At 58.6% G+C, this 230,686-nt stretch carries 202 protein-coding genes, 7 tRNA genes, 3 other RNA genes and 5 pseudogenes (1 of these 217 cut by a window edge); 74 read left to right on the forward strand and 143 right to left on the reverse strand.

What is annotated here, in order from left to right; all coding sequences use genetic code 11:
- A protein-coding gene (locus ACL2XQ_RS18015) for an epoxide hydrolase family protein (RefSeq protein WP_410014232.1) crosses the window boundary here: on the reverse strand, positions 1–592 show its 5' portion. Its footprint begins 545 nt before the window's first position; only the first 592 of its 1,137 coding nucleotides appear in the window; the start codon lies at positions 590–592; its stop codon lies off the left edge, out of view.
- 179 nt (positions 593–771) lie between these two features.
- Here ACL2XQ_RS18015 and ACL2XQ_RS18020 point away from each other — a divergent pair, with 179 nt between their 5' ends.
- Positions 772–1,671 (forward strand): LysR family transcriptional regulator, encoded by a 900-nt coding sequence (locus ACL2XQ_RS18020; RefSeq protein WP_413739526.1) that lies wholly within the window; start codon positions 772–774, stop codon positions 1,669–1,671.
- A gap of 102 nt (positions 1,672–1,773) precedes the next feature.
- Here ACL2XQ_RS18020 and ACL2XQ_RS18025 read toward each other — a convergent pair whose 3' ends face one another.
- From ACL2XQ_RS18025 to lrhA, 30 genes are all read right to left on the reverse strand, one after another.
- Entirely contained in the window at positions 1,774–3,057 is a 1,284-nt protein-coding gene (locus tag ACL2XQ_RS18025) for a nicotinamide mononucleotide deamidase-related protein YfaY (RefSeq protein WP_413723326.1), read from the reverse strand.
- 64 nt (positions 3,058–3,121) lie between these two features.
- A complete protein-coding gene (gene menE, locus ACL2XQ_RS18030; protein WP_413729741.1) occupies positions 3,122–4,519 on the reverse strand; it encodes an o-succinylbenzoate--CoA ligase in 1,398 nt (465 codons plus the stop codon).
- Positions 4,520–4,556: 37 nt separating this feature from the next.
- Positions 4,557–5,576, reverse strand: coding sequence for an o-succinylbenzoate synthase (gene menC, locus ACL2XQ_RS18035; protein ID WP_410014228.1), 1,020 nt, complete (start codon positions 5,574–5,576; stop codon positions 4,557–4,559).
- A complete protein-coding gene (menB, locus tag ACL2XQ_RS18040) occupies positions 5,576–6,433 on the reverse strand; it encodes a 1,4-dihydroxy-2-naphthoyl-CoA synthase (protein WP_410014227.1) in 858 nt (285 codons plus the stop codon). Before menB ends, menC begins: the two co-directional genes overlap by 1 nt.
- An 11-nt stretch (positions 6,434–6,444) precedes the next feature.
- Entirely contained in the window at positions 6,445–7,422 is a 978-nt protein-coding gene (locus tag ACL2XQ_RS18045; protein WP_413739527.1) for an alpha/beta fold hydrolase, read from the reverse strand.
- The gene (menD, locus tag ACL2XQ_RS18050) at positions 7,419–9,122 is read right to left on the reverse strand and encodes a 2-succinyl-5-enolpyruvyl-6-hydroxy-3-cyclohexene-1-carboxylic-acid synthase (protein ID WP_413739528.1); all 1,704 of its coding nucleotides are present in this window, start codon (positions 9,120–9,122) and stop codon (positions 7,419–7,421) included. Before menD ends, ACL2XQ_RS18045 begins: the two co-directional genes overlap by 4 nt.
- A 135-nt stretch (positions 9,123–9,257) precedes the next feature.
- Positions 9,258–10,622, reverse strand: coding sequence for an isochorismate synthase MenF (menF, locus tag ACL2XQ_RS18055; protein ID WP_413739529.1), 1,365 nt, complete (start codon positions 10,620–10,622; stop codon positions 9,258–9,260).
- Positions 10,623–10,811: 189 nt separating this feature from the next.
- Positions 10,812–11,132, reverse strand: a complete 321-nt coding sequence (gene elaB / locus ACL2XQ_RS18060; RefSeq protein WP_410014223.1) for a stress response protein ElaB — start codon at positions 11,130–11,132, stop codon at positions 10,812–10,814.
- Positions 11,133–11,227: 95 nt separating this feature from the next.
- Positions 11,228–11,566, reverse strand: coding sequence for a c-type cytochrome (locus tag ACL2XQ_RS18065; RefSeq protein ID WP_410014222.1), 339 nt, complete (start codon positions 11,564–11,566; stop codon positions 11,228–11,230).
- Positions 11,563–12,066 (reverse strand): TlpA family protein disulfide reductase, encoded by a 504-nt coding sequence (locus tag ACL2XQ_RS18070; protein ID WP_410014221.1) that lies wholly within the window; start codon positions 12,064–12,066, stop codon positions 11,563–11,565. The genes ACL2XQ_RS18065 and ACL2XQ_RS18070 overlap by 4 nt, the downstream gene beginning before the upstream one ends.
- Positions 12,044–12,769 (reverse strand): ABC transporter ATP-binding protein, encoded by a 726-nt coding sequence (locus tag ACL2XQ_RS18075; protein WP_413723332.1) that lies wholly within the window; start codon positions 12,767–12,769, stop codon positions 12,044–12,046. Before ACL2XQ_RS18075 ends, ACL2XQ_RS18070 begins: the two co-directional genes overlap by 23 nt.
- A 2-nt stretch (positions 12,770–12,771) precedes the next feature.
- Positions 12,772–13,884: an ABC transporter permease gene (locus ACL2XQ_RS18080; protein WP_413723473.1), complete on the reverse strand. Its 1,113-nt coding sequence runs from the start codon at positions 13,882–13,884 to the stop codon at positions 12,772–12,774.
- A 67-nt stretch (positions 13,885–13,951) separates the two neighbouring features.
- Positions 13,952–15,241, reverse strand: a complete 1,290-nt coding sequence (locus tag ACL2XQ_RS18085; RefSeq protein WP_413732258.1) for an ABC transporter permease — start codon at positions 15,239–15,241, stop codon at positions 13,952–13,954.
- 3 nt (positions 15,242–15,244) lie between these two features.
- Entirely contained in the window at positions 15,245–16,642 is a 1,398-nt protein-coding gene (locus ACL2XQ_RS18090; RefSeq protein ID WP_413739530.1) for a Fe-S-containing protein, read from the reverse strand.
- Positions 16,643–16,748: 106 nt separating this feature from the next.
- Complete coding sequence (locus ACL2XQ_RS18095) at positions 16,749–17,273, reverse strand: iron transporter (RefSeq protein ID WP_410014217.1); 525 nt, start codon at positions 17,271–17,273, stop codon at positions 16,749–16,751.
- 42 nt (positions 17,274–17,315) lie between these two features.
- Entirely contained in the window at positions 17,316–19,262 is a 1,947-nt protein-coding gene (locus ACL2XQ_RS18100) for an FTR1 family iron permease (protein WP_413729738.1), read from the reverse strand.
- 207 nt (positions 19,263–19,469) lie between these two features.
- On the reverse strand, positions 19,470–20,927 hold the full coding sequence (nuoN, locus tag ACL2XQ_RS18105; RefSeq protein WP_410014215.1) for an NADH-quinone oxidoreductase subunit NuoN: 1,458 nt from the start codon (positions 20,925–20,927) through the stop codon (positions 19,470–19,472).
- A gap of 6 nt (positions 20,928–20,933) precedes the next feature.
- Positions 20,934–22,475, reverse strand: a complete 1,542-nt coding sequence (gene nuoM, locus ACL2XQ_RS18110; RefSeq protein WP_410014214.1) for an NADH-quinone oxidoreductase subunit M — start codon at positions 22,473–22,475, stop codon at positions 20,934–20,936.
- Between the two features lie 112 nt (positions 22,476–22,587).
- Positions 22,588–24,432, reverse strand: coding sequence for an NADH-quinone oxidoreductase subunit L (nuoL, locus tag ACL2XQ_RS18115; protein WP_410014213.1), 1,845 nt, complete (start codon positions 24,430–24,432; stop codon positions 22,588–22,590).
- Positions 24,429–24,731, reverse strand: coding sequence for an NADH-quinone oxidoreductase subunit NuoK (nuoK, locus tag ACL2XQ_RS18120; protein WP_162367989.1), 303 nt, complete (start codon positions 24,729–24,731; stop codon positions 24,429–24,431). Before nuoK ends, nuoL begins: the two co-directional genes overlap by 4 nt.
- On the reverse strand, positions 24,728–25,288 hold the full coding sequence (gene nuoJ / locus ACL2XQ_RS18125) for an NADH-quinone oxidoreductase subunit J (protein ID WP_413727944.1): 561 nt from the start codon (positions 25,286–25,288) through the stop codon (positions 24,728–24,730). Before nuoJ ends, nuoK begins: the two co-directional genes overlap by 4 nt.
- 10 nt (positions 25,289–25,298) lie before the next feature.
- Complete coding sequence (gene nuoI, locus ACL2XQ_RS18130; RefSeq protein WP_410014211.1) at positions 25,299–25,841, reverse strand: NADH-quinone oxidoreductase subunit NuoI; 543 nt, start codon at positions 25,839–25,841, stop codon at positions 25,299–25,301.
- 14 nt (positions 25,842–25,855) lie between these two features.
- Positions 25,856–26,833: an NADH-quinone oxidoreductase subunit NuoH gene (gene nuoH / locus ACL2XQ_RS18135; protein ID WP_410014210.1), complete on the reverse strand. Its 978-nt coding sequence runs from the start codon at positions 26,831–26,833 to the stop codon at positions 25,856–25,858.
- Positions 26,830–29,559, reverse strand: coding sequence for an NADH-quinone oxidoreductase subunit NuoG (nuoG, locus tag ACL2XQ_RS18140; RefSeq protein WP_410014209.1), 2,730 nt, complete (start codon positions 29,557–29,559; stop codon positions 26,830–26,832). Before nuoG ends, nuoH begins: the two co-directional genes overlap by 4 nt.
- Before the next feature lie 109 nt (positions 29,560–29,668).
- The gene (gene nuoF, locus ACL2XQ_RS18145) at positions 29,669–31,018 is read right to left on the reverse strand and encodes an NADH-quinone oxidoreductase subunit NuoF (protein WP_410014208.1); all 1,350 of its coding nucleotides are present in this window, start codon (positions 31,016–31,018) and stop codon (positions 29,669–29,671) included.
- Complete coding sequence (gene nuoE / locus ACL2XQ_RS18150; protein ID WP_410014207.1) at positions 31,015–31,548, reverse strand: NADH-quinone oxidoreductase subunit NuoE; 534 nt, start codon at positions 31,546–31,548, stop codon at positions 31,015–31,017. Before nuoE ends, nuoF begins: the two co-directional genes overlap by 4 nt.
- A gap of 2 nt (positions 31,549–31,550) precedes the next feature.
- Complete coding sequence (nuoC, locus tag ACL2XQ_RS18155; RefSeq protein WP_410014206.1) at positions 31,551–33,350, reverse strand: NADH-quinone oxidoreductase subunit C/D; 1,800 nt, start codon at positions 33,348–33,350, stop codon at positions 31,551–31,553.
- 91 nt (positions 33,351–33,441) lie between these two features.
- Positions 33,442–34,128 (reverse strand): NADH-quinone oxidoreductase subunit B, encoded by a 687-nt coding sequence (locus ACL2XQ_RS18160; protein WP_331121041.1) that lies wholly within the window; start codon positions 34,126–34,128, stop codon positions 33,442–33,444.
- A gap of 15 nt (positions 34,129–34,143) precedes the next feature.
- On the reverse strand, positions 34,144–34,581 hold the full coding sequence (locus tag ACL2XQ_RS18165) for an NADH-quinone oxidoreductase subunit A (RefSeq protein WP_413729734.1): 438 nt from the start codon (positions 34,579–34,581) through the stop codon (positions 34,144–34,146).
- Between the two features lie 671 nt (positions 34,582–35,252).
- Complete coding sequence (gene lrhA / locus ACL2XQ_RS18170; RefSeq protein ID WP_410014205.1) at positions 35,253–36,188, reverse strand: transcriptional regulator LrhA; 936 nt, start codon at positions 36,186–36,188, stop codon at positions 35,253–35,255.
- A gap of 1,033 nt (positions 36,189–37,221) precedes the next feature.
- Between lrhA and ACL2XQ_RS18175 the strand changes: the two genes are divergently transcribed.
- A complete protein-coding gene (locus tag ACL2XQ_RS18175; RefSeq protein ID WP_410016764.1) occupies positions 37,222–38,436 on the forward strand; it encodes a pyridoxal phosphate-dependent aminotransferase in 1,215 nt (404 codons plus the stop codon).
- Between the two features lie 102 nt (positions 38,437–38,538).
- Positions 38,539–39,138 (forward strand): 5'-deoxynucleotidase, encoded by a 600-nt coding sequence (yfbR, locus tag ACL2XQ_RS18180; protein WP_410014204.1) that lies wholly within the window; start codon positions 38,539–38,541, stop codon positions 39,136–39,138.
- A gap of 48 nt (positions 39,139–39,186) precedes the next feature.
- Here yfbR and ACL2XQ_RS18185 read toward each other — a convergent pair whose 3' ends face one another.
- From ACL2XQ_RS18185 to yfbV, 4 genes are all read right to left on the reverse strand, one after another.
- Positions 39,187–41,061, reverse strand: coding sequence for an SLC13 family permease (locus ACL2XQ_RS18185; protein ID WP_410014203.1), 1,875 nt, complete (start codon positions 41,059–41,061; stop codon positions 39,187–39,189).
- 54 nt (positions 41,062–41,115) lie between these two features.
- On the reverse strand, positions 41,116–41,775 hold the full coding sequence (locus ACL2XQ_RS18190; RefSeq protein ID WP_413739531.1) for a sugar phosphatase: 660 nt from the start codon (positions 41,773–41,775) through the stop codon (positions 41,116–41,118).
- A 23-nt stretch (positions 41,776–41,798) separates the two neighbouring features.
- The gene (locus ACL2XQ_RS18195) at positions 41,799–42,293 is read right to left on the reverse strand and encodes a YfbU family protein (protein WP_410016763.1); all 495 of its coding nucleotides are present in this window, start codon (positions 42,291–42,293) and stop codon (positions 41,799–41,801) included.
- Positions 42,294–42,507: 214 nt separating this feature from the next.
- Positions 42,508–42,963 carry a terminus macrodomain insulation protein YfbV gene (yfbV, locus tag ACL2XQ_RS18200; RefSeq protein WP_410014201.1) on the reverse strand — a complete coding sequence of 152 codons (456 nt, stop codon included), beginning with the start codon at positions 42,961–42,963 and terminating at the stop codon, positions 42,508–42,510.
- A gap of 363 nt (positions 42,964–43,326) precedes the next feature.
- Between yfbV and ackA the strand changes: the two genes are divergently transcribed.
- Together ackA and pta are read left to right on the forward strand one after the other, a co-directional pair.
- The gene (ackA, locus tag ACL2XQ_RS18205; protein ID WP_410014200.1) at positions 43,327–44,529 is read left to right on the forward strand and encodes an acetate kinase; all 1,203 of its coding nucleotides are present in this window, start codon (positions 43,327–43,329) and stop codon (positions 44,527–44,529) included.
- A 78-nt stretch (positions 44,530–44,607) separates the two neighbouring features.
- A complete protein-coding gene (pta, locus tag ACL2XQ_RS18210; RefSeq protein WP_410014199.1) occupies positions 44,608–46,758 on the forward strand; it encodes a phosphate acetyltransferase in 2,151 nt (716 codons plus the stop codon).
- 1,654 nt (positions 46,759–48,412) lie between these two features.
- Here pta and yfcD read toward each other — a convergent pair.
- Together yfcD and yfcE are read right to left on the reverse strand one after the other, a co-directional pair.
- Positions 48,413–48,985, reverse strand: coding sequence for an NUDIX hydrolase YfcD (gene yfcD / locus ACL2XQ_RS18215; protein WP_410014198.1), 573 nt, complete (start codon positions 48,983–48,985; stop codon positions 48,413–48,415).
- Between the two features lie 91 nt (positions 48,986–49,076).
- Entirely contained in the window at positions 49,077–49,631 is a 555-nt protein-coding gene (yfcE, locus tag ACL2XQ_RS18220; RefSeq protein ID WP_413732255.1) for a phosphodiesterase, read from the reverse strand.
- Between the two features lie 155 nt (positions 49,632–49,786).
- Here yfcE and ACL2XQ_RS18225 point away from each other — a divergent pair, with 155 nt between their 5' ends.
- Both ACL2XQ_RS18225 and ACL2XQ_RS18230 read left to right on the forward strand, forming a co-directional pair.
- Entirely contained in the window at positions 49,787–50,419 is a 633-nt protein-coding gene (locus tag ACL2XQ_RS18225; RefSeq protein ID WP_413723336.1) for a glutathione binding-like protein, read from the forward strand.
- 165 nt (positions 50,420–50,584) lie between these two features.
- Positions 50,585–51,487 (forward strand): TIGR01777 family oxidoreductase, encoded by a 903-nt coding sequence (locus tag ACL2XQ_RS18230; protein ID WP_410014195.1) that lies wholly within the window; start codon positions 50,585–50,587, stop codon positions 51,485–51,487.
- Positions 51,488–52,424: 937 nt separating this feature from the next.
- On the opposite strand, the gene hisP is transcribed toward ACL2XQ_RS18230, so the two are convergent.
- The 14 genes from hisP to pdxB form a co-directional block, all read right to left on the reverse strand.
- A complete protein-coding gene (hisP, locus tag ACL2XQ_RS18235; RefSeq protein WP_410014194.1) occupies positions 52,425–53,198 on the reverse strand; it encodes a histidine ABC transporter ATP-binding protein HisP in 774 nt (257 codons plus the stop codon).
- Positions 53,199–53,222: 24 nt separating this feature from the next.
- Positions 53,223–53,930, reverse strand: coding sequence for an ABC transporter permease (locus ACL2XQ_RS18240; RefSeq protein ID WP_410014193.1), 708 nt, complete (start codon positions 53,928–53,930; stop codon positions 53,223–53,225).
- The gene (locus ACL2XQ_RS18245; protein WP_410014192.1) at positions 53,927–54,613 is read right to left on the reverse strand and encodes a histidine ABC transporter permease HisQ; all 687 of its coding nucleotides are present in this window, start codon (positions 54,611–54,613) and stop codon (positions 53,927–53,929) included. Before ACL2XQ_RS18245 ends, ACL2XQ_RS18240 begins: the two co-directional genes overlap by 4 nt.
- 75 nt (positions 54,614–54,688) lie before the next feature.
- A complete protein-coding gene (gene argT, locus ACL2XQ_RS18250; RefSeq protein WP_410014191.1) occupies positions 54,689–55,471 on the reverse strand; it encodes a lysine/arginine/ornithine ABC transporter substrate-binding protein ArgT in 783 nt (260 codons plus the stop codon).
- 357 nt (positions 55,472–55,828) lie between these two features.
- Positions 55,829–56,401 carry a UbiX family flavin prenyltransferase gene (locus tag ACL2XQ_RS18255; RefSeq protein WP_413727939.1) on the reverse strand — a complete coding sequence of 191 codons (573 nt, stop codon included), beginning with the start codon at positions 56,399–56,401 and terminating at the stop codon, positions 55,829–55,831.
- 132 nt (positions 56,402–56,533) lie between these two features.
- On the reverse strand, positions 56,534–58,051 hold the full coding sequence (purF, locus tag ACL2XQ_RS18260; protein ID WP_413727938.1) for an amidophosphoribosyltransferase: 1,518 nt from the start codon (positions 58,049–58,051) through the stop codon (positions 56,534–56,536).
- 21 nt (positions 58,052–58,072) lie between these two features.
- Entirely contained in the window at positions 58,073–58,573 is a 501-nt protein-coding gene (cvpA, locus tag ACL2XQ_RS18265; protein WP_410014189.1) for a colicin V production protein, read from the reverse strand.
- Between the two features lie 642 nt (positions 58,574–59,215).
- The gene (gene dedD, locus ACL2XQ_RS18270) at positions 59,216–60,049 is read right to left on the reverse strand and encodes a cell division protein DedD (RefSeq protein ID WP_413739532.1); all 834 of its coding nucleotides are present in this window, start codon (positions 60,047–60,049) and stop codon (positions 59,216–59,218) included.
- The gene (gene folC / locus ACL2XQ_RS18275) at positions 60,039–61,307 is read right to left on the reverse strand and encodes a bifunctional tetrahydrofolate synthase/dihydrofolate synthase (RefSeq protein WP_413739533.1); all 1,269 of its coding nucleotides are present in this window, start codon (positions 61,305–61,307) and stop codon (positions 60,039–60,041) included. Before folC ends, dedD begins: the two co-directional genes overlap by 11 nt.
- A gap of 11 nt (positions 61,308–61,318) precedes the next feature.
- Positions 61,319–62,239, reverse strand: a complete 921-nt coding sequence (gene accD, locus ACL2XQ_RS18280) for an acetyl-CoA carboxylase, carboxyltransferase subunit beta (protein WP_410014186.1) — start codon at positions 62,237–62,239, stop codon at positions 61,319–61,321.
- A gap of 232 nt (positions 62,240–62,471) precedes the next feature.
- Positions 62,472–63,125 (reverse strand): DedA family protein, encoded by a 654-nt coding sequence (locus ACL2XQ_RS18285; protein WP_410014185.1) that lies wholly within the window; start codon positions 63,123–63,125, stop codon positions 62,472–62,474.
- Positions 63,126–63,165: 40 nt separating this feature from the next.
- Positions 63,166–63,987 carry a tRNA pseudouridine(38-40) synthase TruA gene (gene truA, locus ACL2XQ_RS18290; RefSeq protein ID WP_413739534.1) on the reverse strand — a complete coding sequence of 274 codons (822 nt, stop codon included), beginning with the start codon at positions 63,985–63,987 and terminating at the stop codon, positions 63,166–63,168.
- Positions 63,987–64,997, reverse strand: coding sequence for an aspartate-semialdehyde dehydrogenase (locus tag ACL2XQ_RS18295; protein ID WP_410014183.1), 1,011 nt, complete (start codon positions 64,995–64,997; stop codon positions 63,987–63,989). The genes truA and ACL2XQ_RS18295 overlap by 1 nt, the downstream gene beginning before the upstream one ends.
- 108 nt (positions 64,998–65,105) lie before the next feature.
- On the reverse strand, positions 65,106–66,242 hold the full coding sequence (gene pdxB, locus ACL2XQ_RS18300) for a 4-phosphoerythronate dehydrogenase PdxB (protein WP_410014182.1): 1,137 nt from the start codon (positions 66,240–66,242) through the stop codon (positions 65,106–65,108).
- Between the two features lie 222 nt (positions 66,243–66,464).
- Here pdxB and ACL2XQ_RS18305 point away from each other — a divergent pair, with 222 nt between their 5' ends.
- Complete coding sequence (locus ACL2XQ_RS18305) at positions 66,465–67,367, forward strand: DMT family transporter (RefSeq protein WP_410014181.1); 903 nt, start codon at positions 66,465–66,467, stop codon at positions 67,365–67,367.
- A 130-nt stretch (positions 67,368–67,497) separates the two neighbouring features.
- A complete protein-coding gene (flk, locus tag ACL2XQ_RS18310; protein ID WP_413739535.1) occupies positions 67,498–68,532 on the forward strand; it encodes a flagella biosynthesis regulator Flk in 1,035 nt (344 codons plus the stop codon).
- Between the two features lie 134 nt (positions 68,533–68,666).
- On the opposite strand, the gene fabB is transcribed toward flk, so the two are convergent.
- A complete protein-coding gene (fabB, locus tag ACL2XQ_RS18315; protein ID WP_413739536.1) occupies positions 68,667–69,878 on the reverse strand; it encodes a beta-ketoacyl-ACP synthase I in 1,212 nt (403 codons plus the stop codon).
- 155 nt (positions 69,879–70,033) lie between these two features.
- On the opposite strand from fabB, the gene mnmC reads away from it, so the two are divergent.
- From mnmC to ACL2XQ_RS18335, 4 genes are all read left to right on the forward strand, one after another.
- Complete coding sequence (gene mnmC, locus ACL2XQ_RS18320) at positions 70,034–72,052, forward strand: bifunctional tRNA (5-methylaminomethyl-2-thiouridine)(34)-methyltransferase MnmD/FAD-dependent 5-carboxymethylaminomethyl-2-thiouridine(34) oxidoreductase MnmC (protein ID WP_413739537.1); 2,019 nt, start codon at positions 70,034–70,036, stop codon at positions 72,050–72,052.
- Between the two features lie 575 nt (positions 72,053–72,627).
- Positions 72,628–74,061: a glycoside-pentoside-hexuronide (GPH):cation symporter gene (locus tag ACL2XQ_RS18325; protein ID WP_413728756.1), complete on the forward strand. Its 1,434-nt coding sequence runs from the start codon at positions 72,628–72,630 to the stop codon at positions 74,059–74,061.
- A 51-nt stretch (positions 74,062–74,112) separates the two neighbouring features.
- Positions 74,113–75,663, forward strand: a complete 1,551-nt coding sequence (locus tag ACL2XQ_RS18330) for a glycoside hydrolase 43 family protein (protein WP_413727934.1) — start codon at positions 74,113–74,115, stop codon at positions 75,661–75,663.
- A gap of 121 nt (positions 75,664–75,784) precedes the next feature.
- Positions 75,785–76,858: a porin gene (locus ACL2XQ_RS18335; protein WP_413727933.1), complete on the forward strand. Its 1,074-nt coding sequence runs from the start codon at positions 75,785–75,787 to the stop codon at positions 76,856–76,858.
- A 69-nt stretch (positions 76,859–76,927) separates the two neighbouring features.
- Here the strand turns inward: ACL2XQ_RS18335 and ACL2XQ_RS18340 are convergent, their stop codons facing one another.
- The 7 genes from ACL2XQ_RS18340 to prmB all read right to left on the reverse strand — a co-directional run bounded on the left by ACL2XQ_RS18340 (position 76,928) and on the right by prmB (position 83,998).
- Positions 76,928–79,000 (reverse strand): TonB-dependent copper receptor, encoded by a 2,073-nt coding sequence (locus ACL2XQ_RS18340; RefSeq protein ID WP_413740531.1) that lies wholly within the window; start codon positions 78,998–79,000, stop codon positions 76,928–76,930.
- Positions 79,001–79,306: 306 nt separating this feature from the next.
- Positions 79,307–79,603, reverse strand: coding sequence for a YfcL family protein (locus ACL2XQ_RS18345; RefSeq protein WP_410014177.1), 297 nt, complete (start codon positions 79,601–79,603; stop codon positions 79,307–79,309).
- Between the two features lie 9 nt (positions 79,604–79,612).
- Complete coding sequence (locus tag ACL2XQ_RS18350; RefSeq protein ID WP_410014176.1) at positions 79,613–80,188, reverse strand: elongation factor P hydroxylase; 576 nt, start codon at positions 80,186–80,188, stop codon at positions 79,613–79,615.
- Between the two features lie 16 nt (positions 80,189–80,204).
- Positions 80,205–81,002, reverse strand: coding sequence for a sulfite exporter TauE/SafE family protein (locus ACL2XQ_RS18355; protein WP_410014175.1), 798 nt, complete (start codon positions 81,000–81,002; stop codon positions 80,205–80,207).
- Between the two features lie 105 nt (positions 81,003–81,107).
- Positions 81,108–81,938 (reverse strand): penicillin-insensitive murein endopeptidase, encoded by an 831-nt coding sequence (mepA, locus tag ACL2XQ_RS18360; protein ID WP_413728754.1) that lies wholly within the window; start codon positions 81,936–81,938, stop codon positions 81,108–81,110.
- A gap of 4 nt (positions 81,939–81,942) precedes the next feature.
- Positions 81,943–83,028 carry a chorismate synthase gene (gene aroC / locus ACL2XQ_RS18365; RefSeq protein WP_410014174.1) on the reverse strand — a complete coding sequence of 362 codons (1,086 nt, stop codon included), beginning with the start codon at positions 83,026–83,028 and terminating at the stop codon, positions 81,943–81,945.
- 37 nt (positions 83,029–83,065) lie between these two features.
- On the reverse strand, positions 83,066–83,998 hold the full coding sequence (gene prmB, locus ACL2XQ_RS18370) for a 50S ribosomal protein L3 N(5)-glutamine methyltransferase (RefSeq protein WP_413727931.1): 933 nt from the start codon (positions 83,996–83,998) through the stop codon (positions 83,066–83,068).
- 205 nt (positions 83,999–84,203) lie between these two features.
- Between prmB and smrB the strand changes: the two genes are divergently transcribed.
- A complete protein-coding gene (gene smrB, locus ACL2XQ_RS18375; RefSeq protein WP_410014172.1) occupies positions 84,204–84,734 on the forward strand; it encodes an endonuclease SmrB in 531 nt (176 codons plus the stop codon).
- A gap of 6 nt (positions 84,735–84,740) precedes the next feature.
- Here the strand turns inward: smrB and sixA are convergent, their stop codons facing one another.
- The 12 genes and pseudogenes from sixA to ccmA form a co-directional block, all read right to left on the reverse strand.
- Positions 84,741–85,223 (reverse strand): phosphohistidine phosphatase SixA, encoded by a 483-nt coding sequence (gene sixA / locus ACL2XQ_RS18380; RefSeq protein WP_410014171.1) that lies wholly within the window; start codon positions 85,221–85,223, stop codon positions 84,741–84,743.
- 519 nt (positions 85,224–85,742) lie between these two features.
- The gene (locus tag ACL2XQ_RS18385) at positions 85,743–86,039 is read right to left on the reverse strand and encodes a YfcZ/YiiS family protein (RefSeq protein ID WP_410014170.1); all 297 of its coding nucleotides are present in this window, start codon (positions 86,037–86,039) and stop codon (positions 85,743–85,745) included.
- A 110-nt stretch (positions 86,040–86,149) separates the two neighbouring features.
- The gene (gene mlaA, locus ACL2XQ_RS18390; protein ID WP_410016760.1) at positions 86,150–86,911 is read right to left on the reverse strand and encodes a phospholipid-binding lipoprotein MlaA; all 762 of its coding nucleotides are present in this window, start codon (positions 86,909–86,911) and stop codon (positions 86,150–86,152) included.
- A gap of 34 nt (positions 86,912–86,945) precedes the next feature.
- A complete protein-coding gene (ccmI, locus tag ACL2XQ_RS18395) occupies positions 86,946–88,160 on the reverse strand; it encodes a c-type cytochrome biogenesis protein CcmI (protein ID WP_413723343.1) in 1,215 nt (404 codons plus the stop codon).
- A complete protein-coding gene (locus ACL2XQ_RS18400) occupies positions 88,157–88,615 on the reverse strand; it encodes a cytochrome c-type biogenesis protein (RefSeq protein ID WP_413740532.1) in 459 nt (152 codons plus the stop codon). The genes ccmI and ACL2XQ_RS18400 overlap by 4 nt, the downstream gene beginning before the upstream one ends.
- An 8-nt stretch (positions 88,616–88,623) precedes the next feature.
- On the reverse strand, positions 88,624–89,175 hold the full coding sequence (locus tag ACL2XQ_RS18405; protein WP_410014168.1) for a DsbE family thiol:disulfide interchange protein: 552 nt from the start codon (positions 89,173–89,175) through the stop codon (positions 88,624–88,626).
- On the reverse strand, positions 89,172–91,139 hold the full coding sequence (locus tag ACL2XQ_RS18410; protein WP_410014167.1) for a heme lyase CcmF/NrfE family subunit: 1,968 nt from the start codon (positions 91,137–91,139) through the stop codon (positions 89,172–89,174). Before ACL2XQ_RS18410 ends, ACL2XQ_RS18405 begins: the two co-directional genes overlap by 4 nt.
- 140 nt (positions 91,140–91,279) lie before the next feature.
- Positions 91,280–91,729, reverse strand: a pseudogene (gene ccmE, locus ACL2XQ_RS18415) (cytochrome c maturation protein CcmE); the annotation flags it as partial.
- The gene (gene ccmD, locus ACL2XQ_RS18420; protein ID WP_410014166.1) at positions 91,726–91,959 is read right to left on the reverse strand and encodes a heme exporter protein CcmD; all 234 of its coding nucleotides are present in this window, start codon (positions 91,957–91,959) and stop codon (positions 91,726–91,728) included. The gene ccmD and the pseudogene ccmE, both read right to left, overlap by 4 nt.
- Entirely contained in the window at positions 91,956–92,693 is a 738-nt protein-coding gene (locus ACL2XQ_RS18425; protein ID WP_410014165.1) for a heme ABC transporter permease, read from the reverse strand. Before ACL2XQ_RS18425 ends, ccmD begins: the two co-directional genes overlap by 4 nt.
- A 60-nt stretch (positions 92,694–92,753) precedes the next feature.
- Entirely contained in the window at positions 92,754–93,413 is a 660-nt protein-coding gene (gene ccmB, locus ACL2XQ_RS18430; RefSeq protein ID WP_413727928.1) for a heme exporter protein CcmB, read from the reverse strand.
- Positions 93,401–94,048, reverse strand: a complete 648-nt coding sequence (ccmA, locus tag ACL2XQ_RS18435; protein ID WP_413727927.1) for a cytochrome c biogenesis heme-transporting ATPase CcmA — start codon at positions 94,046–94,048, stop codon at positions 93,401–93,403. The genes ccmB and ccmA overlap by 13 nt, the downstream gene beginning before the upstream one ends.
- A 299-nt stretch (positions 94,049–94,347) precedes the next feature.
- Here ccmA and ACL2XQ_RS18440 point away from each other — a divergent pair, with 299 nt between their 5' ends.
- The 5 genes from ACL2XQ_RS18440 to ACL2XQ_RS18460 all read left to right on the forward strand — a co-directional run bounded on the left by ACL2XQ_RS18440 (position 94,348) and on the right by ACL2XQ_RS18460 (position 99,440).
- Complete coding sequence (locus tag ACL2XQ_RS18440; RefSeq protein ID WP_413732246.1) at positions 94,348–95,289, forward strand: formate/nitrite transporter family protein; 942 nt, start codon at positions 94,348–94,350, stop codon at positions 95,287–95,289.
- Positions 95,290–95,438: 149 nt separating this feature from the next.
- Positions 95,439–95,513 (forward strand) — tRNA-Arg (locus tag ACL2XQ_RS18445).
- Between the two features lie 653 nt (positions 95,514–96,166).
- Positions 96,167–97,540, forward strand: coding sequence for a hypothetical protein (locus ACL2XQ_RS18450; RefSeq protein ID WP_413732244.1), 1,374 nt, complete (start codon positions 96,167–96,169; stop codon positions 97,538–97,540).
- Between the two features lie 162 nt (positions 97,541–97,702).
- Positions 97,703–98,905 (forward strand): hypothetical protein, encoded by a 1,203-nt coding sequence (locus ACL2XQ_RS18455; protein ID WP_413739538.1) that lies wholly within the window; start codon positions 97,703–97,705, stop codon positions 98,903–98,905.
- Position 98,906: 1 nt separating this feature from the next.
- The gene (locus ACL2XQ_RS18460) at positions 98,907–99,440 is read left to right on the forward strand and encodes a contact-dependent growth inhibition system immunity protein (protein ID WP_413723349.1); all 534 of its coding nucleotides are present in this window, start codon (positions 98,907–98,909) and stop codon (positions 99,438–99,440) included.
- A 28-nt stretch (positions 99,441–99,468) separates the two neighbouring features.
- On the opposite strand, the gene umuC is transcribed toward ACL2XQ_RS18460, so the two are convergent.
- From umuC to ACL2XQ_RS18485, 5 genes and pseudogenes are all read right to left on the reverse strand, one after another.
- On the reverse strand, positions 99,469–100,737 hold the full coding sequence (gene umuC / locus ACL2XQ_RS18465) for a translesion error-prone DNA polymerase V subunit UmuC (protein WP_413732241.1): 1,269 nt from the start codon (positions 100,735–100,737) through the stop codon (positions 99,469–99,471).
- Positions 100,738–100,739: 2 nt separating this feature from the next.
- A pseudogene (gene umuD / locus ACL2XQ_RS18470) lies at positions 100,740–101,122 on the reverse strand (translesion error-prone DNA polymerase V autoproteolytic subunit).
- A gap of 189 nt (positions 101,123–101,311) precedes the next feature.
- Entirely contained in the window at positions 101,312–102,031 is a 720-nt protein-coding gene (locus ACL2XQ_RS18475) for a PAS domain-containing protein (RefSeq protein WP_410014159.1), read from the reverse strand.
- Positions 102,032–102,226: 195 nt separating this feature from the next.
- A complete protein-coding gene (locus ACL2XQ_RS18480; protein ID WP_410014158.1) occupies positions 102,227–102,511 on the reverse strand; it encodes a hypothetical protein in 285 nt (94 codons plus the stop codon).
- Between the two features lie 361 nt (positions 102,512–102,872).
- Positions 102,873–103,154 (reverse strand): hypothetical protein, encoded by a 282-nt coding sequence (locus ACL2XQ_RS18485; protein ID WP_413732239.1) that lies wholly within the window; start codon positions 103,152–103,154, stop codon positions 102,873–102,875.
- A gap of 275 nt (positions 103,155–103,429) precedes the next feature.
- Between ACL2XQ_RS18485 and ACL2XQ_RS18490 the strand changes: the two genes are divergently transcribed.
- Positions 103,430–104,529, forward strand: a protein-coding gene (locus ACL2XQ_RS18490; RefSeq protein ID WP_413739539.1) for an IS3 family transposase whose coding sequence is annotated in 2 segments (ribosomal slippage) — positions 103,430–103,682 and positions 103,682–104,529 — 1,101 coding nt in all. Because the reading frame shifts where the segments join, the coding sequence is not laid out codon by codon here.
- Positions 104,530–105,044: 515 nt separating this feature from the next.
- Here ACL2XQ_RS18490 and ACL2XQ_RS18495 read toward each other — a convergent pair.
- Both ACL2XQ_RS18495 and ACL2XQ_RS18500 read right to left on the reverse strand, forming a co-directional pair.
- Complete coding sequence (locus tag ACL2XQ_RS18495) at positions 105,045–107,162, reverse strand: phage tailspike protein (RefSeq protein WP_413732236.1); 2,118 nt, start codon at positions 107,160–107,162, stop codon at positions 105,045–105,047.
- Between the two features lie 660 nt (positions 107,163–107,822).
- Entirely contained in the window at positions 107,823–108,542 is a 720-nt protein-coding gene (locus ACL2XQ_RS18500; RefSeq protein WP_413729714.1) for a LuxR C-terminal-related transcriptional regulator, read from the reverse strand.
- Between the two features lie 416 nt (positions 108,543–108,958).
- Between ACL2XQ_RS18500 and ACL2XQ_RS18505 the strand changes: the two genes are divergently transcribed.
- A complete protein-coding gene (locus ACL2XQ_RS18505; RefSeq protein ID WP_413733175.1) occupies positions 108,959–109,666 on the forward strand; it encodes an SOS response-associated peptidase family protein in 708 nt (235 codons plus the stop codon).
- 98 nt (positions 109,667–109,764) lie between these two features.
- Here ACL2XQ_RS18505 and ACL2XQ_RS18510 read toward each other — a convergent pair whose 3' ends face one another.
- On the reverse strand, positions 109,765–110,391 hold the full coding sequence (locus ACL2XQ_RS18510; protein ID WP_413732234.1) for a glycoside hydrolase family 19 protein: 627 nt from the start codon (positions 110,389–110,391) through the stop codon (positions 109,765–109,767).
- A gap of 465 nt (positions 110,392–110,856) precedes the next feature.
- Here ACL2XQ_RS18510 and ACL2XQ_RS18515 point away from each other — a divergent pair, with 465 nt between their 5' ends.
- Positions 110,857–111,051, forward strand: coding sequence for a hypothetical protein (locus tag ACL2XQ_RS18515; RefSeq protein WP_410014152.1), 195 nt, complete (start codon positions 110,857–110,859; stop codon positions 111,049–111,051).
- Between the two features lie 411 nt (positions 111,052–111,462).
- Here the strand turns inward: ACL2XQ_RS18515 and iraP are convergent, their stop codons facing one another.
- The gene (iraP, locus tag ACL2XQ_RS18520; protein WP_413723355.1) at positions 111,463–111,765 is read right to left on the reverse strand and encodes an anti-adapter protein IraP; all 303 of its coding nucleotides are present in this window, start codon (positions 111,763–111,765) and stop codon (positions 111,463–111,465) included.
- Between the two features lie 327 nt (positions 111,766–112,092).
- The gene (alaC, locus tag ACL2XQ_RS18525) at positions 112,093–113,325 is read right to left on the reverse strand and encodes an alanine transaminase (protein ID WP_413723356.1); all 1,233 of its coding nucleotides are present in this window, start codon (positions 113,323–113,325) and stop codon (positions 112,093–112,095) included.
- A 395-nt stretch (positions 113,326–113,720) separates the two neighbouring features.
- On the opposite strand from alaC, the gene ACL2XQ_RS18530 reads away from it, so the two are divergent.
- On the forward strand, positions 113,721–115,400 hold the full coding sequence (locus ACL2XQ_RS18530) for a LytS/YhcK type 5TM receptor domain-containing protein (protein ID WP_413723357.1): 1,680 nt from the start codon (positions 113,721–113,723) through the stop codon (positions 115,398–115,400).
- A gap of 34 nt (positions 115,401–115,434) precedes the next feature.
- Positions 115,435–116,169: a LytR/AlgR family response regulator transcription factor gene (locus tag ACL2XQ_RS18535; protein WP_413723358.1), complete on the forward strand. Its 735-nt coding sequence runs from the start codon at positions 115,435–115,437 to the stop codon at positions 116,167–116,169.
- A gap of 86 nt (positions 116,170–116,255) precedes the next feature.
- Here the strand turns inward: ACL2XQ_RS18535 and glk are convergent, their stop codons facing one another.
- The gene (gene glk, locus ACL2XQ_RS18540; RefSeq protein ID WP_413739540.1) at positions 116,256–117,233 is read right to left on the reverse strand and encodes a glucokinase; all 978 of its coding nucleotides are present in this window, start codon (positions 117,231–117,233) and stop codon (positions 116,256–116,258) included.
- A gap of 135 nt (positions 117,234–117,368) precedes the next feature.
- Complete coding sequence (locus tag ACL2XQ_RS18545; RefSeq protein ID WP_410014146.1) at positions 117,369–118,061, reverse strand: aspartate/glutamate racemase family protein; 693 nt, start codon at positions 118,059–118,061, stop codon at positions 117,369–117,371.
- Positions 118,062–118,382: 321 nt separating this feature from the next.
- Here ACL2XQ_RS18545 and mgrA point away from each other — a divergent pair, with 321 nt between their 5' ends.
- Complete coding sequence (gene mgrA / locus ACL2XQ_RS18550; RefSeq protein WP_413727919.1) at positions 118,383–119,372, forward strand: L-glyceraldehyde 3-phosphate reductase; 990 nt, start codon at positions 118,383–118,385, stop codon at positions 119,370–119,372.
- Positions 119,373–119,549: 177 nt separating this feature from the next.
- Here mgrA and ACL2XQ_RS18555 read toward each other — a convergent pair whose 3' ends face one another.
- Positions 119,550–120,788 (reverse strand): Nramp family divalent metal transporter, encoded by a 1,239-nt coding sequence (locus ACL2XQ_RS18555; protein ID WP_410014144.1) that lies wholly within the window; start codon positions 120,786–120,788, stop codon positions 119,550–119,552.
- Positions 120,789–121,171: 383 nt separating this feature from the next.
- On the opposite strand from ACL2XQ_RS18555, the gene ACL2XQ_RS18560 reads away from it, so the two are divergent.
- Complete coding sequence (locus ACL2XQ_RS18560) at positions 121,172–122,356, forward strand: NupC/NupG family nucleoside CNT transporter (protein ID WP_410014143.1); 1,185 nt, start codon at positions 121,172–121,174, stop codon at positions 122,354–122,356.
- A gap of 155 nt (positions 122,357–122,511) precedes the next feature.
- Here the strand turns inward: ACL2XQ_RS18560 and ACL2XQ_RS18565 are convergent.
- From ACL2XQ_RS18565 to gltX, 3 genes are all read right to left on the reverse strand, one after another.
- Positions 122,512–122,587: transfer RNA gene (locus ACL2XQ_RS18565), tRNA-Ala, on the reverse strand.
- Positions 122,588–122,653: 66 nt separating this feature from the next.
- A tRNA-Ala gene (locus ACL2XQ_RS18570) sits at positions 122,654–122,729 on the reverse strand.
- 126 nt (positions 122,730–122,855) lie between these two features.
- Positions 122,856–124,265: a glutamate--tRNA ligase gene (gene gltX / locus ACL2XQ_RS18575; RefSeq protein ID WP_413723362.1), complete on the reverse strand. Its 1,410-nt coding sequence runs from the start codon at positions 124,263–124,265 to the stop codon at positions 122,856–122,858.
- 247 nt (positions 124,266–124,512) lie between these two features.
- Here gltX and ACL2XQ_RS18580 point away from each other — a divergent pair.
- From ACL2XQ_RS18580 to ACL2XQ_RS18610, 7 genes are all read left to right on the forward strand, one after another.
- Positions 124,513–124,588 (forward strand) — tRNA-Val (locus ACL2XQ_RS18580).
- A gap of 56 nt (positions 124,589–124,644) precedes the next feature.
- Positions 124,645–124,720: transfer RNA gene (locus ACL2XQ_RS18585), tRNA-Val, on the forward strand.
- A 41-nt stretch (positions 124,721–124,761) separates the two neighbouring features.
- Positions 124,762–124,837 (forward strand) — tRNA-Val (locus ACL2XQ_RS18590).
- A 17-nt stretch (positions 124,838–124,854) separates the two neighbouring features.
- Positions 124,855–124,930: transfer RNA gene (locus tag ACL2XQ_RS18595), tRNA-Lys, on the forward strand.
- A gap of 44 nt (positions 124,931–124,974) precedes the next feature.
- Positions 124,975–125,100: non-coding RNA, RtT sRNA (locus tag ACL2XQ_RS18600), on the forward strand.
- A gap of 45 nt (positions 125,101–125,145) precedes the next feature.
- Positions 125,146–125,271, forward strand: a non-coding RNA gene (locus ACL2XQ_RS18605) — RtT sRNA.
- A 44-nt stretch (positions 125,272–125,315) separates the two neighbouring features.
- Positions 125,316–125,441: non-coding RNA, RtT sRNA (locus tag ACL2XQ_RS18610), on the forward strand.
- Between the two features lie 38 nt (positions 125,442–125,479).
- Here the strand turns inward: ACL2XQ_RS18610 and ACL2XQ_RS18615 are convergent.
- Positions 125,480–126,382 carry a LysR substrate-binding domain-containing protein gene (locus ACL2XQ_RS18615; protein ID WP_413729708.1) on the reverse strand — a complete coding sequence of 301 codons (903 nt, stop codon included), beginning with the start codon at positions 126,380–126,382 and terminating at the stop codon, positions 125,480–125,482.
- A 117-nt stretch (positions 126,383–126,499) separates the two neighbouring features.
- Between ACL2XQ_RS18615 and ACL2XQ_RS18620 the strand changes: the two genes are divergently transcribed.
- The 4 genes from ACL2XQ_RS18620 (at position 126,500) to ACL2XQ_RS18635 (ending at position 129,769) form a co-directional block, all read left to right on the forward strand.
- Positions 126,500–127,336, forward strand: a complete 837-nt coding sequence (locus ACL2XQ_RS18620; protein ID WP_413723364.1) for an enoyl-CoA hydratase/isomerase family protein — start codon at positions 126,500–126,502, stop codon at positions 127,334–127,336.
- A gap of 18 nt (positions 127,337–127,354) precedes the next feature.
- Positions 127,355–127,762 carry a nuclear transport factor 2 family protein gene (locus tag ACL2XQ_RS18625; protein WP_413723365.1) on the forward strand — a complete coding sequence of 136 codons (408 nt, stop codon included), beginning with the start codon at positions 127,355–127,357 and terminating at the stop codon, positions 127,760–127,762.
- Between the two features lie 2 nt (positions 127,763–127,764).
- Positions 127,765–128,178 carry a carboxymuconolactone decarboxylase family protein gene (locus tag ACL2XQ_RS18630; RefSeq protein WP_413723366.1) on the forward strand — a complete coding sequence of 138 codons (414 nt, stop codon included), beginning with the start codon at positions 127,765–127,767 and terminating at the stop codon, positions 128,176–128,178.
- A 622-nt stretch (positions 128,179–128,800) separates the two neighbouring features.
- Positions 128,801–129,769, forward strand: a complete 969-nt coding sequence (locus ACL2XQ_RS18635; protein ID WP_410016758.1) for an alpha/beta hydrolase — start codon at positions 128,801–128,803, stop codon at positions 129,767–129,769.
- Positions 129,770–129,832: 63 nt separating this feature from the next.
- On the opposite strand, the gene ACL2XQ_RS18640 is transcribed toward ACL2XQ_RS18635, so the two are convergent.
- Positions 129,833–130,657 carry an SDR family oxidoreductase gene (locus ACL2XQ_RS18640; RefSeq protein ID WP_410014141.1) on the reverse strand — a complete coding sequence of 275 codons (825 nt, stop codon included), beginning with the start codon at positions 130,655–130,657 and terminating at the stop codon, positions 129,833–129,835.
- A 110-nt stretch (positions 130,658–130,767) separates the two neighbouring features.
- On the opposite strand from ACL2XQ_RS18640, the gene ACL2XQ_RS18645 reads away from it, so the two are divergent.
- A complete protein-coding gene (locus ACL2XQ_RS18645) occupies positions 130,768–131,688 on the forward strand; it encodes a LysR family transcriptional regulator (protein ID WP_410014140.1) in 921 nt (306 codons plus the stop codon).
- A gap of 18 nt (positions 131,689–131,706) precedes the next feature.
- Here the strand turns inward: ACL2XQ_RS18645 and ACL2XQ_RS18650 are convergent, their stop codons facing one another.
- The 14 genes and pseudogenes from ACL2XQ_RS18650 to ACL2XQ_RS18715 form a co-directional block, all read right to left on the reverse strand.
- Complete coding sequence (locus tag ACL2XQ_RS18650) at positions 131,707–133,230, reverse strand: DHA2 family efflux MFS transporter permease subunit (RefSeq protein WP_410014139.1); 1,524 nt, start codon at positions 133,228–133,230, stop codon at positions 131,707–131,709.
- Between the two features lie 12 nt (positions 133,231–133,242).
- The gene (locus ACL2XQ_RS18655; RefSeq protein WP_410014138.1) at positions 133,243–134,463 is read right to left on the reverse strand and encodes an efflux RND transporter periplasmic adaptor subunit; all 1,221 of its coding nucleotides are present in this window, start codon (positions 134,461–134,463) and stop codon (positions 133,243–133,245) included.
- A 10-nt stretch (positions 134,464–134,473) separates the two neighbouring features.
- Positions 134,474–135,937 (reverse strand): efflux transporter outer membrane subunit, encoded by a 1,464-nt coding sequence (locus tag ACL2XQ_RS18660; RefSeq protein WP_413723369.1) that lies wholly within the window; start codon positions 135,935–135,937, stop codon positions 134,474–134,476.
- Between the two features lie 15 nt (positions 135,938–135,952).
- The gene (locus ACL2XQ_RS18665) at positions 135,953–136,399 is read right to left on the reverse strand and encodes a MarR family winged helix-turn-helix transcriptional regulator (protein WP_410014136.1); all 447 of its coding nucleotides are present in this window, start codon (positions 136,397–136,399) and stop codon (positions 135,953–135,955) included.
- Positions 136,400–136,609: 210 nt separating this feature from the next.
- Entirely contained in the window at positions 136,610–137,344 is a 735-nt protein-coding gene (locus ACL2XQ_RS18670) for a 4'-phosphopantetheinyl transferase family protein (protein ID WP_413739541.1), read from the reverse strand.
- A 64-nt stretch (positions 137,345–137,408) separates the two neighbouring features.
- Complete coding sequence (eutC, locus tag ACL2XQ_RS18675) at positions 137,409–138,215, reverse strand: ethanolamine ammonia-lyase subunit EutC (protein ID WP_413731025.1); 807 nt, start codon at positions 138,213–138,215, stop codon at positions 137,409–137,411.
- A gap of 42 nt (positions 138,216–138,257) precedes the next feature.
- Positions 138,258–139,637 (reverse strand): ethanolamine ammonia-lyase subunit EutB, encoded by a 1,380-nt coding sequence (locus ACL2XQ_RS18680; RefSeq protein WP_410014134.1) that lies wholly within the window; start codon positions 139,635–139,637, stop codon positions 138,258–138,260.
- Positions 139,638–139,650: 13 nt separating this feature from the next.
- Positions 139,651–141,036, reverse strand: a complete 1,386-nt coding sequence (gene eat, locus ACL2XQ_RS18685; protein ID WP_410014133.1) for an ethanolamine permease — start codon at positions 141,034–141,036, stop codon at positions 139,651–139,653.
- A gap of 239 nt (positions 141,037–141,275) precedes the next feature.
- Positions 141,276–142,790 (reverse strand): ABC transporter substrate-binding protein, encoded by a 1,515-nt coding sequence (locus tag ACL2XQ_RS18690; RefSeq protein WP_413739542.1) that lies wholly within the window; start codon positions 142,788–142,790, stop codon positions 141,276–141,278.
- A 12-nt stretch (positions 142,791–142,802) separates the two neighbouring features.
- A complete protein-coding gene (locus ACL2XQ_RS18695) occupies positions 142,803–143,813 on the reverse strand; it encodes an ABC transporter ATP-binding protein (protein ID WP_413729706.1) in 1,011 nt (336 codons plus the stop codon).
- Entirely contained in the window at positions 143,810–144,802 is a 993-nt protein-coding gene (locus tag ACL2XQ_RS18700) for an ABC transporter ATP-binding protein (protein ID WP_413739543.1), read from the reverse strand. Before ACL2XQ_RS18700 ends, ACL2XQ_RS18695 begins: the two co-directional genes overlap by 4 nt.
- A complete protein-coding gene (locus tag ACL2XQ_RS18705; RefSeq protein WP_413739544.1) occupies positions 144,799–145,644 on the reverse strand; it encodes an ABC transporter permease in 846 nt (281 codons plus the stop codon). The genes ACL2XQ_RS18700 and ACL2XQ_RS18705 overlap by 4 nt, the downstream gene beginning before the upstream one ends.
- Entirely contained in the window at positions 145,641–146,579 is a 939-nt protein-coding gene (locus ACL2XQ_RS18710) for an ABC transporter permease (RefSeq protein WP_413739545.1), read from the reverse strand. Before ACL2XQ_RS18710 ends, ACL2XQ_RS18705 begins: the two co-directional genes overlap by 4 nt.
- 23 nt (positions 146,580–146,602) lie before the next feature.
- Positions 146,603–147,016 (reverse strand): annotated as a pseudogene (locus ACL2XQ_RS18715) (alpha/beta fold hydrolase); the annotation flags it as partial.
- A gap of 253 nt (positions 147,017–147,269) precedes the next feature.
- Between ACL2XQ_RS18715 and ACL2XQ_RS18720 the strand changes: the two are divergent.
- Entirely contained in the window at positions 147,270–148,028 is a 759-nt protein-coding gene (locus ACL2XQ_RS18720; RefSeq protein ID WP_410014127.1) for a LuxR family transcriptional regulator, read from the forward strand.
- A gap of 90 nt (positions 148,029–148,118) precedes the next feature.
- The gene (locus ACL2XQ_RS18725) at positions 148,119–149,039 is read left to right on the forward strand and encodes a proline iminopeptidase-family hydrolase (protein WP_413739546.1); all 921 of its coding nucleotides are present in this window, start codon (positions 148,119–148,121) and stop codon (positions 149,037–149,039) included.
- A gap of 65 nt (positions 149,040–149,104) precedes the next feature.
- Here the strand turns inward: ACL2XQ_RS18725 and ACL2XQ_RS18730 are convergent, their stop codons facing one another.
- Positions 149,105–150,583, reverse strand: coding sequence for a 4-hydroxyphenylacetate 3-hydroxylase N-terminal domain-containing protein (locus ACL2XQ_RS18730; RefSeq protein WP_410014125.1), 1,479 nt, complete (start codon positions 150,581–150,583; stop codon positions 149,105–149,107).
- Positions 150,584–150,781: 198 nt separating this feature from the next.
- Positions 150,782–151,225, reverse strand: coding sequence for a hypothetical protein (locus ACL2XQ_RS18735; protein WP_410014124.1), 444 nt, complete (start codon positions 151,223–151,225; stop codon positions 150,782–150,784).
- Positions 151,226–151,321: 96 nt separating this feature from the next.
- Here ACL2XQ_RS18735 and ACL2XQ_RS18740 point away from each other — a divergent pair, with 96 nt between their 5' ends.
- From ACL2XQ_RS18740 to ACL2XQ_RS18755, 4 genes are all read left to right on the forward strand, one after another.
- Entirely contained in the window at positions 151,322–152,353 is a 1,032-nt protein-coding gene (locus tag ACL2XQ_RS18740) for a putative B6 ABC transporter substrate-binding protein (protein ID WP_410014123.1), read from the forward strand.
- A 62-nt stretch (positions 152,354–152,415) separates the two neighbouring features.
- Positions 152,416–153,978, forward strand: coding sequence for a putative B6 ABC transporter ATP-binding protein (locus ACL2XQ_RS18745; RefSeq protein WP_413723376.1), 1,563 nt, complete (start codon positions 152,416–152,418; stop codon positions 153,976–153,978).
- On the forward strand, positions 153,975–155,063 hold the full coding sequence (locus ACL2XQ_RS18750; RefSeq protein ID WP_413739547.1) for a putative B6 ABC transporter permease subunit 2: 1,089 nt from the start codon (positions 153,975–153,977) through the stop codon (positions 155,061–155,063). The genes ACL2XQ_RS18745 and ACL2XQ_RS18750 overlap by 4 nt, the downstream gene beginning before the upstream one ends.
- 10 nt (positions 155,064–155,073) lie before the next feature.
- Positions 155,074–156,006, forward strand: coding sequence for a putative B6 ABC transporter permease subunit 1 (locus ACL2XQ_RS18755; RefSeq protein WP_413723378.1), 933 nt, complete (start codon positions 155,074–155,076; stop codon positions 156,004–156,006).
- A gap of 148 nt (positions 156,007–156,154) precedes the next feature.
- Here ACL2XQ_RS18755 and ACL2XQ_RS18760 read toward each other — a convergent pair.
- Positions 156,155–156,693 (reverse strand): annotated as a pseudogene (locus ACL2XQ_RS18760) (IS630 family transposase); the annotation flags it as partial.
- Between the two features lie 520 nt (positions 156,694–157,213).
- On the opposite strand from ACL2XQ_RS18760, the gene ACL2XQ_RS18765 reads away from it, so the two are divergent.
- Complete coding sequence (locus ACL2XQ_RS18765; protein ID WP_413723379.1) at positions 157,214–158,536, forward strand: transglutaminase-like domain-containing protein; 1,323 nt, start codon at positions 157,214–157,216, stop codon at positions 158,534–158,536.
- Between the two features lie 580 nt (positions 158,537–159,116).
- On the opposite strand, the gene ACL2XQ_RS18770 is transcribed toward ACL2XQ_RS18765, so the two are convergent.
- The 3 genes from ACL2XQ_RS18770 to zipA form a co-directional block, all read right to left on the reverse strand.
- Positions 159,117–159,335 (reverse strand): DUF3820 family protein, encoded by a 219-nt coding sequence (locus tag ACL2XQ_RS18770; protein WP_331120350.1) that lies wholly within the window; start codon positions 159,333–159,335, stop codon positions 159,117–159,119.
- 29 nt (positions 159,336–159,364) lie between these two features.
- On the reverse strand, positions 159,365–161,389 hold the full coding sequence (ligA, locus tag ACL2XQ_RS18775) for an NAD-dependent DNA ligase LigA (protein WP_413739548.1): 2,025 nt from the start codon (positions 161,387–161,389) through the stop codon (positions 159,365–159,367).
- A gap of 68 nt (positions 161,390–161,457) precedes the next feature.
- Positions 161,458–162,480 (reverse strand): cell division protein ZipA, encoded by a 1,023-nt coding sequence (gene zipA / locus ACL2XQ_RS18780; protein WP_413739549.1) that lies wholly within the window; start codon positions 162,478–162,480, stop codon positions 161,458–161,460.
- Between the two features lie 228 nt (positions 162,481–162,708).
- On the opposite strand from zipA, the gene cysZ reads away from it, so the two are divergent.
- The 5 genes from cysZ (at position 162,709) to crr (ending at position 167,589) form a co-directional block, all read left to right on the forward strand.
- Positions 162,709–163,473 (forward strand): sulfate transporter CysZ, encoded by a 765-nt coding sequence (gene cysZ, locus ACL2XQ_RS18785; protein WP_410014116.1) that lies wholly within the window; start codon positions 162,709–162,711, stop codon positions 163,471–163,473.
- Positions 163,474–163,616: 143 nt separating this feature from the next.
- Positions 163,617–164,585, forward strand: a complete 969-nt coding sequence (gene cysK, locus ACL2XQ_RS18790; RefSeq protein ID WP_410014115.1) for a cysteine synthase A — start codon at positions 163,617–163,619, stop codon at positions 164,583–164,585.
- Between the two features lie 414 nt (positions 164,586–164,999).
- The gene (ptsH, locus tag ACL2XQ_RS18795) at positions 165,000–165,257 is read left to right on the forward strand and encodes a phosphocarrier protein Hpr (protein ID WP_162368145.1); all 258 of its coding nucleotides are present in this window, start codon (positions 165,000–165,002) and stop codon (positions 165,255–165,257) included.
- A 53-nt stretch (positions 165,258–165,310) separates the two neighbouring features.
- Positions 165,311–167,038, forward strand: coding sequence for a phosphoenolpyruvate-protein phosphotransferase PtsI (gene ptsI / locus ACL2XQ_RS18800; protein ID WP_410014114.1), 1,728 nt, complete (start codon positions 165,311–165,313; stop codon positions 167,036–167,038).
- A gap of 41 nt (positions 167,039–167,079) precedes the next feature.
- Positions 167,080–167,589, forward strand: coding sequence for a PTS glucose transporter subunit IIA (gene crr, locus ACL2XQ_RS18805; protein ID WP_413723383.1), 510 nt, complete (start codon positions 167,080–167,082; stop codon positions 167,587–167,589).
- Between the two features lie 1,452 nt (positions 167,590–169,041).
- Here the strand turns inward: crr and ACL2XQ_RS18810 are convergent.
- The 8 genes from ACL2XQ_RS18810 to ACL2XQ_RS18845 form a co-directional block, all read right to left on the reverse strand.
- Positions 169,042–170,358 carry an ATP-binding protein gene (locus ACL2XQ_RS18810; protein WP_410014113.1) on the reverse strand — a complete coding sequence of 439 codons (1,317 nt, stop codon included), beginning with the start codon at positions 170,356–170,358 and terminating at the stop codon, positions 169,042–169,044.
- The gene (locus ACL2XQ_RS18815) at positions 170,358–171,038 is read right to left on the reverse strand and encodes a response regulator transcription factor (RefSeq protein ID WP_410014112.1); all 681 of its coding nucleotides are present in this window, start codon (positions 171,036–171,038) and stop codon (positions 170,358–170,360) included. The genes ACL2XQ_RS18810 and ACL2XQ_RS18815 overlap by 1 nt, the downstream gene beginning before the upstream one ends.
- A gap of 110 nt (positions 171,039–171,148) precedes the next feature.
- Complete coding sequence (cysM, locus tag ACL2XQ_RS18820; protein ID WP_413723384.1) at positions 171,149–172,036, reverse strand: cysteine synthase CysM; 888 nt, start codon at positions 172,034–172,036, stop codon at positions 171,149–171,151.
- A gap of 72 nt (positions 172,037–172,108) precedes the next feature.
- Positions 172,109–173,200, reverse strand: a complete 1,092-nt coding sequence (gene cysA, locus ACL2XQ_RS18825) for a sulfate/thiosulfate ABC transporter ATP-binding protein CysA (protein WP_410014110.1) — start codon at positions 173,198–173,200, stop codon at positions 172,109–172,111.
- Positions 173,200–174,066, reverse strand: coding sequence for a sulfate/thiosulfate ABC transporter permease CysW (gene cysW / locus ACL2XQ_RS18830; RefSeq protein WP_413739550.1), 867 nt, complete (start codon positions 174,064–174,066; stop codon positions 173,200–173,202). The genes cysA and cysW overlap by 1 nt, the downstream gene beginning before the upstream one ends.
- Positions 174,066–174,899, reverse strand: coding sequence for a sulfate/thiosulfate ABC transporter permease CysT (gene cysT / locus ACL2XQ_RS18835; protein ID WP_410014108.1), 834 nt, complete (start codon positions 174,897–174,899; stop codon positions 174,066–174,068). Before cysT ends, cysW begins: the two co-directional genes overlap by 1 nt.
- Positions 174,899–175,921: a sulfate ABC transporter substrate-binding protein gene (locus ACL2XQ_RS18840; protein WP_413732208.1), complete on the reverse strand. Its 1,023-nt coding sequence runs from the start codon at positions 175,919–175,921 to the stop codon at positions 174,899–174,901. Before ACL2XQ_RS18840 ends, cysT begins: the two co-directional genes overlap by 1 nt.
- Before the next feature lie 250 nt (positions 175,922–176,171).
- Positions 176,172–176,756 carry an RpoE-regulated lipoprotein gene (locus tag ACL2XQ_RS18845; RefSeq protein WP_410014106.1) on the reverse strand — a complete coding sequence of 195 codons (585 nt, stop codon included), beginning with the start codon at positions 176,754–176,756 and terminating at the stop codon, positions 176,172–176,174.
- Positions 176,757–177,055: 299 nt separating this feature from the next.
- Between ACL2XQ_RS18845 and ACL2XQ_RS18850 the strand changes: the two genes are divergently transcribed.
- On the forward strand, positions 177,056–177,451 hold the full coding sequence (locus ACL2XQ_RS18850; RefSeq protein WP_410014105.1) for a YgiW/YdeI family stress tolerance OB fold protein: 396 nt from the start codon (positions 177,056–177,058) through the stop codon (positions 177,449–177,451).
- Positions 177,452–177,494: 43 nt separating this feature from the next.
- Here the strand turns inward: ACL2XQ_RS18850 and ACL2XQ_RS18855 are convergent, their stop codons facing one another.
- The gene (locus ACL2XQ_RS18855; protein WP_410014104.1) at positions 177,495–177,920 is read right to left on the reverse strand and encodes a GNAT family acetyltransferase; all 426 of its coding nucleotides are present in this window, start codon (positions 177,918–177,920) and stop codon (positions 177,495–177,497) included.
- A gap of 243 nt (positions 177,921–178,163) precedes the next feature.
- On the opposite strand from ACL2XQ_RS18855, the gene amiA reads away from it, so the two are divergent.
- The 5 genes from amiA (at position 178,164) to tkt (ending at position 183,694) form a co-directional block, all read left to right on the forward strand.
- Complete coding sequence (gene amiA / locus ACL2XQ_RS18860; protein ID WP_413739551.1) at positions 178,164–179,039, forward strand: N-acetylmuramoyl-L-alanine amidase AmiA; 876 nt, start codon at positions 178,164–178,166, stop codon at positions 179,037–179,039.
- 103 nt (positions 179,040–179,142) lie between these two features.
- A complete protein-coding gene (hemF, locus tag ACL2XQ_RS18865) occupies positions 179,143–180,063 on the forward strand; it encodes an oxygen-dependent coproporphyrinogen oxidase (protein ID WP_413739553.1) in 921 nt (306 codons plus the stop codon).
- A complete protein-coding gene (locus ACL2XQ_RS18870; protein WP_410014101.1) occupies positions 180,063–180,512 on the forward strand; it encodes a YaiI/YqxD family protein in 450 nt (149 codons plus the stop codon). Before hemF ends, ACL2XQ_RS18870 begins: the two co-directional genes overlap by 1 nt.
- 221 nt (positions 180,513–180,733) lie before the next feature.
- Entirely contained in the window at positions 180,734–181,684 is a 951-nt protein-coding gene (gene tal / locus ACL2XQ_RS18875) for a transaldolase (RefSeq protein WP_410014100.1), read from the forward strand.
- Between the two features lie 15 nt (positions 181,685–181,699).
- Positions 181,700–183,694, forward strand: a complete 1,995-nt coding sequence (gene tkt, locus ACL2XQ_RS18880) for a transketolase (protein ID WP_413723388.1) — start codon at positions 181,700–181,702, stop codon at positions 183,692–183,694.
- A 171-nt stretch (positions 183,695–183,865) separates the two neighbouring features.
- Here tkt and ACL2XQ_RS18885 read toward each other — a convergent pair whose 3' ends face one another.
- Together ACL2XQ_RS18885 and nudK are read right to left on the reverse strand one after the other, a co-directional pair.
- On the reverse strand, positions 183,866–184,573 hold the full coding sequence (locus tag ACL2XQ_RS18885) for a phage antirepressor KilAC domain-containing protein (RefSeq protein WP_413723389.1): 708 nt from the start codon (positions 184,571–184,573) through the stop codon (positions 183,866–183,868).
- A 218-nt stretch (positions 184,574–184,791) separates the two neighbouring features.
- Positions 184,792–185,370: a GDP-mannose pyrophosphatase NudK gene (nudK, locus tag ACL2XQ_RS18890; protein ID WP_413739554.1), complete on the reverse strand. Its 579-nt coding sequence runs from the start codon at positions 185,368–185,370 to the stop codon at positions 184,792–184,794.
- A gap of 307 nt (positions 185,371–185,677) precedes the next feature.
- Between nudK and acrD the strand changes: the two genes are divergently transcribed.
- Complete coding sequence (gene acrD / locus ACL2XQ_RS18895; RefSeq protein WP_410014096.1) at positions 185,678–188,854, forward strand: multidrug efflux RND transporter permease AcrD; 3,177 nt, start codon at positions 185,678–185,680, stop codon at positions 188,852–188,854.
- 117 nt (positions 188,855–188,971) lie between these two features.
- Here the strand turns inward: acrD and ypfM are convergent, their stop codons facing one another.
- The gene (gene ypfM, locus ACL2XQ_RS18900) at positions 188,972–189,031 is read right to left on the reverse strand and encodes a protein YpfM (RefSeq protein ID WP_410016756.1); all 60 of its coding nucleotides are present in this window, start codon (positions 189,029–189,031) and stop codon (positions 188,972–188,974) included.
- Between the two features lie 759 nt (positions 189,032–189,790).
- Here ypfM and ACL2XQ_RS18905 point away from each other — a divergent pair.
- From ACL2XQ_RS18905 to ACL2XQ_RS18920, 4 genes are read left to right on the forward strand one after another with little or no spacing between them, the layout of a single operon-like run.
- The gene (locus ACL2XQ_RS18905; RefSeq protein ID WP_410014094.1) at positions 189,791–190,171 is read left to right on the forward strand and encodes an ArsC family reductase; all 381 of its coding nucleotides are present in this window, start codon (positions 189,791–189,793) and stop codon (positions 190,169–190,171) included.
- A gap of 1 nt (position 190,172) precedes the next feature.
- A complete protein-coding gene (gene dapE, locus ACL2XQ_RS18910; protein ID WP_413729682.1) occupies positions 190,173–191,300 on the forward strand; it encodes a succinyl-diaminopimelate desuccinylase in 1,128 nt (375 codons plus the stop codon).
- Entirely contained in the window at positions 191,297–191,971 is a 675-nt protein-coding gene (locus tag ACL2XQ_RS18915) for a M15 family metallopeptidase (protein WP_413739555.1), read from the forward strand. Before dapE ends, ACL2XQ_RS18915 begins: the two co-directional genes overlap by 4 nt.
- Positions 191,972–191,975: 4 nt before the next feature.
- Positions 191,976–192,164, forward strand: a complete 189-nt coding sequence (locus ACL2XQ_RS18920; RefSeq protein ID WP_331117783.1) for a YpfN family protein — start codon at positions 191,976–191,978, stop codon at positions 192,162–192,164.
- Between the two features lie 55 nt (positions 192,165–192,219).
- On the opposite strand, the gene ACL2XQ_RS18925 is transcribed toward ACL2XQ_RS18920, so the two are convergent.
- The 6 genes from ACL2XQ_RS18925 to dapA form a co-directional block, all read right to left on the reverse strand.
- A complete protein-coding gene (locus ACL2XQ_RS18925; RefSeq protein WP_413740533.1) occupies positions 192,220–194,241 on the reverse strand; it encodes a tRNA(Met) cytidine acetyltransferase TmcA in 2,022 nt (673 codons plus the stop codon).
- Between the two features lie 55 nt (positions 194,242–194,296).
- Positions 194,297–194,749 carry a DUF441 domain-containing protein gene (locus ACL2XQ_RS18930; RefSeq protein ID WP_331117787.1) on the reverse strand — a complete coding sequence of 151 codons (453 nt, stop codon included), beginning with the start codon at positions 194,747–194,749 and terminating at the stop codon, positions 194,297–194,299.
- Between the two features lie 22 nt (positions 194,750–194,771).
- Positions 194,772–195,629 carry a neutral zinc metallopeptidase gene (locus tag ACL2XQ_RS18935; protein WP_410014091.1) on the reverse strand — a complete coding sequence of 286 codons (858 nt, stop codon included), beginning with the start codon at positions 195,627–195,629 and terminating at the stop codon, positions 194,772–194,774.
- Positions 195,630–195,788: 159 nt separating this feature from the next.
- Complete coding sequence (gene purC / locus ACL2XQ_RS18940) at positions 195,789–196,502, reverse strand: phosphoribosylaminoimidazolesuccinocarboxamide synthase (RefSeq protein ID WP_413739556.1); 714 nt, start codon at positions 196,500–196,502, stop codon at positions 195,789–195,791.
- Positions 196,503–196,747: 245 nt separating this feature from the next.
- Entirely contained in the window at positions 196,748–197,797 is a 1,050-nt protein-coding gene (gene bamC, locus ACL2XQ_RS18945) for an outer membrane protein assembly factor BamC (RefSeq protein WP_413729680.1), read from the reverse strand.
- An 18-nt stretch (positions 197,798–197,815) separates the two neighbouring features.
- Positions 197,816–198,706 (reverse strand): 4-hydroxy-tetrahydrodipicolinate synthase, encoded by an 891-nt coding sequence (gene dapA / locus ACL2XQ_RS18950; RefSeq protein ID WP_410014088.1) that lies wholly within the window; start codon positions 198,704–198,706, stop codon positions 197,816–197,818.
- Positions 198,707–198,834: 128 nt separating this feature from the next.
- On the opposite strand from dapA, the gene ACL2XQ_RS18955 reads away from it, so the two are divergent.
- The 3 genes from ACL2XQ_RS18955 to ACL2XQ_RS18965 all read left to right on the forward strand — a co-directional run bounded on the left by ACL2XQ_RS18955 (position 198,835) and on the right by ACL2XQ_RS18965 (position 201,470).
- Positions 198,835–199,425, forward strand: coding sequence for a glycine cleavage system transcriptional repressor (locus ACL2XQ_RS18955; RefSeq protein ID WP_413723395.1), 591 nt, complete (start codon positions 198,835–198,837; stop codon positions 199,423–199,425).
- The gene (gene bcp, locus ACL2XQ_RS18960; RefSeq protein ID WP_410014086.1) at positions 199,425–199,892 is read left to right on the forward strand and encodes a thioredoxin-dependent thiol peroxidase; all 468 of its coding nucleotides are present in this window, start codon (positions 199,425–199,427) and stop codon (positions 199,890–199,892) included. The genes ACL2XQ_RS18955 and bcp overlap by 1 nt, the downstream gene beginning before the upstream one ends.
- A 105-nt stretch (positions 199,893–199,997) precedes the next feature.
- A complete protein-coding gene (locus ACL2XQ_RS18965) occupies positions 199,998–201,470 on the forward strand; it encodes a M48 family metalloprotease (protein ID WP_410014085.1) in 1,473 nt (490 codons plus the stop codon).
- 49 nt (positions 201,471–201,519) lie between these two features.
- Here the strand turns inward: ACL2XQ_RS18965 and hda are convergent, their stop codons facing one another.
- From hda to upp, 3 genes are all read right to left on the reverse strand, one after another.
- Complete coding sequence (gene hda, locus ACL2XQ_RS18970; protein WP_410016754.1) at positions 201,520–202,233, reverse strand: DnaA inactivator Hda; 714 nt, start codon at positions 202,231–202,233, stop codon at positions 201,520–201,522.
- 107 nt (positions 202,234–202,340) lie between these two features.
- The gene (gene uraA / locus ACL2XQ_RS18975; RefSeq protein ID WP_410014084.1) at positions 202,341–203,639 is read right to left on the reverse strand and encodes a uracil permease; all 1,299 of its coding nucleotides are present in this window, start codon (positions 203,637–203,639) and stop codon (positions 202,341–202,343) included.
- A 57-nt stretch (positions 203,640–203,696) separates the two neighbouring features.
- Positions 203,697–204,323: a uracil phosphoribosyltransferase gene (gene upp, locus ACL2XQ_RS18980; protein ID WP_162368174.1), complete on the reverse strand. Its 627-nt coding sequence runs from the start codon at positions 204,321–204,323 to the stop codon at positions 203,697–203,699.
- Between the two features lie 235 nt (positions 204,324–204,558).
- On the opposite strand from upp, the gene purM reads away from it, so the two are divergent.
- The gene (gene purM, locus ACL2XQ_RS18985) at positions 204,559–205,596 is read left to right on the forward strand and encodes a phosphoribosylformylglycinamidine cyclo-ligase (protein WP_410014083.1); all 1,038 of its coding nucleotides are present in this window, start codon (positions 204,559–204,561) and stop codon (positions 205,594–205,596) included.
- Positions 205,596–206,234, forward strand: a complete 639-nt coding sequence (gene purN / locus ACL2XQ_RS18990) for a phosphoribosylglycinamide formyltransferase (RefSeq protein WP_413723396.1) — start codon at positions 205,596–205,598, stop codon at positions 206,232–206,234. Before purM ends, purN begins: the two co-directional genes overlap by 1 nt.
- Before the next feature lie 104 nt (positions 206,235–206,338).
- Here the strand turns inward: purN and pstB are convergent, their stop codons facing one another.
- From pstB to ACL2XQ_RS19005, 3 genes are read right to left on the reverse strand one after another with little or no spacing between them, the layout of a single operon-like run.
- Positions 206,339–207,154: a phosphate ABC transporter ATP-binding protein PstB gene (gene pstB, locus ACL2XQ_RS18995; RefSeq protein WP_410014081.1), complete on the reverse strand. Its 816-nt coding sequence runs from the start codon at positions 207,152–207,154 to the stop codon at positions 206,339–206,341.
- Between the two features lie 13 nt (positions 207,155–207,167).
- On the reverse strand, positions 207,168–208,781 hold the full coding sequence (gene pstA / locus ACL2XQ_RS19000; RefSeq protein WP_413723397.1) for a phosphate ABC transporter permease PstA: 1,614 nt from the start codon (positions 208,779–208,781) through the stop codon (positions 207,168–207,170).
- Complete coding sequence (locus ACL2XQ_RS19005; protein ID WP_413723398.1) at positions 208,778–211,012, reverse strand: phosphate ABC transporter permease; 2,235 nt, start codon at positions 211,010–211,012, stop codon at positions 208,778–208,780. Before ACL2XQ_RS19005 ends, pstA begins: the two co-directional genes overlap by 4 nt.
- Positions 211,013–211,190: 178 nt before the next feature.
- On the opposite strand from ACL2XQ_RS19005, the gene ppk1 reads away from it, so the two are divergent.
- The 6 genes and pseudogenes from ppk1 to yegD all read left to right on the forward strand — a co-directional run bounded on the left by ppk1 (position 211,191) and on the right by yegD (position 221,793).
- Complete coding sequence (gene ppk1 / locus ACL2XQ_RS19010) at positions 211,191–213,260, forward strand: polyphosphate kinase 1 (protein ID WP_410014078.1); 2,070 nt, start codon at positions 211,191–211,193, stop codon at positions 213,258–213,260.
- A gap of 3 nt (positions 213,261–213,263) precedes the next feature.
- Positions 213,264–214,799, forward strand: a complete 1,536-nt coding sequence (ppx, locus tag ACL2XQ_RS19015; protein ID WP_410014077.1) for an exopolyphosphatase — start codon at positions 213,264–213,266, stop codon at positions 214,797–214,799.
- Positions 214,800–215,070: 271 nt separating this feature from the next.
- Complete coding sequence (locus ACL2XQ_RS19020; RefSeq protein WP_410014076.1) at positions 215,071–215,217, forward strand: YfgG family protein; 147 nt, start codon at positions 215,071–215,073, stop codon at positions 215,215–215,217.
- A 380-nt stretch (positions 215,218–215,597) separates the two neighbouring features.
- Positions 215,598–216,857, forward strand: a pseudogene (locus ACL2XQ_RS19025) (magnesium transporter); the annotation flags it as partial.
- Positions 216,858–216,999: 142 nt separating this feature from the next.
- A complete protein-coding gene (locus ACL2XQ_RS19030; protein WP_413723399.1) occupies positions 217,000–220,362 on the forward strand; it encodes a diguanylate cyclase in 3,363 nt (1,120 codons plus the stop codon).
- Between the two features lie 72 nt (positions 220,363–220,434).
- A complete protein-coding gene (yegD, locus tag ACL2XQ_RS19035; protein WP_413723400.1) occupies positions 220,435–221,793 on the forward strand; it encodes a molecular chaperone in 1,359 nt (452 codons plus the stop codon).
- Positions 221,794–221,827: 34 nt separating this feature from the next.
- Here the strand turns inward: yegD and ureG are convergent, their stop codons facing one another.
- From ureG to ACL2XQ_RS19075, 8 genes are all read right to left on the reverse strand, one after another.
- Entirely contained in the window at positions 221,828–222,463 is a 636-nt protein-coding gene (ureG, locus tag ACL2XQ_RS19040; protein ID WP_413723401.1) for an urease accessory protein UreG, read from the reverse strand.
- Between the two features lie 105 nt (positions 222,464–222,568).
- Complete coding sequence (locus tag ACL2XQ_RS19045) at positions 222,569–223,246, reverse strand: urease accessory protein UreF (protein WP_413723478.1); 678 nt, start codon at positions 223,244–223,246, stop codon at positions 222,569–222,571.
- 1 nt (position 223,247) lies between these two features.
- The gene (gene ureE, locus ACL2XQ_RS19050) at positions 223,248–223,700 is read right to left on the reverse strand and encodes an urease accessory protein UreE (protein WP_413723402.1); all 453 of its coding nucleotides are present in this window, start codon (positions 223,698–223,700) and stop codon (positions 223,248–223,250) included.
- Positions 223,701–223,717: 17 nt separating this feature from the next.
- Positions 223,718–225,421 (reverse strand): urease subunit alpha, encoded by a 1,704-nt coding sequence (ureC, locus tag ACL2XQ_RS19055; RefSeq protein WP_410014071.1) that lies wholly within the window; start codon positions 225,419–225,421, stop codon positions 223,718–223,720.
- Positions 225,418–225,735 (reverse strand): urease subunit beta, encoded by a 318-nt coding sequence (locus ACL2XQ_RS19060; RefSeq protein WP_410014070.1) that lies wholly within the window; start codon positions 225,733–225,735, stop codon positions 225,418–225,420. Before ACL2XQ_RS19060 ends, ureC begins: the two co-directional genes overlap by 4 nt.
- Before the next feature lie 16 nt (positions 225,736–225,751).
- Positions 225,752–226,054, reverse strand: coding sequence for an urease subunit gamma (locus tag ACL2XQ_RS19065; RefSeq protein ID WP_323476240.1), 303 nt, complete (start codon positions 226,052–226,054; stop codon positions 225,752–225,754).
- 11 nt (positions 226,055–226,065) lie between these two features.
- Positions 226,066–226,899: an urease accessory protein UreD gene (locus ACL2XQ_RS19070; protein WP_410014069.1), complete on the reverse strand. Its 834-nt coding sequence runs from the start codon at positions 226,897–226,899 to the stop codon at positions 226,066–226,068.
- 341 nt (positions 226,900–227,240) lie between these two features.
- Positions 227,241–227,753: a GNAT family N-acetyltransferase gene (locus tag ACL2XQ_RS19075; protein WP_413723403.1), complete on the reverse strand. Its 513-nt coding sequence runs from the start codon at positions 227,751–227,753 to the stop codon at positions 227,241–227,243.
- Between the two features lie 147 nt (positions 227,754–227,900).
- On the opposite strand from ACL2XQ_RS19075, the gene ACL2XQ_RS19080 reads away from it, so the two are divergent.
- Positions 227,901–228,131 carry a DUF1272 domain-containing protein gene (locus ACL2XQ_RS19080; RefSeq protein ID WP_410014067.1) on the forward strand — a complete coding sequence of 77 codons (231 nt, stop codon included), beginning with the start codon at positions 227,901–227,903 and terminating at the stop codon, positions 228,129–228,131.
- Between the two features lie 177 nt (positions 228,132–228,308).
- Positions 228,309–228,491: a hypothetical protein gene (locus ACL2XQ_RS19085; RefSeq protein WP_410014066.1), complete on the forward strand. Its 183-nt coding sequence runs from the start codon at positions 228,309–228,311 to the stop codon at positions 228,489–228,491.
- Between the two features lie 96 nt (positions 228,492–228,587).
- Here the strand turns inward: ACL2XQ_RS19085 and ACL2XQ_RS19090 are convergent, their stop codons facing one another.
- Positions 228,588–229,544 (reverse strand): aldo/keto reductase, encoded by a 957-nt coding sequence (locus tag ACL2XQ_RS19090; RefSeq protein ID WP_413729671.1) that lies wholly within the window; start codon positions 229,542–229,544, stop codon positions 228,588–228,590.
- A gap of 28 nt (positions 229,545–229,572) precedes the next feature.
- Positions 229,573–230,505 (reverse strand): LysR substrate-binding domain-containing protein, encoded by a 933-nt coding sequence (locus ACL2XQ_RS19095; RefSeq protein ID WP_413723405.1) that lies wholly within the window; start codon positions 230,503–230,505, stop codon positions 229,573–229,575.
- Between the last annotated feature and the right edge of the window lie 181 nt (positions 230,506–230,686).

Here is a 230,686-nt window from a genome sequence, read left to right on the forward strand (position 1 = left end):
TATCCCCGGCGAAGATGCTCACCATATTGATATGGAAACCGAGCAGCGCGTCCGGCCGCACGTGAGCCAGCCAGCTGGCGATATGCGCCCCCCAATCGCCCCCTTGGACGAAGTAGCGCGCCTGGCCGAACAAGCGCGTCATCAGCCCGTGCATAAGCTCGGCCGACCGGCGCGGCCCGATAACGCCGGTGATGGGGTTCGAGAAGGCAAAGCCTGGGAGCGAGGGAACGATGACATCGTGCCCATCGGCGGCAAGCGGCGCCAGCAGCCGCTCGAACTCCAGATACGAGCCCGGCCAGCCGTGCAGGAGGAGTACGGGGGGCTTGGACCCGTCTCCCTTCACATGGACGAAATGGATATGCTCGCCTTCGACAACCGTCGTGAAATTGGGGAGCTGGTTGATGCGCCGCTCCACCTCGCGCCACTGATAGCTGTCCCGCCAGTAGGCGACGAGCCGTTTGAGGTCGCCGATGCCGACGCCCGCCGACCAACCGCCTGCATCCGCCAGCAAATGCCAGTCATAACCTTCGACTTTCGCCCTGATCGCGGCGAGCCGCTGGTCAGGAATATGTATCTGGTAAGGTGAAACCATAGTCCTCTCCTCATGGGTGCCGTAGATTGCACAGAGATGGGGATAGCGTTGAGCTTCAACCGCAGCGGCCACGGTTAAAAGGCATTGCACTCCCTTATGCAAAGATAGACTCACGCCATGCGGACGTCTATGCTATGAATTTGCTCAATTCTTTTGCGTAAAACGCACAGGTGGTATTTATGGCCCTGGCCGGCGATCTGGAAATCTTCGTGCTCGTCGCGGAGGAAGGCGGTTTTTCGGCGGCGGGACGCCGGCTGAAGGTGGCGCCGTCTTCAATCGCGCGGGTCATCGACCGCATCGAAGCACGGCTTGGCGTTCGCCTGCTGCTGCGAACCACGCGCTCGCTGATACTCACGCCCGAGGGCATGACTTATCTGGCGTCTGCCCGGCGCATCATCGCGGATCTGAAGGAAACCGAGCAGTCCATTGCGAATCAGAGTTCCCCCAAGGGGCGTCTGCGGATTTGTCTGTCGCTGCAGTATGGAAAAATGTTCGTCGTACCGCTTCTTCGCGCGTTCATGCAGCAATACCCCGGCATCCTGCTGGAAATCATTGCCACCGACGCCGTCGTGGACATCGCCGCGGGCCAGGCGGACGTTGCAGTGCGGCTGGGGCCGCTGCCCGACGGACTGCTTACCGCCCGCCGGCTTGGCGTCACCCATAAGGTCATCGTGGCGTCTCCGGACTATCTCGCACGTCGCGGCACGCCGGCGGTTCCGGAGGATCTCTACCATCACGATTGTATTGGCTTCAACTTCAAACGCGCCGCGCCAACGTGGCCGTTTCGCAAAGACGGCCGCGATTATTCATTGCCGATCACGGGCTGCGTGGAAACGAATAATGGCGATACGGAAGGCCAACTGGCCCTCGAAGGGATCGGGATCGCGCGTGTTTGCGCCGAGACGGTGGCAGACGCCGTCCGGGCAGGCAGGCTCGTGCCTATCCTCGACGCGTTCAATCCCGGCGATGGTGAGGAGGTGCATGCGGTATTCGTGGGCGGAGCGCACACACCGGCCCGGGTGCGTTGCTTCGTCGATTACCTCGTTGGGCGGCTGTGCGCATCGCCTGCGCAACCGTGATTACAGCCACGCCTTGACGGGGGAGAGCAGCCGGGGTGTGCCTGGTCCGACCTTAACGCCAGACCGGAGGCCCACCGTGATGCCGGTTACCGCCCGCGGCGCTTACGCCAGGGTTGCGGCGATGCGTATCCAGCCATGCTCGCCGTAGACCGGCCAGCCGTTCAGCCAACGTCTGAGCATATTCAGCGCCATCAGCGACACCATTTCCTGGCGGGTTTTCAGGCCGTGGCGCTGTATGCTGACGGCGAACACCACCGTTTGGGCGTAATCGCCGTCCGGCGTGTGCAGCGCCAGGCTCAGGCTGTCCTGCGCCATATCGCCGACCACCAGCGCAAGCTGCGTGCCGTGACGCGCCGCCAGCCCTTGCGCCTGCCGGGCCAGCTTTCGCAAAAGCGACTGGGCGTCGTGGGCCGGGGGGGCATCCGCCGCGCTTAGGTGCCCGGAGAAGGTGTCGCCATCGGCAGTACCGGCGATCTCAGGGCCGGGGGCCTCCAGCCATTCGCCGCCCTTGACCGGCATGCCCGCGCTCTGGCATTGCCAGGTCAGCAGTCCGGCGGTAAAACGTTCGCCGATGGCCAGGGTCAGCGGACGCTGATGCAGACGTTGCGCCAGCTGGGTCGGCAGATCGTCGGTACCTTCAAAAATAGCGCTTTCACCGGCCACCGCGCGCACTTTTTGCCAGGCCAGTTCCATGGCGTCGCGCTCATGGGCCGGGCCGGTCAGTTTTAATTCGATAATCGGCATTGAGGATCGGTAGCCCAGCACCACCTCTTCCGGCAGCGTCATGTCGTCAAGCTGGCTCGCCAGCTCGCTTTCCGCACGGCCGAAGGTGGTGAGACGCAGGCACAGCGGCGGATCCGGCAGATCGAAACGTTCGCGCAGGCGCGGCACGATTTGCTGCTCGACCATCACCTTGAACTCCGACGGCACGCCGGGAGTAAAAAACATCAGGCAGCGGTTAAGCTGCAGGGCAAAACCGCAGGCGGTGCCCACCGGATTATCGATCATCTCGGCATTGGCGGGAATTTGCGCCTGCTTGCGGTTGCTCGGCGCCATCACCCGGCCGCGTTCGGCGAAAAAGGCTTCGATTTTCGCCAGCCATTCGGGATGTTCGATCAGTTCCTCGCCGGTGGCGGTGGCGGCGGCCAGCGCGCTGAGATCGTCGCTGGTCGGCCCCAGGCCGCCGTTGACGATCATGATATCGGCGCGCAGGCTGCGCTCGGTCAGCGCCGCCACCAAGGCGGAGAGGTTGTCGCCTACGGTCATGCGCGCGCTCATCGGCAGCCCCTGCTCAAACAAATAGTTCGCCAGCCAGGCCGCATTGGTATCGAGAATCTGTCCATGCAGCACTTCGTCGCCGGTGCACAGCATTTCTACCCTAAGCATGCTTCTCTCCTCTCATCTTTATACCGCCACTTTAGAAAGCCGGACCGACAAACACAACCTTTCTTTAGGGATTTAACGCGAATTGCGCCTGCGCCAGCCGGGTAAGCTGGCTGCGCGGGATTTTTATGCCGCCGGCGTCCAGCTTGTCCGGCAGCACCTGGCGCAGGGCAAGATAGGCGATCGGGCGCTGCCACGGCGCCAGCTGCGGCTCCAGCCAGGCGCGCAGCTCGGGAAAAGGCGCATCGGCCTCCAGCACCGCCACCGGCCGCTGGCCGTACTCCCCGTCGTCCACCGGCACCACAAACGACTGGCGCACGGCGGGATGGGCGGCCAGGATACGTTCGATATCCTCCGGCTGCACCCCTTCGCCGCCGCAAAAAAAGACATTATCCAGCCGGCCGCTGATATGCAGTTCGCCGTCGACAAACCGGCCGCCGTCGCGGGTATGAAACCAGCCGTCGTCATCGGCCAGCTTCAGCAACCGGCCCTGCTGCCAGTAACCCGCGGCCATGCTGCTGCCGCGCAGCCACACTTCACCGTCCACCAGCCGCAGTTCGCGGCCGTCCAGGGGCGAACCGACGCCGCCCGAGGCATCGGCGCGCTTGGCGCAGACGGTGGAGGCAAACTCCGTCAGGCCGTAGCCGCACCAGCAGCGCACGCCGAGCGCTTCCGCCCGGCGGGTCAGCTCAAGGGGGATCATCGCGCCGCCCAGCAGCACATCCTGCAGGCTAAGCCGCGCGGGGTCACCCTGCAGCAGACGCCACAGCTGCGTCGGCACCAGCGAGGCGTGGGTGCATCCGGCCAGCGCCCGTTCCAGCGGCTGGTCCCGGGCCAGCGCCAACGTGGCGCCCACCGCCAGCCAGCGCCAGACGATGCCTTGCCCGGAAACATGGCACAGCGGCAGCGACAACAGCCAGCGATGGCGGTTCTGGAAGGCCATCAGCCGCGTGACGCCCCGGGCGCTGGCCAGATGCGCGGCGTAGGTATGGGCCGCCGCCTTGGGCAGGCCGCTGGAACCGGAAGTCAGCGTCAGGGTCGCCAGCCGGTTAACCTGCCAGGACACCAGCGGCGCGGCGGCGGCGTCGGAGTCGGCGTCGATTATCGTTAACGGCGCGATGGTCCCGGGCCAGGGCAGGCCGCGCGCGCACCAGCCGAAATCCATATTCAGCGTCGGCAGGCGCTGCGCCAGCAGTTCGGCCGGCAACAGGGGATTCAGGGGAAGAACCCGCGCGCCGCATTGCAGCGCGGCCAGATACGCCAGCAGCAGATCCAGGCTGTTTTTACCGCGCAACGCCACTCCGCAGCCCACCGTGACGCCCGCCCGCTGCCACGCGGCGGCCATCTGGTCGACGCGCATCACCAGGTTGCGCCAGCTCCAGTCGGCGTCGTCGGCGCGCAGCGCAATACTGTGCGGCGTCTGCTGCGCCCAATGGTGCCAGGGCCAGGTAGCGAAAGTCATCATGATTGCATCTTCATAGTAAGCCGGTCCGGAGATTGCCTTAAAGGCGGCGGGCCGTCGGCTCCAGTCGTGTTTGAGAGAGTTGCCCGGCGGTGCATAACGGCAGCGGGCTGCCGGACCAGGGACGGATCAGCTGCGAACGCATCAGCGTAAGGGTATCCAGGCCGGGCTGGATACCCGGCGTCAGCCAGGCGGCCAGGCGCGAAAGCTGCGTCAGGCCCAGGCTGGACTCGATGGCCGAACTGATAACCGCCGTCAGTCCCTCCCGGTGCGCCTGGGCAACCAACGCGCGACAGCGCGCCAGGCTGCCGGTGAGCGTGGGTTTGATGACCGCCGCCGCCACGCCCTGCTGGGCGCGGAGTTGAAAATCCGGCTCGCGCAGGCTTTCATCCCAGGCAATGGCGATGCCGGTATCGCGGGCAAAGGCCAGCGATTGCGCCGGCGTGGCGCAGGGTTCTTCCAGAAAATCGATACGCGCGATAAGGGAGGGGTCCAGATAGCGGGCAAAGCCGGCGGCCTTGGCCGGGGTCCAGCTGCGGTTGGCGTCCAGCCGCACATGCAGATCCGGCACCGCTTCCAGCAGCAGGTTGACCATGACGGCGTCGCGGATCGCTTCATACATGCCGACCTTGATCTTGGCAATCTTCCTGCCGGGCAACGCCGCGAGCATCGGTATCAGCCTATCGGGATCGCCGGTGCACAGCGGCACGGTCTGATAAGGCGCCGCGTCGGGCAGTTCACCCGCCAGCTCGGCCAGGGCCATGCTGATGCCGAACGCCACCGACGGCGCCGCGGGGCCGGAAGCCAACGCCAGACCGCCGCCGTCCGCCGCCGCGTCCTCGCCGTCGACCCAGCGCCGCAGCAGCTCCAGCGCCGACGCCTCCGCCTCGATCAGCGTTTCGCGGCTGAATCCGGGCAGCGGCGCGATTTCCCCCAGGCCATCACGGCCGTCGCACTCAAGCCGCACCACCAGGCCGTCACGGCTTTTCAGGCGCTGGTTGCGCAGCACCACGCCGGCTTCCATCGGCAGGCTGTAGCGGTAGATCGTTGCGCTGCGCATCAGGGGTTCCGCTTGAATTTGCTGAAGTCGGGCTGGCGTTTCTCAACGAACGCATTGCGCCCTTCCTGCCCTTCCTCCGTCATGTAAAACAGCATGGTGGCGTTGCCCGCCAGCTCCTGCAGCCCCGCCTGGCCGTCACAGTCCGCATTCAGCGCGGCCTTCAGGCAGCGCAGCGCCATCGGACTGTTCTGCAGCATTTCCCGGCACCAGCGTACGGTTTCCTTCTCCAGGTCGGCCAGCGGCACAACGGTATTGACCAGCCCCATGTCCAGCGCCTGCCGCGCATCGTACTGCCGGCAAAGGAACCAGATTTCCCGGGCTTTTTTCTGGCCGACGATGCGCGCCATATAGGCCGCGCCCCAGCCGCCGTCGAAGGAGCCGACTTTAGGCCCGGTCTGGCCGAATACCGCATTGTCCGCCGCCAGGGTCAGGTCGCACATCATGTGCAGCACATGGCCGCCGCCGATGGCGAAACCCGCCACCATCGCCACCACCGGTTTCGGGCAGGTGCGGATCTGGCGCTGGAAGTCCAGCACGTTAAGATGATGCACGCCGCTGTCGTCCTTATAACCGCCGTAGTCGCCGCGCACCTTCTGGTCGCCGCCGGAACAGAACGCCTTATCCCCTTCGCCGGTAAGAATAATCACGCCGATGCCTTCGTCGTAACGGGCGTCGGCCATGGCCTGGATCATTTCTTTGACCGTCAGCGGCCGGAACGCATTACGTACCTGGGGCCGGTTGATGGTAATCCGGGCGATGCCGTCGGCGGACTTATGATAGCGGATATCCTCGAAATCGCCGCTGCAATCGCGCCAATCGATAGGGGCGTACCACTGGTCTTCGCTGGGTTTAAGCATAAAACATTCCTTTAATGAAACGGAGCTAGCAGGGTGAGCAGTTGGCCGGCAAAAGCCGGCGGGTTGGCCCGGTGGGCATTGTGGCCGGCGCCGGGCACCGGGACCAGGGGCAATGCCGCCCCACGGGCCAGGGCGGTAAATTTGCCGTCGTGTTCGCCGCACAGGTAACCGAACGGCAGGTCCAGCGCGCGCAACCGCGCCGCCAGATCGGGCTGCCGCGCCAGCGAGGTGGCCAGGAGCATGGCGGCGACAGCCGCGCCGTCATTGGCGGCGCGCAACGCGACCAGCTGCCGGCGCGCGTCGTCGGACAAATCGCCGAACACCGGCTGGCGGTACCAGTCGGCCAGAACCGCGGTTATCGGCTGCCGGCTGAAGCGCCGTGCCCACAGGCCGTCGTGGCGCAGACGGTCCGCGCGCTCCCGCCGGTGCGCCAGGCCGGGATGGGCGCCTTCGACAAACAGTCCGCACAGCCCCGCTTGACCGTTCGCGCCGGCGGCGCCGGGGGTATTACCCGCGCCACACCGTCCCCGGCAGGCATGGTAGAGCGCAATGCGCCCGCCCAGGGAATAACCGATAAGAATATAGCGGGTGATGCCCAGCGCAGCCAGCGTATGCGCAAGCCCGGCGGACACCGCGGCAAAGTCCAGCCCGGCCTTCTGTCGCGGGGCGCCGCCATCAGCCGCCTGCGCCGTCTTGATCGGGATACCGCCATCAGCCGCCTGCTCGCGGTGAAGCGCGCATGCCGGCGCGCGGGCAGCGCCCGCATCGGGCCCATGCCCCGGCAGGTTGAGCGTCGCCAGGGACCAGTCGCTGAAATAAGGCAGTACCGGCGACCAGTCGTCGCCGCTGCCCAGCAGGCCGTGCAGCCAGACCAGCCACGGCCGGCCGGGATCGCCCCGGCGCAGGCGGCTTACCGTCCAGCCGGCGCCCTTCCCCGGCCCGACGGGAATGCCGATTGCCGCAGGCGGCAGTGGAGCATGGCGGTTCATGGCCTGGCCATCCCGGCCACCAATTGGCGAAAAACATCCGCGCCCTCCCGGGGCGGCACCGCCAGCTCCAGCAGCGTGGCCGCCCCGCCCCCAGGCCGGCGCCAGGCGCGCTGAACGCAGTCGCGCAGTTCAGCGGCGTTCCCGGGCCGCAGGTAATCCAGCCCGAACAGCGCCGCCGCGTGGCGAAACTCCACCTGCTGCGGCATCACGTAAAAACGCTCGCGCACCGCTTCCGGCGTCGGCAATAACGAAAAAATCTGGCCGCCGTTATTATTGATCACCACGATCACCACCGGCGCCGTGGTATGACGAAACAGCGCCAGGGCATTCAGGTCGTAAAGCGCCGATAGATCGCCCACCAGCGCAAGCAGCGGCCGGTCGCCGGCGCGCTGTACGCCGGCGGCGGTGGCCAGCAGGCCGTCGATGCCGCTGGCCCCACGGTTACCATATACCGGGTAACCCGCCGGCAGTTGGGCCAGCGCATCCACCAGCCGTATCGTCAGGCTGTTGCCCAGGAACAGCGCGCCGCCCGCGGGCAGCAGATCGTTAAGATGGCAGGCCAGCTGGGCTTCGCCCAGGCCGTCGGCAAGCGCCGCCCGGATGCGATCCCGCGCCAGCGCGGCGAATCCGGCCAGTTCAGGGGCCCAGGAAGCCTGCGTCCGCGCGGGATGATCGCCAAGCCACGCGCCGATGGGCGCACTGATGCGCCGCCCCCGGTGATGGGCCGGATCGAGGCGGCCCGGCAGCGGGTCGACCAGCCAGTACTCCGCCGGGCGGCACTGCTCCTGCCATTGCAGCAGCCGTTTACCGGTCAGGCTGCCGCCGAACTGGATCACCAACTCAGCCTGATCCAGCACCCGACGCGCCTCGGGATGGGCCAGCCAGAGATCGGCATAAGGCAGCGGCTGGCCGGTCTGCGACAGCACATCGCCAATCAGCGGCCAGCCGAGCGCGGCCGCCCATGCCGCCAGGCGCGCTCCCTGTTCGCAGGGGATGCGCCCGGCAATCACCACCCCTTTACGCGTGCGCCACTGCGCCCAGTCCGGCGCGGCGGCGGGCGCGACGGGCAGCGGAAGCGCCAGCCAGGGGCCGGCGTCCTGCCACCAGTCGCCGAGCGCGCGCGACCAGGCGTCGTCGCCGTTTTCGTCTGGGCCATAGAGCGGTTCAGCGAACGGGCAGTTAATATGCACCGCGCCCGGCGCCGGGTCCGCCAGCGCCCGATCCAGGGTGGAAACCAGCCAGCGCGCAGGGATATCCGGCGTCGGGCGCGGCAGATCCACGCGCTGGACGGCAAAACCGGCAAACAGTCCCGGCTGGCGGATAGCCTGGTTGGCGCCGCAGTCGATAAGCTCCGGCGGCCGATCGGCGGTCAGCATAATCAGCTTTTCCCCGGTCAGGCTGGCTTCGATCACCGCCGGGTACAGATTGGCCGCCGCGGTGCCGGACGTAACGATCACCGCCACCGGCCCGCGCGCCGCCTTGGCCAGGCCGAGGGCCAGATGCCCCAGCCCGCGCTCGTCGAAATGGGTATGGCACAGGATGGACGGATGTTCCGCCGCCGCCAGGGTCAGGGGGGTGGAGCGTGAACCGGGCGCGATACAGATATGCCCTACCCCATGGCGGGTGAGGGTTTCCAGCAGCACCCTGGCCCAGCGCCGGTTAAATTGTGAAGACATGTCTGGCAAAACGGATGTAGTCATGGAACCTTCTGTCAGTGCGCGTCTGAACCCATGCGTGATCGGCGGATAACCCCGGCGGCGCGGATGCCGATCAATAACGGCTCCGGCATTATATTTTGTTTCAGCCGCGGGATGTTGATATAGAACCGGATTCCCTTAATTCGGCGCGACGGCTTGGTCGCCGGTAAACAGGGTCCTGAGACCGGCGGCCTTGTTGTTCACTTCCTGCCATTCCCGATCCGCATCCGATCCCTCGACAATGCCTGCCCCGGCATAAAGCCAGAGCGACTCCCGCTCCATCAGCGCGCAGCGCAGGGTCACGCAAAATTCCGTCTGCGCATCCGAGAGATAGCCGGCCGAGCCCGCATACCATTGCCGGTCGAACGGCTCGTGGCGGGCGATAAAGGCGCGGGCGACGTCGCGCGGCAACCCCGCCACCGCGGCGGTGGGCTGCAGCATGGCCAGACAGCGGACATCATCGCGGCAGTCCAGGCGCGCAGTAATGGCGCGGCGCAAATGCTGCACGGTGCGCAGCCGCACGATCTCCGGCGGCATGACGTCGAGCGTCACCGCCGCCTCCTGCAGCCGCTGGCAAATATCGTCGACCACCAGCAGGTTTTCCCGCTGGTTTTTATCATCGTTCATCAGCCAGCGCGCCAGTTGCCCGGCATTGGCCGTGGGGCTGCGGGCGGCGACCGTGCCGGCCAGCGCCTCGGTATCCAGCATTTCCTGGCGCCGCAGGTAAAGCCGCTCGGGACTGGAGCCCAAAAACGCCCGCTGCGCCGACCAGGCCAGCATATAGTGATAGCAATCGTGGTTGACCCTACGGCTGGCCGCCATCAGGGCGTGAGGGTCGAGGTGGCCTTTAAAGCCGAGCCGGGTGCGGCGGGCCAACACCACCTTGGTTAATCCGCCCTGGCCAAAGGCGGCCAGGGCCTGGGAGACCATCATTCGCCAACGGGTGTGTTCCGGCTCGTGCACCTCTTCGCGCAGCTGCGCCGACCAGGGCGCCAGGGGTGCTGCGGGCGTGGCCTGCTGCAGCCAGGCCAGGCACCGCCTGGCGTCGTCGCGCAGGGAAACATCGCTTGCCAGGTTCAGCACCAGCCGGTGTGACGACCCGTCGCGCTCCCAGGTCAGGCGCGGCAAAAACAGGCAGCTTTCCGGCTCGCCGCCGCGGCCGGCGCCGTTGTCATCATCGCCGGCGTCGTTATCGTCTTCACCGCCGAAGGCATTGATGCCCCACAGGCGCAGCGCAGGCCAGGCCGTGCTATGGGCCGCCATAAAGTCCCGCGCCTTGCTCAGGCGATCGAAGATGCGCAGGCCGCCGCCTGCCGCCGCTTCCTGCGCGCCGTCGCGATGCTGCCAGTAGAATTGGGGATACAGCGGGGTGGCATGCAGCCAGTCAAGCATCGGCACATGGCTGCCGGGAGTCCAGGGAAGCGCAATCTGATACAGGCCGGGCCCAGCGGAGATGCCGGCATCAATATGCTGTTGCAGCGCCGAGTTGAGTAACGTCAGCATAGAGACCCCTACCCCAAGACCTAATTAAGAGTATGGATTATACGGTTTACGGAAGCAAAAACGAAAGATTAGCGCAATTAAGTATGATGAATGGCGTAATAAATAGCATGACTTGTTCATTCCCGCCGGCGCGGCGGCGGAAAATACCGGCTGGTGAGCGCGCCAGCCGGATAACTTGGCACAGAAACCTTAGCGACGGGCCAGCAGCAGCCCGAACACCAGGCCGACGGACGCCCCGATACCGACACCGTGCCAGGGATTTTCCTGCACATAGTCATCGGCGCGGTAAACCGCCTGTTTGGCCCGGTAATAGTAATTATCGGACGCATGGCTGATGCGTTTTTTAACTTCTTCCAGCGCCGCTTCGGCACGGGTTTTTAGCTCAACATATTTTTGATCCGCCTTGTCGCCGGAATAGGCCAGCACTTCCTCCAGCGTCTCGGACAGCAACTGCACGTCATCATCAACATGAGTTTCATGCGGTTGGATGGGATCTGTCGGGGTTACCATAATTGTTCTCCGTGTTCTGATGAAAGACCGTCACTCTAACTATAGTCATAAATTGCGCGTCCTGGCGAACAATTACGGGCAGATCATTCTTAAAATCAATTCGCTACCGCCGGCTTCGCGGCCGATGCCTGCGGATCGAGGGAGCGGATATAATCCGCCAGTCCCTGGATATCGCCATCGCTCAGCGCCGCCTTGGCCCGCTGCTCCGCGCCGCTGGTGGCAATCTTACCGTCCCGGCGGTCGGTGAGCGCGCTTACCAGCTGTTCGCGGCTTAAGGTTATCAGCGGCGGCGCTTTGCCGAACGCCGCCCGGTCGGCCTTGCGGCCATGACAATCGGCGCAGCCCTGGGCATATTTTTGCGCCCCGTCCGCGGCGTCCGCCAGCGCCGTACCGCTGACGCAGAGTAATAACATGCCCAGCATAAGCTTCTTCATGATTTATCCCGTTGTGCATTTTGGAACATCGCGACGAGTGCCGGCTCGCCCTGCAAACCCTGATGCGCCTCCAGCACGGTGCCCCCGGCGCTAAGCAGGTAGGACGTCGGCGTGCCGATCACCTGGTAACGCTCCCTGGTGATGCCCAGCTGATCGCGCACCACCGGATAATGGATCTGCAGCGCGGCCAGGAAAGGCGCGATATCGGTCTGCTGCGGATCGGTGTTCACCGCCACCACCACCAGCCGATCGCCGTAGACGTCGGTGAGCTTTTGCAGCAGTTTCATATCCGCCGCGCAGCCGCCGCAGTCGGAGGACCAAAACGTCAGGTACACCGGCTTGCCGCGCCATTGATCGAGCGCCGCCGGCTGGCCGTTGAGATCGAACGCCGCCAGTTTCGGCGCCGGCGCGCCGATGGCCACCTGCTGCTCTTTGCATCCCGCCAGGGCGGCAAGCAGGGCCAGCGCGCAAAACAACCTAACCACGGGATGCCAGCTCATGATGATTTCGCTCCTCGCCCAGGAATTTACCGTGCTGCAAACGGATGATACGATCGGCGAAACGGCCCAGTTCGGGGTTATGGGTGACCATAACGATGGTGCGGCCCTGGCGATGCAGATCGGTCAGCAGGTCCAGCACCCGTTGTTCATTTTCCTCATCCAGGTTGCCGGTCGGCTCGTCGGCGAAGATCACCGGCGGCTCGTTGACCAGCGCCCGGGCGATACACACGCGCTGCTGCTCCCCGCCGGAAAGCTGGCTGGGCAGATGGCCGACGCGTTCGCCCAGGCCGACCCGGTCGAGCACGGCGCGGGCGGCGCCTTCATCCACCACGCTATGATAATGCTGCGCGAGCATGACGTTTTCCAGCGCGGTCAGGAACGGGATCAGGTGGAATTGCTGGAATACCAGGCCGATTTTGTCGGCGCGGAAATTACGCCGCCCCTCCTCGTCCAGCGCGGCGGCGTCGACGCCGTCCAGCAACACCTGACCTTCGCTCACGGTATCCAGGCACGTGAGGATATTCATCAGGGTGGTCTTGCCGGAGCCGGAAGCGCCCATAAAGGCCACGAACTCCCCGCGGCGGATGCGGATGTTGATATCATCCAGCGCCGTGACCTTGCCGAAGCGTTTATACAGGCCGCGGGTCTCAATCACATATTCCGCCGCGGGCTGCGGCTGTATCAACCGGATAGGTGATGCCATGGTTATTCTCCTTTCAGGACCAGCGCCGGTTCGACATGCAGCGCACGCCGTACCGGCACGATGGCCGCCACCGCCGCCACCAGCAGGGATAACGCCAGCGTCAGTGGAAAAACAGGGGCGCGCAGGGCAATGGCGGCGTTAAACACCGCATGTCCCAGCACCTGCGCCAGTATAAAGCCGAACACGCTGCCCACCAGCACCGCCGCCAGGGCGATGATGCCGGTTTCCGCCAGCATTTGCCGGCTGATATCCGCGGCGCTGGCGCCCAGCGCCTTTTGCAGGGCAAACTCGCGCGAGCGCTCGCCGACGATGGCCATCAGGGTGGTATTGACGCACAGCGACGACAAAATCAAGATCACCGCCGACACCAGTCCCATCAGCCCTTTGATCTTATCCAGCACCTGGCCTTCGGAGGCGGAAACCTTGAGGATCGGCCGCACGTCCAGGTCGGGATACTGCTGCTGCAAGCGGGCGGCAAAGGCGTCCACCTGACCGATATCGTTATTGACGCTCAGCATGGCGTTACTGATGGCGCCGGGCTGATGCAGCCATTTCTGCGCCAGCTCCAGGTTGACGATCAGCATATTATCGGTGGCGTCCCCGGCTTCGACCACGCCCTTGATAATCAGGCTCTGGCGCTGCTGGCCGTCAACCAGGGTTACCCGATCGCCTACCTTCAGGTGCAGGCGATCGGCCAGTTTCACGCCGATCATCGCATGCCGGTCGTCAAAGCTGACGCCAATCCAGTCGCCCTTGACCTGCCAATAGGGCACCAGCTGTTGCAGCGACTCGAACCAGACGCCCATCACCACCACTTTTTCCAGTTCAGTGCGGGCCATACCGTACAAATACGGGCTGGACGCATTGATAAGCCCCTTGGGCGCCTGATCCAGAATCGGCTGCAGTGTGGCCGCCGGCAGGCTGTTGCCATGGCCGGGACCAAGGTAAAAATTGGCGCCGAAGGTGCGCAGCTCCTGGCTCATCTTGGCGTTGATATCAAAATAGACCGAGGCCATGGCGGTCACGATGGCCGCGCCCACCGTCAGGGCGGCGAACACCACCGCCACCCGTTGCAGCCGCAGCCGCAGCGCCCGCACCACCAGCAGCCAGAACATATTGTTCATCAGTCCCGACGGACGTTTGGCGCGCCGTCCGCCCCGGCCCGGCGCCGCGGCCACGACGTTAATTGCCATACAGCACCTCCACCGGATACAGTTTGGCGATGCGCCGGGCCGGGAACCATGTGCCGATCACGGCAATCAGGATGGCGATCACCAGCACGCTCGGCACCACAATCCAGGCAAAACTGAGCGGCACGCCGAACAGCATCAGGCCGATGGCTTTCGCCAGTCCCCAGCCGGCAACACAGCCCAGCAATCCGCCCAGGGCGCCGCTCATTACCGCTTCCAGGTAAAACAGCAGCATAATTTGCCACTGGCGGGCGCCGAGGGCCTTCATCAGGCCAATCTCCCGCCCGCGCTCCATAATGGTGCTGGTCATCAGCGAGGCGATGCCCATGGCGGATGCCGCCAGCGCCGCCAGGGTGACCACCGCCAGCAGCAGCTGGATTTTTTCAATCACCACGCCTTCGGATGCCGCCACCTGCCAGATAGGATGCACCACCGATCCGGAAATCGCCTCTTCCAACTGATGGGAAATCGACGACACAAAAGCGGTGCAATACCACAGATCGTATTCTTCCGCCGTCAGTCCGTCGAGATTATCCCTGGCCCGGCGGGAAAGATCGTTTTCCGGCACCGTCAGCGCCGAGACCCGTATCGCCTGCACTTTGCCGGGCAGGCCGAGCAGTTGCTGCACCGTGGCCAGGGGCATCACCAGACGGCCTTCCTCATCGCCGCCGCTGGCGAGCACGCCGCTGATGCGCACGCTGGCCCGGCCGTGCGGGCCGTCCAGCGTCACTACGTCGCCGGGCCGCCAGCCATGGCGCTGCGCCAGCTGCTTGCCCGCCAGCGCTTCGGGCGGCTGCTCCCGCGTTACCGGTTCATGGGGATATTGACCGGTAACCCGCCAATAGGGGCTGATGATTTGCTGCCCGGTATGAAAATCCGTTTCATCGGGCACATTCACCGGCTGCGAGAAAAAGGTGCCCAGCACCGGCACCGGCGCGCCGTTGACCAGCACTTCGCCGCCAAGCAGCGGCGCAAAGCCGATGATATTGTTGCGCCAGAAGATATCCTTGATATTGGGCAATTCGGACTCGTCGATCAGATCCTGCCCCGACAGGGGAGCGCCCCGCTCGCCAAACAGCGCGGGCAGCGCCGCCTGGCCCGCCGGTTCAATCAGGATATTGGCGCCATAGGATTTCAGCTCGCGCGCCATCTTGTCGCCGATATCGATGGAGACCGCCAGCAGCGCCGAAATCAACCCGGCGGCCAGGAACACCGTTAATACCGCCAGGGACTTGCGCCGGATATTCCTGCACCAGGACTGCCGTAACATACGCCACAACATAAGCTACTCGCCCTCCGCTTCGTCGCTGCCGGCGGCGGTGGCCGGCACGAACTGCGCCGGCTGCGCGCGGAAACGATTGTAAGTGTCTTCACTGGCAAAAAAGTACATTTTGCCGCCGTAACTGTATTTATGGGAGGCGCTGACATTGGTCAGTTTGCTGCCGTCCACCGGATCGGTCACCTGCAGGGTGAGCACGGTGGTAAAATAGTTGACCCCCGCCACCAGCGCCGCTTTGCCGATGGTCAGCTCATGGTCGTCGTTGCGCCAGTTGTCAATGGGTATGGGATTGCAGCCGCCCGCCTTGCCGATGGAGGGGATAAAAATATGCACTCCGCAGGCCACGCACACCACCTGGTTGCCTTCCATCACATACCCCTGGTCGCCGCACAGCAGGCAGGCGTCGAACACCACGCCGAGGCGCAGGCGATCGGGATAACGGTTAATCACCAGGAAACGCACCGCCTTGCCGTCCTCGGCCACCCAAACGAAACGATGCAGCTTGCCGTCGCGCACCTGTTCGAGTGGAATATGCACCTGGCCGTCGGCGCCCAGGGTCACGGGCACCGCTTCCGACAGGCGCGGCGGCTGCGAGGCCACCAAATCCCAATACAGCTGCGCGGCCACCACCACCATCAGCGCGGCCAGCAGCGTTGCGGCGGTACGCCGGGCATTGCGATAGCGCGCGATGGCCTTGCGGCGCGCGATAGGCTCCATCTGGTGGCGATATCCGCCGCGCAGGCGCAGCAGCGGCGCAATAAAGCCCGCCAGCAGCGCCGCCATCAGCAAGGCGCTGATATAGTTGAGCCAGGGGTTGCTGTTGGTGACGTTGGACACAAAACTCAGCCGCGGCTTGGTCAGCCCGAGGACGTCCAGTTTCATCAACAGTAGCGTCGCCTGGCCGCACAACGGCAGCAACAACAGCAGCGCCAGCGCCAGCAGCAGCGGCCAGCGCCACGCCGGCAGGCGCTTCACCAGCATCGCCGTCAGCACCGCGCACAGCGCCAGTAACGCGACGGCCAGTACCACCGCGCTCAGATTAAGTAATAAATCGGTGTTGATGACGCCCGTGGGCGTCAACGCGCTTAAATTGGGATCGTTGCTCCAGTGCAGCGCCGCGCCGGCCACCAGCAGGCCTTGCCAGCAGTAGCCCACCCTGGCGGAAACGGAAAATTGGCAGGCCAGGAACACTACCAGCCCCGCCAGTTGCAAGAAAACCAGCGTGAGCTGCACCGATTGGCCGCCGGGCAGGCGCACGCCCGCCAGGGTACCGGCCGCCAGCGCCAGCAGGTTGACCCATACCAGCGCGCGCACCGATGGCGCGGGGCGGTTAGCCCAGTTTAATCCGCATAGCAGTGTCACCGGCAGGAAAGCTTGCAAGGCGGTAACAAAAAAATAATTCATGACGACGACTCAGAACCGGAAACACTTCGTCATGCAGCGCTCCGGCAGGCCGCTGCGACAAGAGCCAATACCGCCACGGCCGCCAGGCAGCCGTGGCGCGGCGGATTTATTTCAGGCCGATATATTTAAAATCGTAGCTGACGTCGAATGGCTTCCACCAGCGGCCCACGCCGGTTTCAGCGTCGGTATGGCGATGAAGGCCGGCTTTTGACGGCGGTTCGATATGGAAGGTCACTTTGTAGTTGCCCACGCCCATCATTTTCACATTCTGGCCGTAATGCGGACCGTCGCTGGCGACCATCGGCATAAAGGTGCCTTCCTGTTTGTCGCCGGAATCGGTGTTGACCAGCGTGTAGCTGATGGTCAGGTACGGCATCCATTCGCCGGCGCCGAAACCGTTTTTGTTTCCTTCCACCGCGTGGATATCGGCTTCTAGATGAACATCGGCCTTGGCTGCGGGTAAACCCATGCCGCGCGGTTCCATATCGATAGGCTGTAAATAGACCGCAGCAATCTGCATTTCATTCATGGTGACGGTTTCACCCGCCGGATGCTCGGCCGCAAACACGGCCGGGGCGCAGGTCATACCGGCAACGGCCATCACGGCCGCCAGGCTGTTATTCATCTTCATCAACTCTCATTCCTCAGTCATCAAAAAAATTGCTTTGTGCGCTCACACAGTTTCTTGTTTTGGTATCAGGGTACCGGAGCGCCGGCGCATCACCCAGAGGGCGACCAGCGCGGCCAGTACTAAAACGACCTGAGGCGCCAGGGTCTCCAGATAGGGATAAATCCCCAACCAGCTTATTTCAGGTATGCCCTTTAATAACGTGGGTTCGAATAATTTACCTTCAATTAACTCCAGTACCCCTTTACCGGCAAAAACAAAGGCCATCAAATACATAAATGTACCGGTAAACATAAAGAACGGCTTCAGCGGCAGTTTCACCACCGTATACCGCATCAGCAGGTACGCCATCACCAGGATGACGCAGCCGATCAGGAAACCGCCCAGGATGGCGAATTGCCCGGCCATATTGCCGGCGTCCCCCACCAGGGCGTAATAAAACAGTACCGTCTCCGCGCCTTCGCGATACACCGCCAGGAAGCTGGTAAACCACAGGCCCGCCAGGGAGCCGGTGGTCAGGGACAGCGTCAGCTTGCCTTCCAGATAGGCCTGCCAGTGCCGGGCCTCCACTTTGGACAGCAGCCAGTAGCTCATAAAGAACAGCGTCACCACGGCGACCATCATGGTGACGCCTTCGAGCAGTTCGCGGTTGGCGCCGGAGTTGGCGAACAGCCATTGGAACAGCGCGGCGGTGACCACGCTCGCCAGCAGGGCAACCCAAACCGATTGCCGGATCAGCGGCAGCTTATCCTGATGCTTATTCTTGACCAGGTAGGCCACGATGGCGGCGACGATCAACAATGCCTCCATGCCTTCGCGCACGATGATAAGCAGGCTGTACACCAGCAATGTCCACTGGCTTTCGCCGCCCTCGCCCAGCATTTCCACCGCTTTGGTGAGATTTTGCGCGAGCGCGTCGGCCTGTTCCTGGATCTGGGCGACCGACTGGCCGGCTTTCATTAGACTGACCAGGCGGGTGAAATAGCCTTCCAGCGTCGATTTAAACGCCGCGTCGCGCGAACCGATTTTGTTCTCCATGCCGGTGGCTTCGAAGCGGTCGAAATACGCGTCCTGTATCGCCATCATGCCGGCTTTGGCCTGTCCGCCGCGATATTGGGCGATGGCGGCGGCTACCGCGGCGTTGATGTCGTCGCCGACCTGCCGCCAGTTGGCGTCGGGCTGGGCGTCGCCGCCCGCCGCGGCGCTGGCCGGGGCGTTGGCTGCGGGCGCGGTCACCGGCTGGTCGGGACGGGTGGTGGGCAGGCCCGGCAGCAGGTCTTCCAGATCCTGCAATAGCTGGGTGACGCCGTAGGACAGGTCATTCATCTGATCGGGTTTTGCGGCCAGGGCGATCAGGGCGATAAATTCCTGGTTGATGGCGGCCGCCTGCTGGGCGGAGCGGTTATTGCGCACCGACATTTCCATTTCCGAATTCTTATAGCCCTGAAAATGCGCCTGCTGCACGCGCTGGCTCGCGGCGGCATATTGTCCCGCCTGGTATTGCGTCAGGGCGTCGGCCAGCAGATCGTCGATGGTTTTAAAGCTTTGCTGCCAGTACAGGGCGATTTGCGTATTGCTATAGGCGTCATGCTGGCCCGCGGCCACCAGCTGATGGCCGCCGGACAATGCCGGCAGCACGCCGGTCAATTCATTTTTCAAGCCGTTGATTTTATCTTGCACTTCCGCCAGCGGCTTGCCCTCGCCGATCAGACGGCGGATCTCGCCGAACTGGCTTTCCATTTGATAGCTTTTCTGCGCGGAAATATTGATGCGGATCGGCCCCTCGAGATTTTCGAATACCTCGAAATAGGCCATTTGCACCTCGCGGCGCGCGGCGTCGTTCTGCTGCTGCTGATACAGCCGCGCGGTGGTGTCCAGCCGTCCCTGGATATCAGTGACCCACGTCTGGTAATCATCGGCCGCCCAGGCGGATGATATGCCCAGGAACAGGACAGCGCTGCAGAGAAGGTATTTTAAAACGGAAGTGAACATCGAGCCAACGCCAAACGTCAATGAGAGTTATTTTCATTATCACCGAATGGCATTAAGAAACAATGACGGGGGTCAATAAAGCATTTTTTAACGAGAACTATTTCGTTTATTCAGTCAGACGCGTTTACGGCCGGGTCGGGCAACGGCCATGGCGACCGCCGCCCCGCGCGGCCCTCCCGCCGCGGTAACCGGGAGGGGAAAAACGTGTTACATCAACGGCTGCGCCAGTCTCACCAGGGAGATCAGCGGCTGCGGGAAGATACCCAGCAGCAACACCAGCACGGAGGAGATCAGCACCACCACCCCGCCGGCGGTGAGCGCCCAGTTGCTCGGCGTATCCCGGCGCAATCTTTCCGGCGGGCTGAGATACAGGCTGACCATCACGCGCAGGTAATAGTACAGGCCGATAGCGCTGCCGAGCACCACGGTGCCGGTCAGCCACCACAGGTGCGCGCCGACGCCGGCCGCCATGATATAGAATTTACCGATAAAACCCAGGGTCATCGGGATGCCGGCCAGCGACAGCATCATCACCGTCATTACCGCCGATAAAATCGGTTTGTGCCAGAACAGGCCGCGATAGGAGAACAGCGAGTCGGCATCCGGACCGCTGTAGGGGCTGGACATCAGGCTGACCACGCCGAAGGCGCCCAGGCTGCTGAACAGGTAGCCGGCCAGGTAAACGCCCACCGCCTCCATGGCCAGCTGATGGGCCTGTACCGCAATCAGACCCACCGTCAGATAGCCCAGATGGGCAATGGAGGAATACCCCAGCAGGCGCTTGATATTGGTCTGGCCGATGGCCATCAGGTTGCCGAACATAATGGAGCAGAAGGCGATAATGGCCAGCGCCAGGCGCAGCGCGTCGCTATTCACCACCGGCGTATAGAGGAACAGGCGCATCAGCACGGCGAAAATCGCCACCTTGCTGGCGGTGGCCAGGAAGGTGGACACCGGCGCGGGCGCGCCCTGGTACACATCCGGCGTCCACAGGTGGAACGGCACCAGCGACAGCTTAAAGCCCAGGCCGACAATCATCATGCCCAGCCCCGCCAGCAACAGCGGCTGGTGCAGCATGGCGTCGTCCAGACGCTGTCCCAGCGCGCCAAAACCCAGGGCGCCGGTGTCGGCATAGACCAGCGCCATGCCGAACAGCAGGAACGACGAGGCGGCGGCGGACAACAGGGTGTATTTCAGGCTGGCTTCCAGCGAGCGCTTTTGCCGGTAGGCATACCCTATCAGGCCGAACAGCGGCAGGGAAATGAGCTCGATACCCAGGAACATCGAGGCCAGATGATTGGCGCCGGCCAGCAGGATGCCGCCCATGGCGGCAATCAGCACCAGCAGGTAAAACTCATCGCGGTTGCCGGGGTAGCCCGCAAGCCACGGATAGGCGAAGGTGCTGGTGGCCAGGCTCGCCGCCAGGACCAGCGCGGTATAGAACATCGAATAGCCGTCGGCGCGGATAAGCGGCGTCACATCCATCGGGCCGGCCTGGCCGACAAAAAACAGCGACAGTAAAGCCAGGTTCAGACCGATAACGGTCAGGGTGGCATTGACAAAGTGGTTGCGTCGCCACGCAATGCACAGCATCACAACCACCACCGTCAATCCGACGATCAACAGCGGTAACAGTGCGATCAGTTGTTGAGGAGTTATTGTCATGGCGAATTACGGCCTTGTTGTTAGAGTTGAAACAGCTGATCCTGCTGCGTTTAGCGAGAACCAGTGCTGAACGTTGCTCATTGCCGCGTCGGACGTTTGCAGCACCGCCTGCGGGAAGAAGCCCAGCAACACCAGCAGCACCACCAGCAGCATAATGATCAACAGCTCGCGCATCGTCATGCCCGGCAAGGGTTCCTGCGATTTCGCCGGACCGTAATAAGCGCGCTGCATCATAATCAACGAATACACCGAGGCAAAAACCAGGCCGAAGGTGGAAATAACCGTAATCACCGGCACCACCGGGAAACTGCCGAACAGGATCAGGAACTCGCCGACAAAGTTGCCGGTACCCGGCATCCCAAGCGTCGCCACCGCAAAGAACAGCGACAGCGCGGGAATGAATTTTATCCGTCCCCATAGTCCGCCCATCTGGCGCATATCGCGGGTATGCAGACGTTCATACAGCTGGCCGCAGATAATAAACATCCCGGCGGCGGACAGGCCGTGGGCGATCATCTGCACCACCGCGCCCTGGTAGGCCAGCTGGCTGCCGGTGTAGATGGCAATCAGCACAAACCCCATATGGGAAACGCTGGTATAGGCAATCAGGCGCTTGATATCGGTCTGGGCAAACGCCATCCAGGCGCCGTAGAAAATGCCCACCACGCCCAGCCACATGGCAATGGGCGCGAACTGGTGGGACGCCTCGGGGAACAGCGGCAGGCAAAAGCGCAGCATGCCGTAGGCGGCGGTTTTCAGCAGGATGCCCGCCAAGTCGACCGAACCGGCGGTAGGCGCCTGGCTATGGGCGTCCGGCAGCCAGCCGTGCAGCGGCACCACCGGCATTTTCACCGCGAAGGCGATAAAGAAGCCCAGCATCAGCAGGTACTGCACCAGCGACGACATCGGGGTATGCAGCAGGTCTTCGTAATTGAAGGTCCAGACGTCGGTGGCATGATAATGCACCAGCACCAGCGCCAGGATCGCCACCAGCATCACCAGCCCGCTGGACTGGGTATAGATAAAGAACTTGGTGGCGGCGGTGATGCGCGTCTTGCCGTCGGAGGCCTTATGGCCCCACAGGGCAATCAGGAAGTACATCGGCACCAACATCATTTCCCAGAAAAAGAAAAACAGGAACATGTCGATGGCCAGGAACACGCCGATGACGCCGCCCAGGATCCACAGCAGATTAAGATGGAAAAAGCCCTGGTAGCGCTGGATTTCACGCCACGAACAGAGAATGGCCAGCACGCCCAGCAGGCCGGTCAGCACCACCATCAGCAGGGACAGACCGTCCAGCGCCAGGCGGAACGAGATACCGAAACGCGGTATCCACGGCAGCACAAACTCGGATTGCCACTGCGGCAGGCCCTGCGCCGAAACCAGTGAATACCCGCCCTGCAGCCACAGCTGCAGGGAGAGCGCCAGAGTCAGCCCCATGGCGATCAAGGCTATCCAGCGCGGCACCTTGGTACCGAAGCGCTCGCATTGCCAACACAGCAGACCGCCAATGAAGGGGAAAAGTATTAGCCAAGGTAGTAGCATGGCGTTGTGCATCCCTAAATTGAAAAAAACCTGAAAACTTACCTACTGGCGGGAGAAGACATGATGCCGGTGTTCTTCCCGCCCCGCGCGTGTCATTTAACGCCGCCGCCGTTTACACGAATATCAACAGCGCCACCACAATCACGGCGCCCAGACTCATGGATGCCGCATACCAGCGCAACTGGCCGTTCTCGCTAAGCGTCAGCCCGTGTCCGGCCCAGCGCGCCAGCACCGCCGGCACGCTCATCAGGCTGTTCAGCGGATCGCTTTGCAGCAGCCGGGCAACGCCCAGGTACGGCCTGACAAACACTTTGTCATACAGCCAGTCGAAGCCCCAGGCGTTAAACCACCAGACGGTGAAGAACCGTCCCGGGGCGCTGGCGGCCACGGCATGCACCAAGCGGCGCTTGCCGAGATACAGCCCGGCGGCGAGCAGAATACCGAGGATCACCACCACGCCGGAGACAATCTCCAGGGTGATCTTGCCCTCTTCACCCAGGTGGCTGTCCGGCAGCACGCCCGCCAAAGGCGGCGTAATCAGCGCGCCGATAAAGGTGGACAGCACCAGCAGCACCAGCAGGGGCAGGTGATGGCTGATGCCTTTGCCGGCATGGGCCTTGATCTGCTCCTTGCCGTGGAACACGATGAAGATCATGCGGAAGGTATAGAGGGAGGTCAGCAGCGCGCCCGCCAGCCCGGCCAGCATCAGGTTGAAATGGCCGTTCGCCAGCGCGCCCCACAGGATTTCGTCTTTACTGTAGAAACCGGCGGTAATCACGGGCAGCGCCGCCAGGGCCGCGCCCCCCACCAGGAAGCAGATATAGACCAGCGGGATGGACTTGCGCAGCCCGCCCATCTTGAAGATATTCTGCTCGTGGTGGCAGGCCAGGATAACCGAACCGGAGGACAGGAACAGCAGCGCCTTGAAGAACGCATGGGTCATCAGGTGGAAAATGGCCGCATCCCAGGCCTGCACGCCCAGCGCCAGGAACATGTAGCCGATCTGGCTCATGGTGGAGTAGGCCAGCACCCGCTTGATATCGGTCTGGACCAGCGCGGCGAAACCGGCCAGCACCAGGGTAACCGCGCCGATGATGCCCACCAGGTGCAAGACCTCGGGCGCCATCAGGAACAGTCCGTGGGTACGGGCGATCAGGTATACGCCGGCCGTGACCATGGTGGCGGCGTGGATCAGCGCCGACACCGGGGTCGGGCCGGCCATGGCGTCCGCCAGCCAGGTTTGCAGCGGCAGCTGCGCCGATTTACCCACCGCGCCGCCAAGCAGCATCAGCGTCGCCCAGGTGATGGCCGTGGAGCCCACCGCCAGATGCTGCGGCGCCAGTACCATCAGCTCGCGGAAATTCAGCGTGCCCAGTTCCGAATACAGGATAAACAGGGCAAACGCCAGCAGCACGTCGCCGACGCGGGTGACGATAAAGGCTTTCATCGCCGCCGCGCCGTTTTTGGATTCTTTATAATAGAAACCAATCAGCAGGTAGCTGCACAGCCCCACCCCTTCCCAGCCGAGATACATCAGCAGCAGGTTATCGGCCAGCACCAGCAATACCATGCTGGCGATAAACAGGTTGGTATAGGCAAAAAAGCGCGAATAGCCCTCTTCGCCGCGCATATACCAGGAGGCGAACAGATGGATCAGGAAACCGACCCCGGTCACCACCGACAGCATGGTCAGCGCCAGGCCGTCCAGCGACAGGGTAAAGGCGATATTAAACTTGCCCACCGTCATCCAGGTCCACAGCGGCTGGTTGAATACCGCCGCCGCGCTTTCCCGCGTGCCGAGAAAATCAACCGCTACCCAGGCCGTGGTCAGCGCGGCCAGGCCGACGGCGCCGACGCCCACCAGGGCCGACAGGTTTTCCGACCAGCGTCCCCGTGAAAACGCCAGCAGCAGATACCCCACCAGGGGAAACAGAATAGTTAAATAGAGTAGGTTCATCCGTGCATCTCGCTGACGTTATCGATATTCAGGGATTGGCGGCGGCGATGCAGCTGCAGCAGCAGCGCCAGGCCGATGCTGGCCTCGGCGGCGCCGAGGCTAATGGCCAGGATATACATGACCTGTCCGTCGGCCTGTCCCCAGTAGCTGCCGGCAACGATAAACGCCAGGGCGGAGGCGTTAATCATGATTTCCAGCCCCAGCAGCATAAACAGCAGGTTGCGGCGGATGAGCATGCCCGTCAAACCCAGTACAAACAGAATAGCGGCCAAAATGAGTCCGTGCGTTAACGGGATCATGCCTGCTCCTCCGGTTTTCTTTTTATGGCATCGGGCAGCTTGGGTCCCTTGGGCAGCGCATCGCCCTCGCGATCTTCACGCCCGAGATGGAACGCCACCACCAGCCCGGCCAGCAGCAGCATGGACGCCAGCTCCACCGCCAGGACGTAAGGTCCGAACAACGCGATGCCCACCGCCTTGGCGCTGATCACCTCACCCGATATGCCGTGATCGGGCACGCCGTAAATGGCCCGGATCAGGATCGCCAGCAGCAGCAACGACAATATGCCCGGCCCGACCCAGGCGGACGGGGCAAGCCAGCCGCGTTCGCGCCGCTGGTCGGCGGCGCCGAGATTAAGCATCATTACCACGAACACGAACAGCACCATGATGGCGCCGGCGTAGACGATGATTTCCAGCGCGCCGGCGAAATAGGCCCCGAGCGCAAAGAATACGCAGGCGATAGCCAGCAGCGAGACAATCAGGTAAAGCAATGCGTGCACCGGGTGGGTATGGGTGATAACCCGCAGGGTTGCCAGTATCGCCACCAGGCCTGACAAATAAAAAGCGACTTCCATGCTTAACTCCTTAGGGCAGCAAACCTTTGACGTCAATGGGTTTGGCTTCGTTTTCCGCTTCGCCCTTATCTTTCCCGTCGATCGCCATACCGGCCATGCGGTAAAAATTATATTCCGGATATTTACCCGGCCCCGAAATCAGCAGATTTTCTTTTTCATAAACCAGATCCTGGCGCCGGTACTCACCCATTTCAAAATCCGGGGTCAGTTGGATAGCCGTGGTCGGACACGCCTCTTCGCACAGGCCGCAGAAAATGCAGCGCGAAAAGTTGATGCGGAAAAACTCCGGATACCAGCGTCCGTCCGCGGTCTCGGCTTTCTGCAGGGAAATGCAGGCCACCGGGCACGCCACCGCGCACAGGTTACAGGCCACGCAGCGCTCTTCGCCGTCCGGGTCGCGCGTCAGCACGATGCGGCCGCGAAAACGCGGCGCCGTATTGACCGGCACATCGGGATACATCAGCGTTTCACGCTTGCTGAACGCCTGCATGCCGATCATCCAGATACTGCGTAGCTGGGTGCCGGCACCATACACTAATTCTTTTAACGTCATGGTTTATTCACCCCTCATTGAGCGTTGTACAAAATGACCGCCGCCGTCGCCAGCAGGTTCAGCAGCGTTAACGGCAGGCAGATTGTCCAGCCGAACGACATCACCTGGTCATAGCGCGGACGGGGCAGCGCCGCGCGGATCAGGATGAACATCATCATGAAGAAGGCGGTTTTAATGGCAAACCAGATGAACGGCGGTAAAAACGGCCCCTGCCAGCCGCCGAAAAACAGCGTGACGATCAGGGCCGACACCGTGACGATGCCGATATATTCGCCGACAAAAAACAGGCCGAATTTCATGCCCGAATATTCGATATGGTAGCCGTCGGCCAGTTCCTGTTCCGCTTCCGGCTGGTCGAACGGATGCCGGTGGCAGACCGCGATGCCCGCCAGCACAAAGGTGGCGAAACCGAAGAACTGCGGAATGATATTCCACAGATGGGCCTGGGAGGCGACGATATCGCCGAGACTGAACGAACCGGCGCGCGCCACCACGCCCATCAGGGACAAGCCCAGGAAGACCTCGTAGCTGAGGGTCTGGGCCGAGGCGCGCATGGCGCCGAGCAGCGAGTATTTATTATTGCTCGACCAGCCGGCGAACAGCACCGCGTACACCGCCAGGCCCGCCATCATCAGGAAGAACAGCACGCCGATATTCAGATCCGAGACCACCCAGGTCGGGCTGACCGGGATCACCGTAAAAGACACCAGCAGAGCGGTAAAGGCGATAACCGGCGCCAGGGTGAAGATCATGCGATCGGAAAACGGCGGGACCCAGTCTTCCTTGAAAAACATTTTCAGCATATCCGCCACCAGCTGGAGCGAACCGCCCCAGCCGACCCGGTTGGGTCCGTAGCGGTTCTGGAACAGGCCCAGCAGCCGGCGTTCGGCAAAGCTCATGTAGGCGCCGCAGGTGACCACCACCAGCAGGATCACCACCGCTTTCAGTACCGTCAGAATGATGTCAATCACGTCCGATGTTAACCAACTCATAACGCGGCCTCCCGCAGGTTTTCAACGCGTTGTCCTACCCACACCGGCGGAATGCCGGGCAGGCCCAACGGCAGGCCCACCTGGCCGGCCGCCAGGGCGTCGCTGAACCTGACCGGCAGGCGCAGCGACTGCCCGGCGCAGGTGAATTCCAGCAGCGTGCCGCTGTTGACGCCCAGCCGCTCGGCGTCCTGGCGGCTTACCGCCACGTAAGGCTGCGGCATGCGCTCCTGAATCACCGCGGCGCGTTGGGAGGTTTCCTCGCTGCCGAACAGATGGTAGTACGGCGCCACGCGCCACTGGCCGTCGACCGGGGCGACAAACGCCGCCGGCACGTCGGTGAACCAGTCCATACGGCCCTCGCCCGCTTCCAGCAGCCGTACGCCGGGATCGCCGTGGCGCAGGTGTCCGCCCACTTCCGCCTGGAATTTATTCCAGGCCTGCGGGGAGTTCCAGCCCGGCGCCCAGGCGAAGGCCACCTGCTTGCTCATGCCCTGGGGGCTGCTGTTGCCTTCCATGGAGAACGCGAACATGGTGTCCTTGTCCTGGGGCTGGCGCGGCTCGTGCACGTCGATGTTGGCGCGCATCGCGGTGCGTCCGCTGTAGCGGTGCGGCTCGCGGGCCAGCTTCTGGCCGCTGACGCGGAAACCGGCATCGGGCGCGGCCTCTTTGATCCCGGCCAGCTGCGGCAGCGTCTCGGCGCAGGCGCTGATGATATGATCGAACTGGGTCCAGTCCACGTGGCGATCCAGGTAGGTGGAGTGCAGCGAATGCAGCCAGCGCCAGCTCTCCAGCATAATGGTCTCGGCATCATAGTAGGCCGGGTCGTATACCTGGAAGAAGCGCTGCGCGCGGCCTTCCTGGTTGATAAGCGTACCGTCGCTTTCGGCAAAGCTGGCCGCCGGCAGGATCAGGTTGGCCTTATCCATGATGGCGGTGCGCTGATGATCGAGCACGATAAGATTGACGGTTTTGGCCAGCGCCGCGTCCACCCGCTGGGCCGGCGCGTGGCGGTACAGATCGTTTTCCAGCACGATCGCGCTGTCCGCCGCGCCCTGCTCAAGCTGTTCCAGCGCCTGGTCCAGAGTACCGCCGCCCATCAGCGCCAGTCCCATGCTGTTGGCGCTTGACGCCACGAAGGTTATGCCGACGTCGGCGCCGCGGCCTTTCAGCGCGCGGGCGACGTTGGCGGCGGCGGCAATCACCGCCTCGCTGCCGGCGTTGCTGCCGGAGACGATCAACGGCTTGCGGCTGCCCGCCAGGGCCTGCACGATGACATCGATCCTGGCGCGCAACTCGTCATCCAGACCCGCTACCGCCGGGGCGCTGTCGTCCAGCGCGTGGGCGACGGCAAAGCCCAGGCGCGCCTGATCCTCCACCGGGGCGCAATAGGTCCAGGCGGCGATATCGTCAAGCTTGGTGCGATCGACGCTGGTGACAAACAGCGGATGGCGGGCATGCTGGCCGATGGTCTGGATGGCGGCAATCTGCCAGTCGGCGACTTTTTGCGCCGCGGCCATTTCACGGGTCTTGCCCTTCACCGCCTGGCGTACCGCCAGGGCGATGCGCGCGCCGGTCTGGGTTAAATCCTCGCCCAGCACCAGCACCGCGTCGTAACTTTCCATTTCGCGCAGCGACGGGGTATGCACGCCGCCGTTGCGCAGCACGTCCAGCATCAGGGCCAGCCGCGCCTGCTCGGCGCCGGAGATGCCGGTATAGAAATTGGCGGCGCCCACCAGTTCACGCAGCGCGAAATTGCTTTCCACGCTGGCGCGCGCAGAGCCGATGCCGATCATCTTCTTGGCGTGGCGCAACGCGTCGGCCGCGCCCTGCATCGCCTGTTCGGCGTTCAGGGCGATCCAGTCGTCGCCGCGGCGCTGCAGCGGATGGCGCGGACGATCCTTGAGATTGACGTAACCGTAACCGAAACGGCCGCGATCGCACAGGAAGTAGTGGTTAACGCTGCCGTTAAAGCGGTTTTCAATGCGCCGCAGCTCGCCGTAACGCTCGCCGGGGCTGGTATTACACCCCACGCTGCACTGCTGGCAAATGCTGGGCGCGAACTGCATATCCCATTTGCGGTTGTAGCGTTCGGAATGGGTTTTATCGGTGAACACCCCGGTCGGGCACACTTCCACCAGGTTGCCGGAGAACTCGCTTTCCAGCGTGCCGTCCTCGGGACGGCCGAAGTAGACGTTATCGTGGGCGCCGTAGACGCCCAGATCGGTGCCGTCGGCATAATCCTTATAGTAGCGGACGCAGCGGTAGCAGGCGATGCAGCGGTTCATCTCGTGGGAGATAAACGGGCCGAGGTTCTGGTTGCGGTGGGTGCGCTTGGTAAACCGGTAACGGCGGAAATTCTGGCCGGTCATGACCGTCATGTCCTGCAGATGGCAGTTGCCGCCCTCCTCGCACACCGGGCAATCGTGGGGGTGGTTGGTCATCAGCCACTCCACCACGCTTTTACGGAACTGTTGCGCCTCTTCATCATCGATGGAGATAAAGGTACCGTCCGACGCCGGCGTCATGCACGACATCACCAGCCGGCCGCGCGTATCCTCGGCGTTTTGATATTGCTTGACCGCGCACTGGCGGCAAGCGCCGACGCTGCCCAGCGCCGGGTGCCAGCAAAAATAAGGAATATCGAGACCCAGGGTAAGACATGCCTGCAACAGGTTGTCCGACCCCTTAACCTCGTATTCTTTGCCGTCTACATGAATGGTAGCCATAGTCAGCATGCTCAAGTGTGGCCCGCAATAGCGCGGGCGTTAATCAAAATGCGTCTCGGGTGCATAACATCCGCCCGGCCTCGTTTGGCCTAAAGGCGCGGATGCAGGGTTACCAACGCGCTTTCAGCAAGTTTGGCTGGATACCGGCAATAGTGCGGGTATTACCGATATGCTGCGTTGCAATTCCCGCTTCAAATTCTTCCCGGAAATATTTTATCGCGCTTTGCAGCGGCTCGACGGCGCCAGGCGCATGGGCGCAGAAGGTTTTGCCCGGGCCGAGGAACCGGCACAGCTGTTCCAGCGTTTCAATATCCCCTGGCTGCCCCTCGCCTTTTTCTATGGCGCGCAGCAGCTTCACGCTCCAGGGCAGGCCGTCGCGGCAGGGTGTGCACCAGCCGCAGGACTCGCGCGAGAAAAACTCTTCCAGGTTGCGCGTCAGGGATACCATATTGATTTCATTATCCACCGCCATGGCCAGCGCCGTGCCCAGGCGGCTGCCCGCCTTGCCGATATTCTCGAAATCCATCGGCAGGTCGAGGTGATCGCCGGTCAGGAAGTCGGTGCCGGCGCCGCCCGGCTGCCACGCCTTGAGCGTCAGGCCATCGCGCATGCCCCCGGCGTAATCTTCCAGGATCTCGCGCGCGGTGATGCCGAAGGGCAATTCCCACAGGCCGGGATGTTTGACCCGCCCGGAAAACCCCATCAGCTTGGTGCCGGTATCACTGCTTTTGCCCGCCGTGATGCCTTTGTACCAGTCCACGCCGTTCTCAAGGATGGCCGGCACGTTGCACAGGGTTTCGACGTTATTGACGCAGGTCGGTTTGCCCCAGGCGCCGGCGGTGGCCGGGAACGGCGGTTTGGAGCGCGGGTTGGCGCGGCGGCCTTCCAGGGAATTGATCAGCGCCGTCTCTTCGCCGCAGATATAACGCCCGGCGCCGGTATGGACGATCAGCTCGAAATCAAAGCCGGTGCCGAGGATATTCTTGCCCAGGTAACCGGCCTCGGTGGCTTCGGCGATGGCGCGCCTGAGGTTCACCGCCGCCTCGATATATTCGCCGCGCAGGAAGATATACCCGCGATAGGCCTTGAGGGCAAAAGCGGCGATCAGCATGCCTTCCACCAGCAAATGGGGCAGTTGCTCCATCAGCAGGCGGTCTTTATAGGTGCCCGGCTCCATCTCATCCGCGTTGCACAGCAGATAGCGGATGTTCATGGCCGGATCCTTGGGCATCAGGCTCCATTTCAGGCCGGTGGAAAACCCCGCCCCGCCCCGCCCTTTCAGGCCGGAGTCCTTGACCAGGGTGACAATGTCGTCCTGGGACATGCCTTTCAGCGCTTTTTCCGCGCCGGCATAGCCGTTCTTGCCGCGATACTCGTCAAGCCATACCGTCTGGCCGTCGTCGCGCAGGCGCCAGGTCAACGGATGCATTTCGGCGGTACGTACAATCTGTTTGATCATCGATACTGCTCCAATAGCGGACCGATACCTTCCGGCGTCAGATGAACGTGGGTGTCGTCATCAATCATCATGCTCGGCCCCTTGTCGCAGTTGCCCAGGCAGCAGGTGGGCAGCAGGGTGAAGCGCCCGTCCCCGGTGGTCTGCCCCGGCTTAATATCGAGCGCTTGCTCCAGCGCCGCCTGGATGCCCTGGTAGCCGGTGATATGGCACACCACGCTATCGCAATATTTAATGATATGGCGCCCGACCGGCTGGCGGTAAATCGAACTGTAAAACGTGGCCACACCTTCCACATCGCTGCCCGGAATGCCCAGCACTTCGGCAATCGCCGCGATGGCGCCGTCCGGCACCCAGCCGCGCTGCTTCTGCACGATTTTCAGCGCTTCGATGGAAGCGGCGCGGGCATCTTCATAATGGTGCTTTTCATGCTCGATGGCCTCGCGCTCCTGGGCCGTGAGCACAAAGGCGGCGGTGTCGTCCTGGCGGCCGGGGGCGGCGTCGCGCCCATGCGTATCTGTATGTTCATGCATAATTAGCGGTCCACATCTGACATAACAAAATCGATACTGCCCAGATAGACGATGAGATCCGATACCAGGCTGCCGCGAATCACCGAGGGAATTTGCTGCAAATGCGGGAAACTCGGGGTGCGGATACGGGTCCGGTAGCTCATGGTGCTGCCATCGCTGGTCAGGTAATAACTGTTGATCCCCTTGGTGGCCTCGATCATCTGGAACGATTCGTTAGCCGGCATCACCGGTCCCCAGGAGACCTGGAGGAAGTGGGTAATCAGGGTCTCGATATGCTGCAACGTCCGCTCTTTCGGCGGCGGCGTGGTCAGCGGATGATCGGCCTTGAACGGGCCTTCCGGCATATTGTTCAGGCATTGTTCAAGGATGCGCAGGCTCTGGCGCATCTCCTCCACCTTCAGCATCACGCGGCTGTAGCAATCGCTGACGCCGTCGCCCACCGGCACCTCGAAATCAAACTTGTCGTAGCCGGAGTACGGACGCCATTTACGCACGTCGAAAGAGATGCCTGTTGCGCGCAGCGCGGCGCCGGTCACGCCCCAATCCAGCGCTTCCTGGGCGCCGTAGGCGGCGACGCCCTCGGCCCGTCCGCGCAGTACGCTGTTGCGCAGCGCCGCCTTGACGTAGGAATCCAGGCGCTTGGGCAGCCAGTTCAGGAAGTCGCGCAGCAGGCCGTCCCAGCCGCGCGGCAGATCGTGCGCCACGCCGCCGATGCGGAACCAGGCCGGATGCATGCGAAAGCCGGTAATGGCCTCCACCACGTCATAAATTTTCTGCCGGTCGGTAAAGGCCAGGAATACCGGCGTCATGCCGCCGACGTCCTGGATATAGGTGCTGATATACAGCAGATGACTGTTGATGCGGAACAGCTCGGAGAGCATGACCCGGATCACCTCGACCCGTTCGGGCACCACGATGCCGGCGAGTTTTTCCACCGCCAGCACATACGGCATTTCATTGACGCAGCCGCCGAGGTATTCCACCCGGTCGGTATAGGGAATATAGCTGTGCCACGACTGGCGCTCGCCCATTTTTTCCGCGCCGCGGTGGTGATACCCGATATCGGGCACGCAATCGACGATTTCCTCGCCGTCCAGCTGCAGGATAATGCGGAAAGCCCCGTGAGCCGACGGATGGTTCGGCCCCAGGTTAAGAAACATGAAATCTTCGTTTTCGCGCCCGCGTTTCATGCCCCAGTCTTCCGGCTTGAAGGTCAGCCCTTCCATTTCCAGATCCTCTTTCTGCTTGGTCAGCATATAAGGATCGAATTCGGTGGCGCGCGCCGGATAGTCTTTACGCAACGGATGGCCCTGCCAGCTTTGCGGCATCATGATGCGGGTCAAATGCGGATGGCCGTCAAAGGTCATGCCGAACATTTCCCAGGTTTCGCGCTCATACCAGTTGGCGTTGGGGAAAATTTTGGTCACGGTGGGCAGATGGAAATCGCTCTGCGAGAGCGCCACCTTCAGCATGATATCCCGGTTGCGGTCGATGGATATCAAGTGATAAAACACGGTGAACTCAGCGGCGGGCAGGCCCTGGCGATGGGTGCGCAGGCGCTCGTCCACGCCATGCAGATCGTAGAGCATTACATAGGGCTTCGGCAGTTTTTTTAAAAACGTCAAGACCTCGAGAATCTGCTCGCGTTTGACCCATACCACCGGAATGCCGGTACGGGTGGGCTGGACGGTAAACGCCTCGGCGCCAAAACGGTCACGCAATTCGCCGATTACCGGATCGTCAAGATGATCCCGGGTCTGCCAGGCCGGCTGGGCGAGATGTTGCGTCATCAACTCTGTCATAGTTATTTTCACCAAATTAATGCTGTGCCGGCGTCATGCCACTGTGCGCGTTAAATGATTATGGACGACAACCGCCACATCGCCGCGCGCGTCAAATCTCGTCGGGAGATCGCAGGTTGGTTACCGCGATACGCTCGCCCTGTTTACGCTCGCGCTCCGACTGCATATTGGCGCGATAAACCCCCTGATCGCCCACCACCCAGGAGAGCGGACGCCGTTCCTTGCCGATGGATTCCTTTAACAGCAGCAGCGCCTGGATATAGGCTTCCGGACGTGGCGGGCAGCCGGGAATATAGACATCGACCGGCAAAAATTTGTCCACGCCCTGCACGACGGAATAAATATCGTACATACCGCCGGAATTAGCGCATGCGCCCATGGAAATCACCCATTTCGGCTCGAGCATTTGATCATAAAGACGCTGGATGACCGGGGCCATCTTGGTGAACGGCGTGCCCGCGATCACCATGAAATCCGCCTGGCGCGGTGAGGCGCGAATAACTTCCGACCCGAAACGCGCCACATCGTGCACCGCGGTAAAGGACGTGGTCATTTCGACGTAGCAACAGGACAGGCCGAAGTTATACGGCCACAACGAGTTGCCCCGGCCCCAGTTCACCGCATTATGCAACGCGTTTTCCAGGGTACCCAAAAAAACGCTGCGGTTGACGTGCCCATCCAGGGGATCGGCGACGATATCCTGTTTTTGCAGGGGATAACGGTCATTTTCACCGCCATTCTCACCGTCCGGCTCAACACGGGTGAGGGTGTAATCCATGGTTATGCCTCGCTGTTACTGCTGATGACGTTGGTTTTCGGCGATTGGGCCCGCGCGCTTGAGACGCTGGGAACGCTCGGGCGTCCAGTCCAGCGCGCCGACGCGCACCAGGTACACCAGGCCCGCCAACAACACAATAATAAAAACGGCTGCTTCGAAGAAACCGACCCAGCCGACTTCGCGGATGGATACCGACCAGGCGTATAAATACAGGGCTTCCACGTCAAAAATGACGAAAAACATGGCCACCAGGTAAAATTTAGACGAAAGACGCAGTCTTGCCGTCCCCACCGGGTCGATACCGGACTCGAAGGGCACGTTTTTTGAGCGGGAGTGGGCGCGTCCGCCTAATAAGTAACCGCCCAGCAGCATAAAGCAGCACAGGCCGACGGCACCAACGAGGAATACGGCGAACGCCCAGTAATGGGCGGTAACTTCAGTGGTTATTGACATTTTCTTTGCTCATCAAAAGTGGCATTTTGCAGTCTGCTCTTCGTCAACGGCAGTTCGACTCACCACATCGATTTATGGGAAGGAGTAGGAAAAAACCGCACCGCGCTGTTGCCACCGGCATACACAGCCATTGTGTGGGGTTTTTACTCCTTTACATAACCTTTTGTCAACTTGGACAAAAGAAACTTCATAGTAATTTACACAGTTAATATCTAATTAACATTTGATGCGCACGATTTTAGCTTAATCGAGTCAGTGTTGCGCGCCAGCAACATAGCAATAACATAGGGCGGTTCTATGACACCATGATTGCCCGCAGGTAACTATACCATTTTCAGGCAAAATCACGTTATTCCGCGCAATCGGTAAGGGCAAAATTTGATCCAGGGCACAATTTTGCAACTAATCAGAATAAAAGATGCACATTCTGTGCGCCATTAACCAAAAAACATTATAGAAACAGTGTTTTGATTTAGTTGGCATGAATAAAAAACAACCAGTTCTGGGGTGCGCGCGCTAATGCGCGACGGAGATGACGGACCGGGGATACCAGGCGGGAAGACTGTATTTTAAGACCTGTTGGAATATAAAACTACATTATTACAGCATAAATTATATTTTACGAAAAATTAAGCCCCATTTTCAGGGGCTTAATATCCAATTGATTTTATTTATTCGTCACTGACCGTGAAGCTTTCCCCCTCCCCTTTTACCGGGCGGGCTACGTCTGGTTTATAGGAGTCGTTACCGGTCTGTACCGCGCTGAAGATAGCCATGGCCAGTTCATTCTCGCACTGGGGATGTTTACACAGGACATACTGCGTATCGGGCAGCGTCGGCAATCCTTCGTTTTGCCCCAGCACCCGCAGATCGGAACTCATCATCTCCACCGGCCGGACGGTAATGCCCAATCCCGCTTTTACTGCGGCGCGCACGGCGGCCAGAGTAGAAGCGGTGTAGGCGATGCGCCATGAGATGCCGGCGGCCTGCAGTTGCTCGATGGCCATGGCGCGAAAGGGACTGGGCTCATCGGACACCACCAGCGGAATAACTTCCCCTGGAATAAAGCGGTAATCCGACGAACAGAACCATAACGTCGGCGACGAACGCAGCGTAACGTAAGGATGATTTGGATTAGTCAATGTTGTAATAGCCAGATCCACTTCGCCGTTTGTCAGCATTTCCTGCATCAAAGGGCTGCGTTTGACATTAACGTCAATCGCTAATTTTGGATAGATCCGTGTTACACGACTGAGTAAGTAAGGCAAAATTGAGTCGGCAGTGTCGTCGGAAGCACCGATGGTCAGCACCCCCTGGATATTACTGTACATCAAGGAAGTACATGCCTCGTCGTTATACAGTAAAATTTTCCTGGCATAACCCAGCAATTGTATTCCGTGTTCGGTCAACAGCTTGTTGCGACCGTGACGGGCAAACAACTCTTTGCCGACAAGCTGTTCTAATCGTTGCATTTGCTGGCTGACAGCCGACTGTGTTCGACATACTGATGCTGCAGCGGCCGCAAAGGTGTTGAGATCAGCGACTGCAACAAACGTTCTCAATAAATCAAGATCAAGATTGAGCACTGGACGATTTGCATTGGTCATAATATTGTCTTCACTTTTGTATTCTAATTACACACTACTACCCTGGCGTTTCAAAAAAATCATTTCCAAGCTAAAACTGTTATGAGCATATCCCCTTCATACCATAGCGACGTTACCACTGCCGTTATGTTAACTGGTACATGCTTTAATCTCTGGGGAGTTCGCACTCATCAAACAAAGCTCTAACCGATATAAAAGGTAGCCCCGGTCCTCGAAATCCAGCCCTCGTCCTGGATGAGACACTAAATTTCACAATGATATCATTTGCATAGCGCAGAAAAAAAATCCGTAACGGCTTGAATGACACATCAAAACTTAAATGTAATTTATTAAAACCGGCCTTGGTATTTAAAATAAATGTTGAATATTACCGGTTAAGTCGTATTTTCTTATCCCAACCGTCATAATTAACATAAATTTTTCTTAACTATTGTTTATACGATCAAAATAAATCTCTTTCTAAATGCACACCTGCATAAATGTATACCATAAATAGCTACCATAAACGAAACAACAATAATTTGTAAGCATCAAAATGTGACCTTTATTTTTCTATGGATAAATGTTCACAAACAGATGAAGTGGCAATACTTTACCCCGATAAAAAGTGTGATGCGCGTCAGGCAAAGCGGGTTAATTTTCCCGCCGTGTTTTACCCTTGGGGAAGCGATATAATGGTGTCGGTTGCTGTAACCCTTGTCCTCGTCGACTGACCGCCGCCCACCGCCTTTCATTTAGCAGAGTAACCTTTATCAGGTCCAAGTAGTATAAAAAATACGCAAAAAATCGCAAATTAACTGTTCTTATAGGATTTTAAAGCACTAAAATCTTGACACGATGGTGTTTTAATAGTTTTTTAATCTAAAAAATTAGCGAAGAAAATAAATTTTTAACTGTTTCTTATTTTCCATCTTAACATTCGATGCGCATCCACCCGTTATCCTTCAAAAAATCAGAGCGGAAGAGTACATTATGCAGAACGCGTGATTCCATGGTTGGAATACGTTTACCTGTGAGAAGGCCTAATATCGTGATTTCACCTGTAGAAAAATCCAGCAAACTGGAAAATGTTTGTTATGACATTCGTGGTCCGGTGCTGAAAGAAGCCAAGCGCCTGGAGGAAGAAGGCAATAAAGTCCTCAAATTAAATATCGGTAATCCCGCCCCGTTCGGCTTCGATGCGCCGGAAGAGGTACTGGTGGACGTTATCCGCAACCTGCCGACCTCGCAGGGCTATTGCGATTCCAAAGGCCTTTATTCGGCGCGCAAGGCGATTGTGCAGCACTACCAGGCGCGCAATATGCTCGACCTGACCGTCGAGGACGTTTTTATCGGCAACGGCGTATCGGAGCTTATCCAGCAATCCATGCAGGCGCTGCTCAATACCGGCGACGAAATGCTGATCCCAGCGCCGGATTATCCCCTGTGGACCGCCTCGGTGTCCCTCTCCGGGGGCAATGCCGTGCATTACCTGTGCGATGAAGAGGCCGGCTGGTTTCCGGATCTGGACGATATCCGCCGCAAAATCACCCCGCGTACCCGCGGCCTGGTGATTATCAATCCCAATAATCCGACCGGGGCGGTATACAGTAAGGAAATGTTGCTGGAACTGGTGGAAATTGCCCGCCAGCATAACCTGATCATCTTCTCAGACGAAATCTACGATAAAATCCTTTACGACGCGGCGCAGCACCACTCCATCGCCGCATTGGCGCCGGATCTGCTGACGGTCACCTTCAACGGACTGTCCAAGACCTACCGCGTCGCCGGTTTTCGCCAGGGCTGGATGGTGCTGAACGGGCCGAAAAAACACGCCCGGGGCTATATCGAGGGGCTGGAAATGCTGGCGTCGATGCGCCTTTGCGCCAACGTCCCCATGCAGCACGCCATCCAGACCGCGCTTGGCGGCTACCAGAGCATCAGCGAGTTCATCGCGCCGGGCGGCCGGCTGTATGAACAGCGCAACCGCGCCTGGGCGCTGATCAACGATATTCCCGGCGTGTCATGCGTCAAACCCAGCGGCGCGCTGTATATGTTCCCGCGCATCGACGCCCGGCGCTTCAATATTCTTGATGATCAGAAGCTGGTGCTCGATTTGCTGCTACAGGAAAAAGTGCTGCTGGTCCAGGGCAGCGCCTTCAACTGGCCGTGGCCGGATCACCTGCGCATCGTGACGCTGCCGCATGTCGACATCCTGGAAACCGCCATCGGCAAACTGGGGCGCTTCCTGCAGCATTATCATCAGTGACCCACGCCGTTCGGGCCAGCCCGGCACGGAACCGGCGGATTTGCATAATCCGCCGGCTGTGCGCACAATAGATCCCTTATTCACCTGCCGTAAGGGCGCATCATGACCCAAAGCCACTTTTTTGCCCATCTTTCCCGTTTGAAACTGATTAACCGCTGGCCGCTGATGCGCAACGTCCGCACCGAAAACGTCTCCGAGCACAGCCTGCAGGTGGCGTTTGTCGCCCACGCCCTGGCGGTGATCAACAACCGTAAGTTCGGCGGCGCCCTGAACCCGGAGCGCATCGCGCTGCTGGCGATGTACCATGACACCAGCGAAGTATTGACCGGCGATATGCCGACGCCTATCAAATATTTTAACGCGCAGATGGCCCACGAATATAAAAACATCGAGAAGATCGCCCAGCAGAAGCTGATTGACATGTTGCCGGCCGAGCTGCGGGACGACTACCGCGCCCTGCTTGACGACGATTATTACCAGCCAGAGGAAAAAGCGGTGGTGAAACAGGCGGATACCCTGTGTGCCTACCTGAAGTGCCTGGAAGAGATCTCCGCGGGCAATAATGAATTTACCATGGCGATGGCGCGGCTGGAAAAAACCCTGGAGCAGCGGCGCAGCCCGGAGATGGAGTACTTTATCCGGGTGTTTGTGCCCAGCTTCAGCCTGTCCCTGGACGAGATCAGCCAGGACACGCCGCTCTAGCCCCGTACCTCCGTCCGGATACAGTCGTGCCGGGCGCACGCCGTGAGATCAAAACGGGTAGAGTATCGGCACCAGCACCACGCTCACCACCATCACCAGCAGGGTAAACGGCACGCCGATACGGACAAAATCGCCGAACTTATAGCCTCCCGGCCCCAGCACCAGGGTATTGACCGGCGACGAGACCGGGGTCATAAACGCCGAGGACGCGGCGATGGCGATAATCATGGCGAAGGGATAGGGCGACACCGCCATCTCGTTGGCCGCGGCGACCGCGATCGGCGCCATCAGCACCGCGGTGGCGGTATTGGAGATAAACAAGCCGATAACCGCGCAGAGGATAAACAGGCTCAGCAGCATGATATGCGCCCCCGCCCCGCCCGAGATATCCATCAGCAGCCGCACCACCAGGTCCACCCCGCCGGTTTTCTGCAGCGCCAGCGCAAAGGGCATCATGCCGACGATAAGGATAAGGCTCGGCCAGTGAATGGCGCGATAGGCGCTTTCCATATCGATACAGCGGAACTTGCCCATCAGCACGCAGGCGATGAGGGCGGCGATGGGGTTGGGTATCTCCTCCGTCAGCATCATGGCCACCATCAGCGCCAGGCAGAAGAGCGCGTGGGGCGCCTGACTCACCGCCGGCGCCACGTCGTCCACCTCGGCCGGCAGGTTCAGTACGATAAAATTGTTTTTCTTCAGCTGCAGCTGGCGAATCAGCTTCCAGTCGCCAATCACCAGCAGGATATCCCCAAGCGTCAGCTCCTCGTCAATCAGCTTGCCCGCCATCGCCTCGCCGTTGCGACGGATGCCCACCACGTTAACGCCGTAGCGGCTGCGAAAGCCCACCTGGCGCAGCGTCTTGCCCACCAATTCGGAATCGGGAATCAGGCTCACCTCCGCCATGCCCACATCCCTGGCCTGTTCGGAGAAATACTCGCCGCGCAGCACCATGGGTTCCAGCTGCTGCTCGCTGCAAAACTGCCGCAGATCCATCTCGGAAGCGGACATATCGATTAATAACACATCGCGCTGGCGCAGTTCGGTATTGCCGCCGGCGCTTACCATTACCCGGCGGAATTTGCGCCAGCGCTCGATGCCGACCACGTTGGCGCCGTAGCGATCGCGCAGCCTGAGGTCGTCCAGGCGCTGGCCGATAAGCGGCGAGCCGGGGCGCAGGGCCAGGCGACGCGCGCGGCCGGTCAGCTTATAATCGCGGATCAGATCGCGGAACGTCCGGCGCTGCCACTGCTCCCGCTCATGGCTGGCCTCGCCGCCGCCCAGCCAGTAGCGCGCCACCAGCATATAGCCGACGCCCAGCGCCAGCACCACCACGCCCACCGGCGTAACGGCGAAGAAGCCGAAGCCCTCGGCGCCGTCGCGCACCAATTCGCTGTTGACCACCATATTGGGCGGCGTCGCCACCAGGGACATCATACCGCTTATCAGGGCGGCAAAGCTCAGCGGCATCATCATGCGGCTGGGGGAGGTTTTCATGCGCTGCGACACGCTCAGCACTACCGGGATGAATATCGCCACCACGCCGGTGGAGCTCATAATGGCGCCCAGGGCGGCGACGGTGATCATCAGCAGGATCAGCATGCGGGTTTCGCTTTTGCCCGCCACCCGCATCAGCCACTCGCCGACCTGGTAGGCGATGCCGGTACGCACCAGGCCCTCGCCGACGACAAACATGGCGGCGATCAGTAAGACGTTGGGATCGCTGAAGCCGGCGGTGGCTTCCGGCAATGATAGGGTGCCGCTCAGGACAAAGGCGATGATCACCAGCAGCGCCACCACATCCATGCGCACTTTGTTGGTGGTAAAGAGAAAGATAGCGATCAACAGCAGGGCCAGCACCCAGATGAGTTCGTTATTCACAACGTTTTCCCGGATTATAAAGCGGTGTCTGCGGCCAATCATGCCATAAAAAAGCCCCGGGATGGCGGGGCTAAATCATTAAACAGTTGATTTCTCTCAAGCTGTGCGCAGGCTGACGCGCGCACCCTGGCCGTCGCGTTCAATCACCAGTTGTTCCAGGGAGGTCAGGAGCAGGCCGATCGCCTCTTTCTGCGGCGTTTCCGGCGGCGGATTGACCGCGATGACCGGACAGCCGGCGGCCAGGCCGGCCTGGATGCCGGCGATGGCATCCTCCACGACGATGCAGTCCACCGGCGCAAACCCCAGTTTTTTCGCGCCCAGCAGATAGGCGTCCGGCTGGGGTTTGCCGCGGGCGACCTGCTCGGCGGTGATAAGCCATGCCGGCTGCGGCAGGCGCCCGGCCCGCAGCCGCGCGGTGGCCACCGGCATCGACCCGGAGGTCACGATAGCCCAGGGAATATCCAGCGCGTTGAGCCGGTTAAGCAAATCCACCGCCCCGGGCAGCGCCGTTACCCCGTCGATGCACTCCGCCTCGAACTTTTCCAACGCGCTGAATTCGGCCTGGATGCGTTCTTCGCTTTCCCCCGGCATAAAATGGCGCAACGACGTAATAGCCTGTTTGCCGTGGATAAAGTTCAACACCTCGTCGACGGGAACCCCCCGCCGCCTGGCCCAATTTCCCCAGGCTAATTCCACCACCGGCAATGAATCAATCAAGGTTCCATCAAGGTCAAATAAAAAACCTTTACACAGCACAGGCATATCTCCGGGTTAAGCCGTCAGGCATTGATAATTTGCGTAATTTCCACCGCGCTGAGATGATATTGGCGCGGGCAGGATTGCCAGACGGCCAGCATTCGCAGATATTTATCCCACATCTTGGTCTGGGCGTTGAAACCGTGGGTGCCGGAATCAAAGTGAGTGTAGCGTCCCTCGGTAAAGACCATAAAGCGTACATAGCCCAGGTAACGCGCCTCGGTGGCGGCGTCAAAGCCAAGGAACGCCAGGCGACGCTCGTCGATGTCCTGTTTTTCCTTCAGGTTCGACCAGGAGACCTGCAGCGCGTGGTGCAGTTCCATGATATCGATAATCGTGCGGCAGACGTCTTCGCTCAACTGGCCGAAATCACGGTCCAGCTCGCGCATCTGCAGGCCGTAGCCGCGTTCCACAATGGTTTGCTGACGGCGATAGCGTTCGCCGTTGTCCGGGTCCAGCATGGACATCATCTTATACTGGTTGGACAGAATTAACCGTTGGGCGTTTGTCATCTCCATCATCCACTCCTGATTGTATACCGTGGGGCGCCGAACTGTTCGCGCCAATGGCGAGCGCCGCCCCGTGGGTGCCTCTAGTCGTCTGGCGCTAGCATCGCATAATGCGTACGATGGCGGTACCGGAAGCCGGCGCTTTTTTGATTTAAGACAGCAGGTGGCGAAATATCGCCCGTCCGCCGCCCGGGAAGGCGGCTGGCGGACAGCGACATAACGCTTATAAATCGTCCAGGAAGGCTTTATCCAGCAGCTTAAACGCACGCTTAAGCACGTCGGCCAGCATTTGATAGGTCGGCACGCCTTCCACCGGCGCCAACGCCTGACCAGCCTCGTTAAGCTGATGGCGTACTTCATGGAACCAGTGCAAAAGCGTGGGGGGCAGCGGCGTCACGGAGCGTTTACCCAGCCACCACAGCCCCTGCATCGGCAGGCTGCAGGCAAAGATGGCGGTGGCCACCGCCGGCCCAAGCTGGCCGCCGAGGGCGATTTGCCAGGTCAGGGTAAAGACCGCCACCGCCGGCATGTAGCGCACGGCAAAGCGGGTGGCCGCGATCATGCGGTTTTCAGGAAAAAGCGGCGCCAGGCGTTTCTCGGTCGGCCAGGTTTTCATATAATCTTGTCCGCGCTGGAAAATTTTGTACCAGCTTACCGAACCGGAAGGAATTGTCGCCATAGCGGGCCTCAACTTTACGAATAAAAATTAAAATTTTTGTGCAAAATCACAATCAAATTGTATAACTTTTAAATATATTTTGTCTTTACTACCGGCAATCGTTATCCTTATTGCCGCCTTATGGCTGGCCCCTACGCACCGTTTGCGCCGCCTGAGCAGCACGATTCCGTGTAATGTCGCAACGATTAACCGCGATAAGTAAACACGTGTTTCAAAAAAATGTTTAACTTCAACAGCTTTCGATTTCATGTCAAATAAAACGCACTTTGGCATGATGTTAATCATAAATCTCAACGGCGTAATGCGCTACGCTTTATAGCTGATTGATGATTTATTAACCATGCACAACAAATAGGTACTTCCATGTCGAGTAAGCTAGTACTGGTTCTTAACTGTGGCAGTTCATCCCTAAAATTTGCCATTATCGATGCTGCCAACGGTGAAGAACATCTCTCCGGCCTCGCAGAATGTTTCAACCTGCCGGAAGCGCGCATCAAATGGAAGATGGACGGCGGCAAGCACGAAGCTGCGTTAGGAAACGGCGCCGCGCACAGCGAAGCGTTGAGCTTTATTGTTAATACAATTCTCGCTCAAAAACCAGAATTATCAGCGCAGCTCACCGCAATCGGCCATCGCGTCGTTAATGTTGGCGAAAAGTATACCGCCTCCGCCCTGCTCTCGGACGATGTGCTGCAAGCCATCAAGGATTCCATCCCGTTTGCGCCGCTGCATAATCCGGCCCATATCATCGGCATCAACGAAGCGCTGAAGGCGTTTCCAAAACTGGCCGACAAAAACGTCGCCGTGTTCGATACCGCCTTCCATCAGACCATGCCGGAAGAGTCGTTCCTGTATGCCCTGCCCTATGCGTTATATGAAGAGCACCGCATCCGCCGCTACGGCGCCCACGGCACCAGCCACTACTTTGTGACGCATGAAGCGGCGCGCATGCTGGATAAACCGGTGGAAGACGTCAACCTGATCACCTGCCACCTGGGCAACGGCGGTTCGGTTACCGCAGTGCGCAACGGCAAGAGCGTTGACACCTCCATGGGCCTGACCCCGCTGGAAGGCCTGGTGATGGGCACCCGCAGCGGCGATCTCGATCCCGCCATTATCTTCTTCCTGCATAATGCCATGGGCATGTCGGTTGAACAAATCGATAAACTGCTGACCAAGGAGTCCGGCCTGCTGGGCCTGACCGGCGTCACCAGCGATATGCGCTGGGTTATCGACAATTACGATACGAAACCTGAAGCCAAGCGCGCCATGGATGTCTTCTGCCACCGCCTGGCGAAATATATTGGTTCCTATACCGCCCTGATGGACGGTCGCCTGGACGCGGTGATCTTCACCGGCGGCATCGGCGAAAACGCCGCCAAGGTGCGCGAACTGACCCTGGGCAAACTGGCCCTGCTGGGCTTTGAAATCGACCAGAAGCGCAACGAAGCGGCCCGTTTCGGCAACAGCGGCGTGATCACCACCGACGCCAGCCGTCCGGCGATTGTCATCACCACCAATGAAGAACTGGTCATTGCCCAGGATGCCGCCCGTCTGACGGCGTAACAGTATCTCCGTTCCGCCGGACAAGCGCCGGCGGAATACTTGTTTGACTAACGAGCAACCGTTGAAAGAGGTTTAGCCGTGTCCCGTACAATCATGTTGATCCCAACCGGCACCAGTGTCGGCCTGACAAGCATCAGCCTGGGTGTCATTCGCGCCATGGAGCAGAAAGGCGTGCGCCTGAGCGTGTTCAAGCCGATCGCGCAACCCCGTGCCGGCGATGACGGTCTTGACGCCACCACCAATATTATCCGCGCCAACTCCACCATTCCATCCGCCGAACCGCTGCGCATGAGCTATGTGGAGTCGCTGCTGGGCTCCAACCAGCAAGACGTGCTGATGGAAGAGATCATCGCCCGTTATCATGACAATACCAAAGACGCGGAAGTGGTATTGGTGGAAGGCCTGGTGCCGACCCGTAAACATCAGTTCGCCAACGCGCTGAACTATGAAATCGCCAAGACGCTGAACGCGGAAATCGTCTTTGTGCTGTCGCTCGGCAACGATTCGCCCGATCAGCTGAAGGAACGCATCGAGCTGGCCCGTTCCAGCTTCGGCGGCAGCAAGAATAAAAGCATCGTCGGCGTTATCGTCAATAAACTGAACGCGCCGGTGGACGAACAGGGCCGCACCCGTCCGGACCTGTCGGAAATCTTTGACGACACGCCCAAGGCCAGCGTCGCCAATATCGATCCGAAGCAGCTGTTTGAAAACAGCCCGCTGCCGGTACTGGGTTGCGTACCCTGGAGCTTTGACCTGATTGCCGTGCGCGCCATCGACATGGCCAGGCATTTGGGCGCCACCATTATCAACGAAGGCGATATCCAGACCCGTCGCGTGCGTTCGGTGACCTTCTGCGCGCGCAGCCTGCCGAACATGCTGGAGCATTTCCGCCCGGGTTCGCTGCTGGTGACTTCCGCCGATCGTCCCGACGTGTTGGTTGCCGCCTGTCTGGCGGCCATGAACGGCGTGGAACTGGGCGCCATCCTGCTGACCGGCGGCTATAAGGTGGACGAACGCATCCAACGCCTGTGCGATCGCGCCTTCCTGACCGGCCTGCCGATGTTCACCGTGCAGACCAATACCTGGCAGACCTCGCTCAGCCTGCAGGGCTTTAGCCTTGAAGTGCCGGCCGACGACCATAGCCGGGTGGAAAAAGTGCAGAACTACGTTGCCGGTCATATCGACAACAACTGGATCGAGTCCCTGACCGCCAGCTCCGAGCGTTCGCGTCGCCTGTCGCCGCCGGCGTTCCGTTATCAGTTGACCGAGCTGGCGCGCCAGGCCGGCAAGCGTATCGTGATGCCCGAAGGTGATGAACCCCGTACCGTGAAAGCGGCGGCTATTTGCGCTGAACGCGGCATCGCGCATTGCGTGCTGTTGGGCAATCCGGACGAAATCCATCGCGTTGCTGCCGTGCAGGGCGTGGAATTGGGTAAAGGCATCGAGATTATCGACCCGGAAGTGGCCCGCGAACGTTACGTGGCCCGTCTGGTGGAGCTGCGCAAGAGCAAAGGCATGACCGAAGTGGTCGCGCGCGAGCAGTTGGAAGATAACGTCGTGCTGGGCACCCTGATGCTGGAACAAGGCGAAGTTGACGGTCTGGTATCCGGCGCGGTTCACACCACCGCCAATACCATCCGCCCGCCGCTGCAGTTGATCAAGACCGCGCCGGGCAGTTCGCTGGTGTCCTCGGTGTTCTTTATGCTGCTGCCGGAACAGGTGCTGGTGTATGGCGACTGCGCCATTAATCCGGACCCGACCGCGGAACAACTGGCCGAAATTGCCATTCAGTCCGCTGATTCCGCCGCGGCCTTCGGCATCGAACCGCGTGTGGCGATGATCTCCTACTCCACCGGCACGTCCGGCGCCGGCAGCGATGTGGAAAAAGTGCGTGAAGCCACCCGTCTGGCGCAGGAAAAACGTCCTGACCTGGTGATTGACGGTCCGTTGCAGTACGACGCCGCCATTATGGCCGATGTGGCGCTGTCCAAAGCGCCGAATTCGCCGGTTGCCGGTAAAGCCACCGTGTTCATTTTCCCGGATTTGAACACCGGCAACACCACGTACAAAGCGGTGCAGCGTTCAGCCGATCTGATCTCCATCGGGCCGATGCTGCAAGGGATGCGCAAGCCGGTTAATGACCTGTCGCGCGGCGCGCTGGTGGACGATATCGTTTATACCATCGCCCTGACCGCCATCCAGTCCAAACAGGCTGAAACGGCTAAATAAGCCCGCTGGCCTGCCAGCAGTAAGCACAACGCCGGCGCAAGCCGGCGTTTTTATTTGTGCGGGTAGTCTTGATATACCTTGTCTGGGATGGGTGGTTACGTGCCTGCCGCGCCAGGGGACTTCGGTCGGGTGGGAAATCCATGTCCGGTTCCCCTCCTGTTGGCATGCGCTTCCCTTAACACGCCGGGTGTAGGTTCTGCGATCGCGGCCCCGGGTCCTGGCGGGCTATGGGAGTCCTAGGGTCGGGCCCTCTTGGGCATCCGTGAAGGTCAACGTCGCCACGTCGATGTCGCCGGGGTGGGGGTTGCGCTGGCAGCATGCGGGAGATGTAGGTTGCTGTGGCGGGGGTTGCGCTTGCCGTGCGTTCGGCGGTTATATGGAATGCCGGGTGCCGGCAAGCGACAAAGAGGCCGTACCGCGACGGCCTCCTTGACCTCCGCGCGCCCGGCAGGTCGCGCGTCGCTGCGCGATGCCTTCCGTCGCCCATGCTCCCGTGATGCACCGGCCCGGTTAGCGCGCTTTATGCCGGGGCATATGTCGCTGTTGGTAATGTATTTTTTTAAGCGATAGCGGCGCTGTTGTGTTGGATAGGGTCTGGCGTCGGGATAGGTTAACCTGCTTGCGGGGAGGTTTATGTTGCCGTGGCGGGGGTTTCGCTTGCCGTGTGTTCGGCGGTTATATGGAATGCCGGGTGCCGGCAAGCGACAAGGAGGCCGTACCGCGACGGCCTCCTTGACCTCCGCGCGCCCGGCAGGTCGCGCGTCGCTGCGCGATGCCTTCCGTCGCCCATGCCCCCGTGATGCACCGGCCCGGTTAGCGCTCCCGGCGCCACCGGGCCTTTCGCCGCTCCCGGCGGCTCATGCCGGGGACACAGGCGCCGTCAGCGCGCTTTATGCCGGTCCACATGTCGCTGTTCGCACGGCATATTATGTAGCAATAGTGGCGCTGTTGTTTTGGATAAGGTCTGGCGTCGGAATGCGGTTGACGGTTCTGGAATACAACGGGTATGGAATGTCTCTGGCACAGCGAAAAGTTGGACATGCAGTCATGCAGTCATGCAGTCATGCAATAAGACATTCATCATTCAGTTTTAAGTTTTAACAGTAAGCGGTAAGCCATCAGCCATCAAACTGTAAACTTTAGCGCAAAATGTATACTGATACCTTTCCCGGTAATCACATACCGCGATGGACCCCAAAACGCTGTTTTTCTCACAGGCGATGGTGTTGACCTGGTGCCGGCATAGAGTGCGCCGGCGGCGCGCATCACGGCTGGATGAGCCGCCGGGAGCGGCGAAAGCCCGGATTGCGCTTGGAGCGCATATCGGGCGGTCCAAAAGCCGGGATGCGGCGTTGCCGGGAACCGCGCAGCGGCGCACGATCTGCCGGACGCGCGGAGGTCAAGGAGGCCGTCGCGGTACGGCCTCTTTGTCGCTTGCGGGCACCCGGCAATACCTATGAACACCTCACGCACGGCAAGCGAAACCTTCGCCGTGGCGACATACACCCGGCCACAAGCCAACCAAGCCATGGCAAGCAAAACCCCCGCCACGGCAACACAAATCACCCCGCACGGCAAGCGAGACCCACGCCCGATTCAGCCGCCAAGACAGGTATTACCTTTAACATGCCCAGATTAGCCTTGAGGCAGGCAGTTACTCTTCTGCGGTTTTTTGCTCCGGGGCGGAGGGAGGTAAAGGCTTGCCGTGGCTTTGCTGGTTATTGCGGCTCATCCAAAGCGAAAGCGCCTTGAGGGAGTCCGGGGTGAATTCATCGCAGCGGGCGGTGATTTCCTCCGGGCGCAGCCATTTGACCGCCTCCACTTCTTCAGCCTGTAGGGCAAACGGACCGTGGGTGACGCAGCTGAACAGCGCGCCCCAGACCCGGCAATGGTCGTTTTCAAAGTAGAACAGCCCGTGCTCAGCAAACGGCACGCCGGCGATGCCCAGCTCTTCCTCTGCTTCCCGGCGGGCGGAATCAAGCATATTTTCACCGCTTTGCACCACGCCGCCGGCGGTGGCATCCAGATAACCCGGGTAAAAATCCTTGGTGGCGGTACGGCGCTGCACCAGGATATTGCCCATGCCGTCATGGACCACGATGTAGCTGGCGCGGTGCCTGAGACGTTCTGCGCGCATCTGCTGACGGCTGGCCTGGGCGATGACTTCATTCTCTTCGTTGACGATGTCAACCCATTCCACGCCAGCAGCCTGACTCTGTTCCACCATCTTTCGAATCCCTTGTTAACGAGACGCGGGAGAGCCGCGCACCTTAATTGTAATAAAATAAAAAAATTTGCACGAGTGGATCCGTCATAACTTAGTGGTTAATCGCCACTTGCGCAATAGTCTCGCTCGTTTCCAATGACACAACTCGTAATATTTCCTGTTCCAGGAGGCCGTAGCTGGCGGCGAAGCCGCCTTTGGGGAGACTGACCGAGCCGGGATTGAAACACAGGATATCCTCCCGCCGCTCCGCCTGCGGAATATGAGTATGGCCGTAGACCACCACGTCGCCACGCCGCAGCGGGGGATGGCTGGCGGGATTGAAAAGATGCCCGTGGGTGACGAACAGCCGGGTATGATTCTCCAGCAGGACCTGCTGCCAGGGCGAGGTAATAGGGAACGTTAACAGCATTTGATCCACCTCGCTGTCGCAGTTGCCGCGCACCGCGATGATACGATCGGCATAGCCGTTCAGGAGCTCCGCCACCGCCGCCGGCTGGTATTCCTCCGGCAGGGCGTTGCGCGGGCCGTGATAAAGCAAATCGCCCAGCAGCACCAGCCACTGGGCGCCGCTGGCGTCATAGGCCGCCAGCATACGGCGGGTAGCGGCAAGCGAGCCGTGTATATCGGCGGCAAACATCAGTTTCATGGCAGCATCCTCTGGTTGTTCATCATCTCTCAAGCTTAACAAACTTACCGGCGCCGGAAACGGCGCTATGATGCGGCGGCCGGAACGGGTGGTGATTTCAACGGGCATTTGTTCTAGAGTGTCATCACGCGGCTATACATTCACAAGGAGCTTCTATGATTGACCTCTATTACGCGCCCACGCCCAACGGCCATAAAATAACGATTTTCCTGGAAGAAACCGGCCTGCCTTATCAAATCCATCCGATCAATATCTCCGCCAACCAACAGTTCGCGCCGGAATTTCTCGCCATCTCGCCCAACAATAAAATACCGGCGATCGTCGACCAGCAACCCGCCGACGGCGGCGCACCGTTAAGCCTGTTTGAATCCGGGGCGATTTTGCTTTATCTGGCGGATAAAACCGGCCAGCTTATCAGCAAGGATTTCCGCGAGCGCCAGGCCACGCTGCAATGGCTGTTCTGGCAAATGGCGGGTTTTGGCCCCATGCTGGGCCAGAACCACCATTTCAGCCATTACGCGCCCAAGCCGGTGCCTTACGCCATCGAGCGCTACCAGCTTGAGACCGTGCGCCTGTACGGCGTTTTAAACCGGCAACTGGCCCGCCATGCCTATATGGCCGGCGACAACATCAGCATTGCCGATATCGCCACCTATCCCTGGGTCGTTTCCCACGAGCGTCAGCATATCGATTTAGCGGATTTCCCGGCGGTACGGCGCTGGTTCGACAGCATTCGCTCCCGCCCCGCGGTCGAGCGCGCCTATCAGATACCCGCGCAAAAAGCCTAGCCCACGCGCCGCGCCGTCCAGCCGGCGGCGCGGTTTATTTTACCGGTTTAATTGTCAATTTATTGTCAGTTCAGGGGTTTTGTTCACTCATTTTCCCGCAAAAATGGCCTATGCTTGTAACCAAGCTGTTAATTGACGTGCGCATTGCGGGAAGCGAGGGCAAATATGAAAATTTTGATCACCGGCGGAACCGGGCTTATTGGACGGCACCTGATCGCCAGGCTGCTGACATTGTCGCACCAGATCACGGTACTGACCCGCGATCCCCAGCGTGCCCAGCAAAAACTGGGTACCCACGTGACCACCCTGACCACGCTGGCCTCATGTCCCCACCTGGATGCGTTTGACGCGGTATTCAATCTGGCGGGCGAGCCTATTGCCGATAAGCGCTGGACCGAGGAACAAAAAGATCGTCTTTGCCGCAGCCGCTGGGACGTGACCGAACGCCTGAGCCAGCTGATACGCCAGGGGGACGATCCGCCCCGCGTATTTATTTCCGGATCGGCGACGGGTTTTTACGGCAACCAGGATCAGATCCTGGTCACCGAGGACGAACCGCCGGTCGCCGAATTCACCCACACCTTATGTCAGCGCTGGGAAGAGCTGGCGCTGAGCGCGCAAAGTCCGCGCACGCGCGTCTGCCTGTCGCGCACCGGCGTGGTGCTGGCGGCGGACGGCGGCATACTGGGCAAACTGCTGCCGCTGTTTAAACTGGGGCTGGGCGGACCTATCGGCAACGGTCGCCAGTTCCTGTCCTGGATCCATATCGACGACATGGTGGATGCGCTGATCTTCCTGCTGAACACCGACGGGTTAAGCGGCCCGTTCAACCTGGTGGCGCCCTACCCGGTGCATAATGAACAATTCGCCGCCACCCTGGGCGAGGCGCTGCACCGCCCGGCCTTAATGCGCGCTCCGGCGGCGGCGGTAAAGCTGATGATGGGCGAAGGCGCCACGCTGATGCTGGGCGGCCAGCGGGCGGTCCCCAAACGCCTGGAAGCGGCCGGATTTACCTTTCGCTACATGGAGCTCAGGGACGCGCTGGCCGATATCGTTAAAGACGAATAAATCCCGAGCGCCCCATGGCACGGTATGCCCGCCAACACTTATCTCAAAGCAGACGTGTTCAAGGGAGAGCGTGCCTATGGGGTCGAATCGGGCATGATTTTCCCGACCGACCGAGGCCCCGTGGCATGGTAGGCCCGCCAACACTTATCTCAAAGCAGACGTGTTCAAGGGAGAGCGTGCCTATGGGGTCGAATCGGGCGTGGTGTTCCCGCCCGACCGAGGCCCCATGGCATGGTAGGCCCGCCAACACTTATCTCAAAGCAGACGTGTTCAAGGGAGAGCGTGCCTATGGGGTCGGATCGGGCGTGTTGTTCCCGCCCGACCGAGGCCCCATGGCATGGTAGGCCCGCCAACACTTATCTCAACGCAGTCGTGTTCAAGGGAGAGCATGCCAATGGGTCGAATCGGGCGTGATTTTCCCGCCCGACCGAGGCCCCATGGCATGGTAGGCCCGCCAACACTTATCTCAAAGCAGACGTGTTCAAGGGAGAGCGTGCCTTTTGGGTCGAATCGGGCATGATTTTACCGCCCGACCGAGGCCCCATGGCATGGTAGGCCCGCCAACACTTATCTCAAAGCAGACGTGTTCAAGGGAGAGCGTGCCTTTTGGGTCGAATCGGGCATGATTTTACCGCCCGACCGAGGCCCCGTGGCATGGTAGGCCCGCCAACACTTATCTCAAAGCAGACGTGTTCAAGGGAGAGCGTGCCTTTTGGGTCGAATCGGGCATGATTTTACCGCCCGACCGAGGCCCCGTGGCATGGTAGGCCCGCCAACACTTATCTCAAAGCAGACGTGTTCAAGGGAGAGCGTGCCAATGGGGTCGAATCGGGCGTGGTGTTCCCGCCCGACCGAGGCCCCATGGCATGGTAGGCCCGCCAACACTTATCTCAAAGCAGACGTGTTCAAGGGAGAGCGTGCCTATGGGGCGTCCGTTCTATTTGAGGGCGCCGGACAAGAATTGCTGCAACCGGGCGCTCTTCGGGCTCCCGAACACATCGGCCGGTGTCCCCTCTTCCTCGATAACCCCCTGGTGCAAAAATATAACGTGATTGGACACATGCCGGGCAAACTCCATCTCATGGGTCACCACCACCATGGTTTTACCCTCTTCCGCCAGCTTCTGCATAATACGCAGCACCTCGCCCACCAGCTCGGGGTCCAGCGCGGAGGTCGGTTCATCAAACAACAGCACATCCGGTTCCATCGCCAACGCGCGCGCGATGGACACCCGCTGCTGCTGCCCGCCGGACAGATTGATCGGATATTTCGCCTGGGCGCGCGCGTCGATGCCCACCTTATCCAGATACAGCACCGCCCGCTCGCGCGCCTCGCTCTTACTTAATCCCAACACCTGCACCGGCGCTTCCATCACGTTTTCCAGCACCGTCATATGGCTCCACAAATTAAAATGCTGGAATACCATGGTCAGCCGGGTCCGCAGCAGCTGCAGCTGTTTTTTATCGAACACTTTCAACTGCCCGTCCCGATCCCGCACCATATGGATATCGATATTATTGACGCTTATCGACCCCTCGCTCGGTTTTTCCAGGAAGTTGATACAGCGTAAAAACGTACTTTTACCCGACCCCGAGGAGCCGATAATGCTGATAACATCCCCCGCGCGCGCCTCCAGCGAAACCCCTTTCAGGACTTCCTGATCGCCGTAGCGCTTGTGCAGCTCCTTAATCAACAGTTTGGTATCTTGCATAGTCATATCCTGCGCGTAATGGGATTATTGCGGCTTAACGTGGCGCAGCCAGCGTTTTTCCGCCCGGCGAAACAGCCCTATCAGCACAAAAGAGATCATCAGGTAAATCACCGCCGCGATACCGAAGGCGTAAAAAGGCTGGTAGGTCGCAGCGTTGATGTCGCGCGCAATCTTCAGCACGTCGGGAACCGTGGCGGTAAAGGCCAGGGCGGTGGAGTGCAGCATCAGGATCACCTCGTTACTGTAGGCCGGGATGGCGGTACGCAGCGCGGAGGGCAGGATGATGCAACGGTACAGCTTAAACCAGGTGAACCCATAGGCCCGCGCCGCCTCGATTTCGCCGTGCGGCACCGCTCGAATGGCGCCCGCGAAGATTTCAGTGGTATAGGCGCAGGTATTCAGCGTCAGCGCCAGTATGGTGCAATTCAGGCCGCTGCGAAAAAAAGCGTTAAGCATATCCGTGCCGCGCACAATCTCCAGACTGTACATGCCGGAATAAAATACCAGCAGTTGCACATACAGCGGCGTACCGCGAAAGATATAGGTAAACAGCCAGACCGGGAAACGCACCCAGGGACGCGGCGACACGCGCGCCACCGCCATAAAAACCGCCAGCACCCCGCCGATAACCACGGAAGAAATCAGCAGCCACAGTGTTACCGCCAGTCCGGTAAAACGATAACCGTCGCTCCATAACAAAGCCGGACCATATTGCCGCAGGATCTCAATCATAACTCGGCCTTCTTAACGCCCATGGAATAACGCCGGGTCAGCCATAACAGCACCCCGTTGGACAAGGTGGTGAAAATCAGGTAGACCACCCCCGCCACGATGGCGAAATAAAAGGGTTGATAAGTACCCTTGCCGGCCAGCTGCGTGGCCTTGACCACATCGTTAAGGCCCAGCAGCGAGACCAGCGCCGTGGCCTTGAGAATAACCTGCCAGTTGTTGCCGATACCGGGCAGCGCGAAACGCATCATGGCCGGAAACATGATGCGGCGGAAAATCTGCACGCCGGAAAAACCAAAGGCGGTGGCCGCTTCTATCTGGCCGCGCGGCACTGCCATAAACGCGCCGCGAAAGGTTTCGGTAAAATAGGCGCCGTAGATAAAACCAAGGGTAATGATGCCGGCCGCCATGGGGTCGATATCAATCTGGTCCATGCCGATGGCTTCGGTCAGGCTGTTCAGGGCGATTTGCAGGCCGTAGAAAATCAGCAGCATCAGCACCAGATCGGGTACGCCGCGAATGAGCGTGGTATAGCCGTCGAAAATGCCTGCCAGGGTACGGCTGCGGGAAAGTTTTGCGCCGGCGCCGATCAGGCCGATGATTACCGAGAGCACCACCGACGTAAGCGCCAGCTCAAGGGTAACCAGGGCACCGTTAATGATGAGTTGCGAATAACCATAAAGCATCGATCATATCCTGTCCTGGCGGAGGATAACAACTATTCGCCCGCGCAAGGCGCGGGCAAACACAAAATGACAGGATTAACCGCCGTACACGTCAAAATCAAAATACTGCTTGGCAAATTTATCGTAGGTGCCGTCTTTGCGCATCTCGGCAAAGGCTTTGTTCAGCGCGGCCTTCAGATCGGTTTCATCTTTACGCAGGCCCATGCCGGTGCCGACGCCGAAGAATTTATCGTCTTTAACCGCCGGACCGGCGAAGACATAGCCTTTACCGGCAGGCTGTTTCAGGAAACCTTCGCTGGCGGCCACTTCATCCTGGAACGCGGCGTCGACACGGCCGGCGGCCAGATCGGCATAGATCAGATCCTGGTTGGCATAGGCGACGACGTCAATGCCCTTCGGCGCCCAGTTGGCGTTGGCATAGGCTTCCTGGGTGGAGCCTTGCAGCACGCCGACGCGTTTACCCTTCAGGGCATCCAGGGTCGGGGTAATGGTGGTGCCGGCCTTGGCGATCAGGCGGGCATTGGCGGCATACAGCTTATCGGTAAAGTCGATTTCCTGTTCGCGTTTTTCAGTGATGGAAAGCGAGGAGATGATGGCGTCGATTTTTTTCGCTTTCAGCGAGGGGATCAGGGCGTCGAAATCACTTTCCACAAAGGTGCATTTAGCCTGGATACGTTTGCAAAGCTCTTTGGCGAGGTCAATATCAAAACCAACCAGTTCGCCGCTGGCATTTTTCGATTCGAACGGCGCATAGGTGGGATCGGTGCCGATTTTAATATTTTTGGGCACGGCGGCATACGCGCTGCCGGCAGCGGCCAGAGCAAATACCAGAGGAAGGACTTTAACCAGCTTATTCATACATTACCCTCGGAATAATTTTAATTAGGCACACACCGTGATGTTTTCAGCGGAATGAGTTGCACTTTTCGTGCCATTTCAGCGCGAGTGGCCAATAGCCCGACCACCTGCGCACAAAACCGGCTGACCTGCTTATTTACTACCCGGGCCGGGGCGAACCCGCGCCGTTTCCAGCCTGAGGGCATAGCGTCAGGGCGGGTGCCGCGGGGCGGCTGCACCATAAAAAAACACAGCCTGATCACTATTGGTGCAATGTTATCAGAACGCGCCATCAGGTTGCGTCGCTATGCTGGAAACAACCTATAAAAATGCCGGCGGCTTCACATCCCGCGAATAAATCCGGCAGGATTTTCACCGTCAGTTAGCGCCCTGCCAGCGCTGGAACAGGTCCTGCGGCAGCGCGATATCGAATTGGTCCAGCACCCGGTTGACGGTCTGGTCGACCACGTCGTGCAGGGTGACGGGACGGTGATAAAACGCCGGCACCGGCGGCATGATGACGGCGCCCATTTCCGCGGCGGCGGTCATCAGCCGCAGATGGCCCACGTGCAGCGGCGTTTCGCGCACGCCCAGCACCAGGGTGCGCCGCTCTTTTAACACCACGTCGGCCGCACGCGTGAGCAGGCTGTCGCTGTAGCTGTTGACGATGGCCGACAGGGTTTTCATTGAACAGGGCAGAATCACCATGCCGGCGGTGTGGAAGGAGCCGGAGCTGATATTGGCGGCAATGTCGCGGCAATCGTGGAACTCATCCGCCAGGGCCTGCAAATCGCGCACGCTGTAATCGGTTTCAAGGGCCAGCGTCTGGCGCGCGGCGTTGCTCAGCACCAGATGGGTTTCAATGCCGTCCAGCGCCTTGAGCACCTGCAGCAGCCTGATGCCATAAATGGCGCCGCTGGCGCCGGTAATGCCGACGATCAGTCGTTTCATGTCAGTTCTCCCTGTCGCGGACGCCGGATGGATCGGCGCCGCCCATAATAAAAACACCCGGCGCGTGTTACCGCCCGGGTGCATATATCGTCTACCGGTTAACCGCCGGGGGATCGGTGCGGGTTGCGCCCCTCACCCTTCGTTATACATCTCCAGGTTTTCGACTTCGTTTTGGCGCTGGACGGCTTTGACGTCGTCGTTGCGTAACGATTCAAGATAGTCGAGATAACGCTGGTCGACATCCTTGGTGACGTAAATACCGTTAAATACCGAGGATTCAAATTGTACCACATCCGGGTTATCTTCCCGCACCGCCGCCTCGAGGTCGCCGAGGTCCTGGAAGATCAGCGCGTCCGCGCCAATCAGCGCGCGGATTTCGTCCACTTCGCGGCCGTGGGCAATCAGTTCGGTGGCGCTTGGCATATCAATGCCGTAGACATTGGGGAAACGGATTTCCGGCGCCGCGGAGGCCAGGTAGACATTACGCGCCCCGGCTTCGCGCGCCATTTCCACGATCTGTTCGGACGTGGTGCCGCGCACGATGGAGTCGTCCACCAGCAGTACGTTTTTATCGCGGAACTCGGCGCGGTTGGCGTTGAGTTTGCGGCGTACCGATTGGCGGCGCACCTGCTGGCCGGGCATGATAAAGGTACGGCCCACGTAGCGGTTTTTTACAAAACCCTGGCGGTAAGGCAGGTTGAGGATGCGGGCGATTTCGAGCGCGATATCGCAGGATGTTTCCGGGATGGGGATCACCACGTCGATATCCAGGTCTTCCCATTCACGGGCGATTTTTTCGCCCAGTTTTTGCCCCATGCGCACGCGGGCGCTGTAGACCGAAATTTTATCGATAAAGGAATCCGGGCGGGCAAAATAGACATATTCGAACAGGCACGGATGGCTTTGGGGGTTTTCGGCGCACTGGCGGGTGAACAGTTGGCCCGCTTCAGTGATATACACCGCCTCGCCCGGCGCCACGTCGCGCAGGAACTCAAAGTCCAGCGTATCAAGCGCCACGCTTTCGGAAGCCACCATGTATTCGTTGCGTCCGTCGGCGAGGGTGCGCTTGCCGATAACCAGGGGGCGGATGCCGTTCGGATCGCGAAACGCAATCAGGCCATGGCCGATAATCATGCCGACCACGGCATAGGCGCCGCGGATCTGCTGGTGGGTGGCCGCAACCGCCGCGAAGATATCATCGGCTTCCAGCGGGTAGTCCGGGAAGCGGTCCAGTTCGCTGGCCAGGATATTCAGCAAGATTTCCGAATCGGACGTGGTATTGATATGCCGGCGTCCTTTTTCGAATAATTTTTTGCGTAATTCGTGGGCGTTGGTCAGGTTGCCGTTATGCGCCAGGGTGATGCCGAACGGGGAATTGACATAGAAGGGTTGCGCCTCGGAGGCGCTGGAACTGCCGGCGGTGGGGTAACGTACATGGCCGATGCCCATGGTCCCCTGCAAACGCTGCATGTGGCGTGCTTCAAATACATCCTTCACCAGGCCATTGGCTTTGCGCAGGCGAAAGCAATCCAATGCATCAATGGTGACGATGCCTGCGGCATCCTGCCCACGGTGCTGGAGCACCGTTAACGCGTCATAAATCGACTGGTTGACCGGCATAAATCCGGCGATACCGACAATACCGCACATAATGTCATTTCCTCATCAGCGTTACCGAAGCGTGAGATGCTTGGGTAAGAAACTCGACGTGCTTTGCAGATAGTCGAAGAACCATCTGATAATACCGCTGAATTGCGGTATAAGCTGGGACTGCTGCCAGTCCGCGCTCTGGGAGAAGCCGGTGAAGGTATCCAGGAAGAATAGCATGGCCGATACGACCAGTATGCCCCTGAGTGCGCCGAAACAGACGCCCAACACGCGGTCGGTGCCGGATAAACCGGTCCGCTCCACCAGAGAGCCAATCACGTAGTTGACGATTGCCCCGACGATCAGGGTAGCCACGAACAGCAAGGCAATCGCGATACCGTTACGAACCAGCTGATCTTCAAAGCGGGTAAAATAGATAGCAAGATAAACATAATAGTGGCTGGCCACAAAAAACGCACATGCCCATGTCACTAATGATAATGCTTCACGTATAAACCCGCGAATCAGACTTATCAGAGCAGAAAATACGATGATGCCAATAATGACGTAATCAACCCAGATCATGCATGCATCCCTTGGTCATCCGCCCCGAAGCTGGTTCGCGGCGAATTCTATCAGAAAACGAAAACGTTTGCGCAGCGGAATTCCTGCCCAAAGTTAAATAAATAACGGCGATTAAAAAAAGCCAATCGCCGCAGGAAGATAGGCCGGCGACGGCACGCTCTCCCTTTAACACGCCTTGTGCAAGGACGGTGCTAGCGGGCCTACCGCGCCATGGGGCGCTCGGTCGGGCGGGAACACCACGCCCGATTCGACCCCATTGGCACGCTCTCCCTTTAACACGCCCTGTGCAAGGACGGTGCTAGCGGGCCTGCCGCGCCATGGGGCGCTCGGTCGGGCGGGAACACCACGCCCGATTCGACCCCATTGGCACGCTCTTCCTTTAACACGCCTTGTGCAAGGACGGTGCTAGCGGGCCTACCGCGCCATGGGGCGCTCGGTCGGGCGGGAACACCACGCCCGATTCGACCCCATTGGCACGCTCTTCCTTTAACACGCCTTGTGCAAGGACGGTGCTAGCGGGCCTGCCGCGCCATGGGGCGCTCGGTCGGGCGGGAACACCACGCCCGATTCGACCCCATTGGCACGCTCTCCCTTTAACACGCCCTGTGCAAGGACGGTGCTAGCGGGCCTACCGCATATCTATTACCGGGGCTGGTAAGCCCGCAGCTGGCCGCTCAGGCCGCTGAGCTGGTTCATTTCAGGCAGCGAGCTTTGCAGCTTTTGCTTCGATGCGTCCGGCCCGACGAAAATGCGTGTAATCTGCCCCGCCACCGGCGTCGACGGCACGGTATAGACCCGGTAACCGGACAAGCGCAGCTTGCCGACAATTTCAGTTACCTTGGTCGCGTTTTTCAGCGCCCCGAGCTGCACTACCCAGGCTTGTCCCTGTGGCGCCTGTTCCGGGGTTTCCTTTTCCACCGGCTTAGGCGCGGCGACCGGTTTGGCTTCAGGGGCCGCGTCCGTGCGCGGCGCAACGGGTTTGGCCTCGGCGATTTCCGTGCGGGCCTCGGGCTTCGCGGCCGGCTTGGCCGGTTCCACGCGCGGCGCGGGCGCGGCGACGGGTTTGGCTTGCTCAGGCCGCGCGGTGGGTTTGACCGGCTCCTGGCGCGCGGCGGCGGTGGGTTTGGCCGGTGCGGCCTTTACCGTCTCGCGCGGCGGGGCCTTGGGCGCTGCCTTCACCGGCGGCGACGCTGGCTGCGGGGCGTCCGGCGTGTCGGAGTCGTCCGCATCCGGCGCCTGGCTGGCCTGCTCTACCGCCGCCCCCGCGCCTTCCGGCGGCTGGCTGGGCAGGGCCTGGTTGGCCTGCGGCGAGGCATCCGCCTCGTCGCTGTCGCCGGGTTTAGGCACCAGGGGAATAGCGGCAAACTCGTCCTGGTAGTGCTTTTTTTTGCCATCCAGCAGCCCGGGCAGGACAATAACCCCCAAGGCGACGATGATGATGGTTCCCACCAAGCGGTTTTGAAACTTACTCGCCACGTTCTTTCTCCGGGTCTGTTATCGCAACGATCGGCGCCACGGTATGAAATGAACCAAACACCAGCACGCAGTCATCGGCGTCGGCATCCTGCAACGCCTGTCGCCAGGCCGAGGCCACATCGTCAAATTGCCGGGCATGATCGAGATGGGCCGCCAGCCGCGCCGCGGTAGCGCCGCGCGCGTCAATCAGGGTGGCGCAATACCATTCAGCCACCTGCCCGCGCAGGCAGCCCAGGGTGCCGGCAATATCCTTGTCGGCCAGCATGCCCACCACGGCGCGCACTTTCCCCCGGATTTTCAGGGTTGCCAGCCGTTGCGCCAGATACCCGGCGGCGTGTGGATTATGCGCCACATCCAGGATGCGCAGCGGCCGTTGGCCGACGACCTGGAAACGGCCCGGCAGGGACGCCTCGGCGAGTCCCCGGCGGATGGCCTGGTCGGAGACCGGCAGGGGAAAACGCCGGAGCGCCGCAAGGGCGGTGGCGGCATTTTCCAGCGGAATCAGCGGCAGCGGCAATCCGGTCAGCGCCGACTGCTGGTCGCGCCAGTCCCAGGTATCGCCGTCCCGGCTGAAGCGCCAGTCGCGATCGCGGCAGTACAGCAGCGCGCCCACGGCGAGCGCCGTGCTGTCGATTGAGGCGGGTCGATCCGGTTCGCCGACCACAGCCGGGCGGCCCGCCCGCAGGATACCGGCTTTTTCCCGGCCGATACTCTCGCGATCCGGCCCCAGCAGTTCGGTATGATCAAGGGCGATGCTGGTGATCACCGCCACATCGGCATCAACGATATTGGTGGCATCCAGCCGCCCGCCCAGGCCGACCTCGAGCACCGCCACGTCCAGCTGCGCCTGCTTGAACAGCCAAAAGGCCGCCAGGGTGCCGAACTCGAAATAACTTAGCGAAGTGGCGCCGCGCCCCGCTTCAACCGCCGCCATGGCCGCGCTGTGCTGCGCCTCGGGCAGTTCCCGCCCCTGGATGCGCACCCGTTCGGTATAATGCAGCAGATGGGGAGAGCTGTAGACGCCGACCTTGAATCCCGCGGCCAGCAATACCGCCTCGATCAGCCGGCAGGTGGTGCCTTTGCCGTTGGTGCCCGCGACGGTAATAACCCGGGGGGCGGGACGCAGCAGCGCCATATCGGCGGCGACCAGGCCTACCCGATCCAGGCCGAGGTCGATGGTCTTGGCGTGCAGGCGTTCAAGATAATGCAGCCACGCCGCCAGCGGCGAGGTGGCTTGTGGAGCAACAAGGTTTTCCATAGGCCCCGTCCTCAGACTTCGTCCGGACGCTCTTCGTGGATCGTCTCAGGCCTCGCCTCATGGGAATGTTCCGCTTCCGGCTGCGGCCTGCCGGTCATTTTGGCCAGCAGTCCCGCCAGTTTAAGGCGCATCTCCGGCCGGCGGATAATCATATCAATGGCGCCTTTCTCCAGCAGGAATTCGCTGCGCTGGAACCCGGCCGGCAGTTTTTCCCGTACCGTTTGTTCAATGACGCGCGGCCCCGCAAAACCTATCAGCGCCTTGGGTTCGGCGATATTCAAATCGCCGAGCATGGCGAGACTTGCGGATACGCCGCCCATGGTCGGATCGGTAAGCACCGAAATATAAGGCAAACGGCGCGCGCGCAGCTTCGCCAGCGCGGCGCTGGTTTTCGCCATCTGCATCAACGATATCAGCGCTTCCTGCATACGGGCGCCGCCGCTGGCGGAAAAGCAGACCAGCGGGCATTCGTCTTCCAGCGCCTGCTCGACGGCACGGACAAAACGCGCCCCGACCACCGACGACATAGAGCCGCCGATAAAGGCGAATTCAAAAGACGCCGCGACCACCGGCATAGCGTATAGGGTGCCTTTCATTACCACCAGCGCGTCTTTTTCATCGGTGGCTTTTTGCGCCGCCGCCAGGCGGTCTTTGTATTTTTTCGAGTCCTTGAACTTCAGGATATCCCGGGGTTCCAGCTCGCTGCCCAGCTCCACCTCGCTGCCTTTATCCAAAAAGGCATGCAGGCGGGCGCGGGCGGTCATGCGCATATGATGATCGCATTTGGGGCAGACCTCGAGGTTGCGCTCAAGCTCGGCACGGTAGAGTACCTGCCCGCAGCTATCACACTTGGTCCATACGCCTTCGGGGATATTCGCCCTGCGCGCCGGGGTGATAGTGCTCTTGTTAAGTATTCGTTCAATCCAGCTCATCGATAACCTTTCTGTTTGAACCTGGCAAGCGCCAGTCCGCTATTCATACCTTGGCCGCGGCGCGGCAGGACGTCCGTCGTTGTCTTGCCGCCGCCTTATTCAACGCGCCTGGACGGCGCGATGAAGAGCCTTTGAAAATGTCGCCCATTAAACCATAACCGCCAACGAGTTGGGATAGAAAACTCTGCCCGTCGCTCACAAATCATCCATGGCGCGGACAAATCCCGCGCGTTTATCTGCGGGCGGCGGCGCGCCTGTGGCGCCATACCTCAATCACCCCGGGCAGGATAGACAGCAGAATGATGGCGACAATCAATAATTTCAAGTTTTCCTGCACCACCGGCAGATCGCCGAACAGGTAACCGGCATAGGTAAACAGGACTACCCATATGACGCCGCCGGTAATATTGAACAGGGCGAAATGGCGATAGGACATATGTCCCATGCCGGCGACGAAGGGCGCGAACGTCCTGACAATCGGCACAAACCGGGCCAGGATAATGGTTTTACCACCGTGACGCGCGTAGAACTGGTGGGTCTTGTCCAGGTAGCTGCGGCGGAAAATCCTGGAATGGGGATTACTGAACAGTTTTTCACCGAACAGCCGCCCGATGGTGTAGTTGACCGCATCGCCCAATATCGCGGCGGCGGCCATCAGCAGCGCCATCAGATGCACATCCAGGCTGTTGCTCGGCAAGGCCGCCAGCGCGCCCGCGACAAACAGCAGCGAATCGCCGGGCAGGAAGGGCGTCACCACCAGACCGGTTTCACAAAACAGAATGAGAAACAGGATGGCGTAGACCCAGATGCCGTACTGCGCCACCAATTCCGCCAGATGGACGTCAATATGCAGAATAAAATCAATAATAAATCTTATAAATTCCATGTTCAGAATTCCGGAAGCGCAAATGATATGTTCAGTACCGTCAATCCAGCAGGAATAACGGTCCCATGGGAGGATACGGCAAATCGAACTGGCCAGGGTAGTCCACCGCCACCAGATAAAGCCCTTCCGCCCTGGCAGTAGCAGCGGCCAGGGCGCGATCCCGTGCTTCCAGTAATTCGTTCATCCACTCCAGCGGACGGTTGCCGCAGCCTATTTCCATCAGGCTGCCCACGATATTACGCACCATATGATGCAGGAAAGCGTTGGCCTTGATATCCACCACGATATAAGCGCCGTGGCGCGTGACCTGCAGATGTTTTAGATTGCGCCAGGGCGTGCGCGACTGGCACTGCAGGGCGCGGAATGATGTAAAATCATGTTCGCCCAGCAGACATTGCCCCGCCCGCTCCATGATATCCGCATCCAGCTGATGGTAATAATGCGTCACGCCCCGGGATAAAATTGCCGGGCGATAAGGATGATTATAGATAATATAGCGGTAACGACGCGCCGTGGCGCTAAAACGCGCGTGAAATTCGCCCGCGACGGCGCGGACCCAGCGCACCGCCACGTCCGGCGGCAGGTTGGCGTTAACGCCCAGGGTCCAGGCGGAGTCTTCGCGCCGCGCGCCGGTGTCGAAATGCACCACCTGGCCGGTGGCGTGCACTCCCGCGTCGGTACGCCCGGCGCACTGCACCGCGATCGGCTCGTTGGCGACTTTGGATAAGGCCTGCTCCAGGCAAGACTGGACGCTGACGACTTCCGACTGGCGCTGCCAGCCGTAGAAACGGCTGCCGTCATATTCAATGCCCAGCGCTATCCTGGACGTTGCCGGCTGATCGGCGAATACTTCCCGGGACATTAATAAAAGTACTCCGCCACCAGCAGCTCCGCGGTCAGCAACGCCATCAGCGCGCCGCCGAAGCGGACATTATCCGCCACCGACCAGAATTGCAGCAGATCCGGCATGCCGTAATCGTTGCGCAGGCAGCCGATGCTAAGGTGCGCCTGTCCCGAGGCATCCTCCACCTGGGTGGGATACTCCCCTTCCTCGCTGACATTGATGCTTTCGCCCGCCGTTAACGCGTCGCGCGCTTCCTCAGGGCCCATCGGCCGCTGGGTTTCCAGATGCACCATCTGGGCGTGGCCGTAAAATACCGGGGCCTGGACGCTGCTGACCGCAATCGGCAATCCCTCGTCCTGCAGAACCTTGCGCACTTCATCCACCAGGCGCCGCTCAACCTGGACGCTGCCCAGTTCGTCCGCCACCAGAGGCAACATATTAAACGCCAACTGGCGGCTGAAGAAGCCCGGCTCGGTGGGCAGGCCGTTCAGCAGCCTGGCGCTTTGGCCCGCCAACGCGTCCACCGCCGCCTTGCCCTGGCCGGAAGCGGAGAGCAGGTTGACGACATGCAGCCGGGCGATGCCGGCCAGGTCGGTAAGCGGCCTCACCGCCAGCAGCAGCTGGCTGGTCAGGCTGTCGGCGACCGCCACCAGGTTGCGGTTGCGATAATCCGCCAGCACCGCGTCATTGACGCCGGGCACCACCAGCGGCACGTCCGGCTCCAGTGCGAACAGGCCGCTGGAATCGATAACCACGCAGCCCGCGGCGGCGGCGGGTTCAGCATAAAGCGCGCTGGCGCCGCTGCCCGCCACGAAAAAGGCCAGTTGCGCCTGAGTCCAGTCAAACTGCGCGGCGTCGGCGACCAGGATACTTTTGCCGTCGTAACGCAGGGTTTCACCGGCGCTGCGCTCGCTGGCCAGTAAAAACAGTTCACCTACCGGGAACTGCCGCTCTTGCAGCAATTCCAGCAGCGCCGTACCGACCGCGCCTGTTGCGCCCAAAAGGGCGATATTCCAGCCGTCAGACATAACAACTCTCCAAAGCAATGCATCATCGGGGCGGGGAGGCAGAGCCTGCCCGCGCAATAAGGTTATACCCGCCATACTTCACGTTAGGGTATAGGTACGGTCGGGTGTCTAGCGGGCGCCGGCCAGCAGGGCGTTAAAACCGAGTTCGCGCAGCGTCGCCGCCGCCGCGGCGTCATCGCTTTCAACACACAGCGACGACCATTCGCGTCGGTCATGGTACTGCCTGCGCAGCCGGTCGAATTCTCCCGGCATGGCCGCCACCCGGCGCAGGGACGCATCATCGCGGCGCACATCATACACCAGATGGACCAACTGGCGGAGCATCGCCTCGTCAAGGCCGCCGTGTAACCGTACCCGCTCTACCGACGGCCGGGGCAACAGCTCGCCGAGCGGCGCCCGCAGCGGCGTGCCGAGAAAAGCGCTGTATGCCTCGAAAACCTGGGTGGTGCCGCGCGCCTTGCCTTCGAGCGTATAGCCTGCAATATGCGGCGTGCCGATATCGACACGAGACAGCAGCGATGGCGACAGCGCCGGCTCCGGTTCCCAGACGTCAAGCACGGCGCGCATTTTTTTCCCGTGCTCCAGGGCGGCCAGCAGCGCGGCGTTATCCACCACCGCGCCGCGGCAGGCATTGATTAAAATACGGCCGTCGGGCAGCGCCGCCAGCAGTTCCGCATCCACCTGATGCCAGGTGCGATAAGGCCCGGACATGTTCAAGGGGGTATGGAACGTCAGCACGTCCGCCTCGCGCACCAGGGTTGCCAGCGGATGGAAATCCCCGTCATCGCCCCGATCGGCGCGCGGGGGATCGCACAACAGGGTGCGGATGCCCAGCGCCTTAAGGCGGCGATCGAGCCGCCCACCCACGTTGCCTGCGCCGATAATGCCGACGGTTTTATCACGCAGGGAAAAGCCGTCGCGCTCCGCCAGCATCAGCAGGGAGGAAAAAACATACTCCACCACCGCGACGGCATTACAACCCGGCGCGGCGGAAAAAGCGATGCCGGCCTGCTCCAGCCAGGCTTCATCCACATGATCGGTGCCCGCGGTCGCCGTGCCGACGAATTTCACGCCGCTGCCGGCCAGGAGCCCGGCGTTAACCTGAGTGACCGAGCGCACCATCAGCGCATCGGCGCCCGCAAGCGCTGCGGCCGACAGCTGGCGTCCGGCAACCGGCACGACCTCGCCCAACCGGCTGAACAATTCGTGGGCATAGGGCATGTTTTCATCGACCAGTATTTTCACATCCGACTCCGGAAGCCAGCGGCCTGCGTGTTAAAAAGGGGGAATATTTTGCCACCGAACGGGGAAAAATCCCAATGCTATCGCGCACGGGATTGGCACAACATATTAATACCGTATTATTATTGCCCGCTTATGTTTAGGATGCCCTAAGAAAAACCCTTTTATCCGCCAGGCTACTCTGAGAACCGTATCATGGCGGATTGACGTTAAAAGGACCGTCGCATGACTATTTTTTATCCCCTGCTGGCCGTGCTGATCTGGTCGGTCAACGCCATCGTCAGCAAAATGTCCGCCAGCGCCATCGACCCGGCGGCGATTTCCTTTTACCGTTGGCTGGTGGCCCTGGTGATACTGACGCCCTTTGTCCTGCCCGGCGTGCTGCGCAACCGCCGCGTCGTGCGCGCCCAGGGCTGGCGCCTGCTGGTGCTTGGCCTGCTGGGCATGGTGTTGTACCAAAGCCTGGCTTATTATGCCGCGCACAGCGTGAGCGCACTGTTTATGGGGATACTGAATTCGCTGATTCCGCTGCTGACGGTGCTATTGAGTATCCTGCTGCTGCGCGCCGTGCCGACGCTGGGCGTCTTGCTGGGCACCCTGCTCTCGTTCGGCGGCCTGGTCTGGCTGGTCAGCGCGGGGCATCCGCGGGTGCTGCTGAGCCACGGCATGGGCGGCGGCGAGCTGATGATGATAGGCGCATCCGCGTCCTATGCCCTGTACGGGGTACTGACCCGGCGCTGGACGATACCGCTGCCCAATTGGCAATCGCTTTATATCCAGGTGGCGTTCGGCGTGCTGCTCCTGCTGCCGGGGTTCCTGCTGGCGCCGGACGTTGGCCTGACCGCGCGCAATATTCCGCTGGTGATCTTTGCCGGTATCGCCGCGTCCCTGATCGCGCCTTACCTGTGGATCCAGGGGGTAATGCGGCTGGGTGCCAATACCGCGTCGATATTTATGAACCTGGCGCCGCTGTTTACCGCCGCCATCGCGGTACTTTTTTTACATGAGCGACTGCACAGCTATCACGTCGTCGGCGGTGGGATTACACTGTTGGGAGTTATATTGGCACAACGGCTGCGCATTCCCCTGATACGCAGGCCAGGTAAAGAGCAGAAAATGCCTTCCTGACGCGTGCCGCTACCGCAAGCCACGGCGGCTTGTTATCATTCGCCGCATTGTTGATCTGAGCGCACGATGCCATAACGCAGTTGCTATGGCCGGGCTGGACGACAGCGCCCTATGCTAAAGGATGAGTCATATGCAACCTGTAAGTGGCCCCGGTACACCTTTACAGGGCGATCCGCCCCATGGCGCCGCGGGCAGCGCACCTTTAGGGCCGGAGAGTGAAAAGCCGCTGACCACGGCGCAACGCACCGCCCTGGAGCGTCTGATTATCAAGATCATGGCGTTAAGCAACAGCAAGGCCCCGGAGATCTGGGCCGCATTGCGCCATCAATTGAATATCGCCAACGACGGCGAGCTGACGGCGGGCCATTTCCAGCCCGCCGAACAGCTGCTGCAAACCAGGCTGGGCCAGGCACAGCAAACCCACGCCGGGCGCCAACTTATGCAACAGCTCACCGAACTGCTGCCCCAGGGTAACAACCGCCAGGCGGTCAGTGATTTTATTCGCCGGGAATATGGTCATACCGTGCTAAGCCAGCTTGGCCCCGAGCAGTTGCTGCAGGTGGTGGCGTTACTGCAAAACGGCCAGCTGAATATCCCGCAGCCACAGCAGTCCGCCATTACCGATCGCACGCTGCTGCCGGCCGAACATCATGCCCTGAACCAGCAGATTACCCGCCTGGCGGCGGTCACCGGCGAATCCCCGGCGGAAATCTGGCAAAGCGTGATGACCATGATGGGCCTGAAAGCGGGCGATCCTATCCCGGCGCGCCATTTCCAGCTGCTGATGCAATTTCTGCAGGGACATATGACGCTGTCGCAGCAGGCCTCCCCTACCCTGGCATCGGTGCAGGCCACCCTGAAACAGCCGACCAATAGCGATGAACAGCAGGCAATAGAAGCGTACTGCCAACAGCATTTCAACGCGCTGCCCCAGAGCGTGCTGACGCCGGCGCAGGTGGGCGCGGTAATGCAGTTCCTGTTTATCTATCGCCTTACCCGCACGCAAAGCCAGCATCAAACCCCCGACGCCCGTCTGCTACAGCCGGCCATGAGCCCGCTTATCGCCACCGAGCCGATGACGCCGGCGGCAAAAACCATCCGCTCGCGCTGGATCATGGCGATTGCCGTGGCCGGGGTTCTGTTGCTGATCTGGATCCTGATCTGAGCTGATTGGCCGACAAAAAAACCATCCTGCATGCGGACACGCCGGCAGGATGGTTTTTTTATTACGGCCAGGGAAAGGATATTTCCGCATGCCCGATAGACGTTGCCTGACGCACGCCCAAAGGCATCACCCCGTTAGAGATACTTGCGCATGACCAGGGTGGCATTGGTGCCGCCGAACCCGAAACTGTTGGTCATTACCGTGTTCAGGCGCCGCTCGGTGGGTACGGTGATGACATTCATGCCTTCGGCCTGCGGATCGAGCTCATCGATATTAATGCTCGGCGCGATGAAGTTATGCTCCAGCATCAGCAGGGTATAGATGGTTTCATGCACCCCCGCCGCGCCCAGGGAGTGGCCGGTCATGGCTTTGGTGGAGGAAAACGCCGGCTGCTGGCTGCCGAAGGTTTCACGGATGGCCCACAGTTCCTTGACATCGCCCACCGGCGTGGAGGTGCCGTGTACGTTGAGGTAATCGATCGGGGTATCGACGTCTTTCAGCGCCATCTGCATGCAGCGGATAGCCCCTTCCCCGGAAGGCGCCACCATGTCGGCGCCGTCGGAGTTGGCGCCGTACCCGATAATTTCGCCATAGATATGCGCGCCGCGCGCCAGCGCGTGTTCCAATTCTTCCACCACGACGATACCGCCACCGCCGGCGATGACGAAACCGTCGCGATTGACGTCATAGGTACGGGACGCCCTGGCCGGGGTCTCGTTATAGCGGGTAGACAGCGCGCCCATGGCGTCGAATTCGCAGGCCATTTCCCAGCACAATTCCTCGCCGCCGCCGGCAAACACCACGTCCTGCTTGCCCAGTTGGATCATTTCCACCGCGTTGCCGATACAGTGCGCGGAGGTGGAGCAGGCGGAGCTGATGGAATAGTTGACGCCACGGATTTTAAACGGCGTCGCCAGGCAGGCGGACACGCCGGAAGCCATGGCCTTGGTGACCATATAGGGGCCGACGCCGCGCAGGCCGCGCGCACGCATGCCGTCGGAACCGGCAACCTGGTTGCGCGGCGAGCCGCCGCCGGAACCGACGATGAGGCCGGTGCGATCGTTGGAAACCTGCTCGGGGCTTAGCCCGGAATCCTGGATAGCCTGCTCCATGGAAAGGTAGGCATAAATGGAGGCATCACTCATGAAGCGCGCAATTTTACGATCGATCAGCCCGTTAGTATCAAGTTTAATATCCCCCCACACATGGCTGCGCATACCGGAATCTTTCAATTCCTGGGAAAAAGTGATTCCGGAGCGGCCTTGTTGCAGAGATGCCAGGACTTCTTTCTGGTCATTACCAATACTCGATAAGATCCCCAGGCCGGTAATCACTGCACGTTTCATTTAATACCTCTTGTATTTATATATAAGATTCTGTGACGCACTTTAGCGTACAGTTGTACGCTGAACAAGTCCGATCAGACGAAGTTTGCAAAATTTGCGCCGCAAAGCACACCTCGTTAAAATCTCAACATTTCTTGACAAAAGAGCCTTACGCCGTGAATCGCGCGCCTATCCGCAACGCCATCCTTAATTGGAATGAAGACGGTACACCTGTATCCCGACAGTTTGATGACATCTACTTTTCCAGCCAGGATGGACTGGAAGAAACCCGCTATGTTTTTTTAGCCGGCAACGGACTGCCGGAGCGGTTTGCACAACATACGCGGGCATCGTTGGTGGTGGCGGAAACCGGCTTCGGCACCGGACTTAACTTTCTGGCGCTGTGGCAGGCCTTTGACCAGTTCAGACGGCGGCGGCCCGACGCGCCGCTGCGACGCCTGCACTTTATCAGCTTCGAGCAGTTCCCCCTGAAAATCGAGGATATGGCGCAGGCCCACGCGCGCTGGCCGGAGCTGGCCAGCTATGCCGCCGGGCTGCGCAGCCTTTGGCCGTTGCCGACGCCCGGTTGCCACCGGCTGATCCTGGCGGACGGCGCCGTCACGCTGGATTTATGGTACGGCGAGATCAACGCGTTGCTGCCGCTTCTGGACGACAGCCTGTCCGGCCGGGTGGATGCGTGGTTCCTGGACGGCTTCGCCCCGGCGAAAAACGCCGGCATGTGGAGCGAAGCCTTGTTTCATGCCATGGTGCGATTCGCCGCGCCGCAGGGGACCTTCGCCACCTTTACCGCCGCGGGATTTGTGCGGCGCGGCCTGCGCCAGGCGGGATTTACCGTCCTTAAGCCGCCGGGTTTCGGCCGCAAGCGGGAAATGCTGGCCGGCAGCCTGGCCGCGCCGCTGGCGACAGCGCCGCGCGCGCCCTGGTACGTCCGGCGCCCCGCGCGCGACCCGCTTGAGGTGGCGATTATCGGCGGGGGAATTGCCGGCGCCCTGGCGGCGGAGGCCCTGCAGCGCCGCGGGTCGCGGGTGACTCTTTATTGCGCCGATAGCGGCCCGGCCCAGGGGGCGTCAGGCAATCGCCAGGGCGCCTTATATCCACTGCTGAATAATGAGGATGACGAGCTGGCGCAGTTTTTTGCTATCGCTTTTCCTTTCGCGCACCACTATTACCAGGAGTGCGCACGCCAGGGGGTCATCTTTGAGCACCAGTGGTGCGGCGTCACGCAACTGGCCTATGACGACCGATCCCGGCGCAAGCTGCGGCAAATCCTGGCCACGGACTGGCCCGCGCAGCTCATCAGCGCGGTGGCCTGCGAAGACATGCCCGCGCTGACCGGGCTTGCCACCGGCAGCGGCGGGGTCACCTATCCGCTGGGAGGCTGGCTCAACCCCGCCCAATTCACCGCCGGCATCATCGCGCGCGCGCAGTCCCGCGGCATGGCGGTGCACTACGGCCATGAGGTGCGGGGATTAAACGCCGGCGCGGACGATTGGTTGCTGGATTTCGGCGCGGGGCGCCAGGCCCGCCATGCCACGGTGGTGCTGGCCGCCGGGCACCGCATGCTGCAATGGCCGATTACCGCCCCGCTGCCGTTGACCAGCGTGCGCGGGCAGGTCAGCTATGTTCCCGACCAGCCGGCACTGCGGACCTTGAAGCAGGTGCTGTGTTATGACGGTTACCTGACGCCCGCAAGCCCCGGCTTTCGCACCCACTGCCTGGGCGCCAGCGCCCGGCGCGACGACGAGGACATGACTTACCGCCCCGATGAGCAGCGGGCCAACCGCGACCGGTTAATCGCCTGCCTGCCCGGGCAATCCTGGGCACAGTGCGTTGATGTCAGCGCCGGCGAGGCACGCGCCAGCATACGCAGCAGCGCCAGGGATCATCTGCCCATGCTCGGCGGCGTGCCGGATTTTGCCGCCACCCAACGCGCGTATGGCGATCTGCCCGGACGCCTGCTGGCCGGCGAGGCGGTGGCGGACGCGCCGGTGTATGCCAATCTGTTTATGCTGGGCGGCCTGGGGTCGCGCGGTTTATGCACCGCCCCCTTGGCGGCGGAGATCCTGGCCGGCCAGATATTCGGCGAGCCACTGCCGCTAAGCCTGGCGCAGTCGGCGGCATTAAGTCCCAATCGTTTTTGGCTGCGTAAAGTGTTAAAGGGGCGTGAAATATAAATCCACTTCGGTAAAAGAAGATATTATATTCACCCGGTTAAATGAATACTGATATTTCTCTGGGTGAATGATATTTACCAAAATAGAAATTATCCTGCGGATGAATCCATGATTAAAACCCCACCCAAAACTCATACCCATTCTGCCGGGGACCGGTTTTACGCCGGGCGCAGGCGGTTAAAATGGCGACTGTTGTTATACCTATTACACCTCTGAGAAATGAATGCTTTTACAATTGGTATGATATCTTGTGCGTAATCCTCCTTTATAGTGTGATCAATATCACATTTAAGCGTCCATAGAATGTTGATTCTACCCGTGGGATGATTTTTCTCCAAAAGTTAAAGGACCAATAACTATAACCGCAAGAATAATCATAACGTATTGATTTTTAATATTTTATTTTATTAATTTTCATAAAATCGCACCTACCTGGATGCATGCGATTTGTGATAATAATCTCATTTAACAAAAATCATAATGCTCATACATAAATTTACAATAGTTGCAGTTGTTAATAATCCATAAAATGGCGGCGCTAAAAAGATGATTTTTCATTTAACTGGAGATGAATGATGATAAGAATAAAAAAACTCACGGTTTGGCAAAAAATGGGTTTTGGCATGGGAGATGCCGCATGTGGCATCGTTTATTCGTCGGTAACCATGTTTCTGACTTATTTTTACACGGATATATATGGTATATCAGCGGCCGCGGTCGGCATTATGTTCCTGGTAACCCGTATTTTAGATGCAGTATCGGATCCGCTGACAGGCTTATTAGCGGATCGGGTACGCACCCGATGGGGACATTTCCGGCCCTGGCTGGTATGGTTTGCCGTTCCATATGCCGTTATTGCGGTGCTCACTTTTACCACGCCCGAACTCACCGGCACCGGCAAACTAGTCTATGCCTATATTACCTATACGCTGTTAATGCTGTTCTATACCTTTATCAATATTCCTTATTGCTCTCTCGGCGGGGTCATCACTTCGGATGAAAAAGATCGCCTTTCCGCCCAATCCTATCGTTTTACCATTTCATCGGCGGCGGGTTTGGTGGTTTCCATCGGCACATTATGGCTGGTGGACTGGTTCGGCAAAGGAAATAAACAACTGGGCTATCAATGTACGATGGCGGTCATGGGTGTCCTCGCGGTCATTATGCTGTTTATCTGTTTTTTTACTACCCAGGAACAAATCAACCCGCAGGCACGCGGCAATGAAACCGTATTAAGCGATCTAAAAAATCTGCTATCCAACGATCAGTGGCGCATCGTGGCCATCATCACGTTCTTTTCCAGCATGGCCGGCGTCATGCGCAGCGCCGCCACGCTCTATTACGCCACTTACCTAATGCTTGATCCGCAGCATTCCGACCTGACAGGCACGGCGATGAAAACGGCGTTTATTACCACCAGCGTCGTAGGCACCATTCTCGGCGCAATGGCAGCCGGCTTTTTCGCTAAACGCTTTAATGCGGTCAGCATGTTTAAAAACATTAATTTACTGTTGGTTCTCACCGGCGTGATTATGTTCTTTATGCCGCCGAAATGGCTAAGCGTCGTGTTCCCGCTTTATTTCCTGATTGGCTTTTTCCATCAAATGTATCAGCCCTTTAAATGGAATATGATGGCCAATGCCGCGGATTACGGTGAATGGAAAACCGGCCGGCGCATAACCGCCCTTTCTTTCTCCGGCAATTTGTTCGCGCTGAAACTGGGCATGGCGGTGGCGGGCGCGCTGGTGGGATTTTCCCTGGGTTGGTTTGGCTACCAGGCCGGATCGACGACACAAAGCGCTCTGGCCACCACCGGCATCATCGGTTTGCTGACCGTCGGCCCCAGCCTGTCTTACCTGGTCTTATATTGGCTGACCCGTTTCTATAAGCTCGATGATAAAACCATGGCAAATATCCAGGCGGACCTGGCGCAGCGCCAGCTGATACCGCAGGCCGCGGCCGGCGATATCATTATTACCGGTGACGAGCCGCTGGCGAATCGCCTTTAATGGGCGGTACTGCGTCGCGGCGACATTTATCTTCGTCAAAGGACATTAATCATGCATGACAATGAGCTTTCCCCGTGGCGCCCCGATCGGGGTGACGGAACTTATCAGAATCCAGTGCTACATGCCGATTATTCGGACCCGGACATTGTACGCGTCGGAGATGATTTTTATCTGGTGGCCTCCAGTTTTAATCATATGCCCGGGCTGCCGATCCTGCACTCCACCGACCTGGTCAACTGGCAAATCGTTAACCATGTATTACCGTGCCTGGCATTGCCGGGGTATGACGCCTTTCAGCCGGGGAAAGGAGTTTGGGCGCCAAGCATCCGCTATCACGCCGGCCTGTTTTGGGTGTTTTTCAGCACACCTGACGAGGGCATTTTTATGTGCCGAACAACCGACCCGCTGGGAGAATGGTCAGCGCCGCACTGTCTGAAACAGGCTAAAGGCTGGATCGATCCCTGCCCCTTCTGGGACGACGACGGCCGGGCATGGTTGGTTCATGCCTTTGCTTATAGCCGTAGCGGCATAAAACATCGGCTGCAGCTGTGCGCCATGTCGCCGGATGGCCAGACCCTGCTGGACGAAGGACAAGCGCTTTATGACGGCAGCGCCGACTTGCCGACCCTTGAAGGGCCTAAACTGTACAAGCGCCACGGCTGGTATTATATCTTCGCCCCGGCCGGCGGCGTGGCCACCGGCTGGCAGGCGGTGCTGCGCGCGCGCAGCATCCAGGGTCCTTATGAAGCAAGAAAAATCTTGAGCCAGGGCAATACCGCAGTCAACGGTCCGCATCAGGGCGGCTGGGTGGAGCTTGATAATGGCGAAAGCTGGTTTATGCATTTTCAGGACGCCGGGACCTATGGCCGCCTGGTTCATCTGCAACCCCTGCGCTGGGTGGATGACTGGCCGGTGATCGCCTGCGGCGAACCCGTGGAACGTTGGGTAAAACCTGCAACCGCTCTTTCCCGCGCGCCCTGTGAACCGCGCACGTCGGATGATTTCTTATCGGCCCGTCCGGGCTTGCAATGGCAGTGGCAGGCCAATCCCCAGCCCTACTGGGCGAGCCTGGATAACCGGGGCCTCCACTTAGCCTGCGAACACCTGCCGCTGCGCGACGGCCAGCCTTCGCTCTATGATGCTGCCAATCTCTTGCTGCAGAAATTCCCCGCCCGGGAATTTACCCTTACCACCCGCATGACGGCGGACCTACGCCATGACGGCGAGCAGGCCGGCATTATTATCTATGGCGAACGTTACGCCGCCCTCAGTGTGCAGCGGTCCCAAGGCCGGTATTGCCTGACCTGGGATACAGGCTGGCGGGGCGATGGCGGCGAGGTCAATATCTCCAAGCGCGACCTGGTACCCTGGCCGGACGCCACGCCGCTCTATTTGCGCATTACCGTCAGGCGGGATGCCATCTGTACGTTTTCCTACGGCGCTGATGGCCAGGCTTTTACCTTGCTGCCCACCGCATTTGCCGCCGGTCCGGGGAAATGGGTAGGAGCAAAAGCCGGTTTGTTTGCCGTGGCGCGCAATAAAGGAGACGGCCAGGCCGGCACGGCCAATTTTTCATTCTTTACCGTTAGCGCGGCGGTTTAACGCGCCACCTTAAGTTCAAGCAGCATGATGCGAAGGGGGAGAACGTTAATTTCTCCCTCTCAGGGGAACTATTGTTTTAAAACGCAGCAACTCCAATAATCATTATATGAGAAAATAAACAATGAATAAAACAATGGCAGCAACTGTGATTATTCTCGCCGCGCCTTATCTGTCGGCAGCGGAAATTTATAATAAGGATGCTAACAAGCTCGATTTTTACGGCAGTGTGCAAGCGCGGCATTATTTTAGTAATTACACTGGCAGCGATGGTGATAACAGTTATATCCGCTTCGGATTCAAAGGGCAGACCCAGATTAATGACCAGCTTACTGGTTATGGTCAATGGGAATATAATGTTCAGACCAATCACACCGAGGGCGGCAGTGACGCCTTATCGGGCAATAAAACCCGCCTGGGCTTTGCTGGCCTGAAATGGAGCAATTTTGGCTCTCTGGATTATGGACGGAATTGGGGGGTGCTGTATGACGTCGCTTCCATCACAGATATTGCGGCGATATTTGACGATTTGACCTACAGTTATTCAGACAGTTTTATGAGCGGTCGTTCAACCGGCCTCTTGACCTATCGTAATAACAATTTTTTCGGTCTGGCCGATGGATTGAAATTTGCGGTGCAATACCAAGGTGCCAATGATGAAAACTCTAACGACGCACGCATGGCGACCAAGGCGAATGGTGATGGTTACGGTTTTTCTTCCTCTTATACTTTTGACTGGGGCGGTGCCATACTGGGCGCGTATTCAGTGTCTAATCGCACCAAGGCGCAGCAACAACTTGCCTATGGCCGGGGCGACAAAGCGGAAAATTGGGCTACGGGCCTAAAATATAATGCCCACAGCCTGTACCTGGCCACTCTTTATTCCGAAACGCACAATATGGCGCCCATAGGTTCTATCGGCATGGCCAATAAGGCACAGAATATGGAGGCGGTGGCACAATATCTGTTCGATTTCGGCCTACAGCCGGAAATAGGTTATTTTCAATCGAAAGGCAAACAGATTGAGGGTTATGGAGATGTTGACCTGATCAAATACGCCGATCTGGGCCTGACCTATTTCTTCAATAAAAACATGTCGGTCTATGCAGACTATAAAATCAACTTGTTAAAAGATGATAATCCAATGTCCATCGCGGCCGATGATGTCTTCGGCCTGGGGCTCAGCTACCGGTTTTAACCGTTTTCATGTTTTATGCCGCCGGTCGTGCCCAAAGCACGGCCGGTTTTTTGCCCCGCCCTCCGGCGGCTAGAACACCATATTCACCCTGCCCCACAGGGTCCTGCCCGGCTCGGTAATCGGCCTATCGGCCGCGTAGCCGAAGCCGCTGTTGCCCGCCAGGTTGAGGTGCTCGCTGTAGCGCTTGTCGAGGATATTGTCGACGCCGCTGCTGAGCTTGATGCCTTTGGTTAATCTGTAGGCCACATTGGCCGACAGGACGCCGAAGCCGGGGCTGGCGGCAAAATCCTTACCCGCCGCATTGCCCTGGTTGGCGGCGATGCGGCGCTGGGCGCTGACCACGCGCCATAGCGCGGTGCTGCTAAAGCGTTGCCGTTCATAGGTCAGTCCGGCACGGGCGTCCAGCGGCGGCATCTGCGGCAACGGACGCCCGTCGCGGGTATTTTTGCCCCACGACCAGGCAAGGCTGGCGTCGGTTTTCCAGTGTTCGGCCAGCCGATACCCCATGCCCAGCTCCGCGCCCATGATATGGGCGCTGATATTGACCGCCTGGCTGCCGTAGGCATTGTTCGGGTCGTATTTGACTAAAATAAAATCATCCACCCGTCCGGCATAACCGGACAGCCACCCGTTAAAACCGCCATTCACGTAGTGCCAGCCGGCATCGATCTGGGTGGTTTTTTCACTTTTCAGCGCGGCAAAGGGATCGGATCCCGGCCGCGGTCCGGCTTTGGGTTTGAATAATTCCCAATAATCCGGAAAACGTTCGGTATAACCTATGCCCGCATACCACAGCAGCGGCGCGCTCAGCTGCTGCTCGTAACGGATAAAGCCCGCGGGCAGGATTGCGGCGCGCGACCGCGACCCAGTATCATCGTATTTGTCCGCCAGGCTGCGATCGAGGCGCGCGCCGCCGATAATACGGTTATGCCCGGAGGCATGCCAGGTCAGCTCGCTGAACACGCCGTAATCCTGAAAACGCGCATCCCGGTCCCAGCCGGTGCTTTTTTTGACGCGATGCGTGTTGGTTTGCATGTCCGCGCCGGACTGCAGCTGGAAATCGGTCCACAGCCAGGTGCCGGCGGCGCGCCCCCCCAGGGTGCGGCGATCCGGGTTACTGCGCCGGGCGGCGTTTGGCGGCCCCTGGCGTGCGCGCATCTTGCAGCAGCCGGCGGCGGCCGGCTGCTGCACGGGAGAGCGCAGGCTGGTGTTGTCCATGACATGATTGGCATAGCTGTAGTAGAGCTGGGCCTCGACCCGGTCCAGCACATCACCGATACCGGTTTTCTCAAAGCGCGCGCCCAGGCTTTCGCGTTTGATTTGCGCGCCGTCCATGCCCCGGCCCGCATAACTGGCCTCGCCGTTGCCGCGGCCCATGGTCAGCTCCATCCGGGTGGCGTCATCCGGCGTCCAGCCCAGCGCCAGATCGCCGTTCCATTTATCCCAGCGCGAGGGCACGCGCCGTCCCGCGCCGTCGCGATAGTCGCCGGCGCGAGACTGGTTGGCGGACAGTTGCATATAGCCCAGCGCATTGCCCACGGCGGCCTGGACAGTTTCATCCCGGCGGCCGTTGGATCCCGCCAGCAGGCCAAGCTGGGTTTTTACGCCGGCCTTATCGAAATGCGGAAAGACGCGTTCGAAACGCAGGGTGCCCGCCGAGGAGCCCGGCCCCCACAGAACGGTTTGCGGGCCTTTGACCAGGGTCAGGACATCATAGCTTTCCGGGGAGATATAGGCGGTCGGCGCATCCATGCGGCTTGGGCAGGTACCGAGGATTTCCGCGCCGTCGGCGAGTATTTTCAGCCTGGATCCGAACATGCCGCGAAAAACCGGATCGCCGTTGGTGCCGCCGTTGCGGATCTGGGCGAAGCCGGGAATGGTTTTAAGGTAACCGGCGCCATCGCTGGCCGGCAACGGCTGGCGCGGCGTCTTAGGGGACGTGACGACGATCAGCGGGGAATGCAATGGCGCGGTTACCGTTATCACATCGCTGTCGGCGATGACCGACGGCGCGGCGGCGGACGGCGCGGGCACAGTATGGGCGACGGCGTGGTGGGCCGCCACCAGGGTAAATAACGGTATCAGGCCGGTCAGACGGCGCGGCGGACAGGTGTCTTTAGGGTGTATGGGGTAGCCAGACATCATCGTTCCTTGTGATTGAGTTTCTGCTTCCTGATAAGACGGAGGTAAGGGTACTACCGGCGCGGACGGCCAGGCCTGTTAATGTCCGGCGGAAGGGGATGGCGCGTTGGCGTGATTCAGGGGGGAACGGGTATGTGCCGGCGGTACGCGCGGCAGGGATACACGGGCGTTCACGCGGCGAGCCGCAGGAAATAACGCCGCAAATGCTACTGTAACAAGGTCTGTAAATTGGCGCCATCAGCCTGAAAAACGTCCATCACGTTAATGCCGGATTGTACGTGATAGGCCAGGATGGCGTGTGATAACTTAAATTTCGTTTATCGTTGGTACGGCTTTGGCCTGTTCATACAGCCGGTGCCACATGCCCAGCACCAGCACCTGATCCGGCGGCGACAGTTCACCATTGCCGATAGCCTTGGCCAGGCAGGCCTGTACCCGATCGTGCAGCGCTTCAAGGGTATGCTCGTTATTTTCCTCCGCTTCGGCGACCGCCAGCGTCAGGTGGCCGCGCAAATAGCCGCCGGCAAATAATTCATCGTCGGTGGCATGCTCCACCATATCGTCAATTAACGCCAGGATACGCGTTTCAAAAGTTACGATCATCGAATGTCCTCATTCATTATGCAACGTCGGGGCGGCATCTATCGCGACCGGGGAACGGAACTGGCTCCGCGTTAACGGCGGGGTATGGTAAAACGCATGCAACGCCTGGATAAAACAGGCCGCACGGTCAGGAATACCCTGGTCGAGATAGCGGATGACCTGCCCATGCACCAAGCGCTGGAACGCGATACGGTCCGGCTCGCTATCGCCATTGAGATTATCGCAGCTGACATTGAAGGGAAACCCCGCCGCCGCACAAAATAGCCATTCCAGGGCCTGGGGCTTGATTTCCACCTGCTCGAACTGGCGCTGCGTGGTGTCGTCGCGCCCGTCCGGGCAGTACCAATAGCCAAAATCCACCATTAGCCGGCGCCTGGCGCCGGCGATACACCAATGGGAGATTTCATGCATGGCGCTGGCGTAATAGCCATGGGCAAAAACAATGCGGTGAAAAGGCAGATCCCCATCGGCCGGCAGGTAAATGGGTTCGTCGTCGCCCCTGATTAGCCGGGTGTTAAGCGTGTCGGCAAAACAGCCGTCGAACAAGGCGATCAGGTGCTGAACATCATGGGTTTCGCTAGACATAATCTCGGTTCGGTTATCACAATGAAGACAGCCAGAGCGCAATCGCCGCGCCATGGCTATCGTACAAAAGTTTCAGGCTCATCAGGAGCGATACCACCACGATGGTCGGGCGTATCAGCCGTTGCCCCTTGGTCAGCACCATGCGGGCGCCCAGGCGCGCGCCCAGGATTTGCCCGGCCAGCATGACGACGCCCACGCTCCACACCACCTTGCCGGCAAAGATAAACAGCAGCAGTCCGCCCAGATTGGAGGTGAAGTTAAGCACCTTGGCATGGGCCGTGGATTTCGCCAGGTTAAAGCCGCACAGCGTCACGTAGGCCAGCGCATAAAAAGAGCCGGCGCCGGGGCCGAAAAACCCGTCATAAAAGCCGACGCCACACCCGGCCACCAGCGCAAACGGCCAGGCGGACAGGCGGCGCTTGCGATCGTCCTCGCCGATATGCGGCATCAGCAGAAAATACAAGCCGATGCCTATCACCAGCAGCGGCAATACCTGGCGCAACAGGTCGGCGCGCAGATGCTGGATCAGTATCGCGCCGGTCATCGAGCCGATAAACGTCATGGCGATGGTCAGCTTCTGGTTGCCGATATCCACCGCCCGCTGGCGCACAAAATAAAGACTGGCGGAGAAGGAACCGCCCACCGACTGCAGTTTGTTGGTGCCCAGCGTCTGCGCCGGCGACAATCCCGCCGCCAGCAGCACCGGCAGGGTAATTAACCCGCCGCCGCCGGCAATGGAGTCGATAAACCCCGCCAGCATGCTGACGAAAAACAACAAGGCAAACACCAGCGGGGAAACCGCTAACCAATCCATGAATGAATGAATCCAGTGGTAAAAAAACCATACCCGCCCGGCATGAAGCCGGGCGGCGCCAACCGGCACCCGTGCCGGACGCTCCCCGGCCCGCGGCGGCGTCGGTTATTGCGTGATCAGATGGCGATCCAATAGCGCCTGACAGGATGCCGGCAGCGGCGGCGGCGTTTTTTTCACCGGCGGCACGCCCGGTTTCGGCGGCAGGAACCAGCTGTCAAGCTCGGCGCCGCAGCCGTCGCCGGCGGGCGGCGGCGCCTGCTCACGGCATTCCAGGCTGTCGGCGGGACAGCGCAGGCGCACGTGCATATGGGCGCGATGGCCAAACCACGGACGTACCTTGGTCAGCCAGCCGCGATCCTCGCCCGCCACCCGGCACAGCTGCTTTTTAATCGCCGGGCTGACAAAAATCCGCGTGACCTCGCTGTCTTCGGCGGCCAGTTTGATCAGCATCGCGGTTTGCGGCTGCCATACCGCCGGATTAACATCGCGGCCGTTAGCCGTCACCAGATCCAGGGGCTGCGGTTTGAGCAACTGCTGCGCCGTCCAGCGCTGGCGCGGCAGCTGCAGCCAGATATCCACGTCCAGGCCCGACTGATGGCTGGCGTGGCCGCTGCCGAAACGCCCGCCCGCGGGCATGGCCATATCGCCCACCAGCAGCACGTCGCCCAGGTTGAGATGGCGGATCTGATTGCTCAGGCGCAGGATAAACATCAGCAGATCGGGATGGCCGTAAAAGCGCCGCTGATCCGGGCGCAAGACCTGGTAGTTGGCCGCCTGCAGCTGCAGCGGCTGCGCGCCGATAATGCAGCCGTTGGCGAACTCGCCGATGGCCTGCGCCGGTCCGGGAACCGGATGATTGATGCTCTGCCACGGCGTTGGCGCCGCAAACACCTGGACGGAGGCCAGGGCCAGTAATCCGACTATCCATTGCCGCATCATATTACCACTGAGGAAGGGTTGAGTTGACATCGCCGCACTGCGCGCGCTGGCGCAGGAAGTGGTCCATTAATACCATCGCCATCATCGCCTCGGCGATGGGCACCGCCCGGATGCCCACGCAGGGGTCATGGCGGCCGCGCGTCACCATTTCCACCTGCTCGCCGGCGCGGTTAATGGTCTGGCCAGGCACCATGATGCTGGAAGTGGGTTTCAGTGCCAGATGGGCGAGTATCGCCTGGCCGCTGCTGATGCCCCCCAATACGCCGCCGGCATGGTTGCTGGTAAATCCCCGCGGCGTGATTTCGTCGCGGTTTTCACTTCCCCGCTTGGCCACCACCGCAAAGCCGTCGCCGATTTCCACGCCCTTCACCGCGTTAATGCTCATGAGGGCATGGGCCAAATCGGCGTCCAGACGGTCGAACACCGGCTCGCCAAGGCCCGCGGGCACATGTTCCGCCACCACCGTGACTTTGGCGCCGATGGAGTCGCCCTCTTTCTTCAGGGCGCGCATCAGTTCGTCCAACGCCTCCAGCCGGTCCGGATCGGGACAGAAAAACGGATTTTGCCCGACCTGGTCCCAGTCTTTCAGCTCGCAGGCGATGTCGCCCATCTGCGCCAGGTAGCCGCGCACCGTCACGCCGAATTTTTGCGCCAGGTATTTTTTGGCAATCGCACCCGCCGCCACCCGCATGGCGGTTTCCCGCGCCGACGAGCGGCCGCCGCCGCGATAATCGCGCACGCCGTATTTCACCTCGTAGGTGTAATCGGCATGGCCGGGACGGAACACATCCTTGATGGCGCTGTAGTCCTGCGAGCGCTGATCGGTGTTTTCAATCAACAGGCCGATGCTGGTGCCGGTCGTCACCCCCTCGAACACGCCGGACAGGATCTTCACCTGATCCGCCTCGCGCCGCTGGGTGGTATAGCGCGAGGTGCCGGGCTTGCGCCGGTCCAGGTCCTGCTGCAGGTCTGCCTCGGTCAGGGGCAGGCCAGGCGGCACGCCGTCGACGACGCACCCCAGCGCCACCCCATGTGATTCACCGAAGGTGGTGACGCGAAATAATTGGCCGATACTATTCCCTGCCATCAGGACGCCTCTCTCAATGTGTTAACACGCATACCGGTTAATCCTGGAATATTGTAAAGCAATCGCTACAGGCCACAAGCTGTTCGCGGGTCAGTGAGAATACCCCCTCGCCGCCGTGGTCAAACGTCAGCCAGTTAAACGGGACGTCGGGGAACTGCTCGATCAGATGCACCATGCTGTTGCCCACTTCGCAGATCAGCACGCCGTCGTCATTCAGGTACTGCGGCGCGCAGGCCAAGATGCGGCGCACCAGCTTCAGGCCGTCGCGGCCCGCCGCCAGCCCCAGCACCGGCTCGGCGTGGAACTCCTGCGGCAGGTCGTTCATATCCTCTTCATCCACATAGGGAGGATTGGTGACAATCAGATCGTAGCGCAGGGCCGGCAGTTCGCGAAACAGATCGGAACGCAGCGGAGTGACCCGTTCGTCGAGTCCATACGCCTGGATATTGTGCTCGGCCACCGCCAGAACGTCGGCGGAAATATCCACCGCATCCACTTCCGCCTCCGGAAAGGCAAAGGCGCTGGCAATGGCGATACAGCCGCTGCCGGTGCACATATCCAGGATATGGCCGGGCGGATGCGGCAGCAGGTCGCGGTAGCGATCGTCGATAAGCTCGCCGATGGGCGAACGGGGGATCAGCACCCGTTCATCCACATAGAATTCCAGGCCGCAAAACCAGGCTTTGTTGGTAAGGTAAGGCACCGGGATACGTTCATTTATCCGGCGCACCACCCGCTCCACGATGCGGTAGCGCTCGCTGGACGTCAGCCGCGACCCATACATGTCCTTCGGCAGGTCCAGCGGCAGGAACAGGCTGGGCAATACCAGCTGCAACGCCTCGTCCCAGGGATTGTCGGTGCCGTGACCGTAGAAAATCTGCGCGGCGTTAAAACGGCTGACCGTCCAGCGCAGCAGATCCTGAATACTGTGCAGTTCGGCGACGGCCTCATCCACAAAAATTTTGTCCAATTATTTCACCCCAGGGCATGATGCGGTTCTAAGGACATAGTTTGCCATGAAGCGCACGACAAAGCAGCAGGCATCGCCCCGTCATGCCGCGTGATGGCCGACATTTTTTACCGCTGGGGGAAAATGGCGCCGGAAATGGAAAATTTCGCCGGAAAATGACAAGACGGGGTAAACTTGCATAAAAGCAGCAAACGCAGAGCAGGGAATGAAAAAAAGATACCAACTGGCCGATGAAGAACGCCATCTGTTCCGGGAATCCATCGCCGGTACACGCCCGTTGCGCCAAGATACCGTCAAGCCCCCCAAGCCGCGCCGCAGCAGGGCCGTCCTGCCCGCCCGGCGCTTGATGCAGGAACAGGTGGACGCCAGTTTTTATTTTTCCGATGAGTTCCAGCCGTTGCTGGACAGTGAAGGGCCGGCGCGTTATGTACGCCCGGACGCCAGTCCCTATGAGGTGAAAAAACTGCGGCGCGGGGATTATACCCCCGAGCTGTTCCTCGACCTGCACGGGCTGACCCAGGCGCAGGCTAAAGAGGAACTGGGGGCGTTGATTGCCGCCTGCCGGCGGGAACATGTGCACTGCGCCTGCGTCATGCACGGCCACGGTAAACATATCCTGAAACAGCAAACGCCGTTATGGCTGGCCCAGCACCCCGATGTGCTGGGCTTCCACCAGGCGCCGAAAAACTTCGGCGGCGACGCGGCGCTGCTGGTCCTGATTGAACTTAGCGCATAACGCGCCTTAGACTTTCACCAGCAATTGCGCCGGGCTGACCTGCCACTCCAGTTTGCCCTGGCCGCTTTCGCCCTCCAGGGTGACGCAGGCCACCGCCGAGGTGGCGAACATCGGCGCCTGCTCGTCGGGGCATAAATCAGCGACCAGGTAGCCCACCAGCGGCAGATGGGAAACGATCAGCACCGATCCCAGGCCTTCATTCGCCAGCGCCTGCAGATAACAACACACCAGGTCGACGTCGCCGCCCGGCGTGAGTTCGGGCAGGCTTTCCTCGCCGTCCGGCAACACCAGTTCGTCACGCAGCACGTCCAGCGTTTGCCGGGCGCGCAGATAAGGACTGACCAACACACGATCGGTATCGAGGATCCTGGTACTTAACCAACATGCCATCAGGCGTGATTCATCACGACCGCGAACTGTCAGAGGCCTTTCCGCATCACTGGCCGCTTCGAGCTGAGCGTCGCCGTGCCGCATAATTAAAACTTGCATAGTGCACCGTTGTTGTTTGACAAAAACGCGAAAGATAAACGCAACGACCGGGCCTTTGCGCTCGAAATCGCGTAAATAAAACGCTGCTTTTTACATCAATACCCGCCATGGAGTCAACACATGGACGTTAATTGATCCTCCGCCAGGCTTTTCCATAGGGGAAAAACCCGCAGCAGACTGAGGCTATTAGCGTATGACAACTATTACCGGTAAAGGTGCAGGCTAAGTAACATATTTACGAATATCCCCCGGAGAGTGGCCGGAACCGGTAAATCAGCAAGCGGCCACGGGCCAATCCGCTCATAAGCTTAATATTGGCATGATGGCACGAAAAATAAAGCGTAGCGCCAGGGATCACGACGTCTGGAACGACGCCGCGGGCGCCGGCCCAGGGTAAAGTAAGCCATAATTGCGCGCCCGGGCGCGATAACGACAAGGACGGAAAGTGTTACGGCGCCGGTATAATCTTGCCCATGGGTCATCAAACGCAGGCCCGGTCACGGGCCTGTCATGAGCGGATTAACGCAAACCGAGCTGGAAAATCAGCGTTTCAGCCTGGCAGCTGAAGGTAAAATCAGCGTTTAGCTCAACGCCGCCCTTAACGGGTTCGATGCGGCTGCTGATGTCGCAGGGATCGGATTCCACCGCGCGCGCTTTTTCCGTCAGCATCGCCAGCATGGCTTCCGCTTCCTGGCGCTGTTCAAACACCTTGCTGAACGACGCCGTGCAGTCTTCGTTATCAATGATAGTGCCGACATCGACACAGCAACAGGCGGCGGTTTCTTCAGCACTGCATTTGTTAATAGAGTGAGTCATTGCAATCTTCTCCACAGGATTTACCTGTTTGACAATAATAAGCCGTTCAAAAGTATCTACGGCTTATCATACTCCTGTACACCCAACGTTGATAGGGCCGGCTCCGCCGGCTATTGCGAATCGATATCCTTCAGATCGCCCTGTATCGCCTGGGCGTTGGGGTTTTCCTGTGGTTTCAGCCGGCCGCCGCTGGCCAGGAAATCATGCCGCTGGAAATAGGCGGCGCGCACCAGCGCATAAGGATCGGCGGAATTGCGCAACAGGCTGTCGGAGTCCAGCAGCTGCGCGCGGGTTTCCACGCCTTCGAATACCCATTTACCGGCGGACATCCACCAGGTGAGATAACTTAACACCGGATAGAAGTTGTCCACCGCCCCGCCCAGATCCTCGCGCGGGGTAAAGCTGCCGTAACCCGGCAGCACTACATAAGGACCGTAGCCGACGCCATAGGTGCCAAGGGTACTGCCGAACCGGCGCGGTTGTTCCTTAGCCAGCTTGGGATTGGCCATGGACGCCACGTCGATCAGGCCGCCCATCCCCAACAGGGTATTGAGGAAAAAACGGTTGAAGTGGATCATAGCTTCATAGGGCTTGCCGATGGCGAAATAGTTGACCATGGAGGCCGGTTCTTCAAGGTTGCTCAGAAAATTACCCAGGCCGTTGCGCGCGGGCTTGGGCACGTAATCGCGCCAGGCCACCGCCACAGGACGCACCACGTACGGATCCAGGACATTGTAGTTAAAATCAAACATCGTACGGTTAAACCCTTCCAGAGGGTCCGAACGCTGCTGTGAAGACGGATCGGTTTTATCGCTGGCGCATCCCAGAAGCAATACGCTGGCCAGCGCCAAACCTGACAGGCGGTAATTCATCATTCAACTCCATTTATTATTGTTATGCCGGCCGCTAGGGCATGTGTTGATCTATGCGCACGGCGATCCGGCCGGTGCCGCTGAAATCCTGCAACGCGCTCTCGCCAAACCAGTCGCCGGGCCTGGCGTCGGCGCCACCGTCACGGGCAATCCTCACCCGTACCTTTACCTGTCGCTGGGCGGAAAGCAAACGCTCCGGCAACATGGCATTGCTGTCATCCAGCGTTAACGATAACGGAAAGCGGCTCAATGGCAAAGTTTTAACCGCAACCGGTACCGGACTTTTTCCGTCGGTGACCGAAATAAACAGCGTTCCCTGCGCCGGCGGTTTATCGTCCAGGGCCGGCGCCAAAGTAACATCCACGGTAAGTTTCGCCGTCTCCTGGCCTGACAACGCGCGCGCCTGGTTAATCACGCGCCTGATGGCGTCGCCATGGACATCGCCCGCGGGCAGCAGGGTCAATACCTGGCGCCACAGGCTTATCGCCTGCGCATAGTCGCCTTGTTGATACAGGCCGACCGCCAGCAGGTTAAGCGCCGTGATGTTGCCCGGCTGCCGTTTGAGCAGCGCGCGCAGCAGGCTGTCGCCTTCCTGGTTGTCGCCCGCGTCGGCGGACCGGGTCAATACCCCGGCGTAATCGAGCGTAATCGCGTCATCGTCCGGGGCCAGACGATGGGCGCGTTCAAACGCCTGGGTGGCCATGGCCGCATCATTCATTACCACGCCGATGCGCCCGAGGATCAGCCAATCCTGGGTCTGTTGCGGATGTTCGCGCAGCGAGGCGCGCAGCCCGACCGCAAACCGCGCCAGTTCCTGCGCCGACAGCGGGCTGGCATGCGGGTCCATAATGCGCGCCCGCAGCGCCGGCATCTCCGCCACCGTCTGCTGCCAGCGCCATACCTGGAACGCGCCGCCGGTCCAGGCGTAAAACGCCAGGGTAACCAGCACCAGAGCCGCCGCGCCCGGGATCAGGACCCACGCGCCCAGCGGCGGTCTGGCCGGCGCCGGCGCCACGGGGATATCCGACAACAGGTTTTGCTGCAGCTCCTCAATATGCAGGGTGCGCTCAGCCACCACGCCCTGCGCCTCATCCTGGGCCAGTTCATCCAGCCGGTGCGTAAAAAACGCCTGGTTCAGGCTGTCGCGGGTTATCGCGCCGCCTTGCCGGCGGTAGCGCAGCGCCGGCAGCACAAACAGCGCACAGGCCAGCGTCAGCAGTAGGGTAAAGGTCATGCCGGCTATTATCATGGCTGTTCCCGATTGGTTTTTTCCAGCAACCGCGCCAGACGCTGCCGTTCTTCGCTGGATAGCGGACTGCGCCCGCCACGCCGGGACGCGCGCAGCACCACCGTCACACCACCGGCGATCACCACCGCAAGCGGCCCGAGCCACAAAAAAACCGTCAGTGGATTAAGGGGCGGCACATAAGTCACGAAATTACCGTAGCGCGCCACCATGTAAGCGATGATCTGCTCCTTGCTCCTGCCCTGCATCATCAGCTGATAGACCTTGGCGCGCATATCGGCGGCAATAATCGCATTGGAGTCGGCGATACTGTTGTTCTGGCACTTCGGGCAGCGCAGTTGCTGGGTCAGTTCCCGGTATTGCTGCTCCTGCGCCACACTGTTGAACTGCCGGGTATCTATCGCCGCGCCGGCGCTAAAACCCAGGCAAAGGCACAGCAACAGCATAATGCATTTTATCGCCATGCTCATGTCCCCTTGGCGTATTGCTGGTACAAGGGCAGCACCTCGCGCCGCCAGACGTCGGCATTCAGATCGCCCGCGTGGCGATAGCGTATTATCCCCCGGCCGTCGATGAGAAACGTTTCCGGCGCGCCATAGACGCCCAAGTCCAGCCCCAGCATGCCGTCGCCGTCGTACAGGCTCAGCGTGTAGGGATTGCCCAGCGTATTCAGCCAGTTAACCGCTTTGAGGCGATCGTCTTTGTAATTCAGGCCCACCACCCTGACGCCCTGGGCCGCCAGGGTATTGAGGAACTGGTGCTCGGCCCGGCAGGTGGGACACCAGGTGGCCCAGACGTTAAGCAGCATCGGCCGCCCGTCGCGCAGTACCGAGCGATCATAGGTCCTGGCGGGATCGTCAAGGGACGCCAGCCGGAAATCCGGCACCGGCTTGCCGATCAGCGCCGATTCCAGCAGCGTGGGATCATCGCCATGGGCATTGCGTGACAATTGCACGATAAAGGCGGCGGCCAGCAGCAGGAACAGCACCAGCGGAATATACAGCAGCTTTTTTTTCATAGTGGCACCCGACGTGCGGCCCGGCGGGCTTTTTTGTCGGCCCGGTAACGGGGGTCGGCCAGGCAGCACAGGCCGCCGGCCACCATAAACAGACCGCCCAGCCATATCCAGCGGACAAAGGGTTTATAATAGAGCCTGACCGCCCAGGCGCCGTCATCCATCTCCTCGCCCAGCGCGGCATATAAGTCGCGGGTCAACCCACCGCTGATGGCCGCCTCGGTCATCACCGTGCGGCTGACGCTGTAAAAGCGCTTTTCCGCCCGGAGCATGGCTTCCGGGTGGTTATGGCGCGTCACGTCAAACACCGCCGCGGCGCCGGTATAATTAGGGCCGCGCAAATCCTCCACGGCGCGGAAGACGAAGTGATACGCCTTGATGTCCACGCTGTCGCCGGTTTTCATGCGCACATCGCGCTCCAGACTATAGTTCTGGCTGAAGGTGATGCCGATAACCGTCACCGCCACGCCAAGATGGCCGAGCACCATGCCCCAATGGCTACGGGTAAGATGGGCCAACCCGCGGATAAAGCGGTGGCGATGGGTGGCGCGCTCGTGCACCTCCATCAGCGTCAGGATAATCACCCACAGCGACATCATCAGACCCACCACCGTCATGGCCTCGATCTCATCGCCCATCAGCCGGGGCAGCAGGATGGAAAGCGCCAGCGTGGCCGCCATGGCCAGCGCCAGGCGTTTAATCAGCGTTTTCGCCTCGTCCCGGCGCCAGCGGATTAACGGCCCGATACCGAGCAACAGGGCAAACGGCGCCATCAGCCAGGTAAACATACTGTTGAAAAAAGGCTCGCCGATGGAGATGCTGCCCATGCCGAGCTGTTTATGGATAAGCGGCAGCAACGTGCCGAGCAATACCACCAGCATCGCGGCCATCAGCAGCACGTTGTTGCCCAGCAGGAAGGTCTCGCGGGAGAAAACCTCGTGCTGCGCGCGGCTCCTTACCTTGCCGCCCTTGATGGCGTATAGCAGCAGCGAACCGCCGATCACCAGAATCAGGAACGCCAGGATAAACATGCCGCGCGCCGGGTCCGAGGCAAACGAATGCACCGACACCAATACCCCGGAACGCACCAGGAAGGTCCCCAGCAGGCACAGGGAAAAGGCGGCGATGGCCAGCAGCACCGTCCAGGATTTGAAGGTGCCGCGTTTTTCGGTCACCGCCAGAGAGTGCAGCAGCGCCGTACCGGCAAGCCAGGGCATAAACGAGGCGTTTTCCACCGGATCCCAAAACCACCAGCCGCCCCAGCCCAGTTCATAATAGGCCCAGGCGGACCCCAGCACGATGCCCAGCGTCAGGAAAATCCAGGCCGCCTGGGTCCAGGGACGGGACCAGCGGGCCCAGGCGGTATCCAGCCGGCCGGCAATCAGCGAGGCGATGGCGAACGAGAACGCCACTGAAAAACCCACATACCCCATATACAGTAGCGGCGGATGAAAAATCAGGCCGATATCCTGCAGCACCGGGTTTAAATCATGCCCATCGATGGGAATATCTGGCAGGGTACGCGCAAACGGGTTGGACGTGAGCAAAATAAACGCCAGAAATCCGCTGTTGATCATGCCCATCACCGACAGCACCCGGGCGACGGCCTCATCCGGCATGCTGCGGCTAAACAGCGCCACCGCCAGCGTCCAGCAACTGAGCAACAGCACCCACAGCAGCAGCGATCCCTCATGGGCGCCCCAGGTGGCGGCGACCCGGTAATACACCGGCAGCGCGGTATTGGAATTATTCACGACATAAGCCACGGAAAAATCATTGACCACGAACGCATAGACCAGACAGGCAAAGGCGCCGGCGATGGACGCAAACACACCGTAGGACAACGGCCTGGCCACCGCCATCAGCCTGGCGTCCTGCCGCGAGGCGCCCCAGAGCGGATACACCGCCAGCAACAGCGCCAGGCCGATAGCCAGGCACAGCAGGAAATTACCGAGTTCCGGCATCATGGCTGTTCCTTAGACGGCACGGCCTGGGCCGTATCCTGCCCGGGGTAGGGTATTTCGCCGCGCGCCAGGCGTTGCGTCCGGTCCTGGGGTTGGCCAGTCATGCCGGCCTGCACTGCGCCTTCGGCCATGGCGCGTTGACCGGCGGGCCGAGAATGGGTTTTCATCGCATCCTTCACTTCGGGCGGGGTATAGTTTTCATCATGTTTGGCCAGGACTTCACGCGCCTGGACCAGATTGCCCGCGCCCAGCACGCCCTGCGCCACCACGCCCTGCCCTTCGCGAAACAGATCCGGCAAAATGCCGTCATAGGTGACCGGCACGGAGCCGACGGCGTCATAGATCCTGAAGGTGACCTTCAGGGTATGGGCATCGCGCTTTACCGATCCCGGCATGACCATGCCGCCGATGCGCAGGCGCTGCCCGATATGCGGCAACTCCTGCCGCTCGCCCTTGCCCTCGAGGATCTCGCGCGGCGTATAAAACAAATCGATATTGGAACTGAGCGCGTAGAGCACCAGCGTGACTATCAGCGCGGCGCCCATCAGCATCACGACGGCCAGGCAAAGACGGCTTTTACGGCGCGGCGTCATCGGGCATCCCCCCGACGCGCGGACGGATCGGCCGGCGCGCCGCCACGGCGCATACGCAGGGCGCGCGCCTGCTGCCTGCGGATAGCGTCGAGCAGCTGTTGCCGCCGCCACAGGGTATGGGCTATCAATCCGGCCAGCGACGCCAGGGTAACCGCTACCGCCAGCCAGACGTAGAAACCATAGCCGCCCATGGCGAAAAACGCCGTCCAGGAGGTGAAAGCCGGGCTCACGATCGCCGCGCCTTATCAGCCAGAGCCACCGCCCACGGGCGATGGCGGTCCTGTTGCAATATCAGGTTGCGTAAACGCATCAGCGTTAGGGTGGCGAAAAACAGCAGATAACCGAAGATCGCCCAGCGCAGCGGAGTGCGCATGCTGGGATCAATGCTTTGTTGCATATTGGTCGAGCCTTGATGCAGGGTATTCCACCACTGCACAGAGTAATGAATAATCGGGATATTGACCACGCCCACCAGGATCAGGATGCCGGCGGCGCGCCCGGCCAGGCGCCGATCTTCAAACGCGTTGTACAGCGCCATAACGCCGAGGTAGAGAAACAGCAATACCAGCTCCGAGGTCAGCCGGGCGTCCCATACCCACCAGGTACCCCACATGGGTTTGCCCCAGGCGGAGCCGGTAACCAGCGCGATAAAGGTAAACGCCGCCCCCACCGGCGCCATGGCCGCCGCCGCCAAATCGGCCATCTTCATCTGCCAGACCAGGCCGATAAACGCGGCAACGGCCATCGCGGCATAGATACCCATGGACCACATGGCGGCGGGCACATGGATATACATGATGCGGACACTATCGCCCTGCTGATAGTCCGGCGGGGCGAAACCGAATCCCCAGCCCCAGCCGAGCAACAGCGTCGCCGCGCTCGCCAGCGCCAGAACCGGTATCAGCCGGCCGCACAGCTGGTACAGCCGCTCCGGCTTCGCCCACAAATGTAGTGTCTTCCACATTATTGTTTTGCTCACAGTAAAAATACATAACACGGCCTGCTCTTGCCGACAGTCCGCAGGTTATTGCAGGCTCACGCGCAGCGCGGCGGCGGCGGCGAAAGGCGCCAGCAGCGCGCTTCCCGCCAGCAGGGCGCCGAGGATCGCCAGATAGCCGTCAAAGGGTAGCCCCTGCGCGGCGTTATCCAGCGCGGCGGTGGCAAATATCAGTACCGGTATAAATAATGGCAGCAACAGCAGGCTTAGCAGCACCCCGCCTTTACGCAATCCCAGGGTCAGGGCGGCGCCGATAGCGCCGATCAGGCTCAGGGTGGGCGTTCCCAGTAATAACGACAGCGCCATTGCCTGCCAGGTGTGGCGGTCCAGCGCCAGGAACAGGGCCACCAGCGGCGATAGCAACAGCAGCGGCAACCCGGTGACCAGCCAATGCGCGCAGATCTTGCCCATCACCACCAGCGGCAGCGGCAGCGGCGACAGCAGCAACTGCTCAAGCGTGCCGTCATGAAAATCATCGCGGAACAACCGCTCCAGCGACAGCAGGCAAGCCAGCAAAGCCGCCACCCAGATGACGCCCGGCGCGATCCGCCGCAACAACTGCGGTTCCGGCCCCACCCCCAGCGGGAATAACGTAATCACGATCAGGAAAAACCACAGCGGATTCACGATATCAGCGCGGTTGCGCAAGGCCAGCCGCAGCTCGCGGCGCACAATCAGCCAGAACATGGCGCCGCCTCCCCCTGCCGTGCGGCCAGGGCCATTTTGCGCACCCGCGCATGCGTGTCCGGCAGCGCCTGATGGGTGGTCAGCAGCACGCTGCCCCGCGCGTCGGCGTGCGCGGCAAACAACGACATCAGCTGCGCCACGCCTTGTTGATCGATGGCGGTCAGCGGTTCATCCAGGATCCACAGCGCTGCGGGGCTCAGCCACAGACGGGCCAGCGCGATACGGCGCTGCTGGCCCGCGGACAGCCCCGCCGCGGGCAGGTCCTCGTATCCCGACAATCCCACATGCTCCAACGCCCGCCACAGGTCCGCCTCATTGCGTCCGCCGCCGCCCAGCGCCTGGAAGAATGCCAGATTTTCCAGCGGCGTCAGGGACAGATTAATCCCGGATAGATGGCCGATAAAAAGCATCTCGCGGTGATACAACCCGCGCTCGCGGCGAATCGGTTGCTGCCGCCAGCTGACCTGGCCCTCGTCCGGCTGCGCCAGCCCGGCCAGGATCCGCAGTAAAGAGGTTTTACCGGCGCCGTTGGCGCCCTCGACCTGGACAATATCCCCGGGGGAAATGCGGAAGCTCAATCCGGAAAACAACACGCGATCATCACGAATACAGGACAGGTTGTTTGCTTCCAGCATCAGAAACCCAATTCATCATTAATTGTATGGCGATCATAGCATAGGCGACTATCGCAGCGCTGTTCATCGCCATTGCATTCTTTTTCGGTCCAGGAAGGATTGTATTAGATCAATAAAACGCAACAAATACCAGCAAAGTTAAAATTTTGTTACGTATTGCCCCCGGCTGGTGACAATTCTACCGGCGACTCCGCCGACCCGGCGGACTTCTTTTAGCGCCGCCGGAACAAAATACCGCTACGCTTATTGATTAATAGCGAATGTATTAATAACCCGACGGATACGGATGAGGAATGCGGATGAGCGAGACCAACAAACATGATGATCCCGGCGTCGCCGTGGAGAGTGACGAGCATGACGCCAATACCGATATCGAGGTGAAAGAACAGAATCTTCCTTCGCGCGCCGCCGCCATACATGAAATGATCCGCGAAGAGGGTGAAAAGGAGCTGGAACGCGACGGCCAGGCGCTGCTGTGGTCGGCGGTGGCCGCCGGCCTGTCGATGGGCGCGTCGCTGATGGCCAAGGGTATCCTGCATGCCCATCTGCCCGAGGGCGCCGCGGGATTTTTGCTGGAAAACCTGGGCTACACCCTGGGTTTTATTATTGTCATTATGTCGCGCCAGCAGCTGTTCACCGAGAACACCCTGACCGCAGTGCTGCCGATTATGCAAAAGCCCACCGGCCATAATATCCTGATCCTGCTGCGATTGTGGGGCGTGGTGCTGCTGGGCAATCTTGCCGGCACCGCGGTGGTGGCGTTTGCCTTTCTCCATATGCCGATTTTTAATCCGGCCACGCGCGAGGCCTTTGTCGCCCTATCGCAGGCAATCATGGTCAATCCTCCCGGCGATATGTTCGCCAACGGCATTATTGCCGGCTGGATTATCGCCTCCATGGTTTGGATGATGCCTTCCGCGGGCAATGCCAAAATCCTGGTGATTATCCTGATGACCTACCTGGTGGGGATTGGCGATCTTACCCATATTGTCGTGGGTTCGGTGGAAGTGTTCTACCTGGTCTTTAACGGCGATATCCCCTGGCATCACTTTATCTATCCGTTCGCCCTGCCCACCCTTGCCGGCAATATCGTCGGCGGCACCTTTATCTTTGCCCTGCTCAGCCATGCGCAGATCCGCAACGACCTCAGCCGCCAGCGCAAGGAAGCGCTGAAAAAAGACGCCGCCCGCGACGGGCAACGGAAAAACCGCCGCCAGAAAGTGGATACCGGTGAGGAGTAGCACGCAGGGCCTGGCGGCGGAGGCCCTGACTGCCGCGCCGCGCGCGGGCAAACGGATTTTTTTGCCCGCGTTTGTCGAAGGAATGAGCAAACGCGCCGTTAAGTGCTTATTTTCGGTGCATAATCGGGTATAATCATGCCCGCTACAGGGTCCTCGTAGTTAAACGGATATAACAAGCCCCTCCTAAGGGCTAGTTACAGGTTCGATTCCTGTCGGGGACACCATCACCGCCTAAATCCGCATAATTCCAGCTAAACAAATCCCGTCTCGATTCGCGTCACGTCTGCATGCGAACTAAACCCACCTGAAACTCAAGCAAAGAGTCGATCTTCTTCGCCGCGATAAGCCGGTTTCACCCTGATGCGCCGCAAGACGACGGCTTTATTATCGTTACGGCGGCCAGTAAAAGGGCTGGTATATATCCACGACCGCCATCCCTTAGCGATGACGCGGGAGGTACGCCTCTAATGGCTATCGCCCAAGACAACGCTGGGAAACGCCGAAGAGCTGGCGCACGATTTCACCATACCGGCTGAAAATTTTCTTTCAACCCTGTCAGTCAAGCTATCGGCAATACTCACAACGACAAAGTAGGGATTATCAAATAGACCGATAATCATGAGCTGTAACCGCCGATTCATTTCATGAATTTGTATTCCCCCATTGTTCTACTTCCGTAATGCGAATAACTTGTAATTATTACCCCACAGATAATTTTTTATTCACCCTAGAAAAATTTTACTATCTGCACACCATTTATCTTTCTGTGACCCTCATTGTGATTAATTTAAGTTTTTAAGCAAACAATGCATTCGAAGAGCGTGCAAGCTATTAAGCATCGTAAGTAATAATTCACAAATCAATACTGGGTAAAAGTATGGAAGAAATACTCACTGTTTATGCCAATCCACCAGCAATAACAAAAAATTGTATAGATATTCCTTTTGACCGTTCAAAACCGTTCAGTAGTATATTATGTGGAGTTTATAACGCCTCTGATGCTGTTTTCCAAGAAATAAATGCCAATTTATCACATATAGAAAACGTTGTGCCTATTCATAAAAATGCCAGAGAACAAATTGAACAGGCACAAAAGAATATTATCGAGGCAAAACTGGCACACTTAAAATTAATGGCTACCGAATCAACCAAGCTGGACGCGCATCAGCAACAAGTGAAAAAATTGATTGAAGATCAAAAAATTTCTTTAAATCACAGGAACGCCGACTTGGAGAGAGTGAGGAATTTACAGACAAACCTACATAACAAAATGCAAGTTTCTCTAACACAACAACGAGAAATTTCTAACTCTATTGTTGCAACAAGCGTACAAAGCACACAGGCACAATTCCGTACACAGATGGCAAAAAGTATGGCATCTATGCAACTCGCTGGTGACTTGCTTGGAAAATCTAGAGCTTTTCAGCAAGCAAAGAAAATAGCGGAAAAACAAAGGCAAGAAGATGAGCACCGGTTGCAGGAATTAGCTAGAGAAAATGAAAAACTTCAGATGCAACTGCTTGAATTGCAGAAAAATGAACAAGAAATACAAAGATATTCTTACAGGCGTAATTTTGAACTAGAAATAATCAAATCACAATACAATTCTGCGGAAACCCATCAACAGGCCGTTAAGAGTCGCCACGAGGAAGCGGCAGAGCGTTATAAATTATATGATAAAGAAATTCATAGCATTAAAAATTTGGTTAATATATTCGGAGTTAAAATTGACTCACATTCTTCAGTTGCGCAAAAAGATATTGAAATAAAAAACAACATCATCACTCTTAAAGAAAAAGCACAGCAAGTTGAACAATGGCTTAAAGAAACCCATGCAAGGCTTGCATTACAACAAAGCCACCCATCTATGATAAATCATCATTTTGATCATTGCATTAACGACCTAAATAACTCAGATCTTGAACCCGAGCCAAAAGAACGCCTGATTAAAAAATGGGACGAGTTGCGTCATACGGAACTAAACAACAAGAAAATAATAATATCAGGCTCAGAACTTGAATTAAGCAATATAACTCATATCCATAATCAAATTAATGAATGCATTGTATATTTCAAAGAAAAAGAAGAACAGTTGAAAAGATATGTTGCCAAGCGCGATTTCGAGCTAAAAATAATAAAATCACAATACGAATCAGAAGAAATCCATCATCGAGCCGTTAAGAGTCGCCACGAGGAAGCGGCAGAGCGCAACAAATTATATAATAATGAACTTGATAGCATCAAAAATTAGATTGATATATTCAGAGTTAAAATTTACTCTCATTTATCAGTTACGCAAAAAGATATTGAAATTAAAAACAACATCTTCACTCTTAAAGAAAAAGCACATAAAGTTGAACACTGGCTCAATGAAACTCATGCGAGACTTGCATTACAACAAAGCCATCTATCAATGATAAATCATCATTTTGATCATTGCATTAACGACGTTAATAACTCAGATCTTGAGCCGGAGCCAAAAGAACGCTTAATTAAAAAATGGAATCAGTTGCGTCACACTGAGCTAAATAATAAAAAAATAATAATTTCACGCTCAGAACTTGAATTAATAAATATAACTAATATCAATAGTAAAATTGATGAATACATTGCATATTCCAAAGAAAAATCAGCCAAAGTTGACTCATTGATTAATAAACTTAGCTTTTTGAACACTAAGCAACAAACCCTGAAGAAAAATGAAGTTACCAATTGTGAGACATTGGTATGTGACCTGGGCACGCAGGCTAAATGGGCATCGATTGAGGCAAGTCAGACGCTCGCTTTTGCCGGTGGAATAGCCGCGGGTGTCCCCGCTGAGCTGAACGACACCGTAAATGGAATAATCCATGCTGGAATGCATTACTCTGAAACGTATGCCGCACTTAAAGCGCTCGTTAATAGCGGTGACGTACTTGGTAACGTATCCGAGGCTATGAAGGATAAATGGGTAGCTCATCTCGACAAAATGGTTGCAGCCCAAGAAAGAGGCGGTGTTGCTGAATTTTTTCAGGCAGGAGTGGAAGGGGGCAAGCTTGTTACTGATGTTGTCACACTAGGCGCGGCTGGCGTTGGCGCCGTGAAGCTCACTAAAGCTGCTGCAAACGCTGGAGTTTCAGCGGGTCAGCGCATCGCAGCAAAAGTTGCGTCGCGAATGGATGCATCACCACCAGGAACAAAAACTGTTAAGCAAGCAGATACCGGAATGGTTTGGGGTGAAGGAAACATGAAGCAAGGTGATCCATTTGAAACTTTCATCGGTAAAGAGTATTTGCCCGAAAGTATTCAATCACCTAAACCATTTGAAGCTTTCGATTTTCATGATAAATTAACTGGCGTAGCGGTGAGCGTTAAAACATTAGATACTCTCACGCCGTCGATACTTAAAAAGCCAGCAGGTATATATAGCAGGTTAACCAGGTATGTTAACAAAGCGAAGAATTTCAAGCAGCAACAAATGAAGGATTTCTCTCTTACTTCTGAAGAAATTTCTTCACGGGAAATATTCTTAGGTGTGCCAGCAAAAACTCCTACGGCGCAGTGGGAACAGATTAATAAAGCCATCAAGTATGGTGAAGAGAATGGCATAAAATTCACAATATTCAAGGTGGAATAATATGAGTGCCTTTGTAAAATCAGAATGGGCAACCATCCTTTCTAACCAAGATTTTATCTGTATAAGCACTTGCTCCGGCTACAGAGGGGGCCAGCGCGATCCCAAAGGGGTTCAGCACATTATAGATCCTAAAAGCGCGGACGATGATGTTGGTTTGCTTATTTTAGATGCGTTATCACATAGCAGGCTTGTCCTGCCACGATTTCGCCAGGATGTTGTAATCCACCCGGATACAGTTTTCGAGCCTGAATTTTATGACAATAAACTCATGGAAGAAAGATATGATGCATGGGTGGAATATATCATGAAGAGGTTTTCTTATAAAAACGAAAACCAAATGTATAAACAGTTGAAAAACTGCTCTTTGACCCGGACTAATGGTCAGATCATCTTTACTCCCTGGCATCACAAAAAATTAGCAAACTGGGATGGTGACGGCCTAACAGATGCCGATAAGGTCATCATCCCCGCCAGTAGTGTTCCCACGGAGATAGGTGCCGGACTGCGCCTCGCATTGAGCCGATGCACTGGTTGAAAAACAGCCTCGGCTTATGCCGGGGCTTTTATTTGGCTTTAACAACCGGCAAGTCTTTATACTGCGTCGTGTAGCGCGGTGAAAGCAATGTGCGCTTCATCCTCCAGGCTTGCTGTATTCCCTGCCCCGCAAACCATACTTTCCCTATACCAGAGTGGTTTATCCCGTCCAAGACCTTCATAAGCGCCTCGCTGTTAACCCGCGGCTTATGCTCATCGAATAGAGCCAGTTGAGCCACCCCCAGACCGTAAAAATCCCCCAACATAACGCCGGCTTTCTGATAGCGCATTCCTGGCAAGAAAATCTTGTCCAGGCACTCCATGGCGACGCGGATAATGTCGCGGGTGTCATTGCTCGGGATAGTGAGGCTACCGGTCGCCTGATTGCCGTAATAGGGTTCATCTACGGCAAACGGGCTTGTCTTGATGAATACGGATATCTTTTTGCAGTACTGCCGTTCACCCCTGAGTTTCTCCGCTGCGCGCTCAGCATATGCGCAGATAGCCTCCCTTACCTGTTGATAGGTGGTTGCCCGGTCACCGAATGATCGCGAACTGACTATCTCTTGCTTAGTGGGTGCAAACTCTTCCAACTGCATGCATGATTCGCCATTGAGTTCCCGGACGGTGCGCTCCAGCACAACGCTGAAATGTTTGCGGATAAATGGCGGGTGACTGTCTGCCAGCTGGAGAGCGTTATAAATCCCCATAGCAGTAAGCTTCTTCGATATACGCCGGCCAATGCCCCAAACGTCCTCTACAGGCACCAGGGCCATTAATTTTCGTTGCCTGACCGATGATGAGAGGTCTACCACTCCGCCTGTCTGTGTCCACTGTTTGGCAGCATGGTTGGCGAGTTTCGCCAGAGTTTTGGTCGGGGCAATGCCCATGCCCACGGTGAGCTTAGTGCGCTGCTTTACCCGTTCCCTGACATCGCGGCCAAACTGCTCCAGGCGCATGCAGTTGCTGACCCCTGACAAATTCATGAAAGCTTCATCAATGGAGTAAATCTCCACTGACGGGGCCATCTCTTCAAGTGTCGTCATAACCCGGTTGGACATATCAGCATACAAAGCATAGTTACTGGAAAACACATGCACGTGGTGTTTCCTGACGATGTCCTTAATCTCGAAAAAAGGATTCCCGGTTTTGAAACCAAGCTTTTTAGCTTCAGCCGAACGCGCTATTACGCAGCCGTCATTGTTACTCAGAACGATGACGGGCTTACCTTTCAGATCTGGACGAAATACCGTTTCGCAGGATGCATAAATTGAGTTCACATCCGCCAGGGCAAACATGGTCAGGGTGCCGAGTGAATGAGAAACGTCACTACGCCGAATATCTCGACGTTGTCCTCTAAACGGATTGGGATGGCCCGATAAGCCGTATTCATAGGCAGCAGGTGCGGTGTAGGGGTGAGCTGCAATTGTTTGACAGTAAACTCACCGTCAACTGCTGCAATGACAATCTGTCCATGCTGTGCTGTGAGCGCGCTATCTACAATGAGCATGTCGCCCTCGTTGATAAACCCCTCGATCATCGAGTCACCGATCACCTGACGAAATAGGTAGCGGCTGGATGGCTCACACATAACTGATTTAAATCTATACGGTTTTCAATATAGTCTTGGGCTGGACTGGGGAAGCCAGCGGGCACCCGCCCCAAAAAAAGAGGGAGGGGTATTACTTCGGCAAGTTCAACGGCCCGATAAAAATCATGTTCGCATACTCAAATGGATCATTACTGTTGTTTTGTACAGCATAAGCATGATGCCAGTGGATTGTGAAAGGCGAGTGAGGCGGTAAATCGTAGGGTGTTGAGCGGTGGGGAGATTTAGTTTAACCACCGCGTTAGGATCACATATGAGACTGGTTAAATGATTGAGTCGCCGAAATTAATTGATTCTCTGGTTAAAAATCTCTTGGGAAGATAACGATTGTAATGGTGTTTTTCACAGAATTCCCTTAGTTCACCAATATCTGTTACGCGAGCTTTGATATATATCCGTTGCATATAATTATTGAATGTATTTAATGAAAGATTCAACCTTTCGGCAGCCTCCTTTGATTTTAATCCTTGCAGTCGATAAAACATTATCTCACACTCTCGCTCAGTAAATGTGTCGTCCGGTTTATTTAGAAGCAAAGACCCTGGCATATGACCTTTAACGTAGTCATTTAAGGAATATACCGTTAACTCTATATTATATCCAAACATACCAACACACTCATGATTATCATTATAAAAAGGCATCTTCCTAAATATATAGGGGTAGTCAACCGCATGAGGATGCAGTTCTAACGTTGAAAATTGTTCCTGAGTTTTTATAACCCTCTTGTATTGGTTATCAAATTCATCTACTACGCCATCTACTGCGAAAAGGTTATTGTCAATTTCACAATCATACTTACCAATAATATCCGCGGGTGATTTAGCGCCAAGCAAATCAGCGGCAGCCTGATTACAGTAAATTAATCTTGCGGACAAATCTCTTATGCCATAAGGAGTTTTTAGCTGATCAAAGGCATATCGCATTGAGTTCGGTATATTTATTTCTGGAACGATACTACTCTTACATTTATCATTATTCATTATAACTTACTCCTATTGATGATATTTAAATGACTTTATCACCGCAGGAGGTTAACAACTACTGTCTTAAAGTGTAGAGTAAAAACTAACTTTAATAATATTGATATTTAATAATTAGGTAAAGTGCGTGGGTGCCTCTAAAGGGCCAGGGAAGGCCCGGCCTAAGCCGGGACACTTATCATTTTTGTACTGTAATTAATTAGAATCTTCGGTCCATGGAAACGGAGGCGGCGCCACCACAGGAGCAACTCCGTTTTCCTCTCGCCACGCATTGATGTCGGGGGTATAATTCCAACGCCTGACCCTGCCGTAAAAATCATCAGCAGCGAATGTGGCATCGCTTCCTAGATATTCGTGGCCAAGCCTGCCAAGTTCATTACAAATGTCTTCTATAGTATCCCCTACAAGCAATGCCTGGTTAAATTGAGCATGGGGAATTCCATAATAACCTTCTTCATAAGCAAAATTAGGTTCACTCATAGTTACCTCACTTAAGTTGTTTTTATTGTTGAAGCCCAGATAACAACAGACAGTTACACCTTATATTTCAATCGGAAAAGTTGGCTTTAATGTCACGGGAGACCGAACGCCATAACATTGCAACATAATACTGTTGTTATATACAGTATAATCATGTGAAGGCGATTTTGTGAAGTGAACCGAGGGCAAAAAAAAACATGTCTTTGAATAATAATATAATTCAGTTTCTATAGTACTGCATTCCGCAGTAAGGACGCTAAGCATTGATGCTCAGGCGCGTTTCGATAGAGTTTGCAAGTGCTACTAGAGGGCCAGCGTAGGCCCGACCTGAGTCGGGACACTTTTCATATTTGTATTGCAATCACTCGGAATCTTCGTTTCCTGGAATCGGAGGCGGCGCCACAATCGGAGCGATACTGTTTTCTTCACGCCAAGCATTAATCCTTGGGGTGTAATCCCAGCGCCGAACCAGTCCATAAAAATCATCAGCGATAAAAGCGGCATCGCTCCCCAATGCTTCATGGGAGAGTCGGCCAAGTTCATTACAGATATCTTCTATAGTATCCCCAATCAGTAAAGCTTGGTTGAATTGTTCCCGGGTTATTCCATATCGTTCCGCTTCTCCAAAATCTGGTGCACTCATAATGACCTCTCTTATGTCGATTTAGAAGTTATGCATGATAATAGAATCTGATAAACAGATTAGTATCAGTTAACTCCATCACATTTTAGCCACATATATGGCAAAATATTGCAGAATTATTTTTATCACGATATTTCAATTAATTGCTGCCCAGCCCACAAATGCCGCCAATAGATCCACATATTGCTCGCGAGCTGATCTCTTCCTATTAAACAGGACCAGGCTAAACTGGAGTTTTCTGCCACACTTCTCATACTAAAAGGGGGGATCCGGGCATGAAAAAATCCAAGTTTACCGAGGAACAGATAGCGTTTGCCTTGAAACAGGCGGAAGGCGGCACCCGCGTGGCGGAAGTGTGTCGCAAGATGGGCATTTCTGAAGCGACCTTTTTCAACTGGAAGAAAAAATTTGGCGGCATGGGCGTGGCTGAACTGCGGCGCTTGCGCCAGCTGGAAGATGAAAATCAGCGGCTAAAACGCTTGGTGGCGGATCTGAGCCTGGACAAAGAGATGCTGCAGGATGTGCTAAAACGAAAGTTTTAAAACCTGCCCGTAAGCGTGAAATTGTCCATTTTTTGCTTGACGCTTACCGGGTAGGCATTCGTCGCGCCTGCCAGACGATCCCCATGAGCCGCTCGGTTTATCACTACCGCTCTTGCCGTGATGACCGGGTGCTGACCATGCGGATCAGGGAGATTGCTGAAACCCGGATCCGTTATGGCTGCGAGCGAATACATGTACAGCTCAGGCGTGAAGGCTGGCGAGTGAACCACAAAAAAACGCACCACATATACTGCCAGGAGGGGTTAAATTTGCGGTGCAAACGGCCCCGGCGCCATGTGACGGCGGCCCACCGGCGTGAGAGGCCGCTACTGTCAAATCCGGATCAATGCTGGAGCATGGATTTCGTTGCTGATAATCTGTTTAACGGGCGCCGGTTTCGGGCGTTAACTGTGGTCGATAATTTTAGTCGGGAATGCCTGGCGACCCATGCCGGCCAGTCGCTCAGGGGCGAGGATGTGGTGGCGGTACTGGAGCATCTGAGGTTGATGCACAATCGTGTGCCGTTAAGGATCCAGGCCGACAACGGCAGCGAATTTATCTCAAAAGTGCTGGATAGATGGGCGTACGAAAATAAGGTCACCATGGACTTCTCACGCCCCGGCACGCCGACGGATAACCCGTTTATCGAATCGTTTAGTGGCAGCCTGAGGGATGAATGCCTAAATATCCACTGGTTCCTGTCGATGGAAGATGTGCAGGAAAAGCTTGATCGCTGGCGGGAGGAATATAACCATGACAGGACACATTCTTCATTAAATGATCTGACTCCGGCGGAATTTATCCGAAGTCACCAAAAACGGCAAATCCTCTAATTTAGCCATGATCAGGATATGGGGGGAGGTCACAAGTCTTGTACGGTTACGGTACTTCTGGCAGTAATTACGACGCTTTATATTCTCGTGTCTACAATGGAAAATCATGGAGCTTATGGAAACAATTCACTTTAACCTAGCAGCTTGCTATATAAGCGTTATCTTATTTTAAGTAGAGGGCCATCCGTGGCCTTTTTTATAATTTTAAAGTTAGATATTAATCGTGTATTTATCAAAAAAACATCATAAATAAGATATTTATGAACTAACGAATTGGAACCTGTGTATTTCATTATGACGCGCTCAGTTACGGCCAGGATTTGGTGCTCGGTAAAACGGACTTTGTGCATAATGTCCTCCTCGTTGGCATATTTATTATGCCGGAAAATCTATATAAGTGGATGGAACGATTATGTGGGATACTTGCAAAATCATTACAGCCGTACTGTGTGGCAAAGATTGGAAAACCAAGCCCCGGGGATGGGGCTTGGTTAATCAAATCATCACTGAGCGGGTTAGTTGAATATTCTGATATTAATAGCAATGGCAAAGGGAGAACTGACGCCAGTAACAGCAACTCGCGGCGATGAATTAGCGGGCCAAGTCACAAAAATTCCAGTACCAGAATTTCTATGGTCGCACAGTACAGTATCAGGCGTAGAGACTGAACCATCAACGCCACGCTTACCCAAAACGCACATATACTTACTACCCTCAATGGCACTACCATCCACAGCGCGAGTTGTGATAATAATTTCCGCTACTCCGTGTGTGATAATAATATCGCCGCCATCAGAAATATCATAAACGGTGCCATTAATAGCATCGGTAATAACTTCGTGCCATTCGTAACCGAATGTCACACCATTAATTTGAGCCGTAGAATAACGTAGCGATTGGACAACCGTTCTATCCCGAGTTAAATCAAAAGCGGTCTGTGGGCGCTCCATCCATGTTCGACCAGCATTCATAGATCCTAGCCTGTATATTGGAATATTGACACTAGAGCCTATACTACCGATCCATGGCCGAGATAAGTCATTTTGTGCATATTCAATAATACCATTGCCATCTTCATGAGAAGCGCCTCCTTTTTCTGTTCTGATGCCTTCAATCACTGTGTTATTTTGGTCGCCTTCAATATGAAGTATAGCCTTCAATTTTACAGTTGTATTTCCATGAATCTCAGTCCATTTTGAATCATATTGTGATGTACTTTCTTCAAAATATAAAGCATATTCAATATCAGCAATAAACATATTTTGTTCGAATTGCCTAGCGAATGAAGATTGTGCGCCTAGTCCAATAGTCCGGCCATAGCGATGCGCAAACCGGCAATTGACATAGGCAATGTTATAAAATGCATTGTTTTCAGACCAGAACAGCTTATTGTTTGTCAATATTCCTTCACCATTACTAAAGTCTATAAATGAACAATTATGAAATTTAGCCGCCCCACAATCATCCATCCGTAGACCACCAGCCGCAGCACTGTTAGTCCTATTTTCCATCCTCAATCCGCGGACCTCGAAATGCGCATGCATTGCTGCTGTACCAGTTTGATAAAGACGTAGGCCATAAACGGATTCCCGTACATCAACTTTATAAACGAGACCTTGCCATAAAGGATCTGTGGAATCAGATTGCAAACGGAGGGTGTGGGTAGTCGCGGTGGCAATAAATTCTCCACGGGGAACTCCATTACCTTTCCATGCCCGGGTGATGCGCCCTATTTCATCAATATACATTGCGAAAGAGCCTGCGGACACAGCTACGTCATAACCCTTGATATCGGCCATAACTTTATATGTTTTACCAACCGTAAGACCGGTAAGAATAATTCTCGCCATCCCTTGCGAGGCTGAAGCAGCACCCCAGGATAAACCGCCTGTTGATGTGAGTTCAACATTGCCGGTCAATGACCATCCGGAGAAAGTAACGGCGCTACCAGCAATATATTGCGCTATTAATGTGCCCGCGTCGACCAGGATCCGCGCGCCGGAAAAATCCAGCACGTGATCGATGACATTACTGACCGCTGTGCGATTAATTGAAAGCTGCTGAGTTATCAAAAACGTGCCAGAGCTTGTATTAAAATATCCGCCACCTATGGACGAACAAAAATCAAGCCATGCTTGAATCGCTGCGGTATCATCCGTAACACCATTGCCTATGGCGCCAAAATCATAAGGTGTTATGGTGTGACTCAGCTTATTACCGATTGTTTTTTGGGGATAAGTATTCGTTATATCATAGCCTATCCACCCAGCTGCAGCCGTATCTAACAACTGATCTTTAAACTGATCAGGGTCATATTTCAACACGTTTGGAAAGTAAAATTGCTGGACGCCATCAGCATCAAGGACGGTCATTGACTGCCCTTCAACCGTTACAAATTTTGCTACCTGACCGGCATACACTGGATAGCCTCCGGCATTGATGTTTATAGGTTGAGCTACCGCGGTATAGGTACCCTCCGCACTCTCTACATAAACCTGTATTTGATTTGCAGCCACAGTCGGGTCCGTGTCAATCTGCCCGACATAGACAGAACCATTGGCGCATGCTTGGAAGCTATTGGCAAGGGTGAATAATTGTGATGGCATAGATACAACGATATTAGGTATGGTCATATGTTTAGTACCTCTTTGAATGTGTTAGATAAACCGTTTACTTCATTAGGTTGATATTTAGCAACCTGTTAAATGGACTGAGTAATGTAATGACCAAAAGAGAAGCGGCACAAATTAAACAACGGCATTTTTAACCACATAACAGATAATTATGTAAAAATGCTTCCTGAAATATGTCCATGCCAAAAATCGTATCATAGAGAACTGTAAATAAAAACAGTACTTGACTACACCCCCAGCAGGCATTGCTGAGGTTTAAATCGATCATCAGCTATTTCAGCCGGACATTCTCCTTCTCCGGTTGCCATAAGTGTTGCCATCCAGAGGAAGACAGACCAACCACTCGTTTACACCAGGTGTAAAAGTTATATCGGAAATCCCCAGCTTGCCACAAACCGCTGGTACGGGGGTATCCAGTCCAGCCTGTTTGAAATCAAACGCGATCCACGCTTCTGTGTAACGGGACTTTTTGGTCGGCATTACCTCTGTCAAAGGGATAGGTTCATCACGTAGGATTGGCGATTTTGGGTGGGGCAGAATTCGGGGTGGGGTCAGTATGAAAGGCTGAACTTGCGAAACGGACATGGCCGGGAAATCGTATGGCACTGAGCGGAAGGGAGATTTACATTCACCCCCGCCCAGAACTGACCAAAGCAAAGATCAGATTATTGAATCGCTGAAATTAATTGCTTCATGAGTTAGAAATCTCTTGGGGAGATAACGATGGTAATTATGTTTCTCGCAAAAATCCCTTAACTCCCCGATCTCTGTTACATGCACTTTATTGTAAATCTTCTGCATATAGTTATTAAATGTATTTAATGAAAGATTTAACCTAGCAGCAGCCTCTTTTGACTTCAAACCTTGCAAGCGATAAAACATTACTTCGCACTCACGCTCAGTGAAAGTGTCATCCGGCTTATTCAATAATAGTGATCCCGGCATATGCCCTTTTACATAGTCGTTAAGTGTATATACTGTAAGTTGTGTATTATAACCAAGCATACCTATGCATTCGTGCTTATCATTAAAATAAGGGATTTTATGAAATATGAATGGAAAATCCACAGCATGAGGATGTAGCTCCAACGTAGAAAAAGGAGTCTGCGTCTCAAATATACGTTTATATTGTTTAGCAAAATTCTCTATTGATTCCTCGGTATCTAATATAGCGCAATCGAATTCACTGTCGAATTTACCAATGATTTCATTAGGCGACTTTTTGTCTGCGAGTAGAGCAAGCGGCTGATTGCAATAAACCAGCCTGGAGGACAAATCTCTTATCGCTATGGGACTTTTTAATTGGTCAAAAACGTAACGCATGGTGTTTGTAATATTAACTTCGGGAACCACAGTACACTTGCATATGTCATTACTCATAATTACCCCCGGTCATTGATGATATTTAAAAACTGTATCATCGCAAGGAGTGACTAACTACTGGCCTAAAGTACAGCGTAATAAAATAACATCCTTAATTTTACGGCTTAAGGTTTTTAATTAACGAATTTTTTCGCTTTAATAAAAATATAACTAGCCTTGCATTTAAAATAAAAAATTATTGATGAGAAACGTAATTATTAATAGTGTGAGTCCCGCAGTGCTTTGGCCCATTATGGCCCATTTTTATTAATGATATTATGGAAGCATTAAATTTCGAATTACTGAAAGGATTAATGACGGGGAAATGGTCGGTTTAGTTTTACGGCACAATTTAAATTATTGTCGGGCTGCCACAGTTCTGTCTCTTCTATCCCGTCTATACTTAAGATCTCTCTGCAATATAGATGACGACCATGTGCGGCCGATTTGCTGAATTTAATACCAGAGAACACTATCTCGATTTCCTGCGAAGTGATGTTGCGTTTTCGGGCGCATTGGATGGCGAGCCGATAGGCCGCTACAACGTTGCTCCAGGCAGTCGCGTTCTGCTGCTGAACCAGCGCGACGATACGCTGCATCTGGATCCCGTTATCTGGGGTTATCAGCCCGCCTGGGCCAAAGAAGCAGGCCGCCCTCCCCTGATTAATGCCCGGTTAGAAACTGCCGCCGCCAGCCGCATGTTTAAGCCGCTATGGCACCATGGCCGCGCGCTGGTGATGGCCGACGGTTGGTATGAGTGGAAGAAAGACCCGGACCATACAAAAGTTAAACAACCCTATTTTATCTATCATAAAAATAAGAAGCCGATATACCTGGCCGCGATAGGCAGATTCCATCCCGATGCCCTGGACGCGCCGGAAGATGATGGTTTTGTAATCGTGACGGCGGCCAGTGATCAGGGGTTGGTGGATATCCATGACCGGCGGCCGCTGATCATGACGCGAAAGGCGTCATTAGAATGGATATCGCCGGATACGACGTCGGGGCGCGCCGAGGAGCTGGCCCATGATTGCGCCATGCCGGCGGGGGAGTTTGCGTTTCATCCTGTCAGCAAGACTGTGGGGAATATTCACAATAACAACAGTTCGCTAATTGCAAAAATTTATAATTCACACTTATAGTCCTCGCGCCGGCGAGGACTATACAGGGATGCCGCCGGGTACCGTGGGTGCCGCACAAACGGTCATATCAGCCGCCAGGACGGCACGCCACGGCATTTTCAGTACAGCGCATCCACGGCGACTTTATAGCGGGCCTGCCTATCGGCCAAGCCGTTGACGCCGCCGTTAATCCGTCTAGTCAGCCCCACCATATCGCCAATATCGGCGAAAGTGTTACATTTATTGGCCTGCCAAAACCATCCGGCCGAACGCGCGGCATTGATATCCGCCAGGAGCAAATCAGGCTCGGCAAGCAGATCTAAATCGAGCGCTTTACCGCAGGCGGCATAATTAGCATAAAAGGTTACCTGTTTTAAACCTCGCCCGCGATATAACCAGCCGTCTCCCGGTCGCGTATTTCCGTATCTGCCGCCATAAACAATATTGGCTATTTTCTGCTGCCTGTCGATAGGCAGGGTTCTTTCAGAAGGTTGGCGGCCCAACGCCTCGCGCTGTGCCGGCGTTAAGCGATTGCCGAATATCTTGAGTCCGTTTATCGAATAATTAAACGATTCCACTACTGTGGTAAATCCACCTGATTCCGTACCGATTTGCGCAATAAAAGCTGCCTGGCGCAGCGGCGTATTAATACTGAATTCAGCCATAATAGCCGCCATATGCGGAAACCAGCGTGCGGCTAACCCGGCGCTGATATTAGCCGCCTGTTGGAATTGCTCGAGTGTCATATGCTTTGGCCCTTAACCGCCTGGTTTTCCTCCAACCCTTACACAAGGCAAGCCGTCCACGCTGCTAAAGGTTGCCGGCCCGGCGGTGATGGCCCTTAACCCTGGCGCGTCCCGCCGCAGGGCTGCGCTTGATGAACAATCGTCAGGGCCATCAGTATCATGAACATGCCGGCCTAGCAGGGGAGCTTGATCGATTCCGCGGGTGAGCAATCCGGGCAATTCGGGAAGGAAATCGCCTTTAGCGCCCAACGCTGGGTCTGACGGGGCTTAACCATGTTTACCTCACCCAGTCGCTATCTGCGTGACCGCGATGCCAGGTGTGTCCGTCATGGGCGGGCAGCGGCCGGGGCGGAGATAAAAGAGCAGCAAGCCATTTTTGCGCTAGAATAATCAGGTAAGCGCGCATTTCCGCTGGTGGGATGTGCTATCACATAATGGAAACATTTTAAAAGGCATGGCATTAACATGAAGAAATTCATCATCGCAATGATGACTGTAGTATTAGCCCTACCCTTTGCCCCCCTTACGTATGCCCATGCCGGGGATGAATATCATCCTAAAACAGTGCATAAATATCACCGTCACCACCGTGCGGCAAAGCATCATGGCAAAAAGCAGATCTATCGCAAGGCCGAGCCACAGGTGGGACATAACAGATGATGGGGAGTAAATCAGCTTTAACAGCAACAGCGTGGCGAAACCGGGTCGTATTGCGTTGAGATAGGCTGATGGCGTTTATCCGGCAGGACCCGCCATAAAATAGCGGCTTTTTTCATACCAATTAAAAGTGATTACACTTTGACATTATACTAATTAACATAATATTTTGCCGGTATATTTCCTGGGTGTTGTAGGCTTGTTATTATCTTATTGCAGGGGTTATTGTTTTAATTATTGGCTAATGCGCTATTATCAGAGGCAATCAATGAGGATATTGCCGCCGGAACCTGCCCGTCGGCATAGGAAACAGGAAGCCATGCTGATGGGCAGCGCGCCAGCGCTTATTATTTAAACGACAATAACATCAATAAGTTATACTACGATATCACCGCGCCGTTAAGCCACGGGCTATTAATCGTTGTTAACCTTTTCTTCGTCGCCGTTGACTTCAACATACTGCGAGACTGAGATCAACCGGACAAAATGCGCCAATAATAAATCCACATCCGTTTGCAGAATCTCCTCGCTGGCGCCGGAAGCCGATAAAATGGCTTTTTCTATGTTGGTCGCCATAACCGATGAGCTACCCTGCCCGACAGTCAGCACCAGCGCGGCCAGGAGCAGGGACTGGGCTTCAACCTGGGCAGTCAGCTCTTTTGCCGCCGCATCCGCTTTGGCCATTTTTTTCAATATATCAATGACAAGGTTTCTCATAGTTTCCTACCTGGACGAAATCGCGGCCAACAGGTTGCCACGGCACTAAACATAGCCTGCTTATATTACTCTTATTGTGAGTAGGATAACATCTTCTGAACTGTAAGTATTGTGCGCGATGACCGCCACCATGGCGCCCACGCCAGTTGTAGTCCCATTGACGCGTATAGGGCGCTGTTGTGCAGGGATTAATTCATTAGAAATATTTATCAATCAACACAACATTATCCCCACCCACGAAGCAAAACGCCGTATGCGGGGACGAATGCCGTGTTGCCGGAACGGAAGAGAAGACGTTCCCCCTCCGCCGGGCCGGGTAGCCGTTCCCTAGTCCGTGATGGCCTTGGCGCCGGCGGGTTTCAGCACGCCATCGGCACGGAACATGGCCTTGATGCCGCGTACCGCCTGCCGGATACGATCCTGGTTCTCAATCAGCGCGAAACGAACATGGGTATCGCCGTAGTCGCCGAACCCAATGCCCGGCGATACGCAGACCTTGGCGTCCGACAGCAGTTTTTTCGCGAACTCCAGGGAACCGAGATGGGCATAGTGCTCCGGGATCCTGGCCCAGACATACATGGACGCCTTTGGGGTATCTACCATCCATCCCGCCTCGTGCAGGCCGCGCACCAGGACATTGCGGCGCTGGTGATATTGTTCGACGATATCCAGTACGCATTGCTGGTCACCTTCCAGCGCGGCGATGGCGGCCACCTGCAGGGGGGTAAACGTACCGTAGTCATGGTAACTTTTGATACGCGCCAGGGCGTTGACCAGTTCCGGATTACCCACCATAAACCCGATGCGCCAGCCGGCCATGTTATAGCTTTTCGACAGGGTGAAAAATTCCACCGCAATGTCCTTGGCGCCTGGCACCTGCATGATCGACGGCGCTTTCCATCCATCATAAACAATATCGGCATAGGCGAGATCGTGTACCACCAGCACGCCGTACTGCTGGGCCAGGGCCACCACCCGTTCAAAGAAGTCCAGCTCTACGCATTGCGCCGTGGGATTGGACGGGAAGCCCAGAATCATCATTTTCGGCGTGGGAATGCTTTCGCGAATGGCGCGCTCAAGCTCGCGGAAAAAGTCCACCCCCGCCACCAGCGGCACCGAGCGCACCTGGGCGCCGGCTATCACCGCGCCGTAGATATGTATCGGATAGCTGGGATTCGGCACCAGTACGGTATCGCCATGATCGAGGGTAGCAAGCATCAAATGGGCCAGGCCCTCTTTGGAACCGATGGTGACGATGGCCTCGCTGTCGGGATTGATCTCGACGCCGTAGCGATCGGCATACCAGCCCGAGATCGCGCGCCGCAGCCGGGGAATACCGCGGGAGGTGGAATATCCATGGGTATCCTCCCGTTTGGCGACAGTACAAAGCTTTTCAACGATGTGCGGCGGCGTGGGTCCGTCGGGATTACCCATGCTGAAATCAATAATATCCTCTCCGCGCCGGCGCGCGGCCATTTTCAACTCGGCGGTGATATTGAATACATAAGGGGGGAGACGATCGATGCGTGTAAAACGCCGTGGCAAACCGGATGCGGCCATAATATCCTCGTTATACGTTAGCGCCCGGACCATCCGAGCGACGCCGGCCCATGCGTGGGCCTGTCCATGAAGCTATCCTATATTCGGCATGATTTCAATATCAACGGCAGACATCGCGGCGGACAAGATAAAAAGAGGAAATATGAAATTTTATTTATCGATTATTCCCCTTTATTGCGGTAGCCGTTGGCCTAAAACCGTGCGGCAGGCGTTTTATGCCGGTAAATGAAATCCCCTTATGTTTACTCAGACTTCCCCGTTTTACGGCACTTCTCGCGTCATGGCGGCCGGAGTCGCCGCGTTCCCCGACGGCGGCCGCGGCGGCAAATCTGGAATCTCAGGCGTCCATTGCTTATAGTAACGGCTAAAGGTTGGCCATTTACCGGGATGTCGTGGTGAAAGAAATGTTCGAAATGCTGCTGGCGGTCTATGAACGGGCGGCATTAATGTTGATTTGTCTGTTTTTGTTGACGCGCATCCGCCAGTTCCGCCAGTTATTGCAAAAAGAACAGCACACCCGCCAGGAATTGCTGGCGGTCACCGCCATTTTTTCCCTGTTTGCCATTTTCAGCACCTATTCCGGCATCCATGTGGAAGGCTCGCTGATTAACGTGCGGATTATTGCGGTCATGTCCGGCGGTATTTTATTCGGGCCCTGGGTCGGCATCGCCACCGGGATTATCGCCGGCGTGCACCGCTATCTGATCGATATCGACGGCCCGACCTCGGTGCCTTGCCTTATCAGCAGCGTGGTGGCGGGTTTTGTCTCGGGCTGGATCAAGCTTAGGGTGATAAAAGAGCGCCGCTGGGGCATCGGCATCCTGGGCGGCATGCTGTGCGAGTGCCTGACCATGCTGCTGGTCATTCTCTGGGCGCAGCCGATGTCCCTGGGGCTGGATATCGTGTCCAAAATTGCGCTGCCGATGATCCTCGGCGGGGTCAGCATCGGCATGATCGTGCTGCTGGTGCAGGGGGTCGAGGATGAAAAAGAGGTGATCGCCGCCCGGCAAGCCAAGCTGGCGCTGGATATCGCCAATAAGACCCTGCCCTACTTTCGCCATATCAACAGCGAATCCCTCACCACCATTTGCGATATCATCCGCGCCGATATCAAGGCCGACGCCGTGGCCATCACCAATGAACATCATATCCTGGCTTATGTCGGGGTCGGGGCCGAATTGTACAATATCGGCCATGAGATCATCAGCGATATGACCAGGGAGAGTATTCAAAGCGGCAACATCACCATCAAGAACAATGACGAGGCGGACCGTACGCCGCAAATCCACTCGCTTATCATTATCCCGTTATGGGAAAAAGGCGTGGTCACCGGCACCCTGAAGATCTATTACTGTCACGCCCATCAGATCACCAATTCACTCAAAGTGATGGCCATCGGCCTGTCGCAGATTATTTCGACGCAGATCGAGGTGTCGCGCATCGAACAGCTGAGGGAAATGGCCGACCAGGCGGAACTGCGCGCGTTACAAAGCAAAATTAATCCGCATTTCCTGTTTAATGCGCTTAACGCCATTTCCTCGTCGATCCGCATCAATCCGGATACCGCCCGGCAGCTGATTACCAATCTTTCCCGTTACCTGAGGTACAATCTGGAATTAAACGGCGCGCAAATCGATATCAAAAAAGAGCTTTATCAAATCCAGGATTATATCGCCATCGAGCAGGCGCGTTTCGGCAGCAAGCTGAGCGTTATTTTTGATATCGATGAAGAGTTGTCGTTCCCCCTGCCCAGCCTGCTCATCCAGCCGCTGGTGGAAAACGCTATTGTACACGGCATCCAGCCTTGCCGCGGTAAAGGCGTGGTGGTGATTTCCGTGCGGGAGGATACCGGCGGACGTATCCGTATTGCGGTAAAAGACACCGGCGGTGGCATCAGCGCGGAAGTCATCGAGCAGGTTAAACGCAATGAACTGCCGGCCGGGAAAATCGGCCTGCTGAATGTTCATCACCGGGTATTGCTGTTATATGGCGAAGGGCTGCATATCCGCCGTCTTGAACCGGGCACCGAGATCTGGTTTTACATTACCCCCCAGCCCCACAAGCTGGCGGCATGACGTCCATGGAGGACATGTTTAACCGCGAGGCACCATGAAAGCCATAATTGTCGAAGACGAATTCCTCGCCCAGGAAGAATTACGCTACCTTATCCATAAGCACAGCGGCCTGACTATCGAGGCCACGTTCGACGATGGACTGGATGTCCTGCGCTACCTGCAGCATCATGAGGTGGATGTGATTTTTCTCGATATCAATATCCCCTCCCTGGACGGCGTGTTGCTGGCGCAGAATATCAGTAAATTCAGCCATAAGCCGGAAATAGTCTTTATTACCGCCTATAAAGAACATGCGGTGGAGGCGTTTGAGCTGGAAGCCTTTGACTATATCCTGAAGCCTTATCAGGAATCGCGCATCGTCACCATGCTGCAAAAGCTGGAGGCGCAGCATCAGGCCGCCCCGGCGCCGGCTGCGGGTGCGGCGCCAGGGCGGCGGAATCAACACGCCATTAATTTGATCAAAGACGAGCGCATTATCGTTACCGATATCAGCAATATCTATTATGCGGCGGCGCAGGAAAAGGTGACCCTGGTCTATACGCGGCGCGAGGAATTTGTCATGCCGATGGTCATCACGGAATTCTGCAGCCGGTTGCCGGAGGAGTTTTTTTTCCGTTGCCATCGGTCGTATGTGGTGAACCTGGGAAAAATTCGTGAAATTGTGCCCTGGTTTAATAATACCTATCTGCTGCGCCTGAGCGATCTGGATTTTGAAGTGCCGGTCAGCCGCAGCAAGGTCAGGGCTTTCCGGCAATTGATGCGGCTGTAGCCGGGGTTTGGCTACAGAACCGTGGGCAAGAGGGTAAAGGCGCCGGAATAAGCCGCCCTGTCGGCAACAGCCGGCGTGTAGTCAAATCACGCCGAAACCTGGAGTTGAAGACCCATTAGCTGGCGCATATGCGCGCCGGCGCCGAGCAGGCCCGGTTGTTCGTGCCTGATCAGAAACACCGGGATATCGCGTACGTAATCGTTAAAGCGGCCTTTATCCTCGAACGCCGCGCGAAAACCGGAGGCGCGGAAAAATTCCAGAAAGCGCGGCACCAGGCCGCCGGCGATATAAACGCCGCCAAACGTGCCCATGTTCAGCGCCAGATTGCCGCCAAAACGCCCCATCAGCACGCAGAACAGCGACAGCGCGCGCCGGCAATCGTCATTGCTGCCGTCGACGGCCTGTTCCGTGACCTGTTGCGGCTCCAGTGAATCCGGAACGCGGCCATCGATGGTGACGAGGCTGCGGTACAAATTAACCAGCCCGGGTCCGGATAATACGCGTTCGGCCGACACATGGCCGAACTCGCCGCGCAGCACCGCCAGGACATCGGCTTCCTCTTTGCTGTTAGGCGCGAAGTCGACATGGCCGCCTTCGCCCGGCAGGCTTATCCAACGCTGGTCCAGATGCAACAGATGGCACACGCCAAGGCCGGTGCCGGCGCCGTACACGGCAATCGGCCCCTGGGCCTGCGCCTGCGTGCCGCCAAACTGCACCACATCGCCGGCGGCAAGCATCGGCACCGCCATCGAGACGGCGGTAAAATCATTGATGACCTCCAGGCGCGCTAATCCCAGGCTGTCCTTCATGGCCTTGATGGAAAATGCCCAGGTGCTGTTGGTCATCTCCACCCAGTCATCGGTTATCGGACAGGCGATAGCGATACAGGCCTCCGTGGCCTCGACCTTTTGCGCGGTCAGGTAGTGACGGATCACCGCTTCAAGGGTGGCGTAATCTTTACCGGAATAGGTGTGGATATGGGAAATCGCGCCATTGTCCATATCGCATAACGCCAGGCGGGCATTGGTTCCCCCAACGTCACCGACCAGGGCATATTTTGTCATTATGTAAGGCTCCGCTAACTCTTCTACTTGCCGTCGGAGGGTTACCGGCAGCAAACATAAACAATTTATTAATATAATAATAATACCAGTTATATTGGCCAATGCTATAAATTGAGTTTGCTTTCGGATTCGCCTTTATCCCAGGGCAAAGGCCACCGCGGCGGCGGCGTGGAGGGTGGTGGTGTCGAACAGCGGCACCGTTGCGTCGTCTTCGCCGATCAGCAGGCCGATTTCGGTGCAGCCGAGGATCAGTCCCTCGATGCCCTGGCTCTCCAGCGAAGCAATAATGCGCCGGAAGGTGTGGCGCGATTCATCGCGGATCTTGCCCAGGCATAACTCCTCGAAAATGATGTTATGAATCGCGTCCATTTCCGCAGCGCCCGGAACGGTGATTTCGATGCCGTGCGGATGCTCGAACCGCCGGCGATAAAAATCCTGCTGCATGGTAAAGCGGGTGCCCAATAGCCCGACCCGCCGCAGGCCACGGGCATTGATTTCCCGGGCGGTGGCATCGGCGATATGCAACAGCGGCAGTGGACAGGCCCATTCAATGGTGTCCGCCACCTTATGCATGGTGTTAGTGCAAAGGACGATGGCCTCGGCACCGGCTTTTTGCAGCAATACCGCTTTGGCCGCCAGCAGATCGCCCGCCCGTTGCCAATCACCCTCGGCCTGCATGCGGGCGATTTGGGCGAAATCGACGCTGTACAGCACCAGATCCGCCGAATGCAACCCGCCCAATGCGCCGCTAATGCCTTGGTTAATCAAGCGGTAATAAGGTAAAGTGGATTCCCAGCTCATGCCGCCTAACAGTCCTAGTGTTTTCACTGTGTGATCCTCGTGCGTCTTCGGCCGGGTCAATGCCGCGGCACCCGTAGCGCTTGTATTGTTTGTCAGGGAAGGGTTATTTTTAACTGAGTTTGATGATAAAACGGTGCTTGCCCATCACACCCGCGACAAGCTCGCGCACGTTTGTTTGTCAGTAGTCTGAGTTATTTTTAATGGAATTTATCGCTTAACTGATGCAAAGCGCAATATATTATCCGACCAGGATAATCCACCGTTGCCGGTAAGCCTATGCCGTCGCTTGCCCGGCGAATTAAGCGGTGACCGATTCCTACCGTGATAGTAATGATAAAAGGATACTTTATGGTTTATCTGGCCAATCCAACGCGTTACGACGATATGTTATATCGTCGCTGCGGTAATAGCGGTCTTCAACTGCCGGCGGTGTCGCTCGGCCTGTGGCATAATTTCGGCGACGTCACGTTGCTGGAAAACAGCCGCGCCATGGTGCGCCGCGCCTTTGACTTAGGCATTACCCATTTTGACCTGGCCAATAACTACGGGCCGCCCCCGGGATCCGCCGAAGCCAATTTCGGCCGGTTGCTGCGCGAGGATTTGCTCCCCTACCGTGACGAGCTGATTATTTCCACCAAGGCGGGCTATACCATGTGGCCCGGGCCTTACGGCGACTGGGGCTCGAAAAAATATCTGGTGTCCAGCCTGGATCAGAGCCTGCGCCGTCTGGGCCTGGACTACGTGGATATCTTTTATCATCATCGTCCGGACCCCGCTACGCCGCTTGCCGAAACCATGAGCGCGCTGGATCTGCTGGTACGCCAGGGCAAGGCGCTCTACATCGGCCTGTCCAACTACCCCGCCGCGCTCGCCAGGCAGGCGTTGGCGCTATTAAACGACCTCGGCACCCCCTGCGTGATTCATCAACCCAAATATTCCATGTTTGAACGGTGGGTGGAACCGGAACTGCTTGATGTGCTGGCTGAGAACGGCGTGGGGTCGATAGCCTTTTCGCCGCTGGCCGGCGGTCAGCTGACGGACCGCTACCTGAACGGCATACCACAGGATTCGCGGGCGGCCAGACCGGGTCTGACCCTGACGCCGGAACAGCTTACCGCGCAGAAAATGGATAAGGTACGGCGCCTGAACGATATTGCCCTGGAACGCGGCCAGAAGCTGGCGCAAATGTCTCTGGCCTGGGTGCTGCGCGGCGATCGGGTAACGTCGGTGCTGATTGGCGCCAGCAAAACCTCGCAGATAGACGACGCGGTGGGGATGCTGGCCAATCGCGAATTCAGCGCCGACGAATTGGCGCGTATCGAAGCGATACTGGCATAAGGCCGCGCCGGCCCGCAATTTCCGCCCGGTATTGGCGGGCCCGGCGTGCCACGGAGCCTCGGTCGGGCGCATAAACCGCGCCCGACCAACCCCATAGACACGCATTGCCCTTAACGCGCCGGGTGCGGCCCCTGCGGTAGGGTGGCGTATCGGATAGCCGGAGAAGATAAAGTCCGGTTACAGGCCGAACGCGGTGCCCACCATCAAATAGCCATTCAGCGTTACCACCACCGCCACGATAACCCACCCCAACGTCTGGATCAGACGCGAATTCACCATGTCGCCCATCAGGACGCGGTTGCCGGTAAAGGTCAGCAGCGGCACCAGCGCCAGCGCAATGCCGAAGCTGAGCAGGACCTGGCTTAATACCAGGATACGGGTCGGGTCCAGCCCCATCATGATAACCACAAAGGACGGCAGCATCGTGACCACCCGCCTTACCAGCAGCGGTATGCGAAAACGCACAAATCCCTGCATCACCACCTGCCCGGCCATGGTGCCCACCACGGTGGAGGACAGGCCCGCCGCCACCAGGCTTAAACCGAATACCGTCGCCGCCGTATGGTTCAGCAGCGGCGCCAAGGTCAGGTAGGCCTCATCCAGATCGGCGATGCCGGTATGCCCGCTGAAGTGAAATGCCGCCGCCGCGGTGGCCATCATGGCCAGATTGACAAAACCGGCGGTGGTCATGGCGATGGCCACATCCAGTTTAGTCGAGGAGTAGCGTTGGGCGCGGTTGCCGTGCAGTCCGTTTTGCGTCAAGGAAGAATGCAGGTAAATCACATGCGGCATAATGGTGGCGCCCAGCACCCCGGCGGCCAGGAAAACCGCGTCGCCGTTCGGCAGGCTGGGCAGCAGCATGCCTTTACCCAGTTCCGCCATATTCGGTTGCGAAAAAAACAGCTCCGCGATATAGGCGGCGGCGACAAACAGCAGCAGCCCGCCAATGACCAATTCCAGTGGTTTTTGACCCCGCTGTTGCAACATGAGGATCAAGAATGTGGCGATGCCGGTAATGATTGCGCCTTGCAGCAGCGAGCAGCCCAGCAGCATTTTAAAACCGATGGCCGCGCCGACGAATTCCGCCAAATCGGTGGCCATGGCAATGATTTCAGCTTGTATCCAGTAGGCCCACACCGCCGGGCGCGGGAAGCGATCGCGGATATGCTCCGCCAGGTTCTTGCCGGTGGCGATACCCAGCTTTGCCGACAACAGCTGGATGAGCATGGCCATAAAGTTGGCCCACACCACCACCCAGAGCAATCGGTACCCGAAGCTGGCGCCCGCCTGGATATTGGTGGCGAAATTACCGGGGTCGATATAGCCAATCGCCGCGATAAACGCCGGGCCAAGCAATGAGAGCTTTACCTTGCGTGATGCGCGATTGACACCGTCCGCAGTTCGGCTATTCAGCATATCAGTGACCCTTATGATCCATCGAATTAGCTTCATCCTATCCAAACGATAATAATTATCAAGCGCATTTAGGACGTTTCGGGTTATCTCTGCGATAGATGACGATGATGATGAGCATAAAGGGGGCAAAACCCAGCCTAATGACAGTTTCATCCCTAATTGGACCGGCTTAGAAGCGCCAATGGGTTACTAAATTACATTAGCACACTATTAACATAATTGGATATAAATTTAACTTTTTTCGCGACTTATCTGTGACCGCCTCGCTATCCTCATCTTCTGCTAGAGGATTTTTATATATTTGCAACTTATAACTCGTTTTTAGTTCGACCGTTACATAGAATGAGCGGCAAATTATTGCCTGCCTCATAACTGGAGCAACTATGTCCCGGATTTTTCATTTTGTCCTCGCTCTTGCCGTAGTGGCAATCCTGGCGTTATTGGTCAGCCACGATCGTAAAAAAATCAGGCTGCGCTTTATTGTTCAACTATTAGTCATTGAAGTCCTGCTTGCTTATTTTTTCCTCAACTCGCAGATTGGATTGGGTTTTGTGCAGGGATTCTCGGCGCTGTTTGATAAGTTGCTAGGATTTGCCGCCGAAGGGACAGGATTTGTTTTCGGTAATATGAATAAACAGGGCCTGGCATTCTTTTTCCTGAATGTGTTATGTCCGATTGTATTTATCTCGGCCCTGATAGGTATTTTGCAGCATATCCGGGTGCTCCCTTTTATTATCCGCATCATCGGTACCCTGCTGTCGAAAATTAACGGTATGGGCAAGCTGGAGTCGTTTAATGCCGTCAGTTCGCTGATCCTGGGGCAATCGGAAAACTTCATCGCCTATAAGGATATCCTGGGCAAGATGTCCGAACGCCGGATGTACACCATGGCGGCCACGGCGATGTCGACGGTATCGATGTCCATCGTCGGCGCCTATATGACCATGCTGGAACCGCGCTATGTGGTGGCCGCGCTGGTATTGAATATGTTCAGCACCTTTATTGTGCTGTCATTGATCAATCCTTACCAGGTCGGCAAGGAAGAAGAGCTGCAGATGAGTAATCTGCATGAAGGACAGAGCTTTTTCGAAATGCTGGGTGAATATATCCTGGCGGGCTTCCGGGTGGCCATTATCGTCGCGGCCATGCTGATTGGCTTCATTGCCATTATCGCCGCCATAAACGCCTTGTTCAGCCTGGTGTTCGGCATCAGCTTCCAGGGCATACTGGGGTATATATTTTATCCCTTTGCCCGGGTCATCGGCATCCAGGGCGACGAGGCGCTGCGGGTCGGCAGCATCATGGCCACCAAGCTGGTCTCCAATGAGTTTGTCGCCATGATGGATTTGCAAAAGGTTGCCGGCCAACTGTCCGCGCATTCCGTCGGCATCCTGTCGGTATTCCTGGTGTCGTTTGCCAACTTTTCATCCATCGGCATCGTGGCCGGCGCGATTAAAGGCCTTAACGAACACCAGGGCAACGTGGTATCCCGCTTCGGCCTGAAGCTGGTGTACGGCTCGACGCTGGTCAGCCTGCTGTCCGCCGCCATCACCGGTTTGGTAATTTAAACCGCCGTCCATCTTGCCGTCATAACGACGGTGCGGTTGGGGCCGGGGAAACCCGGCCTTTTTTATAGGATTGACGCGATAAATCGAGGCGGCGCCAGGCATGCACGCACAAGATATAAAAACAAAAAACCGGCCAGAAGCCGGTTTTTTTAATGTGGTGGAGCTAAGCGGGATCGAACCGCTGACCTCTTGCATGCCATGCAAGCGCTCTCCCAGCTGAGCTATAGCCCCAACGTACTTCCTGGGTAACACGAACACCGTCGTAAAACATCATCATATCAGGCCAATCGAGGTGATTGGTGGAGCTAAGCGGGATCGAACCGCTGACCTCTTGCATGCCATGCAAGCGCTCTCCCAGCTGAGCTATAGCCCCGTACCCGACACATCATGTCTGGTGGACGGGGCGCATGATATGAAACCCGGCAAACAGTGTCAACGGCTAATTGAAATTAACGCATCAAACGCTGAAAAAGCCGTCAAATCCTCGATAACGAACGGTTTATCCGGCGCGCTGGGCGATATAGTCCAGCGCCTTATCGATACGGGCCAACGAACGTGACTGTCCGACGGCATGGACGGTGACATCCAGCGCCGGCGACTGGCCCGCGCCGGTGACCGCCACGCGCAGCGGCATCCCTACCTTGCCCATGCCCACGTTGAGCTCCGCCGCCGTCTCCTCGATAGCGTTATGCACGTGTTCAGGCGACCACGACGTCAGGGCGGCCAGTTTGGCGCGCGCCAGCACCAACGGCTCGCGGGCCACCAGGCGCAGATGTTTTTTGGCCGCGTCGGCATCGAACTGCTCGAAATCCTCATAGAAATAATGGCATGAGGCCGCCATTTCTTTCAGGGTCTTGCAGCGATCGCCGAGTAATGTCACCAGCTCCGCCAGTTGCGGCCCATTGCGGGTATCAATGCCCGCTTGTTCCATATGCCATACCAGGTGGGTGGCGACGTATTCCGGCGGCAGATGATTAATGTAGTGGTGATTAAGCCACAGCAGCTTTTCGGTGTTAAAGGCGCTGGCCGATTTGCTGATATCGTCCAGGGTAAACAGCCGCTTCATTTCTTCGATGGAGAAAATTTCCTGATCACCATGGGACCAGCCCAGGCGCACCAGGTAATTCAGCAGGGCCTCAGGCAGAAAACCGTCGTCGCGGTACTGCATTACGCCCACCGCGCCGTGGCGTTTGGACAGCTTCTTGCCGTCGTCGCCCAGGATCATCGAGACGTGGGCATATTCGGGCACCGGCGCGCCCAGGGCCTTGAGAATATTGATCTGGCGCGGCGTGTTGTTGATATGATCCTCACCGCGGATAACATGGGTGATTGCCATATCCCAGTCGTCAATCACCACGCAGAAATTATAGGTGGGCGAGCCGTCGGTACGGCGGATAATCAGGTCGTCAAGCTCTTGGTTGCTAAATTCAATCGGGCCGCGAATATTATCATTAAAGATAACCGAGCCGTCCTGGGGATTGGCGAAACGCACCACGCAAGGCTCGGCATCGTCATGCTGTTCATGGCTGTGGCGGCAGCGGCCGTCGTAACGCGGTTTCTCGCCGTTGGCCATTTGCTGCTCGCGCAGGGCTTCCAGGCGCTCCCTGGAGCAATAGCATTTATAGGCGGTGCCCTGCACCAGCATGTCGTCGATCACCGCGTTATAACGGTCGAAACGTTTGGTCTGGTAGTAAGGACCTTCATCCCAATCCAGGTTCAGCCAGTTCATTCCGTCCATAATGGCGTTGATAGCTTCCTGGGTGGAGCGCTCAAGATCGGTATCCTCGATACGCAGCACGAACTCCCCGCCCTGGCTACGGGCAAACAGCCATGAATATAAAGCGGTACGGGCGCCGCCGACATGAAGATAGCCGGTGGGGCTGGGCGCAAAACGGGTTTTAATTTTCATCAGGAACACTGCCTTATTACGCATGGCTGACAGTCGGGAGCAATGCTCCCGGCCGGTTATAAAAAGTGGACAATATTCTACCACTCCAGCCCGATTCCTCAACGCTGTTCCACTTTTGCTGCTCCTTTTGCAGAGATTAAAGGCGCAAACCCGTTCATCTTGACTAATTTTACGACGAACACACTTTTTACTTTCAAAAATCGTTGACTCACTTGGCAGTATCCCTATAATGCGACTCCACACGGCGGGGTGATTAGCTCAGCTGGGAGAGCATCTCCCTTACAAGGAGAGGGTCGGCGGTTCGATCCCGTCATCACCCACCACTTAATTTTCTAAGTGGCTCCGCTGTGAGAAATAGAAGTAATACGCGGTAAGAAGTGGGTGATTAGCTCAGCTGGGAGAGCATCTCCCTTACAAGGAGAGGGTCGGCGGTTCGATCCCGTCATCACCCACCACTTCTTAAGTCGGTATTGTTTTGATGTTCGTTTACAGAAATGGGTGATTAGCTCAGCTGGGAGAGCATCTCCCTTACAAGGAGAGGGTCGGCGGTTCGATCCCGTCATCACCCACCATTTCTGTCCTTTTAAGTGGGTCGTTAGCTCAGTTGGTAGAGCAGTTGACTTTTAATCAATTGGTCGCAGGTTCGAATCCTGCACGACCCACCACTTTCAAGAATACCCCCCAAACTTCAAACCAAGCCAATACCTCAATATTTCGCGTGTCGTGCGGATTTGAACCTGCGCAGGTTCGAGTCGAGCGCAGCGAGACAGCGTTGCCGCCAGGCGACGACCCGAAGGGCGAGGCCAGCGGCCGAGTCATCCTGCACGACCCACCACTTTCAAGAATACCCCCCCAATCTTCAAACCAAGCCAATACTACAATATTTCGCGCGTCGTGCGGATTTGAACCTGCGCAGGTTCGAGTCGAGCGCAGCGAGACAGCGTTGCCGCCAGGCGACGACCCGAAGGGCGAGGCCAGCGGCCGAGTCATCCTGCACGACCCACCACTTTCAAGAATACCCCTCAAACTTCAAACCAGGCCAATACCTCAATATTTCGCGCGTCGTGCGGATTTGAACCTGCGCAGGTTCGGGTCGAGCGCAGCGAGACAGCGTTGCCGCCAGGCGACGACCCGAAGGGCGAGGCCAGCGGCCGAGTCATCCTGCACGACCCAACAGCTTTCGTTCCGGGGTGACACTGGCCCGATAACTTCAGCTATACCGCCGCGGTTTTGCTGCGTAAAAAATCGAGCACGGCTCTGGTTGCTGCGCTGATGTGCTTATCACGGTAATAGTAGGCCCAGAAGCCCTGATAGACAGGACACCACTCCTGCAACAAAGGCACCAGCTTCCCGCTATCAATCTCTTCCTGTAAATGGTGCTCGACCCACATGGCAATACCCAGACCCTCTGTTGCGGCCCGTACCGCTGCACGCCGATCATTGATGGTCAGTGGCCCCTGTACTGCAAGGGTGATTTTCTCGCTGCCTTTACTGAACTCCCAGTTATAAGGCGAGGCATCAGGCTGCTGCCGCCAGTTAATACATCGATGGCGAGCCAGGTCTCTGGGGTGTTCTGGTGTTCCATTGGTCGCAAGGTAATCGGGGGAAGCCACCGGAATTTGTCGTAGTGCAGGGCCAACCGGAAAGGCGACCGTTTCCGGGTGTATGTATTCACCTAAGCGAAAACCAATGTCATATCCCTCACTGACGATGTCGATCCAGGCATCGTCCAGACGAACTTCCAGAGTGATTTCCGGGTATGAGGTATGAAATGTCGCAAGACGAGGGGCGATCAGATCATTCCAGGCAACGCGCGGCATAACGAGCCTGACATTCCCGACCGGGTGTTCACGTTGCCAGGATAGTTCCCGGGTTGCGGCTTCAATTTCCTGAAACGCCAGGCTCAGGCGTGCCAACAGTTGTGCCCCCTGATCGGTTGTGGACACACTTCGAGTGGTACGATGAAAAAGCTGGACCCCGGTCCGCTCCTCCAGGCGACGAATGATCTGGCTCATCGCTGAAGGGCTAATCTCCAGCAGACGAGCCCCGCCATTAAAGCTACCGGCTGTCGCAACAGCGATGAACGCTTCGTAGTCTTTAAATAGAGTCGATTTCATAGAGGTGTAAATTATATATCCTAACTGACATAGTTAATTGAAAATAACGGCGATTATCATTTTATTTATAATATGTATGCTTGTCGACACACTAGACACACTAATAGGAGAACCTTGATGCCTGACAAGCGATATTCCACCCTGCGTAAGCAACTGGATGATGGCGTGGCCACTGTCACGTTTGACAATCCTCCCCTCAATCTCGTCACCCCTGAAGTGATCGGGGAACTGACACTACTGCTTGAGGAATTGCGAACGGATGATAGGGTACGCACCATTGTGTTCGACAGTGCTGACCCCGATTTTTTTATCGGACATGCGGATCTCAACCTCTTTCTCGGCCCCCGTGATCGGGTGCCGCCGAAAGGCAACACACTCAACCCACTGCAAACCCTTCTGGAAACACTGCGAACGCTGCCTAAGGCCACTATCGCTATGCTTGACGGGCGTGCAGTCGGGATTGGGCCGGAGTTTCTTACCTCCTGTGATATGGCTTTTGCCTCTGATCGCTCGGTCCTGATGCAATTCGAGGTGGCTATGGGCGTGCTGCCTGGTGCAACGGGGTCACAGCGCCTGCCACGCCTACTGGGACGTATGCGGGCACTTGAAGTGATTCTGGGATGCGATGAAATCGCCGCTGATGTGGCTGAACGTTATGGCTTTATCAACCGTGCGATGCCAGTGGCCGAGCTCAAACCCTTTGTGAAGAGGCTAGCCCACCGGATTGCAACTTTCCCGGCGCAGGCTATCGCACTCACCAAAGTGGCGGTGGATGCTGCCGATCATCTGCCGATCCATCTCGGCCTGCTCGAAGAGAGTCATACCCTTAATCAGACGCTGGTGAGTGGCGAAGCTCAACGCCGGATGAAATCGTTTCTCGCTATGGGAGCGCAGACGGTGGAGTTTGAGAAAAACGACTTCGCCAGTTCGCTCGACAAGCTGCAATCTTCCTAATCGGAAAGGAGATATCACATGATCCACTTAACACCCAGGGCAGCGATGCAAAAGCTGGTCGATGATATTTCGAGTGATAACTGGCACGAACTGCACATGCTGTATGCACCTGACGCAGTTGTCCGCCATCCCATCGCACGTGATGAGCGCTCGTTGCTGCAAGGACGTAAAGGCCTAAAACAGCATTTTGAACGTTTTTTCGCCACAGGAGTGAAATTGCGTGCGACACCGATTCATTTCATTGATACCACGGACCCCGAACTGGTGATCGGTTCCTTCACCTACCACGGTGAAAAGGGTTTCGGGATGGAACATTTTGATCTGGAAGCGTGTTTCATCTGGCGGGTCCGTGATGGATTGATTCTTGACACGACCGATTACCTCAGCCCTCCGGTGCCGCCCCGTGACCAAACACAGGAGAAATAAACATGACACAATCCGCTATTAACCTCAGCCAGACCACCACTGAACGTCGTCAGCGAGGTGAGGAAATCATACGTCTACTGACCAATGGCGCACCGCAGCCTGCTTCACTGGATGCACTGGAACGTGACTTCCCGTTTCTTTCAAATGCCGTGAGTGCATTCGCGGTTGGTGAAATTTTCGATCGCACCGGCGTGTTGGACATTCGCACGCGTCAGATTGCGCTTTGTACGGCTTTCGCAGCGCTGGGTCTGACGGATTTTTTGAAGATTCATGCCGGTTATGCCCTCAATCACGGTGCCAGCGAAGAAGAAATTAAGGAAATCGCCAATATCGTGATTATTCCGGGTGGTTTCCCCCGGGCCATCATGGCTTCGCAGGCAATTTCAGCGTTACTTGCGGAGCGCAAAAAGGACTGACGACCAGACGCCCATGCAGAACGCACTACCATCAGGCTGTGCGTTATTTTTTGGGAAATATGTTTCCCCCGACTCATGGCTTTTGAACTTAATTGATGGATGTCATAACCATCTTCTGGCCCGGCGGTACCTTACAGTAAAACCCACTGCGGGAGGCGATATATTTTGTCATCGGGCCAGAAACAGGCTGGCATAGCTGTCGGATGTGTATACTGCTTTCAGCGAACACAGACCGAAAATTAATCTGATTAAATGTTTTTTAAACATGTACCTATCCCACAAGCGGCGCCGTCAATCGGCTCGCGGGGAACGCGAGCGGCTGGGGTGGCTAAAAAAAACTTATTAAATAGCTTGCTATTTAATATCGAGTTAACTAAATTACCTCCAGGGAACTTAGCAAGGCCGGAAAGACCCAGTTAACCTACAAGACACCGCACCTGTGCTAACGTTTTCAGGACAGAGTTACAACCAATTAAATAGTGTGCTATATATTATTTCACTATTTAATGATGTGCGTAGCATAACCGTCACCATCGCCCCCGGCGATACCTTTTATCACACAAGGAAATTTATCATGAACAAATTAACCACCCTGTTTACCGCTTCACTGTTGACGCTCGGCATGAGCAGCGCGTTTGCCGCGGCCCAGACCTCCGCCGCCGATCGCCAGGTCCAGGCGTTCCTGAACGCGTTAAACAGCCAGGGCGGCAAACCCATGGAGCAGCTTTCGCCGCAAGATGCACGCCAGGTATTGGTTGATGCGCAAGCCAACGCCAAGCTGCCGCCGGCCGATGTCAGCGAAAAAACCATTAACGTCGACGGGAAGGATATCTCCCTGACCATCGTCAAACCTGCCGGCGCCAGCGGCACGCTGCCGGTATTTATGTTCTTCCACGGCGGCGGCTGGATCCTGGGCGACTTCCCCACCCATGAACGCCTGGTGCGTGATTTGGTCGTGGAATCCGGAGCGGCGGCGGTATTTGTAAATTACACGCCTTCCCCAGAAGCGCATTATCCGGTGGCCATCAACCAGGCCTATGACGCAACGCGCTGGGTAGCCGAACATGGAGCGGAAATCGGCGTCGACGGCTCACGTCTCGCCGTGGCCGGCAACAGCGTCGGCGGCAATATGGCGACGGTGGTGGCGCTGATGGCAAAAGAAAAAGGCGCGCCGAAAATCCGTTTCGAAGCCCTGATGTGGCCGGTGACCAACGCGAATTTCGATACTGTTTCCTATAAAACCTACGCCAACGGCCATTTCCTAACGCGTAATATGATGAAATGGTTCTGGGATGCTTATACCAAGGATGTCGCGCAGCGCAAGGATATTCACGCCTCGCCGCTGATGGCAACCCCGGCCCAGTTGAAAGGCCTGCCGCCGACGCTTATCCAAACCGCCGAGCTGGACGTACTGCGCGATGAGGGTGAAGCCTATGGCCGCAAACTGGATGCCGCCGGCGTAGACGTTACCATCACCCGTTATAACGGCATGATCCATGACTTCGGCTTGTTAAACCCGTTAAGCCAGGTGCCGGCGGTGCGTTCCCAAGTCCTGCAGGCCGCGACCGAACTGAAAACCCATCTGCAATAAGCACTCCGTTGATGACCACCCGGGAGCCTGATGGCTCCCTTTGCGTTATCCGCAGCCGGGCTGTCAGCAAAATCTTTCCCGCATAAAAGCAATATACTCATCCTCGGGCAATTCGCGCCGGGCGCGGATAAATCCCCGGCTATCGTCCCCGATCAGATAACGCAAACGATCCGACCCATCGGTGGCCGCCTCATGGATAACCTTGGCCACATCCAGCGCACTGATGGTCCTGGCCGCGCCCAGCGCGGCAAATGCCCGCTGCGTCTTGGCGATAAAAAGCGCGTAATCGGTTAATCCTTTATCCTGGGCTTGATATTCGCCCTGGCGCTCGACAAACCGGGTTTCCGTCACGCCGCCGTGCGGGATAACCAGTTTTACGCCGATGCCCACCGCCGCCAGCTCATAGGCCAGCGCTTCGCTAAACCCCTCCAGGGCAAATTTACTGGCGCAATAAAGCGAAATCATCGGCAGGGTGAACAGGCCGGCGCCGGAACTGAGATTGATAATAGTGCCGCTGCCCTGGCGGCGAAAATGCGGCAGCAGCGCCCGTGTCACCGCCATGACCCCGAAAACGTTGACGGCGAACTGCCGCTGGATCTGGGCCTCGGTCACGGCCTCAAACAGTCCGAACTGGCCGAAGCCGGCGTTATTGACCAGCGCGTCGATAGCGCCAAAGCGTTGCATGCCGGCGTCGATGGCGTCGCCGATGCTGTGCGCATCCTCCACATCCAGCCTGGTCAGCAAGATATTATCGCGCCCGGCCAGCGGGGATTCCGGCTGCGGGTGGCGTAGCGTGGCGACCACGTTCCAGCCTTGATCGGCAAAATAGCCGGCGGCGGCCAGGCCGATGCCTGAAGAGGTGCCGGTGATGAGCAGGGTTTTTGCCATGGGTGACAGACTCCGTTGGAAAGGCGTGAATGCCTGCGGCCAGCATAAATCCGTTGAAAGCATGCAACAATAGGCCTAATTTGACATGATTTGATGCAGGAAATAGCACAATGAAGAATACGGCATTGTTCGAACTGCAGGCTATAGACGCGGTGGCGTCGGCCGGCAGTTTCCGTCAGGCCGCCAGCCAGCTCGGCATTTCACCGTCGGCGCTTAGCCACCGGGTGGCGACGCTGGAAAGCCGTCTGGGGGTGCGTCTGTTTAACCGCACCACCCGCAGCGTTTCATTATCCCAGGCTGGCGAACAATTGCTAAACCGGGTGCGCCCGGCGCTCAATGAAATCGATGCGGCCATGGAGGGCGTCAACCGGTTTCGCCTGACGCCGTCCGGGCGCCTGCGGCTCAATACCGCCGAAGCGGCGGCCAGGATGATCCTGCGGCCGATCGTGCTGGAATTTTTGCGCCGTTATCCCGATATGACGGTGGAGATCGTGGCCGACGGCCGGCTGGTGGATATCGTCGCGGAGGGCTTCGACGCCGGCATCCGGCTGGCGGAAAGCGTGCCGCTGGATATGATTGCCGTGCCCTGCTCGCCGCCGCTGCGTTTTCTGGTGGTGGGCGCGCCGGCGTATTTTGCCTTATACGGCCGTGCGCAGGAGCCGGGCGAACTTGTCCGGCACCGCTGCCTGCGCAGCCTGCTGCCCAGCGGCGCGCCGCTGCATTGGCAATTTGAACGACGGGGCGAAAAGCGGGTGGTGAATGTGAGCGGCCCGCTGACGCTGGATAACCAGCCGCTGATGATCGACGCAGCCCTGGCGGGCGCCGGTCTGGCCTGGGTGAGTGAATCGGCGGCGGCGCCCTATCTGTTGTCCGGCGCGCTGTCGCCGGTACTGGAAGACTGGTGTCCGCGGTTTGCGGGGCTGCGCCTGTATTATCCGGGACACCGGCTGGTGCCGGCCGGTTTACGCATGTTTATCGATCTTATCCGTGAAGTCATGGATAGTCATGGCGACGCCCGGACGCCGCCATGAAGAATGCGCGCAATGACGTTAGTGTGCCCCGCCCCCGCCGCCCTGGGCGCTGAACGGCGGTTTCGCCAGCCAGATAACCAGGATCAGGGCAAAAAACATCCAGCCCAGCAGGGTAAAGTAGTCAATGGTGGAGAGCATATACGCCTGGCTTTCCACCAGCTTATCCAGTTGCGCCATGGCAGTCTGGCTGGCGCCCCCCAGCCCGGCGATGTACTCCTGGGTGTTGGCGCTGTAGGGCGTGATGTTTTCCGTCAACTGCGCATGGTGGAAAATTTCACGCCGTTGCCAAATCCAGGTGGTTAACGAAGAGGCAAAACTGCCGCCCAATACGCGCAGGAAGGTTGCCAGTCCCGATCCGTCGGCAATCTCCCTTGGCGACAGGCTCGAGAGCAGGATACTGGTGGTCGGCATAAAAAACAGCGCCACGCCGATCCCCATAAAGCCCTGGATCATCGCAATATGATAATAATCCACCTGGGTGGTGAAATCAGCGCGCATAAAGCAGCTGACGCCGATCACCAGGAAGGAGCCGCCCGCCAGCAGCCTGAGGTCGAACTTATGGGCATAGCGCCCCACCAACGGCGACATGAATACCGGCAGTATGCCGATCGGCGCCGCCGCCAGCCCCGCCCAAACCGGTGTGTAGCCTAATTGGGTTTGCAGCCACTGCGGCAGTAACAGATTGATGCCGAAAAAGCCCGAATACCCCAATACCAGCGCCAGGGTGCCGAATGAAAAGTTGCGGTAGCGGAACAGTCGCAGATTAACGATGGGATGTTTATCGGTAAACTCCCAAATCACCAGGGCTGTCAGCGAGATAGCGGCAATCAGCGCGCCGATGATAATAAAGTTGGACCCAAACCAGTCCAGGTCGTTTCCTTTATCCAGCACCACCTGCAGCAGGCCGACGCCCACCACCAGCAGGCCCAGGCCGATATAATCTATAGGCTGGTGCTCCTGCTCCTCCGGGCGCCCCTTTAACTGGGCGAACACCAGCATGGCGGCAAATATACCTATGGGTACGTTGATAAAGAAGATCCACGGCCAGGTGTAGTTATCGGTAATCCAGCCGCCCGCCAGCGGACCGACAATGGGCGCCACCACCGTCACCATGGCCAGCAGCGACAGCGCCATCCCCCGCTTGGCGGCGGGATAAATCGACAGCAGCAGGGTCTGCGCCATGGGATACAGCGGACCGGCGAAGAACCCCTGCAAGGCGCGGAAAATGACCAATTGCGTCATGCTTTGCGAAATACCGCACAAAAACGAGGTGATGATAAACAGCAGCACCGACGCCAGGAACAGTTTGGTCTGGCCGAAGCGCCGCGACATCCAACCGGTCAACGGCAGGGCGATGGCGTTGGAGACCGCGAACGAGGTAATAACCCAGGTCCCCTGCTCCGAGCTGACGCCCAGATTGCCGGAAATGGTCGGCAACGCCACGTTGGCAATCGTGGTATCCAGTACCTGCATAAATGTCGCCAGCGACAGTCCGATGGTGGCCAAGACCAGGCTGGGCGGACGAAACGATTGTTCACTCATGGCGACTCCGCATTAATTTTTACCCTGGCCGGCGGCCATGGCCTGCTCGCCATTTTCATGGATGATGCGGGCCACCAGCTTATCGGCTTCCACCAGTTGATGGTCGTAGACATCGGTGGCGAAACGCGGCTGCTCTTGCGGATTAACCGCCAACACGGGGCCGTCCTGGTTGTGCAGGTTCACGGTCACGTTGGTGGACAGCCCTATGCGCAGCGGGAATTTATCCAGATGATCGGGTTCCAGGCGAATGCGCACCGGTAAACGCTGGACAATCTTGATCCAGTTGCCGCTGGCGTTTTGCGCCGGCAGCAGCGAGAAGGCGCTGCCGGTGCCGACGCCCAGGCTTTCGACCTTGCCGCGATAGGCGACATCGCCGCCGTAAAGGTCGGCATCAATTTCCACGGGCTGGCCGATGCGCATTTTCACCAGCTGTGTTTCCTTGAAATTGGCGTCGATCCAGATTTGATCCAGCGGCACCACCGCCATCAGGGCGCTGCCCGGCTGCACGCGGCTGCCGACCTGCACGGAACGCTTGGCCACATAACCGCTGACCGGCGCCACCATGGTGCTGCGCACATGATCCAGATAGGCCTTGCGCAGCTGGGCGGCCGCGGCCTTCACATCGGGATGGGAACTGATGGTGGTGTCGTCCACCAGGGCAAACGTGGTGCTTAACTGCTGCTGGGCCGACGTGAGCGAGGTTTCCGCCGAGGTCAGCGCGTCGCGTGAATGCGACAGCTCTTCCTGGGATATCGCCCCGTCGCGCGCCAGGTTGGCCCGCCGCTGGTAGTCGTCCCGGGCGCGCTGCAGCTGGATCTTGCTCGCCGCCACCATGGCCTTGTAATTATCCACATTGCTGTATAATCCCCGCACCTGGCGCACGACCTTGGCCAGATTGGCCTCGGCGCTTTCCTGGTTGACGATGGTATCGCTGGGATCCAGGCGCACCAATACCTGGCCCTGGCGAACAAAGTCGCCGTCATCGGCGGCGATGGCGGTAACCGTACCCGACACCTGCGGCGTAATCTGCACCAGATTGCCGGAGACATAGGCATCATCGGTGGATTCAAAAAAACGGGCGTGCAGCCAATAATAAAGGCCAAAAGCAATAGCGGCCACAATAATTATCGCCATTAAAATCAACAACATCAGTCTGCGCTTACCCGACTTCGCCGGCGGATTGACCGGCGCGGCGTTGTTATCTGTTGGAGCGTTGGTGGAATTCTCAGCCATAAAATAGTTCTCAGTGTGCTTGATTCATGGCCACGTTTTGCGCGGCATTGGAAGAAACGGAAGAATGAAAGCCGCCGCCCAGCGCCTGCATCAGCAAGATGGCGGTGTCGGTACGATCGGCATTCAACGCGGCCAGCTGACGCTCGGCCTGGATAAGCTGTTGTTCTACGCTCAGGGCATCAAGATAGTTGCCGACGCCCGCGCTGTAGCGCTGCATGGCATTGCCCCATGAATCATTGGCGATATCCCGCGCGCGCATTTGCTGCTGGATTTGGATATCCAGTGAATTCAGGCGGGTAATGGCATCGCCAATATCCCCCAGCGCCGACACCAGCGACTGGTTGTATTGCGCCACCGCCAGATCGTAATCGGCATTGCTGCCGGCCAGATCGGCGCGACGGCGGCCGCCGTCGAAGATGGGCAGCGACAGGGCCGGTCCAATGCTGAAATAACGTTCTGGCGCGCCAAAGAACGCGTCTCCCACCAGCGATTTGGTGCCGGCGGCGGCGGTCAGGTTAATGTTGGGGTAAAAGGCGGTACGGCTGACCTTGATATCCTTGGTTGCCGCTTCGACCCGCCAGCGCGCGGCCACCAGATCCGGCCGGCGGCCGAGCAGCTCGGCCGGAAGCGTGGGCGGCAGGCTGACGACGGACGGCGCAATCAGCTTCGGCCGCGGCAGGCCGGCGGCGCGATCCGGGCCCTGCCCCAGCAATACCGCCAGACGGATGCCGGCGGCGCGCACCTGCTGCTGGGTGTCGGTCAGGCTGGCTTCGGCCGAGGCCTCGAGGCTTTCGGTCTGTTGATACTGGAATTTACTGTCCAGCCCGGCGTTAAGACGCTTGGAGGCCAGATTCAGCATGGTGCGGGTGCGCTCCAGATCTTTTTGCGCCAGATCCTGCATCGCCCAGGCCTGGCCCAGGGTGTTGTAGGCGCGCGCCACGTCCGCGGACAACGTCAGCCTGGCCGCCTGGCGATCGACCTCCGAGGCGTTGGCCCGACCGACCGCGGCTTCCCAGGCGGCACGCTGCCCGCCCCATAAATCGAAGCTGTAATCGAAGTTCGCCGACAGGGTGCGCAGCGTGGCATATCTTTTACCTTGCCCGGTGGGATCGTCCACCGCGGACATGCGTTCGCGCGTGATGCCGGCGTTAGCATCAAGCGTCGGCATGCGATCGGCCTCGGCGGCCAGGACCGTGGCGCTGGCCTGGCGCGCGCGCGCGTCCGCCACCTGCAGATCGGGGCTGGAACGCAAGGCTTGCTGGATGAGCAGGTTAAGCTGCGGGTCGCCAAGGCTGTTCCACCAGTCGGCAGCCGGCCAGCCGGCGCTGGACAGGGTATTGGCCTTCAGCGTGTTTTCACTGTGCAGGCTGGCGACATCAAGCGTCCGGCCTTCGGTATGTAAACCATTTGGCAGGGCGCACCCCGCCAGGATCAGCGAGCAGAGCAACGGTAATAAACGAATGCGCAACGGCATAGTAAAATTTACTCCTTAAATACCGGCAGGGATCGCCAGCTTCTTCAGCAGGCGATCGAATTCATTAAGTTCTGAGGGTGTCAGGGGCGCCAGTAAATCATTAAAGGACTTGAGCGCTATCTGCGGGATCTGCCGGCAAAACGCATGCCCCTGCTCGGTCAGCGCCAGATGGAATTGACGTCGATCGGTGGTGCTGCGCACCCGCATGATCATCTTTTTATTCTGCAGCCGGTCCAGCATGCGCGACATGGCGCCGCTATCAAGGGAGATGCAGCGGCATAGCTCCGCCGACGTGGTTAAACCGTCCCGGTTCATCATCAACATGACCTTGAACTGGGCGGCGGTAATCTCGTAGGGTTCCAGATAGCGTTCAAGAATACGATCCTTGCACAGGTTCAACCGGTGGATTTGCCGTCCCCAGGCATAGACCTTATCAATATCGTCAGCGGAAAAATGGTCCATAATAATCTTTGCCTAGGCAGCTATTAGGCGGGGGACTATACTGCGGCTAAAGTACGTAAACAACCGTCAGTTTTGTAACCAAATATTTACACATGGAGAAATCGGCCGGCGCGGGCTTTTCCACATGGAGAAAAGCGCACTATTTGGTAAACCGACCAGCCTCGTTGGTAAACCGGCCAGCCTCGCCGGGCCAGCAGCAGCCGCAGGATCTCAGTCGTTGCCGATCGCCAGCACCGTCAGCACATCCTCCTCCCTGACGGCATAACCGCATTCAAACAGCATGCCCACCGGCAGCGCGGGCGTCAGTTCGACCTGCAGCTCCAGGGTGATGCGGTTGCCGGCCAGGCGGACCACGCGCGCGTCGAGAAAATCGAAGTAACGCATGACCGAGGGATACAGCGCCTTAAACAGGCTCTCCTTGGCGGAAAACGCCAGGGTCAGGGCGACGGCGAAAGGCAGTTCCAGGGTGGCGAAATACTCGCGCTCCCAGGCGCTGATGATACCGGGCCACAGTTCCAGCGCGCGGGGACCGTTAATCAGTGTTTCGATATCTACGCCCAACCCGGATACCGCACGACCTGGGCGCCGCCAGCCTATACCGATGGCCAGCGTGCCGTGATGGGTCAGCGCGCCCTGCACGTCGTCCGGCCAGGCCGGCGCCCGGTCTTCCCCCGCCAGCAAATCGAAATGGCGATAGCCCGCATCCTCTAATACGCGTCCGGCGACGATGCGCCCCGCCAGATACTCCCCGCGCCGTTTAACGGCGGCGCCGGCGATTGACGGCGGCAGCCTGATACCCCGGGCGGCAAAATCCTCATCGTGATATAAGGCGATGTCAAAGCGACAGGACCAGGCCCGCGCCGGCGCAACCAGGGTAAGCAGATCGGCGGGGCCGAACGGCAGTCCCTGGTCCACGGATAAAATACAGGAAACAGGGTGGCTCATATCGTGAAGGTATCCTTATCGGGTCAAACGCTCAGGAAAACCGGCGCTATCCGCATAAGTATAATCACATTTTGCCCGGCAGGCGTTCGGCCTGTTTAAACAAGGGCTTAATCAGGCCGTATAAGGCCGGATTGTCGCTTTCATCCTTCAGCGCGATGCCCGATAAACGCCGCTGCCCGGCCTGTTCAAGCAGCCATGCCAGTTTAAAGGCCGCCTGGGGATAATCCAGCCCCTCGGGACGGATATTGGAGATACAGTTGCGTTCCGACTCCAGGCGCCGGATATGGGGCTCCCAGGTAAAATAGATGCCCAGGCTGTCAGGCGAGGATAAGCCGGGCCTCTCTCCAATCAGGATTGCCACCGCCCGCGCCTGCAGGCAGGCGCCGATATCATCCCCCAGGGCCACCCGCGACTGGTGTGCCAGCACCACCGGCGCCATTTTCAGCCCCAACAGCGCCAGGTAAGGCGTCAACGCGCGGATAAACGGCACCGCCTGGCGATGTACCGCCTTCGAGGACAGGCCGTCGCCGACTACCAGCAGGATATCGGCCTGTTTATCCGGATACGCGGTTAACATCTTGCGGCTGTCGTCGCCAAGACGGCGGCCCAGGTCCGGCCGGCAAAGATAGGTCTCCCGGTTTTGCGCCGCGCTGTGCACCGTAAGCGTGGTTAAGCCATCCGCTTCCAGCTGTCGCGCCAGCGATTCGCTGTCAAAGGGTTGATGCACCGCGTCGCGCGCCTGGGCGTGGGCCAGCCCGAAGTTGAGCAGTTCACGGGTAGGCAGGCTGGAGCCGGAACGGCCGAGCGCGATGCGCGCCGCGGTAAACTCCCGCAGGCCCTCCCAGGGGTTGGCATGGACGCTATTGCCCACCGGATATTTGCCGGCCGGCGGCGGGACAGTTTTACTCATGGCTCACTCCAGGACATGATGTTGCAGCAGGGGATGCTGGCCGCTGGTGTCGCGCAGCATCCCGTCGGCGTTGATAATCTGCATACGCTGCAGCCAGGCGGAAAACTCCGGGGCATGTTTGAGCCCGAACAGCTCGCGTACATACAGGGCGTCATGGAACGACGTGCTTTGATAATTCAGCATGATATCGTCCGCGCCCGGCACCCCGATCAAGAACGTCAGCCCGGCGGCGGCCAGCAGGGTCAGCAGCGTGTCCATATCATCCTGATCGGCCTCGGCATGATTGGTATAGCAGACATCGCACCCCAGCGGCACGCCCAGCAGCTTGCCGCAAAAATGATCTTCCAGCCCGGCGCGGATAATCTGTTTGCCGTCATAGAGATATTCCGGTCCGATAAATCCCACCACGGTATTGATAAGCAAGGGTTTAAAGCGGCGCGCGATGGCATAGGCGCGGGCTTCGCAGGTCTGCTGATCGACGCCGTGATGGGCATTGGCCGACAGGCAACTGCCCTGCCCGGTCTCGAAGTACATCACGTTGTCGCCCAGCGTGCCCCGGTTCAGGCTCAGCGCCGCCTGCCGGGCTTCATCCAGCAGCGCGAGGTTGATGCCGAAACCGGCGTTGGCCGCCTCGGTGCCGGCTATCGACTGGAAGACCAAATCTACCGGCGCGCCGCGCTCAATCAGCTTGATGGTATTGGTGACATGGGTCAGCACGCAGGATTGGGTGGGAATGGCAAAACTGCTGATCACGTCATCGAGCATATAGTTGAGTTTTTCCAACAGCGGCAGGCTGTCGCTGGCGGGATTGATGCCGATCACCGCATCGCCGCTGCCATACAGCAAACCGTCGAGCATGCTGGCGGCGATGCCTTTGAGATCGTCGGTGGGATGATTGGGCTGCAGCCGGACGCTCATATGGCCCGGCAGGCCGATGGTATTGCGAAAGCGGGTGATCACGCGGCATTTTTTCGCCACCAGGATCAGATCCTGGTTACGCATGATTTTGCTTACCGCCGCGGCCATTTCCGGCATGATGCCCGCGGCGACCTGGGTCAGGCGGGCGCTGTCGGTGCGCTCGGACAGCAGCCAGTCGCGGAAATCGCCCACCGTCAGGTGGGCGATGGGAGCAAAGGCCGCCGCGTCGTGACCGTCGATAATCAGGCGCGTGACCTCATCCGTTTCATAAGGAATAAGTGGCTGCTGCAAAAATACCGTCAGCGGCACATCCGCCAGCGCAATGCGCGCCGCCATACGCTCCTCAGCGCTGCCGGCGGCCACTCCGGCCAGGTAATCGCCGGAACGCGCCGGCGATGCCTTGGCCATCAGTTCGCGCAAATCGGCAAAACGGTAGCTGCGATGACTTAGCGTGGCGTGAAACATCAACCCTCCGGGATCAGTCCGATAACGTCAGCTGCGGATCCGGCGCCGCCGCGTCGCGGGCATAACGCGTCAGGCGGAAATAGGCATAACCCAATAACATCATTATGGCGAAAATCATAAACAGCATTTGATTGTAATAGATCATCGCCACCAGGCAGATGACCGCCATCACCAGCGCCAGCGCCGGGGCAAACGGATACAGCGGCGCGCGGAACGGGCGGATAAGCCGGGGTTCAAGGCGGCGCAGTTTAAACAGCGACGCCATGGAGATGATATACATTACAATAGCACCGAATACCGACATGGTAACGATGTTGGCGGTTAATGGCTGGCCGCCGATGATAATCAGGGAATCGGAAAAAATCGCCGCGATGCCCACCACGCCGCCGGCAACGATCGCCAGATGCGGCGTGCGAAAACGACGGTTGATCCTGGAAAGCGGTTTCGGCAGGTAGCCGGCGCGCGCCAAGGCGAAAATCTGGCGCGAGTATCCCATGATAATACCGTGGAACGACGCAATCAGCCCGAACAGTCCCAGCCAGACCAGCATATGCAGCCAGCCGCTGCTGCCGCCGACGATAATCTTCATCGCCTGCGGCAGCGGGTCGTTGATATTGGCCAGTTTGGTCCAGTCGCCCACCCCGCCGGCAAACACCATCACGCCGAGCGCCAGCGCCGTTAAGGTCAGGATGCCGCCGATAAAGGCGCGGGGAATGGTGCGCTGGGGATCCTTGGCCTCTTCGGCCGCCATGGAGGCGCCTTCAATGGCGAGGAAAAACCAGATGGCAAACGGAATGGCGGCAAAAATACCGGAAAACGCGCCGACGCTGAAGTGTTCCGCGCCGGCCCAGCCGCCGCGGGTAAAGTTGGCCAGGTCGAAGCCCGGGGCCACCACGCCCATAAACACCAACAGCTCAAATATCGCCAGCAGGGTGACCAGTAGCTCGAACGTGGCGGCGATACTGACGCCGAGAATATTCAGCGTCATAAACACCAGATAGGCGGCCAGGGCCACCCAGCGCGGTTCCAGCGCCGGAAACTGCACGTTAAGATAGGCGCCGATGGCCATGGCGATGGCCGGCGGGGCAAAGACAAATTCCACCAGGGTGGCGAAACCGGCAATAAAACCGCCGGTGGGACCGAACGCGCGATGGGCGTAGGCGAAGGGACCGCCCGCATGGGGTATGGAGGTGGTCAGTTCGGTGAAGCTGAAGATAAAGGCGCAATACATGGCCGCCACCGCCACCGCGGTGACCAGGAAGCCCAGCGTGCCCGCCTGGGCCCAGCCGTAGCTCCAGCCGAAATACTCGCCGGAAATCACCAGGCCCACGGCGATGCCCCACAAATGGAAACTCCCCAGCGTACGCTTCAAAACCGGTGCCACTTTTGTGCTTTGCATAATGGTGTCCTAGGCTATGTAAGTATTTGTAAAGGTGCAAAGGTCATACCACATCAGCGGAGCACGGTGAATTGAGGCCAATATGCTGATAAAACAGCCGAATCGTTGATTAAAGCGCCGGCCGGGAGGCATAAACACGGGCGCCATGATGCTTTTTGGTGCAGATAACGGGGGAATTCACCGCCGTATGACGCGTGCCGGTGCAGGGAGCATGCGCATGCCCGCCCCCTGCCCGCGGGCTAGAGCTTATCGGTATTCTCAAGCGCGAAGCGTCCCAGCGGATTCTGGTAAAAATCCTTAATATTCTTGCGGCTGACGTTGCGATAGGGGCTGTAATATAAATCGATCCAGTTCACGTCCGCCTTGGCCATTTTTTGCAGGTCGATATACATCTGCTGCCGCTTGCCGGCATTCATTTCCACCCGCGCCGCGGCCACCAGATCCTTGACCTTATCGTTATGATAGCGGGTCATGTAATTCATATTGGCGTCATGGCCCAGCACAAAGGTGGTTTTCTGATCGGGATCGAGGATATCGTTGGTCCAGTACATCACCGAAATATCATATTCGCCCGCCACCAGCATATCCCAGCTCTGGCTTGGGTCGACCTTTTGCAGGTTCACCGTTACCCCGGCCTTGGCCAGTTGCTGTTGCAGCAGAATGGCGATCTGCTCGTCCACCTCATCCCCGGCGTTGACGACATAATTCAGCTTCAGATCCGACGCGCCGGCGGCCTTAAGCATCTGCCTGGCTTTCTCGGGATCGTAGGGACGCTGCAGGTTGTCCGCATAATGAAACAGCGCGCCCTCGGGAATATAAGAGTTGGCGACATGGCCGAAACCGAAGGTCACGGTATCGACAATGGCTTTTTTATCAATGGCGAAATCCAGCGCCTGGCGCACCTCGACCTTGGCCAACGCGCCATGCTCGTGGTTAATCAGCAAATGATCCTCGCGGGTGGATCGATCCAGATGCACGTCCAGGTTGGGGTCTTTTTGCAATGACGCGATGCGGGAAAACGGCACCGATAGCGCCGCGTCCAGCTCACCCGCCTGCACTTTCAGCATGCGTGTGTTGTCGTCCGGCAGCGTCAGCCATTCCACGCCGTCCAGCTTGACGCGATCCGCCTGCCAGAAATAGGGGTTCTTCACCAGCACCACCTTTTCGCCACGGGTCCAGGACTTGACGCTAAAGGCGCCCGAGCCCACCGGTTTTTCGGCAAACGCCTCCTCGCCCATGGCTTTCACCACTTTTTCCGGCAGCACCGACACATTCGGCAGCGCCAGCTGCGAGAGGAACGGCGCGGACGGCGTTTTCAGCGTTACCACCAGGGTGTGGGGGTCGGTGGCTTCGGCTTTATCGATGACGCTGTAGGAGTCGCGCCATAAGGACCCTTCATTATCGCGTATGCGCAGCAGGCTGAACACCGCATCCTGTGCGGTCACCGGCGACCCGTCGGAGAATTTGGCGTCGCGCATCTTAAAGGTATAGACCTTGCCGTCGGGGGAGATTTCCCAGCTTTCCGCCAGCCCCGGCTCCAGGCGCGTGCCGTTTTTATCCACCCGCACCAGCACGTCGAATACATTGGAAAACACCCAGTTATCGGCGTTTTGCGCCGACTTAATCGGGTCGAAGGTCGTGGAATCCTCGCGCCGGCCAATGCTCAATACCCCGGCGGCTTCGGCGATTTGGCCGACCGCGCTGAGCGCCAGAAAGACCGCGGCGGCGGCAACGTTAAAATGCTTACGCTTCATGGTTAACATACCTCATTGAAAAGGAAAGTCGGCTTCGCCGGTATTTCTGTCGAGCACACAGGCAAAAGCATGGTCGGCAACATGCCGGGTATCAGGGGTGGAACCGGTACGGCAAGCGGGTCGGGCATAACGGCAGCGGGGATGAAAGGCGCACCCCGGCGGAATGGCAATCGGGCTGGGCGGTTCGCCGGCCAGCGGCTCGGCGGGCAACGGCAGATCGGGGTTGATTTCCGGAATGGCCGCCACCAGCGCCGCGGTATACGGATGGCGCGGCAAATGGAATACCGATTCCACCGGGCCTTCCTCGACAATACGTCCCAGGTACATTACGGCCACCCGATCGCACAGGCGGCGGACAATGGCCAGGTCGTGGGCGATAAACAGTATCGCCAGCCCCATGCGCTCACGCAGATCCATCAGCAGATTGATAATCTGCCCCTGGATGGAGACATCCAGCGCGGCAACGCATTCATCCGCCACCATCAGCCGCGGTTCCAGCGCCAGGGCGCGGGCGATGCCGGCCCGCTGGCACTGCCCGCCGCTCAGGGCGCCCGGCCGCTTATCCGCCTGCGCCGGCCGCAGCCCCACCAGCGTCAGCAGTTCGGCCACCCGGGCGGTTATCGCCCCCGGCGGTACTTTGCGATGCACGCGCAGCACTTCGGCGATGGCGGCGCCGATGGTCTGGCGGGGATTGAGCGATGAAAACGGGTCCTGGAAAATCATCGCCGTCTGCCGGCGCAGGCGGGCGATATCGCTCGTCAGGCCGTGGGTTACGTCGCGGCCGTCGAAACGTACGCTGCCGCCGGTGCTTTTCTCCAATTGCAGGATGGCGCGGCCGAGCGTGCTTTTACCGCTGCCGGACTCGCCCACCAGTCCCAGGGTTTCACCGGGATGGATACGCAGCGATACGCCGTTCACCGCCTGAACCCGCGGCCGGTTCCAGCGCAGCGGATTGCCGCCGGACAGGGGAAACGACACCCGCAGCTCATCGACTTCCAATAATGGATAGGCGTTGGTTATCATGATCCCTCCCGGTGGGTTAACGCATGCAGAGGATAAAAACAGGCCGCGCCGTGGGCCGGATCGCCGCGCGCGGCCAGCAGCGGCGGTTGCACGGACGGACATGCCTCGCCGGCGCGCGGACAGCGGGTATGGAACCGGCAGCCCGGCGCAAAGCCATCCGCCGACGGCGGCTGGCCGGCGATGGTCTTTAAACGGCCGCCGCCGCCTTCGCTCACGGGCTGGCAATCGATCAATCCCTGGGTATAGGGGTGCAGCGGCTGCGCCAATACCCGGCGTTTGGCGCCGACCTCGCACAATCGGCCGGCATACATCACCGCGATCCGATCGCAGGTTTGCGCCACCACGCCCAGATCGTGGGTGATCATAATGATGGCCAGGCCCAGCCGGTCGCGCAGATCCATTAATAAACGCAGGATTTGCACCTGTACCGTCACATCCAGCGCGGTGGTCGGCTCATCGGCAATCAGGATTTTGGGCTCGCAGGCCAGCGCCACGGCGATCATCGCCCGCTGGCGCATGCCGCCGGAGAACTCATGCGGGTAATGATCCACCCGCCGCTCGGGATCGGGGATGCCCACCCGGCGCAGCAGGCCGACGGCCGCCGCACGCGCCTCCCGCCGCCCGGCGCCGAAATGGGCGCGGCGGCTTTCGGCGATCTGCCCGCCGACGCTCATCACCGGGTTAAGATGGCTGGCGGGATTCTGGAAAATCATGCCCAATTGATGGCCGCGCACCCGGGTCATCTGGCGGGGATCGAGGGTCATGATATCGGTCTCGCCCAGCCACGCCTCGCCGCCGCCCATGGTTAATCCTTCCCCGGGCAGCAGCCGCATCAGCGCCCGGCAGGTGACGGTTTTGCCTGAACCGCTTTCGCCCACCAGGCCGAGCATTTCGCCCGCCGCCAGGGTAAAGGAAACATCATCCACCAGGGCGATGCCCTGGCGGTTGTTGACGGTCAGGTGATTGACCCGCAGTACCGGCGCGCTCATGGCCGTGCCCCCAGTTTATCGCCCAGGCCATCGGCCAGCAGGCTGAAGCCCATCGCCAGCAGCACGATGGCCAGTCCCGGAAAAGTCGTGATCCACCAGGCGGTGGTGATGAAGCTCTGCCCTTCGGCAATCATCACCCCCCACTCCGCCGTCGGCGGCTGTACGCCGAGGCCGAGATAGCTCACCGCCGCGCCGTTCAGCAACACCAGCACGCAGTCCGACATGGAAAATACGATGGAGCCGGTCAGGGCATTGGGCAATAAATGGGCGAACAGAATGCGTCCGTGGCTAAACCCCAGGCTGCGCGCCGCCAGCATAAAGTCGCTATGCTTGAGGATCAGGACCTGCGAACGTACCAGCCGGGCGTAGGAAACCCAGCCCACCAGCGCCATGGCGATATAAAAGCTGCCCAGCCCCGGTCCGATAATGGCGATAATCGACAGCATCAGCACCAGGAAGGGAAATGCCAGCACAATGTCGATGCAGCGCATGATAAAGGCGTCGACGGGACCGCCGAGATAACCGGACAACGCCCCGACGATGGTGCCGATGGTAAACGGAAACACCACGCCCAGCAGGCAGATCTGCAAATCGACGCGCGCCCCCCAGAGGATCCTGGAGAAAATATCGCGGCCGAAGTTATCGGTGCCGAACAGATGCGGCAGGCCAGGGGCCAGCAGGCGCGCATCCGCATTCTGATAAAGGGGATCGAAGGGCGCGAGCCAGGGGGCGAGCGCCGCCAGCACACACCACATCAGCAGGATACCCATGCCCGCGCGCAGCGCCGCGCGCCGGGGCAGCCAGCGCACGGAAAAATGGCGGACGGCCTGGACGGGCATCATAATGTGACCCTCGGGTCCAGGGCCACGGTCAGCAGATCGGCCAGCAGGTTGACCAGCACCGTCGCCAGGGCAAACACCATTACCACGCCCTGCACCACCATATAGTCGCGGCTGAATATCGCCTTGACCAACAGCTGGCCCATGCCGGGGATGGCAAAGACGCTTTCAATCACCACCGTACTGCCGATAAGCCAGCCGATATTCACCGCCAGCAGGTTGACCGTAGGCACCAGCGAGTTAGGCATGACATGACGCCAGAAGATACGTCCCTCTTCCTGCCCGCGCGCCCTGGCGGCGGTGACGTAATCCGCCTTCAGCTCCGCCAGCAGGCTGGCGCGTAGGTTACGCGTCAGCACCGCCGACAGCGCCAGCGCCACCGTCAGGCAGGGCAGCACCAGGTGATGCAGCCTTGTGCTCCACGCGTCGCCATAACCGGAGACAGGAAACCAGCCCAGGGTGACGCTAAACAGCAGGATCAGCATAATGCCCAGCCAGAACGCCGGAAAACCCAGTCCGGCGGTGGAAAGCAGCCGGATAACCTGGTCGGCGGCGCTCCCCCGCCGGCGGGCGGCGACGGCGGCCAGCGGCACGGTGAGCAGCAGCGCCAGCAGCACGCTGCCCGCGACCAGGCACAGCGTGGGCTCAATGCGGGTCATAATCAGTTTCAGGGTATCGACGCGATAGACAATGGAGCGTCCCAGCTCGCCGTGCAGCAGGTTAGTGAGAAAATAGCCGTACTGTACCCATAATGGCTGATCCAACGCATACTGGGCGCGAATACGCGCGATCGCCGCCGGGGTACTGCGCACCCCCAGCAGAATGCGCGCCGGATCGCCCGGGATGGCGCGCACCAGCATAAAGGTGATGATGCTGATGCCCAGCAATACCGGCACCAGTTGCAGCGGACGGAACAGGACAAAGCGATAACGGTGCATTCTCCCTACCCCCTGCCGCGTTGATGGGGTATATCCGCCGCGGTATTTTCCAGCATCAGGCGTTTGATTGCACCTAGATGGTGCAATACCACCTCGATGCCCAGCCAGCCGCCCCAGGAATGACCGAGCAGATGCACCCGATCCAGTCCCATGGCCCGGCGTACGGTGTCCACTTCACGCACATAGCGCGCCATGGTCCATAATCCGGGCAGATCCGGCCGATCGGACCGGCCGGTGCCCAATTGATCAAACGCCACCACCCGGTAGCCGTGGTTGCTGAGGCAGGGTTGCGCTTCGCGCAGGTAGTCGCAGGGCAGCCCCGGGCCGCCGTTCAGGCACGGCACTGTCTCGTCGCCCGCGCCGAACTCGTAGGCCGTCACCCGATAACCGTCGACCTCAATATCCACTTGCCGGTCAGGCCTGATCTCACTCCACATATCTCCCCCGGTGCTTGCCGGCGGCCCGCGCCACGCCGCCATGATGATGTCTTTACGCTACGCATAAGCCGCGGCGCTGAACAGTTAGTAAAAATGCTAGGTTTCGCCTCCGGTCCCCGGGCGGCGTGGCATCCAAATTGCATGCCATCCGGTGGCCGACAACAAGCGTCGCGAGCGCCGGAAGCGATACGGGAATGGCTTTGCAGGATCCATGCCCTGGCGCCATGGAGACTGGATGAGATAAGGGGGGCCGATGAGCATTGTGGTAACCGATGCATTGCCGACGCCGCAGGCCGGCTGCAGTCTTGACGACGCCTTTTTATACCTGTACCGGCAAAGCGCCCGGCTGGGCATGGAGGCGCTGATTTATGATTACACGCCGGTGCCGCGCTCGCTGGAAGGCGAACTCATTACGCCGTCGGTGCTGCGCATGAGCAATGTGCCGGAGGATATGCGGCAGCTATGGACCGAAAGCGGCTACTACCAGGTGGATCCGGTGCAGTTGTACGCCCTGAAAAGCTGCGCGCCTTTCGTTTGGTCTTATCAGCGCCCGGATACGACCTTGCTGCGCGATATCATCGGTGAGCGACATCAGCCTGTAACGCACTATATGCGCGACAACAATATGCCCTGCGGCGCCACGGTGCCCCTGCACCTGCCGCAGGGGGGATTCGCCACCCTGACCGGCATCGTCAGCGGCGGCGGCCGGGAGCGTGATTTGACCCAGACTCTGGCGGAGCTGGGCCTGCTGGCCCATACCTTTCAGGAGCGTGTTTATCCGCTATTCGACCGCCAGATGCTGACCTGCCAGTATGTGCGCCTGAGCAAACGCGAACGGGAGTGCCTGAGTTGGTCGGCCGAGGGGCTGACCGCCAAGGAAATCGCCCGCAAGCTGTCGCGCTCGATTGCCACCGTGACGCTGCACCTTAACTCCGCGGCGCGCAAGCTGGGGGCCAGCAACCGGGTCCAGGCCGTGGTGCGGGCGATGCATTACCGCCTGCTCGACAGCTGAGCCGGCGCAATACCTAGCATTTTCTCTAGCTATCCGCCGCCGGGCGCGCTGTTTTACCCTAGGTTATCCTTAACCGACAGGTAAACCGTCATGTACAGCATTACCGAAGGCTACGCGCCGTTTCAGCAATACCAAACCTGGTACCGCATCTGCGGCGATCTCCATAATGGCAGGACGCCCCTGGTGGTGATCCACGGCGGCCCGGGCTGCACCCATGATTATGTCGACGCGTTCCGCGATATCGCCGCCAGCGGCCGGGCGGTCATCCATTACGATCAGCTCGGCAATGGCCGTTCCACCCATTTGCCGGACCAGGGAGCCGACTTCTGGCGGGTATCGCTGTTCCTGGCGGAGCTGGATAACCTGCTGGCGCATCTGGGCATCGGCAACAACTATGCCTTGCTCGGCCAGTCGTGGGGCGGGATGCTGACGGCGGAGCACGCCGTGCTGCGCCCGGAGGGTCTCAAGGCAATCGTCATCGCCAACTCGCCGGCGTCGATGGCGCTATGGCTACAGGCGGCCGCCAGGCTGCGCGCCCAGTTACCGGCCCCGGTACAGCGCTGCCTGACGGAGCACGAAACCGCGGGCACCCTGGACAGCGACGCGTATCGCCAGGCCACCCGGGTATTTTACCAGCGGCACGTCTGCCGGCTTACGCCCTGGCCGGAAGAAGTCACGCGCACCTTCGCCGCCATGGACGCCGACCCGACGGTGTACCATGCCATGAACGGTCCGACGGAATTCCACGTTATCGGCACCATGAAAAACTGGGACATTATTGACCGGCTGGCGCGGATACAGGTGCCGGCGCTGCTGATATCGGGCCGCTACGACGAGGCGGCGCCGGAGGTGGTGCAGCCCTTCAAGGATCACATCGCCGGCGCCGAATGGGTGATATTCGAGCAATCAAGCCATATGCCGCACGTAGAGGAGCGCGCGGCCTGCATGCGGGTAGTGGGGAACTTCCTGGACCGTCAGTTGGAAACCCGGGAGAGCGTCGCCGGCCGTTAACCGCCGCGGCGACGTTGCCGGCGGCGATGTGTTGGCGCGGCCCGGCAACCGCGGCCGTGCGGTCATCAGGCCAGCCCGGCCAGTTTTTTTACCTGGCCGACGAACGCATCGCGCTTCACTTCCTCGAATAGCCGGGCGCGCAGCCGCGGCGCCGGGCTGGCATTCACGTTCTCGAACAGCGCCACCCGTCCGGCCAGCGCCCCGGTGGTCATATCCCAGATAAAATTCATCAAGCGTTCTTTTTCCATGGCGCTGGCGCCGTGGCCGGCCAATAACTCCCGCAGCGCGTGACCGATATCGGGATTGTCGAAGGCCGCCTTGCCAAAACGCATCACCAGCCCCTGCCCGCACATCTCCTGCAGGATATGGACAATGTGCGGATAGTGCCGGATGGAATACAGGCGGCCGGCGGTCAGCATGCCGGCATCGGGCGCCATTACGCCGCCCTCGGTAAGACGCGCCTGCGCTTCGGCGGCATAGATAAAGGCGCGCAGGGTTTGGGCATATTCAATCAGCTCCCCCAGCATGGCCTGCACGGCGGGAATGCGGCCGGTGCCCAGCACATCCAGCACCAGCTGCCCGGCGCCGACAAACAGCTCGGCCTTTACCGCCAGCCTTGTCAGCACATGCCAGTGGGCGAAAACGCATACCGGGCCGTAATACCGCATCGCGTCGGGATCGCCAAGATTAAAAATACGCTCGGCGGGCACAAAAACGTTATCGAAAATAATAAACTGGTCGGCTTCTTCCCCCAGTCCGGCGAGGGGGTGGTCAAACGGATCGGCGCCGGGATGGGAGACCATTTCCCGCGAAATCAATTTGATTCCCTCGGCGTTAACCGGGATCGCCCCCCAGATGCAGGCTTCCGGCGGCGTTTCCTGGCTGCTCCCCAGGTTGGTGAAAAAAATCTCGTTGGCCTGGGCGGCAACGGAGCCGACGGTTTTGGCCCCTGAGACGCGAATCCCGCCCCGCTCGATACTTTTTACCCGCAGCAGCGACCCCCAACCCGCCTTGGGCGACGATCGGTCGGCCTGCGGACCCGCCAGGCTTTCCGCGGCGGTCAGGTTATTATCGCGGCCATAGGCCAGGTAGCGTTCGATATTTTCGGCAAAATCAGGACGGCAGCCGTCCAGGGCGGACCGCTTGGCTTTAAAGACAGGCAGCAGGGCATAGAGTCCCACGACGATGGCGGGCGCCAGATCGGGCGGGCGACCGAAGGTGCCGCCGGTCTTGAGCGAGGTGTATTCAATCATTTTGCGCCGCTCGCGCAGATCATCGCAGGTCCGGGGAATTTGCCAGGCGCGGCTGACCACCGTCCCGCTGGCGGGATCGACGCAGGTGGTGGCGTCGGCATGCTCCGCGCTGAACTGGTCGTCGAACATCGACGCCAGCACATTGACCCCCGCCGCCAGCGCGGGGTCGTCCATCACGCTGCCAAGCCTGTTGCCGTTAACCCACAGCCGCCGTCCATCCTCCAGGGATGCCTTGAACTCGGCGCCGGTCTTAAGCCGGTGCGGCTTACCCTTTGCCAACACGGATGTCATAGTGATTCCCCTTCCCTTGGGTCAAAAACGCAACGCCCCGGCTTTACGCGCGCCGGGCGCTATTTTTACCTATCCCGGCCCGGTCTTTATGGCCTGCCGCTATCCACCGTACCCGGCCGGTTAAGCTAAGCACGGGCTAAAGCAAGATTCAAACGTTATGTCTTGCCGGGATAAGAAGGGTTTAAGAAACCCTCTGGGCTACAGACCGCTCGGCGCGACGCGGCACTGGATGGGGTCCGCGCCGCCGGCGCAGTCGAGCGTAAGGGAGCGCGGGCTTTCGCCCCGGTGCGTCGACAAGGCCACCTCGTAGCGGGTTTGCCAGGATCGCCCCTGCTCGCCGCACCAGAAGCGTTGAACGGGCAACCGATCCTGATGGTCATTGAGGATAATCACCTCGCCGCTGGCGATATTCTTCCACAGTCCGGTGGATAGCGTCGCGCCGGGGGCAACGGCGCCCAACGCGACCGAATACCAGTGGGCGGTGGTCGCTTCGCAGTCCAGCGGACGATGGCCGGTGTTGTTCACCACCACCAGAAAAGGGGTTAATCCCCGCGTACCGCGTTGATAATTTGTTGATTCCCCGGCGCAGATTGCGGTGGTGAAAAAAAACAAACAGGGCAATACTAGCCCCTTTAGTGTCATAAAGTGCTCCAGTAAACAGGTCCTATCCGTTAGGAATGCATCAGAAAAGATTTTATTAGCCGTATTGTCAACAATAAAATGTATCGAGGACAGAAGATGATGGGTAAAGGTTGGTTAAAATACGCGGCTGCGATGTCGGTGCTGTCGGTGCTCTGTTCAGCGGCCTATGCCGCTGATATTAAAACTATCGCCATAGTCACCCCCGAACCCGGCACTGATTTCGGCTGGAACCAACAGGGCATCAGCGCCGCCAGGGCGGCCGGTACCAAAGAAGGCGTCAAAGTCATGGTGGCGGAGAACCTCGGCTACGGCGATATCCGCCCCACGCTGCGCGACCTGACGGAGGACGGGGCGCAGCTTATCATCGCCCACGCCAGCGGTTATAACCAGTCAGGGCCGGAAATCGGCGCGCAGGCCAATGTGCCGGTGGCCATCACCGACAGCCCGTCGTCGTTAAAAGCCGGCAAAGTGGCCGATTATACGGTAAGCGGCCAGGAGGGGGCCTATCTGGCCGGCGCGCTGGCGGCGAAAATGACGCGCAGCGGCACCATCGGCATCGTGGTTTCCGGCGAACCGCCGGCCTGGAATGCGCAGTCCTCGGCTTTTATCCGCGGCGCCAGGGCGGCCAGGAGCGATATTAAAATCCGTTACGCGGTGATCGGCCCGGCGGCGTACAGCGATGCCGCGGGCGGTAAACGCGTGGCGGCCTCCGTTATCGCCGCCGGCGCGGATATTATCTTCGGCCAGGGCAACGGCTCAAGCTTCGGCATGCTGCAGGCGGTGGAAACCACCCCGGCGCCGGACGGCGGCAAAGTCTATTTTATCGACGTCATCGGCGACAAATCCCCCATTGATAAAGGCAACCTGCTCAGTTCCGTCCTGTGGAACCTGACGCCGGTCTACACCGCCATGATCGAGGATCTCAAGCAGGATAAATTCGGCTCCCACAACTACAAGACTTCGCTGGCGGACGGCTCGATCAGTCTGCTGAAAACCGCCCATATCCCGGACGATATCTGGCAGAGCGTCAACGCGGTGCGCGACGACATCATCAGCGGTAAAATCACCGTGCCGGCGGATTACGACGCTAAATCGCTGCACGACCTGCTGGCCGCCGGCGGTAAATAGTCCGGCGGCAAACGCCCCGGCCGGGGCGCGCCCGTCGCGCTCCGCTTAACGTTATCGAGATCATGATGAGCCAGAATCTGCCTTCATCGGCCTGCCCGGTCGTGACCGTCTGCCAGGTCACCAAGCGGTATCCCGGCATTATCGCCAATGACCAGGTTGACCTGGCGCTGTGGCCCGGCGAGGTTCATGTGCTGCTGGGGGAAAACGGCGCCGGGAAATCCACCCTGGTCGCCATGCTTTCCGGGCTGCAGCAACCTGACGAGGGGCATATCGCGGTGGGGGGCCGGGTCGAATCGCTGTCCTCCCCCCGTCGCGCCCGCGCGCTGGGCATCGGCACCGTGTTCCAGCATGCCATGATGGTGCCGGCATTAAGCGTGGTGGATAATATCGCCCTCGGCGATCCCTGGTGGCGGCGTCCCGCGCGCCGCCATTATGCGGATCGGGTTAATGCCATCGCCCGGGATATCGGCGTCAGGGTCAACCCGTTCGCCCTGGCGGGATCGCTCTCACTCGGTGAGCTGCAGCAGGCGGAAATCGTTCGTACCCTGTTGCGCGGCAGCCGTGTGCTGATCCTTGACGAAGCCACCGCCATGCTGACGCCCGACAACGCGCACGAACTGGGGCGGTTGATGCGCCGGCTGGTGGCGCAGGGCCTGGCGGTGGTCTTCATCACCCATAAGCTTAACGAGGCGCTGGCCTGGGGCGATCGCATCTCGGTGCTGCGCCGCGGCCGTAAAGCCGGCGAAATAGGGCCTGAACGGCTCAAATCCCTTACCGCCCCGCAGACGACCCAGGAAGTGGTCGAAATGATGTTCGGCATTCCCGGCCAGGCCGCCGCGACGCCCGCGGCAGCCGCGGCGCCGGCGCCGAAAACAGCCGGTAAGCCGGTGCTTGAGGCGCAGGGGTTGGCGGTAGAGGATCCGCTGGTGCCGGTCGCCGGCATCGATCTGATGGTTCGCGCCGGTGAAATCGTCGGCATCGCCGGCATCGACGGCAACGGGCAAAAACAGCTGGCCGAGGCGCTGGCCGGCCAGCGCCCGGTGGCCGGCGGGCAAATCTGCCTGGACGGCGAGCGGATAGACCATGAAAACATCGGCCAGCGGCGCCGGCGCGGTCTGCGCTACGTCACCGACGACAGGCTGGGCGAAGGTACCGTCGCCACCTTTCCGGTCTCGATTAACCTGCTGCTCAAGCAGATAGGCGACACGCCCTTCTGGCGGCGGGGCATCGTGCAGCCGGCGGCTATTGCACGGCACGCGCTCAGGCAAATCCTGGAATACGATATCCGTACCCCGGCGGTCGATACGCCGGTTGGCAAGCTGTCCGGCGGCAATATCCAAAAGACGCTGCTGGCGCGCGAACTTAGCGGCCAGGCCCGGGTGGTCATCTTCGCCAAGCCGACCCATGGGCTCGACCTGCAAAACACGCAATCGATCCGCGGGAGGATACGCCGCGCGGCCGGTGCGGGCATGGCGGTATTGCTGATATCAACGGATTTGGAGGAACTGCTGGAACTGGCGGACCGGATCGCAGTGATGGCGCAGGGCGGAATAATCGGCATGGTGGAGAATAATCCGGCGGCCCGGGGCCGCATCGGCGAGCTGATGAGCGGAGCCATGACATGAGCGGTCGCTCCGGTCCTGCCTGGGGGCGACGGCTGTCGCCGGCCCGGCTTAAATCCGCCCTGGCACGCGCCGGGCTGTCCGTGGCGCCGGTGGTTATCGCCCTGGTGATCACCGGCGCCCTGTTGCGGATCATGGGGGTCAATCCCCTGGATTATTACGGTTTTATTCTGCAAAAGGGGCTGATGACGCCCTCGGGCCTGCAGGCGACGCTGACCCGCATGGGGCCGCTGTTGCTTATTGCCGCCAGTTTGATGGTGGCGTTTCGCGCCGGTCTGTGGAACCTGGGCGGCGACGGCCAGTTTTTACTGGGCGCGGTTATCGCCTCGGCGGTGGCGGCCCCGCTGAATCAGCTCGGGGCGCCGTCGTGGCTGACGCTACTGGCGGCAATGGTGGCCGGTACGTTGATGGGCGGCGCATGGGCGATTCTGCCGGCCATCTTAAAGGCCTGGCAGCATATTAACGAAATCATTACCACGATGATGATGTCCTTTTTAGGCATTTCGCTGGCCAATGTACTGGTCAAGCTGGTGTTCGCCGATCCCGCCACCACCGTGCCGGAAACCCGTACCCTTCCTTATGCGCAGCGGCTGCCGCCGCTGTTCGGCACCCATACCTCAAGCGGGTTGCTGATTGGCCTGTTTGCCGTGATCGCGGTGCATTGGCTCATGAACCGCACCGCCTTCGGGCTGCGGTTGCGCACCGTCGGCGCCAATCCGCGCGCGGCGCTCCATGCCGGCCTGCCGGTCGGGGCGCTGACCATCGCGGTACTCGCCCTGTCCGCCGCGCTGGCGGGCCTGGCCGGCGCGGTGGAGGTTATCGGCATCGAAGGCAACGTGCGCGCCGACTGGAACCCGGCCTATAGCCTGCTGGTGGTGCCGCTGGTGTTTCTGGCCCGCTTCAACGGGTTCGCCACCATCGCCTTTGTCTTTATTTTTTCGGTGCTGTCCATCGGCAGCGAAAGCGCGGCCCGGCGGATGGGCGTTCCCAACCATTTTACCCTGGTCACGGTAGCCGTGCTGCTTATCGTGTTCGGCCTGACGGAAATGGTCGCGCAGCGGCGACGCGGCCGTGCCGGCGGGCAATGAGGCAAATCATATGGATTTACTGACGCAAGGTTTTCTCTCGTCCCTGCTGCTGGGGGCGATTATCGCCGGAGTACCGTTGTTGTTGACCGGCCTGGGCGAACAGTTATCGGAAAAGGCCGGGGTCTTGAATATCGGACTGGAGGGCATGATGCTCACCGGCGCCTACCTGGGTTTTTATACCGCCTGGCAGACCCAGTCCATGGGCATGGGGCTATTGGGCGGCGCTGCCGGCGGCATACTCATCGCCCTGCTGATGGCCGTGCTGTGCGTGTGGCTGCGCCTTAATCAGATCGTCATCGGTATCGCGCTGACGCTCGGCGCCCAAGGCGCCACCGCGCTGTTGCACTACCTGCAATTCAGCCGCACCTACCCCCGCCTGGGCGGTATCGACAGCGTGGCGCTGCCGCTGCTGTCCGGCATACCCTTTATCGGGCGCATCCTGTTCAACCAGCCGCTGATTGTCTATCTGGCGGTGGGCTGCGTGGCGCTGTTTGCCGTGGTCTATCGCCATACCAACCTCGGCCTGTATCTGCAGGCCGCCGGCGACAAGCCCGCCGCCCTCGACGCCGCCGGGGTAAGCGTTTTGTGGACACGCACGCTGGCGGTACTGGTGACGGGCGCGCTGGCGGGGCTTGGCGGCGCCTTTATGTCGCAGGTCGGCGCCGGTATTTTTGTGCCCTTCATGACCCAGGGCAACGGATTTATCGGCATCGTACTGGCGATGCTGGCGCGCGGCAGGCCGCTGTGGGTACTGGGGGGAGCATTGCTGTTCGGCGCCTGCCTGTCGTTGACCACCGCCCTGCAAGTGCTGGGGGTGGATATGCCCACCGATGTGATCCAGATGCTGCCGTTTATGGCGGTGATGGTGGTGCTGGTCGCATTCGGCCGGCGCGCCAGCTTGCCCGACGCCCTGGGAACGGCCTATATCCGGGGTGAACGCTAAGGGCGTTAAATCTACTTATAAAGATATGAAAGCCGTACAACTAAATGGGACTATCGATAAATTGTTAGAGCACTAAATAGATGATCCTAATACCGCTACATTTTTGCTTGGCCGTGCTTCCCTGCGGGAAATGGGCTTACTGTTTTCATTTATTGCTCCCGCCGGCGTAACTGACTTTGCCCGTCCCGCTGTGCAATGCACCGGCCAGATAATATTTTTCGTTCTGTCCGGGCGTGACAATGCGTTTTTGCTGACCGCGTAGCTGCCAGTCGGCACCGATTTTTGGGTTAAGATGGATCCCCACCTCGTCCTCGTAAAACACTGGATTTTCATGACTGCACGGGGCAAGCTCTTCAGCAACAGCGGCCACTTTATCTTCTTTATGTGGGTCACGAATGCTCAGCGTTGGCGCTGCCCTTCGCCACACCAGCCCGGCAGCGGGAAGCCAATGTCTCACCGTTGAAGCATGTAAACGACAACCTGTTATCTCATTGATTTTGATTGCCAATAACTTTGTGCTCCAGCGTGAGCGCTGATAGCCAAAATCTCCCGGCGAGTGTTTAACAAGCTAACTCAATAGTGCGCAGATATACTCAAACGGCCAGCGTCGCCCATGTCCCGGGGCTATGGTTTTAGACCTTCCGGGCCATAAAGCGTGAACCAATTAATCCAACGCGTCAGCGACGACAGGATAAATATTATGGCTATGTATATTTTGAATTAAATATTTTCTAATATCACCTCCATCATTCTCGGACAAGTCATCGGTGGATATGTTCATTGGTGAAAATTAATGTGACAAACACTCAATATCACATAAGCTTGCTATTAATTTCTGGAGAACACGCCTAATTGAATGATTGCACTAATCGTACCTTAAAGAAATTTGAAACATGCATCATTAATATGAACCTGTTTATAGGGTGAAAGAGAAAGGTGAGGTAGTAGGCAGAAGGGCATTAAAGGATCATTAAAATGTATTTCGTCATAATCCAACACATAATGTTCAACAGATGTGATAAGGAGAAGATGTGTGCAATTATTATTCAATCAACGCGGGAAAATAATTCATTACTAGTTAATGCTTGTTGCATTGGCTAATATTAACTTATGGTGCTGAAAAATTGGAGCACCCTCTAATTTATCTGGCCTAAGGTAAATAATATTAAGTTGTGTAAAAAATTTTAAGACGATCACAGGAGAACCCATGCAAACTACGTTAACATTCAACTCACCGAGCTCAATAAACACTAAGCCCTCATATGGATGTCGTAGGTTTTACGATGACGCTTCCTTCTTGCCAAATCCCCTACAAGGTTTAAAAAAAGCGGGAAATTTTGCTGTTAATACAAAGCTGATTTTTGACGAAAAAGCAGTGGGAAATCTAAAATTTTGCGAATTATTTACGAATAAAGTATTATTAAACACTCTTACAACTCCCTTTAAATATAATCAATCAAACCATGTAGTGTCTCCTAAAAATAATAGAACTAATGATTACATATCATTTATAATGAACAAGAAATTCATTAGCCTTGACAATTTATCTGAGTCTTTAATCGATGTAATTAATTCTCGCTATGCTGAGACATTAACTACGGAAGGTGAATGTGTTGAATTTAACCACTGCCGCGCCTTTTTCGATGTTAAGTATGATAAGATTCGTTTTGCATTCAAAAATGGTGCAGTTGTGAATCTCTCAGTTAATGCTGAAGGTAAGGTTTATGGGTTTTACGATTACTCACATGACTTAATTAAGATTATTGCGGCTGGGATTATAAGAACTGGATTCGCGGAGAAATTGGTCGTTGTCTTAGAGAAAATTGAAGTTGATAAGACAGCAGCTTTAGCAAATGTAGTGACGTCTGATGATAAATTAAAACTCCTTAACGGCATATTAAAAAAAACTCGGTATTTTTTCAAGGGTAGCCGTTTCAAGTCGAGTAATAAGATAAAGACCAACGATGATATAAAAGTTCGCTGGGATGAACACATCGAAACGATAAGACTCTTAGGATTATGCCGTGAATATCCTAATACTGGATTTCTTGAAGAATATATCAAATTTTCAGTCGACCATCAAGTTGGGAATTGCGGCGAAATGGCAAGAATAACTTATGCCTTTTGTGAAAGTTATCATTTATGTCCAGAGTTTATTAGTTTTGAAAAAAATAAATATTCTAATCACGTAGCATGTGGTGTTAAAATAAACAATGAATATTACATACTCGATCCTTGGGCTAATATAATATGTAAAGAAATAAATTTTATATCAGCTCTGAAGAATAAAATTGCCGCCTGGAACAAAAGTGGTAAATTTATTTTAAACGGGGAAGCTGGAACTATTCACATGAGTCAAAATAGTATAACGCCTGTTGACCTATTGATGACACCAGAAGATATTTCTAAATTCAAGTTAGTACGCAAAATGAAATTAAACCTGGGGCGTCAAGTTGTTGGCTCCGCCTTCATAAATTATCTAGAAGATAAATTGAAAAATAAAGGGTTTGATAAAAAAGCAGCGGGTTAAAAATTTCTTAATTGTAAAGCATTATTCAACGCATTGATTATAAAGCTTAATGCGTAGTTTTACGTAACCCTACATCCATTAGCAATAATGAGGAATTTTGAAGCCGCTCGACGGTAAGAAGTGCCTAAGATGTACTGAACCCCAAAATTTGACACTGCCGCTGTTTTCAACATGAGCCGGGTATTCTACCTGGTTCATTCACCTAAATAGGTGATCCTCATACCACGACACTTTTGCTTGACCGTGCCTCCCTTCGGAAAATGGGCTTCCCGTTTTCATAACCGGTGGAGTATGTCGGCGCGAGGTCGGCGTAAATGAGAACTGCTGGATGATATAAAAAGACCGGAACCAGACCGTTTATTGCCGCGGCGCCTCAATCGCCTTTGGAATCAGTAAATTTCACTAAAAATACTTTGATTGAAATGTATCAGAATCAGCTATGCTGAGCTTTAGTGCGAAAATACACCTTAAAAATAGCCTTGGCGCAGCTCAGGTGTCAACAATACACAAATGTTATAAATATAGTCCCCAAATAATTACTCTAACTTAAGGCATATTTTGTATTCTCGACGATATTAGTTCATTTTTTTTGCTTAAGCGGCTTGATAAGCCCCTCAAGCCCCTCGATTTTAATGGCGAGCGTAATCGACATCAGTTCCCCCAGCCGGCCCTGGGGGAATTCACCTTTACGGGCAAACCACAGCAGATAAGGCTCGGGCAGATCGATAAGCGCCCGCCCCTGATATTTGCCGAACGGCATTTCGGTATTGGCGATGGCCACCAGATCTTCTTTCTCCATGATTGACTCCTCTTGGGCCGGGATCGGTGTCACTCGCCCAGCAGGCGCATCATTTCCGCCTCATCTATTACCGGAATATTGAGCTGCTGCGCCTTGGTCAGCTTGGAACCGGCCGCCTCGCCCGCAATCACCAGATTGGTCTTGGCCGACACGCTGCCGCTGACCTTGGCGCCAAGGGCCACCAGGCGGTCCTTGGCCTCGTCGCGGGAAAGCCCGGTTAACGAGCCGGTCAGCACGATGGTCTTGCCGGCGAACGGGTTATTGTCTTCGGCGGGCGCCGCCACCGGCTCCGGCCAGTGGATGCCGATGGCGGGGCTGACCAGCTCGGCGATAACATCCAGGTTGTGCTGCTCGTCAAAAAAGTTGCGCACATGGGCGGCCACCACTTTACCAATATCCTGCACGCTCACCAGCGCGTCAATATCGGCGGCGTACAGCGCATCCAGGGTTTTGAATTCCGCCGCCAGGTTGGCGGCGGTGGCCTCCCCCACTTCGCGAATGCCCAGGGCATACAGAAAACGGGCAAACGTGGTTTGTTTGGCGGTCTCCAGGGCCGTCAGCAGATTTTGCGCCGACTTCGGCCCCATGCGATCAAGACGGGCCAGGATGTCCTTATTCAGGCGGAACAGATCGGCGGGCGTCTTGACCAGCTCGCGCTCGACCAGCTGATCGATGATTTTATCGCCCATGCCGTCCACATCCAGCGCCCGGCGCGACACAAAATGCTTCAGCGCCTCTTTGCGCTGGGCGCCGCAGACCAGGCCGGCGGTACAGCGCACCACGGCTTCGCCTTCCACCCGCTCGACGTCGGAGCCGCACACCGGGCAATGGGTGGGAAAGGCGATCGGCCGGGCATCGCCGGGGCGTCGCTCCAGCACCACGCCCACCACCTGGGGGATCACGTCGCCGGCGCGGCGGATAATCACCGTATCGCCGATTTTCAACCCCAGTCGCTCGATTTCATCGGCATTGTGCAAGGTGGCGTTGCTGACCATGGCGCCCGACACCAGCACCGGCTCCAGACGGGCCACCGGCGTTACCGCCCCGGTACGGCCCACCTGGAACTCGACGTCCCGCACCCGCGTCATCTGCTCCTGCGCCGGAAATTTATAGGCGATGGCCCAGCGCGGCGCGCGGGCGACAAAACCCAGCCGCTGCTGCAGCGCCAGGGAATCGACCTTGATCACCACGCCGTCGATATCAAAGCCCAGGCTGGCGCGCTGTTCCTGGACATGGCGATAGAATTCCAGCACCTGTTCGGCGCCGGTACACAACCTAATACGGTTGCTGACCGGCACGCCCCAGGATTTAAACAGCTGCAAGCGTTGCCAATGGCTGGCGGGCAGCTCGCCGCCTTCCAGCAGGCCGACGCCGTAAGCGAAAAAGGTCAGCGGCCGTTTGGCGGTGATGGCCGGATCCAATTGACGCAGCGAGCCGGCGGCGGCGTTGCGCGGATTGGCGAACACTTTGCCGCCCTCGCGTTTGGCGTCGTCGTTCAGCCGCTGGAAACCGGCCTCGGACATAAACACTTCGCCGCGGATTTCCAGCCGTTGGGGAAGGGGTCCGTCGCCGTCCTGGAGCCGCAGGGGGATGGTGCGGATGGTGCGCACGTTGGCGGTGATGTCTTCGCCGGTGGTGCCGTCGCCGCGGGTGGCGGCGCGTACCAGCCGGCCGTCTTCATACAGCAGGCTGACCGCCAGGCCGTCGAGCTTCAGCTCGCAGCAGAATACCAGGTCGTCGTCGCTTCTCAGGCGATCGCGCACCCGCTTGTCAAACGCCAGAAAACCGTCTTCGTCAAACACGTTATCCAGCGACAGCATCGGCACTTCATGGCGAATCTGGTGAAAGACGGTCAGCGGCGCGCCGCCGACGCGCTGGGTGGGGGAATCCGCGGTAAGCAGTTCAGGATGCTGCGCTTCCAGCTCGCGCAGCTGCGCCATCAGCCGATCGTATTCGGCATCCGGCACCTGCGGCTCATCCATCACATGATAAAAATATTCATAACGGCGCAGCAGGGCGCGCAGGGCGTCTATTTGTTGATTGATTGGTTCCATTGCTCACCATCAGCGAAAAACCCCCCGCAAGCGGGGGGCGTGAAAATCAGGCGCAACAGCCGTTGGCGTCAGGCGCTGGCGTTAACATCAAGCACGTCGCGAATGCGCGCCTTGTAGATATCCAGCTTCTGGGGCGTTAACATCCGGCGTTCATCATCCAGCACCACGCCGCCGCAATCGTCCGCGATACGCTGCGCCGATTGCAGCATCAGTTTGAAATTCTGATGCGCGTCGCCATAGGAGGGTACCATCATGAACATAGAGACGCCCGGGGTGGTGAAGGCCGCCATTTCCTCGGGATCAAAGGATCCGGGTTTGACCATGTTCGCCAGGCTGAACAGCACCGGGCCGCTGCCCGCGGGATTCAGGTGACGATGGAAGATATTCATTTCGCCAAACTGGAAGCCGGCCTGCAGCACGCTTTGCAGCAGTTCCTCGCCACCGATGACGGTGCCGTTGTGGGCCGCGACGTGCAGGACCAGCACGGTCTCCCGGCGCTTGGCCGGCTGGGCCGGCTGGGCCGGCTGAGGGTCGGCGTCCCTTGGCGCGTCGCCGCGCGTTTCCTCACGGGGACGGGACGGCGCGGGAGCCGGAGGCGGCTCGTCCGGCAACACGGCCTGCTGGCGTTTTTTGAAAAATGAGGTCTTCATCCGCGGCGCCGGAGCGGGCGGCGCGAGCTCGTCTTCCGCTTCTTCCGCCTCGCTGTCGGCGTCGACATCATCGAGCAGGGGATCGAAGTTATTGCGCGCATGGGTTGCGGACTTATTGCCGAAACCCGGTTCCTGCTGCGAACGCGGTCCACGCGCATGTCCTCCCGGGACGCGAATCTCGGGTTCCTGCGTGTCATAGCGCCCAAACGCGGGCTCGTCGTCGGCACGGACCTTGGTTACCCTGACTTCGCCCACACCTTCATCACGCTCTTCCAGCGGAGGCTCGTCCTGATCCTGTCGGTCTTGTTTCAGTCGTTTAACCGGGCGATCGCGGAAAACCGATGAGCGTTCTTTACGGCTGGTCCACAGGCCGTGCAAGAGCAACGCTATGATAGCGATCGCACCAACAACGATTAATATCAGACGCAAATCCTGCATCATTGCCATCTCAGTTGTTCTAATTCATTGCCACGGCGGCAAACATTTACTCTGTTAACTCTATTTGCCTGCGTAGACAAGTGCAAGTCCGCGCGGTACTTTCTGACAATAAAGATAGCATCAGCACAGTTTTTTGCTGTTTTTTCAACCAAAAGTGCTAAAACGACAAAATACTGGCGTAGCCGATGCGTCCGTTTTCCTTTTTCTCCGTATAAAAAATGGTCGAAAAAAATGTTTAACGATACAAAATCCCGCAGCGGTTGCCATTATTTTGTCCGCGGCTGGCATTTAATCATGCTGCCGGGCATCAAACGCTACGTTGTACTGCCGCTTATCATGAATATCGTGCTGCTCGGCGGCGCGTTCTGGTGGCTGTACACACGTCTGAATATCTGGATCCCCAGGCTGATGGAACATATCCCCGCCTGGATGCAATGGCTGGGCTATTTGTTATGGCCGCTGTGCGTCCTGGCGGTGCTGCTGATATTCAGCTATTTTTTCAGCACCGTCGCCAACTGGATTGCCGCGCCGTTCTGCGGTTTGCTCGCCGAACAGCTGGAAGCGCGTCTCACCGGTCATACCCTGCCCGACAGCGGGGTCATGGCCATGGTCCGGGATACGCCGCGCATCCTGCACCGCGAATGGCTTAAACTGGCGTACTACTTGCCGCGGGCGCTGGCGCTGCTGCTGTTGCACCTGATACCGGCCTTCGGTCAGACCGTGGCGCCGGTGCTGTGGTTTTTGTTCGGCGCCTGGATGATGGCCATCCAATACAGCGATTATCCCTTCGATAATCACAAAGTGCCTTTTATCGCCATGCGCCGCGCATTGGCGCGACACAAAGCCCAGAACCTGCAGTTCGGTGCCCTGGTCTATATCTGTACCGTAATCCCCTTGCTTAATCTGGTGATTATGCCGGTGGCGGTATGCGGCGCCACGGCGATGTGGGTCGACAGGTATCGTACCGATTTCGCGGCGCCGGTGCCTATGAGGTAATGGCCCGCCCCCCGGCGGTACGTTCTTAAAACTTATGTCTTAATAACATATCGATATACTATTCTTTTACTTCCGTCGGCCATGCGAAAGGGTATGCTTTGGTTATCATTCCCCCAATTTGCACTTACAGTAAAGGACCGGCCATGAGCAACATTTACGAAGACAATTCCTACACCATCGGCCATACGCCCCTTGTCCGCTTAAACCGCATCGGCAATGGTCGTATTCTGGCGAAAGTGGAATCCCGTAATCCGAGCTTCAGCGTGAAATGCCGCATCGGCGCCAATATGATTTGGGACGCGGAAAAACGCGGCGTGCTCAAACCCGGCGTTGAACTGGTGGAACCCACCAGCGGCAACACCGGCATCGCCCTGGCCTATGTCGCGGCGGCGCGGGGCTATAAGCTGACCCTGACCATGCCGGAAACCATGAGCACCGAACGCCGTAAGCTGCTCAAGGCGTTGGGCGCCAGCCTGGTGCTCACCGAAGGGCCGAAAGGCATGAAGGGCGCCATCGCCAAGGCGGAAGAGATCGTGGCCACCGATCCCAAGCGTTACCTGATGCTGCAACAGTTCAGCAATCCGGCCAACCCGGCCATCCATGAACAGACCACCGGCCCGGAAATCTGGGAAGATACCGATGGCGATGTCGACGTCTTCATCGCCGGCGTCGGCACCGGCGGCACCCTGACCGGGGTGAGCCGTTATCTGAAAAAGACCAAGGGAAAAGCGGTTATTTCGGTGGCGGTTGAACCCACGGACTCGCCGGTGATCACCCAGGCGCTGGCCGGTGAAGAAATCAAGCCCGGCCCACATAAAATTCAGGGCATCGGCGCCGGTTTTATCCCGGAAAACCTGGATTTGAGCCTGATTGACCGCGTGGTGAAGATCACCAACGACGAGGCCATCGCCACCGCCCGCCGCCTGATGGAAGAAGAAGGCATTCTCGCCGGCATTTCCTCCGGCGCCGCGGTTGCCGCCGCGCTGAAATTACAGGAAGACGCGGCCTTCGCCGACAAGACCATTGTCGTGGTACTGCCCTCTTCCGGCGAGCGTTATCTCAGCACCGCGCTGTTTGCCGATGTGTTTACCGAAAAAGAGTTGCAGCAGTAAAATCCATCGTCGCTTATGTGCGCTTCTACCCCAAAAAGCACCCTGCCGGGTGCTTTTTTGTGGAGTAGATCAAATTTTTGCCCCCTGCATAATTGATTTTGTTGGCTCTGTCTTGTATTTAAGCAGACAATTATTTCGATGTATGAAATTAATCAGGCTATTAATTGTTCTGCTAGCTGAATCGATTAACGCCCTATGGATTTTGGCGCAAAAGCGGCATAATGGTAAATGGCACAACGGCGTATCACAGCTTTCATAAGCGTTAGCCAGAAATGCTTTTATACCGTTTTTTGCTCGCATACATCTTTGTCTTTGTAACATACTCAGGCACTAACCATATAGGCTAAAGTCCATGTTTTAAGCTAAACTTTAGCCCCACAACACTGATATCATCTAATAAGTTGGGGAAACATAATGTTCCAGCAAGAAGTCACGATTACCGCACCTAATGGTCTGCATACCCGCCCTGCCGCTCAGTTTGTCAAGGAAGCCAAAGGCTTCGTTTCCGATATCACCGTAAGCTCCAACGGTAAAAGCGCCAGCGCAAAAAGCCTGTTCAAACTGCAAACGCTGGGCCTGACCCAGGGTACCGTGGTCGCCATTATCGCCGAAGGGGAAGACGAGCAAAAAGCTGTGGAACATCTGGTTAAACTGATGGCAGAGCTTGAGTAATCCAGGCCCGTTTTTTTACGTTAACGCGAGTCACGAGTGAGTAAGGTAGGGTTATGATTTCAGGCATTTTAGCATCACCGGGCATCGCCTTTGGTAAAGCGCTCTTACTAAAGGAAGATGACATCGTCATCAACCGGAAAAAGATTTCTGCCAACCAGGTTGAGCAGGAAATCGAGCGTTTTCTGGCTGGACGTACCAAAGCATCCGCGCAGCTGGAAGCGATCAAAACCAAAGCTGGCGAAACCTTCGGTGAAGAAAAGGAAGCAATCTTCGAAGGCCATATCATGTTATTGGAAGACGAAGAGCTTGAGCAGGATATCATAGCCCTTATCAAAGAAGACCTGGCGACGGCGGACGCCGCCGTTTACAACGTTATCGAGACCCAGGCCAAGGCGCTGGAAGAGCTTGACGACGAATATCTGAAGGAACGCGCCACTGACGTGCGCGATATCGGCAAGCGGCTGCTGCGCAACATCCTCGGCATGCCCATCATTGATTTAAGCGCCATCGCCGAAGAAGTGGTGCTGGTGGCAACCGATCTGACGCCCTCAGAGACGGCGCAGCTCAATCTTGACAAGGTGCTGGGGTTTGTCACCGATCTGGGCGGGCGCACCTCCCATACGTCCATTATGGCCCGTTCCCTGGAACTGCCGGCCATCGTGGGCACCGGCAACGTCACTAAAAGCGTGGTTAATGGCGATTATCTGATTCTTGATGCCGTCAACAACCAGGTGTATGTCAATCCGACGCCGCAGCAAATCGAAGAACTCAAGGCGCTGCACAGCCAGTACGTGCTGGAAAAGACCGAGCTGGCCAAGCTGAAGGACCTGCCGGCCATTACCCTTGACGGCCATCAGGTCGAAGTGTGCGCCAATATCGGCACGGTGCGCGACGTCGCGGGCGCCGAGCGCAACGGCGCCGAAGGCGTGGGCCTGTATCGCACCGAGTTCCTGTTTATGGATCGCGACTCCCTGCCGACCGAGGAAGAACAGTTCCAGGCCTATAAAGCCGTGGCGGAATCCCTCAGCACCGGTTCCATTATCGTGCGCACCATGGATATCGGCGGCGATAAAGATTTGCCTTATATGAACCTGCCGAAAGAAGACAATCCGTTCCTGGGCTGGCGCGCCATCCGCATCGGCCTGGATCGCAAGGAAATGCTGCACGCGCAGCTGCGCGCCATTCTGCGGGCGTCGTCCTTCGGCAAGCTGCGCATTATGTACCCGATGATTATCTCGGTGGAAGAAGTGCGCGAACTGAAGGTGGAGCTGGACCTGCTGAAAGCCCAGTTGCGCGAGGAAGGGAAATCCTTCGACGAGTCTATCGAAGTGGGCGTGATGGTGGAAACACCGGCCGCCGCGACCATTGCCCATCATCTGGCGAAAGAAGTTGATTTCTTTAGTATTGGGACAAACGATTTAACTCAGTATACTCTGGCGGTGGATCGCGGTAACGAGTTAATTTCGCATCTCTACAACCCCATGTCACCGGCGGTGTTGACGCTGATTAAACAGGTTATTGACGCATCTCACGCGGAAGGTAAATGGACTGGTATGTGTGGCGAGCTGGCAGGTGATGAACGTGCTACACTACTGTTATTAGGGATGGGACTGGATGAATTCAGCATGAGTGCTATCTCTATCCCGCGCATCAAGAAAATTATTCGTAATACGAATTTTGGCGATGCAAAGGCGTTAGCAGAGGAAGCTTTAGCTCAACCGACCGCGGACGAGTTGATGAATCTGATAAACAAATTCATTGAAGAAAAAACGCTCTGCTGATTTCACGACGCTGACCCGCTATAAATGCTTAGGAGAAGATCATGGGTTTGTTCGATAAACTGAAATCTCTGGTTTCCGATGATAAGAAAGACATGGGAAGCATAGAAATAGTTGCACCCCTTTCAGGTGAAATTGTTAACATTGAAGATGTGCCTGATGTCGTTTTCGCCGAAAAGATCGTGGGCGACGGCATTGCCATTAAGCCCAGCGGTAACAAAATGGTGGCACCGGTTGACGGCACCATTGGGAAAATTTTTGAAACCAACCATGCTTTTTCCATCGAATCCGATAACGGGATCGAGCTTTTTGTCCATTTCGGCATCGATACCGTCGAGCTGAAGGGCGAGGGCTTTAAGCGTATCGCACAGGAAGGTCAGCGCGTCAAGAAAGGCGACGTCGTGATTGAGTTTGATCTGCCGTTATTGGAAGAGAAAGCCAAATCCACCTTGACTCCGGTCGTGATCTCCAATATGGATGAGATCAAGGAACTGATTAAGCTGACCGGCAGTGTTGTTGTAGGCGAAACACCCATTATTCGTATAAAGAAATAATACCAGGCAACCCAGTCCCAGCCAGGATGTGTTATCGTCCGGCGCAAACGGCACCCAGCGGGTGCCGTTTCTCTTTGCTGAACCCGGTGTTGCCATGATTTGCCTTTAACACGTCTGTATTGCGGCCGGTGATCATGGGGTCCGTCGCGCCATGGGACTGAGGTGGTCTTTAGGTTCTGTGCAAGTGAATGTCGCTGCGGCGAGGGTTATGCCGCTGCGGTAAGGTTTATGCCGCTGCGGTAAGGTTTATGCCGCTGCGGTAAGGTTTATGCCGCTGCGGTAAGGTTTATGCCGCTGCGGTAAGGTTTATGCCGCTGCGGTAAGGTTTATGCCGCTGCGGTAAGGTTTATGCCGCTGCGGTAAGGTTTATGCCGCTGCGGTAAGGTTTATGTTGCCGTGGCGTGGGTTTCGCTTGCCGTGCGTGCGGTGGTTATATGCAATGCCGGGCGCCGGCAAGCGACAAAGAGGCCGTACCGCGACGGCCTCCTTGACCTCCGCGCGCCCGGCAGGTCGCGCGTCGCTGCGCGATGCCTTCAGCCGCCCATGTCCCCGTTATGCACCGGCCCGGTTAGCGCTCCCGGCGCAACCGGGCCTTTCGCCGCTCCCGGCGGCTCATGCCGGGGCCACTGGCGCCGTCAGCGCGCTTTATGCCGGTCCACATGTCGCTGTTCGCCTGCAGCCTATGAAGCGATCGCGACGCTGTTGCCTGGGATAGGGTCTGGCGTCGGCAGACGATTGACCGTTATAGATGCAGTTGGTAGAGCAAAAGACAGGTCATACAGGCATGCTCTTAGCAGTCATGCAGTCATGCAGTCATGCAGTCATGCAGTCATGCAGTCATGCAGTCATGCAGTCATGCAGTTAGGCAGTTAGGCAGTTAGGCAGTTAGGCAGTTAGGCAGTAAAGTGTTTATCATTCAACTTTAAGCTTTAACAGTAAGCATTACACTTTCGGCCATCAGCGGGTAGACTCTGGGCCAAAATGGATGCTGATATTTTTCCCGGTAAGTGCATGCCGCAAGAAACCCAAAAACGCTATTTTACTCACAGGCGATGGTGTTGACGTGGTGCCGGCATAGAGTGCGCCGGCGGCGCGCAGCGCGGCTGGATGAGCCGCCGGGAGCGGCGAAAGCCCGGATTGCGCCGGGAGCGCATATCGGGCGGTCCAAAAGCCGGGATGGGTGATGCCGGGCACCGCGCAGCGGCGCACGATCTGCCGGACGCGCGGAGGTCAAGGAGGCCGTCGCGGTACGGCCTCTTTGTCGCTTGCCGGCGCCCGGCAATACCTATGAACACCTCACGCACGGCAAGCGAAACCCTCTCCGCGGCAACATAAATCTCACCCGCAATCCCTCGCCGCGGCAACATAAACCTCACCCGCAATCCTGTCGCGCAGTTGACTAAAAAACGGGCCCGACGCTACGCCATCTGCACCCTTAAACACGCGCAGGGTTCAGGCCCAGTGAGGAATACGGATACGGATGACCAGGCCGCCGCTGGCGCCGTTAAACGCTTCCACCTGCCCGCCGTGCGCCAGCACCGCCTTGCGGGCGATCGCCAGGCCCAGGCCGTAGCCCTTGCCGTTCAAGGGCGAATTGACGCGCACGAAGGGATCGAAAATACTCGAGAGCTTGCTCTCCTCCACGCCCGGCCCCTGATCGGCAACGGTAATATCCAGTTGAGTCTCCACCCGGGACAGCGTCACGCTGACGCGTTGCCCGTGGGTGGAAAAACGCACGGCGTTGCGCACGATATTTTCCACCGCGCGCCGCATCATTTCCGCATTGCCTTTCACGGTATAGTCTTCCGGCTGGGCGGCGCTCAGCGCGATTTCCACCCCGGGCACCTGCGCCTCGTAGCGTGCGTCGTTGACCACCGCCTCCACCAGCCCGTACAGATCAAAATAGTCTTCGCCGGCAGACCCCTGGTGTTCGGCGCGGGTGAGCGCCAGCAGCTCGCCAATCATCCGGTCCAGACGGCCCGCCTCATGTTCGATGCGATCCAGGGATGCGGAAACATTATTCGGATTCTGGTGCGCCAGGCCGATGGCCAGCTGCAGGCGCGCCAGCGGCGAGCGCAGCTCATGGGAAACGTCATGCAGCAACGCCTCGCGATCGCTGACCAGCACCTGCAATCGTTCGGCCATGGCGTCGAAATCCTTGGCCACGTCGGTGATTTCGTCGTGGCGCCGACGCATCACCGGCAGCAGGCGCACGCTTAAATCGCCGCGGGATACCCGCTCAAACGCCCTGCGCAGCATCAGCATCGGCCGGGTCAGGTTCCAGGCCAGCAGCATGCTGAACAGCAGCCCGCCCGTCAGGCCCAGCCAGAACAACGGGCTTGGCATATGCAAAATGCTGCCGCGGCGTCCCTGGTGCGCGTCATGGCGCAGCCCGAGAAGATCGTAACTGAGCAGGTAATGCCGTCCGTCGGCGGCGGTAACCCGCCGGCTGATGATGTCGGGCGGTCCGAAGCGGGTGGTATCGTCCGCAACCGGATCGGCGACGTCGGCGACAAAGGAGAAGAACTGCCGATCGGTGCTCGTCCATGCCGCGCGCAGGGCCTCGAACGCCGGTGTCCCGCCGCTGGCCAGTACGGACGCGGCGGAGTCAAGCTGCAGGTTGGCGATACGGCGGGCGATATTTTCCTCGGGCGGCTCGTGATGGCTGCCGTAGAGGGAGAACACCACCCAGAGCAGTTGGGTAATCAACAGGAAAATCAGCCAGAATCCCAGCAGTATCTTCCAGAACAAACGACCCCGGTTGGCCATTAGCGAATCCGGTAACCGATGCTGCGCACGGTTTCAATGCTCAGATTACTGCCGGGCAAAACGGATAATTTCTGGCGAATATTGCTGATATGGACATCGACGCTGCGATCGTAGGCCTCGCGGCGACGGCCCAATCCCTTTTCCGACAGGTCGTCCTTCGAAACCACGCGATCCGGCGTGCGCATCAGCAATTCCAGTAAATTAAACTCCGAGGCGGTGAGGTCAAAGGCCACTCCCTGCCACTGGCTGGAGCGGGTGGCGGGATTGAGCGTCAGTTCGCCATAGCGTACCGCCCCCGATTCCGGCGGTTCACTGCGCTGCTCGTCAAACCGGCGCATCACGGCGCGCAGCCGCGCCACCAGTTCGCGTGGATAACAGGGTTTGGGCATATAGTCGTCGGCGCCCATTTCCAGCCCGATCACCCGGTCGATATTATCGCCTTTGGCGGTAAGCATGATAATCGGGATACGGCTGCTTTTGCGCACCTGGCGCAGCACATCGGTACCGCTCATATCCGGCAGCATGATATCCAGCACCATGGCGGTATAGTCGCCGGACAACGCGCCGATGACGCCTTCCTTTCCGGTCAGGGCCAACGACGTGGTAAATCCTTCAGCGCTCAGGTATTCACTGAGCATCTTGCCCAGTTCCTGATCGTCGTCAACCAGCAAAATCTTCATATTTTTCTCCATAACAGCGGCATCTCTCTTCATCAGGCCTAAGCATGGCATAAAACCGCGCCGGGCAGGCGAATTATCCCCTTATGCAGACCGCTAATCAGGTAAGTCGTTCAGACCGCGTCAAACACGCCGGTGGAAAGATAACGGTCGCCGCGATCGCAGATAATCGCCACGACCAGACTGCCAGGCGCCTCGCGGGCAATGCGCAACGCGCCAGCCACCGCGCCGCCGGAGCTGACGCCGCAGAAAATGCCCTCCTCGCGCGCCAGCTGACGCATGGTATCCTCGGCTTCCCGCTGGTGGATATCCATGATCACATCAACCACCTCCGGGCGGAATATGCCTGGCAGATAGGCCTGCGGCCAGCGGCGTATGCCGGGGATAGCGCTGCCTTCGGCGGGCTGCAGCCCGATAACGCGCACGCCGCCGTTCTGGTTTTTCAGGTACTGGCCGACGCCGGTGATGGTGCCGGTGGTGCCCATGGCCGAGACAAAGTGGGTGATGCCGCCCGCGGTTTGCCGCCAGATTTCCGGGCCGGTGGTGGAAAAGTGGGCATAGGTATTATCAGGATTATTAAACTGGTCGAGCACCTTGCCCTCGCCTGAGCGCGCCATATCCTGCGCCCGGTCGCGCGCGCCTTCCATCCCCTCCTCCCGGCTGACCAGCACCAGCTCGGCGCCATAGGCGCGCATCGCCGCCTGCCGCTCCATGCTCATGTTCTCCGGCATCAGCAGCCGCAGCCGGTAGCCCTTCATGGCGGCGATCATCGCCAGCGCAATGCCGGTATTGCCGCTGGTGGCTTCTATAAGCCTATCGCCCGGCGCGATTTCGCCACGCCGCTCCGCCTGGGCTATCATCGCCAGCGCCGCGCGATCCTTGACCGAGCCGGCCGGGTTATTGCCTTCCAGCTTAACCCGGATCTCGCTGCCGGTCCCCGCCCCCATACGGCTTAATGTTACCAACGGGGTATTGCCTATGCATTGTTCAAGGGTTGTCACGTCGCTATTCCAATAATAAAACAGGCGGCCGCCGGGCCGCCTGTTGCGAGAAGGGGTAAGGTAAAGAACTTATCAAGCGCTTTCAGCGAAAGCAACGGGTTGCAACGCCTTATCGCCCACATACAGGCGGGCGTTCTGCGCCCCGAGGTAATACCGCTCGCCGCGCCGCGGCGGCGTCACGCCCGCGCCGGGCAATACCACGCTCAGGGGCTCCTGGTGCCAGCCGACGGGCTGGACCAGCAGTTGCCAATAATGCCCGCGCGGGCTGATATCAATGACCTGCACCGGCAGCGGACAACGATCGCTGGGCTGATCGGCGATCTCCATTTCCCAGGGACGCAGGAACAGATCCACGTGGCCCTGGTGGATGGGCGCATAGTACAGCGGCCAATGATACTGGCCGATATACAACTGCGACCCGCGGATTTCGCCATCCAGCCGGTTTACCTCGCCCATGAACTCCAGCACAAAACGGGTGGCCGGCTCGCGCCAGACGTCCTGCGGCGTGCCGACCTGCTCAATATTGCCCTGGCTCATCACCACCACGCGGTCGGCCACTTCCATGGCTTCTTCCTGGTCGTGGGTAACAAACACGCTGGTGAATTTCAGCTCTTCATGCAACTGGCGCAGCCAGCGGCGCAGTTCTTTGCGCACCTGGGCATCCAGCGCGCCGAAAGGCTCGTCGAGTAGCAGGATTTCAGGTTCCACCGCCAGGGCGCGCGCCAGCGCCACCCGCTGTTTCTGTCCGCCGGAAAGCTGCGAGGGGAAGCGGTTGGCCAGGTGGCCAAGCTGCACCATCTCCAGCAGTTGCGCCACCTTCTGCTTGATGGCGGCGGCGGAGGGACGCGCGCGCCTGGGCAATACCGTCAGGCCGAAGGCGATATTGTCGGCCACGGTCATATGGCGAAACAGCGCATAGTGCTGGAACACGAAACCAACATGGCGATCGCGCGCATGACGCTGGCTGACATCCTGCCCGCCAAAACGCAGATGGCCGCTGTTATGGTGCTCAAGACCGGCGATAATGCGCAGCAGGGTGGTCTTGCCGGAACCGGACGGTCCCAGCAGCGCCACCATCTCGCCGGTGGGAATATCAAGGGAGATATTGTTCAGCACCTTGGTGCTGTCGAAATATTTGCTGATATTGTCGATTTCGATACTCATCACTGCTCCCCCTGCCGAAGATGCGCCTGCTGGCGCGCCAGGCGCCACTGCAAACCGCTCTTCAGGAATAATGTAACGATAGCCATCAGCGTCAGCAGCGCGGCGGCGGTAAAGGCGCCCACGGTGTTGTAATCCTGATGCAACAATTCAACCTGCAACGGTAAGGTATAGGTCTCGCCGCGAATCGAGCCGGAAACCACCGACACCGCGCCGAATTCGCCGATGGTGCGCGCATTGGTGAGGATGACGCCGTACAATAACGCCCAGCGGATATTGGGCAACGTCACCCGGCGGAACATCTGCCAGCCGGAGGCGCCGAGCAAAATCGCCGCCTCATCCTCGTCGCTGCCCTGGCTTAGCATCACCGGCACCAGCTCGCGCACCACGAACGGACACGTGACAAACACCGTGACCAGCACCATGCCCGGCCAGGCAAACATCAGCTGGATATTATGGGTGTCCAGCCAGCCGGCCAGCGGGCCGTTGGATCCGTAGAACAGCAGATACAGCAGGCCGGCCACTACCGGCGATACCGCAAACGGCACATCCATCAGCGTCAGCAGTAGCTGCCGGCCGCGGAAGTTAAACCGGGTTACCAGCCAGGCCATCAGCGTACCGAACACCACGTTGACCGGCACGGCGATCAGCGCCACCAGCACCGTCAGCCAGATGGCGTGCAGCATGTCCGAATCGTTCAGGTTGCGCCAAACCGGCGCCAGGCCTTCCGCCAGCGCGGTGACGAAAATGTAGCTCATCGGGATCACCAAAAACAGCAGGGAAATCACCATGCCGGTGCCGATTAACAGCCATTTCAGCCAGTCGGTGCGCACGCGTTCCGCGCCGTTAAAGGCGGAGATATCAGCCATCAGTGCCCTCCCAGGCGCCTGCCGAAGCGCGATTGCAAGACGTTAATGGCGAACAGCAGCAGCAGCGACGCCGCCAGGATCACCGAGGCGATGGCGCTGGCGGCGGGATAATCGAACTCCTGCAGCCGGATAAAAATCATCAGCGAGGTGACCTCGGTTTTCCAGGCGATATTGCCGGCGATAAAAATCACCGCGCCGAACTCGCCCAAGCTGCGGGTAAACGACAGCGCGGCGCCGGCCAGCAGCGCCGGGGCCACCTCCGGCAACACCACCCGGCGAAACGACTGCCAGCGGCTGGCGCCCAGGGTTTGCGCCGCTTCTTCATATTCAGGACCCAGTTCCTCGAGTACCGGCTGCACCGTGCGCACCACGAACGGAATGCTGGTAAAGGCCATCGCCACGGTAATGCCCAGCCAGGTATAGGATACCTTGATGCCGAAGTGCGCCAGCCAGGCGCCGTAGAAGCCGGTGGTGGAAAACAGCGTCGCCAGGGTCAGGCCCGCCACCGCCGTGGGCAGGGCAAAGGGCAAATCCATCAATCCGTCCAGCAGCCGGCGGCCGGGAAAATCATAGCGCGTCAGGATCCAGGCCATCAGCATGCCGAACGCGGCGTTAAACAGCGAGGCGACGCCCGCCGACAGCAGCGTGACCTTATAGGCCGCCAGCAGCTGCGGGCTGGTGATCACCTCCCAATACTGCTGCCAGCTCATCTGCGCGAGCTGCATCACCAGCGCGCTCAGCGGCAATAATAAAATCAGGCAGACAAACAGCAGACTGCTGCCCAGGCTCAAGCCGAAACCGGGCAGCACGCGTTTGCTTTGCAGGGCCAACATCAACGATGTCCCGCCGCGATTAATTTATCCAGCTCGCCGCCATTGCCGAAATGGGTGGTCATGACCTGCGGCCAGCCGCCGAACTGGTCCTCGACCCGAAACAGCGTGATTGCCGGAAATTTATCCTTCGCCGCCGTCATGATGGCGTCATTATTGACCCGGTAATAGAAGTTGGCGATGACCTGCTGCGCCGCCGGGCTGTAAAGGTAATTCAGGTAGGCTTTCGCCGCCTCGAGGGTGCCGTTTTTCTCGACGTTTTTATCCACCCAGGCCACCGGGAATTCCGCCAGGATATTCACCGCGGGCACGATAACCTCATAGTTGTCGGTGCCGTACTGGTTACGGATATTATTCACTTCCGATTCAAAGGAGATCAGCACGTCTCCCTGGCCCCGTTCGGCAAAGGTGGTGGTGGCGCCGCGGCCGCCGGTGTCGAAAACCTCGACATTGGCGATGAATTTCTGCATCCAGGCGCGGGTCTTCGCCTCGTCGCCGCCGTCCGCAAGGCTGGCGGCGCCCCAGGCGCCCAGATAGGTATAACGCCCGTTGCCGGAGGTTTTCGGGTTGGGGAACACCAGCTTCACGTCGTCGCGCACCAGATCGTTCCAGCCATGGATATTTTTGGGATTGCCCTTGCGCACCAGGAACGCCATGGTGGAATAAAACGGCGAGCTATTGTTGGGCAGCCGGCTTTGCCAGTTCGCCGGGATTAAATCGCCGCGGTCGTGCAGGATCTGCACGTCGGTAACCTGGTTGTAGGTCACCACGTCCGCTTTCAGGCCCTGCAAAATCGCCAGCGCCTGTTTGGAGGAGCCGGCGTGGGATTGTTTAATGGTCAGCGTGTCGCCGGGATGCTGCGTTTGCCACTGCTGTTCAAACGCCGGGTTCAGGGCCGCAAACAGCTCGCGCGACACATCATAGGAGCTGTTCAGCAATTCAGTCGAGTGAGCCGGACCGCAAGCCAGCAATACCGCCGCGATACAACCTTTGACCGCACGGCTTGAAATCAGCGTTTGATTCATTCTTTACCTTTGGTTCATACGTTATAAAACCTGCCTTATGGTGATACAGTTTATTTATAACGGCCCTATAACCTGTAACGGTTTTTTATACCTTTTTCTGCTTTAAGAGCATGAAAAGCTATAAGCACCCTCATGGTGCGTAAAACGCCGCCCGACGGCGGCCGTTAAGGCTAGGAACCAGGGTAAAAAAATGCCGGCTGCGGCGGTGAGCCGCGCCGGCATGTCATGCGCGCCGCCCGCGGGGAACGGCTTAACCGGCGCTGTTGGCGTGCCAGACTATTTTGCTGACCCGCCAGCTTTTTAACGTGTCGTCCGCCGGCATCAGCTCATCCGGACCATGCCAGGTGCCGGAAAAAACATAGCTCACATGGCGGCTCTGCGGCGCGGCGCACACCACCTGATCCTCGCCGGCGCCACGGGCGCAGGCGCCGAAGGCTTTGTCGTACAGACTGCTGAAGGGCGTGCCGATTTTTACGCCCCAGGCGCTGGCGATGTCGCTGTCCGTCACTTCCACGCGTTCAACCTTCCCCGCCTGCGGACCGTAAAACGTCATTTTTACCCGATCGTCTTTTAACGCCTGATAAAAGGCGACGATACCGCCGCTGCGCGTCTCCATGCCGCCGCGCAAACGATAATTGCCGTTCAGCGCCTTATCCAGCGCCTCATGTTCCAGCGGCGTGGCGGCGGTAACATTACCGACGCCGGTATCGCCGACAGTGGCGCTGCTGCCGAACCAGTTAAACGGCGACAGGCTGGACCAGGAGAAATTGGACAGGGTCGAACAGCCCGCCAACAAAATGGGAAGCCCGATAATCAACGGGCGCAACTGCTTCATGTAAACTCCTTAACAAAGATTCCGGCAAGCCTTTGCGGTATTGGATACCGCAAACGACGTAAAGTGCCATTAATCGGGTTGATTGACAAACCGCGTTTTTAACGCGGGAACATCCCCGCGGATAACGGATTATAGGGTGCGTTAATGTCTGTTTACCGGCCCCGTAATGACGGCGGGCTCGCAAATCAAGCGCCATGTGCCATGCTTAGGTTTTCATTGTATAAATAAATAATCGGGATTCTACCCTGCCCATTCCACCGGTTACGGCGGCATGGGCCGATTTAAAAGGAGAACTATTGATGATGAAAAAAGCGACAATTGCCGCGCTTATCCTATTATGCAGCCTGCCGGCACTGGCGCAAAACGGCGGTTTTCACGGCGACGAGCCGCCCCCGCCCCCCGACAAACAGCAAAGCGGCTTCAGAGGCTCCGCCGATGCCAAGCAGGTCACCATAAAGCAGGCCAAGGGGATGAAAGACAATGCCTGGGTCACCCTGCAGGGCAATATCGAGAAAAAGCTTGGCGGGGATAAATACCTGTTTCGCGACCATACCGGCAGTATCGAGGTGGAAATCGATAATGATAAATGGAACGGGCAGGATGTCTCTCCCAAGGATTTACTGGTCATCAGCGGTAAGCTGGATAAGGACCGCCACGGCGTAAACGTGGACGTGGAACATCTCCTGAAGCAATAAGCCGGCCGGGGCCGGCACGACCACCGGCCCTTCCCCCGCCGCGCTAGTACTCCTGATCCTCGATCAGCCGCTTGCCCAGGGTCACGCTCTCGATAAGTTCGTATTCCAGCTTTTCATACATGCCGATCACCGCCTCGTTGTCTTCGCGCACCATCAGATGGATCTTCGGACAACCGCGCGCGATAAGCTTTTTCTCCAGACGGCTTATCAGCGCGTTGGCAATGCCCCGGCCGCGGTAATCGGGGTGTACGCCAAGATAATAGGCCGAGCCGCGATGGCCGTCGTACCCGCCCATAATCGAGCCGACCACTTCCCCCGCCACCTCGGCCACCATAAACAGGTCGGCGCCGCACTGCATTTTGCGCTCGATATCCATTTCCGGATCGTTCCAGGGACGCAGCAAATCGCAACGTTCCCAAAGCGTAATCACTTCCTCGAAATCGTCTTGACGAAATACACGGATTTCCATAGCTGACCGCCGTAATTTCAAGCAAATAAACCTAATAGACTGATTATCGCGTTATTTACCCTGAAGGCAAATAACATCGTCGCCGGGAGCGCTATTTCTTGCTTATTAACCTGATAACGGTTTTTCCCGCGCGCCGGCAGGTAATAGATGGACATAGTTCCGCCATCGATCGCGGGAGATTCTTATGTTATACCCTAACATTTGCCGCCAACCCTCAGCATCCGGTCTGTTTTAGCTATGGTCATGAAAAAAGTCATACCCTCCGCCCCCCTGAATATTCTGCAATCCCGCCGCCAAATGCTGCTGTCGTGCCTGGCGCTGGCCTCGTTGACCGCCCGGCCGGGCTTTGCCGCCGGCGCGCTGCTGCCCGCAAGCCCGGGCGCGCCCAGGCCCGCCGGCGGTCCGCACTGCGTGATGATTGATCCCGGCCATGGCGGCATCGATCCCGGCGCCATTGGCCACCAGGGCGCCAAGGAGAAGCATGTGGTGCTGGCGATTGCCAACAAGGTGCGCGACAACCTGGCGCGGCACGGCCATATCCAGACCCGGCTGACCCGCGAGCAGGACGAATTTATTCCCTTGTTCCGGCGGGTCGAGCTGGCCCATGAGCACCGGGCGGATCTGTTTGTTTCCATCCACGCCGACGGGTTTACCAGCCCGGACGCCGCCGGCGCGTCGGTATTCGCCCTGTCCAATCGCGGCGCCAGCAGCGCCATGGCCGGATATCTGTCGCAAAAGGAAAACGCCGCCGATGACGTGGCGGGAGGCAAATACCGGCAGCAGGATAATTATCTGCAGCAGGTGTTGTTTGATCTGGTGCAGACCGATACGATTAAAAACAGCCTGACGCTGGGCCGCCACCTGCTTAACCATATCCGGCCGGTGCATCAGCTGCACAGCCAGCATACCGAGCAGGCGGCGTTCGCGGTGCTGAAATCCGCCTCGATCCCGTCGGTGCTGGTGGAAACCTCCTTTATCACCAACCATCGGGAGGAGCAGTTGCTGGAAACCGCGGCGTTTCAGGATCGTATCGCCTCGGCCATCAGCAGCGGCATCGTGGACTTTTTCGCCTATTTCGACGCCCATGAGCAGCATGCGGGCGGCGCCACCCGCCCCTAAGGGGCGTTGCGGCGGTTGGTCACGGCAGCCGGCGAGGTTATACTGCATGGCCTATATCTCCGCGCGGCCTTAACCCCGCGCGCAATCAACCAGGGCTTGCGACATGACTTCACCTGATATTGGACATATCAAAGGCTTCCTGCTGGATCTGCAGGACAGAATCTGCCATGCCCTAGCCGCGGAAGACGGCGGCGCCTTCAGGGAAGACCTGTGGACGCGCGACGAGGGCGGCGGCGGGCGCACCCGGGTCCTGCGCCAGGGCCGGGTATATGAACAGGCGGGAGTCAATTTTTCCCACGTGGAGGGCGCGCGCCTGCCCGCCTCCGCGAGCGCGCACCGCCCCGAACTGGCCGGGCGGAGCTTTCAGGCACTGGGCGTGTCGCTGGTGGTCCATCCGCACAACCCCTACGTTCCCACAAGCCATGCCAACGTGCGTTTTTTTATCGCCGAAAAACCCGGCGCCGATCCGGTGTGGTGGTTTGGCGGCGGCTTCGATCTCACGCCGTTTTATGGTTTCCAGGAAGATGCGGTGCACTGGCACCAGACCGCCCATGACCTCTGCCGTCCGTTTGGCGACAATGTGTATTCCCGCTACAAAAGCTGGTGTGACGACTACTTCTTCCTGAAACACCGCAACGAGGCGCGCGGCATCGGCGGGCTGTTTTTCGATGATCTCAACACGCCGGATTTCGAGCGGGCCTATGCATTTACCCGCGCGGTGGGCGAAGGCTACCTGGACGCCTACCTGCCGATAGTCCGCCGGCGCAAGGTTTTGCCGTGGGGAGAGCGGGAACGCCAGTTTCAGCTCTATCGTCGCGGGCGCTACGTCGAGTTCAACCTGGTCTGGGATCGCGGTACGCAGTTCGGGCTGCATTCGGGCGGGCGCACGGAATCCATTTTGATGTCGCTGCCGCCGCAGGTGCGGTGGGAATATGATTATCAACCGCAGCCGGACAGCCCGGAGGCGGCGCTGTACCGCGACTTCCTGCCGGTGCGCGACTGGCTGTCCCAAGGAGAACGTTAATGGCGATATGGGTTGACGCCGATGCCTGCCCCAAGGTGATCAAGGAAATTTTATTCCGCGCCGCGCAGCGTTTGTCGGTCATGGTAACGCTGGTGGCCAACCAGACCCTGGCGGTGCCGCCCTCGCCCTTTATCCGCACCCTGCGCGTCGGCGCCGGCTTTGACGTGGCGGATAATGAAATCGTCCGCCGCGTCGGCCCGGGCGATCTGGTGATCACCGCCGATATTCCCCTGGCGGCGGAAGTGCTGGAAAAAGGCGCGGTGGCGCTCAACCCGCGCGGCGAGATGTACCGGCCCGAGACGATTCGCGAACGGCTGACCATGCGGGATTTTATGGATACCCTGCGCTCCAGCGGCATCCAGACCGGCGGGCCGCCGCCGCTCAGCCAGCGCGAACGCCAGGAATTCGCCCGCGAGCTGGATAAGTGGCTGCAGCAGGCCAAAGGCTGACGACGCCACGGTTTCACCCGGCACACGGCGGCGCCGGCGGCGGACGGGCCGCCGCTTTTTATTCGGCGCCCGGGCCCCGCTTGCCGCGGGGCCGCCATCGTTTTTGTCCATTATAATAATCAGAAAAAGCGCATTTCATTCTGCGTCTTGTTGAGGCAGTGTTATCCTTAGGTTAACTGTAACTTAGATCAGATGTATTATTTTCTTCATGGAGTTGAGAAATGAATCAGTTAGAAGCGCTAAAGCAATTCACTACCGTCGTGGCCGACAGCGGCGACATCGAATCGATTCGTCATTATACCCCGCAGGATGCCACCACTAATCCATCGCTGATCCTCAAGGCCGCCAGCCTGACCGCCTACCAGCCGCTGTTTGAAGACGCGCTGGCCTATGCCCGCAAGCAGGGCGGCACCCGGGAAACGCAGATCATCAATGCCAGCGATAAGCTGGCGGTGAATATTGGCGTCGAAATACTGAAAAGCGTCCCGGGCCGCGTCTCCACCGAAGTGGATGCCCGCCTGTCGTTCGATCGCGGTATGTGCGTGGCCAAGGCGCGCAAACTGGTCGGCCTTTACCAGGATCAGGGCATTGATAAATCCCGTATCCTGATCAAACTGGCCTCCACCTGGGAAGGCATCAAGGCGGCGGAGGAATTGGAACGGGAAGGCATCAACTGTAACCTGACCCTGCTGTTTTCGTTCGCCCAGGCCCGTGCCTGCGCCGAAGCCGGCGTATACCTGATTTCGCCGTTCGTCGGGCGCATCTATGACTGGTATAACCAGCGTAAACCGATGGAACCGTACGATGTGGAACAGGATCCGGGCGTTAAGTCGGTGCGCGCTATCTATGATTATTATAAAGAACATCGCTACCAGACGGTGATCATGGGCGCCAGCTTTCGCAAGACGGAACAGATCCTGGCGTTAGCCGGCTGCGATCGCCTGACCATTTCCCCGGCCTTGCTGGAAGAGTTGCATAACAGCGAAGAACCGGTAGAGCGCAAGCTCTCTCCTTCCACTGAAGGTTTTCACCAGCCCGCCCCGTTGTCCGAACCCGAATTCCGTTGGGAACACAACCAGGATCCGATGGCCGTTGATAAACTGGCTGAAGGCATTCGTCAGTTTGCGGTGGACCAACAGAGCCTGGAAGACCTCCTGGCGGCCAAACTGTAATCTTTGGAGCATTCAATGACCTCTCGTAAAGTGCTTGCCAATGCCATCCGCGCCTTAAGCATGGATGCGGTTCAAAAAGCCAACTCCGGCCATCCCGGCGCCCCGATGGGCATGGCGGATATCGCCGAAGTGTTGTGGCGCGATTATCTGAACCATAATCCGTCCAATCCGAAATGGATGGATCGCGACCGGTTTATCCTTTCCAACGGCCACGGCTCGATGCTGCTCTACAGCCTGCTGCACCTGACCGGCTACAACCTTCCCATCGAAGAGTTGAAAAACTTCCGCCAGCTGCATTCCAAAACGCCGGGCCACCCTGAATACGGTTATACCGACGGCGTGGAAACCACCACCGGCCCATTGGGCCAGGGCATCGCCAACGCGGTGGGCATCGCCATCGCCGAACGCACCCTGGCGGCGCAGTTTAACCGTCCGGGCCATGAGATCGTCGATCATCATACCTATGTCTTTTTAGGCGACGGCTGCATGATGGAAGGCATTTCCCACGAGGTCTCCTCCCTGGCCGGCACCATGAAGCTCGGCAAGCTGGTGGCGTTCTACGACGATAACGGCATATCCATCGACGGGCATGTGGAGGGCTGGTTTAACGACGATACCGCCAAGCGGTTTGAAGCCTACGGCTGGCACGTGGTGCGCGGTGTTGACGGTCACGACAGCGATGCGGTGAAAGCGGCGATTGAAGAAGCGCGCGCGGTGACCGATAAGCCGTCGCTGCTGATGTGCAAGACGGTAATCGCCTTCGGCTCGCCGAATAAAGCCGGCACTCATGGGGCGCACGGCGCGCCGCTGGGCGCCGACGAAGTCGCCGCCACGCGTAAGGCCATCGGCTGGAACGAGCCGCCGTTTGTCATCCCGCAAGAGGTGTATGACGGGTGGGACGCCAAACAGGCCGGCGCGGCCAAAGAGTCCGCCTGGAACGAAAAATTCGCCGCCTATGAAAAAGCCTTCCCGGAGCTGGCGGCGGAATTCAAGCGCCGTACCCAGGGCCATTTGCCCGCCGACTGGCAGGCGCAGAGCAAGGCGTATATCGAAAAACTGCAGGCCAACCCGGCCAGTATCGCCAGCCGTAAAGCCTCGCAAAACGCCCTGGAGGCTTTTGGCCCGCTGCTGCCGGAACTGTTGGGCGGCTCCGCCGACCTGGCGCCGAGCAACCTGACCCTTTGGTCGAAATCGGTGTCCATCGCCGATGACGCCGCGGGCAACTATATTCATTACGGCGTGCGCGAGTTCGGCATGACCGCTATCGGCAACGGTATCGCGCATCACGGCGGCTTTGTGCCTTATACCGCCACTTTCCTGATGTTCGTGGAATATGCCCGCAACGCGGTGCGTATGGCGGCGCTGATGAAGGCGCGGCAGATCATGGTGTATACCCATGATTCCATCGGCCTGGGCGAGGACGGCCCGACCCATCAGCCGGTGGAGCAGTTGGCGAGCCTGCGGCTGACGCCGAACATGAGCAACTGGCGGCCGTGCGACCAGGTGGAAACCGCCGTGGCCTGGCAGCAGGCGCTTGAGCGTCATGACGGACCTACCGCGCTTATCCTCTCGCGCCAGAACCTGGCGCAGCAGGATCGCAGCGCGCAGCAATTGGCCGATATCGCCCGCGGCGGCTATGTCCTGAAAGACAGCGAGGGTACGCCTGAGCTTATTATTATCGCCACCGGCTCGGAAGTGTCGCTGGCGGTGGCGGCGTGGGAGAAACTGAGCGGCGAGGGCCGTAAGGTGCGGGTGGTGTCGCTGCCGTCCACCGACGTGTTTGATAAGCAGGATGAGGCGTACCGTGAAGCGGTGCTGCCCCATGGGGTGCAGGCGCGCCTGGCGATTGAAGCCGGCATTGCCGATTATTGGTATAAATATGTCGGCCTGAACGGCGCCATTGTCGGCATGACCACCTTTGGTGAATCGGCTCCGGCCGAGGAACTGTTTAAGGTGTTCGGTTTTACGGTCGAGAATGTGCTGGAAAAAGCGCGCGGCTTGTTAAAGTAGTCTTGGGCGCTCGGTCGGGCGGCAACACCACGCCCGAGTCGACCCCATCGGCACGCTCTGCCTTGAACAGGTTTACCTGCGGATTTCATTCTCCGTGACTACCCTGCTTCTGAAACCAGCCGGCATTTGCCGGCTGGTTTTTTTTATGCCGGGAAGCGGCGGAAACGGTACTCAGGCCGCGGCGCCTTTTTGTTCCTGGGCGATATGCGCCGCCCATAAGCCGGCGACCCATTTTACGCCTTTGGCCGTGAAGCGGGTCTGGGAAAAGGCGTGGCGGTTTTCCCCGGTGCCACGGTACAGTTCAAAGCGCCCCGCCTCCAGGTGCTGCTGGTGCGGCGTGAGCACGCCGGACAGGCGGTACATGATTTGGCGTTCCAGCAGGAACTGGCGGAAATCCGCTTCTTTGGCTTTCAGTAATTTGCAGACCTGGCGAAACCCCAGGGCGCCGTCGACCACCACGTAGCGATCGAAAAAATCCGCTTTGGGCGCGATAGCGGCAAGGCGGTTTTCCAGCGCCTGGCGGCGTTCATATTCCTGGGCCCAGGCGCGCGCCGCCACCGCCGGGTTGGTAAAGTCCGGCAGGTCGTGCTGCATTTCCCGTTCATGCCAGCGATCGAGCACCGCCGGGGTGTAGCCCGGCGACAGCCGCGCAATGACCGTAAGCGAGTCGCGCTTGTTCAGCTGATATTCCTGGGAGGTTCCGTCCGGGCGTTGATAATCCGTCGCGCGCACAGGCTGGCTTAGGCGCCGGGAGGCGTCCAGGCTGTTGATCAGGCGTTTCACTTCACCGTGGGAGATGCCGGTCAGACCGGCCAGTTCACGGCTGCTCATCGAGACCGTTTGATGAAGGGTTTCAAAACCCGCTGCGGATATCATCATAGCTTTCCCCACGTCTTTATCAGTACGGCAAACAGGCAGTGCGGGCATATCGCCGAACAGAGCCCATTATGGTTCACCACCGGACCGGAGCCTTTGCCGGGAGACAGGCTCCCTGTCGGTAGTGTAATAAATATACAGCATAGCTGTGTATTTATCCAGTACTTTATTAACGCGAGTCGTTACAGCCGCAGATTACCCAGCCGTCCGCCGCCTGGGCGTTATGCCTTCAGCCAGCCCCGGATGTGCGCCTGCTGCAACAGCATAATGGTCTTGCCGTCCTGGATGCGGCCGTCCTGCACCATCGCCATGGCCTCAGGGTACGGCAGCTCCAGCACTTCGATATCCTCATCATCAATACCGCCGCCGCTGTTGTCGCGCTGCGCATCGTCATATTCGGCGGCAAAAAAATGCAGGATTTCCGTAACGCCGCCCGGCGACATATAGGCCGAAAAGAGTTTCTCCACCGTTCTCACCGCATAGCCGGTTTCCTCAATGGCTTCGCGCCGGATGCACTCCTCCGGCGAGTCATCGTCCAGCAGGCCGGCGCAGGCTTCCAGCAGCATGCCGGTGGCGTTGCCGTTAACGTAGGTAGGCATACGGAACTGGCGTATCAGCACCACGCTGTTTTTGGCGCGGTTATACAGCAGGATGACGGCGCCGTTGCCGCGGTCGTAGACTTCGCGCATCTGGCGTACCGGCGTGCCGTCTTTTCTTTGCAGTTCGAAAACAAATCTCCGCAATACAAACCAATGGTCCGATAACAACTTATTTTCGATAATTTTGATCATAAACGCCATGACGCCCTCTATAATCCGACTAAAGACCTGGAACTGTGATCTTGATCATAACGCAAACCGGCGCCGGAGCGAGAGCGATTCCGGGCAAACCGCGTTAAAGGATAAGGTGGGAACAGGCTTGGCGCCGCGCGCGACCGGCGTGGAAAACGGCGGCGTCCGCCTCGGATACAACGACACTAGTACTTCTTTACACGATCTCCTTTTTTTCTCCACGTTTTCTTCGGTCCCGGCGCGTAAAGTACCATGGCGGCGAGCAACGTCACTTTCGCCGTACGATAACAGGACACTCGCCCCGGGGTTTTATTGAATGGCTAATTTTTTTATCGATCGCCCGATTTTCGCCTGGGTACTGGCAATTATCGTTGCCTTGACCGGCACCATGGCTATATTTACGCTGCCCATTGAGCAATATCCCAAATTAACGCCGCCCACGGTGCGTATTACCTCCAAGTATCCCGGCGCTTCCGCTAAAACGGTGGAGAATGCCGTTACCCAGATTATCGAACAAAACATGACCGGCCTGGATAATTTGCTGTATATGGCCTCGCAAAGCAGCAATACCGGCCAGGCCACCACCACCCTGACTTTCGAGGCGGGGACCGACCCCAACGAAGCGATGCAGGAAGTGCAGAACCAGCTGCAGGTGGCGATGAAACGATTGCCGCAGGCGGTGCAGACCCAGGGCGTGACCGTCACCAAGACCGGCGACAGCAACCTGATGATGGTGGCCTTTGTGTCCACCGACGGGTCGATGGATAAATCCGATATCGCGGATTATATGGTGAGCAACCTGCAAGAACCGCTCAGCCGGGTCAGCGGGGTCGGCAGCATCGATGCCTACGGGTCGCAATACTCGATGCGCATCTGGCTTAATCCTGATGCCCTGGTCAATTACCAGTTAACCACCGCCGACGTGGTCACGGCCATCGAGGCGCAAAACAGCCAGGTGGCGGTCGGCCAGCTGGGCGGCACGCCGGCGGTGAACGGGCAGGCGCTTAACGCCACCATTAACGCCCAGTCGCAGTTGCAGACGCCGGAGCAGTTTCGCGCCATTACCCTGCGGGTCAACAGCGACGGCTCGGCGGTGACGCTCGGCCAGGTGGCGACCATCGAGCTGGGTTCGGAAAGCTACGATTACCTGACCCGCTATAACGGCATGGCCGCGGCGGGCATGGGTATCAAGCTGGCCTCCGGGGCCAATGAGCTCGATACCAACCGGCTGGTAAAACAAAAGCTGGCGGAGCTGGCGCCCTTTTTCCCCCATGGCCTGAAGGCCGAAATCGCCTATGAAACAGCGCCGTTTGTCACCGCCTCCATCGAGGACGTGGTGAAAACCCTGCTGGAAGCCATTGTGCTGGTGTTCCTGGTCATGTACCTGTTCCTGCAGAATTTCCGCGCCACCCTGATCCCGACTATCGCCGTGCCGGTGGTGCTGCTCGGCACCTTTGCGGTGCTCTCTGCCAGCGGGTTCAGCATCAATACCCTGACCATGTTCGCCATGGTGCTGGCGATAGGGCTGCTGGTGGACGACGCCATCGTGGTGGTGGAAAACGTCGAGCGGGTGATGAGCACCGAGGGCCTGTCGCCGCGCGACGCCACGCGCAAATCCATGAGCCAGATCCAGGGCGCGCTGGTGGGCATCGCCCTGGTGCTGTCGGCGGTGTTTGTGCCGATGGCCTTTTTTGGCGGCACCACCGGCGCCATCTATCGTCAGTTTTCGGTCACCATCGTCGCCGCGATGGTGCTGTCGGTGCTGGTGGCCATGATATTGACCCCGGCGCTGTGCGCCACCCTGCTTAAACCGCTGCCGGCAAATCATCAGCACGCGCGGCGCGGTTTTTTCGGCTGGTTTAACCGTGTATTTGACCGGGGGGCGGAACGTTACCAGCAGGGGGTCACGCGCATTTTGCAACGCACGGCGCGCTGGCTGCTGCTTTACGGCCTGCTGCTGGCCGGCATGGCGTTTCTGTTTTTGCACCTGCCCACGTCGTTCTTGCCCGAGGAGGACCGGGGGGTGTTTATGGGACAGGTGACGCTTCCCACCAATGCGACCCAGGAACAAACGCTGAAGGTGGTCGCCAAGGTGGAAAACTACTTTCTGACCCATGAAAAAGATAATGTGCTGTCGGTATTCTCCACCATCGGCGCCGGTCCCGGCGGCAACGGGCAAAATGTCGCCAGGATGTTTATCCGCCTGAAGAACTGGGATGACCGCGCGAGCGCCGATCGCACCGCATCAGCCATTATCGCGCGCGCCACCAGGGAGTTCAGCCATATTTCCGAGGCGCGGGTGCTGGCCAATAATCCGCCGGCCATCTCCGGCCTGGGCAACGCCGCCGGTTTCGATTTGATGCTGGAAGACAAGGCGGGCCAGGGCCATGACACATTGATGAAGGCGCGCGACCAGCTGCTGTCGCAGGCGGCCGCTTCGCCTGAGCTGTCGCGCGTGCGGCATAACGGGCTGGACGACAGTCCGCAGTTGCAGATCGACATCGATCAGCGCAAGGCGCAGGCCCTGGGCGTGAGCGTTGACGATATTAACGATACGCTGCAGACCGCCTGGGGTTCCAACTACGTCAACGACTTTATCGATCGCGGCCGCGTCAAGCGGGTCTATGTGCAAGCGGCGGCCAAATACCGCATGCTGCCCGACGACGTGTATCGCTGGTATGTGCGTAACGGCAGCGGCACCATGGTGCCCTTCTCCGCGTTCGCCACCTCACATTGGGAATACGGCTCGCCGCGGCTGGAACGCTATAACGGCGTTCCGTCGGTGGAAATTGTCGGCGAAGCCGCGGCCGGCGTGAGCAACGGCACGGCGATGGACCTGATGGAGAAGCTGGTGGCGGGACTACCCAACGGCATGGGGCTGGAATGGACCGCGATGTCGTATCAGGAACGGCTCTCGGGTTCCCAGGCGCCGGCGCTGTACGCTATCTCGCTGCTGGTGGTATTCCTGAGCCTGGCGGCGCTGTATGAAAGCTGGTCGATACCTTTTTCGGTGATGCTGGTGGTGCCGCTGGGCGTGGTGGGCGCGCTGCTGGCAACCTGGATGCGCGGGCTGGAAAACGATGTGTATTTCCAGGTCGGCCTGCTGACGGTTATCGGCCTCTCGGCGAAAAACGCCATTCTGATCGTAGAGTTCGCCAATGAGCTGAACCAGCGCGGCCAGGGAGTGATCGAGGCCACACTGCACGCCTCGCGCATGCGGTTAAGGCCCATCCTGATGACCTCGCTGGCGTTTATCTTCGGGGTGCTGCCGATGGCCATCAGCCGGGGAGCGGGGTCCGCCAGCCAGCACGCGGTCGGTACCGGCGTTATCGGCGGCATGATCTCGGCCACGATACTGGCGATCTTTTTTATCCCGCTGTTTTTTGTGCTGATCCGCCAGCGCTTCCCGACCAAAGATCATCCGGACGCCAATATCCAGTTATTGCCGGATAACGCGGACGTAACGCCCGGCGACGGCCCAACCCGGCTTTAAACCGATAATCCGCTAAAACGACAAAGGCCACCTTGATGAGAGGTGGCCGTTTATTCGTACGATGATTTCCAAGCTGGTTAGCGTTAAAAAGGAACAACGCCTTTTTTCAGCTTGCCACTACTTGCGCAGCATTGCTTCGATGAAATCTTTCCAAGTGACTAACTCTGTATCAATCATACCCTGCCTCTCTTTTTTGTACGGCGATTATACAAAGTCTCTTTAGAAAATAAAAGAGGGCTACGGATGTATTAATTTTAATTGCCCGTAGAGATCACATAATATATTAGCCTCAGGGGGCTAATGCCCTGTTTTGATGCACGACTCTCCGGCCATGACCGGTTTTTTCCCCGCAATGGTTAATGTTTAGATCAAAAATGTGACAATTCAGCCGCAATGATTGCAATTTGCTAAAAATTGCAATTAATTGCTGATTTTAAACAATAAATCTTTAATCATCATCGCAATATCCGCATTTGAACAGGCAAAACCAGGCATTTGCCCTACGCTTTCTTCATAAGTTCTTTTTATGGTTTGGCGCCCATGAACCAGGTAATGATAAAAAAACATATTCACCCTGAATGCTTAAAAGCGTGTGTCAGGGAGTCGAACGCAACCCTTTATAAGCGCAGCAAGAAATCCTTTATTGCCTTCATTGTCTTGGCGCTGCTTTTTAATAAACAGCACTATGGCCCGGCAGAAAAAACGCAACCCCGGTAAAGCGATACATGGGCGTAAAATAATAAATCGATGCATAAGTTAAATTATTGGCACATTATGTTATCACTTGGGTTAATAATAGGGTTTTTAGCGCGGTAAAAAAGACAGTATTGCCCGTCGGCCATAACGATAAGCAATGATTGCCCCGCCGTCTGGATCCTCCGGCCATTTTCCCGCATTATTGGCGCAACAATGTTTTTTTACAGGTAACGCTTTGCCATGGCAGACCCGGATGTTGCATTTACGCTCTACGGTATCAAAAACTGCGATACGATAAAAAAGGCCCGCCGCTGGCTTGACGAGCGGCAGGTGGCTTACCGGTTCCACGACTATCGCGTCGATGGCGTCGACCGCGGATTAGTGCAAGGTTTCGCGGACGGCGTGGGCTGGCAGGCGCTGCTTAATACCCGCGGCACCACCTGGCGCAAGCTAAGCGACGCCGAGCGGCAGGCGGCCGAAGGGGCAGCGGGGGCGCTGGCGCTGATGGTCGGCCAGCCGGCCGTCATCAAGCGGCCGGTGCTGCAGTCCCCTGACGGCAGGCTTATGGTGGGTTTCGACGCCGAAGGCTATCAACTCTTCATCACCCACAAGGAGGCCTGACATGTCTTGTCCGGTACTGGAGCTGGCGCAGCAGTTAATCAAACGCCCGTCCCTCAGCCCCGACGACGCCGGCTGCCAGGCGCTGCTGATTGACCGCCTGCGGGCGGCCGGGTTTACCATCGAGCCGATGAACTTTGGCGCCACGCACAATTTTTGGGCCTGGCGCGGCGAGGGCAGAACCCTGGCGTTTGCCGGCCATACCGACGTGGTGCCGGCGGGCGATGCTCTCGGCTGGGATAATCCGCCGTTCGAGCCGGCCCTGCGCGACGGCATGCTTTTCGGCCGCGGCGCCGCCGATATGAAAGGTTCGCTGGCCGCCATGATCGTCGCCGCCGAGCGTTTCGTCGCCCAGCATCCACAGCATCGGGGACGGCTGGCATTCCTTATCACTTCGGATGAGGAGGCCACCGGCGCCGACGGTACGGTAAAAGTGGTGGAAGCGTTGATGGCGCGCGATGAGCGGCTGGATTATTGCCTGGTGGGTGAACCTTCGAGCCAACTGCGCGTCGGCGATATCGTGAAAAACGGCCGGCGCGGTTCGCTTACCGCCACGCTTACCGTGCTCGGCACCCAGGGGCATGTGGCTTACCCGCATCTGGCGGATAATCCGGTGCACCGCGCCATGGCGGCGCTCAATGAGCTGGTGACGATCGTCTGGGACGAAGGCAATGCGTTTTTCCCCCCCACCACCATGCAAATCGCTAATATCCACGCCGGTACCGGCAGCAATAATGTGATTCCGGGCGAATTGCTGGTGCAGTTCAACTTCCGCTTCAGCACCGAACTGACCGATACCCTGATCCGGTCCCGGGTGGAGGCCCTGCTGGAGCGTCACGGGCTGCGCTACCATATCGACTGGTGGTTATCGGGCCAGCCGTTTCTCACGCCGCCCGGAGAGCTGGTGGCGGCGGTCATCAACGCGGTCAGGCATTACCAGGACCTGACGCCGCGCCTGGAAACCACCGGCGGCACCTCGGATGGGCGTTTTATCGCCCGCATGGGCGCGCAGGTGGTGGAACTGGGGCCGGTGAACGCCACTATCCATAAAGTGAACGAATGCGTCAGCGCCGCCGACCTGCAATTGCTAAGCCGGATGTATCAGCGCATCATGGAGCAACTGATCCCATGATGACGCCGGACATGTTGACCGGCCAGACCGACCGGCACCTGGCGCCGCTGTGCGATCGCCATCGCCTGCAGCCCGAGGCGGTCGCCGCCTTTCAAGACCTGCGGCAGGCTGCGCGCCAGGCGGGTTTCAATCTGCAGCCGGCCAGCAGTTTTCGTGATTTTGACCGCCAATTGGCTATCTGGAATGGCAAGTTTCGCGGCGAGCGGCCATTATTAGATAACCACAGCCGGCCGCTGGACAGTCAAAGCCTGACGGTGGCCGAGCGCTGCCACGCCATCCTGCGCTGGTCGGCGCTGCCGGGCGCCAGCCGCCATCACTGGGGCAGCGATCTGGATGTGTACGATCCGGACTTATTGCCCGCCGGCGCGACGCTGCAGTTGGAACCTTGGGAGTATCTGCCGGGCGGCTATCTTGCCCCGCTGGCCGACTGGCTGGGCGAATGGATGGCCGGATACGGTTTTTACCGCCCCTACGCCCATGACCGCGGCGGCGTGGCCGCGGAACCCTGGCATCTGAGCTATCGTCCCCTGGCGCAGGAGGCGGAGCGGCTGCTTACGCCGCAATTACTGCTGGCATCATGGAAAGACCGCGATGTGGCGGGCGCATCCTGGCTGACGCCTCGATTGCCGGCCCTTTTTCGCCGTTATATTGGAAATGTGGATAAGGAGTAAGGATATGCATTGGCTGGCGGACTACTGGTGGATTATTTTAATTATCCTGGCGGGTATGCTGATAAGCGGCATTAAAGAGTTGCGCCGCGTAGATGTGAAACGCTACCTGAAAGACAAGCCCGAGTTGCCGCCGCACCGCGACAACAACGCAAAATGGGACGACGACGACGACTGGCCGAAAAAGAAACCATAACGGTTTGGGATAACGGCAGGTTCCGTCGCGTGAAGAGGCGACGGGTCTTGCTGCGTCACGCCCCTTGAAGGTGCCCGCCGGGTGCGCTCCAGTCACGCCAGCGGCGGCAAGTGTCGCTACTGATATCTTCCAGCGCCCGCGCGGTCTCCTCCCGCCAGCGTGTTATCACCGCCTTTTTACCGCTTAATCCCGTTTGCTCCACGATCGCGTTGACGTCAAGCCGTTGCTCCAGCCATAACCGCAGCGCCGCCAGCGGCAAGTCCGACCGGCGTAGCAACCGGCTAAGCGACATGCGGCAGGCCTCCGGCGTTCGCCGGGCAAACGCGAACCCGGCCAGGTTGCGCCAGTCGTCATCATCCAGCTCGTCGGCGGCCGGCCGTGCGCAACCGTGTCCGCCGCCGGCGCCGGCGGCATGGAAGGCGTCTGCGTGGATAACACCATCACGCGTTAACAGCGCCGCGCCCTGCGCCGCCAGCCGATGACCGGCGGAACTGAGCGGATAGAGCGCCATGGCGCTGTTGCACCCGCTGCTGGCCTCCCGATGGGTGCCGATGTGCACCAGATGAAATCCCACCGCCTGCCAGAACCGCCACAGCTCGGCGGTCAGCCCGAAGCTGACCGAGACAAAATCCAATGGCGCGGCCCCGGCCACCATGCACGCTACCAGCTGCCGTCCCCACCCCCGGCGGCGCCCGGCCGCGGTCACCGCAATGCGGCTGATGCGGCGCGATCGCAGGCAGGGCGCCGTCCACAGGCCGCTGTGCGCCGCCAGCGATTGGGCGACCAGGCTGCCCGCCGGGCGCCGTCTTCCCGCCCAGACCTCATGGGCCAGCGCCGGCGGCAAACCGCCCTCCGCCACCGACCAGAGCGCGCCGGTTAAGCGATCGCCCGACCGGGCGGCAATAAAATATTGCCCCGGCGCATCCATTAACCGGCGTAAATCCAGCGGGGTGGTACGGTAATGGGCGCTGGCCAACAACTGGTAGAACGCCTGTAATTCCCGTGGATGGGACAACCAGTGTTCCCTGGAGGGCCGGGTCAGCGCCGGGGCGGCGTCGGGGGGCGCGGCGTCCCGCTCCGCCGGCTCGGCGAACAGCAGCGCCGCGCCCAGCCAGCGCTCCAGCGGGTCGTCTTTGGCCCAGCGCAGGGGGTGTTCCAGGGTAAGGTGATGCCATCTCGGCAGCGTCGCGCAGAACTTAAGCAGAAAGCCCCGTCCGGTGCCTTCGTAGCCCTGCACGGTGGTGGTCAATAATACCCGGGGGAAATAACCCAGCAGTTCCCGTAGCAGCGGCATGGGAATGGCGGCGGCTTCATCCACCAGCAGCCAGTCCGCCGCCGGATGATGGCGGCACTGCAGCAGCAGGGCGTCGGGCGCGAAAAAGCGGACACGGTGACCGGCATGCCGCTCCAGGACCTCGGCCGTGGCTTTGGCGGGCGCCGTCGCCCAGCAGTGTCCTTCGCTGCGCGCCGCCAGCATCCCGGCCAGGGTCGATTTGCCGCGTCCGCGCGGCGCGGTCAGGACAAAAATACCGGCTTTAGCCGCCTGCAGCCGGGACAATACTGCCCGCTGTTCATCGGTAGGCCCCGGTGCCGGCGGCCGCCAGCGGGGGAGCACCGGCTGCGGCGCAAAAATAGCGTCCTGCGGCTGGTGCTGGCGCAGCAGCGCCACGCCGGGGTCGGCCAACAGGCTTTGCCGGAAATGCGCCACAAAATGGGGGGTTGCCATGGGTACGGGACGTTCGCTCCAGCGCAGGGAATCGATATCGGGACGCGTTGGCCAGGATGTCCATTCGGGCACCAGCAGCACCAGCCAACTGCCGGCCCGCAGCGTGCCGGCCAGCGCCGCCAGCGCGTCGACCGCCAGGCCGTGGCGCGCGTCAAACACCGCGTGCCTGAATTCACGCCCCAATAGCGTCCTGAATGCGGCGGGCGCGCAGCAAAGCGGCCAGTCCTCTGGCGGCGCGCCAATCCAGGGCCAGTCCCCGGGCAACCGGCCGCGCAGCATCCGCGCCTGCGCGAGGCTCCATTCGGCGTCGCCGCTTACCACCAGCAAACGGCGCACGCCGGCGCGCCGCATTCGGGCCGTCGCCGCGCGCCAGGGGTCCGTCACGCCGGGAGCCGCCCTGTCCATGTCAGGTTTTGCCAATCAACAGCGACAGTATGCCTGCGGCAATCAGCGGCCCGACCGGCACGCCGCGAAACAGCGCCACGCCCATCACCGTTCCCACCAGCAACCCGGCCACCACCGAAGGCTGGTGGGCCATGAGGGACACGCCCCGCCCCCCCAGCCAGGACACCGCCACGCCGATAAGGATTGCCAGCAGTGATTTCCAATGCAGAAAGGAGTGCATGACGCTGCCGGCGGAAATGGTGCCGCTGGCGATGGGCGCCATGACGCCGATGGTCAGGATAATGATGCCCAGCGTCAGCCCCTGTTTTTCCACCCAGGGGAAAAAATGGCTCAGCGGGGTAATGCGGATAATCAGTAATACCAGGATCGCCACCGTAACGGTGTTGTTGTGGCTGATAATGCCCAGCGCCGCCAGCGCCAGCAAAATCAGCAGCGTAGGATCCAGAAATGTCATGGTGTAGTCCCTGCTGAGTCCTTTAGCGACCGGCAAAGGTATCGCATTGATTCATATCGCCGGTGTCAAAACCGCGTTTAAACCAGGTATAACGCTGCTGCGACGTGCCGTGGGTAAAGCTGTCCGGCACCACCCTGCCCTGTCCGCGCTGCTGCAGGCGGTCGTCGCCTATCGCCGTGGCCGCGTTCAGCGCCTCCTGCAGATCGCCGGTCTCGAGGATCTGCTGTTTTTGCATGGCGTTGCCCCACACGCCGGCATAACAATCCGCCTGCAGCTCCATTTTTACCGAAAGCTGGTTGATCTGTTGCTGCGTGGCGCCCTGCTGCATTTGCCTGACCTTTTGCTCGGTGCCCAGCAGATGCTGGACATGATGCCCCACTTCATGGGCAATCACATATCCTTGGGCAAAATCGCCGCCGGCCCCGAGTTTATTTTTCATTTCATCATAAAACGACAGATCGATATAGACCGTGCTGTCGGCGGGACAATAAAAGGGCCCCATCACCGACTGGCCGGTGCCGCAACCGGTTTGCGTGGCGCCGCGGTACATGACGAGCTTAGGCGGCGCATAGGTGTTGCCGGTGCGCTGGAAAATCTCTTTCCAGGTATCTTCGGTGGTGGCCAGCATCACCGAGGTAAATTTGGCCGCCTCGTCGTCATTGGGACTGGCGCGCTGCGGTGACGACTGCTGCACGGACTGGCCGCCGCCGGTCAGCAAAGGCGTCAAATCGATGCCGTAATAACCGGCCACCACCACCACGATCAGCACCACCACGCCCGTCTTGCCGCGCAGCGGGATCCGCATGCCGCCACCGCCGCCGGAAGATGAATTACGCCTGTCTTCAACATTATCGCTTTCGCGACGTCCTTGCCAACGCATACGCTTACCTACGGCTGTTTAGTTATACCGTGGAGGATAGCACAAAATGCCGCTTTGGACGGCGCCCTCCGCCGGCGCGCGCGGGAAAAACGGCATGACGCGGCATGCCTGTCGCCTCGATCGGCGGGCCGCGGCGACGGCAGGGAAACGATTGCGTCGTTAGTCCAGCGTTACGCCGATACGGTGGGCAACTTCCTCGTAGGCTTCGATAAGCCCGCCCAGGCTCTGGCGAAAACGGTCTTTATCCATCTTATTGAGGGTGGCTTTGTCCCACAGGCGGCTGCCGTCCGGCGAAAATTCATCCCCCAGCACCACCTCGCCATTAAACAGGCCGAACTCAAGTTTGAAATCCACCAGGATCAGGCCGGCATCGTCAAATATTTTACTCAGCACGTCATTGGCCCGGTAGGTCAGTTCTTTCATGCGCGCCAGATGCGGTGCGCTGGCCCAGCCGAAGGTCTCGCAGTAGGACTCGTTGATCATCGGGTCGTGTTTGGCGTCGTTCTTCAAAAACATATCGAACAACGGCGGATTGAGCACCAGCCCTTCCTCTATCCCCAAGCGTTTCACCAGGGAGCCCGCCGCACGGTTGCGCACGACGCACTCGACCGGCACCATGGCGAGTTTTTTCACCAGCACTTCGGTATCCGAAAGCAGACGCACGATTTGCGTCGGGATCCCGGCCTCGGCGAGTTTGGTCATGATAAAATAGTTGAATTTATTGTTGACCATGCCTTTGCGCTCGAACTGCTCAATGCGCTGACCGTCTAACGCTGACGTATCGTTGCGGAATTCCAGAATCAGCAAATCCGGATCGGCGGTGGTATAGACCGTTTTCGCCTTTCCGCGATACAACTCAGCTAACTTTTGCATCTTTTTTACTCCAGTGGCAGATAACGCAGACTAAAAATAAAAAAGGGCGTAGGCCCTCTGTTTGCTAACAAACCGCTGCCCGCGGGTAGAAGTTCATCAAGCCGCCGTCTATACGTCCATGCCGGCTCGGGCGCGCCATCCCTGGCGCGCCACCTTTATTTACCTTTATACACCTTGCCCATCCTGGCGGTACAAACGCCTACGAAGGCTGGTCAGCAAATACAGCGGGGCGTTAGCCCCTGATATTACTTACTCGATGTCTTACTGAACGCCGCCTGGAACACCGCCACCAGCGCGTCATTTTTCGCCTGGGCGAGGGTATGGCCCTTCGGATCGGTAAACTGCAAGGTGCTGCGGTTGCCGAGATCGCCGACCTGCAGCTTGTAGTCGCCGTTAAGAAGATCCGGATCCTTGACGCCCAGGTCGTCCCAGGTGCCGCTGCCCGGCGCATCATAGGTCACGGAAATAGTGCCCAGCGGACGGCTGGTATCCTTGACCTTCATCCCGATTTTTTCAAGCGCCGCCGGCAGGTGTTGCCATACCACGGCATAAGGGGAACGCACCACCAGCAACGGCAGGCCGGAATCGTCGGCGCCGCTGATAACGCTCAGATCCGCCGTCTGGCCCGAGGCGATTTTACTTGCCTGGTCGCTGTCGAGCTGTTCAATCCCCTGCGCCACGCTGTTCAGCATGGCGACGGTATAGCGCTGTACGATAGCCGGGGCGCTGACCGGATTGCCCTGCTGCTCAAGCCCTAAGGATTTAACCATCAGCGAGGTTTGGTAGCCCTCGGTGCGCAGGCTGACCTGGTAACGGCCGCGGTATTGCACGTCCTCGTCGGCCCGCGTCCACTGCACCCAATCGGTATTGAGCGTCTGGCTGCCGTCCTGGCGGGAGGCGATGGTGTAACCTTTGCTTTGCACCACAGCGACCACCTTGGACCAGAGGTCGCGGGTTTGCGCGCTGTTTTCAAGCTGGATGACCGCGGTATCGCCCGTATATTGCGAGCGGGAACCATCAAGCAAAGCCAAAGGCTGCGCCGGAGGACGAATATCCAGTCCCTTGCCCACGTTCCCGCGGGCGTTCGCGACGGGCACTTCGTAATCCCCGGTCTGCACCGGCAGGATCATCCCTGATGGACTGTTGAGCGGGCGCAGCGCCGGCGCTTTCAGGTATTCTTCGTTGCCGTTGACCTGCCGTTTGTAACGTTGATCGCTGGAACAGGCCGCAAGCAGCATGAACAACGACGCGCCCACCACTTTTGCCACCATCGACTTTTGCAATAAATAAGCCATCAATTCTCCCTAACAGAGTTATAGCAAACCGGCATCCGTTAAAGCTTGCTCAACAACACGGCTATCATTCTCGGTCAGCGGCGTCATCGGCAAACGTAACGTATCGGTTGCCATTAATCCCAATGCTTTACAGGCCCATTTAACGGGAATTGGGTTGGATTCAATAAATAATTTCTGATGTAGCGGCATCAGGCGTTGGTTCAGGCGGCGCGCTTCGGCAAAATTGCCCTGCAGCGCCAGAGCGCAAAGCTCCGCCATTTCCCGCGCGGCGATATTGGCCGTGACGGAAATCACGCCTTTGCCGCCCAGTTGCATGAAGTCCAGACCCGTGGAATCGTCGCCGCTCAACAGGATAAAGTCCTCATCAACCAGCTCTTGGATCTGGCTGACGCGGTTTAAGTTCCCCGTCGCTTCCTTAACAGCCACGATATTCTTGATTTTCGATAAACGCCCGATGGTCGGCGGCAGCATATCGCACCCGGTACGCGCCGGCACATTATACAGGATTTGCGGCAGATCGGTGTGTTCGGCAATCGCCTTGAAGTGCTGGAACAACCCTTCCTGGGTCGGTTTATTGTAATAAGGCGTCACCGTCAGGCATCCGACCACGCCGCTATCGTTAAAGCGCTGCGTCAGGCTGACCGCCTCGGCGGTGGAATTGGCGCCGGTGCCGGCGATAACCGGAATGCGCCCGTCGCTTAACTCCAGGGTGCGCATCACCACTTCGCCGTGTTCGTCATGGCTCAGCGTCGCCGATTCCCCTGTCGTCCCGACGGAGACGATAGCCGACGTCCCGCTGGCCACATGATAATCGATTAATTTTTTTAGACTTACCCAATCGACGGCACCCTTGTCATCCATTGGTGTAACCAGCGCAACTATGCTGCCAATAAAGCTTCCCGTAAACATTGACCATCCCCTCCACAAACAGGTTATTCATGGTACTTTTGTCACCTATCCAAAAGCAAGCAAACATCGGCCATGTAAGCCCTTGGCAGCAGGTTTTTTTTAGGGTTACCATGTAAATCACATCAGCCATGACAGGAAGCACCATTTTGCCACAGTCACAACAACACTATCTGGTCATTACTGCGCTTGGCACCGACCGTCCCGGTATCGTCAATACCATTACCCGTCACGTCAGCAGCTGTGGATGCAATATTGAAGATAGCCGTCTTGCCATGCTGGGTGAAGAGTTTACGCTTATCATGCTGTTGTCGGGCAGTTGGAATGCGATTACCCTGATCGAATCCACCCTGCCGCTCAAGGGCGCCGAGCTGGACCTGCTGATTGTCATGAAACGCACCAACGCCGGCGAGCAGCAGGCGACGCCGAATACCGTCTGGGTCAAGGTCGATGTGCAGGACTCGCCGCATTTAATCGAGCGTTTTACCGATCTGTTCGACAGCCAGCACATGAATATCGCGGAGCTGGCCTCCAAGACCCAGCCGGCGCGGGGCGACGCGCCGCCGCGCCTGAATATCCAGATTACCGCGCACGGTCCCTCCGGCTGGCCGGTGGAACAGATCGAAGATAGGTTTCATCAGCTCTGTACAGAACTGAATGCGCAAGGCAGTATTAGCATTGTGAATCATCCACAGAATCAAGAGAAAGATGGAGTATGTTAATGATGCCACTGAAAGCCGGAGATACCGCACCGAAATTTAGTTTGCCCGATCAGGACGGCGAACAGGTCAGTCTGACCGACTTCCAGGGACAAAAAGTGTTGGTCTACTTTTATCCCAAAGCCATGACGCCCGGTTGTACCGTCCAGGCATGCGGACTGCGCGACAATATGGACCAGCTGAAAAAAGCGGGTGTGGAAGTGCTGGGCATCAGCACCGACAAACCGGAGAAACTCTCGCGCTTCGCCGAAAAAGAGCTGCTGAATTTCACCTTATTGTCCGATGCGGATCATCAGGTGGCCGAGGAATTCGGCGTCTGGGGCGAAAAATCGTTTATGGGCAAAACCTACGACGGCATCCATCGCATCAGTTTCCTGGTGGGACTGGACGGCAGGATTGAAAAAGTCTTCGACGACTTCAAGACCAGCAACCACCATGACATCGTGCTGGCTTATCTGCAGGAGGCGTAGCTCCGCCGGGTCCGCTGTGCCCGTACACCGGGCGCGCCAGCGGTGAGAACACTTTCCGGCCCTGGCTGTCCAAGTGATATCACCCAGGTTAAGGTTGGATAGTTTATGTACACATGGATGAAAAAAAGTCTTGTCGCCGGCCTGTTGACCGCCATGGTCGCGGGCGGGCAGCCCGTGCTGGCCGACGAATTGCAGGACCAGCTGCCGGATATGGGCACCACCGCCGGCAGCACGCTCAGCATCGACCAGGAAATGCAGATGGGGGATTTTTATGTCCGCCAGATGCGGGGCGGCGCGCCGCTGATTAACGATCCCCTCCTCAACGCCTACATCAATCATCTGGGCGGCGTGCTGGTGGCGCATGCCAATTCGGTGCGTACGCCATTCCATTTTTTCCTGATCCACAGCGATGAGCTGAACGCCTTCGCCTTTTTCGGCGGCAATGTGGTGATGCATTCCGCCCTGTTCTACTATACCGCCAATGAAAGCGAGCTGGCCTCGGTGCTGGCTCATGAACTTTCCCATGTCACCCAGCGCCATCTGGCGCGGGCGATGGAAGACCAGAAGCGCAACGCTCCCCTGACCTGGGCCGGCGCCCTGGGGTCGATATTACTGACCATGGCCAATCCGCAAATGGGCATGGCGGCCCTGAGCGGCACCATCGCCGGCACCCAGCAGGGCATGATCAGCTTCACCCAGGCGAACGAACAGGAAGCGGATCGTATCGGCATCCAGGTGCTGCAACGATCCGGGTTTGATCCCCAGGCCATGCCGGACTTTCTGCAAAAGCTCTCCGATCGGGTGCGCTACTCCACCGCGCCGCCTGAAATGCTGCTCACCCATCCCCTGCCGATGAGCCGCCTGTCGGACATCCGCAACCGGGCGAACCAGATGAAGCATCTGGTCATCGACTCGTCGCAGGATTTTTATCTGGCCAAGGCGCGTATCCTCGGCATGTACGGCTCGGGCGGCATCGTGCTGGACGACGATCTGATCGCCGCCTGGAAAAAAGGCAACGCGCGCCAGCAGCTTGCCGCCGAGTACGGCCAGGCCATCCTGTTCTACCAGGCGAAAAAATACGACGACGCCCGCAGGGCGCTGCAACCCCTGCTGGCCAAACAGCCGGCCAATATCTGGTTCGTGGATTTGATGACCGATATCGATCTGGCGCAACAGCAGGCTCCCCGGGCCATTACCCGCCTGGAGGCGCTGGTGAAGGTCCAGGACAACAACGCGAATCCGGTGCTGCTGCTTAACCTGGCGAACGCCTATGTGGAGGGGAAACGTTTTGCCGATGCCAGCCGTTTGCTTAACCGCTACACCTTTAATCATCCCGACGACACCAACGGCTGGGACCTGCTGGCGCAGGCCAACGCCGGCCAGGGACTGCGCGATCAGGAACTGGCGGCGCGCGCCGAAAGCCTGGCGCTGAACGGCGAGCTGGATCAGGCGGTACGGGCGTTAAGCAGCGCCAGCTCGCAGGTTAAGCTCGGCAGCCTGCAGCAGGCGCGCTATGACGCGCGCATCGACCAGCTGCGCCAGATGCAAAAACGCTTTAAACCCTTCCAGAAGTCATAAGCATTGCGCCGGGCCGGGCACGGTGCATTGCTTATCCGGCGCGCGGCCGTTACAGATTAAGGATATCTTTGACGAAGGGAATGGTCAGCTTGCGCTGTGCGCGAATGGAGGCGTGATCGAGCTGATCGAGCGTATGCGACAGCGTGCGCATATCCCGCTCCAGCCGTTTGAGCAAAAAACGGCTGACATCTTCCGGCAGCTCAAAACCGCGCAGCCGGGCCCGCAGCTGCAGCGCGGCCCCTTTTTCCTCATCGGAGAGGGCCTGCAGGCGGTAAATCTGCCCCCAGTCCAGGCGCGAGGCCAGATCGGGCAAATTCAGGTTCAGCTGGCGCGGCGGACAGTTGCCGCTGATGATAAGCCGGGTGCGGCCCGTTTCCTGGATGCGGTTGTACAGGTTGAAAATGGCCATTTCCCAGGGTTCGTCGCCGACGATGCATTCGATGTTGTCGATGGTGACCAGCGCCAGTTGCTCCATGCCGTCCATCACCTCCGGCACAAACCAGGTGCGCTTATCCAGCGGCACATACCCCACCGCCTCCCCCCGTTGGGAAAGTTCGGCGCAGGCGGCGTGCATCAGATGGCTGCGGCCTCCCCCCTTGCGTGACCAAAAGTAAAGGTAGCTGCCGTGTTCCTGCGCCAGCATGCTGTGCAGCGCCGCCAGCAACGACCTGTTTTCGCCCGGATAAAAGCTGGCGAAAGTTTCATCGTCGGGGAGATAAAGCGGTAAGGAAAGCTGTGCCGGCGTGTTCAGAAAGACCTCTATGCATACGGGCGGGAACCGATCTAGTTTATCATAGAATGGCCGCGGCGGCGTATTGCTTCACCGCCGGGCACCGGCCGCGGGTTATCCGTACACCCGTGGGCGCGAGGTTATTTTTCGGCGGATTCGGGAGCCGGGAGTTCGGTCGCCTCGATAATCACTTCTTCGCCGCGCACCAGGGTAATGACCCGGAACAGCAGGCTCAGGCCGATACCCACCACGGTGGCCAGCGCCATGCCTTTCAGTTCGGCGGCGCCCAGATGGATTTTGGCGCCGCTGACGCCGATGATAAGGATAACCGAGGTCAGGATCAGATTTTGCGGTTTATTATAATCCACCTTCGATTCGATCAGCACCCGGATGCCCGAGGCGGCAATCACCCCGTAGAGCAGCAGGGAAACGCCGCCCATTACCGGCACCGGCACCGCCTGGATGGCCGCCGCCAGCTTGCCGACGCAGGAAAGCAGGATGGCGAGGATAGCCGCGCCGCCGATAACCCAGGTACTGTAGACCTTGGTAATGGCCATCACGCCGATATTCTCGCCGTAGGTGGTATTGGGCGTCGATCCAAAAAATCCGGACAGCATGGTGGAAAAACCGTTGGCGAACAGCGAGCGATGCAGGCCGGGATCGCGCAACAGATCTTTTTTGACGATATTGGCCGTCACCACCAGGTGGCCGACGTGTTCGGCTATCACCACCAGCGCCGCCGGCAGGATGGTCAGGATGCCGATCCACTCAAAGCGCGGCGTATAAAAGGTCGGCAGCGCGAACCAATGGGCGGCGGCGACCGGGGATAAATCCACCACGCCCATCGCCCAGGCCAGCGCGTAGCCCACCAGCACCCCGATCAGGATCGGGATAATGGCCAGGAAGCCGCGAAACAGCACCGATCCCAGCACGGTAACACCCAGGGTCACCAGGGAAATAATAATGGTGGAACTCGCCACCGGCGCGCCTTCCGTCGGCAGCAGCCCCGCCATATTGGCCGCGACGCCGGCCAGTTCCAGGCCGATTACCGAGACGATGGCGCCCATGGCGGCCGGCGGAAACACCACGTCAATCCAGCCGATACCGGCGACCTTGACGATCAGCGCCACCACGCAAAACAGCGCGCCGCAGGCGATAAAGCCGCCCAGCGCCGCTTCATAGCCCAGCGGCAGCAACAACAGCACCGGCGATATAAAGGCAAAACTGGAACCCAGGTACGCCGGGATCTTGCCCTTGCAGATAAACAGGTACAGCAAGGTGCCGATACCGTTAAACAGCAGGACGGTGGCCGGATTGATTTTAAATAAAATCGGCACCAGCACCGTGGCGCCGAACATGGCGAACAGATGCTGAAAGCTGAGCGGGATGGTTTGCAGTAGCGGCGGGCGTTCATCAACACCGATGGCGCGACGGGTCATGTTGAGTTTCCTTAAAGTGAGAAGCAAAAAAAAGCCGGCCTGCCGGCCGGCTTGATTTTATTTGGTGCCAAAGAGTTTATCGCCCGCATCGCCGAGGCCCGGCATAATGTAGCCGTGCTCGTTAAGCCCCTTGTCGATGGCCGCGGTATACAGCTCGACATCGGGATGGGCTTTTTCCAGCGCCGCGATACCTTCGGGCGCCGCCACCAGGACCAATATCTTGATACTCTTGCAGCCGGCCTTCTTCAGTAGGTCGATGGTGGCGATCATCGAGCCGCCGGTGGCCAGCATCGGGTCGACCACCAGCGCCATGCGCTCGTCGATGCTCGAGGCCAGCTTCTGGAAATAAGGCACCGGCTCCAGGGTGGTTTCATCGCGATACATGCCGACCACGCTGATACGCGCGCTGGGCACGTTCTCCAGCACGCCGTCCATCATGCCCAGGCCCGCGCGCAGGATAGGCACCACGGTAATTTTCTTACCCTTGATTTGTTCAATTTCCACCGGACCGCACCATCCCTCGATGGTGACCTTTTCAGTTTCCAGATCGGCGGTTGCTACGTAGGTCAGTAAACTTCCCACTTCAGAGGCCAATTCACGAAAACGCTTGGTGCTGATATCATTTTCACGCATCAAACCTAATTTATGTTTCACAAGCGGGTGCTTTACCTCAACGATCTTCATCATTATTCTCCCCAAGTAGCATTAATTGCGCAAAAAAATCGCGAGATTATAACCCCTTTTATTTACTGCGCCATACGAAAATAGCTGATCCTGATCAACCGTTAAGCGAAATAAAGGCTGGACAACAAAAGCCGGGAGGGCGTTTGACATCACCACTCGCAAACGATTGCCCACGCTGTTAGAATTGCCTGCGCCAGAATACAAGCCAACATACCATCTCCGTGGGGATCTTGCAGTGACCGATAAAACCTCTCTCAGCTATAAAGACGCAGGCGTGGATATTGATGCCGGCAACGCCTTGGTAGACCGCATCAAAGGTGTGGTGAAACAGACAAAACGTCCGGAAGTCATGGGCGGGCTGGGTGGGTTCGGCGCGCTATGCGCCCTGCCGCAGAAATACCGCGAACCCATCCTGGTATCCGGCACCGACGGCGTCGGCACCAAGCTGCGTCTGGCGATGGATTTAAAACGTCACGATACCATCGGCATCGATCTGGTGGCGATGTGTGTCAACGATCTGGTGGTGCAGGGCGCCGAGCCGCTGTTCTTCCTGGACTATTTCGCCACCGGCAAACTGGATGTGGATACCGCGGCGGCGGTGATTACCGGCATTGCCGAAGGCTGTAAACAGTCCGGCTGCGCCCTGGTCGGCGGCGAAACGGCGGAAATGCCCGGCATGTATCATGGCGAGGATTATGACGTGGCGGGTTTTTGCGTCGGCGTGGTGGAAAAATCGGAAATCATCGACGGCAGCAAGGTACAGGCCGGTGATACTCTGCTGGCCCTGGCCTCAAGCGGCCCGCACTCCAACGGGTATTCCCTGGTGCGTAAGATCCTTGAGTTCAGCCAGACCGACCCGCTCACCACCCAACTGGACGGCAAGCCCCTGGCCGATCACCTGCTTGAGCCGACGCGCATTTATGTTAAGGCGCTGCTGGAGCTTATCGCGCAAACCGAGATCCACGCCATCGCCCACCTCACCGGCGGCGGTTTTTGGGAAAACATCCCCCGGGTATTGCCGGCGGACACGCAGGCGGTCATCGACGAGGGCAGTTGGCAATGGCCGGCGGTATTCGGCTGGCTGCAGCAGGCCGGCAACGTCAGCCGCCATGAAATGTACCGCACCTTTAACTGCGGCGTCGGCATGATTGTCGTGGTGCCTGCGCACAGCGCCGATCGGGCGCTGTCGTTGCTGACCGGCCTGGGCGAGACCGCCTGGAAGCTGGGCGAGATCCAGACGCTGGCCGGCGGCGAACGGGTTATTATCCGTTAATGAAAAAGCTGGTGGTGCTGATCTCGGGCGAGGGCAGCAATCTGCAGGCGGTGATCGATGCCTGCCGGCAGGAAAGAATGCCGGCGCGGGTCGCGGCGGTCTTCAGCAACCGGGCCGACGCGTTAGGACTCAGGCGCGCCGCCCGCGCCGATGTGCCCGCCCGCGCGCTGCTGCCCGGCGACTATCCCGACCGTGCGTCCTTCGACCGCGCCCTATGCGAGGCCATCGACCGCTATCAGCCGGACGCGGTGATCCTGGCCGGTTATATGCGCATCCTGTCGCCGGACTTTGTCAGCCATTACGCGGGACGGATGCTGAATATCCACCCTTCCCTGCTTCCCTTGTATCCGGGCCTGCATACCCATCGCCAGGCGTTGGCCAACGGCGATCGCGAACACGGCACCTCGGTGCATTTCGTGACGGAACAGCTGGACGGCGGCCCGGTCATCCTGCAGGCGAAAGTGCCGGTCTTCCCCGGGGACACCGAGGCCGACCTGATCGCCCGGATTAAAACCCAGGAGCATGACATCTACCCACTGGTGATAAGCTGGCTGCTGGACGGCCGGCTTGCGCTGCGGGAAGGCGCCGCCTGGCTGGACGGCGCGCCCCTGCCGCCGGCGGGATACGCGGCGGAATAAACGCCGCCGCGCCGCGCCATAACGCCGGCGGCAGCCACGGCGCCCGGCCGGTAAGGACGTTCACTGGGCGCCGACGCCCTTCGCCGGTAACATCGCCAGGCGAATTAGCGCAGGCGGCCGGTAATATATTCTTCGGTCTTACGCTGCGCGGGCGAGGTGAACAGCCGATCGGTGCCGGCGTATTCCACCAGCCTGCCCTGATGGATAAAGGCGGTATAATCCGATACCCGCGCGGCCTGCTGCATATTGTGGGTCACCAGCACCAGGGTGAAATGCGCTTTCAGCGAAATCATCAGTTCCTCGATGGTCAGCGTGGTGATGGGATCAAGCGCCGAGGTCGGTTCATCCAGCAGCAATACTTCCGGTTCAATGGCTATCGCCCTGGCGATGACCAGCCGCTGCTGCTGGCCGTTGGACAAGCGGAACGCATTCTCCTTCAGCCGATCTTTTACTTCATGCCATAGCGCCGCCGCGCGCAGCGCCTGCTCGGCCGCGTCGTCCAGCACCCGCCGGTCGCGAATGCCCAGCAGGCGCAGGCCGTATACCACGTTATCGTAGATGGATTTCGGAAAGGGATTGGGCCGCTGGAACACCATGCCCACCCGCCGCCGGAGCGCCACCACATCCTGCCGCGCGTCGTTGACATCCCGCCCCGCCAGGCGCACCGCGCCTTCGACGCGGCAATCATCGTTCAAATCGTTCATGCGGTTAAAACAGCGCAGCAAGGTCGATTTGCCGCAGCCGGAGGGACCGATCAGCGCTGTAATACGCTGGCGCGGGATGCGCAGGGTGATATCCTCAAGCACCGTGCGTCCGCCGTAGGAGACGCTAAGATGCTCGGTCTCCAGGACAGTCTGCTGCGGGGTAAAGCGCTGGACATCCGGCATCTGCGCAAAGAGATCGGGGGTTAGCAGGGACATAAATCACACTCCATTAAAGCGCCAGCGCGCGGTATTTTTCCCGCAGGCGGTGACGCAGGCCGATGGCCGCCAGGTTCAGCCCCACCACGATCACCACCAGCAACAGCGCCGTGGCGAAGACCAAAGGACCCGCCGCGTCGCTATCGGGACTTTGCAGCGCCATATCGTAAATCTGGAAGCCCAGATGCATAAATTTCCGCTCGGCGTGCAGATAGGGAAACACCCCGTCCAGCGGCAGCAGCGGCGCGGATTTAATGACCCCGACCAGCATCAACGGCGCGGTCTCGCCCGCCGCCCGCGCCACCGCCAGGATAAGCCCGGTGATCATCGCCGGGGCCGCGCCCGGCAGCACGACGCGCCACAGCGTTTCCGCCCGGGTGGCCCCCAGCGCCAGCGACCCATGGCGCAGCGACGGCGGAATGCGCGCCAGGCCTTCCTCGGTGGCGACGATCACCACCGGCAACGTCAGCAGGGCCAGCGTCAGCGCGGCCCACAGCAGCCCGGGGGTGCCGAAGGTCGGATTGGGCAACGCATCGGCATAAAACAGTTGGTCCAGCGTACCGCCAAGCACATAGACAAAAAAGCCCAGGCCGAACACGCCATACACAATAGAGGGCACCCCCGCCAGGTTGCCCACCGCAATACGGATTAGCCGGGTCAGCCAGCCGGACTTGGCATATTCATGCAGATACACCGCCGCCATCACCCCGAGCGGCATCACCATCACCGACATCAGCATCACCAGCAGCAGCGTGCCGACAATGGCCGGGAAAACCCCGGCCTGCGCCGGATAGTCATTGGCGTCGCGGGCGACAAAATGACCGATCTGCGTGGCCCAAAGCCTGACTTTTGCCATAAATCCCATTGCGTTGGGATACCAGGCGCGCTCGATTTCCCGCAGCGGTATCTCGCGGGTGGCGCCCCGGGCGTCACGCAGCAGCACCCGATCGCGGTCCATCTCTTTATTAATATCCGCCGCCTGGCGGGAGAGACTCTGCGCCTGGTGTTCGAGCTCACCCTGGCCGGCGCGGTACAGCGCCTGGTTGAGCGGCGTCCATAGCCCGTCTTTTTCCCATTGCTGCCGCCGGGCGGCTAACCGTTCGGCGCGCTGGCCAAGGTCGGCCTGCATCCTGGCGCGCAGTCCCGCGGCCAGCCGGCGCTGCGTGGCCATTGACGCCAGCCGCTGTTGCAGCGCCCGCGGCATATCGTCGGCGGTCAGGGGTTGCCCGTCCTCGGTCATGCCCTGCAGGAAACCATACTCCCTGCCATAGCCGCTGCGTTCCAGCACCACCAGATCCGGCGGGCGGGAGCGCGCCACCACCCGATCCGCCCGCACCCGATAAAAATCCCGGGCGGCTGAGGCGCCGCCGGTGCGGATAATATAAAATTTATCCCCCTCGCCGCCGGGCGGCGCGGCGCGTTTTTCGGCGTAGATTTCGCCGATCCACGTGTCCGGCTGGCCGGACGCCGTCTCCAATTGCAATTGATACACCGGCTGCGGCCAGAACAGGCGCATGCCCTGCAGGCTGAGCAACGCCACCAGCATCAGCATGGCCAGCAGGCTGACGCTGACCGAACCGGCCGTCAGCCAGACCCATGGGCGGCCGGATTGGAACCAGTGCTTCATCCCGTCTCCCCGTCCTGTTGGCGGTAATGGGCGCGCAGGCGCAGGCGCAGCGCTTCGGCCAGGGTGTTTATCAGGAACGTAAAGATAAACAGCACCAGGGCTGTCAGCAGCAATAACCGATAGTGCCCGCTGTTAAGCGACGCCTCGGGTATCTCGATGGCGATATTGGCCGCCAGCGCGCGCAGGCCCTGGAACACGTTGCCGTCCACGCGCGCCATGTTGCCGCTGGCCATCAGCACGATCATCGTCTCGCCGGTGGCGCGTCCGAGTCCCAGGATAAACGCCGAAAACAGGCCGGCGCCGGCGGACGGCAGGGTGACCCCCAGCAGCGTTTGCCAGGGGGTTGCGCCCAGCGCCAGCGATCCCTGGATCAACCGCGCCGGCACGTTGAACAGCGCGTCCTCCGCCAGAGAAAACATCACCGGCACCAGGGCGAAACCCATGGCGGTGCCGACCACCAGCGCGTTCAGCGGGTTAAAATCGTCTCCCAGCCAACCCGACAGGGGCTGGCCGAACAACGCCGCATCGATCCAGGGCGAAAGGCGGCACGCCAGCCAAACCACCAGCGCCACCACGGGCAGCAGCAGCAGACAGTCCCAGCCCGCGGAAAACCGGGCGCCGAGGCGGGCGGGCAACCGGCTGACCCCCCAGCCGGTCGCCAGTATCGCCAGCGGCAGCAAGAGCGGCAGCAGCAAAATGCCGCTCAGCACCCGGCTATAGTAGGGCGCCAGCCACAGAGCGGCGATCAGGCCGATAACGACGCTTGGCACCGCCCCCATGATTTCCATGGCCGGCTTGATCCACCGCCGCAGCGCCGGCGCCATAAACCAGGCGGTATACATTGCCGCCGCCAGCGCCAGCGGGGTGGCGAACAGCATGGCGTAACCGGCGGCCTTCAGGGTGCCGGCCAGCAGCGGCACCAGGCTGAATTTGCCGCCGTCCAGGCCGCCGGCGGCGGTGGATTGCCAAACCCAGGCCGGCGCGGGATAGTGGTGATAGGCTATTTTTTGCGTCAGCGTGCGCCAGCTGATATCGGGGAAGGCGGTATCGAGCCGCCAGATGCGCCAGCCGCCGGCATCCAGGGTGACGATCGCCTCATCCGCCCCGCCGCCGGGGCCGGGGCCGGACTCACCGATTATCGGACTGAATACCGCGCGCAGGGCGGGCGCCAAACGCGTCTGCAGCAGGGGGGCCTCCTGGCGGGCGCTGAACAGGGAGAACGTACCGTCCGGGGCCAGCACGCCGAACACCGCGCGCTGCGCCGACGCCAGGATCTGCGCGCCGGGCGGCAGCGGGGCGGCAAATTCCCGAATGCGCGCCAAATGATGTCCGTTATCGTCGCTGACATCGAACCACAGGGCGAGCCGCTGGCCGGCAGCGCGCACCAGCAGGGAGCCGTCCGCGGGCAGCAGGGTCACCTGCGCCGGGCCCGCGGGCGCCAGCGCCTGCCGCTGGCGCAGCTGGATTTGACCGTCATCGCTGAGCCGGTAGATGCTCAGCAGGTTTCCGGCCAGCAGATACAGCAGGCGGCCGTCCGGCGACAGCAGCACCTCATCGACGGTGCCGTCGTCCGGGGTCAGTTCGCTACGCGTCAAGCCGGCTGGCCCCAGGCGGGCGACCAGAATCCGGCCGGATGCCAGCTGCGCCGCCATGACCGCCTGCTTTTCCGCCGGCTGCGCCAGCGCCGCATGACGCAGCGGCTGGCCGTCGCCGCTTAACGGCAGCGGGTTTTCCCCGAACGGAAATACCCAGGAGAGCGCGGCGGCGCGGCCGTTCGGCTGCGCCAGACGGGCGTTGCCGCGGCGGTCAAGCAGCAGGTACAGCGGCTGGCCGCCGCTGGCGGCCGCCAGTCCGGCAAAATCCGCCATCAGGCCGGCCGCGGACGGCGCCGCGCCGCGCCGCGGCAGCAGATGTCCCTGCCCGCGCCCATCAATAACATAAGCGCTGGACAGGGAGGCGTCGATACCCATGGCCTGAATGGCGGCCACGCCAGCGCCGTCCGGCGGCGCGGCCGCCTGATCCCTTACCGCCTGACTCCAGGGGACGGCGCCAAGCGGCGTGACCGAGGGGGAACGAAACAGCGGCAATACCGCGTACAGCAGATAAAAAAACATGACCAACAGCGTTAACAGCACCAATGCCCCGCCGCCGCTGACGAGGCCGCGCGTCACGCGGTCGCTCCATCGACGGTAGGCGGCGGTTTTCGTATTGGATAGCCGTTTTATTGTCATATTCCTCTGTTATATAGAGTCAACCCTATGGTCGGTACTGATTAAGGAAGCCTATGTTGCCTGTAAGATATTAAGATGACAATCTTAAGAAGGTTGTTCTGATGGACTTTGCTCCCGTGGGGGCGATAATACTCTTAATACAGGATCCCCCCTTCCTGAACAAATTAACGGAGTGGCAATGGGTCAGGAAAAGCTTTACAGCGAAAAAGAACTGAGTTGGTTATCGTTTAATGAACGTGTTTTGCAGGAAGCCGCGGACAAATCCAATCCGCTCATTGAGCGTATGCGGTTTTTAGGCATTTATTCCAACAACCTGGACGAGTTTTATAAAGTCAGGTTCGCGGAATTAAAACGGCGCATCCTGATAAGCGAAGAACAAGGATCCAAGGTAACATCGCGCCATCTGCTCAATAAAATCCAGGCCAAGGTGCTCAATGCCGAGCAGGAGTTCGATAATCTCTATAACGATCTGCTGCTGGAAATGGCGCGCAACCAGATATTCCTGATTAACGAACGGCAATTATCCCCCAATCAGCAGGAGTGGCTGCGCGTATATTTCAAACAGCAGCTGCGCCAGCATATTACGCCGATCCTCATCCAGCATGACACGAATCTGGTGCAATTCCTGAAGGATGACTATACCTATCTGGCGGTGGAGATTATCCGCGGCCAGGAGACCAACTACGCCCTGCTGGAAATTCCGGCCGATAAAGTGCCGCGTTTTATCAATCTGCCCGCCGAGCCGCCACGCCGGCGCAAACCGATGATTTTGCTTGATAATATCCTGCGCTATTGCCTTGACGATATTTTTATCGGCTTTTTTGACTACGATACCCTGAACGCGTACTCCATGAAAATGACCCGTGACGCGGAGTATGACCTGGTCACGGAAATGGAGTCGAGCCTGCTGGAGCTGATGTCGTCAAGCCTTAAGCAGCGCCTGACCGCGGAGCCGGTACGGTTTGTCTACCAGCGCGATATGCCCAACAGCATGGTGGAAATGCTCAAGGATAAGCTGGGTATTTCATCCTATGACTCGGTCATCCCGGGCGGCCGTTACCATAATTTCAAGGATTTTATTACCTTCCCCAACGTCGGCAAGGCCAACCTGGTGAATAAACCGTTGCCGCGCCTGCGCCATACGTGGTTCGAACACTTCCGCAACGGATTCGACGCCATCCGGGAACGGGATATATTGCTGTATTACCCTTATCATACCTTCGAGCACGTCCTGGAGTTGTTGCGCCAGGCGTCCTTCGACCCCAACGTGCTGTCGATTAAAATCAATATTTACCGGGTGGCGAAAGATTCGCGCATTATCGACGCCATGATCCATGCCGCCCATAACGGCAAAAAAGTCACCGTGGTGGTGGAGTTGCAGGCGCGCTTTGATGAAGAAGCCAATATCCACTGGGCAAAACGGCTGACCGAGGCCGGCGTCCATGTGATTTTCTCCGCCCCGGGGCTTAAGATCCACGCCAAGCTGTTCCTGATATCGCGCATGGAAGGCGAGGAGATCATGCGCTATGCGCATATCGGCACCGGCAACTTCAATGAAAAAACCGCTCGCCTCTACACCGATTATTCTCTGATTACCGCCGACCCGCGCATTACCAACGAAGTGCGGCGGGTGTTTAATTTTATCGAAAATCCTTATCGTCCGGTCAGCTTCGATTATCTGATGGTATCGCCCCAGAATTCGCGCCATATGCTGTACCAGATGATCGATCAGGAAATCGCCAATGCCCAGGCCGGGCTTGCCTCGGGCATTACGCTTAAAATTAACAACCTGGTGGATCAGGGGCTTATCGACCGGCTGTACGCGGCCTCCGGCGTGGGGGTGCGCATCCGTATCCTGGTGCGCAGCATGTGCTCGCTGATCCCCAACCTGCCGGGCATCAGCGACAATATCCAGGTAACCAGCATCGTCGATCGGTACCTGGAGCACGATCGGGTCTATGTCTTTGAAAACGGCGGTGATAAAAAGGTATTCCTCTCCTCCGCCGACTGGATGACCCGCAATATCGATTACCGTATCGAAGTGGCGGTGGCGCTGCTGGACCCGCGCCTCAAGCAGCAGGTTCTGGATATTCTGGCATTACTGTTCAGCGATACGGTAAAAGCGCGCTATATTGATGCCGCCCTCAGTAATCGCTATGTCCCGCGCGGCAATCGTCGTAAGGTACGTGCGCAGATAGCCATCTATGATTATATTAAGCGACTTGAGCAATCCGGAGATCAGGCCTGACGTATGCCATTAAATAACTTAACCACGCCCAAACCCGAAGAATTCGCGGCCATCGATCTGGGATCGAACAGCTTCCATATGGTGGTCGCCCGGGTGGTCAACGGCGCGTTGCAAGTGCTGAGCCGGCTAAAGCAGCGGGTGCACCTGGCCGACGGGCTGGATGCCAATAATGTGTTAAGCGACGAGGCCATAGAGCGCGGGATAAACTGCCTGGCGCTGTTTGCCGAGCGCCTGCAGGGGTTTTCCCCGCTGCGGGTGACCATTGTCGGCACCCATGCCCTGCGCGAGGCGGTGAATGCCGAAAAGTTTCTCACCCTGGCGGCGCAGGTGATCCCTTACCCGATTGAAATTATTTCCGGCCATGAGGAAGCGCGGCTGATTTTTATGGGCGTGGAGCATACCCAATCCGAAAAAGGCCGCAAGCTGGTGATTGATATCGGCGGCGGCTCGACTGAGCTGGTGATTGGCGAAAATTTCGAGCCTATCCTGGTGGAAAGCCGCAGGATGGGGTGCGTGAGTTTCGGCAATTTGTTTTTCCCCGGCGGCGTCATCAGCCCCGCGCATTTCCGACGGGCCCGCCTCGCGGCGGCGCAAAAAGTGGAAACCCTGGCCTGGCAATACCGCATTCTCGGCTGGCAGGTGGCCCTGGGCGCGTCCGGCACCATCAAGGCGGCCTGTGAAGTGCTGCTGGCGCTGGGCGAAAAGGACGGTGCCATTACGCCTGAGCGTTTGCAACTGCTGCATGACAAAATCATGAAGTTTAAAAATTTCAGCGCCCTGAACCTGCCGGGACTGTCCGAGGAGCGAAAGAGCGTGTTCGTGCCCGGCCTGGCGATTCTGTGCGGCGTGGTGGATGCCCTGGCCATCAGTGAATTACAGCTTTCCGACTGCGCCCTGCGCGAAGGGGTGCTGTATGAGATGGAAGGCCGCTTCCGGCATCAGGATATTCGCTCGCGCACCGCCAGAAGCCTGGCGGAACACTACAATATCGACAGCGATCAGGCCAAACGCGTCTGCGACACCACCGACCATCTGTATCAGCAATGGTGCCGGCAGAACGAGGATTTGCAAAACCCGCAGCTGGAAGCGCTGTTGATCTGGGCCGCGCAGTTGCATGAAGTGGGCCTGGGTATTAACCATAGCGGTTTGCAGCGTCATTCGGCCTATATATTGCAGCAGACCAATATGCCGGGATTTAACCAGGAACAGCAGCTGTTGCTGGCGACATTGGTGCGTTTTCACCGCAAGGGCATCAAGCTCGACGACATGCCGCGCCTGACGCTGTTCAAGAAAAAGCATTTTCTGCCCTGCCTGCAGTTACTGCGGCTGGCCGTATTGCTGAATAACCAGCGCCAGGCCACCTCGCCGACGCAGCTGCGGCTGCTGACCCACGAGCATCATTGGACGCTGGTGTTCCCGGCCGGTTTTTTCGCCCAGAACAATCTGGTGCAGCTGGATCTGGAACGGGAGCAAGCATACTGGGCGGAAGTTCCCGGCTGGCGCCTTGATATCACCGAGGAAGCCGAGGCGGTGAGTTAACCGCGGCGCGCAGAGGCTCCCGGCGTAGGGGGCCATGGCGCGCTATGGCTTACGCCCCCAGGCCATTGTTACCGCCCCAGGCTCATGTGCGGCTTGTGTGCGGTTTGACATGGATGTATAACATTCCTATGACTGAAAAGCGTCCGGAGATCATACAATCGCTTCCCCAATGCGGTTATAATGACAACCGATGCCGTTATCCCATAACCTTGAAAGGACCCCTTTAGTGAAGTTGGCCTATCCTATGCGCAGACGACGAACCTCGGTGCGAATGACTCGCTGGATCCTGTTTATCAGCTTTATTTTTTTATTCGCCCGTCTGATCTTCGCCACACTTGGCGCCTGGGACCATCACCAGGATACCCTGTCGGAACCGGCCGGCCAGATCATCAATGTCGACAATAGCCACGACGATTAATCCCGCCCCCGCCGCCGTCCGCGTGTAGCCGGCTGTAAGCTGTTCCGGCACAGGCCCGCGCAATCCGCTGCGCCGCGACCGTTTTCCCCGTCGCTTTTATCGCGTCCGATCCTTCCCGCGCCCCGCTGTGCTATCTATACTGCTTGCGACGGTAACCGATTTATCCGCCCGCAGCCCATAGTCAAACACGGGGAACGCACGCTATGCCCGCCATCAAACAACACTCCCTGGAACTGACCGGCCTGCGCCGTCAGGTACTGGGTTTACTGCTGTCCAACCGGGCGCTGGTCGACAGCATCCTGGGAAGGCCGGCGCGCGATACCTCGGTCGCTCCCCAGCTCATTTCCGACCAGACCGGCCGGCTGGTGGCGATTCAACGGCACCTGCACGCGGCGGATCTGGCGGATTTGCTGGAAAGCCTGCCCCATGATGAGCGGCTGGCGCTCTGGCGGCTGGTGGGCAACGATAAGCGCGGCAAAACGCTGGTGGAAGCCTCCGAAAGCGTCTGGGAAAGCCTGATCGCCGGAATGAGCAACCGCGATATCCTCAATGCCATCAGGCCGCTGGATGTCGACGAGCAGGCCTACCTGGCCCGCTATCTGCCGCGGGATCTGGTCGGCCGCATGCTGACGTCCCTGGAACCGCACCAGCGCGCCCAGGTACGGGCAATGATGAATTTTGACCGGGATAGCGTTGGCCATCATATGGATTTCGAACTGGCGGCGATTCGTCCCGACGTAACGCTCGCCACGGTGCAACGCTACCTGCGCTTACGCAAAACGCTGCCGGCCAATACCGATAAACTCTTTGTCGTCGATCGCCACAATCTGCTGGTGGGGGAACTGGCGCTGTCCACGCTGCTGCTTAAGCCGCTGCAGAAAAAGGTCCTTGAGGTCATGGATCCCAATCCCACTACCTTTCATCCGGAAGATCGGGCGGAGGACGCGGCCGGCGCGTTTGAACGTTACGATTTGATTACCGCGCCGGTAGTCGATGTCAAAGGCAAGCTGATGGGCAGGCTGAGCATCGAACATATGGTCGATCTGTTTTTTGAGGAAAACGACAGCAACCTGCGTAACCTGGGCGGTTTAAGCCCCGCCGAGGATATTTTCGCCCCGGTGAGCAAAACGGTGCGCACCCGCTGGGCGTGGCTGGCGGTCAACCTGTGCACCGCGTTTATCGCCTCCAGGGTGATCGGACTGTTTGAAGGCACGATATCGCAACTGGTGTCGCTGGCGGCCCTGATGCCCATCGTCGCCGGCATCGGCGGCAATACCGGTAATCAAACCATCACCATGATTGTCCGCGCGCTGGCGCTGCATCAGTTGGAAAAAGGCAACGCGGTGTTTTTACTGCTGCGGGAATTGGGCGTGGCGTTGATCAACGGCCTGGTCTGGGGCGGCATTATGGGCATCGTCACCTGGCTGCTCTATCGCGACGCGGGCCTTGGCGGCGTCATGATGCTGGCCATGCTGCTTAACCTGGTGCTGGCGTCATTGATGGGGGTGCTGATTCCGCTCACCATGGTACGCTTCGGCCAGGATCCGGCGGTGGGATCAAGCGTGATGATTACCGCCGTGACCGACACCGGCGGTTTTTTTATTTTTCTCGGGCTGGCGACGCTGTTTTTAATGCATTAATACGCCCTTTTTCTGACCTCGGTGCGGTGCAAGGCGCAGACCACCAGACCTATTATGTCCTTTGCTTATGTATAAACGGCCAAAACACACTTTTATGCGGTTTCTGGACTATTCTAACTATACGAAAGCCTAGGATTCTATTATGCATGCCAACGACGCAGCTTCCGCTTATAAGGTTAAAAAAACAGGGATATTTATTGCGGCGGTAGCGTTGCTGGTTTTCATCTTGTCCATGGCTTGCCTGCGCCTCAATCATTACGCCGAACCCTTGTCCCCCTTATGGCTTGTCACCGCCGTTATGCTGTCGGTGCTGTTTTCCTGCCCGTGGCGCCGCTGGCCGGCGATGATACTGTGCTGCGCACTGGCGGTCATTGCCGCCCATAGGCTGATGGCGGAGGATATGCCGGCCGCATTGCCCCTGATCGGCATTTCCTTTGCCGAGGCCGCCTGCGGCGCCTGGCTGCTGAAATGGACGTTAGATCCCCTCGATCCGCTGGACGGCATCGTGCCCTGGATGACGTTTTTCCTGATTGCGGTGCTCCTGATCCCCTTTCTCGGCGCGCTGGCCGCGGGTTTCCTTGCCGCGCCCGCCCATATCGGTTTCATGGCGTTCGCGCCGCAGTGGTTTACCGCCGAGGCCATCGGCATCCTGGCGCTGACGCCGGTGGGCATGCTCTGCCGGCACCAGACGCTGCCGCTGATGCTAAAACAGCGGTCCTGGCTGGAACTGCTGCTGATGATCCTGCTGACGCTGGTCATCAGCTATTTTGCCCTGCGGTTTTTACCCTTCCCCTTTACCATTATTATTCTGCCGCTGCTGATGGGCGCCATACGCTTGCCGCGTTTTGAGGCCTTCGGCCTGTTTTTAGTCATCACCCTGGCATTATTCATTACGCTGGGTTCCGGGTTTATCAAGGTGGGTTTACCCACCAGCAATCACCTCGCCATTTTATTGCATATACCGCTGTTGATGATCCTGATCCCCGCCAATGCGATGGCCATGGTCATGTACGCCTTTCGCCTGGAACGCGGCCATATCATGCAAAGCGAGACCCGTTTTCGCAACGCCATGGAGTATTCCGCCATCGGCATGGCCTTGGTCTCGCTGGAAGGCACCTGGATGCAGGTGAATAAAGCGCTGTGCCGGTTCCTCGGCTATGAGGCCGCCGAACTGAAGAAGCTCAGTTTCCAGGAGATCACCTATCCGGCCGATCTCAGTTCCGATCTTATCCAACTCAACGATCTGGTTAACGGCCATATTGATAGCTATACGCTGGAAAAACGCTATATCCGCGGCGATGGGGAAATTGTCTGGGCGCTGCTGGCGGTATCCGTGGTGCGCGACCAGAAGAGCAAGCCGCTCTATTTTATTTCCCAAATAGAAGATATCAGCGAAATCAAACACAACAATATTATCAACCAGCGCCTGATGGAGCGCATTACCCTGGCCAACGAGGCGGGCGGCGTCGGTATCTGGGAGTGGGATGTCGAGGCGAAAATCATGAGCTGGGATAAGCGCATGATGGAAATTTACGCCATGCAATCCGGCGAAACCGTCAGCTATGACTATTGGCTGGCGCGCATTATCGATGAAGACCGGCCTTTGGCCCTGCAAACCCTGAACGAATCCCTGGAGGAAAATAAGCCGTTCCTGCTGGCATTCCGCATTCGCCATCCCGGCGGGGAAATCCGCCATATCCGCGCCTACGCCAATATGCTGATGGATGAGAACGACCGGGTGGTGCGCATGCTGGGCGTCAATCTGGATATGACCAGCGAGGTCCGCCTCCGGGAGGCCCTGCACGAGGAAAAGGAACGGCTGCATATTACCCTCGATTCCATCGGCGACGCGGTGATTTCCGTAGACCAGGGGATGCGCGTCAATTTCATGAACCCGGTGGCGGAAAAGATGACCGGCTGGCGCCAGGAGAAAGCCCATGGCCGGCATATCGACAGCATTATGCATATCAGCCTCGGCGTCGATGGCCCGCGGGTGGGCATGTCGATGGACGATGTCAATGCCGGGCCCCACGAGGGGTTGACCCTGCGCCAGGATCTGGTGCTCAACAACCGCAAAGGCACGCTGTTCGATATTCATTACAGCGCCACGCCGCTCAAGAACCTGAAGGGGGAAATCCTGGGCGCGGTGCTGGTTATCAAGGATGTCAGCGAGTCGCGCCAGTTGCTGTTGCAGCTCAGTTACAATGCGTCCCATGATGTCTTGACCGGCCTGCCGAACCGGGCCAGTTTCAAACAGCATCTTGATGCCGCGCTCCTGACGGCAACGCGCGAAAAACGCCGTCACGCCCTGGTCTTTATCGATCTGGACCGGTTCAAGCAGATTAACGACACGGCCGGACACGCGGCGGGCGACGCCTTGCTGCTGGAGCTCGGCCTGCTGATGCAGGACAATATCCGGCAGTATGATTGCCTGGCGCGACTCGGCGGCGACGAGTTCGGCCTGCTCCTCACCGATTGTCCCTTACCCGAGGCGCAGGGTCTGGCCCAGCGCGTCATCGATGCGGTTAACGCCTACCGCTTTTATTGGCAGGAGCAATTATTCCGTATCGGCGGCAGCGCCGGCGTCACGCTGATATCGGCGGATAATTGCGATGCCAAGGAAGTCATGGCCCAGGCCGACAGCGCCTGCTATGCGGCAAAACATAGCGGCCGCGGCCAGGTATTGTTATACGAGGCGCGGCAGGATCCCGCCGGCCCCGCGTCGGTAACACAGGATATCCTGAGCCGCGAGCGGCTGCTTGATATGATGGATAACGAGAGTCTCCACGTGCAGATCGAGGCGGTCGCGCCGCCCGATGCCAGACTTGAGGTGGGTTTCTACCTGATAAGTTTCGTCATCCAGGGCCGGGACGCATTACTGGTCAGCCAGGAAGACTTTATGCGCGCGGCGCGGGCGCGTCATTTATCGCTGGCGGTGGATCGCTGGCTGCTAGGTCAGATCTTCACCGTCCATGGCGCCGCCATCGCCGCCCAGGGGATTTGCCTGGTACTCCCCCTGTCCATGGCAGGGCTGGCCGACGCAGACATGATGGATGAGCTGCTGTCTCTCGGCGAGCGCCATCCTTTACTGAACGCGCGCCGGCTGATTATCAGTCTCGACGGCGGGGATTTCATGGCCGCTTATCCCGCCGCCGGGCTGGCCGCGGACCGATTGCGCCAGTACGGCTACCCCATCATGCTTAATCAGTTCGGCGCCGATTTAGGCGCGTTTAACAAGCTGAAAGCGGGGCATATCGATTACATCAGGCTGCCTGACCCGTTTATCGCCAATGTTCATTGCAGCCAGATGGACGATATTATGGTCAGGGTGATCCACGGCCATATCCATCGCCTGCGGGCGCGCTCCCTGGCCGGTCCCGCCAACCAGCCCGCCACGCTCGCCGCCCTTGCCGCCATCGGCGTCGATTTCGCCGCCGGCGAAACCGTAGGCCAGAGCCTGCCGCTGTCCACCCTATTGAATAAAGGCTATTTCACTGTTCAATAATCGTCGCGCGCCGTTGCCTGCTCCCCGACATTGCTGTAAAGTTCCCCGCCTCATCGGCATGGGGAGGCAGCGATGTTTATTGGTTTTGACTACGGTACCGCGAACTGCTCGGTCGCGGTGATGGACGGCGACCGGCCGCGCTTATTGCCGCTGGACGGCGCGTCGCCCTATATGGCCTCTATGCTTTGCGCGCCGACGCGCGAGGCTGTCAGCGAATACCTGCATCAGTTCTGGCAGGTGCCCACCGGCAGTGATGAAAATCAACGGCTGCTGCGCCGGGCGATTAACGCCAACCGGGAAGAAGATATCGTCCTGACGGAGCAAAGCCTGCAGTTCGGTAGGCAGGCGCTGGCAAATTATATTGCCGATCCCGAAGAGGTTTATTTCGTCAAATCGCCTAAATCCTTCCTGGGCGCCAACGGTCTCAAGCCGCAGCAGATTGCGCTGTTCGAGGATCTGGTCTGCGCCATGATGCGTTATATCAAACGCCAGGCCGAGGCGGCCTTGTCCACGCCCATTACCCAGGCCATGATTGGCCGGCCGGTCAATTTCCAGGGCACCGGCGGCGAGGAAGCCAACCGTCAGGCCCAGGATATTTTGCAGCGGGCCGCCTCACGCGCCGGGTTTACCGATATCGACTTCCAGTTCGAGCCGGTGGCCGCGGGGCTGGATTTCGAAGCCACCCTCGATCGGGAAAAAATTGTCCTGGTGGTGGATATCGGCGGCGGCACCACCGACTGCTCGCTGCTGCTGATGGGGCCGGAATGGCTGAAGCAGCGGGATCGCCGGCAAAGCCTGCTGGGGCACAGCGGCTGCCGCGTCGGCGGCAACGATCTGGATATCATGCTCGCGTTTAAATCGCTGATGCCGGAGCTGGGCCTGGGCGGCATGACGGAAAAAGGCCTGGCGCTGCCCGCCCTGCCGTTCTGGCAGGCGGTGGCGATTAACGATATCCCGGCGCAGGGTGATTTTTACAGCAGCAATAACGGCCGGTTCCTGCGTGAACTGATCCGCGACGCCGCCGATCCCGAACGCGTCGGCGCCTTACTGCAGGTCTACCGGCAGCGGTTAAGCTATCGCCTGGTGAAGAGCGCGGAAGAGAGCAAAATCGCCCTGTCCAGCGAACCGGCGACCCGGGCGGGCCTGGAGTTTATCCGCCCCGGCATGCAGGTGCCCATCTGCCAGGCGGAACTGGAGGAGGCCATCAGGGCGCCGCTGGGCCGGATCCGGCAACAGGTGGACGACGTGCTGGCGCAGGGCGCCGCGCCGCGGCCGGATGTGGTCTATCTCACCGGCGGCAGCGCCCGCTCGCCGCTGTTGCGCCAGGCGCTTGAGCGCAGCCTGCCGGACATTCCGATCGCCGGCGGCGATGATTTCGGCTCGGTCACCGCCGGACTGGCGCGCTGGGCGCAGCGCCAGTTCATCGCCTGAAGCCGGGCGGCGGCCTTAGCGCCTGGCAGGCGGCTTAGCGCGGCAACCCGCCGTCGGTTTCCAGCAGGCCCTGGCGGATGATAAAGGCGATGAGCGTATCCAGGCCGTCGCCGGTTTTCAGGTTGGTGAACGCCCATGGGCGCGCTGGCCGCATCCGGTTGGTATCGCGCTCCATCACCTCCAGCGAGGCGCCGACGTAGGGCGCCAGATCGATTTTATTGATCACCAGGAAATCGGATTTGGTAATGCCCGGCCCGCCTTTGCGCGGGATCTTCTCCCCTTCCGCCACGTCAATCACGTAAACGGTCAGATCGGCCAGCTCCGGACTGAAGGTCGCGCTCAGGTTATCGCCGCCGCTTTCGATGAAAATAATGTCCAGATTGCCGAATTTGCGCGCCAGATCCTCCACCGCCGCCAGGTTCATGGACGCATCCTCGCGAATGGCGGTATGCGGGCAGCCGCCGGTTTCCACACCGACGATGCGATCGGCCGCCAGCGCGCCCGCCTCGGTGAGGATGCGCTGATCCTCCCTGGTATAAATATCGTTGGTCACCACCGCCAGTTGGTAGCGATCGCGCAGCGATTTACACAGCACCTCCAGCAGCGCGGTCTTGCCGGAACCCACCGGACCGCCGACGCCGACGCGTAAGGGTTGTTTATATTCTTGCATCTTAACTCCCGGATAACATCGCAAAATAGCGCATCGTCCCATGGCCCGTCCCGTGCCCAGGCCAGGGAGCGAAGCGTCCGCCGCTTGCGCCCGATAATGACATCATCAGGAACGAAACAGGCGTGAATACTGGGTTTCATGGCGGGACGACGCAATGGCCTGCAGCGGAAAACTGCCGCCCAGCGCATCGTCATCCAGCCGCCCGGCGCGGGCGAATGCCGCCGGCAGCAGCGCGGACAGCTCACGTAACAGGCTTTGCGCCTTCTGCTGGCCGAACGGCACCAGCTTCAGCCCCGCCATGACGCCGCTTTCCAGCACGCTGTAGCCGTAGCCCATGGCCAGCGCCTCCAGAGGAATCGCCCATTGCCAGCCCAGCCAGGCCATACCCGCCAATTGGCTCTGGCGCAGCGCCGGCAGCCATGCGCCGTCCAGCGGCAGGTCCGGCCATTCCAGGATCAGCCGGCTTAACGCCTGGCCCCGCTGCTGTTCTTCGCGCCTGAGCTCGCAGGTCTCGCGCGCGGCCAGCAGAAAATCGCTCCAGCGGGCAAACTGCCCGCTGTCATCCGCCGCGCAGGCCCGGTACAGGCGGATCAATACCGGCCAGTCCAGGCCGCCTAAGGTGTCGGCGATAATCTGCCGCTGCCAGTCGGCAAAGGCGTCGCCTGACATAACCCAGCCCGCCTCCACCGCCCATTCCAGCCCCTGCGAATAGGTAAAGCCGCCCACCGGCAGGCTGGGGCTGATAAGCTGCATCAGGCGCAGCAGCGCGGTTTGCTCCAGCATATCAGTGCGGATGATGATGGCCATGGGGCGCGCTCTGGTACGCCCCGGCCTCGGGTTCGAACGCCGCCTGCTCGGTCCTGACCGCCGCGCCCAATCCCATCACCATGGCGTCCAGCACATGATCGTGCTGATAGCGCACCCAATCGCGCTCGATCTGCAACGGCACATGGCGGTTGCCCAGGTGATAGCAGACCCGCGCCAGCAGCAGCGTATCGCGCGCATACACCGTGGAGACGGTTTCAGGCGCGGCAATCACCCGCACGACTTCGCCGCCGTCTTCGGTGGCAAGCACGTCCCCGCCGCGGATCACCTGCCCGCGCGGCAACAGCAGGCCGGCCTCGCGGCCGTCGTCCAGACGCACCTGGGCCCGGCTCTTGATGCGTGTATCCAGATCCAGCGTCACGGTGGCGGTAGCCGCCAAAGCCTTATCAAGGTGTTTCGTTAAAACAATCATCCTGATTCCCGACTCGGTTAAAAAAGAAAATAGCGCTGCGCCATCGGTAAGATATCGGCGGGCTCGCAGGTCAGGAGTTCGCCGTCGGCCCGGACCTGATAGGTCTGCGCGTCCACCTCGATGGTGGGCTGCCAATGATTATGGATCATATCGGCCTTCCTGACGTGGCGGCAGTGCCTGACCTCGCCCAGCAGGCTTTGCAGGCCCAGCCGGCCGGCCAGGCCGTTGCCGTACGCCGCCTGGGACAAAAACGTCATGCGCGTGGCGTGGCGCGCGCCGCCGAGCGCGCCGAACATCGGGCGGTAGTGGACCGGCTGCGGCGTGGGAATCGACGCGTTGGCATCGCCCATCGGCGCCATGGCGATCATGCCGCCCTTAATGATAAGCGCCGGCTTGACGCCGAAAAACGCCGGCGACCACAGCACCAGATCCGCCAGCTTGCCGCGCTCGATGGAGCCGACCTCATGGGATATGCCGTGGGTGATGGCCGGGTTGATGGTGTATTTGGCGATATAGCGCTTGACCCTGAAATTGTCGTTGCGCTCACCGTCCGGCGCGAGCGGGCCGCGCTGCACCTTCATTTTATGCGCCGCCTGCCAGGTGCGCAGGATCACCTCGCCCACCCGGCCCATCGCCTGCGAGTCGGACGACAGCATGGAGAAGGCGCCCAAATCGTGCAGGATATCCTCGGCGGCGATGGTTTCACGCCGGATGCGCGATTCGGCGAACGCCACGTCCTCGGCGATGCCGGCGTCAAGATGGTGGCAGACCATCAGCATATCCAGATGCTCGTCGATGGTGTTCACCGTATAAGGCATGGTGGGGTTGGTGGATGAGGGCAGGATGTTCGCGTGGCCGCACACCTTGATGATATCCGGCGCATGGCCGCCCCCCGCCCCTTCGGTATGATAGGTATGGATGGTGCGATCGCCGATGGCGGCCAGCGTATCCTCGACAAATCCCGCTTCGTTCAGGGTGTCGGTATGGATAGCCACCTGCACATCATACTTATCCGCCACGCCCAGGCAGCAATCGATGGCCGCCGGCGTGGTGCCCCAGTCCTCATGCAGCTTCAGGCCGATGGCCCCGGCTTCCACCTGTTCGGCCAGCGCTGCCGGCTGCGACGCGTTGCCCTTACCGGTAAAACCGATATTGACCGGCAGGGTTTCCGCCGCCTGCAGCATGCGCGCCAGATACCAGGGACCGGGGGTGCAGGTGGTGGCGTTGGTGCCCGCCGCGGGCCCGGTGCCGCCGCCGATCATGGTCGTTACGCCGGCGCAGATGGCTTCTTCCACCTGCTGCGGGCAGATAAAATGAATATGCGCGTCGATACCGCCGGCGGTGACGATTTTGCCCTCCGCCGCCACCACTTCAGTGCCGGGGCCGATGGGGATGGTCACCCCGGGCTGGATGTCCGGATTGCCCGCCTTGCCGATGCCGACGATCCGTCCGTCCTTGACGCCGATATCCGCTTTAACGATACCCCAGTGATCGATAATCAGGGCGTTGGTCAGCACCAGATCGACACAAAACGCCGACGTCATCTGCCCCTGCCCCATGCCATCGCGGATCACTTTGCCGCCGCCGAACTTTACCTCTTCGCCATACAGGGTAAAGTCCTTTTCCACCTCGATCCACAGCTCGGTATCCGCCAGCCGCAGCCGGTCGCCCACCGTGGGGCCGAACATTTCCGCGTAGGCGCGGCGGGAAATTTTGCTCATGACGATGACTCCAGCTTGCCCATGATCTCGCCGCGAAAGCCGTAGACTTCGCGTTTGCCCGCATAGGCCACCAGGGTAACGTCCCGGGACTGCCCCGGCTCGAAGCGCACCGCCGTGCCGGCGGCGATATCCAGCCTGAACCCGCGCGCCGCCGCGCGATCGAACTTCAGCGCCGGATTAACTTCGAAAAAATGGTAATGCGATCCCACCTGTACCGGCCGGTCGCCATGGTTGGCGACGGTAACCGTCACGCGATCGCGGTCGGTGTTAAGCTCGATATCGCCCTCGGCGATACACATTTCACCAGGTATCATAACGCCTCGCTGCTTGTCAGATTATCGGATCGTGGACCGTCACCAGTTTGGTGCCGTCGGGGAAGGTCGCTTCCACCTGCACGTCGGGGATCATTTCCGGCACCCCTTCCATCACGTCATCGCGGGTTAATACCTCGCGGCCCAGGCTCATCAGTTCGGCCACCGTCAGCCCGTCGCGCGCGCCCTCCAGGATCGCGGCGCTTATCAGCGCCACCGCCTCCGGATAATTCAGCTTCAGCCCACGGGCCTGCCGCCGTTCCGCCAGAAGGGCGGCGGTAAACAGCAACAGCTTGTCTTTTTCTCTTGGCGACAATTCCATTCTTCAACTCCTCAGGTTGCCCAGATACGCGGGGGCGACGCTTCCAGCCCCAGCATCCCGGGCCGTAAACAGGCCCAGATCCGGTGCAGCAGATGCTGCAGCCGCTGGTTATCATTATCCAGCACCCGTACGACCAGCAATGAATCCAGCAGGCTGGCGCCGGCCGCCGGCGCATGGGCGGCGTCGAGCAGCAGACGCACCTCGGCCAGCATCTTCTCGGTGACGGGGGTGGCATAAAAGGTCGCGCTTAGCGGATGGCCGCCCAGTTTTTCCAGCCGGCCCGCGCTGATGCGCAACCGCTCGAACAGGCCCGGCGATCCCGGCAGGATAATGCGCAGGGACGCATCCAGGCTACCGGAGGTAAAGGCTTCGCCGGCCGCCGGCCGGCCAAGGCACAGGGTTTCAAAGCCCAGCAGGCGCGCGCCGGGGGCCAGCCGGAACTCGGTATCGATAGCCACCCTGGCGGCCGGGAACAGGATATTATCCTGCGGCAGCCATTCAAGTATGCTGTCCTCGCCGAGCGAAAATCGCTGCGACACCCGGGCCAGCTGACCCGCGCTGCGGTAAAATTTGGTGGCGCCCGGCATGGTCAGCAGCGCATGACTCTGCGCCGCCATGGCGACCGATAATTCAAGCCGGTCACCGCCGACCACGCCGCCCGGCGGATGCAGCAAATAGACGTGGGGGTGATCGGCCTGGGGATAAAACGCCCGCTGCACCCGGTAGGGTCCGCTATGCCGCCGGGTCGTCAGCAACGTCCGGCCGTGGCGCCGCTCGAATCCCAGCGCGAGCTTACCCAGCCAGCCCGCGGGCGGCGGCACGGGTAGAACAGTGTCGTTTGTCATAGCACCCTACTGCACGGCATACCATGGCCTTGTAGTGACAGGCCATGAGATAACAAGTCCAAAGCCTTTCCGTAGCAATATTTAAGCCAATTCTCAACCGGGGATCACCTGTGCTCACGCCCTCATGGCGCACCATATTAGTGCCATGCCTGCACCCCAAGCGGTAACAGCGATAAAAATGCGCCATGCCGGTGCGCAAGGGTGAACGCGCTATAACGCCAACACCGCCTTCCCCGGCGGGGAAAACAGGGTTACCCGCCGACCCGGGTTCAGCTATAGGGCGAGATAAAATTAACCGTTGGGCGCGTTAAGGCACCGGGGATTAGGGGGCTAAAATGGCGTTAAGCCAAGGCGCCAGAACCGCGCAACATGGCGTACAGGGCGGTATCCCAGCGCTCCCGGCCCACTTTGGCCGAGCTGCGGCGCACGCCTTCGCGGATAAAACCCAGTTTTTCATAGGTGTGGATTGCCGCCTGGTTAAAGGTATAGACATTCAGTTCCAGACGCTCAATCAGCGGCTCGGCAAACACCCGCTGTACAATGGCGCTCAGAAAGGGGATGGCGATGCCCTGCCCCCGGTTGGCGGGGTTCACGGCCACCCGCCCCAGCAGGGCGACGCCGTTGCGCCAGTCAAAAGTCACCTGGGCGGTAGCGGTGGCCGCGCCGGGCTCCCCGGCGCAAAACAGCCATCTCCGGGGAGGCGTGCCGGCCGATTCGCCGAGCATTTCAGCTAATTGCGGCGGATCCAGGGGAAAACGCGGCAGGGGACCGCCCCATTGCGCCAGCTCTTTTTCGGTGTTAAACCAGCGGCAGATGCCGGGAAAATCAGCTTCCGCCATATGACGTATATTCATTCTACCCCGCCGTGTAAGGACATTAACCCGACCCTGGGATATCTGTCCCGAAATGGACCGCATCCCGGCCGCTTTTGGCCTGTACTATATCAATATATTTTGTTAAAAATCACAAGTTGCCGTCAAACTTTATCACGTGGGGACAAGATGCTTGAATTACGCCCGAACTGCGAACGCTGTGATTGCGATTTACCCCCCGCAAGCCATCAGGCGCGCATCTGTTCTTATGAATGCACCTTCTGCGCCGACTGTGCCGCCAATGAACTTAATAATACCTGCCCCAACTGCGGCGGAGAATTAACTGCCAGGCCCATCCGTCCACCCCACCGGCTTAAACTGCATCCGGCCTCGACACGGCGTATTATTGCAAAACGTTAACTTTCAGCTATCGAATCCATCTATGAAAGCAGCTATCAAAGATAAGGCATTAACGTAATATGCTTTCATCGGCGACAAAGGAATGATGACCATTCGGTGCTGGCCGATAGATAAAGGATTAATACCCTTATCCGGCCCACTTTTTGTGCATAAAATTAACGTTATCCGAGGCAAAAAATGTATAATTTTTCACGTTTTCAGGCAAAAGAATTGGCATTGGCCTACATGAGCGGCAAGGCCACCGGCCTGACGCCGGAAGAATTTTTTCAACAGGTGATGAAAGCGGAAAAATCCTTTGATTCCCTGATCAGAACAGGAACCGCGCAGCCCGCCAAGGGTGTGCTGGTCAAATCCTTTTAACGCCCGCGGGCGGGAAAGTGAAGCCGCCCGCCCGGTATGATGCCCTACCCGGCGCGTGGCTCCTCCCGGCATGGCTGCGCGCCGCGGCCGCGAGGTTTATTTCCAGGCGCTGGCTTCATCCAGCACGCGGACATCCTCGGCGCTGAGCCGCAGTTCAAGCGCTTGCGCCAGTTCGTCAAGCTGTTCCACCGACGTTGCGCTGGCAATAGGCGCCGTGATGCCGGGCTGCTTGAGATTCCAGGCCAGCGCCACCTGGGTCGGCGTGACCTGGTGCTGCTCGCTGACGGCATCCAGCGCCTTCAGGATGCGCAGGCCGCGCGGGTTTAAGTATCCCTCGACCACGCTTTGCCCGCGCGGGCTTTTGGCGGCATCTTCGGCGGCGCGGTATTTACCGGTCAGGAAGCCGCTTGCCAGCGCGTAAAAGTTGATTACGCCAACGCCATGCGCGGTCACCACCGGCGCCAGGTTCTGCTCGTATTCCTGGCGATCGTAGAGATTAAACTTGGGCTGCAGCGTTTCATAACGCGCCAGGCCATTCTGTTCGCTGATGCGCAGCGCCTGCGCCAGGCGCGGACCTTCATAATTCGACGCCCCGATGGCCCGCACCTTGCCTGCTTTTATCAAGGCGTCGAACGCGGCCAGGGTCTCCTCCAGCGGTACGGACTTGTCGTCGTCGTGGGATTGATAGAGATCGATATAATCGGTTTGCAGGCGCTTAAGCGACTCTTCCACCGCGCGTTTGATATATCCCGCCGACAGCCCCTTTTTATCGCCGCCCATGGGCTTGCCCACCTTGGTGGCGATAATCATCCCGTCCCGCCTGCCGCTTTTTTTCAGCCACTCGCCGATAATGGTTTCGGATTCGCCGCCCTGGTTGCCGTCAACCCAGGCCGAGTAGACGTCGGCCGTATCGATGAAATTCAGCCCGCGCTCCGCCAGGGCGTCAAGCAGGCGAAAGGACATCTGCCGGTCGATGGTCCAGCCAAATACATTGCCGCCGAATGCCAGCGGCGGCACGGTAATCCCGGAACGGCCCAGCGTTCTTGTTTCCATGGTGATACCCCCTTATTGCTGTTGAGCGTTACTGTTTTGCCATGCTGACTACCTTAGCACTCCCCAGGTTACGCGCCAGCCTTTGCCGGCTCTCCCGCGCCTCCCGCTCCAGCCAGTGCTTGAACAGCGTAAGCGAAGGCGACAGGACCTTTTGCTCAGGATGAATCAGATAATAAGAGGCGCCGCTTTGTATGCACAGCGGAAATGGCGCCGTCAGACGCCGGGCCTCAAGATCGAACTCCAGCAGGCAGAGATCGCCCATGGCGATGCCATATCCCTGCAGGGCCGCGGTCATGGCCAGATCCAGCGTGTCAAAATGCTGCGCCTTGGTCAGCGGCGCTACGTCGCAGCCCGCCGTCTTTAACCATAATAGCCAATCGCGGCGATCGCGGGTGGGATGAAGCAGGGTTTTATCCGCCAGCCGGGCGACGTCGGCGTCAGGCGCGGTCCACAGTGCCGGGATGCACACCGGAGTGAGTATTTCATCAAACAGCGGGGTGGCCTGGATGCGTTTATTCTCCGGCCGGCCGAAGATCACCGCCGCGTCAAAATGTTCGCTGGCGAAATTAACGCCGTGCGAGAATGAGGTGGTCAGGGCGATATCGATTTCCGGATGCTGGTTTTGCAGTTGCATAATGCGCGGCAGCAGCCAGCGCATGGCGCAAGTGGGGCATTTTACCCGCAGCGTGCCCGTGCGCCTGGCGGCAAGGGCAAGCGTGGCGTCGATTTGCCCCAGCGCCTGCTGCAGCGGCGCCAGCAGGGCGGCGCCCTGCTCGGTCAGTTCCAGTCCCCGCGCCTGGCGAATAAACAGCGCGCAGCCCAAGTGCCGTTCCAGGCCGGCTATCTGGCGGCTGACGGCGCCCTGGGTGAGATGCATATGTCGCGCGGCATGGGTGAAATTTAGCCGCTCAGCGACTACGATAAAGGTTTTCAGCACGTCCAGCGAGGGCAGCGGATTCATGATTCGGCTCCGGATAACAGCAGGATTGATGAAACATCCACGGGCATGGCTCCAGTGGTAATAGGGCCGGCGAAGGCGGCTGCGCCGCGCTGATGAGATTATCGCCGCGCTCCAGGCATGTTCCCGGCGCATGGCATGCATGATAAAGGATCGGTTGTCGCGCGGCCGGATATGTTGCTTA

This window comes from Sodalis sp. RH14 (genome assembly GCF_047324285.1).
GTDB lineage: Bacteria > Pseudomonadota > Gammaproteobacteria > Enterobacterales > Enterobacteriaceae > Acerihabitans.

Bases quoted from the DNA above. Each gene is read 5' to 3' on its own strand.
- ACL2XQ_RS18020 (WP_413739526.1), top strand. From the start codon at position 772: ATGGCCCTGGCCGGCGATCTGGAAATCTTCGTGCTCGTCGCGGAGGAA.
- ACL2XQ_RS18025 (WP_413723326.1), bottom strand. From the start codon at position 3,057: ATGCTTAGGGTAGAAATGCTGTGCACCGGCGACGAAGTGCTGCATGGA.
- menE (WP_413729741.1), bottom strand. From the start codon at position 4,519: ATGATGACTTTCGCTACCTGGCCCTGGCACCATTGGGCGCAGCAGACG.
- menC (WP_410014228.1), bottom strand. From the start codon at position 5,576: ATGCGCAGCGCAACGATCTACCGCTACAGCCTGCCGATGGAAGCCGGC.
- menB (WP_410014227.1), bottom strand. From the start codon at position 6,433: ATGCTTAAACCCAGCGAAGACCAGTGGTACGCCCCTATCGATTGGCGC.
- ACL2XQ_RS18045 (WP_413739527.1), bottom strand. From the start codon at position 7,422: ATGAACCGCCATGCTCCACTGCCGCCTGCGGCAATCGGCATTCCCGTC.
- menD (WP_413739528.1), bottom strand. From the start codon at position 9,122: ATGACTACATCCGTTTTGCCAGACATGTCTTCACAATTTAACCGGCGC.
- menF (WP_413739529.1), bottom strand. From the start codon at position 10,622: ATGCTGACGTTACTCAACTCGGCGCTGCAACAGCATATTGATGCCGGC.
- elaB (WP_410014223.1), bottom strand. From the start codon at position 11,132: ATGGTAACCCCGACAGATCCCATCCAACCGCATGAAACTCATGTTGAT.
- ACL2XQ_RS18065 (WP_410014222.1), bottom strand. From the start codon at position 11,566: ATGAAGAAGCTTATGCTGGGCATGTTATTACTCTGCGTCAGCGGTACG.
- ACL2XQ_RS18070 (WP_410014221.1), bottom strand. From the start codon at position 12,066: ATGAGCTGGCATCCCGTGGTTAGGTTGTTTTGCGCGCTGGCCCTGCTT.
- ACL2XQ_RS18075 (WP_413723332.1), bottom strand. From the start codon at position 12,769: ATGGCATCACCTATCCGGTTGATACAGCCGCAGCCCGCGGCGGAATAT.
- ACL2XQ_RS18080 (WP_413723473.1), bottom strand. From the start codon at position 13,884: ATGTTCTGGCTGCTGGTGGTGCGGGCGCTGCGGCTGCGGCTGCAACGG.
- ACL2XQ_RS18085 (WP_413732258.1), bottom strand. From the start codon at position 15,241: ATGTTGTGGCGTATGTTACGGCAGTCCTGGTGCAGGAATATCCGGCGC.
- ACL2XQ_RS18090 (WP_413739530.1), bottom strand. From the start codon at position 16,642: ATGAATTATTTTTTTGTTACCGCCTTGCAAGCTTTCCTGCCGGTGACA.
- ACL2XQ_RS18095 (WP_410014217.1), bottom strand. From the start codon at position 17,273: ATGAAGATGAATAACAGCCTGGCGGCCGTGATGGCCGTTGCCGGTATG.
- ACL2XQ_RS18100 (WP_413729738.1), bottom strand. From the start codon at position 19,262: ATGTTCACTTCCGTTTTAAAATACCTTCTCTGCAGCGCTGTCCTGTTC.
- nuoN (WP_410014215.1), bottom strand. From the start codon at position 20,927: ATGACAATAACTCCTCAACAACTGATCGCACTGTTACCGCTGTTGATC.
- nuoM (WP_410014214.1), bottom strand. From the start codon at position 22,475: ATGCTACTACCTTGGCTAATACTTTTCCCCTTCATTGGCGGTCTGCTG.
- nuoL (WP_410014213.1), bottom strand. From the start codon at position 24,432: ATGAACCTACTCTATTTAACTATTCTGTTTCCCCTGGTGGGGTATCTG.
- nuoK (WP_162367989.1), bottom strand. From the start codon at position 24,731: ATGATCCCGTTAACGCACGGACTCATTTTGGCCGCTATTCTGTTTGTA.
- nuoJ (WP_413727944.1), bottom strand. From the start codon at position 25,288: ATGGAAGTCGCTTTTTATTTGTCAGGCCTGGTGGCGATACTGGCAACC.
- nuoI (WP_410014211.1), bottom strand. From the start codon at position 25,841: ATGACGTTAAAAGAATTAGTGTATGGTGCCGGCACCCAGCTACGCAGT.
- nuoH (WP_410014210.1), bottom strand. From the start codon at position 26,833: ATGAGTTGGTTAACATCGGACGTGATTGACATCATTCTGACGGTACTG.
- nuoG (WP_410014209.1), bottom strand. From the start codon at position 29,559: ATGGCTACCATTCATGTAGACGGCAAAGAATACGAGGTTAAGGGGTCG.
- nuoF (WP_410014208.1), bottom strand. From the start codon at position 31,018: ATGATCAAACAGATTGTACGTACCGCCGAAATGCATCCGTTGACCTGG.
- nuoE (WP_410014207.1), bottom strand. From the start codon at position 31,548: ATGCATGAACATACAGATACGCATGGGCGCGACGCCGCCCCCGGCCGC.
- nuoC (WP_410014206.1), bottom strand. From the start codon at position 33,350: ATGACAGAGTTGATGACGCAACATCTCGCCCAGCCGGCCTGGCAGACC.
- ACL2XQ_RS18160 (WP_331121041.1), bottom strand. From the start codon at position 34,128: ATGGATTACACCCTCACCCGTGTTGAGCCGGACGGTGAGAATGGCGGT.
- ACL2XQ_RS18165 (WP_413729734.1), bottom strand. From the start codon at position 34,581: ATGTCAATAACCACTGAAGTTACCGCCCATTACTGGGCGTTCGCCGTA.
- lrhA (WP_410014205.1), bottom strand. From the start codon at position 36,188: ATGACCAATGCAAATCGTCCAGTGCTCAATCTTGATCTTGATTTATTG.
- yfbR (WP_410014204.1), top strand. From the start codon at position 38,539: ATGACCCAAAGCCACTTTTTTGCCCATCTTTCCCGTTTGAAACTGATT.
- ACL2XQ_RS18185 (WP_410014203.1), bottom strand. From the start codon at position 41,061: ATGATTGGCCGCAGACACCGCTTTATAATCCGGGAAAACGTTGTGAAT.
- ACL2XQ_RS18195 (WP_410016763.1), bottom strand. From the start codon at position 42,293: ATGGAGATGACAAACGCCCAACGGTTAATTCTGTCCAACCAGTATAAG.
- yfbV (WP_410014201.1), bottom strand. From the start codon at position 42,963: ATGGCGACAATTCCTTCCGGTTCGGTAAGCTGGTACAAAATTTTCCAG.
- ackA (WP_410014200.1), top strand. From the start codon at position 43,327: ATGTCGAGTAAGCTAGTACTGGTTCTTAACTGTGGCAGTTCATCCCTA.
- yfcD (WP_410014198.1), bottom strand. From the start codon at position 48,985: ATGGTGGAACAGAGTCAGGCTGCTGGCGTGGAATGGGTTGACATCGTC.
- yfcE (WP_413732255.1), bottom strand. From the start codon at position 49,631: ATGAAACTGATGTTTGCCGCCGATATACACGGCTCGCTTGCCGCTACC.
- ACL2XQ_RS18225 (WP_413723336.1), top strand. From the start codon at position 49,787: ATGATTGACCTCTATTACGCGCCCACGCCCAACGGCCATAAAATAACG.
- ACL2XQ_RS18230 (WP_410014195.1), top strand. From the start codon at position 50,585: ATGAAAATTTTGATCACCGGCGGAACCGGGCTTATTGGACGGCACCTG.
- hisP (WP_410014194.1), bottom strand. From the start codon at position 53,198: ATGCAAGATACCAAACTGTTGATTAAGGAGCTGCACAAGCGCTACGGC.
- ACL2XQ_RS18240 (WP_410014193.1), bottom strand. From the start codon at position 53,930: ATGATTGAGATCCTGCGGCAATATGGTCCGGCTTTGTTATGGAGCGAC.
- ACL2XQ_RS18245 (WP_410014192.1), bottom strand. From the start codon at position 54,613: ATGCTTTATGGTTATTCGCAACTCATCATTAACGGTGCCCTGGTTACC.
- argT (WP_410014191.1), bottom strand. From the start codon at position 55,471: ATGAATAAGCTGGTTAAAGTCCTTCCTCTGGTATTTGCTCTGGCCGCT.
- ACL2XQ_RS18255 (WP_413727939.1), bottom strand. From the start codon at position 56,401: ATGAAACGACTGATCGTCGGCATTACCGGCGCCAGCGGCGCCATTTAT.
- purF (WP_413727938.1), bottom strand. From the start codon at position 58,051: ATGTGCGGTATTGTCGGTATCGCCGGATTTATGCCGGTCAACCAGTCG.
- cvpA (WP_410014189.1), bottom strand. From the start codon at position 58,573: ATGATCTGGGTTGATTACGTCATTATTGGCATCATCGTATTTTCTGCT.
- folC (WP_413739533.1), bottom strand. From the start codon at position 61,307: ATGGAAAACCTTGTTGCTCCACAAGCCACCTCGCCGCTGGCGGCGTGG.
- accD (WP_410014186.1), bottom strand. From the start codon at position 62,239: ATGAGCTGGATTGAACGAATACTTAACAAGAGCACTATCACCCCGGCG.
- ACL2XQ_RS18285 (WP_410014185.1), bottom strand. From the start codon at position 63,125: ATGGAATTTATAAGATTTATTATTGATTTTATTCTGCATATTGACGTC.
- truA (WP_413739534.1), bottom strand. From the start codon at position 63,987: ATGTCCCGGGAAGTATTCGCCGATCAGCCGGCAACGTCCAGGATAGCG.
- ACL2XQ_RS18295 (WP_410014183.1), bottom strand. From the start codon at position 64,997: ATGTCTGACGGCTGGAATATCGCCCTTTTGGGCGCAACAGGCGCGGTC.
- ACL2XQ_RS18305 (WP_410014181.1), top strand. From the start codon at position 66,465: ATGACTATTTTTTATCCCCTGCTGGCCGTGCTGATCTGGTCGGTCAAC.
- flk (WP_413739535.1), top strand. From the start codon at position 67,498: ATGCAACCTGTAAGTGGCCCCGGTACACCTTTACAGGGCGATCCGCCC.
- fabB (WP_413739536.1), bottom strand. From the start codon at position 69,878: ATGAAACGTGCAGTGATTACCGGCCTGGGGATCTTATCGAGTATTGGT.
- ACL2XQ_RS18325 (WP_413728756.1), top strand. From the start codon at position 72,628: ATGATAAGAATAAAAAAACTCACGGTTTGGCAAAAAATGGGTTTTGGC.
- ACL2XQ_RS18330 (WP_413727934.1), top strand. From the start codon at position 74,113: ATGCATGACAATGAGCTTTCCCCGTGGCGCCCCGATCGGGGTGACGGA.
- ACL2XQ_RS18335 (WP_413727933.1), top strand. From the start codon at position 75,785: ATGAATAAAACAATGGCAGCAACTGTGATTATTCTCGCCGCGCCTTAT.
- ACL2XQ_RS18340 (WP_413740531.1), bottom strand. From the start codon at position 79,000: ATGTCTGGCTACCCCATACACCCTAAAGACACCTGTCCGCCGCGCCGT.
- ACL2XQ_RS18345 (WP_410014177.1), bottom strand. From the start codon at position 79,603: ATGATCGTAACTTTTGAAACGCGTATCCTGGCGTTAATTGACGATATG.
- ACL2XQ_RS18350 (WP_410014176.1), bottom strand. From the start codon at position 80,188: ATGTCTAGCGAAACCCATGATGTTCAGCACCTGATCGCCTTGTTCGAC.
- ACL2XQ_RS18355 (WP_410014175.1), bottom strand. From the start codon at position 81,002: ATGGATTGGTTAGCGGTTTCCCCGCTGGTGTTTGCCTTGTTGTTTTTC.
- mepA (WP_413728754.1), bottom strand. From the start codon at position 81,938: ATGCGGCAATGGATAGTCGGATTACTGGCCCTGGCCTCCGTCCAGGTG.
- aroC (WP_410014174.1), bottom strand. From the start codon at position 83,028: ATGGCAGGGAATAGTATCGGCCAATTATTTCGCGTCACCACCTTCGGT.
- smrB (WP_410014172.1), top strand. From the start codon at position 84,204: ATGAAAAAAAGATACCAACTGGCCGATGAAGAACGCCATCTGTTCCGG.
- sixA (WP_410014171.1), bottom strand. From the start codon at position 85,223: ATGCAAGTTTTAATTATGCGGCACGGCGACGCTCAGCTCGAAGCGGCC.
- ACL2XQ_RS18385 (WP_410014170.1), bottom strand. From the start codon at position 86,039: ATGACTCACTCTATTAACAAATGCAGTGCTGAAGAAACCGCCGCCTGT.
- mlaA (WP_410016760.1), bottom strand. From the start codon at position 86,911: ATGAATTACCGCCTGTCAGGTTTGGCGCTGGCCAGCGTATTGCTTCTG.
- ccmI (WP_413723343.1), bottom strand. From the start codon at position 88,160: ATGATAATAGCCGGCATGACCTTTACCCTACTGCTGACGCTGGCCTGT.
- ACL2XQ_RS18405 (WP_410014168.1), bottom strand. From the start codon at position 89,175: ATGAAAAAAAAGCTGCTGTATATTCCGCTGGTGCTGTTCCTGCTGCTG.
- ACL2XQ_RS18410 (WP_410014167.1), bottom strand. From the start codon at position 91,139: ATGATGCCGGAACTCGGTAATTTCCTGCTGTGCCTGGCTATCGGCCTG.
- ACL2XQ_RS18425 (WP_410014165.1), bottom strand. From the start codon at position 92,693: ATGTGGAAGACACTACATTTGTGGGCGAAGCCGGAGCGGCTGTACCAG.
- ccmB (WP_413727928.1), bottom strand. From the start codon at position 93,413: ATGTTCTGGCTGATTGTGCGCCGCGAGCTGCGGCTGGCCTTGCGCAAC.
- ccmA (WP_413727927.1), bottom strand. From the start codon at position 94,048: ATGCTGGAAGCAAACAACCTGTCCTGTATTCGTGATGATCGCGTGTTG.
- ACL2XQ_RS18440 (WP_413732246.1), top strand. From the start codon at position 94,348: ATGAGCGAGACCAACAAACATGATGATCCCGGCGTCGCCGTGGAGAGT.
- ACL2XQ_RS18450 (WP_413732244.1), top strand. From the start codon at position 96,167: ATGGAAGAAATACTCACTGTTTATGCCAATCCACCAGCAATAACAAAA.
- ACL2XQ_RS18455 (WP_413739538.1), top strand. From the start codon at position 97,703: ATGATAAATCATCATTTTGATCATTGCATTAACGACGTTAATAACTCA.
- ACL2XQ_RS18460 (WP_413723349.1), top strand. From the start codon at position 98,907: ATGAGTGCCTTTGTAAAATCAGAATGGGCAACCATCCTTTCTAACCAA.
- umuC (WP_413732241.1), bottom strand. From the start codon at position 100,737: ATGTTTGCCCTGGCGGATGTGAACTCAATTTATGCATCCTGCGAAACG.
- ACL2XQ_RS18475 (WP_410014159.1), bottom strand. From the start codon at position 102,031: ATGAATAATGATAAATGTAAGAGTAGTATCGTTCCAGAAATAAATATA.
- ACL2XQ_RS18480 (WP_410014158.1), bottom strand. From the start codon at position 102,511: ATGAGTGAACCTAATTTTGCTTATGAAGAAGGTTATTATGGAATTCCC.
- ACL2XQ_RS18485 (WP_413732239.1), bottom strand. From the start codon at position 103,154: ATGAGTGCACCAGATTTTGGAGAAGCGGAACGATATGGAATAACCCGG.
- ACL2XQ_RS18495 (WP_413732236.1), bottom strand. From the start codon at position 107,162: ATGACCATACCTAATATCGTTGTATCTATGCCATCACAATTATTCACC.
- ACL2XQ_RS18500 (WP_413729714.1), bottom strand. From the start codon at position 108,542: ATGAGTAATGACATATGCAAGTGTACTGTGGTTCCCGAAGTTAATATT.
- ACL2XQ_RS18505 (WP_413733175.1), top strand. From the start codon at position 108,959: ATGTGCGGCCGATTTGCTGAATTTAATACCAGAGAACACTATCTCGAT.
- ACL2XQ_RS18510 (WP_413732234.1), bottom strand. From the start codon at position 110,391: ATGACACTCGAGCAATTCCAACAGGCGGCTAATATCAGCGCCGGGTTA.
- ACL2XQ_RS18515 (WP_410014152.1), top strand. From the start codon at position 110,857: ATGAAGAAATTCATCATCGCAATGATGACTGTAGTATTAGCCCTACCC.
- iraP (WP_413723355.1), bottom strand. From the start codon at position 111,765: ATGAGAAACCTTGTCATTGATATATTGAAAAAAATGGCCAAAGCGGAT.
- alaC (WP_413723356.1), bottom strand. From the start codon at position 113,325: ATGGCCGCATCCGGTTTGCCACGGCGTTTTACACGCATCGATCGTCTC.
- ACL2XQ_RS18535 (WP_413723358.1), top strand. From the start codon at position 115,435: ATGAAAGCCATAATTGTCGAAGACGAATTCCTCGCCCAGGAAGAATTA.
- glk (WP_413739540.1), bottom strand. From the start codon at position 117,233: ATGACAAAATATGCCCTGGTCGGTGACGTTGGGGGAACCAATGCCCGC.
- mgrA (WP_413727919.1), top strand. From the start codon at position 118,383: ATGGTTTATCTGGCCAATCCAACGCGTTACGACGATATGTTATATCGT.
- ACL2XQ_RS18555 (WP_410014144.1), bottom strand. From the start codon at position 120,788: ATGCTGAATAGCCGAACTGCGGACGGTGTCAATCGCGCATCACGCAAG.
- ACL2XQ_RS18560 (WP_410014143.1), top strand. From the start codon at position 121,172: ATGTCCCGGATTTTTCATTTTGTCCTCGCTCTTGCCGTAGTGGCAATC.
- gltX (WP_413723362.1), bottom strand. From the start codon at position 124,265: ATGAAAATTAAAACCCGTTTTGCGCCCAGCCCCACCGGCTATCTTCAT.
- ACL2XQ_RS18615 (WP_413729708.1), bottom strand. From the start codon at position 126,382: ATGAAATCGACTCTATTTAAAGACTACGAAGCGTTCATCGCTGTTGCG.
- ACL2XQ_RS18620 (WP_413723364.1), top strand. From the start codon at position 126,500: ATGCCTGACAAGCGATATTCCACCCTGCGTAAGCAACTGGATGATGGC.
- ACL2XQ_RS18625 (WP_413723365.1), top strand. From the start codon at position 127,355: ATGATCCACTTAACACCCAGGGCAGCGATGCAAAAGCTGGTCGATGAT.
- ACL2XQ_RS18630 (WP_413723366.1), top strand. From the start codon at position 127,765: ATGACACAATCCGCTATTAACCTCAGCCAGACCACCACTGAACGTCGT.
- ACL2XQ_RS18635 (WP_410016758.1), top strand. From the start codon at position 128,801: ATGAGCAGCGCGTTTGCCGCGGCCCAGACCTCCGCCGCCGATCGCCAG.
- ACL2XQ_RS18640 (WP_410014141.1), bottom strand. From the start codon at position 130,657: ATGGCAAAAACCCTGCTCATCACCGGCACCTCTTCAGGCATCGGCCTG.
- ACL2XQ_RS18645 (WP_410014140.1), top strand. From the start codon at position 130,768: ATGAAGAATACGGCATTGTTCGAACTGCAGGCTATAGACGCGGTGGCG.
- ACL2XQ_RS18650 (WP_410014139.1), bottom strand. From the start codon at position 133,230: ATGAGTGAACAATCGTTTCGTCCGCCCAGCCTGGTCTTGGCCACCATC.
- ACL2XQ_RS18655 (WP_410014138.1), bottom strand. From the start codon at position 134,463: ATGGCTGAGAATTCCACCAACGCTCCAACAGATAACAACGCCGCGCCG.
- ACL2XQ_RS18660 (WP_413723369.1), bottom strand. From the start codon at position 135,937: ATGCCGTTGCGCATTCGTTTATTACCGTTGCTCTGCTCGCTGATCCTG.
- ACL2XQ_RS18665 (WP_410014136.1), bottom strand. From the start codon at position 136,399: ATGGACCATTTTTCCGCTGACGATATTGATAAGGTCTATGCCTGGGGA.
- ACL2XQ_RS18670 (WP_413739541.1), bottom strand. From the start codon at position 137,344: ATGAGCCACCCTGTTTCCTGTATTTTATCCGTGGACCAGGGACTGCCG.
- ACL2XQ_RS18680 (WP_410014134.1), bottom strand. From the start codon at position 139,637: ATGTTTCACGCCACGCTAAGTCATCGCAGCTACCGTTTTGCCGATTTG.
- eat (WP_410014133.1), bottom strand. From the start codon at position 141,036: ATGCAAAGCACAAAAGTGGCACCGGTTTTGAAGCGTACGCTGGGGAGT.
- ACL2XQ_RS18690 (WP_413739542.1), bottom strand. From the start codon at position 142,790: ATGAAGCGTAAGCATTTTAACGTTGCCGCCGCCGCGGTCTTTCTGGCG.
- ACL2XQ_RS18695 (WP_413729706.1), bottom strand. From the start codon at position 143,813: ATGATAACCAACGCCTATCCATTATTGGAAGTCGATGAGCTGCGGGTG.
- ACL2XQ_RS18700 (WP_413739543.1), bottom strand. From the start codon at position 144,802: ATGAGCGCGCCGGTACTGCGGGTCAATCACCTGACCGTCAACAACCGC.
- ACL2XQ_RS18705 (WP_413739544.1), bottom strand. From the start codon at position 145,644: ATGATGCCCGTCCAGGCCGTCCGCCATTTTTCCGTGCGCTGGCTGCCC.
- ACL2XQ_RS18710 (WP_413739545.1), bottom strand. From the start codon at position 146,579: ATGCACCGTTATCGCTTTGTCCTGTTCCGTCCGCTGCAACTGGTGCCG.
- ACL2XQ_RS18720 (WP_410014127.1), top strand. From the start codon at position 147,270: ATGAGCATTGTGGTAACCGATGCATTGCCGACGCCGCAGGCCGGCTGC.
- ACL2XQ_RS18725 (WP_413739546.1), top strand. From the start codon at position 148,119: ATGTACAGCATTACCGAAGGCTACGCGCCGTTTCAGCAATACCAAACC.
- ACL2XQ_RS18730 (WP_410014125.1), bottom strand. From the start codon at position 150,583: ATGACATCCGTGTTGGCAAAGGGTAAGCCGCACCGGCTTAAGACCGGC.
- ACL2XQ_RS18735 (WP_410014124.1), bottom strand. From the start codon at position 151,225: ATGACACTAAAGGGGCTAGTATTGCCCTGTTTGTTTTTTTTCACCACC.
- ACL2XQ_RS18740 (WP_410014123.1), top strand. From the start codon at position 151,322: ATGATGGGTAAAGGTTGGTTAAAATACGCGGCTGCGATGTCGGTGCTG.
- ACL2XQ_RS18745 (WP_413723376.1), top strand. From the start codon at position 152,416: ATGATGAGCCAGAATCTGCCTTCATCGGCCTGCCCGGTCGTGACCGTC.
- ACL2XQ_RS18750 (WP_413739547.1), top strand. From the start codon at position 153,975: ATGAGCGGTCGCTCCGGTCCTGCCTGGGGGCGACGGCTGTCGCCGGCC.
- ACL2XQ_RS18755 (WP_413723378.1), top strand. From the start codon at position 155,074: ATGGATTTACTGACGCAAGGTTTTCTCTCGTCCCTGCTGCTGGGGGCG.
- ACL2XQ_RS18765 (WP_413723379.1), top strand. From the start codon at position 157,214: ATGCAAACTACGTTAACATTCAACTCACCGAGCTCAATAAACACTAAG.
- ACL2XQ_RS18770 (WP_331120350.1), bottom strand. From the start codon at position 159,335: ATGGAGAAAGAAGATCTGGTGGCCATCGCCAATACCGAAATGCCGTTC.
- ligA (WP_413739548.1), bottom strand. From the start codon at position 161,389: ATGGAACCAATCAATCAACAAATAGACGCCCTGCGCGCCCTGCTGCGC.
- zipA (WP_413739549.1), bottom strand. From the start codon at position 162,480: ATGATGCAGGATTTGCGTCTGATATTAATCGTTGTTGGTGCGATCGCT.
- cysZ (WP_410014116.1), top strand. From the start codon at position 162,709: ATGTTTAACGATACAAAATCCCGCAGCGGTTGCCATTATTTTGTCCGC.
- cysK (WP_410014115.1), top strand. From the start codon at position 163,617: ATGAGCAACATTTACGAAGACAATTCCTACACCATCGGCCATACGCCC.
- ptsH (WP_162368145.1), top strand. From the start codon at position 165,000: ATGTTCCAGCAAGAAGTCACGATTACCGCACCTAATGGTCTGCATACC.
- ptsI (WP_410014114.1), top strand. From the start codon at position 165,311: ATGATTTCAGGCATTTTAGCATCACCGGGCATCGCCTTTGGTAAAGCG.
- crr (WP_413723383.1), top strand. From the start codon at position 167,080: ATGGGTTTGTTCGATAAACTGAAATCTCTGGTTTCCGATGATAAGAAA.
- ACL2XQ_RS18810 (WP_410014113.1), bottom strand. From the start codon at position 170,358: ATGGCCAACCGGGGTCGTTTGTTCTGGAAGATACTGCTGGGATTCTGG.
- ACL2XQ_RS18815 (WP_410014112.1), bottom strand. From the start codon at position 171,038: ATGAAGATTTTGCTGGTTGACGACGATCAGGAACTGGGCAAGATGCTC.
- cysA (WP_410014110.1), bottom strand. From the start codon at position 173,200: ATGAGTATCGAAATCGACAATATCAGCAAATATTTCGACAGCACCAAG.
- cysW (WP_413739550.1), bottom strand. From the start codon at position 174,066: ATGGCTGATATCTCCGCCTTTAACGGCGCGGAACGCGTGCGCACCGAC.
- cysT (WP_410014108.1), bottom strand. From the start codon at position 174,899: ATGTTGGCCCTGCAAAGCAAACGCGTGCTGCCCGGTTTCGGCTTGAGC.
- ACL2XQ_RS18840 (WP_413732208.1), bottom strand. From the start codon at position 175,921: ATGAATCAAACGCTGATTTCAAGCCGTGCGGTCAAAGGTTGTATCGCG.
- ACL2XQ_RS18845 (WP_410014106.1), bottom strand. From the start codon at position 176,756: ATGAAGCAGTTGCGCCCGTTGATTATCGGGCTTCCCATTTTGTTGGCG.
- ACL2XQ_RS18850 (WP_410014105.1), top strand. From the start codon at position 177,056: ATGATGAAAAAAGCGACAATTGCCGCGCTTATCCTATTATGCAGCCTG.
- ACL2XQ_RS18855 (WP_410014104.1), bottom strand. From the start codon at position 177,920: ATGGAAATCCGTGTATTTCGTCAAGACGATTTCGAGGAAGTGATTACG.
- amiA (WP_413739551.1), top strand. From the start codon at position 178,164: ATGAAAAAAGTCATACCCTCCGCCCCCCTGAATATTCTGCAATCCCGC.
- hemF (WP_413739553.1), top strand. From the start codon at position 179,143: ATGACTTCACCTGATATTGGACATATCAAAGGCTTCCTGCTGGATCTG.
- ACL2XQ_RS18870 (WP_410014101.1), top strand. From the start codon at position 180,063: ATGGCGATATGGGTTGACGCCGATGCCTGCCCCAAGGTGATCAAGGAA.
- tal (WP_410014100.1), top strand. From the start codon at position 180,734: ATGAATCAGTTAGAAGCGCTAAAGCAATTCACTACCGTCGTGGCCGAC.
- tkt (WP_413723388.1), top strand. From the start codon at position 181,700: ATGACCTCTCGTAAAGTGCTTGCCAATGCCATCCGCGCCTTAAGCATG.
- ACL2XQ_RS18885 (WP_413723389.1), bottom strand. From the start codon at position 184,573: ATGATGATATCCGCAGCGGGTTTTGAAACCCTTCATCAAACGGTCTCG.
- nudK (WP_413739554.1), bottom strand. From the start codon at position 185,370: ATGGCGTTTATGATCAAAATTATCGAAAATAAGTTGTTATCGGACCAT.
- acrD (WP_410014096.1), top strand. From the start codon at position 185,678: ATGGCTAATTTTTTTATCGATCGCCCGATTTTCGCCTGGGTACTGGCA.
- ACL2XQ_RS18905 (WP_410014094.1), top strand. From the start codon at position 189,791: ATGGCAGACCCGGATGTTGCATTTACGCTCTACGGTATCAAAAACTGC.
- dapE (WP_413729682.1), top strand. From the start codon at position 190,173: ATGTCTTGTCCGGTACTGGAGCTGGCGCAGCAGTTAATCAAACGCCCG.
- ACL2XQ_RS18915 (WP_413739555.1), top strand. From the start codon at position 191,297: ATGATGACGCCGGACATGTTGACCGGCCAGACCGACCGGCACCTGGCG.
- ACL2XQ_RS18920 (WP_331117783.1), top strand. From the start codon at position 191,976: ATGCATTGGCTGGCGGACTACTGGTGGATTATTTTAATTATCCTGGCG.
- ACL2XQ_RS18925 (WP_413740533.1), bottom strand. From the start codon at position 194,241: ATGCGGCGCGCCGGCGTGCGCCGTTTGCTGGTGGTAAGCGGCGACGCC.
- ACL2XQ_RS18930 (WP_331117787.1), bottom strand. From the start codon at position 194,749: ATGACATTTCTGGATCCTACGCTGCTGATTTTGCTGGCGCTGGCGGCG.
- ACL2XQ_RS18935 (WP_410014091.1), bottom strand. From the start codon at position 195,629: ATGCGTTGGCAAGGACGTCGCGAAAGCGATAATGTTGAAGACAGGCGT.
- purC (WP_413739556.1), bottom strand. From the start codon at position 196,502: ATGCAAAAGTTAGCTGAGTTGTATCGCGGAAAGGCGAAAACGGTCTAT.
- bamC (WP_413729680.1), bottom strand. From the start codon at position 197,797: ATGGCTTATTTATTGCAAAAGTCGATGGTGGCAAAAGTGGTGGGCGCG.
- dapA (WP_410014088.1), bottom strand. From the start codon at position 198,706: ATGTTTACGGGAAGCTTTATTGGCAGCATAGTTGCGCTGGTTACACCA.
- ACL2XQ_RS18955 (WP_413723395.1), top strand. From the start codon at position 198,835: ATGACAGGAAGCACCATTTTGCCACAGTCACAACAACACTATCTGGTC.
- bcp (WP_410014086.1), top strand. From the start codon at position 199,425: ATGATGCCACTGAAAGCCGGAGATACCGCACCGAAATTTAGTTTGCCC.
- ACL2XQ_RS18965 (WP_410014085.1), top strand. From the start codon at position 199,998: ATGTACACATGGATGAAAAAAAGTCTTGTCGCCGGCCTGTTGACCGCC.
- uraA (WP_410014084.1), bottom strand. From the start codon at position 203,639: ATGACCCGTCGCGCCATCGGTGTTGATGAACGCCCGCCGCTACTGCAA.
- upp (WP_162368174.1), bottom strand. From the start codon at position 204,323: ATGAAGATCGTTGAGGTAAAGCACCCGCTTGTGAAACATAAATTAGGT.
- purN (WP_413723396.1), top strand. From the start codon at position 205,596: ATGAAAAAGCTGGTGGTGCTGATCTCGGGCGAGGGCAGCAATCTGCAG.
- pstB (WP_410014081.1), bottom strand. From the start codon at position 207,154: ATGTCCCTGCTAACCCCCGATCTCTTTGCGCAGATGCCGGATGTCCAG.
- pstA (WP_413723397.1), bottom strand. From the start codon at position 208,781: ATGAAGCACTGGTTCCAATCCGGCCGCCCATGGGTCTGGCTGACGGCC.
- ACL2XQ_RS19005 (WP_413723398.1), bottom strand. From the start codon at position 211,012: ATGACAATAAAACGGCTATCCAATACGAAAACCGCCGCCTACCGTCGA.
- ppk1 (WP_410014078.1), top strand. From the start codon at position 211,191: ATGGGTCAGGAAAAGCTTTACAGCGAAAAAGAACTGAGTTGGTTATCG.
- ppx (WP_410014077.1), top strand. From the start codon at position 213,264: ATGCCATTAAATAACTTAACCACGCCCAAACCCGAAGAATTCGCGGCC.
- ACL2XQ_RS19020 (WP_410014076.1), top strand. From the start codon at position 215,071: ATGACTCGCTGGATCCTGTTTATCAGCTTTATTTTTTTATTCGCCCGT.
- ACL2XQ_RS19030 (WP_413723399.1), top strand. From the start codon at position 217,000: ATGCATGCCAACGACGCAGCTTCCGCTTATAAGGTTAAAAAAACAGGG.
- yegD (WP_413723400.1), top strand. From the start codon at position 220,435: ATGTTTATTGGTTTTGACTACGGTACCGCGAACTGCTCGGTCGCGGTG.
- ureG (WP_413723401.1), bottom strand. From the start codon at position 222,463: ATGCAAGAATATAAACAACCCTTACGCGTCGGCGTCGGCGGTCCGGTG.
- ACL2XQ_RS19045 (WP_413723478.1), bottom strand. From the start codon at position 223,246: ATGCTGGAGCAAACCGCGCTGCTGCGCCTGATGCAGCTTATCAGCCCC.
- ureE (WP_413723402.1), bottom strand. From the start codon at position 223,700: ATGATTGTTTTAACGAAACACCTTGATAAGGCTTTGGCGGCTACCGCC.
- ureC (WP_410014071.1), bottom strand. From the start codon at position 225,421: ATGAGCAAAATTTCCCGCCGCGCCTACGCGGAAATGTTCGGCCCCACG.
- ACL2XQ_RS19060 (WP_410014070.1), bottom strand. From the start codon at position 225,735: ATGATACCTGGTGAAATGTGTATCGCCGAGGGCGATATCGAGCTTAAC.
- ACL2XQ_RS19065 (WP_323476240.1), bottom strand. From the start codon at position 226,054: ATGGAATTGTCGCCAAGAGAAAAAGACAAGCTGTTGCTGTTTACCGCC.
- ACL2XQ_RS19070 (WP_410014069.1), bottom strand. From the start codon at position 226,899: ATGACAAACGACACTGTTCTACCCGTGCCGCCGCCCGCGGGCTGGCTG.
- ACL2XQ_RS19075 (WP_413723403.1), bottom strand. From the start codon at position 227,753: ATGAATATACGTCATATGGCGGAAGCTGATTTTCCCGGCATCTGCCGC.
- ACL2XQ_RS19080 (WP_410014067.1), top strand. From the start codon at position 227,901: ATGCTTGAATTACGCCCGAACTGCGAACGCTGTGATTGCGATTTACCC.
- ACL2XQ_RS19085 (WP_410014066.1), top strand. From the start codon at position 228,309: ATGTATAATTTTTCACGTTTTCAGGCAAAAGAATTGGCATTGGCCTAC.
- ACL2XQ_RS19090 (WP_413729671.1), bottom strand. From the start codon at position 229,544: ATGGAAACAAGAACGCTGGGCCGTTCCGGGATTACCGTGCCGCCGCTG.
- ACL2XQ_RS19095 (WP_413723405.1), bottom strand. From the start codon at position 230,505: ATGAATCCGCTGCCCTCGCTGGACGTGCTGAAAACCTTTATCGTAGTC.